The organism is Pseudomonas silensiensis, assembly GCF_050434865.1.
Lineage (GTDB): Bacteria > Pseudomonadota > Gammaproteobacteria > Pseudomonadales > Pseudomonadaceae > Aquipseudomonas > Aquipseudomonas fluorescens_W.
Window position 1 is genome coordinate 1 of the sequence record NZ_JBNDJH010000006.1, and the last position, 230,686, is coordinate 230,686.

Annotated in this window: 199 protein-coding genes, 1 tRNA gene, 1 rRNA gene and 1 riboswitch (1 of these 202 cut by a window edge); of the genes, 105 read left to right on the plus strand and 96 right to left on the minus strand. The window is 59.3% G+C overall.

What is annotated here, in order from left to right; translation table 11 throughout:
- Together QF010_RS10375 and tyrS are read right to left on the minus strand one after the other, a co-directional pair.
- Nucleotides 1–1,132, minus strand: a 16S ribosomal RNA gene (locus QF010_RS10375); the annotation flags it as partial.
- Nucleotides 1,133–1,684: 552 nt separating this feature from the next.
- Nucleotides 1,685–2,884 carry a tyrosine--tRNA ligase gene (tyrS, locus tag QF010_RS10380; RefSeq protein WP_033056187.1) on the minus strand — a complete coding sequence of 400 codons (1,200 nt, stop codon included), beginning with the start codon at nucleotides 2,882–2,884 and terminating at the stop codon, nucleotides 1,685–1,687.
- Nucleotides 2,885–3,096: 212 nt separating this feature from the next.
- Between tyrS and QF010_RS10385 the strand changes: the two genes are divergently transcribed.
- Both QF010_RS10385 and QF010_RS10390 read left to right on the plus strand, forming a co-directional pair.
- A complete protein-coding gene (locus QF010_RS10385; RefSeq protein WP_033056188.1) occupies nucleotides 3,097–4,521 on the plus strand; it encodes a peptidoglycan DD-metalloendopeptidase family protein in 1,425 nt (474 codons plus the stop codon).
- A gap of 3 nt (nucleotides 4,522–4,524) precedes the next feature.
- Nucleotides 4,525–5,616: an anhydro-N-acetylmuramic acid kinase gene (locus tag QF010_RS10390; RefSeq protein ID WP_033056190.1), complete on the plus strand. Its 1,092-nt coding sequence runs from the start codon at nucleotides 4,525–4,527 to the stop codon at nucleotides 5,614–5,616.
- A 66-nt stretch (nucleotides 5,617–5,682) separates the two neighbouring features.
- Here QF010_RS10390 and erpA read toward each other — a convergent pair whose 3' ends face one another.
- Both erpA and argC read right to left on the minus strand, forming a co-directional pair.
- Nucleotides 5,683–6,033, minus strand: a complete 351-nt coding sequence (gene erpA, locus QF010_RS10395) for an iron-sulfur cluster insertion protein ErpA (RefSeq protein WP_007947969.1) — start codon at nucleotides 6,031–6,033, stop codon at nucleotides 5,683–5,685.
- A gap of 168 nt (nucleotides 6,034–6,201) precedes the next feature.
- Nucleotides 6,202–7,236: an N-acetyl-gamma-glutamyl-phosphate reductase gene (gene argC / locus QF010_RS10400; protein ID WP_008147251.1), complete on the minus strand. Its 1,035-nt coding sequence runs from the start codon at nucleotides 7,234–7,236 to the stop codon at nucleotides 6,202–6,204.
- A gap of 135 nt (nucleotides 7,237–7,371) precedes the next feature.
- Here argC and hemJ point away from each other — a divergent pair, with 135 nt between their 5' ends.
- The 6 genes from hemJ to coq7 all read left to right on the plus strand — a co-directional run bounded on the left by hemJ (nucleotide 7,372) and on the right by coq7 (nucleotide 11,901).
- The gene (hemJ, locus tag QF010_RS10405) at nucleotides 7,372–7,800 is read left to right on the plus strand and encodes a protoporphyrinogen oxidase HemJ (protein WP_008147249.1); all 429 of its coding nucleotides are present in this window, start codon (nucleotides 7,372–7,374) and stop codon (nucleotides 7,798–7,800) included.
- 33 nt (nucleotides 7,801–7,833) lie between these two features.
- The gene (locus tag QF010_RS10410) at nucleotides 7,834–8,802 is read left to right on the plus strand and encodes an NAD(P)H-dependent flavin oxidoreductase (protein ID WP_429533076.1); all 969 of its coding nucleotides are present in this window, start codon (nucleotides 7,834–7,836) and stop codon (nucleotides 8,800–8,802) included.
- Nucleotides 8,803–8,889: 87 nt separating this feature from the next.
- Entirely contained in the window at nucleotides 8,890–9,855 is a 966-nt protein-coding gene (locus QF010_RS10415) for a DUF805 domain-containing protein (RefSeq protein WP_429511776.1), read from the plus strand.
- A 62-nt stretch (nucleotides 9,856–9,917) separates the two neighbouring features.
- On the plus strand, nucleotides 9,918–10,706 hold the full coding sequence (locus tag QF010_RS10420) for an SDR family NAD(P)-dependent oxidoreductase (RefSeq protein ID WP_033056193.1): 789 nt from the start codon (nucleotides 9,918–9,920) through the stop codon (nucleotides 10,704–10,706).
- An 82-nt stretch (nucleotides 10,707–10,788) separates the two neighbouring features.
- Entirely contained in the window at nucleotides 10,789–11,127 is a 339-nt protein-coding gene (locus QF010_RS10425) for a histidine triad nucleotide-binding protein (protein WP_008147240.1), read from the plus strand.
- A 126-nt stretch (nucleotides 11,128–11,253) separates the two neighbouring features.
- Nucleotides 11,254–11,901: a 2-polyprenyl-3-methyl-6-methoxy-1,4-benzoquinone monooxygenase gene (gene coq7, locus QF010_RS10430; RefSeq protein ID WP_008147238.1), complete on the plus strand. Its 648-nt coding sequence runs from the start codon at nucleotides 11,254–11,256 to the stop codon at nucleotides 11,899–11,901.
- 65 nt (nucleotides 11,902–11,966) lie between these two features.
- On the opposite strand, the gene speD is transcribed toward coq7, so the two are convergent.
- Both speD and QF010_RS10440 read right to left on the minus strand, forming a co-directional pair.
- The gene (gene speD / locus QF010_RS10435; protein WP_429533077.1) at nucleotides 11,967–12,761 is read right to left on the minus strand and encodes an adenosylmethionine decarboxylase; all 795 of its coding nucleotides are present in this window, start codon (nucleotides 12,759–12,761) and stop codon (nucleotides 11,967–11,969) included.
- Between the two features lie 188 nt (nucleotides 12,762–12,949).
- Entirely contained in the window at nucleotides 12,950–13,372 is a 423-nt protein-coding gene (locus QF010_RS10440; protein WP_008061600.1) for an OsmC family protein, read from the minus strand.
- Between the two features lie 231 nt (nucleotides 13,373–13,603).
- On the opposite strand from QF010_RS10440, the gene crp reads away from it, so the two are divergent.
- On the plus strand, nucleotides 13,604–14,248 hold the full coding sequence (gene crp, locus QF010_RS10445) for a cAMP-activated global transcriptional regulator CRP (RefSeq protein ID WP_429533078.1): 645 nt from the start codon (nucleotides 13,604–13,606) through the stop codon (nucleotides 14,246–14,248).
- On the opposite strand, the gene QF010_RS10450 is transcribed toward crp, so the two are convergent.
- The 4 genes from QF010_RS10450 to QF010_RS10465 form a co-directional block, all read right to left on the minus strand.
- On the minus strand, nucleotides 14,245–14,946 hold the full coding sequence (locus tag QF010_RS10450) for a lipoate--protein ligase family protein (protein ID WP_429533079.1): 702 nt from the start codon (nucleotides 14,944–14,946) through the stop codon (nucleotides 14,245–14,247). The genes crp and QF010_RS10450 overlap by 4 nt on opposite strands.
- A 67-nt stretch (nucleotides 14,947–15,013) precedes the next feature.
- On the minus strand, nucleotides 15,014–15,850 hold the full coding sequence (gene trpC / locus QF010_RS10455; RefSeq protein ID WP_033056196.1) for an indole-3-glycerol phosphate synthase TrpC: 837 nt from the start codon (nucleotides 15,848–15,850) through the stop codon (nucleotides 15,014–15,016).
- Nucleotides 15,847–16,896 carry an anthranilate phosphoribosyltransferase gene (gene trpD / locus QF010_RS10460; RefSeq protein ID WP_033056197.1) on the minus strand — a complete coding sequence of 350 codons (1,050 nt, stop codon included), beginning with the start codon at nucleotides 16,894–16,896 and terminating at the stop codon, nucleotides 15,847–15,849. The genes trpC and trpD overlap by 4 nt, the downstream gene beginning before the upstream one ends.
- A gap of 9 nt (nucleotides 16,897–16,905) precedes the next feature.
- Complete coding sequence (locus tag QF010_RS10465; protein WP_429533080.1) at nucleotides 16,906–17,499, minus strand: aminodeoxychorismate/anthranilate synthase component II; 594 nt, start codon at nucleotides 17,497–17,499, stop codon at nucleotides 16,906–16,908.
- Between the two features lie 47 nt (nucleotides 17,500–17,546).
- Between QF010_RS10465 and QF010_RS10470 the strand changes: the two genes are divergently transcribed.
- Nucleotides 17,547–17,909, plus strand: a complete 363-nt coding sequence (locus tag QF010_RS10470; protein WP_429533081.1) for a hypothetical protein — start codon at nucleotides 17,547–17,549, stop codon at nucleotides 17,907–17,909.
- Nucleotides 17,906–19,813: an esterase EstP gene (estP, locus tag QF010_RS10475; RefSeq protein WP_429533082.1), complete on the plus strand. Its 1,908-nt coding sequence runs from the start codon at nucleotides 17,906–17,908 to the stop codon at nucleotides 19,811–19,813. The genes QF010_RS10470 and estP overlap by 4 nt, the downstream gene beginning before the upstream one ends.
- Before the next feature lie 81 nt (nucleotides 19,814–19,894).
- Here the strand turns inward: estP and trpE are convergent, their stop codons facing one another.
- From trpE to QF010_RS10525, 10 genes are all read right to left on the minus strand, one after another.
- Entirely contained in the window at nucleotides 19,895–21,376 is a 1,482-nt protein-coding gene (trpE, locus tag QF010_RS10480; RefSeq protein ID WP_033056200.1) for an anthranilate synthase component I, read from the minus strand.
- 71 nt (nucleotides 21,377–21,447) lie between these two features.
- Nucleotides 21,448–22,266 (minus strand): phosphoglycolate phosphatase, encoded by an 819-nt coding sequence (locus tag QF010_RS10485; RefSeq protein WP_429533083.1) that lies wholly within the window; start codon nucleotides 22,264–22,266, stop codon nucleotides 21,448–21,450.
- Complete coding sequence (gene rpe, locus QF010_RS10490; RefSeq protein ID WP_008035979.1) at nucleotides 22,263–22,937, minus strand: ribulose-phosphate 3-epimerase; 675 nt, start codon at nucleotides 22,935–22,937, stop codon at nucleotides 22,263–22,265. Before rpe ends, QF010_RS10485 begins: the two co-directional genes overlap by 4 nt.
- 80 nt (nucleotides 22,938–23,017) lie before the next feature.
- Entirely contained in the window at nucleotides 23,018–24,166 is a 1,149-nt protein-coding gene (locus tag QF010_RS10495) for an iron-containing alcohol dehydrogenase (RefSeq protein ID WP_429533084.1), read from the minus strand.
- Nucleotides 24,167–24,386: 220 nt separating this feature from the next.
- Nucleotides 24,387–25,211 carry an ABC transporter permease gene (locus tag QF010_RS10500; protein WP_046052352.1) on the minus strand — a complete coding sequence of 275 codons (825 nt, stop codon included), beginning with the start codon at nucleotides 25,209–25,211 and terminating at the stop codon, nucleotides 24,387–24,389.
- Between the two features lie 12 nt (nucleotides 25,212–25,223).
- Nucleotides 25,224–26,471, minus strand: a complete 1,248-nt coding sequence (locus QF010_RS10505) for an ABC transporter permease (RefSeq protein ID WP_008147215.1) — start codon at nucleotides 26,469–26,471, stop codon at nucleotides 25,224–25,226.
- Nucleotides 26,472–26,690: 219 nt separating this feature from the next.
- The gene (locus QF010_RS10510; RefSeq protein ID WP_033056205.1) at nucleotides 26,691–27,734 is read right to left on the minus strand and encodes an ABC transporter substrate-binding protein; all 1,044 of its coding nucleotides are present in this window, start codon (nucleotides 27,732–27,734) and stop codon (nucleotides 26,691–26,693) included.
- 50 nt (nucleotides 27,735–27,784) lie between these two features.
- On the minus strand, nucleotides 27,785–28,909 hold the full coding sequence (locus QF010_RS10515) for an ABC transporter ATP-binding protein (protein WP_033056206.1): 1,125 nt from the start codon (nucleotides 28,907–28,909) through the stop codon (nucleotides 27,785–27,787).
- Nucleotides 28,910–29,260: 351 nt separating this feature from the next.
- Nucleotides 29,261–29,890, minus strand: coding sequence for a response regulator (locus QF010_RS10520; RefSeq protein WP_003210977.1), 630 nt, complete (start codon nucleotides 29,888–29,890; stop codon nucleotides 29,261–29,263).
- Nucleotides 29,891–32,290: a PAS domain-containing sensor histidine kinase gene (locus QF010_RS10525; protein ID WP_429533085.1), complete on the minus strand. Its 2,400-nt coding sequence runs from the start codon at nucleotides 32,288–32,290 to the stop codon at nucleotides 29,891–29,893. It abuts the gene before it with no gap.
- Between the two features lie 73 nt (nucleotides 32,291–32,363).
- On the opposite strand from QF010_RS10525, the gene QF010_RS10530 reads away from it, so the two are divergent.
- Complete coding sequence (locus tag QF010_RS10530) at nucleotides 32,364–33,356, plus strand: alpha/beta hydrolase family protein (RefSeq protein WP_429533086.1); 993 nt, start codon at nucleotides 32,364–32,366, stop codon at nucleotides 33,354–33,356.
- Nucleotides 33,357–33,399: 43 nt separating this feature from the next.
- Here the strand turns inward: QF010_RS10530 and QF010_RS10535 are convergent, their stop codons facing one another.
- Genes QF010_RS10535 through QF010_RS10545 form a run of 3 tightly spaced genes read right to left on the minus strand, consistent with a single transcriptional unit; the run spans nucleotide 33,400 to nucleotide 35,856 of the window.
- Entirely contained in the window at nucleotides 33,400–34,167 is a 768-nt protein-coding gene (locus QF010_RS10535; RefSeq protein WP_033056209.1) for a TerB family tellurite resistance protein, read from the minus strand.
- 1 nt (nucleotide 34,168) lies between these two features.
- Nucleotides 34,169–34,840 (minus strand): N-acetylmuramate alpha-1-phosphate uridylyltransferase MurU, encoded by a 672-nt coding sequence (gene murU, locus QF010_RS10540; protein ID WP_033056210.1) that lies wholly within the window; start codon nucleotides 34,838–34,840, stop codon nucleotides 34,169–34,171.
- Nucleotides 34,837–35,856, minus strand: a complete 1,020-nt coding sequence (locus QF010_RS10545; RefSeq protein WP_033056211.1) for an aminoglycoside phosphotransferase family protein — start codon at nucleotides 35,854–35,856, stop codon at nucleotides 34,837–34,839. The genes murU and QF010_RS10545 overlap by 4 nt, the downstream gene beginning before the upstream one ends.
- A gap of 130 nt (nucleotides 35,857–35,986) precedes the next feature.
- On the opposite strand from QF010_RS10545, the gene QF010_RS10550 reads away from it, so the two are divergent.
- From QF010_RS10550 to QF010_RS10600, 11 genes are all read left to right on the plus strand, one after another.
- On the plus strand, nucleotides 35,987–38,803 hold the full coding sequence (locus QF010_RS10550) for an LPS-assembly protein LptD (protein WP_429533087.1): 2,817 nt from the start codon (nucleotides 35,987–35,989) through the stop codon (nucleotides 38,801–38,803).
- Nucleotides 38,784–40,100, plus strand: coding sequence for a peptidylprolyl isomerase SurA (surA, locus tag QF010_RS10555; protein ID WP_033056213.1), 1,317 nt, complete (start codon nucleotides 38,784–38,786; stop codon nucleotides 40,098–40,100). Before QF010_RS10550 ends, surA begins: the two co-directional genes overlap by 20 nt.
- Entirely contained in the window at nucleotides 40,097–41,086 is a 990-nt protein-coding gene (pdxA, locus tag QF010_RS10560; RefSeq protein ID WP_429511765.1) for a 4-hydroxythreonine-4-phosphate dehydrogenase PdxA, read from the plus strand. Before surA ends, pdxA begins: the two co-directional genes overlap by 4 nt.
- On the plus strand, nucleotides 41,083–41,901 hold the full coding sequence (gene rsmA / locus QF010_RS10565) for a 16S rRNA (adenine(1518)-N(6)/adenine(1519)-N(6))-dimethyltransferase RsmA (protein WP_046052364.1): 819 nt from the start codon (nucleotides 41,083–41,085) through the stop codon (nucleotides 41,899–41,901). The genes pdxA and rsmA overlap by 4 nt, the downstream gene beginning before the upstream one ends.
- Nucleotides 41,902–42,022: 121 nt before the next feature.
- Entirely contained in the window at nucleotides 42,023–42,403 is a 381-nt protein-coding gene (gene apaG, locus QF010_RS10570; RefSeq protein ID WP_046052365.1) for a Co2+/Mg2+ efflux protein ApaG, read from the plus strand.
- Complete coding sequence (locus QF010_RS10575) at nucleotides 42,403–43,284, plus strand: symmetrical bis(5'-nucleosyl)-tetraphosphatase (protein ID WP_429533088.1); 882 nt, start codon at nucleotides 42,403–42,405, stop codon at nucleotides 43,282–43,284. Before apaG ends, QF010_RS10575 begins: the two co-directional genes overlap by 1 nt.
- A 33-nt stretch (nucleotides 43,285–43,317) precedes the next feature.
- Nucleotides 43,318–43,647, plus strand: a complete 330-nt coding sequence (glpE, locus tag QF010_RS10580; protein ID WP_429533089.1) for a thiosulfate sulfurtransferase GlpE — start codon at nucleotides 43,318–43,320, stop codon at nucleotides 43,645–43,647.
- A 296-nt stretch (nucleotides 43,648–43,943) separates the two neighbouring features.
- Nucleotides 43,944–45,866 (plus strand): PrkA family serine protein kinase, encoded by a 1,923-nt coding sequence (locus QF010_RS10585; RefSeq protein ID WP_033056218.1) that lies wholly within the window; start codon nucleotides 43,944–43,946, stop codon nucleotides 45,864–45,866.
- 202 nt (nucleotides 45,867–46,068) lie between these two features.
- The gene (locus QF010_RS10590) at nucleotides 46,069–47,340 is read left to right on the plus strand and encodes a YeaH/YhbH family protein (protein WP_033056219.1); all 1,272 of its coding nucleotides are present in this window, start codon (nucleotides 46,069–46,071) and stop codon (nucleotides 47,338–47,340) included.
- Complete coding sequence (locus QF010_RS10595; RefSeq protein ID WP_033056220.1) at nucleotides 47,337–48,899, plus strand: SpoVR family protein; 1,563 nt, start codon at nucleotides 47,337–47,339, stop codon at nucleotides 48,897–48,899. Before QF010_RS10590 ends, QF010_RS10595 begins: the two co-directional genes overlap by 4 nt.
- A gap of 63 nt (nucleotides 48,900–48,962) precedes the next feature.
- Nucleotides 48,963–50,192 (plus strand): multifunctional CCA addition/repair protein, encoded by a 1,230-nt coding sequence (locus tag QF010_RS10600; RefSeq protein WP_033056221.1) that lies wholly within the window; start codon nucleotides 48,963–48,965, stop codon nucleotides 50,190–50,192.
- Nucleotides 50,193–50,275: 83 nt separating this feature from the next.
- Here QF010_RS10600 and folK read toward each other — a convergent pair whose 3' ends face one another.
- Entirely contained in the window at nucleotides 50,276–50,794 is a 519-nt protein-coding gene (gene folK / locus QF010_RS10605) for a 2-amino-4-hydroxy-6-hydroxymethyldihydropteridine diphosphokinase (RefSeq protein ID WP_033056222.1), read from the minus strand.
- Nucleotides 50,785–51,141: a dihydroneopterin aldolase gene (gene folB / locus QF010_RS10610; RefSeq protein ID WP_008008297.1), complete on the minus strand. Its 357-nt coding sequence runs from the start codon at nucleotides 51,139–51,141 to the stop codon at nucleotides 50,785–50,787. The genes folK and folB overlap by 10 nt, the downstream gene beginning before the upstream one ends.
- Before the next feature lie 74 nt (nucleotides 51,142–51,215).
- Between folB and plsY the strand changes: the two genes are divergently transcribed.
- Complete coding sequence (gene plsY / locus QF010_RS10615) at nucleotides 51,216–51,785, plus strand: glycerol-3-phosphate 1-O-acyltransferase PlsY (RefSeq protein ID WP_008147193.1); 570 nt, start codon at nucleotides 51,216–51,218, stop codon at nucleotides 51,783–51,785.
- A 35-nt stretch (nucleotides 51,786–51,820) separates the two neighbouring features.
- Here the strand turns inward: plsY and tsaD are convergent, their stop codons facing one another.
- Nucleotides 51,821–52,846 (minus strand): tRNA (adenosine(37)-N6)-threonylcarbamoyltransferase complex transferase subunit TsaD, encoded by a 1,026-nt coding sequence (gene tsaD / locus QF010_RS10620; RefSeq protein WP_027926719.1) that lies wholly within the window; start codon nucleotides 52,844–52,846, stop codon nucleotides 51,821–51,823.
- Nucleotides 52,847–53,045: 199 nt separating this feature from the next.
- On the opposite strand from tsaD, the gene rpsU reads away from it, so the two are divergent.
- The 8 genes from rpsU (at nucleotide 53,046) to QF010_RS10660 (ending at nucleotide 64,189) form a co-directional block, all read left to right on the plus strand.
- On the plus strand, nucleotides 53,046–53,261 hold the full coding sequence (gene rpsU, locus QF010_RS10625; protein ID WP_002551877.1) for a 30S ribosomal protein S21: 216 nt from the start codon (nucleotides 53,046–53,048) through the stop codon (nucleotides 53,259–53,261).
- A 482-nt stretch (nucleotides 53,262–53,743) separates the two neighbouring features.
- Entirely contained in the window at nucleotides 53,744–55,711 is a 1,968-nt protein-coding gene (dnaG, locus tag QF010_RS10630; RefSeq protein WP_033056223.1) for a DNA primase, read from the plus strand.
- A 67-nt stretch (nucleotides 55,712–55,778) separates the two neighbouring features.
- On the plus strand, nucleotides 55,779–57,629 hold the full coding sequence (gene rpoD / locus QF010_RS10635) for an RNA polymerase sigma factor RpoD (RefSeq protein WP_033056224.1): 1,851 nt from the start codon (nucleotides 55,779–55,781) through the stop codon (nucleotides 57,627–57,629).
- Nucleotides 57,630–57,750: 121 nt separating this feature from the next.
- Entirely contained in the window at nucleotides 57,751–61,497 is a 3,747-nt protein-coding gene (locus QF010_RS10640) for an EAL domain-containing protein (protein WP_429533090.1), read from the plus strand.
- 15 nt (nucleotides 61,498–61,512) lie between these two features.
- Nucleotides 61,513–61,589: transfer RNA gene (locus QF010_RS10645), tRNA-Ile, on the plus strand.
- Nucleotides 61,590–61,991: 402 nt separating this feature from the next.
- Nucleotides 61,992–62,267 carry a DUF3077 domain-containing protein gene (locus QF010_RS10650; RefSeq protein ID WP_429511761.1) on the plus strand — a complete coding sequence of 92 codons (276 nt, stop codon included), beginning with the start codon at nucleotides 61,992–61,994 and terminating at the stop codon, nucleotides 62,265–62,267.
- A gap of 372 nt (nucleotides 62,268–62,639) precedes the next feature.
- Nucleotides 62,640–63,383 carry a HipA family kinase gene (locus tag QF010_RS10655; RefSeq protein ID WP_429511760.1) on the plus strand — a complete coding sequence of 248 codons (744 nt, stop codon included), beginning with the start codon at nucleotides 62,640–62,642 and terminating at the stop codon, nucleotides 63,381–63,383.
- On the plus strand, nucleotides 63,380–64,189 hold the full coding sequence (locus QF010_RS10660; protein ID WP_429533091.1) for a DUF3037 domain-containing protein: 810 nt from the start codon (nucleotides 63,380–63,382) through the stop codon (nucleotides 64,187–64,189). The genes QF010_RS10655 and QF010_RS10660 overlap by 4 nt, the downstream gene beginning before the upstream one ends.
- Before the next feature lie 118 nt (nucleotides 64,190–64,307).
- On the opposite strand, the gene QF010_RS10665 is transcribed toward QF010_RS10660, so the two are convergent.
- Both QF010_RS10665 and QF010_RS10670 read right to left on the minus strand, forming a co-directional pair.
- Nucleotides 64,308–64,955, minus strand: coding sequence for a peptidase M41 (locus QF010_RS10665; RefSeq protein ID WP_429533092.1), 648 nt, complete (start codon nucleotides 64,953–64,955; stop codon nucleotides 64,308–64,310).
- A 174-nt stretch (nucleotides 64,956–65,129) separates the two neighbouring features.
- Nucleotides 65,130–67,484 (minus strand): glucose/quinate/shikimate family membrane-bound PQQ-dependent dehydrogenase, encoded by a 2,355-nt coding sequence (locus QF010_RS10670; RefSeq protein ID WP_429533093.1) that lies wholly within the window; start codon nucleotides 67,482–67,484, stop codon nucleotides 65,130–65,132.
- Nucleotides 67,485–67,659: 175 nt separating this feature from the next.
- On the opposite strand from QF010_RS10670, the gene QF010_RS10675 reads away from it, so the two are divergent.
- The 10 genes from QF010_RS10675 (at nucleotide 67,660) to QF010_RS10720 (ending at nucleotide 78,461) form a co-directional block, all read left to right on the plus strand.
- Nucleotides 67,660–68,121, plus strand: coding sequence for an Lrp/AsnC family transcriptional regulator (locus QF010_RS10675; protein ID WP_008067391.1), 462 nt, complete (start codon nucleotides 67,660–67,662; stop codon nucleotides 68,119–68,121).
- A 156-nt stretch (nucleotides 68,122–68,277) separates the two neighbouring features.
- A complete protein-coding gene (locus tag QF010_RS10680; RefSeq protein WP_429533094.1) occupies nucleotides 68,278–69,960 on the plus strand; it encodes a flavin monoamine oxidase family protein in 1,683 nt (560 codons plus the stop codon).
- A gap of 12 nt (nucleotides 69,961–69,972) precedes the next feature.
- Complete coding sequence (locus QF010_RS10685) at nucleotides 69,973–70,767, plus strand: carbon-nitrogen hydrolase family protein (protein WP_429533095.1); 795 nt, start codon at nucleotides 69,973–69,975, stop codon at nucleotides 70,765–70,767.
- Between the two features lie 48 nt (nucleotides 70,768–70,815).
- Nucleotides 70,816–73,248: a pyrroloquinoline quinone biosynthesis protein PqqF gene (pqqF, locus tag QF010_RS10690; RefSeq protein WP_429533096.1), complete on the plus strand. Its 2,433-nt coding sequence runs from the start codon at nucleotides 70,816–70,818 to the stop codon at nucleotides 73,246–73,248.
- Nucleotides 73,249–73,403: 155 nt separating this feature from the next.
- Complete coding sequence (pqqA, locus tag QF010_RS10695) at nucleotides 73,404–73,478, plus strand: pyrroloquinoline quinone precursor peptide PqqA (RefSeq protein ID WP_009045898.1); 75 nt, start codon at nucleotides 73,404–73,406, stop codon at nucleotides 73,476–73,478.
- Nucleotides 73,479–73,553: 75 nt separating this feature from the next.
- Entirely contained in the window at nucleotides 73,554–74,465 is a 912-nt protein-coding gene (gene pqqB, locus QF010_RS10700) for a pyrroloquinoline quinone biosynthesis protein PqqB (RefSeq protein WP_429533097.1), read from the plus strand.
- Between the two features lie 32 nt (nucleotides 74,466–74,497).
- Entirely contained in the window at nucleotides 74,498–75,250 is a 753-nt protein-coding gene (gene pqqC, locus QF010_RS10705; protein WP_033056233.1) for a pyrroloquinoline-quinone synthase PqqC, read from the plus strand.
- Nucleotides 75,247–75,522, plus strand: coding sequence for a pyrroloquinoline quinone biosynthesis peptide chaperone PqqD (pqqD, locus tag QF010_RS10710; protein WP_008024193.1), 276 nt, complete (start codon nucleotides 75,247–75,249; stop codon nucleotides 75,520–75,522). The genes pqqC and pqqD overlap by 4 nt, the downstream gene beginning before the upstream one ends.
- A complete protein-coding gene (gene pqqE, locus QF010_RS10715) occupies nucleotides 75,515–76,669 on the plus strand; it encodes a pyrroloquinoline quinone biosynthesis protein PqqE (RefSeq protein ID WP_429533184.1) in 1,155 nt (384 codons plus the stop codon). The genes pqqD and pqqE overlap by 8 nt, the downstream gene beginning before the upstream one ends.
- Entirely contained in the window at nucleotides 76,635–78,461 is a 1,827-nt protein-coding gene (locus QF010_RS10720; protein WP_429533098.1) for a S9 family peptidase, read from the plus strand. The genes pqqE and QF010_RS10720 overlap by 35 nt, the downstream gene beginning before the upstream one ends.
- Before the next feature lie 65 nt (nucleotides 78,462–78,526).
- Here QF010_RS10720 and QF010_RS10725 read toward each other — a convergent pair whose 3' ends face one another.
- Both QF010_RS10725 and QF010_RS10730 read right to left on the minus strand, forming a co-directional pair.
- Complete coding sequence (locus QF010_RS10725) at nucleotides 78,527–78,685, minus strand: YqaE/Pmp3 family membrane protein (RefSeq protein ID WP_007904205.1); 159 nt, start codon at nucleotides 78,683–78,685, stop codon at nucleotides 78,527–78,529.
- Nucleotides 78,686–78,894: 209 nt separating this feature from the next.
- Complete coding sequence (locus QF010_RS10730) at nucleotides 78,895–80,178, minus strand: aspartate aminotransferase family protein (protein ID WP_429533099.1); 1,284 nt, start codon at nucleotides 80,176–80,178, stop codon at nucleotides 78,895–78,897.
- Between the two features lie 169 nt (nucleotides 80,179–80,347).
- On the opposite strand from QF010_RS10730, the gene QF010_RS10735 reads away from it, so the two are divergent.
- Entirely contained in the window at nucleotides 80,348–81,277 is a 930-nt protein-coding gene (locus QF010_RS10735; RefSeq protein ID WP_033056237.1) for a LysR family transcriptional regulator, read from the plus strand.
- A 227-nt stretch (nucleotides 81,278–81,504) separates the two neighbouring features.
- Here QF010_RS10735 and QF010_RS10740 read toward each other — a convergent pair whose 3' ends face one another.
- From QF010_RS10740 to QF010_RS10755, 4 genes are all read right to left on the minus strand, one after another.
- Nucleotides 81,505–83,283 (minus strand): acyl-CoA dehydrogenase C-terminal domain-containing protein, encoded by a 1,779-nt coding sequence (locus tag QF010_RS10740; RefSeq protein ID WP_033056238.1) that lies wholly within the window; start codon nucleotides 83,281–83,283, stop codon nucleotides 81,505–81,507.
- Nucleotides 83,284–83,470: 187 nt separating this feature from the next.
- Nucleotides 83,471–85,267 (minus strand): acyl-CoA dehydrogenase C-terminal domain-containing protein, encoded by a 1,797-nt coding sequence (locus QF010_RS10745; protein ID WP_429533100.1) that lies wholly within the window; start codon nucleotides 85,265–85,267, stop codon nucleotides 83,471–83,473.
- Between the two features lie 90 nt (nucleotides 85,268–85,357).
- A complete protein-coding gene (locus tag QF010_RS10750) occupies nucleotides 85,358–86,647 on the minus strand; it encodes a GGDEF domain-containing protein (protein ID WP_429533101.1) in 1,290 nt (429 codons plus the stop codon).
- 150 nt (nucleotides 86,648–86,797) lie between these two features.
- Nucleotides 86,798–88,876 carry a cytochrome-c peroxidase gene (locus QF010_RS10755; RefSeq protein ID WP_429533185.1) on the minus strand — a complete coding sequence of 693 codons (2,079 nt, stop codon included), beginning with the start codon at nucleotides 88,874–88,876 and terminating at the stop codon, nucleotides 86,798–86,800.
- 1,190 nt (nucleotides 88,877–90,066) lie between these two features.
- Between QF010_RS10755 and QF010_RS10760 the strand changes: the two genes are divergently transcribed.
- Nucleotides 90,067–91,842 carry a hypothetical protein gene (locus QF010_RS10760; RefSeq protein ID WP_429511746.1) on the plus strand — a complete coding sequence of 592 codons (1,776 nt, stop codon included), beginning with the start codon at nucleotides 90,067–90,069 and terminating at the stop codon, nucleotides 91,840–91,842.
- Nucleotides 91,843–91,920: 78 nt separating this feature from the next.
- Here QF010_RS10760 and QF010_RS10765 read toward each other — a convergent pair whose 3' ends face one another.
- The 7 genes from QF010_RS10765 to bioB form a co-directional block, all read right to left on the minus strand.
- Nucleotides 91,921–93,726 (minus strand): phenylacyl-CoA dehydrogenase, encoded by a 1,806-nt coding sequence (locus QF010_RS10765; RefSeq protein ID WP_429533102.1) that lies wholly within the window; start codon nucleotides 93,724–93,726, stop codon nucleotides 91,921–91,923.
- Between the two features lie 277 nt (nucleotides 93,727–94,003).
- Nucleotides 94,004–94,300: a hypothetical protein gene (locus QF010_RS10770; protein ID WP_033056243.1), complete on the minus strand. Its 297-nt coding sequence runs from the start codon at nucleotides 94,298–94,300 to the stop codon at nucleotides 94,004–94,006.
- A 120-nt stretch (nucleotides 94,301–94,420) separates the two neighbouring features.
- Nucleotides 94,421–95,101: a dethiobiotin synthase gene (gene bioD, locus QF010_RS10775; RefSeq protein WP_033056244.1), complete on the minus strand. Its 681-nt coding sequence runs from the start codon at nucleotides 95,099–95,101 to the stop codon at nucleotides 94,421–94,423.
- Nucleotides 95,098–95,910, minus strand: coding sequence for a malonyl-ACP O-methyltransferase BioC (bioC, locus tag QF010_RS10780; RefSeq protein WP_033056245.1), 813 nt, complete (start codon nucleotides 95,908–95,910; stop codon nucleotides 95,098–95,100). Before bioC ends, bioD begins: the two co-directional genes overlap by 4 nt.
- Nucleotides 95,903–96,634, minus strand: coding sequence for an alpha/beta fold hydrolase (locus QF010_RS10785; protein ID WP_429533103.1), 732 nt, complete (start codon nucleotides 96,632–96,634; stop codon nucleotides 95,903–95,905). Before QF010_RS10785 ends, bioC begins: the two co-directional genes overlap by 8 nt.
- A complete protein-coding gene (bioF, locus tag QF010_RS10790; protein WP_033056247.1) occupies nucleotides 96,627–97,805 on the minus strand; it encodes an 8-amino-7-oxononanoate synthase in 1,179 nt (392 codons plus the stop codon). Before bioF ends, QF010_RS10785 begins: the two co-directional genes overlap by 8 nt.
- A 172-nt stretch (nucleotides 97,806–97,977) precedes the next feature.
- On the minus strand, nucleotides 97,978–99,033 hold the full coding sequence (gene bioB / locus QF010_RS10795) for a biotin synthase BioB (protein WP_008147151.1): 1,056 nt from the start codon (nucleotides 99,031–99,033) through the stop codon (nucleotides 97,978–97,980).
- Nucleotides 99,034–99,125: 92 nt separating this feature from the next.
- Between bioB and QF010_RS10800 the strand changes: the two genes are divergently transcribed.
- The 5 genes from QF010_RS10800 to rarD all read left to right on the plus strand — a co-directional run bounded on the left by QF010_RS10800 (nucleotide 99,126) and on the right by rarD (nucleotide 104,887).
- On the plus strand, nucleotides 99,126–99,866 hold the full coding sequence (locus QF010_RS10800; RefSeq protein ID WP_033056248.1) for a ComF family protein: 741 nt from the start codon (nucleotides 99,126–99,128) through the stop codon (nucleotides 99,864–99,866).
- A 63-nt stretch (nucleotides 99,867–99,929) separates the two neighbouring features.
- Complete coding sequence (locus tag QF010_RS10805; RefSeq protein ID WP_429533104.1) at nucleotides 99,930–100,694, plus strand: TOBE domain-containing protein; 765 nt, start codon at nucleotides 99,930–99,932, stop codon at nucleotides 100,692–100,694.
- Nucleotides 100,695–100,752: 58 nt separating this feature from the next.
- On the plus strand, nucleotides 100,753–102,654 hold the full coding sequence (locus QF010_RS10810; protein ID WP_429533105.1) for a PhoX family protein: 1,902 nt from the start codon (nucleotides 100,753–100,755) through the stop codon (nucleotides 102,652–102,654).
- 208 nt (nucleotides 102,655–102,862) lie between these two features.
- Nucleotides 102,863–103,837 (plus strand): serine/threonine protein kinase, encoded by a 975-nt coding sequence (locus QF010_RS10815; protein WP_429533106.1) that lies wholly within the window; start codon nucleotides 102,863–102,865, stop codon nucleotides 103,835–103,837.
- Between the two features lie 162 nt (nucleotides 103,838–103,999).
- Nucleotides 104,000–104,887: an EamA family transporter RarD gene (gene rarD / locus QF010_RS10820; protein WP_033056252.1), complete on the plus strand. Its 888-nt coding sequence runs from the start codon at nucleotides 104,000–104,002 to the stop codon at nucleotides 104,885–104,887.
- A gap of 215 nt (nucleotides 104,888–105,102) precedes the next feature.
- Here rarD and QF010_RS10825 read toward each other — a convergent pair whose 3' ends face one another.
- Nucleotides 105,103–105,621, minus strand: coding sequence for a glycine cleavage system transcriptional repressor (locus QF010_RS10825; RefSeq protein ID WP_064680143.1), 519 nt, complete (start codon nucleotides 105,619–105,621; stop codon nucleotides 105,103–105,105).
- 477 nt (nucleotides 105,622–106,098) lie between these two features.
- On the opposite strand from QF010_RS10825, the gene QF010_RS10830 reads away from it, so the two are divergent.
- Entirely contained in the window at nucleotides 106,099–108,276 is a 2,178-nt protein-coding gene (locus tag QF010_RS10830) for a malate synthase G (protein WP_429533107.1), read from the plus strand.
- 69 nt (nucleotides 108,277–108,345) lie between these two features.
- On the opposite strand, the gene QF010_RS10835 is transcribed toward QF010_RS10830, so the two are convergent.
- The gene (locus QF010_RS10835) at nucleotides 108,346–108,792 is read right to left on the minus strand and encodes a response regulator (protein WP_033056254.1); all 447 of its coding nucleotides are present in this window, start codon (nucleotides 108,790–108,792) and stop codon (nucleotides 108,346–108,348) included.
- A 254-nt stretch (nucleotides 108,793–109,046) separates the two neighbouring features.
- Between QF010_RS10835 and QF010_RS10840 the strand changes: the two genes are divergently transcribed.
- From QF010_RS10840 to QF010_RS10875, 8 genes are all read left to right on the plus strand, one after another.
- Nucleotides 109,047–110,987 carry a putative nucleotidyltransferase substrate binding domain-containing protein gene (locus QF010_RS10840; RefSeq protein ID WP_429511736.1) on the plus strand — a complete coding sequence of 647 codons (1,941 nt, stop codon included), beginning with the start codon at nucleotides 109,047–109,049 and terminating at the stop codon, nucleotides 110,985–110,987.
- Nucleotides 110,984–111,691, plus strand: a complete 708-nt coding sequence (locus tag QF010_RS10845; protein WP_033056255.1) for a 3'-5' exonuclease — start codon at nucleotides 110,984–110,986, stop codon at nucleotides 111,689–111,691. Before QF010_RS10840 ends, QF010_RS10845 begins: the two co-directional genes overlap by 4 nt.
- 188 nt (nucleotides 111,692–111,879) lie before the next feature.
- Nucleotides 111,880–112,398 carry an RNA polymerase sigma factor gene (locus tag QF010_RS10850; RefSeq protein WP_046052410.1) on the plus strand — a complete coding sequence of 173 codons (519 nt, stop codon included), beginning with the start codon at nucleotides 111,880–111,882 and terminating at the stop codon, nucleotides 112,396–112,398.
- Nucleotides 112,395–113,366 (plus strand): FecR domain-containing protein, encoded by a 972-nt coding sequence (locus tag QF010_RS10855; RefSeq protein WP_429533108.1) that lies wholly within the window; start codon nucleotides 112,395–112,397, stop codon nucleotides 113,364–113,366. Before QF010_RS10850 ends, QF010_RS10855 begins: the two co-directional genes overlap by 4 nt.
- Nucleotides 113,367–113,516: 150 nt before the next feature.
- Nucleotides 113,517–115,946, plus strand: a complete 2,430-nt coding sequence (locus QF010_RS10860; protein WP_429533109.1) for a TonB-dependent siderophore receptor — start codon at nucleotides 113,517–113,519, stop codon at nucleotides 115,944–115,946.
- 72 nt (nucleotides 115,947–116,018) lie between these two features.
- Nucleotides 116,019–117,149 carry a PepSY-associated TM helix domain-containing protein gene (locus tag QF010_RS10865; protein WP_429533110.1) on the plus strand — a complete coding sequence of 377 codons (1,131 nt, stop codon included), beginning with the start codon at nucleotides 116,019–116,021 and terminating at the stop codon, nucleotides 117,147–117,149.
- Nucleotides 117,146–117,325, plus strand: coding sequence for a hypothetical protein (locus QF010_RS10870; RefSeq protein ID WP_074871475.1), 180 nt, complete (start codon nucleotides 117,146–117,148; stop codon nucleotides 117,323–117,325). Before QF010_RS10865 ends, QF010_RS10870 begins: the two co-directional genes overlap by 4 nt.
- 151 nt (nucleotides 117,326–117,476) lie before the next feature.
- Nucleotides 117,477–118,106, plus strand: a complete 630-nt coding sequence (locus tag QF010_RS10875) for a glutathione S-transferase (RefSeq protein ID WP_429533111.1) — start codon at nucleotides 117,477–117,479, stop codon at nucleotides 118,104–118,106.
- Nucleotides 118,107–118,316: 210 nt separating this feature from the next.
- Here QF010_RS10875 and creD read toward each other — a convergent pair whose 3' ends face one another.
- The 4 genes from creD to rloA2 all read right to left on the minus strand — a co-directional run bounded on the left by creD (nucleotide 118,317) and on the right by rloA2 (nucleotide 122,629).
- A complete protein-coding gene (creD, locus tag QF010_RS10880) occupies nucleotides 118,317–119,687 on the minus strand; it encodes a cell envelope integrity protein CreD (RefSeq protein WP_429533112.1) in 1,371 nt (456 codons plus the stop codon).
- A 262-nt stretch (nucleotides 119,688–119,949) separates the two neighbouring features.
- Nucleotides 119,950–121,371, minus strand: coding sequence for a two-component system sensor histidine kinase CreC (gene creC, locus QF010_RS10885; RefSeq protein ID WP_429533113.1), 1,422 nt, complete (start codon nucleotides 121,369–121,371; stop codon nucleotides 119,950–119,952).
- Nucleotides 121,371–122,051 (minus strand): two-component system response regulator CreB, encoded by a 681-nt coding sequence (creB, locus tag QF010_RS10890; RefSeq protein WP_429533114.1) that lies wholly within the window; start codon nucleotides 122,049–122,051, stop codon nucleotides 121,371–121,373. The genes creC and creB overlap by 1 nt, the downstream gene beginning before the upstream one ends.
- Before the next feature lie 74 nt (nucleotides 122,052–122,125).
- Nucleotides 122,126–122,629: a retropepsin-like aspartic peptidase RloA2 gene (gene rloA2, locus QF010_RS10895; protein ID WP_033053973.1), complete on the minus strand. Its 504-nt coding sequence runs from the start codon at nucleotides 122,627–122,629 to the stop codon at nucleotides 122,126–122,128.
- Nucleotides 122,630–122,821: 192 nt separating this feature from the next.
- Between rloA2 and yihG the strand changes: the two genes are divergently transcribed.
- The gene (gene yihG, locus QF010_RS10900; protein ID WP_033053972.1) at nucleotides 122,822–123,709 is read left to right on the plus strand and encodes a 1-acylglycerol-3-phosphate O-acyltransferase, YihG family; all 888 of its coding nucleotides are present in this window, start codon (nucleotides 122,822–122,824) and stop codon (nucleotides 123,707–123,709) included.
- 1 nt (nucleotide 123,710) lies between these two features.
- On the opposite strand, the gene QF010_RS10905 is transcribed toward yihG, so the two are convergent.
- Entirely contained in the window at nucleotides 123,711–124,262 is a 552-nt protein-coding gene (locus QF010_RS10905; protein ID WP_429511732.1) for a DUF2780 domain-containing protein, read from the minus strand.
- Nucleotides 124,263–124,477: 215 nt separating this feature from the next.
- On the opposite strand from QF010_RS10905, the gene QF010_RS10910 reads away from it, so the two are divergent.
- The 3 genes from QF010_RS10910 to QF010_RS10920 are packed head-to-tail and all read left to right on the plus strand — an operon-like array spanning nucleotide 124,478 to nucleotide 126,428.
- Nucleotides 124,478–125,068, plus strand: a complete 591-nt coding sequence (locus QF010_RS10910) for a fasciclin domain-containing protein (protein ID WP_429533115.1) — start codon at nucleotides 124,478–124,480, stop codon at nucleotides 125,066–125,068.
- A gap of 53 nt (nucleotides 125,069–125,121) precedes the next feature.
- Nucleotides 125,122–125,757, plus strand: a complete 636-nt coding sequence (locus QF010_RS10915; protein ID WP_429533116.1) for a sigma-70 family RNA polymerase sigma factor — start codon at nucleotides 125,122–125,124, stop codon at nucleotides 125,755–125,757.
- Complete coding sequence (locus tag QF010_RS10920; RefSeq protein WP_429511730.1) at nucleotides 125,754–126,428, plus strand: anti-sigma factor; 675 nt, start codon at nucleotides 125,754–125,756, stop codon at nucleotides 126,426–126,428. The genes QF010_RS10915 and QF010_RS10920 overlap by 4 nt, the downstream gene beginning before the upstream one ends.
- 240 nt (nucleotides 126,429–126,668) lie before the next feature.
- Here the strand turns inward: QF010_RS10920 and fdhA are convergent, their stop codons facing one another.
- From fdhA to QF010_RS10960, 8 genes are all read right to left on the minus strand, one after another.
- Nucleotides 126,669–127,868, minus strand: a complete 1,200-nt coding sequence (gene fdhA / locus QF010_RS10925; RefSeq protein ID WP_033053966.1) for a formaldehyde dehydrogenase, glutathione-independent — start codon at nucleotides 127,866–127,868, stop codon at nucleotides 126,669–126,671.
- A gap of 206 nt (nucleotides 127,869–128,074) precedes the next feature.
- Nucleotides 128,075–128,932, minus strand: coding sequence for a formyltetrahydrofolate deformylase (gene purU, locus QF010_RS10930; protein ID WP_008147101.1), 858 nt, complete (start codon nucleotides 128,930–128,932; stop codon nucleotides 128,075–128,077).
- 207 nt (nucleotides 128,933–129,139) lie between these two features.
- A complete protein-coding gene (locus QF010_RS10935) occupies nucleotides 129,140–129,772 on the minus strand; it encodes a sarcosine oxidase subunit gamma (RefSeq protein ID WP_033053965.1) in 633 nt (210 codons plus the stop codon).
- 160 nt (nucleotides 129,773–129,932) lie between these two features.
- Entirely contained in the window at nucleotides 129,933–132,950 is a 3,018-nt protein-coding gene (locus QF010_RS10940) for a sarcosine oxidase subunit alpha (protein ID WP_429533117.1), read from the minus strand.
- On the minus strand, nucleotides 132,947–133,276 hold the full coding sequence (locus QF010_RS10945; protein WP_033053963.1) for a sarcosine oxidase subunit delta: 330 nt from the start codon (nucleotides 133,274–133,276) through the stop codon (nucleotides 132,947–132,949). The genes QF010_RS10940 and QF010_RS10945 overlap by 4 nt, the downstream gene beginning before the upstream one ends.
- Before the next feature lie 14 nt (nucleotides 133,277–133,290).
- Nucleotides 133,291–134,541, minus strand: coding sequence for a sarcosine oxidase subunit beta (locus tag QF010_RS10950; RefSeq protein ID WP_007947735.1), 1,251 nt, complete (start codon nucleotides 134,539–134,541; stop codon nucleotides 133,291–133,293).
- A gap of 23 nt (nucleotides 134,542–134,564) precedes the next feature.
- Nucleotides 134,565–135,818: a serine hydroxymethyltransferase gene (gene glyA / locus QF010_RS10955; RefSeq protein WP_033053962.1), complete on the minus strand. Its 1,254-nt coding sequence runs from the start codon at nucleotides 135,816–135,818 to the stop codon at nucleotides 134,565–134,567.
- Between the two features lie 168 nt (nucleotides 135,819–135,986).
- Nucleotides 135,987–136,718 (minus strand): TraX family protein, encoded by a 732-nt coding sequence (locus tag QF010_RS10960; protein WP_429533118.1) that lies wholly within the window; start codon nucleotides 136,716–136,718, stop codon nucleotides 135,987–135,989.
- A 131-nt stretch (nucleotides 136,719–136,849) separates the two neighbouring features.
- Here QF010_RS10960 and QF010_RS10965 point away from each other — a divergent pair, with 131 nt between their 5' ends.
- Nucleotides 136,850–137,890: a threonine aldolase family protein gene (locus QF010_RS10965; protein ID WP_033053959.1), complete on the plus strand. Its 1,041-nt coding sequence runs from the start codon at nucleotides 136,850–136,852 to the stop codon at nucleotides 137,888–137,890.
- A 245-nt stretch (nucleotides 137,891–138,135) separates the two neighbouring features.
- Nucleotides 138,136–138,960 (plus strand): SDR family oxidoreductase, encoded by an 825-nt coding sequence (locus tag QF010_RS10970; protein WP_429511727.1) that lies wholly within the window; start codon nucleotides 138,136–138,138, stop codon nucleotides 138,958–138,960.
- Nucleotides 138,961–139,198: 238 nt separating this feature from the next.
- On the opposite strand, the gene gbcB is transcribed toward QF010_RS10970, so the two are convergent.
- Nucleotides 139,199–140,299 carry a glycine-betaine demethylase subunit GbcB gene (gbcB, locus tag QF010_RS10975; protein ID WP_033060751.1) on the minus strand — a complete coding sequence of 367 codons (1,101 nt, stop codon included), beginning with the start codon at nucleotides 140,297–140,299 and terminating at the stop codon, nucleotides 139,199–139,201.
- Between the two features lie 283 nt (nucleotides 140,300–140,582).
- Here gbcB and gbcA point away from each other — a divergent pair, with 283 nt between their 5' ends.
- The gene (gbcA, locus tag QF010_RS10980) at nucleotides 140,583–141,878 is read left to right on the plus strand and encodes a glycine-betaine demethylase subunit GbcA (protein WP_033060752.1); all 1,296 of its coding nucleotides are present in this window, start codon (nucleotides 140,583–140,585) and stop codon (nucleotides 141,876–141,878) included.
- Between the two features lie 681 nt (nucleotides 141,879–142,559).
- Here gbcA and QF010_RS10985 read toward each other — a convergent pair.
- The 8 genes from QF010_RS10985 to QF010_RS11020 form a co-directional block, all read right to left on the minus strand.
- Nucleotides 142,560–143,759: a retroviral-like aspartic protease family protein gene (locus QF010_RS10985; RefSeq protein ID WP_429533119.1), complete on the minus strand. Its 1,200-nt coding sequence runs from the start codon at nucleotides 143,757–143,759 to the stop codon at nucleotides 142,560–142,562.
- A 78-nt stretch (nucleotides 143,760–143,837) separates the two neighbouring features.
- Nucleotides 143,838–144,404 (minus strand): GNAT family N-acetyltransferase, encoded by a 567-nt coding sequence (locus QF010_RS10990; RefSeq protein WP_429533120.1) that lies wholly within the window; start codon nucleotides 144,402–144,404, stop codon nucleotides 143,838–143,840.
- A gap of 21 nt (nucleotides 144,405–144,425) precedes the next feature.
- A complete protein-coding gene (etfB, locus tag QF010_RS10995; RefSeq protein WP_429511723.1) occupies nucleotides 144,426–145,196 on the minus strand; it encodes an electron transfer flavoprotein subunit beta in 771 nt (256 codons plus the stop codon).
- A gap of 15 nt (nucleotides 145,197–145,211) precedes the next feature.
- Nucleotides 145,212–146,432 carry an electron transfer flavoprotein subunit alpha gene (etfA, locus tag QF010_RS11000; RefSeq protein WP_429533121.1) on the minus strand — a complete coding sequence of 407 codons (1,221 nt, stop codon included), beginning with the start codon at nucleotides 146,430–146,432 and terminating at the stop codon, nucleotides 145,212–145,214.
- Complete coding sequence (dgcB, locus tag QF010_RS11005; protein WP_429533122.1) at nucleotides 146,432–148,381, minus strand: dimethylglycine demethylation protein DgcB; 1,950 nt, start codon at nucleotides 148,379–148,381, stop codon at nucleotides 146,432–146,434. Before dgcB ends, etfA begins: the two co-directional genes overlap by 1 nt.
- A 173-nt stretch (nucleotides 148,382–148,554) precedes the next feature.
- Nucleotides 148,555–150,615 (minus strand): dimethylglycine demethylation protein DgcA, encoded by a 2,061-nt coding sequence (gene dgcA, locus QF010_RS11010; RefSeq protein WP_033060742.1) that lies wholly within the window; start codon nucleotides 150,613–150,615, stop codon nucleotides 148,555–148,557.
- A 15-nt stretch (nucleotides 150,616–150,630) separates the two neighbouring features.
- Entirely contained in the window at nucleotides 150,631–151,161 is a 531-nt protein-coding gene (locus QF010_RS11015; protein ID WP_008033249.1) for a DUF5943 domain-containing protein, read from the minus strand.
- Between the two features lie 78 nt (nucleotides 151,162–151,239).
- Complete coding sequence (locus QF010_RS11020) at nucleotides 151,240–152,217, minus strand: dipeptidase (RefSeq protein WP_007907542.1); 978 nt, start codon at nucleotides 152,215–152,217, stop codon at nucleotides 151,240–151,242.
- Between the two features lie 248 nt (nucleotides 152,218–152,465).
- On the opposite strand from QF010_RS11020, the gene QF010_RS11025 reads away from it, so the two are divergent.
- The 4 genes from QF010_RS11025 to QF010_RS11040 all read left to right on the plus strand — a co-directional run bounded on the left by QF010_RS11025 (nucleotide 152,466) and on the right by QF010_RS11040 (nucleotide 154,090).
- Nucleotides 152,466–152,867: a lysozyme inhibitor LprI family protein gene (locus QF010_RS11025; protein ID WP_429511719.1), complete on the plus strand. Its 402-nt coding sequence runs from the start codon at nucleotides 152,466–152,468 to the stop codon at nucleotides 152,865–152,867.
- A gap of 212 nt (nucleotides 152,868–153,079) precedes the next feature.
- Nucleotides 153,080–153,334: a type II toxin-antitoxin system RelE family toxin gene (locus QF010_RS11030; RefSeq protein WP_033060739.1), complete on the plus strand. Its 255-nt coding sequence runs from the start codon at nucleotides 153,080–153,082 to the stop codon at nucleotides 153,332–153,334.
- Nucleotides 153,318–153,641, plus strand: a complete 324-nt coding sequence (locus QF010_RS11035; protein ID WP_033060738.1) for a helix-turn-helix domain-containing protein — start codon at nucleotides 153,318–153,320, stop codon at nucleotides 153,639–153,641. The genes QF010_RS11030 and QF010_RS11035 overlap by 17 nt, the downstream gene beginning before the upstream one ends.
- A gap of 32 nt (nucleotides 153,642–153,673) precedes the next feature.
- On the plus strand, nucleotides 153,674–154,090 hold the full coding sequence (locus QF010_RS11040) for a DUF3010 family protein (protein WP_429533123.1): 417 nt from the start codon (nucleotides 153,674–153,676) through the stop codon (nucleotides 154,088–154,090).
- A gap of 138 nt (nucleotides 154,091–154,228) precedes the next feature.
- Here QF010_RS11040 and QF010_RS11045 read toward each other — a convergent pair whose 3' ends face one another.
- The gene (locus QF010_RS11045) at nucleotides 154,229–155,188 is read right to left on the minus strand and encodes a GlxA family transcriptional regulator (RefSeq protein WP_033060341.1); all 960 of its coding nucleotides are present in this window, start codon (nucleotides 155,186–155,188) and stop codon (nucleotides 154,229–154,231) included.
- A 209-nt stretch (nucleotides 155,189–155,397) separates the two neighbouring features.
- Between QF010_RS11045 and choX the strand changes: the two genes are divergently transcribed.
- The 6 genes from choX to QF010_RS11075 all read left to right on the plus strand — a co-directional run bounded on the left by choX (nucleotide 155,398) and on the right by QF010_RS11075 (nucleotide 160,811).
- The gene (gene choX / locus QF010_RS11050) at nucleotides 155,398–156,342 is read left to right on the plus strand and encodes a choline ABC transporter substrate-binding protein (protein ID WP_429511717.1); all 945 of its coding nucleotides are present in this window, start codon (nucleotides 155,398–155,400) and stop codon (nucleotides 156,340–156,342) included.
- A gap of 73 nt (nucleotides 156,343–156,415) precedes the next feature.
- The gene (cdhC, locus tag QF010_RS11055) at nucleotides 156,416–157,303 is read left to right on the plus strand and encodes a 3-dehydrocarnitine:acetyl-CoA trimethylamine transferase CdhC (protein WP_033060344.1); all 888 of its coding nucleotides are present in this window, start codon (nucleotides 156,416–156,418) and stop codon (nucleotides 157,301–157,303) included.
- 141 nt (nucleotides 157,304–157,444) lie between these two features.
- A complete protein-coding gene (locus QF010_RS11060) occupies nucleotides 157,445–158,410 on the plus strand; it encodes an L-carnitine dehydrogenase (protein WP_033060346.1) in 966 nt (321 codons plus the stop codon).
- A gap of 223 nt (nucleotides 158,411–158,633) precedes the next feature.
- Complete coding sequence (locus QF010_RS11065) at nucleotides 158,634–159,110, plus strand: thioesterase family protein (protein WP_429533124.1); 477 nt, start codon at nucleotides 158,634–158,636, stop codon at nucleotides 159,108–159,110.
- A gap of 14 nt (nucleotides 159,111–159,124) precedes the next feature.
- Nucleotides 159,125–160,288 (plus strand): gamma-butyrobetaine dioxygenase, encoded by a 1,164-nt coding sequence (locus QF010_RS11070; protein ID WP_429533125.1) that lies wholly within the window; start codon nucleotides 159,125–159,127, stop codon nucleotides 160,286–160,288.
- Nucleotides 160,289–160,547: 259 nt separating this feature from the next.
- Nucleotides 160,548–160,811: a hypothetical protein gene (locus QF010_RS11075; RefSeq protein WP_033060352.1), complete on the plus strand. Its 264-nt coding sequence runs from the start codon at nucleotides 160,548–160,550 to the stop codon at nucleotides 160,809–160,811.
- Nucleotides 160,812–160,928: 117 nt separating this feature from the next.
- Here the strand turns inward: QF010_RS11075 and gbdR are convergent, their stop codons facing one another.
- Together gbdR and QF010_RS11085 are read right to left on the minus strand one after the other, a co-directional pair.
- Nucleotides 160,929–162,032, minus strand: a complete 1,104-nt coding sequence (gene gbdR / locus QF010_RS11080; protein ID WP_033060353.1) for a choline metabolism transcriptional regulator GbdR — start codon at nucleotides 162,030–162,032, stop codon at nucleotides 160,929–160,931.
- 527 nt (nucleotides 162,033–162,559) lie between these two features.
- Nucleotides 162,560–163,936 carry an L-serine ammonia-lyase gene (locus QF010_RS11085; RefSeq protein ID WP_033060355.1) on the minus strand — a complete coding sequence of 459 codons (1,377 nt, stop codon included), beginning with the start codon at nucleotides 163,934–163,936 and terminating at the stop codon, nucleotides 162,560–162,562.
- Between the two features lie 435 nt (nucleotides 163,937–164,371).
- On the opposite strand from QF010_RS11085, the gene QF010_RS11090 reads away from it, so the two are divergent.
- The 3 genes from QF010_RS11090 to choV all read left to right on the plus strand — a co-directional run bounded on the left by QF010_RS11090 (nucleotide 164,372) and on the right by choV (nucleotide 167,406).
- Entirely contained in the window at nucleotides 164,372–165,319 is a 948-nt protein-coding gene (locus tag QF010_RS11090; protein ID WP_033060357.1) for a choline ABC transporter substrate-binding protein, read from the plus strand.
- A 66-nt stretch (nucleotides 165,320–165,385) separates the two neighbouring features.
- Entirely contained in the window at nucleotides 165,386–166,231 is an 846-nt protein-coding gene (gene choW / locus QF010_RS11095) for a choline ABC transporter permease subunit (RefSeq protein WP_033060358.1), read from the plus strand.
- On the plus strand, nucleotides 166,228–167,406 hold the full coding sequence (gene choV, locus QF010_RS11100; protein WP_033060360.1) for a choline ABC transporter ATP-binding protein: 1,179 nt from the start codon (nucleotides 166,228–166,230) through the stop codon (nucleotides 167,404–167,406). Before choW ends, choV begins: the two co-directional genes overlap by 4 nt.
- Nucleotides 167,407–167,604: 198 nt before the next feature.
- On the opposite strand, the gene QF010_RS11105 is transcribed toward choV, so the two are convergent.
- On the minus strand, nucleotides 167,605–169,554 hold the full coding sequence (locus tag QF010_RS11105) for a BCCT family transporter (RefSeq protein ID WP_429513144.1): 1,950 nt from the start codon (nucleotides 169,552–169,554) through the stop codon (nucleotides 167,605–167,607).
- 379 nt (nucleotides 169,555–169,933) lie between these two features.
- On the opposite strand from QF010_RS11105, the gene betI reads away from it, so the two are divergent.
- The 9 genes from betI (at nucleotide 169,934) to yccS (ending at nucleotide 183,792) form a co-directional block, all read left to right on the plus strand.
- The gene (betI, locus tag QF010_RS11110) at nucleotides 169,934–170,527 is read left to right on the plus strand and encodes a transcriptional regulator BetI (protein WP_033060362.1); all 594 of its coding nucleotides are present in this window, start codon (nucleotides 169,934–169,936) and stop codon (nucleotides 170,525–170,527) included.
- Nucleotides 170,528–170,635: 108 nt separating this feature from the next.
- Nucleotides 170,636–172,108: a betaine-aldehyde dehydrogenase gene (gene betB / locus QF010_RS11115; RefSeq protein WP_046045290.1), complete on the plus strand. Its 1,473-nt coding sequence runs from the start codon at nucleotides 170,636–170,638 to the stop codon at nucleotides 172,106–172,108.
- A 157-nt stretch (nucleotides 172,109–172,265) separates the two neighbouring features.
- Nucleotides 172,266–173,969: a choline dehydrogenase gene (betA, locus tag QF010_RS11120; protein WP_429511713.1), complete on the plus strand. Its 1,704-nt coding sequence runs from the start codon at nucleotides 172,266–172,268 to the stop codon at nucleotides 173,967–173,969.
- Nucleotides 173,970–174,218: 249 nt separating this feature from the next.
- Entirely contained in the window at nucleotides 174,219–175,661 is a 1,443-nt protein-coding gene (locus tag QF010_RS11125) for a TldD/PmbA family protein (protein ID WP_429533126.1), read from the plus strand.
- A complete protein-coding gene (locus QF010_RS11130; RefSeq protein WP_429533127.1) occupies nucleotides 175,661–176,998 on the plus strand; it encodes a TldD/PmbA family protein in 1,338 nt (445 codons plus the stop codon). The genes QF010_RS11125 and QF010_RS11130 overlap by 1 nt, the downstream gene beginning before the upstream one ends.
- Before the next feature lie 194 nt (nucleotides 176,999–177,192).
- Entirely contained in the window at nucleotides 177,193–178,620 is a 1,428-nt protein-coding gene (gene mdtD, locus QF010_RS11135; RefSeq protein ID WP_033060371.1) for a multidrug transporter subunit MdtD, read from the plus strand.
- 105 nt (nucleotides 178,621–178,725) lie between these two features.
- Nucleotides 178,726–180,063 carry an ATP-dependent RNA helicase DbpA gene (gene dbpA / locus QF010_RS11140; protein ID WP_429533186.1) on the plus strand — a complete coding sequence of 446 codons (1,338 nt, stop codon included), beginning with the start codon at nucleotides 178,726–178,728 and terminating at the stop codon, nucleotides 180,061–180,063.
- 144 nt (nucleotides 180,064–180,207) lie between these two features.
- Nucleotides 180,208–181,386 (plus strand): BaiN/RdsA family NAD(P)/FAD-dependent oxidoreductase, encoded by a 1,179-nt coding sequence (locus QF010_RS11145; RefSeq protein ID WP_429533128.1) that lies wholly within the window; start codon nucleotides 180,208–180,210, stop codon nucleotides 181,384–181,386.
- Nucleotides 181,387–181,608: 222 nt separating this feature from the next.
- Nucleotides 181,609–183,792, plus strand: a complete 2,184-nt coding sequence (gene yccS, locus QF010_RS11150; RefSeq protein ID WP_429533129.1) for a YccS family putative transporter — start codon at nucleotides 181,609–181,611, stop codon at nucleotides 183,790–183,792.
- 15 nt (nucleotides 183,793–183,807) lie between these two features.
- On the opposite strand, the gene QF010_RS11155 is transcribed toward yccS, so the two are convergent.
- Nucleotides 183,808–184,545: a substrate-binding periplasmic protein gene (locus QF010_RS11155; RefSeq protein ID WP_429511708.1), complete on the minus strand. Its 738-nt coding sequence runs from the start codon at nucleotides 184,543–184,545 to the stop codon at nucleotides 183,808–183,810.
- A gap of 257 nt (nucleotides 184,546–184,802) precedes the next feature.
- Between QF010_RS11155 and QF010_RS11160 the strand changes: the two genes are divergently transcribed.
- Entirely contained in the window at nucleotides 184,803–185,255 is a 453-nt protein-coding gene (locus QF010_RS11160; RefSeq protein WP_033060379.1) for a GNAT family N-acetyltransferase, read from the plus strand.
- 110 nt (nucleotides 185,256–185,365) lie between these two features.
- Here the strand turns inward: QF010_RS11160 and QF010_RS11165 are convergent, their stop codons facing one another.
- Genes QF010_RS11165 through QF010_RS11175 form a run of 3 tightly spaced genes read right to left on the minus strand, consistent with a single transcriptional unit; the run spans nucleotide 185,366 to nucleotide 188,354 of the window.
- The gene (locus QF010_RS11165) at nucleotides 185,366–185,662 is read right to left on the minus strand and encodes a winged helix-turn-helix domain-containing protein (RefSeq protein WP_008033286.1); all 297 of its coding nucleotides are present in this window, start codon (nucleotides 185,660–185,662) and stop codon (nucleotides 185,366–185,368) included.
- Nucleotides 185,663–185,693: 31 nt separating this feature from the next.
- A complete protein-coding gene (locus QF010_RS11170) occupies nucleotides 185,694–186,185 on the minus strand; it encodes a M48 metallopeptidase family protein (protein WP_429533187.1) in 492 nt (163 codons plus the stop codon).
- Between the two features lie 45 nt (nucleotides 186,186–186,230).
- Nucleotides 186,231–188,354, minus strand: coding sequence for a putative bifunctional diguanylate cyclase/phosphodiesterase (locus tag QF010_RS11175; RefSeq protein ID WP_429533130.1), 2,124 nt, complete (start codon nucleotides 188,352–188,354; stop codon nucleotides 186,231–186,233).
- A gap of 323 nt (nucleotides 188,355–188,677) precedes the next feature.
- On the opposite strand from QF010_RS11175, the gene QF010_RS11180 reads away from it, so the two are divergent.
- Nucleotides 188,678–189,346 carry a polysaccharide lyase family 7 protein gene (locus QF010_RS11180; protein ID WP_033060384.1) on the plus strand — a complete coding sequence of 223 codons (669 nt, stop codon included), beginning with the start codon at nucleotides 188,678–188,680 and terminating at the stop codon, nucleotides 189,344–189,346.
- Between the two features lie 150 nt (nucleotides 189,347–189,496).
- On the opposite strand, the gene fba is transcribed toward QF010_RS11180, so the two are convergent.
- The 6 genes from fba to tkt form a co-directional block, all read right to left on the minus strand.
- Entirely contained in the window at nucleotides 189,497–190,561 is a 1,065-nt protein-coding gene (gene fba, locus QF010_RS11185) for a class II fructose-bisphosphate aldolase (RefSeq protein ID WP_033060386.1), read from the minus strand.
- 128 nt (nucleotides 190,562–190,689) lie between these two features.
- The gene (locus QF010_RS11190) at nucleotides 190,690–191,022 is read right to left on the minus strand and encodes an MliC family protein (RefSeq protein ID WP_429533131.1); all 333 of its coding nucleotides are present in this window, start codon (nucleotides 191,020–191,022) and stop codon (nucleotides 190,690–190,692) included.
- A 56-nt stretch (nucleotides 191,023–191,078) separates the two neighbouring features.
- The gene (locus tag QF010_RS11195; protein ID WP_033060389.1) at nucleotides 191,079–191,300 is read right to left on the minus strand and encodes a hypothetical protein; all 222 of its coding nucleotides are present in this window, start codon (nucleotides 191,298–191,300) and stop codon (nucleotides 191,079–191,081) included.
- Nucleotides 191,301–191,334: 34 nt separating this feature from the next.
- The gene (locus tag QF010_RS11200; RefSeq protein ID WP_033060390.1) at nucleotides 191,335–192,498 is read right to left on the minus strand and encodes a phosphoglycerate kinase; all 1,164 of its coding nucleotides are present in this window, start codon (nucleotides 192,496–192,498) and stop codon (nucleotides 191,335–191,337) included.
- A 17-nt stretch (nucleotides 192,499–192,515) separates the two neighbouring features.
- Nucleotides 192,516–193,568: an erythrose-4-phosphate dehydrogenase gene (gene epd / locus QF010_RS11205; protein ID WP_429533132.1), complete on the minus strand. Its 1,053-nt coding sequence runs from the start codon at nucleotides 193,566–193,568 to the stop codon at nucleotides 192,516–192,518.
- Between the two features lie 180 nt (nucleotides 193,569–193,748).
- A complete protein-coding gene (gene tkt / locus QF010_RS11210) occupies nucleotides 193,749–195,746 on the minus strand; it encodes a transketolase (RefSeq protein ID WP_033060394.1) in 1,998 nt (665 codons plus the stop codon).
- Between the two features lie 273 nt (nucleotides 195,747–196,019).
- Between tkt and QF010_RS11215 the strand changes: the two genes are divergently transcribed.
- From QF010_RS11215 to QF010_RS11230, 4 genes are all read left to right on the plus strand, one after another.
- Nucleotides 196,020–197,015: an ArsR/SmtB family transcription factor gene (locus tag QF010_RS11215; protein ID WP_033060396.1), complete on the plus strand. Its 996-nt coding sequence runs from the start codon at nucleotides 196,020–196,022 to the stop codon at nucleotides 197,013–197,015.
- Nucleotides 197,016–197,033: 18 nt separating this feature from the next.
- On the plus strand, nucleotides 197,034–198,224 hold the full coding sequence (metK, locus tag QF010_RS11220; protein ID WP_033060397.1) for a methionine adenosyltransferase: 1,191 nt from the start codon (nucleotides 197,034–197,036) through the stop codon (nucleotides 198,222–198,224).
- Nucleotides 198,225–198,383: 159 nt separating this feature from the next.
- Nucleotides 198,384–200,063: an NAD-dependent DNA ligase LigB gene (ligB, locus tag QF010_RS11225; RefSeq protein ID WP_429533133.1), complete on the plus strand. Its 1,680-nt coding sequence runs from the start codon at nucleotides 198,384–198,386 to the stop codon at nucleotides 200,061–200,063.
- Nucleotides 200,064–200,162: 99 nt separating this feature from the next.
- Complete coding sequence (locus QF010_RS11230; protein WP_033060402.1) at nucleotides 200,163–200,558, plus strand: DUF1090 domain-containing protein; 396 nt, start codon at nucleotides 200,163–200,165, stop codon at nucleotides 200,556–200,558.
- Nucleotides 200,559–200,573: 15 nt separating this feature from the next.
- On the opposite strand, the gene QF010_RS11235 is transcribed toward QF010_RS11230, so the two are convergent.
- Nucleotides 200,574–201,023 carry a c-type cytochrome gene (locus tag QF010_RS11235; protein WP_033060403.1) on the minus strand — a complete coding sequence of 150 codons (450 nt, stop codon included), beginning with the start codon at nucleotides 201,021–201,023 and terminating at the stop codon, nucleotides 200,574–200,576.
- Between the two features lie 128 nt (nucleotides 201,024–201,151).
- On the opposite strand from QF010_RS11235, the gene mltA reads away from it, so the two are divergent.
- On the plus strand, nucleotides 201,152–202,324 hold the full coding sequence (mltA, locus tag QF010_RS11240) for a murein transglycosylase A (RefSeq protein ID WP_033060406.1): 1,173 nt from the start codon (nucleotides 201,152–201,154) through the stop codon (nucleotides 202,322–202,324).
- 62 nt (nucleotides 202,325–202,386) lie between these two features.
- On the opposite strand, the gene QF010_RS11245 is transcribed toward mltA, so the two are convergent.
- Nucleotides 202,387–202,770: an MAPEG family protein gene (locus tag QF010_RS11245; protein WP_429511702.1), complete on the minus strand. Its 384-nt coding sequence runs from the start codon at nucleotides 202,768–202,770 to the stop codon at nucleotides 202,387–202,389.
- 40 nt (nucleotides 202,771–202,810) lie between these two features.
- A complete protein-coding gene (locus QF010_RS11250; RefSeq protein ID WP_008152002.1) occupies nucleotides 202,811–203,644 on the minus strand; it encodes an EamA family transporter in 834 nt (277 codons plus the stop codon).
- Nucleotides 203,645–203,861: 217 nt separating this feature from the next.
- Here QF010_RS11250 and QF010_RS11255 point away from each other — a divergent pair, with 217 nt between their 5' ends.
- Both QF010_RS11255 and QF010_RS11260 read left to right on the plus strand, forming a co-directional pair.
- Nucleotides 203,862–205,031 carry an MFS transporter gene (locus QF010_RS11255; protein WP_033060412.1) on the plus strand — a complete coding sequence of 390 codons (1,170 nt, stop codon included), beginning with the start codon at nucleotides 203,862–203,864 and terminating at the stop codon, nucleotides 205,029–205,031.
- Nucleotides 205,032–205,098: 67 nt separating this feature from the next.
- Nucleotides 205,099–206,364: a cation:proton antiporter gene (locus QF010_RS11260; RefSeq protein ID WP_429533134.1), complete on the plus strand. Its 1,266-nt coding sequence runs from the start codon at nucleotides 205,099–205,101 to the stop codon at nucleotides 206,362–206,364.
- Here QF010_RS11260 and QF010_RS11265 read toward each other — a convergent pair whose 3' ends face one another.
- Both QF010_RS11265 and QF010_RS11270 read right to left on the minus strand, forming a co-directional pair.
- Complete coding sequence (locus QF010_RS11265) at nucleotides 206,365–207,252, minus strand: formate/nitrite transporter family protein (RefSeq protein WP_429533135.1); 888 nt, start codon at nucleotides 207,250–207,252, stop codon at nucleotides 206,365–206,367. It lies immediately after the preceding gene.
- A gap of 106 nt (nucleotides 207,253–207,358) precedes the next feature.
- Nucleotides 207,359–207,763 carry an acyl-CoA thioesterase gene (locus QF010_RS11270; RefSeq protein WP_033060418.1) on the minus strand — a complete coding sequence of 135 codons (405 nt, stop codon included), beginning with the start codon at nucleotides 207,761–207,763 and terminating at the stop codon, nucleotides 207,359–207,361.
- A 198-nt stretch (nucleotides 207,764–207,961) separates the two neighbouring features.
- A riboswitch (S-adenosyl-L-homocysteine riboswitch) is annotated at nucleotides 207,962–208,064 on the plus strand.
- A gap of 23 nt (nucleotides 208,065–208,087) precedes the next feature.
- Between QF010_RS11270 and ahcY the strand changes: the two genes are divergently transcribed.
- The 4 genes from ahcY to rhlE2 all read left to right on the plus strand — a co-directional run bounded on the left by ahcY (nucleotide 208,088) and on the right by rhlE2 (nucleotide 213,653).
- Complete coding sequence (ahcY, locus tag QF010_RS11275) at nucleotides 208,088–209,497, plus strand: adenosylhomocysteinase (RefSeq protein ID WP_033060420.1); 1,410 nt, start codon at nucleotides 208,088–208,090, stop codon at nucleotides 209,495–209,497.
- A gap of 191 nt (nucleotides 209,498–209,688) precedes the next feature.
- Complete coding sequence (gene metF, locus QF010_RS11280; RefSeq protein WP_429511698.1) at nucleotides 209,689–210,534, plus strand: methylenetetrahydrofolate reductase [NAD(P)H]; 846 nt, start codon at nucleotides 209,689–209,691, stop codon at nucleotides 210,532–210,534.
- Between the two features lie 196 nt (nucleotides 210,535–210,730).
- Nucleotides 210,731–211,546: a substrate-binding periplasmic protein gene (locus QF010_RS11285; RefSeq protein ID WP_429511697.1), complete on the plus strand. Its 816-nt coding sequence runs from the start codon at nucleotides 210,731–210,733 to the stop codon at nucleotides 211,544–211,546.
- Nucleotides 211,547–211,769: 223 nt separating this feature from the next.
- Nucleotides 211,770–213,653, plus strand: a complete 1,884-nt coding sequence (rhlE2, locus tag QF010_RS11290) for an RNA helicase RhlE2 (RefSeq protein WP_033060423.1) — start codon at nucleotides 211,770–211,772, stop codon at nucleotides 213,651–213,653.
- 67 nt (nucleotides 213,654–213,720) lie between these two features.
- On the opposite strand, the gene QF010_RS11295 is transcribed toward rhlE2, so the two are convergent.
- Complete coding sequence (locus QF010_RS11295; protein ID WP_033060424.1) at nucleotides 213,721–214,314, minus strand: YceI family protein; 594 nt, start codon at nucleotides 214,312–214,314, stop codon at nucleotides 213,721–213,723.
- Between the two features lie 32 nt (nucleotides 214,315–214,346).
- Nucleotides 214,347–214,898, minus strand: a complete 552-nt coding sequence (locus tag QF010_RS11300) for a cytochrome b (protein ID WP_033060425.1) — start codon at nucleotides 214,896–214,898, stop codon at nucleotides 214,347–214,349.
- A gap of 444 nt (nucleotides 214,899–215,342) precedes the next feature.
- Here QF010_RS11300 and QF010_RS11305 point away from each other — a divergent pair, with 444 nt between their 5' ends.
- Entirely contained in the window at nucleotides 215,343–217,160 is a 1,818-nt protein-coding gene (locus QF010_RS11305) for an anti-phage dCTP deaminase (RefSeq protein WP_429533136.1), read from the plus strand.
- A gap of 335 nt (nucleotides 217,161–217,495) precedes the next feature.
- Here QF010_RS11305 and QF010_RS11310 read toward each other — a convergent pair whose 3' ends face one another.
- Nucleotides 217,496–219,271: a flavin monoamine oxidase family protein gene (locus tag QF010_RS11310; RefSeq protein ID WP_429533137.1), complete on the minus strand. Its 1,776-nt coding sequence runs from the start codon at nucleotides 219,269–219,271 to the stop codon at nucleotides 217,496–217,498.
- A 223-nt stretch (nucleotides 219,272–219,494) separates the two neighbouring features.
- Here QF010_RS11310 and QF010_RS11315 point away from each other — a divergent pair, with 223 nt between their 5' ends.
- Both QF010_RS11315 and QF010_RS11320 read left to right on the plus strand, forming a co-directional pair.
- On the plus strand, nucleotides 219,495–220,901 hold the full coding sequence (locus QF010_RS11315; RefSeq protein ID WP_033060427.1) for an adenosylmethionine--8-amino-7-oxononanoate transaminase: 1,407 nt from the start codon (nucleotides 219,495–219,497) through the stop codon (nucleotides 220,899–220,901).
- Nucleotides 220,902–221,057: 156 nt separating this feature from the next.
- Complete coding sequence (locus QF010_RS11320) at nucleotides 221,058–221,777, plus strand: 16S rRNA (uracil(1498)-N(3))-methyltransferase (protein ID WP_033060428.1); 720 nt, start codon at nucleotides 221,058–221,060, stop codon at nucleotides 221,775–221,777.
- 89 nt (nucleotides 221,778–221,866) lie between these two features.
- Here QF010_RS11320 and QF010_RS11325 read toward each other — a convergent pair whose 3' ends face one another.
- Genes QF010_RS11325 through QF010_RS11335 form a run of 3 tightly spaced genes read right to left on the minus strand, consistent with a single transcriptional unit; the run spans nucleotide 221,867 to nucleotide 224,407 of the window.
- Complete coding sequence (locus tag QF010_RS11325) at nucleotides 221,867–222,769, minus strand: transporter substrate-binding domain-containing protein (protein WP_429533138.1); 903 nt, start codon at nucleotides 222,767–222,769, stop codon at nucleotides 221,867–221,869.
- Between the two features lie 27 nt (nucleotides 222,770–222,796).
- Nucleotides 222,797–223,147 carry a RidA family protein gene (locus QF010_RS11330; RefSeq protein ID WP_429533139.1) on the minus strand — a complete coding sequence of 117 codons (351 nt, stop codon included), beginning with the start codon at nucleotides 223,145–223,147 and terminating at the stop codon, nucleotides 222,797–222,799.
- Between the two features lie 18 nt (nucleotides 223,148–223,165).
- Nucleotides 223,166–224,407 carry a D-amino acid dehydrogenase gene (locus QF010_RS11335; protein ID WP_033060431.1) on the minus strand — a complete coding sequence of 414 codons (1,242 nt, stop codon included), beginning with the start codon at nucleotides 224,405–224,407 and terminating at the stop codon, nucleotides 223,166–223,168.
- Nucleotides 224,408–224,514: 107 nt separating this feature from the next.
- On the opposite strand from QF010_RS11335, the gene QF010_RS11340 reads away from it, so the two are divergent.
- Complete coding sequence (locus QF010_RS11340) at nucleotides 224,515–225,423, plus strand: LysR family transcriptional regulator (protein ID WP_033060433.1); 909 nt, start codon at nucleotides 224,515–224,517, stop codon at nucleotides 225,421–225,423.
- Nucleotides 225,424–225,428: 5 nt separating this feature from the next.
- Here the strand turns inward: QF010_RS11340 and trhA are convergent, their stop codons facing one another.
- On the minus strand, nucleotides 225,429–226,046 hold the full coding sequence (gene trhA / locus QF010_RS11345) for a PAQR family membrane homeostasis protein TrhA (protein ID WP_033060434.1): 618 nt from the start codon (nucleotides 226,044–226,046) through the stop codon (nucleotides 225,429–225,431).
- A 186-nt stretch (nucleotides 226,047–226,232) separates the two neighbouring features.
- Here trhA and QF010_RS11350 point away from each other — a divergent pair, with 186 nt between their 5' ends.
- The gene (locus QF010_RS11350; RefSeq protein WP_150658390.1) at nucleotides 226,233–227,153 is read left to right on the plus strand and encodes a LysR family transcriptional regulator; all 921 of its coding nucleotides are present in this window, start codon (nucleotides 226,233–226,235) and stop codon (nucleotides 227,151–227,153) included.
- Between the two features lie 184 nt (nucleotides 227,154–227,337).
- Here QF010_RS11350 and madM read toward each other — a convergent pair whose 3' ends face one another.
- The 5 genes from madM to mdcE all read right to left on the minus strand — a co-directional run.
- Nucleotides 227,338–228,102 carry a malonate transporter subunit MadM gene (gene madM, locus QF010_RS11355; RefSeq protein ID WP_033060438.1) on the minus strand — a complete coding sequence of 255 codons (765 nt, stop codon included), beginning with the start codon at nucleotides 228,100–228,102 and terminating at the stop codon, nucleotides 227,338–227,340.
- Between the two features lies 1 nt (nucleotide 228,103).
- A complete protein-coding gene (gene madL / locus QF010_RS11360) occupies nucleotides 228,104–228,520 on the minus strand; it encodes a malonate transporter subunit MadL (RefSeq protein ID WP_033060440.1) in 417 nt (138 codons plus the stop codon).
- 61 nt (nucleotides 228,521–228,581) lie between these two features.
- Entirely contained in the window at nucleotides 228,582–229,493 is a 912-nt protein-coding gene (mdcH, locus tag QF010_RS11365; protein ID WP_429533140.1) for a malonate decarboxylase subunit epsilon, read from the minus strand.
- Entirely contained in the window at nucleotides 229,490–230,110 is a 621-nt protein-coding gene (locus tag QF010_RS11370; protein ID WP_429533141.1) for a malonate decarboxylase holo-ACP synthase, read from the minus strand. Before QF010_RS11370 ends, mdcH begins: the two co-directional genes overlap by 4 nt.
- On the minus strand, nucleotides 230,104–230,686 hold the 3' portion of the coding sequence (gene mdcE / locus QF010_RS11375; protein ID WP_429533142.1) for a biotin-independent malonate decarboxylase subunit gamma. Its footprint extends 221 nt past the window's final position; the window shows 583 of its 804 coding nt (coding positions 222–804); the start codon falls outside the window, past its right edge; its stop codon occupies nucleotides 230,104–230,106. The genes QF010_RS11370 and mdcE overlap by 7 nt, the downstream gene beginning before the upstream one ends.

Sequence of the window (230,686 nt, forward strand, 5' to 3'; positions counted from 1 at the left end):
ACGTGCTGGTAACTAAGGACAAGGGTTGCGCTCGTTACGGGACTTAACCCAACATCTCACGACACGAGCTGACGACAGCCATGCAGCACCTGTCTCAATGTTCCCGAAGGCACCAATCCATCTCTGGAAAGTTCATTGGATGTCAAGGCCTGGTAAGGTTCTTCGCGTTGCTTCGAATTAAACCACATGCTCCACCGCTTGTGCGGGCCCCCGTCAATTCATTTGAGTTTTAACCTTGCGGCCGTACTCCCCAGGCGGTCAACTTAATGCGTTAGCTGCGCCACTAAGAGCTCAAGGCTCCCAACGGCTAGTTGACATCGTTTACGGCGTGGACTACCAGGGTATCTAATCCTGTTTGCTCCCCACGCTTTCGCACCTCAGTGTCAGTATCAGTCCAGGTGGTCGCCTTCGCCACTGGTGTTCCTTCCTATATCTACGCATTTCACCGCTACACAGGAAATTCCACCACCCTCTACCATACTCTAGCTTGTCAGTTTTGAATGCAGTTCCCAGGTTGAGCCCGGGGATTTCACATCCAACTTAACAAACCACCTACGCGCGCTTTACGCCCAGTAATTCCGATTAACGCTTGCACCCTCTGTATTACCGCGGCTGCTGGCACAGAGTTAGCCGGTGCTTATTCTGTCGGTAACGTCAAAACACTAACGTATTAGGTTAATGCCCTTCCTCCCAACTTAAAGTGCTTTACAATCCGAAGACCTTCTTCACACACGCGGCATGGCTGGATCAGGCTTTCGCCCATTGTCCAATATTCCCCACTGCTGCCTCCCGTAGGAGTCTGGACCGTGTCTCAGTTCCAGTGTGACTGATCATCCTCTCAGACCAGTTACGGATCGTCGCCTTGGTGAGCCATTACCTCACCAACTAGCTAATCCGACCTAGGCTCATCTGATAGCGCAAGGCCCGAAGGTCCCCTGCTTTCTCCCGTAGGACGTATGCGGTATTAGCGTCCGTTTCCGAGCGTTATCCCCCACTACCAGGCAGATTCCTAGGCATTACTCACCCGTCCGCCGCTCGCCACCAGGTACAAGTACCCGTGCTGCCGCTCGACTTGCATGTGTTAGGCCTGCCGCCAGCGTTCAATCTGAGCCATGATCAAACTCTTCAGTTCAAACATCTTTGGGTTTTTAAGAAACCCTAAACTTGGCTCAGCAATCGTTGGTTACATCTTTGATTTCTCGCGGAGTAACTTGTGATGCTGATAATCTTGTTGACTATCAGTCTGACTCCACAAGCACCCACACGAATTGCTTGATTCAGTTGTTAAAGAGCGGTTGGTTAAGAGCTTTCGTCTCAACCGAGGCGCGCATTCTACAGCAGCCTCTGTTGCTGTCAAGCGGTTATTTTCCGAAGTTTTCAAAGTTTCCTTTGCAACTTCAACCACTTGCGCTTTCGATCTCTCGTTAGCGGGAGGCGAATTCTACAGCGTTACTCGCTGCTGTCAACACCTCTTTTGTTCCGCTTTCGACCGAGAAGATCGAATCGTTAAAAGAGCCAAACCACCCTGCTCTTTCAACTCCTTCTGGGCTTCGATGAGCTGAAGCCACTCGCTGCCGAAAACTGCGTAACTCATTGTTTACCAAGGAGTTTTTCGTTTCGACTGCGCCGGAAGTGGGGCGAATTATAGACTTCCAGAATCTACCGTCAACCCCTAATTTGAGCTTTATTCGGATTTGAGCGTAATACGCGCAAATGCCTTCTTCCCTGCCTGGCACACATGGGTCGCGCCCAGTACGTATATAAAGGTGCGATCGACAACCTCACCATCTATACGCACACCACCAGACCCCAGAAGGTCTCGCGCAACAGCCGAATTCTTGACCAGGCCCGCCTTATTAAGGACAGCAGCGATCGGCATGTCTTCAGTAGCAGTCAATTCGATCTCCGGCAGATCGTCCGGCAGTTCGCCATCCTTCATACGGTTACCCGCTGCACGGTGAGCATTGGCCGCAGCCTCTTCACCATGGAAGCGCGCAACGATCTCTTCAGCCAGCTTGATCTTGATATCACGCGGATTGGCCCCCGCCTCGACATCAGCACGGAATGCATTGATCTCATCCATGGAACGGAAACTGAGCAACTCGAAGTAGCGCCACATCAGCGCATCCGGAATGGAAACCAGTTTGCCGTACATCACACCCGGCGCTTCCTGAATACCCACGTAGTTGCCCAAAGATTTGGACATCTTCTTCACGCCATCCAGACCTTCGAGCAGCGGCATGGTCAGAATGCACTGAGCCTCTTGACCATACCCACGCTGCAGTTCACGCCCCATCAACAGGTTGAACTTCTGATCAGTACCACCCAGCTCGACATCCGCGCGCAAGGCTACCGAGTCGTAACCCTGAACCAGCGGATAGAGAAACTCATGAATGGCGATCGGCTGATTGGTGGTGTAGCGCTTATAGAAGTCGTCGCGCTCAAGCATGCGAGCCACGGTGTACTGAGAAGTCAGGCGAATGAAATCGGCCGGCCCCATCTGATCCATCCAGGTGGAGTTGAACGCAACTTCGGTTTTCGCCGGATCAAGAATCTTGAAAACCTGGGTCTTGTAGGTCTCGGCATTCTCGAGAACCTGCTCGCGGGTAAGAGGAGGACGCGTCGCACTCTTGCCACTCGGATCGCCGATCATCCCGGTGAAGTCACCTATAAGGAAGATCACCTGATGCCCCAGCTCCTGGAACTGGCGCAGCTTGTTAATAAGCACGGTATGACCCAGGTGCAAATCCGGCGCGGTCGGATCGAAGCCTGCCTTAATACGTAGCGGCTGGCCACGCTTGAGCTTTTCGATCAGCTCGGACTCGACCAACAGTTCTTCCGCACCACGTTTAATCAGCGCTAGCTGCTCTTCAACCGACTTCATAACAGACCCGCAAGGCTCGAATTCAAAGGGAACCAACCATACAAGATCGCGCGTCAAATACAAGTTTTGCCCGGCGCACGGACGCCAATCCACGGACACAGCGTTCGCGGACTTGCTTCAGAGATGATTTGGTTATATTTTATACAGTTATTTCATCTTCATCATGTCATTCATCTTTTCCAATTCATCTTTTTCAAAGTCAAAAATTACCTATGACCAAAGAATCGTCTAAAGCGCCGCCGCTTTACCCGAAGACTCACCTGCTCGCAGCAAGTGGCATCGCCGCCCTTCTGAGCCTGGCGCTTCTGGTATTTCCTTCCAGTGATGTTGAAGCCAAAAAGACGACCCTGAGTCTTGAACTGGAAAGCCCTGCTGAACAACTGACACAAGATCAAGACGCTGCCGAGGCCGTCCAGGCCACAAATGAGCCAGCAGCTTCCCCTTTCGCGCAGATCGAAAACAGCGCCGAAGAACCCCAGGAAACCGCTCAGGCCGCGCCCGCGCCGGCGCCTGTGATCGAAGAAAAAAAGTCTCCAAACCACAGGGAAGTGATCGTTTCTAAAGGCGATACGCTCTCCACACTGTTTGCAAAAGTCGGCCTTCCAGCAGCTTTGGTGCATGAAGTGCTGGCCAGTGACAAACAAGCCAAGCAGTTCAGTCAGCTCAAACATGGCCAGAAACTCGAATTCGAACTAGGCCCCAATGGCCAGCTGACCAACCTGCACAGCAAGGTCAGCGACGTAGAAAGCATCACCCTGACCAAGAATGACAAGGGTTATGCATTCAACCGCATTACCGCCAAGCCGACCGTGCGCTCCGCCTACGTTCATGGCGTGATCAACAGCTCCCTGTCACAGTCCGCTGCACGCGCCGGCTTGTCCCACAGCCTGACCATGGACATGGCCAGCGTGTTTGGCTATGACGTCGACTTCGCCCAGGATATTCGCCAGGGTGACGAGTTCGATGTCATCTACGAACAGAAAGTCGTCAATGGCAAGGCTGTCGGCAATGGCCCGATCCTTTCCGCTCGCTTCACCAACCGCGGCAAGACCTACACCGCTGTGCGTTACACCAATAAACAAGGCAACAGCAGCTACTACACTGCTGACGGCAACAGCATGCGCAAGGCGTTTATCCGTACCCCGGTGGACTTCGCCCGTATCAGCTCAAAATTCTCGATGGGCCGCAAACACCCGATCCTGAACAAGATCCGCGCTCACAAAGGCGTCGACTATGCAGCGCCGCGCGGTACTCCAATCAAAGCAGCCGGTGACGGCAAAGTGTTGTTGGCCGGTCGCCGTGGCGGCTACGGCAATACCGTGATCATCCAGCACGGCAACACCTACCGTACGCTGTACGGCCACATGCAGGGCTTTGCCAAAGGCGTGCAGACTGGCAGTAGCGTCAAACAAGGCCAGGTGATCGGCTACATCGGCACCACCGGACTTTCCACCGGACCGCATTTGCATTACGAGTTCCAGGTCAATGGCGTGCACGTCGACCCACTAGGCCAGAAGGTGGCGATGGCCGATCCGATCTCCAAAGCCGAGCGCGCACGTTTCCTCGCACAGAGCCAACCGCTGATGGCGCGCATGGATCAAGAGAAATCCACGCAGCTGGCTTCGAGCAAGCGCTAAGCCATGGCTCTCTATATAGGTGTGATGTCCGGGACCAGCCTCGACGGCCTGGACATAGCGCTGATCGAGCTGACTCCGGCGATCAACCTGATCGCCACGCACTACACCCCAATGCCTGAATCCCTGCGCGCCGAGCTGCTTGGCTTGTGCGCCAGCGGCCCGGACGAGATTGCCCGCTCCGCGATCGCTCAGCAAAACTGGGTGACATTGGCAGCACAGGGCATCCATACCCTCCTCGACCAACAAAACCTGAAACCCGAAGACATTCGCGCGATTGGCAGCCACGGCCAGACCATTCGCCACGAACCGGCGCGAGGTTTCACCGTGCAGATCGGCAACCCTGCCCTTCTGACCGAGTTGACCGGCATCACCGTGGTCAGCGACTTCCGCAGCCGCGATGTTGCGGCTGGCGGACAAGGCGCCCCACTGGTCCCAGCCTTTCACGAAGCGTTGTTTGAAGAACGCGCAGGCAATCGCGCGGTATTGAACGTTGGCGGATTCAGCAACCTCAGCCTGATCGAGCCCGACAAACCGGTAGCCGGTTTCGACTGCGGCCCGGGCAATGTGCTGCTGGATGCCTGGATTCACCAGCAACGCGGCGACAACTTTGATCGCGATGGCCAATGGGCTGCCAGCGGCAAGGTCGAACCGGCCCTGCTGAACGAACTGCTGAGTGATCCATTTTTCGTGACCAAAGGCCCCAAGAGCACCGGCCGCGAAGTGTTCAACCTGCCATGGCTGACACAGCATCTATCGAAGCTGCCGACCTTCGCCGCCGAAGATGTACAGGCAACCCTGCTCGAACTGACCGCCCTGACCATCGTCGAGTCACTGCAAGGCGCTCAAACAGATACTCAGGAACTGTTGGTTTGCGGCGGCGGCGCGCACAACATCACACTGATGAATCGATTGGCCAGCTTGCTGCCTAACGCCAAGGTCAGCAGCACCGCGGCTTACGGTGTAGACCCCGACTGGGTCGAAGCCATGGCCTTCGCCTGGCTGGCCCATTGCTGCCTTGAAGGCATCGCTGCCAATCGCCCCAGCGTCACTGGCGCCCGCGGCCTGCGCGTACTCGGCGCCATCTACCCCGCTTAATCTGCACACAGCAAAACGCCGCAGAGCCCTGAAGCCATGCGGCGCTTGGTGATGCGGTGATTGCGATCAGATCGAGAACGAAGAGCCGCAGCCACACGTGGTGCTGGCGTTCGGATTCTTGATCACGAAGCGCGACCCTTCCAGGCCTTCCTGATAATCCACCTCGGCACCTGCCAGGTACTGGAAGCTCATCGGGTCAACGACCAGACTCACCCCTTCGCGCTCGACAATGGTGTCGTCATCGGCCACTTCTTCATCGAAGGTGAAGCCGTACTGAAAACCTGAACAACCGCCGCCCGTAACGAATACGCGCAGTTTCAAGCGATCATTCCCCTCTTCATCGACCAGGCTCTTCACCTTGTGCGCGGCACCGTGGGTGAATTGCAAAGCCGTGGGGGTGAAGGATTCGACGCTCATGCTAACTATCTCCCGGCGTTACGCCGCCATAATGCGTGATGACGCGCATTATCCGCTTCTCCTAGAAAATCGGTCAACTATTGTTACGGTATATCAATCAACCCAATCGTAAGCCCTGAATGCAAAAAGGCCCGTCAGACGGGCCTTTTTGCTGAGCAGGATAAAGCCTTACGGCAGCATGCCTGCATGGGACAGACCCAAACGCTCATCCAGGCCAAACAGGATGTTCATGTTCTGCACCGCCTGCCCCGACGCGCCTTTGACCAGGTTGTCGATCACCGACAACACCACCACCAGGTCACCATCCTGTGGACGATGCACCGCAATACGGCAAACGTTGGCACCGCGCACGCTACGGGTTTCCGGATGGCTGCCAGCGGGCATGACATCGACGAACGGTTCGTTGGCATAACGCTTTTCAAACAGCGCCTGCAGATCCACGGAGCGATCCACGACAGTCGCGTAGAGCGTCGAGTGGATACCTCGAATCATTGGCGTCAGGTGCGGAACGAAAGTCAGTCCGACGTCCTTGCCCGCTGCGCGACGCAGGCCCTGGCGGATTTCCGGCAAGTGACGGTGACCTTTGACGGCGTAAGCCTTCATGCTTTCCGACGTCTCGGAGTACAGCGAACCTACAGATGCGCCACGACCGGCACCACTGACACCGGATTTGCAGTCAGCAATCAAGCGGGTGGTATCGGCAAGACCTGCTTCAAGCAATGGCAGGAAACCCAATTGCGTAGCGGTCGGGTAGCAACCCGGCACAGCGATCAGACGAGCCTGCTTGATCTGCTCGCGATTGACTTCCGGCAAGCCGTAAACCGCCTCTTCCAGCAGTTCCGGCGCGCCGTGTGGCTGACCGTACCACTTGGCCCACTCATCAGCGTCTTGCAGACGGAAGTCCGCTGACAGGTCGATGACTTTGGTCCCGGCAGCCAGCAATTCGCCGGCCAGGGCATGAGCAACACCGTGAGGCGTTGCGAAGAACACCACGTCGCAAGCGCCCAGCGTCTTGATGTCCGGAACGCTGAACGCCAGGCCATCGTAATGACCGCGCAGGTTCGGATACATATCAGCCACGGCCAGACCGGCCTCGGATCGGGAAGTGATGACCACCACTTCAGCTTGCGGATGTTGCGCCAACAGACGCAGCAGTTCGACACCGGTGTAACCCGTGCCGCCGACGATACCGACCTTGACCATAAACCTGCCCTCAACGAACCCACTGGAAAGCCGTCGATAATAGGGCCCGTATCGTTCTGCGACAACCGGCAAGGTGACGTGCGGACGCTCTACCACCTACTATCTTCGCTACCGTGAACCTGGGAATAACTAAAAATGCTTTATCTGTGGCTCAAAGCGCTTCACATCGTCAGCATGGTCTGCTGGTTTGCCGGCCTGTTCTACCTGCCGCGCCTGTTCGTTTATCACGCCCAAAGCGAAGACACCGTCAGTAAAGAACGCTTCAGCATCATGGAGCGCAAGCTGTACCGCGGCATCATGGGGCCGGCGATGATCGCCACCTTGATTTTCGGCATCGCGCTGATCGCCCTCAACCCAAGCATATTCAGTCAAGGTGCGTGGATTCACGCCAAGTTGACCCTGGTGGTGATCCTGATCGGCTACCACCACATGTGTGGCGCTCAGGTAAAACGCTTTGCCCGTGGCGAGAACACCCGCAGCCATGTCTTTTATCGCTGGTTCAATGAAGTGCCGGTTCTGATATTGCTGGCTATCGTAATTCTGGTTGTGGTTCGACCGTTCTAACTTCAATACGCACAACTCACCGGGGTACTACCAATGTCGCTGCCCGCTCTGCTCGAACAACGTTTGCGCCTGCCCGTGGTGGCGGCGCCGATGTTCCTGATTTCCAATCCGCAATTGGTGCTCGCCTGCTGCCGTAATGGCGTGGTGGGCAGCTTCCCCGCGTTGAACCAGCGCGAGAGCAGCGGCTTCAAGGCCTGGCTGGAAGAGATCGAAGCAGGATTGGCGACATTGGAGAACCCGGCGCCTTATGCGGTGAACCTGATCGTCCACAACACCAATCCACGACTGCAGGCAGACCTTGCAATCTGCATCGAGCACAAAGTGCCGATTGTGATCACCAGCCTCGGCGCCGTGAAAGAACTGGTCGACGCCGTGCACAGCTACGGCGGTCTGGTGTTCCACGACGTGACGACTCGTCGCCATGCAGAGAAAGCCGCTGAGGCCGGGGTCGACGGTTTGATTGCCGTGGCCGCAGGTGCCGGTGGTCACGCCGGAACCTGGAGTCCGTTCTCGCTGATTGCCGAGATCCGCCAATTCTTCGACAAGACCCTGCTCCTGGCCGGTTGCCTGAACCACGGCCACGAGATTCTCGCGGCACAATTGCTCGGTGCGGATCTGGCCTACTTCGGCACGCGATTTATCGGCACCACCGAAAGTCATGCGCCTGACGCCTATAAAGAGATGCTGCTGACTTCCAGAGCCGCAGACATCGTCCATACTCCTGCGGTGTCGGGAGTACCGGCGAGCTTTATGCGTCAGAGCCTTGAGGCTGCAGGTTTCGACATGAAAGCGCTGCAAGGCAAGGGCGAGGTGGATTTCGGCTCCAAACTCAAGCCCGTCAGCGATGAAGCCAAAGCCTGGAAAACCGTGTGGTCCGCAGGCCAGGGTGTCGGCGAGATCGATGACCTGCCAAGTGTCGATCAATTGGTCGCTCGCCTCGATGCCGAGTACCGCAAAGCATTGGAGCTGGCGGCAGTGCTGCCCAAGCGCTGGCCTCGCTGACAAGTAAAGCTTGGCCAGCCCATTCCGGCTCGCCTTACACTCCACCCGCAATACTCCCTGACACTCTCGCGACAAGGATGCCTCGCAATGAGCGAAAACCGTTTCAAGATCGTATTCGACGGCGCTCTACTGCCAGGTGTTGACGCCACCACCGCCAAGCTCAATCTCGCCGGGTTGTTCAAAAGCGATGTGGCTGCCATCGAGCGACTGTTCAGCGGCAAGCCGGTTGCGCTCAAACGCGACCTGTCACAGGTCGATGCGCAGATTTATCTCCAGGCGCTGACCAAAACCGGTATCGATGCCCGGATTGAATCCGAACCCTCGATCGAGCTGAACCTGTCCGACGTTCATGAACACGCCCCTGCCGTTGCGGCAGATCCCGAATCCCCTTACGCACCACCCCAGGCTACCGTTGGCGAAGCCTTGCCCGCGTTTTCCACACTCAAGCCGTTCAGCTTCGCGGGTCGGATCGGCCGCTTGCGTTATCTGGCCTGGACGATGTCCCTGACACTGGTGACCCTTGGCGCAGGCTCTTTGCTTGCCGTTTTCGCCTTGGCCCTCATCACTACGGACTCGACCGCTGGCCTGATTCTCGGTGGATTGCTGGCCTTTATTCTCTTCGTGGTGCTCGCGTTCGTCAGCATCCAGTTCAGTGTCCAGCGCCTGCATGATATCGGCTGGTCTGGCTGGCTCTGGCTGCTGACCCTCGTGCCTTTCGTGGGCAGCCTCTTTCCGTTCGTGATGGTGATTGTGCCGGGTAATAACACCGCCAATCGATACGGTGCGCCACCACCGCCCAACAGCACCGCGGTCAAGGTCCTGTCTTCATTGTGGCTGGTGTTAATCGCGATCCTGTTCATCGGCGGACTGACCGGTGGCCTTACTACCCTTCAGAGCGAATACGAAAGCGCCACCCAGAGCAGCTATGAAAGTGACTCCGTGACCACCGAAGAGATCGAAGATCAAAGCGCCGTGGAAGCAGAGCCAGCGCCAAATTCAGCCGACGATGCAGCCGAAGAAGCCCAGCCCCCTGTAGACTCTGCGAAAGAATGAACAGCGCTCCCCGCCCGTGACACCTGCGTCGCCGGCGCGGAGCTGTTGCGATGGAGAAATGCATGACCCGTTACGCTCTGATCACCGGCGCTTCCAGCGGCATCGGCCTGGCGATGGCCGAAGCGCTGGCCCGGCGCGGCCGCAGCCTGATTCTGGTGGCCCGTCAGCGTGATCAGCTGGAAAGTATTGCGATTGAACTGACTCAACGTTTTGGCGTGGAAGTGCTGTTCCGAGCCTGTGACCTCGGCGAACCGCTACGGCTGTCCGGTTTTCTGCTGGAGCTGGAGGAAGGTGATCGACAGATCGATTTGCTGGTCAACTGCGCCGGCATCGGCACCTGCGGCCCTTTTCTGGCTCAGGACTGGATGACCGAGCAGGACCTGATCGAAGTGAACATCCTCGCGCTCACTCGCCTGTGTCACGCGATCGGCAACAGCATGGCGCTACAAGGCGGCGGGCAAATCTTGAATGTCGCCTCGGTAGCGGCGTTCCATCCCGGCCCGTGGATGAGTACTTACTACGCCAGCAAAGCTTATGTGCTGCACTTTTCCGAAGGGTTGCGCGTCGAACTGAAAAAATGTGCGGTCAAAGTGTCGGTGCTCTGCCCCGGCCCTACCCGCACGGCGTTTTTCCGCACCGCGCAATTGGACACTGGCAAACTGATCGACAGCAAAATGCTGATGAGCCCCGAGGAAGTCGCGCTCTACACCGTGCGGGCTCTGGAGAAAAATCGCGCCATCATTATTCCGGGTCGACGCAACCGCTGGCGCGCCTTCCTGCCGCGACTCGGCTCGCGCTGGCTGACCCGGACAATTGCCGGCATGGTCAACAAGGCTTACTGCCCGCGCTGATCGTACCCTCAAGGTAAAAGGCTGGGCTCGGGCATAACCCATGGTTACACTCAGGCCAGCCAAAACAACGGAGAAAACAGCTGTGGATACTCTGTTCACCAAGATCATCAACCGGGAAATCCCGGCCAAGATCATTTACGAGGACGACCAGGTACTGGCCTTCCACGACATCGCCCCACAGGCACCGGTACATTTTCTGGTGATCCCGAAAAAAGCGGTGCGCACGCTTAACGACCTGACCGAGGACGACAAGGCACTGGCTGGACATATTCTGTTCACCGCCCAGCGTCTGGCCCTTGAACTGGGCTGCGAAGAGGGCTTCCGCGTGGTGATGAACTGCAATCCACTGGGTGGGCAGACCGTCTATCACATTCATATGCACGTGCTGGGTCAGCGCCAGATGCATTGGCCGCCGGGCTGATTGCGATAGACCCTGTGGGGGTGGGCAACCCCGCTCCCACAAGCACCTGCGACGCAATGACCCAGCGCAAACCTTCCCCGGCCGATTGGGTTAAACTGGCCGCCGAGATTCTTCCCGGAGGTCAGCATGACTACCCAACGTCACTACTCGCCGATTGACCGCCTTCTGCTGCAAGCCGATGCCGCGATGCGTACTTTGTTGCCCTTCAGTGGTCAGCCGTACCGTCCTTCGCCCGCTATCGTTCAGCCGGATGCGCAAATGAGCGACGAAGACACCCGGCACGTTGCCGGTCTGATGCGCATCAACCATACCGGCGAAGTCTGTGCCCAGGCGCTGTATCAGGGTCAGGCCCTGACCGCCAAGCTGCCGCAAGTGCGTGCTGCCATGGAACATGCCGCCGAAGAGGAAATCGACCACCTGGTCTGGTGCGAACAACGCATAAAACAGTTGGGTAGCCATACCAGCATTCTCAATCCGCTGTTCTACGGCATGTCGTTCGGGATTGGTGCGGTGGCCGGATTGATCAGCGATAAAGTCAGCCTGGGTTTCGTTGCCGCGACCGAGCATCAGGTGTGCAAACACCTCAACGAACACCTTGAGCAACTGCCAGCCGAGGACGAAAAGTCCCGGGCGATCCTCGAGCAGATGCGCATCGATGAAGAACATCACGCCGAAAGCGCGCTGGAGGCAGGGGGTTTCCGCTTCCCGGCACCGGTGAAGTTCGGCATGAGCCTGATGGCCAAGGTCATGACCAAGAGTACTTACCGGATCTGATCCCCCCAAATCCCAGGCACAAAAAAGGGCGCTGTTCAGCGCCCTTTCTTTTTGCTCGCAGAAAATCAGCTCGACATGTTGCGCCCGTAGAAGATTTCCAGCATTTCGTGTTTCACACGCTCGGTCACCTGGGCACGCTGCTCAGAAGACAGGTTGCTGGTGGCGTCGCCGAACAGGTAGTTATCCAGTTCGAAGTTCTTCAGCAGCATTTTGGTGTGGAACAGGTTTTCCTGATAAACGTTCACGTCGGTCATCTGGTACGCGCCGCGAGTGTCTTCGGAAAGGTAGTTCTGAATCGAGTTGATCTCGTGGTCGATGAAGTGCTTTTTGCCTTCCACGTCACGGGTGAAGCCGCGCACACGATAATCCACGGTCACGATGTCCGAATCGAACTGGTGGATCAGGAAGTTGAGCGCCTTGAGCGGTGAAATGACGCCACAGGTCGACACATCAATGTCCACACGGAATGTCGCGATGCCATCGTCCGGATGGATTTCCGGGTAGGTGTGCACCGTGATGTGGCTCTTGTCGAGGTGGGCCAGGATAATTTCAGGCAGCGGGCCCGGGGACTCTTCGATCTGACTGTCGGTCGGGGTCACCGGCTCTTCGGAGATCAGAATCGTGACACTGGCGCCTTGGGGTTCATAGTCCTGACTGGCGATGTTCAGGATGTTGGCACCAATGATATCGACAACTTCTGTGAGGATCTGCGTCAGGCGCTTCGCGTTGTACTCTTTATTGATGTACTCGACGTAAGCCTGCTGGTCCTGCGGGGTTTGCGCATAGCAGATGTCATAGATGTTGAAGCTCAAGGTCTTTGTCAGGTTATTGAACCCGTGGAGCTTGAGTTTGCTTTTCACCGTTAGACGCTCTCTGTGTGTTGCGGACCGGCCGCGTGATCAAGCATGCCCGTCAGATGCGAACGACGCACCTGCGCAGGACGGATCAACACCTCTTCGCGATGGCGATTTTAGTTATCTGTTCGGGTGCAGACGCGAGCTTGGGATCGTCACAGTCTGCACTGCCTTTATGATAGTTGAATGTCGATTCAACCGAGTTCGATGATCTCGTAGTCGTGTGTGATCTCTACGCCCGCCGCGCCCAGCATGATCGACGCCGAGCAATACTTCTCGGCAGACAGCTCGATGGCGCGTTTGACCTGGGCTTCTTTCAAGCCACGGCCCTTGACCACGAAGTGCATGTGGATCTTGGTGAAAACCTTCGGATCTTCGGTAGCACGCTCGGCTTCGAGGAAGGCTTCGCAGCTTTCAACGGCCTGACGGGACTTCTTGAGGATGCTGACCACGTCGAAATTGCTGCAACCGCCAACACCCAGCAGGAGCATTTCCATCGGCCGGACACCCAGGTTACGACCGCCGGCATCGGGCGGACCGTCCATGACCACGACATGACCGCTGCCGGATTCGCCGAGGAACATGGCTTCACCAGCCCATTGGATGCGTGCCTTCATCGCCAAGACTCCACTGTATAAAAAAGGGTCGCCAGCTTAGCACAGGGGCCTTGATTGACGGCGTCTCGCCTTCCTACGACGCAAGCCACTGCGCTGTAGGTAAATTCTCGAATATTGCAGGAAGTGTCTGTTAAGCTGGCGCCAATTCACTGGCGCATGGCCAGCTTTGTAGCAACCTCATCGGCTCATAAGAAAACCAAACACACCGTGAAGTCTTTTCGGGATACAACCATGGTTGCTACTACCCCAACACCCAAAATCAAGAACCTCGACAAGCTGCTGATGCACTGCCAGCGCCGTCGTTATGCGGCCAAAAGCAACATCATTTGTGCCGGCGACCGCTCGGACACGCTGTTCTTCATTATCAAGGGTTCGGTCACCATCCTGATCGAGGATGACGACGGTCGCGAAATGATCATTGCCTACCTGAACTCCGGAGACTTTTTCGGCGAGTTGGGCCTGTTCGAACAGGCCGGCCTGGAACAGGAACGCAGCGCTTGGGTGCGCGCCAAGATCGAATGCGAAGTCGCCGAGATCAGCTACGCGAAATTCCGCGAGCTGTCCCAACAGGATCCAGACATTCTTTACGTGCTCAGCGGACAAATCGCACAGCGCCTGCGCAACACCACCCGCAAAGTGGGTGACCTTGCCTTCTTCGACGTTACCGGCCGCGTCGCACGCTGCCTGCTGGAACTGTGCAAGCAGCCAGATGCAATGACCCATCCCGACGGCATGCAGATCAAAGTGACCCGTCAGGAGATCGGGCGGATTGTCGGTTGTTCACGTGAGATGGTTGGTCGCGTTCTCAAGGACCTGGAAGAACGCAACCTGGTGGACGTCAAAGGCAAGACCATGGTGGTCTTCGGTACGCGCTAAACCCTGAACATGTCTGCCAGCAAGTGGCGGTACAACGTGTCGAGTCGCCCTAATGCATCAGGTGCTGCATATTTTTCATGAAGAGCAATGTGGCTCTCGGCGCGAACTCGCTGCTCCAGGCCACAGGCTTCATTGAACCGGTTAACCGCCGCAACCATCGACTCACGCTCGTTATCGAGCAACAAAGCACCGTGCACCAACCCTACCGGACGCGTACCGCCCTTGCTCTGGCGCCAGCGTTGAGCCGTGCCGACCATCTTGCGCCCATCCAGGTTGACGTTGAAACGCCCATCACAGAACGCGCCCTCTATTCCACCCAAAGACGAAACGCCGCCCAACTCATCGAGTAACTGACAAATCGGATCGCAAAGCCGGCGATAACCGGTTTCGATGCGGTTCTGGTCACCCTCGCTACGCGGTGGCGCGTAGACCAGTGCGATGTTGATCGTCGAGGCCGATTGCGGCACCGGTTCACCGCCGGTCTCACGCAACAACACCGGCCAACCTGCCGCAGCCGACACCTCGCACGCGGCCTCGAACCCTGGCAGACGATTCAACCTTCGCGGCATGACCAGCGCCTTATCACTGGGTTGCCAGAACAGCAGGCCAAACTCCGAATCGCCGGTGCACACATGGGCCAACAGATCCTGTTCGGCGAGCAGGCCGGCTTCGACGGTCAAGGCGATGGGCTGGGTCATGGCAGTAGGCATCCTTTGTTTGGGGTATAAAAAAGCCGGCATCGCCGGCTTCTTCATTAAGTCACGTTCAGTCGAGTGTAGAACCGCTCACCGCGATACCACGCTCAGGAAAGAACAGACGCTGCAGTTCGGTGCCCGGGCTTTCGGCGCGCATGAACGCTTCGCCCACCAGGAACGCGTACACATCGCTGATTTCCATCAGTTCGACATCGGCCCGGTTGAGAATGCCACTTTCGGTGATCACCAAGCGATCACGCGGGATACGCGGCAACAGATCGAGGGTGGTTTCCAGATTGACTTCGAAGGTGTGCAGGTTGCGGTTGTTCACGCCGACCAACGGAGTGTCGAGGGTTTTCAAGGCCCGCTCCAGCTCGTCGCCATCGTGAACTTCTACCAGTACATCGAGGCCGACGCTTTTGGCGACGGCAGCCAGCTCGGCCATTTTCACGTCATCCAGTGCGGAGACGATCAACAGCACGCAGTCGGCGCCCAACGCTCGGGCTTCAACGATCTGGTATGGATCGATCATGAAGTCCTTGCGGATCACCGGCAGTTTGCACGCCGCCCGCGCCTGTTGCAGATACTCATCGGCGCCCTTGAAGTAATCGATATCGGTAAGCACCGACAGACAGGTCGCGCCGCCCTTCTCGTAACTCCTGGCGATGTCGGCGGGAATGAAATTCTCGCGGATAACGCCTTTGCTCGGTGAAGCTTTCTTGATTTCTGCAATGACCGCTGGCTGCTTGAGCTTGGCCTGAGCCAACAATGCCTTGGCAAAACCACGGGGTGCATCGGCCGCCTTGGCCAGACTTTCCAGCTCCGCCAGGCTTACGCGAGCGCTACGCTCGGCGACTTCCTGGACTTTACGGGCCAGAATGTTTTCCAGAACCGTCGGTACACTCATCCCTCATTCTCCACTCTGAATACCGCGGTAAATGCACCCAACTCCTCCAGTTTTTCCCGAGCGAGGCCTGTGTGCAGCGCATCGTGCGCCAGGGCAACGCCTTCTTTCAAACTGCTGGCATGGTCGGCGGCGTACAGCGCGGCACCGGCATTGAGCATAATCATTTCCGCGGCTTTCTGACCGTTCTCGGTCTTGCGCTTGCCCAGGGCATCGCGAATCAGCTCCAGCGAGGCCGCCGGGCTATCCACTGCCAGACCGTGCAGGCTCTGGCTTTTCATGCCCAGGTCTTCTGGCTCGACCCAATACTCGGTGACCTGGTCATCCTTCAATTCCGCCACGAAGGTCGGTGCCGCCAGACTGAACTCGTCCAGACCATCCTTCGAGTGCACCACCAGCACGTGCTTGCTGCCCATACGCTGCAAGACTTCGGCCAGCGGCCGGCACAACGCCTGACTGAACACGCCCACCACCTGATGCTTCACGCCGGCCGGATTCGTAAGCGGGCCGAGCATGTTGAACAGCGTGCGCAAGCCCAGCTCCCGACGCGGGCCGGCGGCGTGCTTCATGGCGCTGTGATGGGTCTGGGCGAACATGAAACCGATGCCGACGTTGTCGATGCAGCGTGCGACCTGAACCGGCGTCAGGTTCAAGTAGATACCCGCCGCCTCCAGCAAATCGGCGCTGCCGCTTTTGCCCGAGACCGCACGGTTACCGTGCTTGGCCACCGTGCACCCGGCCGCTGCGACTACGAATGAGGAAGCGGTCGAGACGTTGAAAATGTTCGCGCCATCGCCACCGGTGCCCACCACATCGACGACGCCGTCGAGGGTCTTGAGTTCGACCTTGTCCGCCAGCTCGCGCATGACCGACACGGCGCCGACGATCTCGTCGATGCTTTCGCTCTTCATGCGCATGGCCATCATGAACGCGCCGATCTGCGCATCCGTGCATTGACCGGTCATGATTTCGCGCATCACATCGCGCATCTCATCGGTGCTGAGGTCGAGCTGATCGACGATACGGCTCAGGGCTGTCTTGATATTCATGAAAAGTCCTTAGCGCGTGCCGCCGGTTTGTTTGAGGAAATTAGCGAACAGCTCGTGGCCCTGTTCGGTGAGGATCGACTCAGGGTGAAACTGGACGCCCTCGATGTTCAGTGTTTTGTGGCGCAGGCCCATGATCTCGTCGACCGAGCCGTCTTCAAGCTGGGTCCAGGCGGTCAGCTCCAGGCAATCGGGCAGGGTTTCGCGTTTTACGATCAGTGAATGATAGCGGGTGACTGTCAGCGGATGGTTCAGGCCTTCAAATACGCCTTTGTCCTCGTGGAACACCGGGCTGGTTTTGCCGTGCATGACCTGACGGGCGCGCACCACATCGCCACCAAAGGCCTGGCCGATGGACTGATGCCCCAGGCAGACGCCCAGAATCGGCAATTTGCCGCCAAAATGTTTGATCACTTCAATCGACACGCCGGCTTCGTTCGGCGTGCAAGGGCCGGGGGAAACGACGATCCGCTCAGGGTTGAGGGCTTCGATTTCGGCAATGGTGAGCTCATCGTTGCGCACGACTTTGACCTGGGAGCCAAGCTCACCGAGGTATTGCACAACGTTGTAAGTAAAAGAGTCGTAGTTATCGATCATCAGCAACATGGCGTTAAGAACCTCTTGAATTTACTGACTTTGAATACAGCCTTCGAATGATTTACCCGCAGCGTCCTGCACTTTGTCAGTCGCTGGAGTCGCGCTGCAAAGCGGTTTGTCTTGCGGGTAAAGAAGGCAAAGCGGTCAAGATCCGGCCGGGCCGGCAGAAGGATTCAGGCGCGCCAACGCCAACGGGCGTGTGCCTTGATGACTTGATCCAGAAGTTTGCTGACGATCAACACGGGGAAGGTCTCATTTATACGTCTCGGCACAGTAACTTAGCTGGGCAGAGCGTGCAATATGGGGCGATGGAAGCTCTTGAAACAATTGACGGGTTCGCGCCGAACGGCAACAGGCCCTATAGTTTTTGGCACTATCGTTTCACTCACTACAACAATAACAAACGGACTTGCTCATGATCAGACAGACGTTGGCTGTACCGCTTGCCGGCTGCTTGCTCACTATGGCCTGCACCCAGGCGATCGCGGCGCCCAACCCCTATTCGAATTTCATCGTCTTCGGCGATAGCCTCAACGATGCCGGGCAGTTTACCGACACGGGCGGCCCTCCCGGCTCGACGGTGCGCTTCACCAACCGGACCGGACCGATTTACCTGGACGGCAGCGGCGAAGTCTATTCCGCCAACTCGACCCAACTGCTGGGTGGCAAGCTCGGGTTTTCACCGGACCAGACGGCCGCTTCAACCTCAGCGGCACGCGCGAGCCAGGGCCTGCCGGACGGTAATAACTGGGCCGTCGGCGGTTACCGCACCGACCAGATCCTCACCTCGATCACCAGCGTATCCGCCACGGGTGAACGCGCCCGCCCGGGCTATCTGCCGACAAACAACTTCAGCGCCGATCCGAATGCGCTGTATTACATTTCCGGGGGTGGTAACGATTTTCTTCAGGGACGAGTACAAAGTGGCGCTCAGGCGAATGCCGCTGCGGATCGACTGGCCAACAGCGTCCAGGTTCTGCAAACCGCCGGCGCCCGATACATTATGGTCTGGCTCCTGCCCGACCTGGGTTTGACGCCCGCCATCAATGGCACGCCCCAGCAGGCACCCACCTCACTTCTGAGCTCTGCCTTCAACCGGCAACTGGTCACTCGACTGGCAGGGATCGATGCCGAAATCATCCCGCTGAACATTCCGCTGCTGTTGCAGGAAACCTTCGCCGATCCGGCTCGATTCGGTTTTGCTACCGGCCAGAACCTGACGGCGACCTGTTTCAGCGGTAACAGCTGCACCGAAAACCCTACGTATGGCATCAACAGTGCCACCCCGGACCCCAGCAAGCTGATTTATAACGATGGGGTTCATCCGACCGAAGCCGGGCAAAAACTGATTTCCGACTACGCCTATTCCTTACTGGCAGCGCCTTGGGAGCTGACGTTGTTGCCGGAAATGGCCCACGCCACCTTGCGTGCGCACCAGGATGAACTGCGTAGCCAATGGCAATCGGACTGGGAGAACTGGCAGGCGGTCGGCCAATGGCGAGCCATTGTCGCCGGTGGCGGCCAGCATCTGGATGTCGACAGCCAAAGCAGCGGAGCCAGCGCCGACGGCGACGGTTACAACCTGAACATCGGTGGCAGCTATCGTCTCAATGACGCCTGGCGCGTCGGTGTGGCAGCGGGTTTCTATCGGCAGAACCTGGAAGCAGGCAATAACGATTCGGACTACAAACTCAACAGCTACCTGGCCACCGCCTTCGCCCAGTTCCAGCAGAATCGCTGGTGGGCCGATGCCGCGTTGACCGGTGGCAAGCTGGATTACGACAACCTCAAACGCAAATTCGACCTGGGTGCCAGCGAAGGTGCGGAGAAAGGCGATACCGATGGATATCTGTGGGCCTTCAGCACACGGGTTGGCTACGACATTGCGCAACCGGGCAGCGAGTGGCACCTGTCGCCATTCATCAGTGCCGATTACGCAAAAGTGGACGTTGATGGCTATTCGGAAAACAGCACTCGTTCCACGGCGCTGAACTTTGATGATCAGACCCGCGATTCAAAACGTCTGGGCGCCGGTCTGCAGGGTAAGTATCAGATCACCGCGCAGACTCAAGTGTTCGGCGAATACGCGTATGAGCGTGAATACGAGGATGACACTCAGAAAGTAAACATCGCGCTCAACAGCCTGCCGTCCCTGGACTTCAAACTGGACGGCTATACACCGCAAAGCCACTTGAATCGCGTGAGCCTGGGGGTCAGCCACAAGTTGACGGCTGATCTGGCGCTGCGTGGCGGATACACGTTCCGCAAGGATGATGACTTTACCCAGCAAGGGCTTACCGTTGGCGTTGCGCTGGACTTCTGATCCGGCAAACAGCAGGCACAAAAAACGCGGCGCCCTCACAGGTGCCGCGTTTTTTTATGCTAGTGAGTTCCCTGTGGGAGCTCAGGCGTCCGGGGTTTGTTCGGCCAGGGCCACGGCACGGAACATCGCGCGGCGCTTGTTCAAGGTTTCTTCCCATTCCAGCGCAGGCACCGAGTCAGCAACGATGCCGCCACCGGCCTGCACGTGCAGTTCGCCGTTCTTGATCACCGCGGTGCGGATCGCGATCGCGGTGTCCATGTTGCCGTTCCAGGCGAAGTAGCCGACCGCGCCGCCATAGACTCCACGCTTGACCGGTTCCAGTTCGTCGATGATTTCCATCGCGCGAATCTTCGGTGCGCCAGACAAGGTGCCCGCCGGCAGAATCGCCCGCAATGCATCCATCGCCGTCAGCCCGGCCTTCAATTGACCGGTGACGTTGGAAACGATGTGCATCACGTTGGAATAACGCTCGATCACCATTTTCTCGGTGAGTTTCACCGAACCGATTTCCGAAACCCGACCGGTGTCGTTACGGCCCAGGTCGATCAGCATCAAGTGCTCGGCGATTTCCTTGTCGTCGGACAGCAGGTCTTTTTCCAGTGCGAGGTCGGCCTCTTCGTTGGCGCCGCGCGGACGGGTGCCGGCGATCGGGCGCACGGTGATCAGGTTGTCTTCGACCCGCACCAGCACTTCCGGCGAACTGCCGACGACGTGGAAGTCGCCGAAGTTGAAGAAGTACATATAAGGCGTCGGGTTGAAGCAACGCAGCGCCCGGTACAGATCGATCGGCGCAGCCTTGAAGTCGATCGACATACGCTGGGACGGCACGACCTGCATGCAGTCACCGGCCAGGATGTATTCCTTGATGGTGTCGACGGCTTTTTCGTAATCACCCTGGGTGAAGCTCGAACGGAATACCGGATCAGCAGACTGTTGCTTGCTGAAATCCAGGCCACGGCGCGGGGTAATCGGCTGACGGAGTTTTTCCAGCAACTCTTCCAGGCGCGCCTGGCCTTGCTCGAAAGCATCGTCCTGCGAGGGATCGGCCAGGACAATCGCGTGCATCTTGCCGGCGAGGTTGTCGAAAACCACTACCGCGTCGGACACCATCAGCAGAATGTCCGGCACGCCCAACGGATCCGGGTTCGGGCACTTACCCAGACGCTTTTCCACATAACGCACGCAGTCGTAACCGAAGTAACCCACCAAGCCGCCATTGAAGCGCGGCAGGCCAGGAATGGTCGGCACGTTGTAGCGAGCCTTGAATGCTTCGACGAAGGCCAGCGGATCTTCGGCTTCGTGGCTTTCGATCTCGATGCCGTCGTGGGTCACGCTAATGTGATGATCATGAACCCGCAGCACGGTGCGGCACGGCAGGCCGATGATCGAGTAACGGCCCCATTTCTCCCCGCCCTGCACCGATTCCAGCAGGTAGGAGTTGGGCTCGTCGGCGAGCTTCAGGTAGATCGAAAGCGGCGTGTCGAAGTCGGCCAGGGTTTCGCAGGCAAGCGGGATGCGGTTATAGCCGGCAGCGGCCAAACGCAGGAATTCTTCGCGGATCATGGGGTAGCCTCGTGGCTTGAGGGTCTAACAGTCAGGTATGCAAACGCGCCGGTATGCCGGCCAGGAACAAGTCAGGCGCGCCAACGCCAGCGGGCCAGGGCCTTGATGACTTTCATCCAGAGTTTGCGAGTGACCACCACGATGGCGTTTCCAGAAGGGGGTTGAGCAGCGTCGGGCAACGTTATCTCAGCGGCTGGATCCAGGCAACCGGGAATTAACTTGCGCAGATCGTCGATCACCAGCGCCGGCGACTCTTCGGCAATCGGCCGGCCGTGGTTATAGCCGTAGCTGAGCGCCACACACTTGACCCCCGCCGCTTTCGCCGCCAGCACATCGCTGCGCGAATCGCCGACGAACAAGGATTGCGACGCCGGGATGTTGGTCATTTTCATCACGAAAAACAGCGCTGCCGGGTCCGGCTTTTTCTGTGGCAGGGTGTCGCCGCCGATGATCAAGCGGAAGTAACGACCGATTTTCATCTGATCCAGCAGCGGCGCGACGAAGCGCTCCGGCTTGTTGGTGATCAGCGCCATCTCGACACCCTGCTTGTGCAGCCATTTCAGGGTGTCGCGCACGCCGGGGTAAACCACCGTCAGCTCGTGACCGTCCTCGTAAAAACTGTTGAACAGTTCCAGGGCATGCTCGGCCTCGACCTCATCGACACCCTCGGCGTCGATGTGGTTGGCCAAGGCCCGGCGTACCAGCGTGTGCACGCCGTTGCCCACCCAATCACGCACCGATTCGATGCCGGCAGGTTGACGCCCGAGTTTGAGCAGCATGTTATCCACAGCCGCTGCGAGGTCAGGGACCGAATCGACCAGCGTGCCATCCAGATCGAACATCACCAGCCGCGGCAGAGACCCCGGGAACAACTGCTCAAAGCCACTCATGGGCGGGCCAGCGCCAGTTCGGAACGCATCTTTTCAATCACCTCTTGGTAGTTCGGTGCATTGAAGATCGCCGAGCCGGCGACGAAGGTGTCGGCGCCAGCAGCGGCGATTTCACGAATGTTGTTCACGTTCACGCCGCCGTCGATCTCCAGGCGAATGTCACGGCCGGATGCATCGATCAGCGCCCGCGCTTCCCGCAGCTTGTCGAGGGTGCCAGGGATGAACTTCTGCCCGCCGAAGCCCGGGTTGACGCTCATCAGCAGGATCATGTCGACCTTGTCCATCACGTACTTGAGCACGTCCAGCGGGGTCGCCGGGTTGAACACCAGGCCCGACTTGCAGCCACCTTCGCGGATCAGTTGCAGGGAGCGGTCGACGTGCTGCGTGGCTTCCGGGTGAAAAGTGATGTAGGTCGCGCCGGCTTCGATGAAGTCACCGACGATGCGGTCCACCGGGCTGACCATCAGGTGCGCGTCGATCGGCGCGGTCACGCCGTACTTGCGCAACGCGGCACACACCATCGGGCCGATGGTCAGGTTCGGCACGTAGTGGTTGTCCATGACGTCGAAGTGCACGAAGTCGGCGCCAGCGGCCAGGACGTTGTCCACTTCTTCACCCAGGCGGGCGAAGTCGGCGGAGAGAATCGACGGAGCAATTACGAAGGGCTGCATGACGCACCTTTTTTGAGCAGAATCACGATGGCGCGCATTGTATACCTCATGCTTTGACCCGCGCGACGTGGCCGCGATGATCAGTAAGCCGCTCGGTAGATCTTCTCGATATCAACCGCACTCAATTTGCGCGGATTGTTGCGCATCAGGCGCTCAATCCCCGCCGCTTCCACGGCCATGGCCGGGATGGCGTCTTCGGGAACGCCGAAGCTGTGCAGGCCCGGCGGGATTTCCACCGCGGCGCACAACTCGGTCATCGCCTCTACGGCCTTGTCCGCCGCGTCGTTGGCGCTCAGATGAGCGGTCTTCACCCCCATGGCCTCGGCGATATCTTGCATGCGCTCCACGCAGGCCATTTTGTTCCAGGTCATGACATACGGCAGCAGCAAGGCGTTGCTGACCCCATGGGCAATGTTGAAACGGCCGCCCAGCGGATACGCCAGCGCATGCACCGCGCCGACCCCGGCATTACCGAACGCCATACCGGCCATCAGGCTGGCGGTGGCCATGTCTTCGCGGGCCTGGAGATTGGACGGATTGGCGTAAGCCTTGGGCAGCGCCTTGGCGATGAGCTTGATGGCGCCGATGGCCAGCGCGTCGGTAATCGGTGAGGCGTTCAACGACAGATAGGACTCGATGGCGTGCACCAGCGCATCGACGCCACTGGCGGCGGTAACGCTGCGCGGACAGGTAAGTGTCATTTGCGGGCTGACCAGCGCCACGTCCGGTAATAGATAGTCGCTGACGATGCCTTTCTTGAGCTGCGCGACCTTGTCGGAGAGGATCGCCACGTTAGTGACTTCCGAGCCGGTGCCCGCGGTGGTCGGTATGGCGATCAGCGGTGGGCCTTTGCGCGGCACCTGATCGATGCCGAACAGATCCTCCAGCGCCCCGTGATAACCGGCGTAGGCCGCGACACTTTTAGCGATGTCGATGGCACTGCCGCCGCCAAGGCCGATCAGTCCGTCGTGCCCACCCTCGCGGTAGGCCCGCATGCAGTCTTCGACGATGGCGATTTCCGGGTCTGGCAGCACACGGTCGAAAATTTCGTAGGTTCGGTCGCCCAACTGCGCCAGCGCCAGCTCGACCGTGCCGGATTTGACCAATGCGGCATCGGTGACGATCAGCGGGTTGTCGATGTCCAGGCGTGTCAGTTCAGCCGCCAGTTGCTCGATGGCACCAGCGCCGGTGATCAGTTTGTGAGCGATTTTGAAAGAGGAAAGACTCATGTGCGCAGCCTCTTATAGATAGGGGAGCTGGGCACAAGAGTAGCTGGGGTTTGGGGTTTGTCTGCTATTCAGCCAATGAATGAGCGACGATCCCGAAAACACCATAAATCACTGTGGGAGCGGGCTTGCTCGCGAAGAGGCCCTTGCAGTCAACATAGATGTTGAATGTTAGACCGCTTTCGCGAGCAAGCCCGCTCCCACAATTTGACCGAGTGCGGCTTCAGACCTGGGCGGTACGCAGTTTCTCGCTGCGGCCGCGCAGCCACTCGAGGGTCAGCAACAGGATCACCGAGAAGGCAATCAGCAACGTCGCCGCCGCCGCGATGGTCGGGCTGAGGTTTTCGCGGATACCGCTGAACATCTGCCGTGGCAATGTCGCTTGTTCGGGACCGGCGAGGAACAGCGTCACCACCACTTCATCGAACGAAGTCGCAAAGGCAAACAGTGCACCGGAGATCACGCCGGGCGCAATCAGCGGCAGTGTCACTCGACGGAACGCCGTCAGCGGTGAAGCCCCAAGGCTCGCAGCGGCGCGCACCAGGTTCTGGTTAAAGCCCTGCAAGGTCGCCGACACGGTAATGATCACAAACGGCACGCCCAACACCGCATGCACCACGATCAGCGAGAAGAAGCTGTTACCCAGGCCCAGTGGCGCGAAGAACAGATAGCTCGCCACACCGATGATCACCACCGGAACCACCATCGGCGAAATCACCAGCGCCATCACCAGCGGCTTGCCGGGGAAGTCGCCCCGTGTCAGGCCGATGGCCGCCAGCGTACCGAAGATCATCGCCAGTACCGTCGCCGCCGGAGCCACGATGATGCTGTTCTTCAGCGAACGCATCCACTCGGCCGAAGCGAAGAAATCCTGGTACCAGTGCAGCGAAAAACCTTGCAACGGGTACACCAGAAAACTCCCGGAGTTGAACGACAGCGGGATGATCACCAGCACCGGCAGGATCAGGAACAACAGGACCAGCCCGCAGAGAATGCGCAAGCTGTAGAACCACACCCGCTCAATGGGCGACATATAAGGACTCAGCATTTCGTTCTCCCCTTAGCTCAGGCGCAGGCGACTGGCGCCCACCAGCCAGCTGTAAATCAGATAAAGCACCACGGTCGCCAACAGCAGCAGCCCACCGAGTGCGGTCGCCATGCCCCAGTTGATGCTGGTGTTGGTGTAGAAGGCGACGAAGTAACTGACCATCTGATCGTTCGGACTGCCCAGCAACGCCGGGGTGATGTAGTAGCCGATGGCGAGGATGAACACCAACAGGCAACCGGCGCCGACACCGGCATAGGTCTGCGGGAAGTACACCCGCCAGAAGCTGGCGAACGGGTGGCAGCCGAGGGAAATCGCGGCACGCATGTAGGTCGGCGAAATGCCTTTCATCACGCTGTAGATCGGCAGAATCATGAACGGCAGCAGGATGTGCACCATGGAGATGTAAACCCCGGTGCGGTTGAACACCAGCTCCAGCGGTTTATCGATGATGCCCATGGCCATGAGGCCGCTGTTGATCAAGCCACCCGATTGCAGCAACACGATCCACGCGGCGACTCGCACCAGGATCGAGGTCCAGAACGGCAGCAGCACCAGGATCATCAGCAAGTTGCTTTGCCGTGACGGCAGGTTCGCCAACAGATAGGCCAACGGATAAGCCAGCAGCAGGCAGATCACGGTGATGATCAGCCCCATCCAGAAGGTCCGGGCGAAGATGTCGAGGTAAATCGCCTGATCGGGCGTGGCCGGGGCGATTTCGCCGAGGTCGTCGATACGGTGATCGACCGCCGCCAGCAAGTAATAAGGCGTGATGCTGCTGGTGTTGCGGCGCACCGCTTGCCAGTAGGCCGGGTCGCCCCAGCGTTCGTCGAGACCTTCCAGCGCTTCTTTATAGGAGGCCGGTTCGGTGGCGAACGGTAAGGCACGTGCCGTTTTGGTCAGCAGGCTGCGGTAGCCGGCCAACTCCATGTTCAAGCGCTTGGACAGGTCGCCTAGGGTCTGATTCTTGCGGGCTTCAGCGAGGTCTTCGCTGGTCGCCTTGTAAACCGGTTCAGCGGGCAGGCCTCGGCCATCCCAACTGGCGATGGCCGCCACGGTGCGCGGCATGCCGCCGACCACTTCCGGGTTACCAACGCTTTTGTAGAGCAGCGCCACGATGGGCACCAGGAACACCAGCAACAGAAACAGCACCAACGGCGCGATCAAGGCTTGTGCTTTCCAGCGGTTGATCCGCTCGGCGTGCTTGAGCCGCTGCTTCAAGGTGGGGTCGGTGCCCGCGTTCAGGGGAATGGCGGTGGCCATGGCGTACTCCGGAAATCTTTGATCGTTGCAGAGATGGGAACGCCATCTCGATCGTTATGTGGGAGCGGGCTTTTGTGGCGAGCGAGCTTGCTCGCGCTGGGCAGCGAAGCGGCCCCAAAATCCTGTTAACACTGCCAATTTTGTGAGTGCTGCGCACTCAAGCGGGAGCAAGCTCCCTCGCCACAAAAGCTCGCCCTCACAGGAGGGCGAGCCCTCTGCTTACTTCGCAGCCCAGGAATTGAAGCGCTGTTCCAGTTGCTCACCGTTGTCAGCCCAGAAGCTGACGTCGATCTGCACCTGGTTGGCGATGTTTTCCGGGGTGGTCGGCATGTCTTTCAGGACATCCTTGGCCAGCAACGGTACGGCTTGGGTGTTGGCCGGGCCGTAGGCGATGTTTTCCGAGTAGGTCTTTTGCTGCTGCGGCATCACCGAGAACGCGATGAATTTCTTCGCCGCTTCAGCGCGTGCTTTATCCAGACCTTTCGGGATGGCCCATGCGTCGAAGTCGTAGATACCGCCATTCCAGACAACTTTCAGGTTGCTTTCTTTCTGCACGGCAGCGATCCGGCCGTTGTAGGCCGAGCTCATGACCACGTCACCGGAAGCGAGGTATTGCGGCGGCTGTGCGCCGGCTTCCCACCACTGGATGCTTGGCTTGAGCTCATCAAGCTTCTTGAACGCGCGGTCCTGACCATCCTTGCCGGCCAGTACTTTGTAGACGTCTTTCGGCGCAACGCCGTCGGCCATCAGAGCGAATTCCAGGGTGTACTTGGCGCCTTTGCGCAGGCCACGCTTGCCCGGGAATTTCTTGGTGTCCCAGAAATCCACCCAGCTGGTCGGTGCGGAAGCCAGTTTGTCGGCGTTGTAGGCCAGCACGGTCGACCACACGAAGAAGCCCACGCCGCATGGCTGGATGGCGCCTTTGACGTAGTCTTCGGACTTGCCGAACAACTTCGGATCAAGCTGCTCGAACATGTCTTCGTCGCAACCACGGGACAGTTCTGGCGATTCAACTTCTACCAGGTCCCAGGACACGCTCTTGGTGTCGACCATGGCTTTGACCTTGGCCATTTCGCCGTTGTATTCGCCCGCCACGATCTTGCCGTTACCCGCCGCTTCCCACGGTGCGTAGAAGGCTTTGACCTGCGCTGCCTTGTTCGCCCCGCCAAAGGACACCACGGTCAGGTCCGGGCCCGCCGCCATTGCGTGTGCCGCACCGATCATGCCCATGACCAAAGCGGTGAATTTCAGGGATCTCAACATTTATTGTTCTCTCCACGTGCAGGGTTGTGTTGTTGAAGCAGGGGGGGCGATCAATGCGCCTCTAGAAGTGGGTCGAGCGCGCGAACGTGTTCGACCTGCCAGCCAAGCGGTACCACGTCGCCGACGGCCAGCGCGGGATCGAGCTCGGCAATCGGTTGTTTCACAAAAAAATCGGTCTTGCCGCAGACTTCCAGGCGAACCCGGACGTGGTCGCCCAGATAGATGAATTCCTCCACCCTCCCTGAGAAGCGGTTGGCACATTGATCGCTTGCGCCGTTGAGGCTGATGCGCTCGGGGCGAATCGACAGCGTGACCGGTTCGCCGGTCTTGCCGACGTTGACCGCCAGGGCTTCAACCTTTTCACCACGCCCCAACTCAACCACGCAGCGGTCTCCGGTGTGGCTGTGCAAGCGGCCATTGAGGCGGTTGTTCTCGCCGATGAAGTTGGCGACGAAGGTGTTTTTCGGCTCTTCGTACAGGGTGCGCGGCGGCGCGATCTGCTGGATCTCGCCCTGGTGGAACACGGCCACGCGGTCGGACATGGTCAGGGCTTCACCCTGGTCGTGGGTCACGTAGACCACGGTCACGCCGAGGCGCTGGTGCAGATGCTTGATTTCCATCTGCATGTGTTCACGCAGTTGTTTGTCGAGTGCGCCGAGGGGTTCGTCCATCAGCACCAGTTGCGGTTCGAACACCAAGGCACGGGCCAGGGCCACACGCTGCTGCTGACCGCCGGACAGTTGCCCCGGATAACGCTGGGCGAAGGTGTCGAGCTGAACCATGCTCAGGACTTTTTTGACCTTGTCGCTGACATCGCTCTTGTTCAAACCGCGTACGGTCAGCGGGAACGCCAGGTTCTCGGCGACCGTCATGTGCGGGAACAGCGCGTAGTTCTGGAACACCATGCCGATGTCACGCTTGTGCGGCGGCACGTTGTTGATGGAACGCCCGGCCAGCTGGATTTCGCCTGCGGTCGGTGTTTCGAAACCGGCGAGCATCATCAGGCTGGTGGTTTTGCCGGAGCCGGACGGCCCGAGCAAGGTGAGGAATTCGCCTTTGCGAATCTCCAGGTTGAGGTCTTTGACGATCAGGTTCTCGCCGTCGTAGCTTTTTTGTACTCCACGAAAGCTGACCAGAATATCGCTGGCCCCTGCGCTTGAATCGACCTGGCTCATACCCACACCTTTGTTGTTGATGACTGCTGTGGACTAAGCCTAGTGGACGCTGCCGACCACGCAAATCGGGGCGCAGGAGAGAATGGCCTCAGCAGGATGGAAGGTTGGGGGTAGGGATTGCCCTACAAGGATGGCGGGGATGGATATGTGGATTGGGTATTACAACAGGCGGTGGGCTGCAAGCCGCAGGAACCGGCAATAGCGATATCATTGAATGTCGCAAACAGACAAGCCACCACATTCCGTGTAGGAGTGAGCCTGCTCGCGATAGCGGTGTGTCAGTCGACATAATTTGCACTGAACCACCGCCATCGCGAGCAGGCTCACTCCTACAATGTTCGGTGGCGTGTCTTAGAGCAGTTTGTGCTCCATCGCGTACTTCACCAGTTCCGCCAGGGAGGTGATGTTGAGTTTCTGCATCAGCCGCGCCTTGTGGGTGCTGATGGTTTTGCTGCTCAAGGCCAGTTGCTGGGCGATGTCGTTGACGTTGGCGCCTTGGGCCAGGCGTTCGAACACTGAGAATTCGCGCTCGGAGAGCAACGAGTGCAACGGTCGCGAATCGGTCAGGCCGACTTCGAAGACCATGCGGTCGGCCAGGTCCGGGTCAATGTAGCGCCCGCCCGCCGCGACCTTGCGGATTGCCGTCAGCAGCAGCGCCGGATCGCTATCCTTGGTCGCATAACCCGCGGCGCCGACCTTCAACGCACGGGCGGCCATTTGCGCTTCGTCGTGCATCGACAACACCAGAATCGCTGGCGGATTGTTCAGCGCGCGAATCCGCGGAATCGCCTCCAGACCGTTAACCCCGGGCATGGAGATGTCCAGCAAGACCACTTCGCAGGGAACATGACGCAAGGTCTCGAGCAACTGCTCGCCATTGCTCGCCTCCCCTACCACCAGCAAATCCTTGGCCAGGCCGATCAATTGCTTGATGCCTTCGCGGACGATGGTGTGGTCTTCGGCTACCAGTACACGGATCACTTACTTCTCCTCATCCAGCGGCACTCGTACGCTCAGGGTCGTGCCTTCACCCGGTTCACTCTCAAGCGACAACTGTCCGCCCATGATCAACACTCGCTCGCGCATGCCGACCACCCCGAAGGATGTTGACCTACCGGTGGCAGGGACAAATCCTACGCCATCATCGCTGACGGTCAGACACAACTCGTCGCCTTCCACCGCCAATGTCAGTTCGACAGTATGCGCCTGGGCATGGCGCATGACATTCGTCAGCGCTTCCTGGAGGATCCGGAACAGGCCAATCGCCTTGGCATCACTGAGCACCGGCAGGTTCTCCGGCACCTGCACCAGACACGGAATCTGCGTGCGCGCCTCGAATCGGCGGGCCTGCCACTCGATGGCCGAGGCGATCCCGGCGTCGAGAATCGGTGGCCGCAGTGCCGTGGCGACATCGCGAACCAGTTGGAACAGCTGAGCGATCAAACGCTTCATGCTGTTCAAACGTTCGTTCAGACCAGGGTCGAGCTGCGCGTAGGCCAGTTCGCACATGGAGGTTTCCAGCTTCAGCACGGTGAGCATCTGACCCAGTTCGTCGTGAACTTCCCGGGCGATTCGGGCCTTTTCCTCTTCCCGCACGCTCTCCAGGTGCGCGGACAACTCACGCAACTGCTCGCGAGAGCTGGCCAGCTCCAGTTCAATACGCTTGCTCTCGCTGATGTCCCAGACGATCCCGTCCCAGACATAGGCGCCGTCTTCGAGCCGGCGGGTGATGGCCTTGATTTCGGCCCAACGTTGTTCACCCGAACGGGTGAGAATCCGTCCCTGCCACGACCAGTCACTGTCGGTATCCAGCGCATGGTCCTGGGTTTGGTGATAACTGGCCTTGTCGTCCGGGTGCACCAGGCTGCGCAGGCCTTTATCGCGATGGGCCAGGGTGGCCGGTGAGTAACCCACCAGGCTCTCGCTGCCTTCACTGATGTAGGCAAAGTCGATCTGCCCCGTCACCGGCGCCCGTTCCAGACGAAAGACCAGCCCTGGAACGTTGGCGGCAATCCCTTGCAGACGCGCCTCGCTTTCTTGCAGCGCAGCCAATGCACGACGGCGCTCGGTGACGTCATTGAGGTAGACCACCAGGTATTCGCTGTCGCGAAACCGCAAAAAGCTCAGCGAAACATCCACCGGCAGGTTGCTGCCATCTGCCCGTACGCAGTTGGTTTCGAAACTTTGCGGGCCTTCCTCGCTGGCCCGGGCGCGTTTCCACAGGTTCAGCCAGCGATCCATGTGTAAGCCGGGCTCGAAGTCGATCAGCGGCCGATCAATGATCCCGCCCGCCGGATAACCCAGCATGGTTTCGGCCGCGCGATTGGCGTAGCGCACATGGCTGTCCCAGTTGACCCAAAGGATACCGACGGTGCTCTGGTCGATGGAAAACTGGGTGAGGCGCAACGCTTCTTCGCTGGCGGCACGCAGGGCAATGTCTTCGCGCGCGGCCCGCAAACGATGCTCAAGACTGTGCTGCTGCCGACGCTGCCAGAACACGATGGCCATGCTGCTCAGCATCAGCACCGCCAACAGCAGACAGAGGTTTTGCCAGAACCCCGGGGACTCGGTCAGCCGCGGGTATTTAGGTTGCAGCCATTGGTTGTGCAGTTGCTCCAGGTCCTTGGCCGGGATCGCCCGCAAGGCGCTTTCGACGATGCTGGCCAGTTCCGGCCAATCCCGGCGCGTGGCCACCCGCAACAGTTGCGGCAAGCCGATATCGCCGACCACCACCAGCCCGGCGAATTCCGGTTCGGCGGACAAACGCCCCAGTTGCGCTTCGTCGACCACGGCGTAACTGGCCTGCTGACTCAGTAACAGTTGCAGTGCCTGGCGCTCGATCGGTACGCCTTGAAGGTTCAGGTGCGGGTAATTACTGCGCAGGTAATCGGCGGTGGCGCCGGGCATGCGCACGGCAACGCGGGTCTGGCTGTCGAGTTTTTCCAGCTCGACCACGCCGGTGCTTTTCTGGTCGCTGACCACCAGTTGCGGCACCCGCATATACGGGTCGGAAAACTGCCAGAGCCGCAGGCCACCGGGGGTTTGGGTCAGCCCCGGAGCGATGTCGATTTCACCCTCGCGCGCGGCGTCTTCCAACTGCGCCAGGTCGGGAAAGTTGCGCCAGCTCAGCTCGACTTTAAGCGCCTTGGCCAGCCACTTCATCAGCTCGACATTGACCCCGGACAAACGCTGCAAACGGCGATCGTATTGGGCGTAGGGCACTTGCAGCACCAGTCCCACGCGCAATTCGCCATGTTGCGCCAGCCATTGCTGCTGGCCCGCGGACAATTGCGCGACGTGCACCGGCGGCGCGGGAGCCGCCCAGCCCATCAAGGGAAACCACAAACAGCCGATAACCCACAGGCAGCGAAAACGCATCATCGAAATCTCACACACTGACAAATACTGACCAACCCATTAGGCTGCCGGAATAACTTCTGGCCTGGAATATCCGATGCCCCCTGTCTACCGCCTGGCACTGCCAGCATTGTGCCTGTCGCTGATCCTGCCTTGCGCCTTTTCTGTCGAGGCCGCCGACCCGGTACCTGCCGCAACGGAAACACCCGCCGAAGAAAAGCCGGTCGAGCGCCAGCCGCTGCTTGAGCGTAGTCAGGAAGAAGCGAACGCACTTGAGCGACAGATCCCGGCTCAGGAACAGCAGCAACTGCAAGCGGGCAGCGACACGTTTCTGGCCTTGTGGAAACCGGCCAATACCGCCGAACCCAAAGGCGCGGTGATTATCATCCCGGGCGCCGGCGAAACCGTTGACTGGCCGCAAGCAATCGGTCCATTACGACGTAAATTGCCGGACGCCGAATGGAGCAGCCTGAGTATCACCTTGCCGGACCTGCAAAGCGATGCCATTGCGCCGCGTATCGTAGAAGTCGCCCCCACACCAAAAGCCGCTGACACCGGCAGCAAAGACTCGACCACCGCAGCGCCCATCGAACAAGCGGCGGGCGGTGAAGCAGAGGTGGCGGACAAGGTGATCGCCGAAACCACCGAGGAACAGGCCAAAGCCGACGCCGAACGAATCTTCGCCCGCATCGACGCCGCGATTGCCTACGCCGAACAGCAAAGCGCTCGCCGCATTGTCGTGCTGGGGCACGGTACTGGCGCTTACTGGGCCGCGCGCTACCTGAGCGAGAAGCAGCCTTCGCAAGTGGAGAAGTTTGTGATGGTCGCCGCTCAAATGCCGGCGAAAGCCAAACCAGAACTGGTCGAACTGACACCGACCCTGAAACTGCCCACCGCAGACATCTTCTATATGGACAAGCCGCTGGATCGCAACCTGGCACTGGAACGCTTGCAGGCCAGCAAACGCTTGAAGACTTCGGGATTCAGCCAGGTTTCGCTCAAGGCATTGCCGGGTAATTCCAAGGCTGAGCAAGAGCAGCTGTTCCGTCGGGTGCGGGGCTGGTTGAATCCGCAGAACGCGGTGAACTGATAGACCGCGCGGTGCCATCGTCGGATCGCGGCCTTACAGACCGCTACCGAAAATCCCGCCGCTCGCGAATCAATGTGTAGGCGCTATGCAGTTCGCGAGTCTTGTCAGTGGCTTCGCGCACCTGCAGCGCCGTCGCACCGCTGCCGGCGATCTTGTCCGGATGATGGCGACTCAGCAGGCGTCGATACGCACGCTTGATCTGCGCCGGCTCGCTGGTCGCCGAAACACCCAAAAGCCGCAGGGCATCCTGATAGGTCAGCGCGGTGCTGCTCTGTGCAAACTTGTGCTGTTCGTAATCGGCCGACAGCGCCTGCACCTGCCGCGTCGTCCAGCCCAGCCATTTACCCCACTGCCTGATCAACTCTCGCTCGGCGCTACCGGCGCGGCCATCCGCCCAGATCATCCGCCAACAGGCGCGCAAGACGCCTTCGGCCGCATGGGGCTGAGCGCTCAAGCGGCGCAAATAACCGCGCAACCGGTCATCTCCCGACTTGCCGCGATTGAACGCGGCAATGGCCCGACGCTGGGCCGACTCGGTCATGTCCAGCGAACGCATTTCCTGACGGGCCTGCTGGATGTGGCCCTCCACCACCCGCCCATCGCTCTTGGCCAGCCGCCCCAACAACACAAACAGCAGTTCATCGTTGCGCAGCACGGAGCGGCCACCGAGCCTTTCTCGCAAGTGCGCCCAGGTCTGTATGTGCAAGTGCCGATCCAGCACCTGCCCCAACAAGGCGCCCAGCATGGCCCCCGGAATGCTGGCGATGTAAAAGCCCGCTCCGGCTCCAATCAGAGTCCCTGGCCACAGCATGTCAGCGTCTCGCTTCTAACAGGGTTTCGACTTCAGCCAGACGTTCGTGAGTGCCAACATCCACCCAATGTCCATTCAAGTGCTCACCGGTGACGCGTCCATCGGCCATGGCCTTGCGCAGCAGCGGTGCAAGCTTGAAGGCGCCGTCGGAGCAACCGTCGAACAGCTGCGGGTGCAGTACCGCGATGCCGCTGTAGGTCAGGGTTGCAGTGTCCGGTTGACCGTCGCGGACTTGCCCGTCGATCAGGCTGAAATCGCCGGTCGGGTGATGCGCAGGGTTATCCGCCAACACCAAATGCGCCAGCCCGGTGATGGGGTGGTGCAATACGCTGAAGTCGTAGTCGGTCCAGATGTCACCGTTGACCACCACAAAGGCCTCGTCACCCAGCAACGGCAGCGCGCGGAAAATCCCGCCTCCGGTTTCCAGCGGCTCACCTTCCGGTGAGTACTGAATACGTACGCCGTATTGCGAGCCATCGCCCAGGTAGTTTTCGATCAGCTGGCCGAGCCAGGCATGGTTGATCACCACCTCGGTAAATCCCGCCACCGCCAAGGCTTTCAAGTGATACTCGATCAACGGAATACCGCCCGCGCGAACCAGCGGTTTCGGCGTGGTCAGGGTCAGCGGGCGCATGCGCTCGCCCTTCCCTGCCGCCAGAATCATTGCCTTCATGCATTCACTCCAGCACGCAGACTCAGCAGCAACACATCCAGCTCGGCCAGTTCAGGACGGCGGGCGATCACAGCGTCTATATAAGCAAAGAAGCGCGGTACATCGCCAAGATAGCGCGGCTTGCCGTCGCGGTGGCAGATGCGGGCAAAGATGCCGATCACTTTCAGGTGCCGCTGCACGCCCATCAGGTCACTGGCACGCAGGAAATCTTCGAAGTCGGGCTGAACCGGGATCCCGAGATCGCCCGCTTGCTGCCAGTAAGCTTCCAGCCAACCATGCACACGCTCCTCGGGCCAGCTGAGGAACGCGTCCTTGAACAGGCAGGTCACGTCGTAGGTCACGGGACCATAGACGGCGTCCTGGAAATCCAGCACACCGGGATTGGGCTCGCTAAGCATCAGGTTGCGCGGCATGTAATCGCGGTGCACCAACACTTTAGGCTGGGCCAGTGCGCTGTCGATCAATAGCTCAGTCACGTTCTGCCAGAGCATTTGCTGCGCCGAGTCGAACTCGATGCCCAATTCGCGCTTCACGTACCATTCGGGGAACAATTCCAGCTCGCGACGCAGCAGCGCCACGTCATAACTTGGCAGCGGTGCAACCATCGGCAACTGCTGAAAAGCCAGCAGCGCTTGCAGGGCATCGTTGAACAAATCGTCGGCATTTTCGCTGTCGATCACGTCCAGATAAGTCTTGTTGCCCAGGTCATTGAGCAAAAGAAAACCACGTTCGAGGTCTTCGGCATAAATTTTCGGAACATTTATTCCGGATTTCGCCAGCAAAAAAGCGATATCCACGAAGGGTTTACAGTTTTCCTGGGGAGGTGGCGCGTCCATCACGACGAAGCTTCTGCCCTCGCCTTCCCAGCGGAAATAGCGTCGAAAACTCGCATCGCTACTGGCCGCGGTCAACGTGGCCGGGGGTACGGCACCCCAACCCTGTTCTGCAAAGAGGGCAGCCAATTGCTCATCGAGCCAAACTTTCAGGTGTTGCAAACGTACATCTTGGTCAGGCATTGCAAGGGTCTCCGACGGCGCTAGCCGTCAAGCGGGTCATGCTTTATTATCCAGCATCTTTTTCAGACCATCGAGAGGCGTGCGGCCCACACCGCGGGCAGATGGCACGCAGGAAGCCCGGACTAATAAGATGGCATTGAAATCCCCCGCGTTTCGTAAAAAATTTCCGTTGTTGGTTACCGGCAGTCTGCTGGCCCTGCAACCTCTAGCCACTTCGTTCGTGGTCGCCGCGGAACAGTATGACTGCTCAGTCTCTGCTTCGGGGGCCTGGAACTGTGCGCCAAAATCTCCAGCAGCTGCGCTGCCACCTCGCCCCGTCCATGACGGCAGCGCGGCGGTCAGCACGAGCGGCGAGACTCCGGCTGACAGCGGTTCAAGTCAAGACACCGGCGCCAAGCCTGTGCTGGTGACCGAATCCAAGGGCCGTGGCCTGAAGTCGCGTAGCGAAGACTACAGTCACCTCGATTGGGTTCCACGCGAGAAGCTCACTGCAGCGCAATTGGCCGAAACCGGTCCTTACTGCTCTGGTTCCTATATCGAACCGATTCGTCCTGGCATGAATGACAAGACGAATAAAAGTGACGCTCCGACCTTTCTCGGCGCCAAAGCCTCTCGCTATAAGCAGGATGAGCAGGTCGCGACCCTGGCCGGTGACGTGGTCATGCGTCAGGGCAGCATGCAGGTCGAAGCCGACGAAGCGAATCTTTACCAGGCCGAGAGCCGTGGCGAACTGAGCGGCAACGTCCGTGTTCGCGACAACGGCGCGCTGATCGTGGGCGACCACGCCGACGTGCAGCTCGACACCGGCGAAGCCAAGGTCGACAACGCTGAATACGTGATGCACAAATCCCGTATCCGCGGTAATGCGCTGTACGCCAAACGTGCCGAGAACGCGATCATCCGCCTCAAGGATGGTACGTACACCACGTGCGAACCGAACAGCAACGCCTGGCAGCTCAAGGGCAACAACATCACCTTGAACCCGGCCACCGGCTTCGGTACCGCGACCAACGTGACGCTGCGGGTCAAGGACATTCCGGTTCTGTACACGCCATACATCTATTTCCCGATCGACGACCGTCGCCAGTCCGGCTTCCTGCCGCCGACCATCGGCACCGGCAGCGATACCGGCTTCATGCTGGTCACACCGTATTACTTCAACCTGGCACCGAACTACGATGCCACGTTGTACCCGCGCTACATGGGCAAGCACGGGCTGTTGATGGAAGGCGAATTCCGTTACCTGACCCCGTCCAGCGAAGGTCAGTTCGGTGCTGCGTACCTCAACGACGAAGACACTGATCGCAAGCTGCAGACCGACTACGAAAAAACCCGGTACATGTACAACTGGCAGCACAAGGGTGGTCTCGACTCACGCGTTCTGACACAAGTCGATTACACCAAGATCAGCGATCCGTATTACTTCCAGGATCTGCAAACCGACCAGATTGGTGTGAAAAGCTCTGACTACGTAAACCAGCAGGGCTCGGTCACCTATCGTGGCGACAGCTACACTGCCCGTCTCAACGCCCAGGCTTACCAGCTGGCGACCGTTTCCAACATCACGCCGTATAATCGTTTGCCGCAGATCACCTTCGACGGTGCACTGCCGGAGCATCCGGGCGGACTGGATTTCGCTTACAACACTGAAATCGTGCGGTTTGATCGTGACCTGGAAAATGGCACCTTCACTGATGAAAACGGCAATGTCAGTCCACGTCTGGACACCAACGTTCAAGGCCTGGCGCGCGCTACCGGTGATCGTCTGAACGTCGCCCCGGTTGTCAGCTATCCGATGAATGCCAGCTATGGTTTCCTGAAGCCATCGCTCAAGTACCAGTACACGCAGTACCAACTGGACCTGGACAGTATCGGCAAAAACCAGATCGTGGCTCAAGATCAAGCCGCAGCTGCAGCCGGGACTGAAAATATCAATGGTCATTTTGGCAGCAACCAGAGCCGCGGCGTTCCGATCGCCAGCATCGACAGCGGCCTGTACTTCGATCGCAACACCCAATGGTTCGGTAAAAACTATCGCCAGACCCTTGAGCCGCGCCTGTACTACCTCTATGTCCCCGAGAAGGATCAGGAAGACATTCCTGTTTTCGACACCGGTGAATACACCTTCAACTACGCGTCGCTGTTCCGTGACAACCGCTTCTCCGGCTCCGACCGCGTCGGCGACGAGAACAAACTGTCTCTGGGCATAACCAACCGCTGGATCGAAGACAATGGCTTCGAACGTCAACGCATCAGCGTCGGCCAAGCCTTGTACTTCAAGGACCGCGAAGTCCAGCTGCCGGGGATCGATGCCAGAACCCGCGACGATGCGCATGCCAACGTTTCGCCTTATGCACTGGAATACGAATACCGCTGGAACCGCGATTGGCGCACCACGGCCGATTACAACTGGGACCCGGACAGCCGCAGCCCTCGCTCGGGCAGCGCGATGTTCCACTACCAGCCTGAAGACAACCCGAACAAGGTCATCAACGCTGGCTATCGCTATCGCAATGACCAGGTCCGTTACGACCAGAATACCGGTAAATGGTCGGTGGGCGGTGGTGACTATGGCACCCCGGGGCAGCCTGGCTACGTGAAGGACTACTACAAGATCAAGCAGCACGATTTCTCGGTGATCTGGCCGATCGTGCCGCAATGGAACGTCATCAGCCGCTGGCAGTATGACTACAACCGTAACCGCACCCTGGACGCCTTTGGTGGTTTCGAGTACGACAACTGCTGCTGGAAACTGCGCTTGATCAACCGCTACTTCGTCGACTACGACGAATTTAGCCAGGACGCTCCGCAAAACGAAAAAGGCGACCATGGCGTCTTCCTCCAAATTGTTCTGAAGGGACTCGGCGGCCTCACCGGCGCCAAAGTAGAGAGCTTCCTCGACAAAGGCATCCAAGGTTATCGTGAACGTGAAGACCAAGCTTTCTGATTGTCTGCGCCCGCTGATGCTGGGCGCGCTGTTCCTGGGTACCGCGGCGAACGCCGCGGTGCAGTCCATCGATAAAGTGGTGGCCATTGTCGACAACGACGTGGTCATGCAGAGCCAACTGGACCAACGCGTTCATGAGGTTCAGCAAACCATCGCCAAGCGTGGTTCCGCCGTACCGCCGGCCAACGTGCTGAATCAGCAGGTACTTGAACGTCTGATCGTCGAAAACCTGCAACTGCAGATCGGCGAGCGTTCCGGCATCCGCATTACCGATGAAGAGTTGAACCAGGCTGTCGGCACCATTGCCCAGCGCAATAACATGTCGATCGAGCAATTTCGCACAGCCCTGACTCGCGACGGTCTGTCTTATGAAGACGCCCGCGACCAGATTCGCCGCGAGATGGTCATCAGCCGTGTGCGTCAGCGTCGCGTGGCCGAGCGTATCCAGGTTTCCGAACAGGAAGTGAAGAACTTCCTCGCTTCCGACCTTGGCAAAATGCAGCTGTCCGAAGAATTCCGTCTGGCCAACATCCTGATTCCTACGCCGGAAAGCGCCAACTCCGACGCGATTCAGAGTGCGGCCAAACAAGCGGACGCGGTCTACCAGCAGCTCAAGCAAGGCGCTGACTTCGGTCAGTTGGCAATCGCCAAATCCGCCAGCGAAACCGCACTGGAAGGTGGCGACATGGGCTGGCGTAAAGCCGGTCAACTGCCACCTCCGTTCGATCGCATGCTGAGCACCATGGCTGTCGGCGACATTACCCAGCCAATGCGCACACCCGGTGGCTTCATCATCCTGAAGATCCTCGACAAGCGTGGCGGCGAAACCCAGACACGCGATGAAGTGCACGTGCGTCATATCCTGGTCAAGCCGAGCCCGATCCGCGACGAAGCAAAAACCAAGGCGCTGGCTGAGTCGCTCTACACCCGTATCGAAGCGGGCGAAGATTTCGGCGAGCTGGCGAAAAGCTTCTCGGAAGATCCGGGTTCCGCCCTCAACGGTGGCGACCTGAACTGGGTCGACCCAAATGCATTGGTGCCTGAATTCCGTGAAGTGATGGCCAAGACCCCGCAAGGTCAGCTGTCCAAGCCGTTCCAGACCCAATATGGCTGGCACGTGCTGGAAGTCCTTGGCCGTCGTGCCACGGACAGCACCACCCAGGCGCGCGAGCAGCAAGCAATGACCGTATTGCGTAACCGCAAATATGATGAAGAGCTGCAAACCTGGCTGCGTCAGATCCGTGACGAAGCGTACGTAGAGATCAAACTCCCTGGTGCAGACCAGGCAGCGCAGTGAAACCCAAACGTTTCGCGCTGACACCCGGTGAACCGGCCGGCATAGGTCCTGACCTGTGCCTGCTGCTCGCCTCGCAAGCCCAGCCACATCCCCTGATTGCCATTACCAGCCACGACCTGCTCCTTGAGCGGGCCGTGCAGCTGGGTGTGGTTGTCGATTTGCTGCCGGTCACCCCGGACAGCTGGCCGGATGTACCCGCGCCAGCCAACAGCCTGTATGTCTGGGATACACCGCTCAACGCCAAGGTCACCGCCGGGCAACTGGACAAGGCCAACGCGGCTTTCGTTCTGGAAACCCTGACCCGCGCTGGCCAAGGCTGCCTGGACGGGCATTTTGCCGGCATGATCACAGCCCCTGTACACAAGGGCGTGATCAATGAATCCGGGATCGCCTTTTCCGGGCACACAGAATTTCTCGCCGACCTGACCCATACCGCCCAAGTGGTGATGATGCTCGCCACTCGCGGATTGCGCGTGGCACTGGTCACCACTCACCTGCCTCTTCGCGAGATTGCCGATGCGATCACGCCGGAGCGTCTGGAACGGGTCACGCGAATTCTGCACGCCGATCTACAAGAAAAATTCGGCATTGCCCGGCCACGCATCCTGGTGTGTGGGCTCAACCCCCATGCCGGCGAAGGCGGACACCTGGGCCATGAAGAAATCGACATCATCGAACCTACATTAGAGCGCCTGCGCGGCGAAGGAATGGACCTTCGTGGCCCCCTGCCCGCCGACACTCTGTTTACCCCCAAGTATCTGGAGCACTGCGATGCAGTGCTGGCGATGTACCACGACCAGGGCCTGCCTGTGCTGAAGTACAAAGGCTTCGGTGCGGCAGTCAACGTGACCCTCGGCTTGCCGATCATCCGCACATCGGTCGACCACGGCACTGCCCTGGACCTGGCCGGTAGCGGCAAAATCGATACCGGCAGCCTGCAAGTCGCCCTGGAAACCGCCTACCAGATGGCCGAGACCCGTTTATGACCGAGCATTACCAACACCGGGCGCGCAAGCGCTTCGGCCAGAACTTCCTGCACGATGCCGGCGTTATCGACCGCATCCTGCGCGCCATCCACGCCAAGCCCGAAGACCGTCTGCTGGAAATCGGCCCTGGCCAGGGTGCGCTGACTCAAGGCCTGCTTAACAGCGGCGCCCAGCTGGACGTGGTGGAACTGGACAAGGATCTGATCCCGATCCTCAACCAGCAATTTGCCAGCAAGAGCAATTTCAACCTGCATCAGGGCGACGCGCTGAAGTTCGACTTCACCAGCCTGAACGCTGCGCCGAACAGCCTGCGGGTGGTCGGCAACCTGCCGTACAACATCTCTACGCCGCTGATTTTTCACCTGCTGCATAACGCCAGTCTGATTCGCGACATGCATTTCATGCTGCAAAAAGAAGTGGTCGAGCGCCTGGCAGCAGGCCCTGGCGGTGGTGATTGGGGCCGCTTGTCGATCATGGTTCAGTATCACTGCCGGGTTGAACACCTGTTCAACGTTGGCCCGGGCGCGTTCAATCCGCCGCCCAAAGTCGATTCGGCCATCGTGCGCCTGGTGCCTCACGCGGTGCTGCCGCACCCGGCCAAGGATCACAAGCTGTTGGAACGAGTCGTGCGCGAAGCCTTTAACCAGCGCCGCAAGACCCTGCGTAACACCCTCAAGCTGCTGCTGAGCAACGCTGAAATCGAAGCCGCCGGCGTTGATGGCAGCCTGCGCCCCGAACAGCTCGATCTGGCCGCCTTCGTGCGCCTGGCCGACAAGCTCAGCGAACAAGTCTTACAGGCGCCCGCCGCCGACTGACAGGCAATGAGCGTTATCGGGTAGGACACCAGCCTTCATGTCTGGTCTACTACCCGATACTTGGCCTAGACTGAGTTCTATCAGCTACGCCCCGCGTTCCGCTTCGTTTAAGGCCTCTTGCATGTCCGATCCTCGTTACCAGGTCGACGTCAGCGTCGTCACCCGCTATCTGGCAGAACAATCGCAACCCGAGCAAAACCGCTTTGCCTTCGCCTACACCATTACCGTGCACAACAATGGCGAGCTACCGGCCAAACTGTTGTCGCGGCACTGGGTGATCACCGACGGTGACGGGCATGTCGAAGAGGTTCGCGGTGCAGGCGTTGTTGGCCAACAACCGTTGATCGATGTCGGCGAAAGCCACACCTACAGCAGCGGCACCGTCATGACCTCCAAGGTCGGCACGATGCAGGGCACTTATGAAATGGTTGCCGATGACGGCAAACACTTCGACGCCATCATCGCCCCATTCCGTCTGGCGGTGCCCGGAGCCCTGCACTGATGGCAACGTACGCCGTCGGCGATCTGCAAGGCTGCCTTCAAGCATTGCAATGCCTGCTCAAGCAAGTCGCCTTCGACCCGGCACGGGATCGTCTGTGGCTGGTCGGCGATCTGGTCAACCGCGGCCCGCAGTCGCTGGACACCTTGCGCTTCCTCTATAGCATCCGCGAATCGCTGGTGTGCGTGCTCGGTAACCATGACCTGCACTTGCTGGCCGCCGGGAAAAACATCGAACGCCTGAAGAAGTCCGACACCCTGCTCGAGATTCTCGCAGCACCCGATTGCGCGGAACTGCTGGAGTGGCTGCGTCAGCAAAAGCTCATGCACTACGACGAACAGCGCGATGTCGCCCTGGTACATGCGGGCATTCCGCCCCAGTGGTCACTGCGCAAGGCCTTGAAGCATGCCGCCGAAGTCGAGACGGCATTGCGCGATGACAACCTGTTGCCGCCCTACCTCGATGGCATGTACGGCAACGATCCGGCGAAATGGGACAGCGACCTCAAAGGCGTGACACGCCTGCGGGTGATCACCAACTATTTCACCCGCATGCGGTTTTGTACCGCCGAGGGCAAGCTTGACCTCAAAAGCAAGGAAGGCCTCGACAATGCGCCACCGGGCTACAAACCCTGGTTTCAGCACAAAGAGCGCAAGACCAAGGGCCTGAAGATCATCTTCGGCCACTGGGCCGCTCTGGAAGGCCAATGCAATGAGCCGGGCATCTCTGCCCTCGACACCGGTTGTGTCTGGGGTGGCGCCCTGACCCTCATGAATGTCGACAGCGGTGAACGCCTGTCTTGCAAATGCGACGAGCATGGCCTTGCGCTGCCGCCAGTCGCCGCACTTATCCCCGAACCATCGTCAGCAAGCGCCCCGCGCTAGACTGCGCTTTCAGCCGAGCCACAGGAGCCCGCCATGAGCGAATTCAAACGTATCCCCCCGGAACAGGCCCAAGCCCTGCGCGAACAAGGCGCGGTGGTGGTCGATGTTCGCGACCCAGCGACCTTCGCAGCACTGCACATCGCCGGCTCGAAGCATCTGGATAACCACTCCATCTCGGATTTCATCCGCGCTGCCGACCTCGACGCACCGACAGTGGCGGTCTGCTACCACGGCAATTCCAGCCAGAGCGCCGCTGCGTACCTCATTAGTCAGGGCTTCTCCGACGTCTACAGCATGGATGGCGGTTTTGAGCTGTGGCGTACGACTTATCCTTCGGAAACGGCGCAAGGCACTTCCGAATAATTTTTTTGTAACGCGCAAGCCCCGGCCCCCGCGGGCTCGCGCGGTGGCAGACGAACGGTCTGCCACAACTAATTACGTATCTCGCCTTTACCTGCCGAATTCCCAACTATCCTTAAGCGCAGGCCATCCAAAACAGGGGAGAGCCGGTACACCGGCGCGCGGGTCATCGGGAGTAGCTTTCGGGGTAGTCAGCTTCGAAAGATTTCTGGGGGGTAAACAGCGACTGCATATTCGGTCGCTGCCAGCATCGACTGAATGATCCGGCGTCGGCTCCACGTATCGAGCGAGGTGACGTCATGAGTATCTTTAGCCACTTCCAACAACGCTTCGAGTCCACACGCCAGGAAGAACTCTCGCTGCAAGAGTATCTTGAACTGTGCAAAAGCGACCGCAGCGCCTACGCCTCCGCCGCCGAGCGTCTGTTACTGGCCATCGGCGAGCCGGAACTTCTCGACACCTCGGCCAACTCGAGGCTGTCGCGGATCTTCTCCAACAAGGTGATCCGCCGCTATCCGGCCTTTGAAGACTTCCATGGGATGGAAGAATGCATTGACCAGATCGTGTCGTATTTCCGCCATGCCGCTCAGGGCCTGGAAGAGAAGAAACAGATTCTCTATTTGCTCGGCCCTGTGGGTGGCGGTAAATCGTCCCTGGCCGAGAAGCTGAAACAGCTGATCGAAAAAGTGCCCTTCTACGCGATCAAGGGCTCGCCGGTATTCGAATCGCCTCTGGGTCTGTTCAACGCCACCGAAGATGGCGCGATCCTCGAGGAAGACTTCGGCATTCCACGGCGCTACCTCAACACCATCATGTCGCCATGGGCTACCAAACGCCTGGCCGAATTCGGCGGCGACATCAGCCAGTTCCGCGTGGTGAAGCTCTATCCGTCGATCCTCAACCAGATCGCCGTGGCCAAAACCGAACCGGGAGATGAAAACAACCAGGACATCTCGGCGCTGGTGGGTAAGGTCGATATCCGCAAACTCGAAGAATTCCCGCAGAACGACGCCGACGCCTACAGCTACTCGGGCGCACTGTGCCGGGCCAACCAGGGCCTGATGGAATTCGTCGAAATGTTCAAGGCACCGATCAAGGTGCTGCACCCACTGCTGACTGCCACCCAGGAAGGCAACTACAACAGTACCGAAGGTCTGGGGGCGATTCCGTTTACCGGGATCCTGCTGGCCCACTCCAACGAATCGGAATGGCACACCTTCCGTAACAACAAGAACAACGAAGCCTTCATCGACCGGATCTACATCGTCAAAGTGCCGTACTGCCTGCGGGTCAGCGACGAAGTGAAGATCTACGACAAGCTTCTGTTCAACAGCTCCCTGGCCAAGGCTCACTGTGCGCCTGACACCCTGAAGATGCTTGCCCAGTTCACCGTACTCTCGCGCCTGAAAGAGCCGGAAAACTCCAACATCTACTCCAAAATGCGCGTGTATGACGGCGAAAACCTCAAGGATACCGATCCGAAGGCCAAGTCGATCCAGGAATACCGTGACAACGCGGGTGTCGATGAAGGCATGAACGGCCTGTCGACCCGGTTCGCGTTCAAGATCCTGTCGAAAGTGTTCAACTTTGATCCGCACGAAATCGCCGCCAACCCGGTGCATTTGCTTTACGTGCTGGAACAACAGATCGAACAGGAACAATTCCAGGCGGAAACCCGCGAACGCTATCTGCGCTTCCTCAAGGAGTACCTGGCACCGCGCTATATCGAGTTCATCGGCAAGGAAATCCAGACCGCCTACCTCGAGTCTTACAGCGAGTACGGCCAGAACATCTTCGATCGTTATGTGCTGTACGCCGACTTCTGGATCCAGGACCAGGAATACCGCGACCCGGAAACCGGCGAGATCCTCAACCGCGTAGCGCTGAACGAAGAACTGGAGAAAATCGAAAAACCGGCCGGCATCAGCAATCCGAAGGATTTCCGCAACGAAATCGTCAACTTCGTGCTGCGCGCCCGGGCCAACAACAACGGCAAAAACCCGACCTGGCTCAGCTACGAAAAACTGCGGGTGGTCATCGAGAAAAAAATGTTCTCCAACACCGAGGACCTCCTGCCAGTCATCAGCTTCAATGCCAAGGCCAGCAAAGAGGACCAGCAGAAACACAACGACTTCGTCACACGGATGGTCGAGCGGGGCTACACCGACAAACAGGTACGACTGCTGTCCGAGTGGTACCTGCGGGTCAGAAAATCACAATAACCCGCTGCCGGTCAGACCGGTTGTCGTCAGCCAGAGGCCTGTGTGCGCATTTTCTGTTACACAGACCTCTGGAAGGTGTTCGAAAGTCGGTAGCGAGGTTCAGGCAGCGTCCAAAAGCGCTTGGGGGAGCGTGAACATCCCTTGGCACCGTCGATGCTGCATAACCGCTCGCCCCTTTCAGGACAGCTTCTAAGGAGCAGTCATGAGCTATGTGATCGACCGACGTCTCAATGGCAAGAACAAGAGCACGGTGAACCGTCAGCGGTTTCTGCGGCGTTACCGTGATCACATCAAAAAGGCTGTCGAAGAGGCGGTCAGCCGGCGCTCCATTACCGATATGGAACACGGCGAACAGATCAGCATCCCCGGTCGCGACATTGACGAGCCGGTGCTTCACCACGGTCGCGGTGGCAAGCAGACCGTCGTGCACCCGGGCAACAAGGAATTCACCAGCGGCGAGCACATTGCCCGCCCGCCCGGAGGTGGCGGTGGCAGAGGCCCCGGCAAGGCCGGCAACTCGGGCGAAGGGATGGACGAATTCGTCTTCCAGATCACCCAGGAGGAATTCCTCGAATTCATGTTCGAGGACCTTGAGCTGCCGAACCTGGTCAAGCGCAACCTGACCGGCACCGACACCTTCAAGACCGTTCGTGCCGGGATCAGTAACGAGGGCAATCCGTCGCGGATCAACATCATCCGCACCTTGCGCTCGGCCCATGCACGGCGAATCGCCCTGTCTGGGAGCAGCCGGGCAAAATTACGCGAAGCCAAAGAAGAACTGCTGCGACTCAAACGTGATGAGCCAGACAACTTCGGTGATATTCAAGAAGTCGAAGCAGAAATCGAAAAACTCAGTGCGCGCATTCATCGCGTACCGTTCCTCGATACCTTCGACCTCAAGTACAACCTGCTCATCAAGCAACCCAACCCCAGTTCCAAGGCGGTGATGTTCTGCCTGATGGACGTGTCCGGCTCCATGACCCAAGCGACCAAGGACATCGCCAAGCGCTTCTTTATCCTGCTGTACCTGTTTCTCAAGCGTAACTACGACAAGATCGACGTCGTGTTCATCCGCCACCACACCAGTGCCCGGGAAGTGGATGAGGAAGAGTTTTTCTACTCCCGCGAAACCGGCGGCACCATCGTTTCCAGCGCCTTGAAACTGATGCAGGAGATCATGGCCGAACGCTATCCGAGCAATGAGTGGAACATCTACGCCGCCCAGGCCTCCGACGGCGATAACTGGAACGACGACTCGCCAATCTGCCGCGACATTCTGATCAATCAGATCATGCCGTTCGTGCAGTACTACACTTACGTTGAGATCACCCCCCGCGAACATCAGGCCCTGTGGTTCGAGTACGAACGCATCGCTGAAGCCTTCTCTGACACTTTTGCCCAGCAACAACTGGTCTCGGCCGGGGATATCTATCCGGTCTTCCGTGAACTCTTCCAGCGCAGGTTAGTGACATGACCGCCAAAGAGCAGAAGCGCCAACCCATTTCCACCGGCTCCGAATGGACGTTCGAGCTGATCCAGGCCTACGACAAGGAAATCAGCCGCCTGGCGGCTCGTTACGCACTCGATACTTACCCCAACCAGATCGAAGTGATCACCGCCGAGCAGATGATGGACGCCTACGCCTCCGTCGGCATGCCGCTGGGTTATCACCATTGGTCCTACGGCAAACACTTCCTCAGCACCGAGAAATCCTACACTCGTGGCCAGATGGGGCTCGCCTACGAAATCGTGATCAACTCGGACCCGTGCATCGCCTATTTGATGGAAGAAAACACCATCTGCATGCAGGCGTTGGTCGTCGCCCATGCCTGCTACGGGCATAACAGCTTTTTCAAAGGCAACTACCTGTTCCGCACCTGGACTGACGCCAGTTCAATCATTGATTACCTGGTTTTCGCCAAGCAATACATCATGCAGTGCGAAGAGCGCCACGGTATCGACGCGGTCGAGGACCTGCTGGATTCCTGCCACGCCCTGATGAACTACGGGGTCGATCGCTACAAACGTCCGTATCCGATTTCCGCCGAAGAAGAACGTCGCCGGCAAAAGGATCGGGAAGAGCATCTGCAGAAGCAGATCAACGATCTGTGGAGGACCATTCCAAAAGGTGCAGACAAGTACAGCGACAAGGACAACGCGCGCTTCCCCGCCGAACCTCAGGAAAACATCCTCTACTTCATCGAAAAACACGCACCGCTGCTGGAGCCATGGCAGCGGGAAATCGTGCGGATCGTGCGCAAGATCGCTCAGTATTTCTACCCGCAACGCCAGACTCAGGTGATGAACGAAGGCTGGGCCACGTTCTGGCATTACACCCTGATGAACGACCTGTATGACGAAGGCCTGGTGACCGACGGCTTCATGATGGAGTTTTTGACGTCCCACACCAGCGTGGTCTACCAACCCGGCTTCGACAGCCCCTACTACAACGGCATCAACCCCTACACCCTGGGTTTTGCCATGTACCGGGACATCCGCCGCATGTGCGAACACCCTACCGAAGAGGACTACCGCTGGTTCCCTGAGATTGCCGGTACCGACTGGCTGTCGAGCATCAAATTCGCCATGAGCAGCTTCAAGGATGAAAGCTTTATCCTGCAGTACCTGTCACCCCAGGTGATCCGTGACCTGAAGTTGTTCAGCATTCTTGATGATGACCAGAAGGACGATCTGCTGGTCCCGGCCATTCATGACGAAGGTGGCTACCGCATCATCCGTGAAACCCTGGCGGCGCAGTACAACCTCGGCAATCGTGAACCCAACGTGCAGATTTACAGCATCGACCGGCGTGGTGACCGCTCGTTGACCTTGCGTCACCAGCAACACGACCGTAAACCGCTGGGCGAGTCCACTGAGGAAGTGCTCAAACACCTGCACCGGCTCTGGGGCTTCGACATTCACCTGGAAACCCTGCAAGGGGACCAGGTGATGAAAGTCCATCATGTTCCGCCCAGAGGTGAACACAGCGAGGGGGATTACGGCCGGCTGGACCTGGCTGTCATCCATCTTTGATCCTGTTTCTGCCTCCGGAGGTTCGACGCAAAGGTTATTCTGTCGGGCTAACGGAGGTTTTTTATGCAGATTTATAAAGTCGGCGGCGCGGTACGCGATCGCCTGCTGGGCAAGCCTGTCACCGACATCGATTGGGTGGTGGTTGGCGCCACCACTGAAGAAATGCTCGCCAAGGGTTTTCGGCCGGTAGGTGCGGATTTCCCGGTATTTCTTCACCCGAAAAGCGGTGAGGAATACGCCCTAGCCCGCACCGAGCGCAAAAGCGGACGCGGTTACGGCGGTTTTACCTTTCACGCCAGCCCCGAAGTCACCCTCGAAGAAGACCTGATCCGTCGCGACCTGACCATCAATGCCATGGCCGAAGACGATCAGCAGAACCTGACCGATCCTTACCACGGCCAGCGCGATCTCGAAGCGCGCCTGCTGCGTCACGTTTCCCCCGCGTTCGCCGAAGATCCGCTCAGGGTTCTGCGCGTTGCCCGCTTCGCTGCTCGTTATGCGGGGCTTGGTTTCACCGTCGCGCCAGAGACACTGGAACTGATGCGCCAACTTGGCGAATCAGGCGAACTGGAAGCCTTGACCGCCGAACGCAGCTGGAAGGAAATCTCCCGCGCTCTGATGGAAGATCAGCCACAGGTGTTCATCGAAGTGCTGCGCGAGTGTGGCGCTCTCAAGGTATTGATGTCGGAAGTCGATGCCCTGTTCGGCGTACCGCAACCGGAAGCCCACCACCCGGAAATCGACACGGGCGTGCACACCCTGAGCGTGCTGGAGCAAGCGGCGAAGCATAAACAACCACTCACCGTACGCTGGGCCTGCCTTCTGCACGACCTCGGCAAGGGACTAACGCCGGAGGAAGAATGGCCGCGACACATTGCCCATGAGCACAAGGGCTTGAAGCTGATCAAAGCAGTCAACGAACGCTTCAAGGCGCCGAAGGACTGCCAGGAGCTGGCTTTGCTGGTGGGCGAATATCACACCCACGGCCATCGCGCCTTGGAGCTGAAGCCGTCGACGTTGCTGGAGTTGCTGCAGCGTTTTGACGTTTACCGTCGGCCGCAGCGGTTCGAGGAATTTATCGCGGCGTGCGAAATGGACGCACGTGGACGCAAAGGGCTGGAGCAGCGAAGTTATCCACAGGCGGATTATTTGCGGGGGGCGGCGAATGCGGCGCGGACCGTTGCGGTTCAGCCGTTACTGGAGAAGGGATTCAAGGGGCCGGAACTGGGCGAGGCTCTAAAACGAGAACGGCTTAAAGCTCTGAAGGCTTACAAAGAGGCGGCGTCCGCCTAAAAAAGCTTCGCGAGCAAGCCCGCTCCCACAGGATCAGTGATAAACCTGTGGGAGCGAGCCTGCTCGCGATGGCGTTATCCGCATCACAACAATTCTGAAGGCGTCAACTGCTCACCGCGCCACTCGAACGCCACCGGCGCCAACACCTGATCAATCTGCGCCTCACGCCACAACGCCGCAAAGCTCTTGCCTACACCCGGATGCACGCGATCCGGCGCAATCAGCGACAACGGCCACAGCACGAAGGCATTTTTCAGAATTTCTGTCCGCGGCAGGATCAAGCCATCGAAGTTGCCGACCAGATCGCCGAACAGCAGCACGTCGATATCCAGCGGCAAACCCTTGCGATCCGGTGCATAACGGCCATTGTCCGCCTCGATGAATTTCAGCCGGCGATCCAGCTCCATCAACGGCAAATCGGTATAAGCCGACACCACAAAATTGAAGAATGGCCCGCTCTTGATCCCCACCGGCTGGCTTTCGAACACCGCCGAGCAGCGTATATCCACCAGAAAACCTGCCAAGGCTTCCAGGCCAGCCTGCAAATGGGATTCGCGCTCGATATTGCTACCGAGCCCGAGATACACCTGAGTCAGCGACATCCGCGCTCGATCTCCACGCCCACACCGCCCGTGGCAGCCGGGATGGCACCTGGCTTGGTCAGCTTGAGGCGCATCCAGGTGATGTTGAATTCGCTCATCAGGACTTCAGCCAGACGCTCGGCGAAGGTCTCGACCAGCTGGAACTGCGCCTGCTCGGCAAAGGCCTGGATCCGCGACGACACACTGGCGTAATCGAGCGCCAGCGTCAGGTCATCACCGGCGGCGGCCGGGCGATTATCCCAGGCGAAGCTCAGATCAAGACGCAAGCACTGTCGGATGCCTCGCTCCCAGTCGTAGGCACCAATCACGGTGTCGACTTCCAGGCCCTCGATAAACACTCTGTCCAAGCACTTTTCTCCGCTGCACGACAAGGGCGCAATGCGCCGTTAGAATCAGGGCGTCCTCGCCCGGAATAGTTAGCATGTTTTGGTTACTGGCGACCCTCGCCTACCTGCTCGGCTCTCTGTCCTTCGCCATTTTGCTCAGCCGCCTGACCGGTAACCCCGATCCGCGAATGAGTGGCTCGGGCAATGCCGGCGCCACCAACATGTTGCGCCTGGCCGGCAAAAAACTCGCCGTCCTGACCTTGATCGGAGACCTCTTCAAAGGTCTGCTACCCGTATTGATCGCCGGTGTTGCGGGCCTTTCGCTTCAGGAACAGGCCTGGATCGGCGTCTGTGCCGTCATCGGCCACCTGTTCCCGTTGTACTTTCGCTTCCGCGGCGGCAAGGGTGTCGCCACCTCGGCCGGCATGCTGCTGGGGCTCTACCCGCCCGCCGCACTACTGGCGGTCTGCGCCTGGCTGCTGACGTTCTACCTGACTCGCACCAGCTCACTGGCGGCCTTGATCGCCACACCGCTGACCCTGCCGCTGCTGGCCTGGCAAGAACCGGCGGCATTGCTGCCCATGAGCGCACTCACGGGACTGATCGTCTGGCGCCATCGGGGCAATCTACGCGACCTGTTTGCCGGGCGCGAACGGCATTTTTAAATACCGGACATGAGCGCGGCTCATCCCGCACACCATCACAGCGCCGACAGTTGCTCCATCGGCCAACGCGCCTGCACGCTGATCGCCAGGCTTTCATGCTGACCGGCCTGCAAACGCTGGCAGCCGGCAAAGGCAATCATCGCGCCGTTGTCGGTGCAGAATTCCGGACGAGCATAAAAAACATCGCCCTTCATGTCGCCGAGCATCTTCTCCAGGGAGGTACGCAGTGCCTTGTTGGCGCTGACGCCGCCAGCGATCACCAGACGCTTCATACCGGCCTGTTTCAGGGCACGCTTGCACTTGATGGTCAAAGTCTCCACCACGGCCTGCTGGAACGCCAGCGAGATGTCGCAACGGGCTTGCTCGCTGTCGTCCCCGGCGCTGACGCTCTGCTGCCAGGTGTTCAGGGCGAAGGTTTTCAAGCCACTGAAACTGAAAGCCAGTCCTGGACGGTCGCACATCGGGCGCGGGAAAGTGAAACGTCCTGCAACCCCTTGCTCCGCCAGTCGAGCGATTTCCGGGCCACCCGGATAATTGAGGCCCATCATCTTCGCGGTCTTATCAAAAGCTTCACCGGCGGCATCGTCGAGGGTCTCGCCCAAGAGCGTGTATTGACCAATCCCGTCGACCTGAACCAGCTGCGTATGACCGCCCGATACCAACAAAGCGACGAACGGGAATTCCGGTGGCTGCGTCTCCAGCATCGGCGCCAGCAGGTGACCTTCCATGTGATGCACGCCCAGCGCCGGAATACCCCAGGCGAAGGCCAGCGCCTGAGCGCAAGAGGCGCCCACCAGCAAGGCACCGACCAGGCCAGGACCCGCGGTATAAGCGATGGCGTCGATCTCGGTCGGCACACAGTCAGCTTCGGCCAACACCTGACGAATCAAGGGCAGCATGCGTTTGACGTGGTCACGCGAGGCCAGCTCCGGCACGACCCCGCCATAGGCGCGGTGCAGGTCGATCTGACTGAACAGCGCGTCGGCCAGCAGGCCGCGTTCACTGTCATATAATGCGACACCGGTTTCGTCGCAGGAGGTTTCTAATCCCAGTACTAGCATGGGTTTGCGCCTTGTTTAGGCTGAATTCGAAGGCGCGCATAATAGTCGCCATGGGATGCCCCGACTAGCGGTTTTCGATCAGAGGCTTTGCATTCCGAGCGATGAGGGGTTAACATCCGCAACCCTTAAAAACCGACGTCTTCAAGTGCTCTTTTGCCACGAGGATGTTGACCCCGGTAATGAATGAAGGTAGCTCTGGATGCCAGCCGTCAAAGTAAAAGAGAACGAACCCTTCGACGTAGCTCTGCGTCGTTTCAAGCGCTCCTGCGAAAAAGCCGGTGTACTGGCTGAAGTTCGTAGCCGCGAATTCTACGAGAAGCCTACTTCTGAGCGTAAGCGTAAAGCAGCAGCCGCTGTTAAGCGTCACGCCAAGAAAGTTCAGCGCGAACAGCGCCGCGCCGTTCGTCTGTACTAATACACAGACGTTCGTAGCAAGCTTCTGCCAAGCCCGGCCCTCAGCCGGGCTAATGGCATTTGCGGATAACGCTTGATGCTTCACCGTCAAAGCCGCACACGCGACCGAGACAAATCTGCTTCACAGCGTCAGACCTGGCTCTTTTGCCAGCGGTGCACGTCTTTTCTGACGAGCCTTCCAAGGCTACTGACGAGCACACCCACTGATTCCTCTCACGACGATCAGCCCAAGGCACCTTCTTGCGTGCCCGCTTATGAGCGATCCGAGGCCACCGACTGGCCGCAGCGGATTTCAGCGCAACACTTTCAAATAGTCGAATACTGATTGGTACTAACGTCAGTGGATTTTCGGCAGATACACTTCCCGACAGCGATTATGCAGACGACATCGGTCGAGCCGCACATTTTGCGCGCCTCAAACAACGACTCGTGCTCAGCCGCTCTTCGTTTCGGATTCATTGCAGCGCAGATGACGAGAACGCCATGGCCGGGCTAATTCCCCAGAGCTTCATTGACGACCTTCTGAACCGCACCGACATCGTCGATGTGGTCAGCTCGCGCCTGCAAATGAAAAAGGCCGGCAAGAACTACACTGCCTGCTGCCCGTTCCACAAAGAGAAAACCCCCTCCTTCAGCGTCAGCCCCGACAAGCAGTTCTATTATTGCTTTGGCTGCGGCGCTGGCGGCAACGCCCTCGGCTTCATGATGGACCACGACAACCTGGATTTCGTCCAGGCTGTCGAAGAACTGGCCAAAGCCGCCGGCATGGAAATCCCCCGCGAAGAAAGCGGACGGCCGCACAAACCGCGGCAGCCGACCGATTCGCCGCTCTACCCGCTACTCACCGCCGCCGCCGATTTTTACCGCCAGGCACTGAAAAGTCATCCATCGCGAAAAGCAGCGGTGGATTACTTGAAAGGTCGCGGACTGACCGGCGAAATCGCCCGAGACTTCGGCCTCGGCTTTGCCCCGCCTGGCTGGGACAATCTGTTCAAGCACTTGAGCAGCGACACCCTGCAACAGAAAGCCATGATCGATGCCGGCCTGCTGATCGAGAACGCCGAAACCGGCAAACGCTATGACCGCTTCCGCGATCGCGTGATGTTCCCGATCCGCGACAGCCGCGGGCGAATCATCGCCTTCGGCGGCCGGGTATTGGGCGACGACAAGCCTAAATACCTGAACTCACCGGAAACCCCGGTATTCCATAAGGGCCAGGAACTCTATGGCCTTTATGAAGCACGCAAGAACAACCGCAACCTCGACGAAATCATCGTCGTCGAAGGCTACATGGATGTTATCGCCCTCGCCCAGCAAGGCCTGCGCAATGCTGTCGCGACCCTGGGCACCGCCACCAGCGAAGAGCACTTGAAGCGCCTGTTTCGCGTCGTGCCCAACGTGCTGTTCTGTTTCGACGGCGATCAGGCAGGTCGAAATGCTGCTTGGCGGGCATTGGAGGCAGCGCTGCCGAGCCTGCAGGACGGGCGGCGTGCACGCTTTCTGTTCCTCCCCGAAGGCGAAGACCCGGACACGCTGGTTCGCTCTGAAGGAACCGATGCGTTCCGCGCACGAATCAATCAGCATGCGCAGCCACTGGCCGATTATTTTTTCCAGCAACTGACCGAAGAATCAGACCCGCGCTCGCTCGAAGGCAAGGCCCACATGGCCACCCTCGCAGCACCGCTGATCGACAAGGTCCCCGGGGCGAACCTGCGCATCCTGATGCGTCAGCGCCTGACCGAAATCACCGGACTTAGCGGTGAAGCCGTGAGCCAACTGGTACAAAGCGCCCCCCAGGAAGCGCCGCCGGCGTACGACCCGGGCATCGATTACGACGCCATGCCGGATTACAGCGACTACCATCAGCCGCAGGCACAAGAGATGTATGCGCCGCAGCAGGAATGGACGCCGAAGAAACCCGGCGCCGGCGGCAAGAAATGGGACAAAAAACCGTGGGACAAAAACGGCAAACGCGGTGGTGATCACGATCAACCCCGCGCGCCACGGGTGCCAGCCGCTGTAGAGCCGCCGACCCTGGCCGCCTTGCGCACACTATTGCATCACCCGCAATTGGCCGAGAAAGTCGAGGATGCCGGGCACTTTGCTGCCGAGGATCACACCAACACACAATTGCTGGTGGCCCTTCTCGAAGCCGTACAGAAGAATCCCAAGCTAAACTCATTTCAGTTGATTGCACGCTGGCACGGCACCGAGCAAGGACGTTTGCTCAAGGCGCTGGCGGAAAAGGAATGGCTGATTGACGGAGATAACCTTGAACAACAGTTTTTCGACACCATTACTAGCTTGTCAGCTCGTCAACGCGAGCGAAACCTGGAACAACTTCTCAGGAAAGCACGTCAAAGTGAACTGAGTGCCGAAGAGAAAAATCAACTGCGCGACCTATTAAGTCGCAATGTTTCCGCAACAAGCCCGACCTCAACTGGCGCGTGAGGTCATAGCTCAGGTATAATCCTCGGCTTGTTTTTTGCCCGCCAAGACCTTCAGTGGATAGGGTGTTATGTCCGGAAAAGCGCAACAGCAGTCTCGTATCAAAGAGTTGATCACACTTGGTCGTGAGCAGGGTTACCTGACTTACGCGGAGGTCAACGACCACCTGCCGGAGGATATTTCAGATCCGGAACAGGTGGAAGACATCATCCGCATGATCAATGACATGGGGATCAACGTATTCGAGGTTGCGCCAGATAAGGATTCCCTTATGCTGGCCGACGCCGATACCGACGAAGCCGCGGCCGAAGAGGCAGCAGCAGCGTTGGCAGCGGTCGAGACCGACATTGGTCGCACCACCGACCCAGTGCGCATGTACATGCGCGAAATGGGCACGGTAGAGCTCCTCACACGTGAAGGCGAAATTGAAATCGCCAAGCGTATTGAAGAGGGCATCCGCGAAGTGATGGGCGCAATTGCGCACTTCCCTGGCACGGTTGACCACATTCTGTCCGAATACACTCGCGTCACCACCGAAGGTGGCCGCCTGTCCGACGTCCTGAGCGGTTATATCGACCCGGACGACGGCATTGCGCCGCCTGCTGCAGAAGTGCCGCCGCCTGTCGACCCGAAAGCCGTGAAAGCGGACGACGACACCGACGACGACGACGCTGAAGCCAGCACCGACGACGAAGAAGAAGCCGAAAGCGGTCCGGATCCGGTCATCGCAGCTCAGCGCTTTGGCGCTGTCTCCGATCAGATGGAAATCACCCGCAAGGCGCTGAAAAAGCACGGTCGTGGCAACAAGCTGGCAATTGCCGAGCTGGTGCTTCTGGCTGAGCTGTTCATGCCGATCAAACTGGTTCCGAAGCAATTCGAAGGCCTGGTCGAGCGTGTTCGCAGTGCCCTGGATCGCCTGCGTCAGCAAGAGCGCGCGATCATGCAACTTTGCGTTCGTGATGCCCGCATGCCGCGTGCCGACTTCCTGCGCCAGTTCCCGGGCAACGAAGTCGACGAAAGCTGGTCCGACGCACTGGCCAAAGGCAAAAGCAAATACGCTGAAGCCATTGGTCGCCTGCAACCGGACATCATTCGTTGCCAGCAGAAGCTGACCGCGCTGCAAACCGAAACCGGTTTGACGATCGCCGAGATCAAGGACATCAACCGTCGCATGTCGATCGGTGAGGCCAAGGCCCGCCGCGCGAAGAAAGAGATGGTAGAAGCGAACTTGCGTCTGGTGATCTCCATCGCCAAGAAGTACACCAACCGTGGCCTGCAATTCCTCGATCTGATCCAGGAAGGCAACATCGGTTTGATGAAAGCGGTAGACAAGTTCGAATACCGCCGCGGCTACAAATTCTCGACTTATGCCACCTGGTGGATCCGTCAGGCGATCACTCGCTCGATCGCCGACCAGGCCCGCACCATCCGTATTCCGGTGCACATGATCGAGACGATCAACAAGCTCAACCGCATTTCCCGCCAGATGTTGCAGGAAATGGGTCGCGAACCGACCCCGGAAGAGCTGGGCGAACGCATGGAAATGCCTGAGGACAAGATCCGCAAGGTATTGAAGATCGCTAAAGAGCCGATCTCCATGGAAACCCCGATCGGTGATGACGAAGACTCCCATTTGGGTGACTTCATCGAAGACTCGACCATGCAGTCGCCAATCGATGTCGCCACTGTTGAGAGCCTTAAAGAAGCGACTCGCGAAGTTCTGTCCGGCCTCACTGCCCGTGAAGCCAAGGTTCTGCGCATGCGCTTCGGTATCGACATGAATACCGACCACACCCTCGAGGAGGTTGGTAAGCAGTTCGACGTGACCCGTGAACGGATTCGTCAGATCGAAGCCAAGGCGTTGCGCAAGCTGCGCCACCCGACGAGAAGCGAGCATTTGCGCTCCTTCCTCGACGAGTAACAACAAACCCCCGGCCCAGGCCGGGGGTTTTGTTTTTATACAGATTAAATCCCCCGCTCCTCCCCCCCTCCGAATTGCCCGTCTACACTCGAAACATTCCCCGAGCCATAACGAGACCGTTATGCCCAGACTGCCGACCGTGCTTTTTTTGCTGTCGCTATTGACCTGGACCGCAACGGCTGGCGCGCTGACTCTGACCGACGAAGAACGTGGCTGGCTGGCGTCTCACCCGGACTTGCGCCTGGGTGTCGATGCGTCATGGCCACCCTTCGAGTTTCGCGACGATCACGGCCGCTATCAGGGCCTTGCAGCGGACTATATCGACCGCATCCGTCAACGCCTGGCCATCAAGCTCACGCCCATCGAGCCCGTCAGCTGGACCGTTGTCCTGGAACAGGCCAAACAAGCCAAACTGGACTTGTTGCCCGGCATCATGTCGACCCCGGAGCGCCAGACTTACCTGTCGTTCACCCGCCCCTATCTGGACTTTCCGATTGTCATCCTTGCCCATGTCGGAGGTCCCCAGCCACGTAAACTCGAAGACCTGTACGGGCTGAAAGTCGCCGTGGTGGAAAACTACGCCCCCCACGAGCTGTTGCGCACCCACAATCCCGACCTCAACCTGGTGGCGCTGCCTAACGTCAGCTCAGCGCTGCAGGCGCTGGCTACCGATGAAGTGGATGCGGTGGTCGGCGATCTCGCCTCCAGCGTCTGGAGCCTGCGCCAGCTCAAGCTCGACGGGCTCTATGTCAGCGGTGAAACCCCCTATCGCTATCAATTGGCGATGGGCGTGCCCCGGGACAACAAGATACTGGTCGGCATTCTGGATAAAGTCCTGGCGGACATGACCCCGAGCGAAATCAATGAGATTCAGGAGCATTGGGTCGGCAACGTCCTCGATCATCGAACATTCTGGAACGATCTGCTGGTTTACGGTCTGCCGGGATTGCTGCTGCTGATCATCGTGCTGGCGATGGTTATCCGGATCAACCGCCGGCTGAGTTCAGAAATTTCCCGCCGGGTCGACCTGGAGCAAGAACTGCGCAGCAGCGAATACCATTACCGCGGGCTGGTGGAGAGCCTTTCGGCCATCGCCTGGGAAGCGCGGATCAGCGATTTCACCTACAGCTATGTGTCCCCCCATGCCGAGGATCTGCTCGGTTACCCCTTGTCTCATTGGCTGATTCCAGGCTTCTGGCGCAACATTATCCACCCGGCCGACCTGACCCGCGCCCAGACCTTCTGCGATCACGAAGTATTGGCCGGGCGCGATCACAGCCTCGATTACCGGGTCATCACCGCCGATGGCCGCTGCATTTGGGTGCGCGATATCGTCAGCCTGATCGAGCACGGCCATGAACCGGTGATGCGCGGGCTGATGATCGACATCAGCGAAGCCAAGCGCACCGAAGAGGCGTTACGCCTGTCGGAACAGAAGTTCGCCTCGGTGTTCCAGCAATGCCCGGACATACTCGTCATCGCGCGACTCTCCGACGGCTGCCTGCTGGAGGTCAACGAAGCCTTCGAAGAACAGATCGGCCTCAAGGCCGAAGACGTCATCGGCCAGACGGCAACCGACCTGAACATCTGGGGCATCCCCGGCGTCGGGCCGGGCTTGTTGCAACGGTTGCAGGCCGGCAGCATCCGTAACCTGGAGATGCCCTTTCGCCGCAACAATGGCCAAGTGTTTACCGGCCTGATCTCCGCTGAACCGTTCGACCTCGATACAACCCCTGCGCTGGTAGTGGTCGTGCGGGACATCAGCCAGCTCAAGGAAACCCAGAAACAGCTGCAAACCTCCGAAGAGAAATTCGCCAAGGCCTTCCATGCCTCACCCGACGGCTTGCTTTTGTCACGGCAAAGCGACGGTTTACTGATTGAGGTCAATGAGGGTTTCAGTCGCATTACCGGTTTCAACAGCGCGATGTCCGTGGATCGCTCCGCCCTCGAGCTGGGGATCTGGGTCAATCTCAACGAACGCAAACAGATGCTCGATCTGCTGCACCGGGACGGTTTCGTCCGCGACTTCAGTTGCCATATACGCCGCAACGACGGACAGATCCGCCTCTGCGAGGTGTCCAGCCGTCCACTACCGATCGGCGATGAAGATTGCATGCTGACCATCGCCCGGGACATCACCGAGCGACACCTGATGCAGGAGAAACTGCAACAGGCTGCCACGGTATTCGAGAGCACCGCCGAAGGTGTATTGATCACCGACACCCAACAGCACATCAGCGCGGTCAACCGTGCGTTTACCGAAATCACCGGTTACAGCGAGAGCGAAGCATTGGGCCACACCCCTCGCCTGCTCGCTTCGGGCCTGCACGACAGCGCGTTTTATGCCGCCATGTGGCATCAACTCACCGCCGAAGGTCATTGGCAGGGCGAAATATCCAACCGGCGCAAGAATGGCGAGCTCTATCCGAGCTGGCTGACCATCAGTGCGGTGCGCAACCGGGACAGATTCGTCACCCATTTTGTCGCGGTGTTCGCGGACATTTCCAGCCTCAAACACGCCCAGGCCAAACTCGATTACCAGGCACACCACGACCCGCTGACCGGGCTGCCAAATCGCACGCTGTTCGAGAGCCGATTGCTGACTGCGCTCAACAACCAACAGGAAAACGGCGGCCAGGGCGCGGTGCTGTTCCTGGACCTGGACCGTTTCAAACACATCAACGACAGCCTGGGTCACCCGGTCGGCGACCTGCTGCTCAAGGGCATTGCCGTGCGCCTCAAGGAGCAGTTGCGCGACATCGACACCGTGGCGCGACTGGGCGGCGACGAATTCATCATCTTGCTGCCCGGGCTGCAGCAATCCAGTGACGCCGACAACATCGCGACCAAATTGCTCAATTGCTTCAGCGCACCATTCCAGGCTGGCGAACATGAGTTTTTTATCAGCGCCAGTATCGGCACCAGCCTGTATCCCAAGGATGGCTGCGACGTCGCCACGCTGGTCAAGAATGCCGATGCGGCGATGTACCGCTCCAAGGCCAAGGGTCGCAACCGGGTCGAAAGCTATACCCGCGACCTCACCGCTCAAGCCAGTGAGCGAGTGGCACTGGAACATGAACTGCGACGCGCTATCGAGCGCAACGAGCTGCACCTCCATTACCAGCCGAAGATCAGCCTGGTCGACCATCGCCTGGTCGGCGCAGAAGCGCTCATTCGCTGGCGCCACCCGACCTTCGGCGATGTGCCGCCGGAGCACTTCATCCCGCTGGCCGAAGAAAACGGCATGATCCTGCAAATCGGCGATTGGGTTCTCGAAACCGCCTGCCGGCAGATGTTCGAGTGGAATCAGGTTTACGAACCCGTCGGCCCGCTGTCGGTCAACCTCGCGGGCGCTCAATTGCGCCAGCCGAACCTGCTCGGTCGGATCGAACAATTGCTCAAGGACAACCGCCTCAAACCCGGTTTCCTGCAACTGGAAATTACTGAAAACTTCATCATGAGCCAGGCTGAAGAGGCGCTGGCAGTGCTGCATCAACTCAAACACTTGGGTGTGCAACTGGCGATCGACGACTTCGGCACCGGTTACTCGTCCCTGAGTTACCTCAAACGCCTGCCACTGGACATTCTCAAGATCGACCAGTCTTTCGTCCGCGGCCTGCCGGATGATCCCCACGATGCAGCCATCGTTCGCGCCATCATCGCCTTGGGCCGCAGCATGCAATTCACCATCATCGCCGAGGGTGTCGAAACCCTCGCGCAGCAGCATTTCCTCGCTGCCGAAGGCTGTGAACAGATCCAGGGCTACATCGTCAGCCTGCCCTTGTCACCGGAAGAGTTTGCCGCGACGTTTCTTCGTATAGCCATTTCAGACTTTTCGGATAGCACAGCCGAGAAACCGTCGCTATAATCCGCGGCCTACTGAGGGCCTATAGCTCAGTTGGTTAGAGCAGAGGACTCATAATCCTTTGGTCCACGGTTCAAGTCCGTGTGGGCCCACCAAACAAGAAAGCCGCGCAATGCGCGGCTTTTTCGTACCTGATGTTTAATTCAGTTTGCCTCGTGTGTCGCAAAGTCGGATGACGCCCGAAGACCTTGTAGGCAAACTCCGAAAATTGCATTTGGGCGCTTTGCTGCCATGTTGCGCTTTTCTTCGACGGGATACTCTCCGGACGTCGCTGACCATTCAGCGATCGGGCTTGGAAACCCGTCGAGCGAATCGCAACAACGCGCCCAACATAACCGCAGACGTTTTACGCCTGCAATCCCTGTGTCATGGCGGCTGTGCGTGGGACGTCTTCGGACGTGCCGGTTTCCTAGGCTCCCGGTTTCCAACCTGCGCACAGCTGCCACCCATTCGCTTGGAAACGAACGTGGCAGCTCCTCAAGCTTAGGAGATATACCATGAGCAAAACAGACTCGTCCCAACCTTCAGAACTGAAAACCATCGGCTTCACCCCGTTGATTTTTTGCTCGAATCAAGCGTTGTTCAATGTCCGCGCCGGCGTCCCTATCAGCGACGCGCTGGCACAGGCTTCTGATTTTCTATTCTTAGCCAAGGCGCTTGCTGTGGATGCCGCCTACGCAAAAGATACCGACCGCCACGCCTGGGCCGCGCACTATCTGACGGCAATGAGCAAAGCGGTGATTGATGATGTGGTGAAGGTGCTGACACGGTGACCTGCTCGGACTGCGGCGAAGTCCGAAAAATAGCGGCAAACAAGCCGTGGGATTCCCCAAGGCATGTCGGACCGCCCTAAAATCTAGAAACGCGTAACACTGGCAAATCCGTTTGATAGACAGCAAAAAGCCCCGGTGCTTTCGGATCGGGGCTTTCTGTAAATCTAAATATCGGCCTCTTATACCTTCGCATCAAACAAGAGCAAGCGCGCACTAATCGATTATTTTGGCGCAGCAGAGTGTCCCAAATGCGCTATCAATCTCACGTATAGATCTTATCTACGCAACGCCCCTAAAAAATCACTACAGGGCATGGTGCAGCAGGATGCAGACCAGTATGGTCTGGCAAGATAATTTATAACGGAGCCGGGAATGGCCGCGGTTAACTACATAGAAGCGGTTGAGATCATCCGGCGACTGGAGGGTGGAATCACGCGCCCCTTCCTGTGCCGCGCCAGCAATGACAAACACTATGTGGCCAAGGGATTGGAATTGCCTCCCTCCGAGCGTATTGCCGAACTGCTATGCGCCCGCCTCGCCGCTCAATTCGGCTTACCAATCCCCGAGCATGGCTATATCTACATTGACCCTGCCCTGCTGCGCTACAACTCAGAAGCACGCAGCGATCTTGGGCCTGGGGATAGCTATGCCCTGGCCTATGTCGCGGACGCTGCTGACCTGTTGTACTCACAAGCACTGCAGGTTCCGAGCGACCTGCAAAAAGCCGTTTTCGTCTTTGATTACTGGGTAGGCAACGGTGATCGTCAGTTAGGGCCATTGGGCGGTCGCCCCAATTTGCTGATGTGTGGCCTCGATAATCAGCTGCAGCTGATCGATCACAACCAGGCGTTTCAATGGCCGCTGGATGCTGAAAAGTTCTCGGAAAGCCACGTATTTGGCCCGAGCAATCGGACATGGCACCTAGATCTGGTCGACAAAGTTGAATACAGCCAACGGATGCACGACACTGCTAGGCAGTTTCGTGGCCTATGCTTGGACATACCCGATGAATGGTGTGAATCCATTGGCAAACCGGGGCTCGACATTCTGCTCGAAGAAATCGAAAGTAACCTGATGCTCTGTCAATCGGACGAGTTCTGGAGCGTCCTACAATGAAATACGCCTGCCTTTACAGCATCGTGCGCTTCGCGCCTTTCGCCGAAACCGAAGAATTTGCCAATGTCGGCATTGTTCTCTCGGCACCAGCTATCGGGCGCATGGAGTACAGGCTCGCCCGTAAAAACCTGAAACGGATCAATCATTTCTTCGAGTGCAGCAATCTCTTCGCCAAGGCTATGGAAATAGCCCAGGACGAATTGGATAGCGTTCGCCTCATGACAACAGAAGCCCAAGAGTCGCAGATCGTTAACCACTTTCGTTTCCTGACCGAGCCGAAGGAGTCATTGATTCGCTTCAGCCCCATGCGATCGATCTTAGTGGAAAACTTCGACACGACCCTTGCAATGCTGTTTAGCCGCTATATCGAGCGCCAAGGCATAGGGCGTGATCGTCGTGAAGAGATTATGGTTCGAGAAATTCGAACAATGTTCTCGGAAGCATCAATCCGCAATTTCCGCGACGATACCCTGACCGGTGATCTGACCAAACTGCACCTGCCCTTGGTTCACCGAAATGAGGTAGTAGCCGCTATCAAACCCTTAGCTTTTGATCAGGCCGAACCAAGCGCAATACTCGACCACTGCGATCAGTGGCTGATGAAGTTTGTACGCGCCGAAGAAGAAGGGATTATTCAATTGAAAAACGTCCTGATCCCCGTAACCACCCCAGCTGAAAATCAGTCGCCTCGCCACCTCAAAGCGGTGCAGATCGCCAAGGCTAGCATCCAGGAACGCGGATTGCAGTTGGTCGACTTTCAGGCCACCCAGGCAATCGCCGCCTTCGCGCAGAACTACGCGCAGTAGTCTCACGCGAAACGCTCACGCTTTAAAATACGCCTCGACTTTTCGGGGCTTCCAAAGCGTAATCGGGTAACTGCTGCAATTACACGTCCTCTACAGCGTCCGGCGGCGACCTACATGCTTACGCCCAAACACTTAACGTTGGAATAGCCTGCACGGGCCGCAGCCGCTCAAGCATTACCCCCGCCAACACGACCTCATACGTATCCGCCGCCCTACCCCACTGCTCCACCATGACCATGCCGTCGACCAGCACGCTTCCCAATCCGGTAATCGTATCGGCCAATGCCTCTACGATTTCTTGAGTCCGAAACCACACGCGGTCAGTTATCTCTTTCAGCTCAGCCGTTATGCGATCAGACGACGCGGGATCCGTATCGGGGCAGGCGATATTGCGCAGCAAGTGCCGCAGCTCCCTTATTTTTGCGTAATCCTGTTCCGCACCAAGCTCTCCTTTGAGGATGGCTGTCGCTTTCGACTTATCGACGCGCTTATCGGGCGAAGGCTTTGAAGCTAATGTCTGCCCCATAGCGCCAGCAAACAGGACCATCATCCGAGCTTCCAGATGTTCCTTTATGGCTTCCATTGACGAAATTGACCGCACCAAGCTAATGGACGCCCCGCCTTGATGCCTTAAGTCCATGGTCACTGTCAGGGTCACGCCGCCTGTTTCAAACCCCAAGGCTCGGGCAATGACGTAGTGCGCCATTTCGTGATTGGCAATCTGCAATGCATGTTCCCGCACAGCGGAAGGCATCTTCCTCGTCATTTCCATCGCCTCGTGTCAAAGCCCTGTTGCGCATTCGACTATGAGTTACTGTTGATGTCCATCCTGGCGACCTGGTCAGGGTCGGACGGGGGTGGCAGAGCTTTTGAGCGGTTAATCCGCACAACTAAAAAAGCCGCGCAATTGCGCGGCTTTTTCGTACCTGCGATTCAGCCTTTACTTGGGTAACGCGTACGCAATCACGTAATCTCCACGGTCCGTCGACTGACGCGCACCGCCAACGGTGAGCAGGATGTACTGCTTGCCGGTCTTGGGAGAAACGTAAGTCATCGGGCCGGACTGACTACCGACGGGCAAACGAGCTTTCCAGATCTCATTACCATTACCCGTATCGAAGGCGCGCAAGTAGAAGTCCTGAGTGCCAGCGAAGAACAGCAGGCCCGACTGGGTGGCCAGGGAAGCGCCGAGGGTCGGCATGCCGATCGGGATCGGCAGGTGCATGCGGATGCCCAGCGGGCCGGTGTCTTGCACGGTGCCGACCGGGACTTGCCACATCAATTTGTGGGTCTTGAGGTCGATGGCGGACATCGTGCCGAACGGTGGCTTCTGACACGGAATGCCGGCCGCCGAAAGGAAACGTTCGCGCATCGCACCGAATGGCGTGCCTTCCTGTGGCACCACACCCATTTCGATACCGCTGGCCCCGGCGGCGATCTTGTTGCGCGGGATCATGTAGTTGGCCAGACCCAGGCGCATGTCGTTGACGAACATGTAATTGGTGTTCGGATCAACCGAGACGCTGCCCCAGTTCATACCGCCCAATGAACCCGGGAATTGCAAGGCGCGGTCCATGCCCGGTGGTGTGTAGACGCCTTCGTGACGCATGCCTTTGAACTGGATGCGGCACATCAACTGGTCGAACGGTGTCGCGCCCCACATGTCGGACTCGGTCAGTGTCTTGTTGCCGATTGACGGCATGTCCACCGAGAACGGCTGGGTCGGCGAGTAGCGTTCGCCAGGCACGTTGCCCTGAGGCACCGGGCGCTCTTCGACGCGCGCGATCGGCACACCGGTTTCACGGTTGAGCAGAAAGATCTCGCCCTGCTTGGTGACTTGCGCCAAGGCCGGCTGCATTCCACCCTTCTCGTCAGGGACGTCGTACAGCAGCGGTTGCGCAGGCAGGTCAAAGTCCCACAGATCATGGTGAGTGGTCTGGAAATGCCAGCGCACCTGACCGGTCTTCACGTCGATGGCGACGATCGACGAGTTCCACTTGTCGTCAAATTCCGTACGTTGGCCGCCAAAGAAGTCCGGGGTGGCATTGCCGGTTGGCAGGTAAACCAGACCGAGTTTTGCGTCGTAGGACATGGCCGACCAGACGTTGGGGGTGCCACGGGTGTAAGTCTCACCCGCTGGCGGACGTTTGGCGGTGTTCGGGTTGCCCGGATCCCACGCCCAGACCAGTTCACCACTGCGCACATCGTAGGCCCGGACCACACCGGGCGGTTCGCCGGTGGAATAGTTATCGGCCACGCGACCACCGACGATTACCACGTCACCTGCGACCAATGGGGTCGAGGTTTGTTGGTAGTAGCCGGGCTTTACTTCGCCCATATCGGTTGTCAGATCGACGGTGCCTTTGTTGCCAAACTCCTCGCAGGGTTTGCCGGTTTCAGCATTGATCGCGATCAGACGCGCATCGCCGGTCGGCAGAAACAGACGTTTCGTACAAGCCGTTGGCTGGTTGTCCGAGGACACAGGGGTTTCGGTATAACCCAGACCCCGGCAACGCTGCCAGTTTGGCGCAGTGCCTTGCGGGTCGAATTTCCAGCGTTGGGCGCCGGTGTCGGCATCCAGGGCGAAGACTTTACCGTAGGCGGTGCAGGTGTAGACCGTGTCGCCGATTTGCAGCGGCGTGTTCTGGTCCTCGGCACCGGCGCCAGTACTTTGCGGGATGTCGCCGGTGCGGAAGGTCCAGGCCACTTGCAGCTTGTCGATATTGCCTTTGTTGATCTGGTCCAGCGCGGCAAAGCGGTTGCCAGCGGTGGTATTGCCCCAATGGGCCCAGTCTTTCTGCTCGGTGCCAGGCGTGACCGGTATCACCGCAGGCTCGCTGCTGGCCTTGACCACATGGGTCGGCACAAACATGTAGGCCAGCGTTACGACGACACCAACGCCCAGAATACCGGCCAGGCCGTAAGCGCCACGGCCCGCGGTCGCGCCCGAAGCACGTACCAGCGTCGGATAGATCAGCGCGACAACCAGACCGATCACGGCAAACGTCAGCACTCGCGAGACCAACGGCCAGTATTCCAAACCGGTGTCCCACACTGCCCAGATCGCGGTGAGGATCAACGCCAAGGCATACAGCCACGCACCGTGCGGTTTACGGCGGGCGATCATCAACCCGGACACCAGCATCGCCAGGCCCATCAGCAGGAAATACCAGCTACCGCCGAGCGAGACCAGATAGCCGCCGCCACCGGCCAGGCCGAGCCCGATCAACGCAATCAGGACACCCAGCCCCGACAGCAACCATTTGCCGCCGCCGGCAGCCCCAGAATTATTCATGTCGGAAATTTTCCCCATTTGTGACAAGCGCGGAATAATGTACTACCTAGTTACTTATGGCAATTTGTCGCAGGTAAAAATGTCCTGAACGGTACTGAAGGCCAGATCAAACATCCGCTGCGCGAGCCGTGCTGTAACATGCCAACCCATTGATCTGTGCCGCTGGAGACGCCCCTTGCCTGACACTCGCCCGCCCGTTCTTGACGAAATCGACCGCCAATTGATTGCAGCCCTGCAGATCAATGCCCGCGAAAGCGTGGCCATGCTCGCGCGACAATTGGGCATCGCCCGCACCACCGTGACTTCGCGATTGGCTCGGCTGGAAAAGGCCAGGGTAATTACCGGTTACGGCGTGCGTTTGGGTCAACGTGTCGTCGATGGTGGCTTGCAGGCGTACGTCGGGATCACGGTGCAACCGCGCTCGGGCAAGGAAGTGCTGCGACGTCTCAGCGCGATGGCTCAGGTGCAGCAGTTGTGTGCGGTCAGTGGCGAATTTGATTACGTGGCGTGGCTGCGCACCGATTCACCTGAGCAGCTGGATCAGTTGCTGGATCAGATCGGCAGTGTGGATGGTGTTGAGAAGACTACGACCTCGATCATTCTCAGCAGCAAGATTGACCGCGGCCAACCGGTTTAATCCAATCTGATCAACACACTCGTCAAATTGCAGCATTAACTAGCAAAACGACGACACATTGCGTCTTATTAACGTGTTCTACGCTCTCTAGAATGGCTGCCATCTTTTCCTATACTCAGACGCGCACTCCGCGTCCGGTCGCCAGCAAGGTCAGCCATGAACAAGAACAATCGCCATCCTGCAGACGGTAAAAAACCAGTCACCATTTTCGGCCCGGACTTTCCCTTCGCCTTCGACGACTGGATCGAGCACCCGGCCGGTCTGGGCAGCATCCCTGCGCACAATCATGGCGCCGAGGTCGCGATCGTCGGTGCTGGTATCGCAGGTCTGGTGGCCGCGTACGAATTAATGAAACTGGGCCTCAAACCCGTCGTCTACGAAGCCTCGAAAATGGGCGGCCGTCTGCGCTCCCAGGCATTCAACGGCGCTGAAGGCATCATCGCCGAACTCGGCGGCATGCGCTTCCCGGTGTCGTCCACTGCGTTTTATCACTACGTCGACAAGCTCGGCCTTGAAACCAAACCTTTCCCGAACCCGCTGACCCCTGCCTCGGGCAGCACGGTGATCGACCTCGAAGGCCAGACTCATTACGCACAGAAACTGGCGGATCTTCCTGCACTGTTCCAGGAAGTCGCCGACGCCTGGGCCGACGCGCTGGAAGCCGGTTCGCAGTTCTCTGACATCCAGCAAGCGATCCGCGACCGGGATGTGCCGCGCCTCAAAGCGCTGTGGAACACCCTCGTTCCGCTGTGGGACGACCGCACGTTCTACGACTTCGTAGCCACTTCCAAAGCCTTCGCCAAACTCTCGTTCCATCACCGTGAAGTGTTTGGTCAGGTCGGTTTTGGCACCGGCGGCTGGGACTCGGACTTCCCGAACTCGATGCTGGAAATCTTCCGTGTGGTCATGACCAACTGCGACGATCACCAGCATTTGGTGGTCGGCGGCGTGGAGCAAGTGCCGCTGGGGATCTGGCGTCATGTGCCGGAACGTTGCGTGCACTGGCCGGAAGGAACCAGCCTCAGCTCCCTGCACAACGGTGCACCGCGTACCGGCGTGAAGAAAATTGCCCACGCGGCAGACGGGCGCTTTGCCGTCACCGACAACTGGGGCGACACCCGCGAATACGCAGCGGTGCTGACCACGTGCCAGAGCTGGCTGCTGACTACCCAGATCGAATGCGACGAAACCCTGTTCTCGCAAAAGATGTGGATGGCCCTCGACCGCACCCGCTACATGCAGTCGTCGAAAACTTTCGTGATGGTCGATCGGCCATTCTGGAAAGACAAGGATCCGGAAACCGGCCGCGACTTGATGAGCATGACCCTCACCGATCGCCTGACCCGCGGCACCTATCTGTTCGACAACGGCGACGACAAGCCGGGCGTGATTTGCCTGTCGTACTCGTGGATGAGCGACGCGCTGAAAATGCTCCCGCAGCCTGTGGAAAAACGCGTGAAACTGGCGCTGGATGCGTTGAAGAAGATCTACCCGAAAGTCGACATCGCAGCGCGGATCATTGGCGATCCGATCACCGTGTCCTGGGAAGCCGACCCGCATTTCCTCGGTGCTTTCAAAGGCGCCCTGCCCGGCCATTACCGCTACAACCAGCGCATGTACGCGCACTTCATGCAGGCTGACATGCCCGCCGAGCAACGCGGGATTTTCATCGCCGGCGACGATGTTTCGTGGACGCCTGCGTGGGTCGAAGGCGCGGTGCAGACCTCGCTCAATGCGGTGTGGGGCATCATGAAACACTTCGGCGGTGAAACTCACGCCGAGAACCCGGGTCCAGGAGATGTGTTCAACGAGATCGGTCCGATCGCCTTGCCCGAGTAAGAGGAATCCGAAATGCGCGTAGCCCTTTACCAATGTCCACCGCTGCCCCTGGATGTCGCAGGTAATCTGCAACGTCTGCACCAATTGGCGCTGGAGGCCAAGGGCGCGGATTTGCTGGTGCTGCCGGAGATGTTTTTGACCGGCTACAACATCGGCCTCGATGCCGTCAGCGTGCTGGCGGAAGTGCACAACGGTGAGTCGGCGCAGCAGATCGCGCGCATCGCCAAGACGGCCGGGATCGCCATTTTATATGGCTATCCCGAGCGCACCGAAGACGGTCAGATCTACAACGCCGTGCAGTTGATCGACGCCAATGGCGAACGCCTGTGCAACTACCGCAAGACTCACCTGTTCGGCGACCTCGATCACTCGATGTTCAGCGCCGGACCGGATGAGTTTCCGCTGGTTGAACTCAATGGCTGGAAGCTCGGCTTCCTGATCTGCTACGACCTGGAGTTCCCGGAAAACGCCCGACGCCTGGCCCTGGCCGGCGCCGAGCTGATCTTGGTGCCGACGGCGAATATGATTCCTTACGACTTCATTGCCGACGTCACCGTCCGCGCCCGGGCCTTCGAAAACCAGTGCTATGTGGCTTACGCCAACTATTGCGGCAACGAAGGCGAGATCCAGTATTGCGGCCAGAGCAGCATTGCCGCACCGGATGGCAGCCGCATCGCCCAGGCGGGCCTCGATGAAGCACTGATTGTCGGCGAGCTGGATCGTCAGTTGATGGTCAATTCCCGCGCCGCCAATCGCTACTTCCTCGATCGCCGCCCCGAGCTTTATGGCGAGCTGAACAAGCGCTGAGCCCTCGTTATCCGCTAGCATTAGCGCTTCTCTGCTCTGGAAGTGCTCATGCCTGCGCTGAATCACCCTCGCCCTCACACTGAAACCCTGGCCAACGGTCTGCGGGTGACGCTGCGTCATGCTCCCGATTTAAAGCGCAGTGCTGCGGCGTTGCGCGTCGCGGCGGGCAGCCATGACGTGTCGCTGGCCTGGCCCGGGCTGGCGCACTTTCTTGAACACCTGCTGTTTCTCGGTACAGAACGCTTTCCCGCAGACCAAGCATTGATGGCCTACGTCCAGAGTCATGGCGGTCAGGTGAATGCGCGGACCAGCGAACGCACCACGGATTACTTTTTCGAGTTACCGCCTCAGGCGTTTACCGGGGGACTGGAGCGCCTATCGGACATGCTCGCTCATCCGCGTATGAATCCGGACGATCAGCGGCGGGAACGGGAAGTGCTGCACGCAGAATTTGTCGCATGGTCTCGGGATACGGCCGCTCAGCAGCACTTCGCGCTGTTCGACGGCCTTTCAGCGGCGCATCCGCTGCGGGCGTTCCATGCCGGCAACCGCTACAGCCTGCCGGTGCCGCAACCTGAATTTCAGCAAGCCTTGCAGAGTTTCTATCAGCGTTTTTATCAGACCGGGCAAATGACCTTGAGCCTGACCGGGCCGCAGAGTCTCGATGAGTTGAGGGCGATGGCTCAGCGCTTTGGCGCTGCTATTCCCATAGGGGAAAAGGTCCCGCAACAAGCGCCTCCATCGCTGATGGACTCTTCGGACAAAAGTTATCAACAGGCTGGAGCGCGTCGACTGGATCTGCTGTTTGCCTTCGAAGCGTTGCCCGATTCATCGCCCGAGGCGCTGGCATTCCTGTGTCATTGGCTGAACGCCGCGAAACCTGGCGGTCTGCTGGCGCAATTGCGCGAGCGCGGGCTGGCTGACAGCCTGAAAGCTGCGCCACTGTATCAATTCGCCGGCCAGGCTTTGTTGCACATCGAGTTCACGTTGCCTGCCGACGCGGCGCCCAACGGGATCCGCGAGCAGCTACTGGATTGGCTTGGATTCTTTGCCTCACAGCAACCCTGGACCGGTTTGCGCGAAGAGTACGCCGCCCTGCTCCAACGCCAACAGCAAGTCAGCGGCGCCCTGCAACTGGCTCGACTGGACAGCGAACAGCGTGAAACAGAGTTATCCGAATCGGGCCTTGCAGCCCTCAAGGAAGTCCTGGAACAAATCGGCGCTGTGGATAACTTCACCACCCAATGGCAACTGCCTACACCTAATCCGTTTTTACGCGCCGAGGCTCCGGCCCCGAGTGCCGGACTGATCCGCGGCCAGACCAGCAAACACCGAGGCTTGCGGACCTTTGCCCAGGATCGCTCACGCGGTCGTCGTGAACGGTCACCCATGCAGTTCAGTCAGGCGTTGCCGGATAACAGTGCCGAAGGTGCCGTTTACCTGCGCTGGCGTCTGGACTCGGCACCTCGCAGCAACCTTCAGGCGAACCTGGAAAACCGCCTTCAGCCGTTGCGTGAAGACGCTTGTCAGGCAGGTGTCGATTTTTCCTTCAGCGCATCGGGCAATGAATGGCTGCTGAAAATGACCGGGCTACAGGAGCCGATGCCGACCGTCCTCGAACATGCGCTGAAAGAACTGACAACACCTGATGCCGGTTTCTCGCAAGAAGAGCCGCCGAGCGCTGCATTGATGCCGATTCGACAGTTGCTTAAAGCGCTGCCCGATCATTGCCTTGAGCGCACCGCTGACTCGGACGACTTGGCTCGACTTTGGTCGAGCGCACGCTGGGATGGTCTGGCGACCGGCCTGTCCGCCCAGACACAAGCGGCGATGGGCCTTGCCTTGAGTCGTGTGCCCGGTACTGCGGACAATCAACTCACGCCGCCCTCGCTGATAAACGCGCAGCATCTCTGGAGCGCTGTCGACACCGGGTCCAGCGAACACGCGTTGTTGCTCTTCTGCCCGACGGCAACTGCGGACATCGCTGATGAAGCCGCCTGGCGCTTGCTGGCTCACGTCTGCCAGATGCCGTTTTACCAACGCCTGCGGGTAGAACTGCAGCTCGGTTATGCGGTGTTCAGCGCCCTGCGGCAGATTCATGGGCAGACCGGATTGTTGTTTGGCGTGCAATCACCCAGCGTTGCCCCTCTGGATCTGCTGGAACACATCGAACATTTCCTGAGCGGATTGGCCGGGATGATCGAAGACATCAATGACGAGACTTTCATCGACCAGCGCCAAGCACTGGCCGATCAATTCGATAGCGCGGCACTGCCCAATGCGCAGGCTGCCGAACTGCTCTGGCAGGGCAAACTGGCCGGCCGCTCGTCGGATTATCTGGAGCTTCTACCTCAGACGATTCTGATGATTGACCGCGAAACGTTACTGGCCGCAGCACAACGACTGAATCAGGCCGAAGGCGGTTGGCGCTGTCTGGCCAGCGGACCGTGCCCGGCCTCGCCTTGGCAAGCGGCAAAATGATCATTACCGGTGCTGCAATTAGCTTTCTCAAAGATTCCAGGCCAATCGCTGTGTAATTTTGAGTAACATAGCCACCTAACTATCTGAACATCTCCAGCTGGAGGTGGACTATATGTATAGATCTCAACTGTCCCATCACCTGAAGGAGCGCTTCTATGTCCTGGTCCAAACCTGCTTACACCGACCTGCGTATCGGCTTTGAAGTCACCATGTACTTCGCAAGCCGCTAATCTTTTTGTAGCGCAGTGCAACGCCTCGGCTCGCCGAGGCGTTTTTATTTTCAGTTTTCGAATGATGGAGCGGCCATGTTTGTCCAGATTCTAGGTTCCGCCGCCGGCGGTGGTTTCCCCCAGTGGAACTGCAACTGCGTGAACTGCGCCGGTTTTCGCGATGGCAGCCTGAACGCCAAGGCGCGGACCCAGTCGTCCATCGCGATTTCCGATAACGGCGTGGACTGGGTGTTGTGCAACGCATCGCCGGACATCCGCGCCCAACTCCAGAGCTTCGCCCCCATGCAACCGGGCCGCGCCCTGCGCGATACCGGCATCAACGCGATCATCCTGATGGACAGCCAGATCGACCACACCACTGGCCTGCTCAGCCTGCGCGAAGGTTGCCCGCACCAGGTCTGGTGCACCGACATGGTCCACGAAGACCTGAGCACCGGTTTCCCACTGTTCACCATGTTGACCCACTGGAACGGCGGGCTGACCTGGAACCAGATCGAGCTCGACCGCAGCTTCACCATTCCGGCCTGCCCGAGTCTGCGCTTTACCCCGCTGCCGCTGCGCAGCGCCGCACCGCCGTACTCGCCGCACCGCTTCGACCCGCACCCCGGCGACAACATCGGCCTGATCGTTGAAGACCTCAACACCGGCGGCAAACTGTTCTACGCCCCGGGCCTGGGCAAGGTCGACGCACCGCTGCTGGAGATCATGGCCGGCAGCGATTGCCTGCTGGTGGACGGCACGATGTGGGATGACGACGAAATGCAGCGCCGTGGCGTCGGCACCCGCACCGGCCGGGAAATGGGTCACCTGGCACAGAACGGCCCCGGCGGCATGCTGGAAGTGCTGGAGCAGCTACCCAAACAGCGCAAAGTGCTTATCCACATCAACAACACCAACCCGATTCTCGATGAGGATTCGCCGGAGCGAGCAGAACTGGCTCGGCGCAATGTTGAAGTGGCTTACGACGGCATGAGTATTGTGCTGTAGGTATTTGCTCCCACAGCTCCCGGAGAACCGAAATGACTGACACAGCAATGCCCCCCGCCGAGTTCGAAGCGGCGCTAAGGGCCAAAGGCGCCTACTACCACATCCATCACCCGTATCACGTGGCGATGTACGATGGCCGGGCGACGCGCGAGCAGATCCAGGGCTGGGTGGCCAACCGTTTCTATTATCAGGTGAACATCCCGCTGAAGGACGCCGCGATCCTCGCCAACTGCCCCGACCGCGAGATCCGTCGTGAGTGGATTCAGCGCCTGCTCGACCATGACGGCGCCCCCGGCGAAGACGGTGGCATCGAAGCTTGGTTGCGTCTGGGCCAGGCCGTCGGCCTCGACCCGGATCAGCTACGTTCGCAGGAATTGGTACTGCCCGGCGTGCGATTTGCCGTCGATGCCTACGTCAACTTCGCCCGCCGAGCCAGTTGGCAGGAAGCCGCCAGCAGCTCGCTGACCGAACTGTTTGCGCCGCAGATCCACCAATCGCGCCTGGACAGCTGGCCGCAGCATTACCCGTGGATCGACCCGGCTGGTTACGAGTATTTCCGCACCCGCCTGGGTCAGGCACGTCGCGACGTGGAACACGGCTTGGCGATCACATTGCAGCACTACACGACGCGGGCCGGCCAAGAGCGCATGCTGGAAATTCTCCAGTTCAAACTGGACATTCTTTGGAGCATGCTCGACGCCATGAGCATGGCCTACGAACTGAAACGCCCGCCGTATCACAGCGTGACCGAGCAACGGGTCTGGCATAAAGGAATCACCTTATGAGTTTTGATCGCAGCAAGACCCCGACCTGGCGTCCCGGCTACCGCTTCCAGTACGAACCGGCGCAGAAAGGTCATGTGCTGCTCTACCCGGAAGGCATGATCAAACTCAACGAAAGCGCCGCGTTGATCGGCGGTTTGATCGACGGCGAGCGTGACGTCGCGGCGATCATCGCCGAACTGGACGCGCAGTTCCCCGGCGTGCCCGAGCTCGGTGACGACATCGAGCAATTCATGGAGGTCGCCCGTGCTCAGCACTGGATCGAACTTGCCTGATTCCGCGTCAGACAAGTTACCGCCCAAACCGGAAATCGGCCTGCCGCTGTGGCTGCTGGCCGAGCTGACCTATCGCTGCCCGCTGCAATGCCCCTACTGCTCCAATCCGCTGGACTTCGCCGAGCAAGGCAAAGAGTTGAGTACCGAGCAGTGGATCAAAGTGTTCCGCGAAGCGCGGGAGATGGGCGCGGCGCAGCTGGGCTTCTCCGGCGGTGAACCGCTGGTGCGCCAGGACCTCGCCGAGCTGATTGCCGAGGCGCGCAAGCTGGGTTTCTACACCAACCTGATCACCTCCGGCATCGGCCTGACCGAGCAGAAAATCAGCGACTTCAAGAAGGCCGGCCTGGACCACATTCAGATCAGCTTTCAGGCCAGCGACGAGCAAGTGAACAACTTGCTGGCCGGCTCGAAAAAGGCCTTCGCCCAGAAGCTGGAAATGGCTCGCGCGGTGAAAGCCCACGGTTATCCGATGGTGCTGAACTTCGTGACCCATCGGCACAACATCGACAAGATCGACCGGATCATCGAGCTGTGCATCGCCCTTGAGGCGGACTTTGTGGAACTCGCCACGTGCCAGTTCTACGGTTGGGCGCAGCTCAACCGGGTCGGTCTGTTGCCGACCAAGGAACAACTGGTTCGCGCTGAACGCATCACCAATGAATACCGCGCCAAACTCGAAGCCGAAGGGCATCCGTGCAAGCTGATTTTCGTCACCCCTGACTATTACGAAGAACGCCCGAAAGCCTGCATGAATGGCTGGGGCAGTATTTTTCTGACGGTCACGCCGGACGGAACTGCTCTGCCCTGTCACGGTGCCCGACAGATGCCGGTACAGTTTCCCAACGTGCGCGACCACAGCATGCAGCACATCTGGTACGACTCGTTCGGCTTCAACCGCTTTCGCGGTTACGACTGGATGCCCGAGCCGTGCCGCTCCTGTGACGAGAAAGAAAAAGACTTCGGCGGCTGTCGCTGCCAGGCGTTCATGCTCACGGGTGACGCGAGCAACGCCGACCCGGTGTGCAGCAAGTCGGAACATCACGGCGTGATCCTCAAGGCCCGCGAAGAAGCCGAGCACGCGACCCAGACCATCGAACAACTGGCCTTTCGCAATGAACGAAATTCACGACTCATCGCTAAAAGTTGAACCCTTCAGCGCTGCCAAGGCTGTTGCGGCCGGCATCGACTTCGCCGAGTTGCAAGTCAGCCAAAATGGCTTGTTCTGGAACGAATACCGCCCCGAGGACGCCGCCTGCCGAATCTGGCATTGGCGTGACGGCCAGGCGCACTGCCTGACGCCTGTGGGCTTTAGCGTGCGCAGTCGGGTGTACGAATATGGCGGTGGAGCGTTCTGTCTGACCGATGACGGGATAGTGTTCGTCAACGAGGCGGACCAACAGCTGTATCGGCAGTCACTGGCCGGCGAGACGCCTGAGTTGCTGAGCTCAGGCGAATGCCGATACGGTGATCTGCAGTTCGCTAACGGGCAGGTCTTGGCGGTTGAAGAAAACCGCGACCGGCATCGTCTGGTGGCTATCGATGTGGCTGACGGTGTACGTCATCCGCTGGCCGAAGGCGCCGATTTCTATGCCGCGCCGACATTAAGTCCCGACGCGCAACGACTGGCGTGGATCGAGTGGAGCCGCCCGGATCAGCCATGGACCGCGACTCGTCTGATGATTGCAGAACGCCAGAGCGATGGCAGTTTTGCTCCACCGCGTTGCGTGGCTGGCGGAGACGCCGAGGAATCGCTGCAACAACCGAGGTTCGATACCCGCGGCCGTCTGTTTTGCCTGACAGATCGCGGCGGCTACTGGCAGCCTTGGGTGGAATCGGCAGACGGTTTGAGTCCGCTACCGAGTGCCGCCGCTGATCATGGCCCCGCGCCGTGGCAGCTGGGTGGCTGCACCTGGTTGCCACTGAGCGAAGGCCGCTATCTGGCGAGCTGGACCGAAGACGGGTTTGGCAAACTGGGTATTTGTGCTGACGCCCGTGAAGATTTCACGGGCGATTACAGCCGCTTCCGCTCTCTCGCACTGGATGAGCAGTTCATTTACTGCATCGCCGCTTCGCCAGTCAGTTCGTCGTCAGTCGTTGCCATCGACCGCCAGACCCGGCAAGTCAAAATACTGGCTGGCGGTATTGCACCGTTGCCTGCCGAACAGATCAGCGTCCCGCAAACCTTGCGTTACCCGAGCGGTTCGGGCGAGGCGCACGGCTTCTTCTACCCAGCAATGACCGGTGACGCGAAACCGCCGCTGGTGGTGTTTATCCACGGCGGCCCGACATCGGCTTGCTACCCCATGCTCGATCCGCGTATCCAGTACTGGGCGCAACGCGGCTTCGCCGTGGCCGACCTCAACTACCGCGGCAGCAGTGGCTATGGCCGGGCTTATCGGCAAGCATTGCATTTGAGCTGGGGCGAAGTGGATGTGGAAGACGCTTGCTCCGTCGTCGCTCATCTTGCCGAACGCGGACTGATCGACGGCAACCAGGCGTTTATTCGCGGCGGCAGTGCCGGTGGTTACACCACCCTGTGCGCATTGGCCTTCCACAACGTCTTTCGCGCCGGCGCCAGCCTGTATGGCGTCAGTGATCCTGCGGCACTGGGCCGGACGACTCACAAGTTCGAAGGCGATTATCTGGATTGGCTGATTGGTGATCCGGTGCAGGATGCCGAACGCTACGCCGCTCGAACGCCGTTGCTGCACGCGGGCAACATCAGTGTTCCGATGATTTTCTTTCAGGGTGAACTGGACGCAGTGGTGGTGCCGCAACAGACCCGCGACATGGTCACGGCGCTAGAGGACAACGGCATTCTGGTTGAAGCGCATTACTACACTGACGAACGCCATGGCTTTCGCAAGGCCGGCAATCAGGCCCATGCGCTGGAGCAGGAGTGGTTGTTTTATCGAAGGGTGATGGCATTGGCGGACTGAGATCGCAACGTTCCATTCGCGGGCATGGCTTGCCCGCGAAAGCCATCTATCTGACGCCGCGAAACTCAGCGTTTGGCGATGATGTACACCGCATGCACGATCCCGGGGATGTAACCGCACAACGTCAGCAGAATATTCAGCCAGAACGCCCCGGCGAAACCGACTTGCAGAAACACACCCAGTGGCGGCAACAGAATGGCGATGATGATGCGAATAAAGTCCATGGGGTCAGCTCCTGATTAAAGTTGGCTCGTGTGAGCCATACAGCTAATCGACCTTTGCCGTTTGTCAGGGTTCAGTTCTGTGACTTCCGAGCACCCAACCATCGCGGTGAATTTCGCAGACAAAAAAACGCCCCACGCCAAAAGAGTCAGGCGTGGGGCGATGCGTTATACCGCGAGACGGTTCGGGAATTCGTGTAGGGCGGGTCTGATCAGACGGCAATCCCTTTGCGGCACTGCAGTTGCGCAGTGCGCACGCGGGAGAAGGCGCGGGCCAGGCGCAGGAGCATTTCGTCGATGTTGGCTTTGCTGACGGTCAGGGCCGGGGTAAAGCGCAGGCAATCGGGCTGCGGAGCGTTGAGTAGCAGGCCTTCGTACAACGCCGCCTTGACGACGGCGTCAGCCGATTCGTCGGACAAGGTAAGACCCCAGAACAGTCCTTGCCCGCGCAGCTCACCGTGACCATAGCGATGGGATAAACGCTGCAGACCTTCGCTCAAGTGCTGACCGGTTTCCCTGACATGATCAAGAAACCCCTTGTCCTGCACGCTGTCGAGCACGGCAAGCCCGGCAGCTGTCATCAGCGCATTGCCATGATGAGTACCTGTCACTTCGCCGACCTCGAAACAGCAGGCCTTGCCCCGCGCCAGCAACGCCGCCAATGGCACGCCACCGCCCAGCCCTTTGCCGAGAACAACGATATCTGCCCACACGCCGTAGGATTGTTCGGCGAGTAAAGTGCCGCAACGACCGATGCCGGTTTGCACTTCGTCGAAGATCAGCAGAATGCCCAGCTCACGGCACAGGCGCTCGACCCCTTTGAGGTAATGCTCGGTGGCCGGTATCACCCCGGCTTCGCTCTGGATCGGTTCGAGCATGATCGCCACGGTCTGGGCGTCGACGGCCGCATGCAAGGCCGGAAGATCATTGAACGGCACGTGACTGAAACCCGGAAGCAGCGGCTCGAATCGGTTAGTCAGATTCGAACTGTCCGACGCCGAAATCGTCCCCAGACTACGACCATGGCAACCGTTGTTGGCAACGATGATCCGCGAAGCCCCGCCGCGATGCCGTTGGCCCCATTTACGCGCCAGTTTGATCGCCGCTTCACAGGCTTCGCTGCCACTGTTGAGCAGGTACGCCTGATCACTGCCGGTGCTGGAGCACAGTCGCTCAGCTAGATTGAGCATGCCGCGGTTATGCAGGCCATAACCGGGGTTGATCAGCGACTGCGCCTGCGCCGCGATGGCGTTGACCAGCACCGAAGGGCTGTGTCCGAGGCTATTGGCCCCGCCACCCTGCGAGAAATCCAGATAAGCGCGGTCATCGCTGTCCCACAACCATGAGCCCTGGCCGCGCACGAATATCTGTTTCGGTCGCTCGACACTGGGCATCAGGCACTCGCTGGAAAGATTGTCGCCTTTGGACGGCAAGAAGGTGCCTACTGCCAGGTCATCAAGACTCGGAGGAGTTCGCCGCAGATTAAACAGGTTCATCTGATCAAACCTCGTGTGAGGTTTTTTGCCTTACCTATGTAAACACCCTCGAAGCAAACGGTATTCATCGCGCTCTGTGGCCCTGTAAGCCTTGTGAATGCGGTTAGACTAGGCTCAGGCGAGGCCTTGGGCCATTTCGATTTCCCAGCATTTTCGATAAGCGTTACTTATGGATTTCAAGCAACTGCGTTATTTCGTCGCGGTCTACGAAGAAGGTCATGTGGGCCGGGCTGCCGAGCGGCTTTCAATCTCCCAGCCGGCACTGTCCCAGCAGATCCGCCACCTCGAACAAAACCTTGATGTGAGCCTGTTCGAACGCAGCAGCAAACGTCTGCTGCCCACCCTGGCTGCTCATACTTTGTACAACCATGCCCTGCCCTTGCTGGATGGATTGCAGCGGGCACGGGAAGCGTTGGGCAACTTCAAGGGCCAGGCGCTGCGCACGTTGGCCATCGGTGTATTGCAGACCGTCCATACCAGCCTGGTGCCGCAGATGCTCGAACGCGTGCGCAAGGCACAGCCGCATTTAGTGGTGCAGATCTATGAACTGACGGGGCTGGAAATCGAGCGGCGCTTGCTCAACGGCTCTCTGGACATCGGCATCAGCTATCTGCCGCCTCGTCAGCCGGGGTTGCACGGCGTGATGCTGTACGAAGACGAGCTGACCCTGGTCATCCCGGCGGATCACCCGTTGCGGGAATTCAAGAAAGTCTCGATGAGTCAGGCCGCCGAATTGCCGATGTTGCTGCTGGGTGAAGAGTTTCAAGTGCGACAGATCTGGCAGGCGCAACTGGCCAATCTGGGACGACGTCCGCAGGTACAGGCAGAACTGAACAACATGGCGGGGATTCTCGACAGCCTGCCGCACACGCGACTGGCGACGGTGCTGCCCGGACGCTCGCAACAGGCACACGGCAATAAGGAACTGTTGTGGAAACCACTGAGTGAGCCGAGGGTGCCGCTGAAAGTTGGCTTGGTGTGTCGGGATGTGCAGCGGCAACAGGCTTCGCTGGCCTTATTGCGTACGTTGCTGGAAGAAGTGATGAATGGCTCGGTGGGGCGTTTAAGCAGCCCGGCAACCCTGGATGAAATGAGCTGAGCACTTTTCTGCAGGCAAAAGAAAACCCCGCCGAAGCGGGGCTTTGCAGACTGTTTCCCTGACATCCATTTCACTCCGCCGTCCTGGCAGAATCCTACGTGTCCGTGTTGTTGCTTTGCGCTTCCTGCGCGACGTCCATGTGAAGTAGATTAGCTGTGGATCCAATCTGCATCTATGGGAGAAAAGCAGCACGTCATGTAAGAGATTGCTTACATGACGTTACAGCGTCAGAACTGTCCTGCGTCCAGCAGGAACAAGGACTCGCTGCCGGCCTTCACCGACGCGCTCAACGAGTGAATACGCGGCAGCAGACGTGCGAAATAGAAGCGCGCCGTGCCCAACTTGCTCGCGTAGAAATCGTCCTGGGCCTCTTTGCCAAAAGCGGCCTTGGCCATCAGTGCCCACATGTACGCATACGACACGTAACCGAATGCTTGCAGATACTCGACCGAGGCAGCGCCGATTTCGTTCGGGTTGCTTTTCGCCCGATCCAGCAACCAGGCGGTCAGTTCGTCGAGGGTGGTCACGGCATCGTTCAGCGGTTTGGTGAACTCGGCCAGATCAGCACTGGCAGTCGCGGTGAAATGACGGATCTCGTCGGCAAACAGGTTGTAGAACGCCCCGCCCGTGCCGACGATCTTGCGCCCTACCAGGTCCAGCGCCTGAATGCCGTTGGTGCCTTCGTAGATCTGAGTGATGCGCACGTCGCGAACCAGTTGCTCCTGGCCCCACTCACGGATGTAACCGTGGCCGCCGAAAACCTGCTGGCCGTGAATCGTGGTTTCCAGGCCCAGGTCGGTCAGGAACGCCTTGGCCACCGGGGTCAGCAAGGCCACCAAATCTTCTGCGCGTTTGCGGGTCGTGGCGTCTTCGCTGAACTTGGCGGTGTCGAGTTGCATGGCCACGTACGTCGAGAAGGCACGGCCGCCTTCGTTCGAGGCTTTCATGGTCAGCAACATACGACGCACGTCCGGGTGGACGATGATCGGGTCAGCAACCTTGTCCTTGTTCTGCGCGCCAGTCGGCGAACGGCTTTGCAGACGGTCGCGGGCGTATTCGACGGCGTTCTGGTACGAGCGCTCGCCGCTGGCCAGGCCCTGAATACCAACACCCAGACGTTCGTAGTTCATCATGGTGAACATCGCCGCCAGGCCTTTGTTCGGCTCGCCGACCAGATAACCCACGGCCTCATCGAAATTCATCACACAGGTCGCGGACGCCTGGATGCCCATCTTGTGTTCGATCGAACCGCAGGTCGCCGGGTTGCGTGCACCCAAGCTGCCATCGGCATTGACCATGAACTTGGGCACCAGGAACAACGAAATACCTTTCGGCCCCGCCGGTGCGTCTGGCAGTTTGGCCAGTACCAAATGAATGATGTTCTCGGTCAGGTCGTGCTCACCGCCAGTGATGAAGATCTTGGTGCCGCTGACTTTGTAGGAACCGTCGGCCTGAGGCTCGGCCTTGGTGCGGATGATCCCCAGGTCCGTGCCGGCGTGTGGCTCGGTCAGGCACATGGAGCCGGCCCAGACGCCGGCGTACATGTTCGGCAGGTATGCGGCTTTCAGCTCTTCGCTGGCGTGGGCGTTGATCGACAGGCAGGCGCCGGCGGTCAGCATTGGGTACAGGCCGAACGACAGGCTGGCGGAGTTGACCATTTCTTCGACCTGAGCCGAAACAGCCTTGGGCATGCCCATGCCGCCGTAGGTCGGATCGCCGCCGACACCGACCCAACCGCCTTCAGCGTAAGTCTGATACGCCTGTGGGAAACCTGCCGGCGTGGTGACGGCACCGTCCGCCCAATGGCAACCTTCTTCGTCAGCCGCACGGCTCAGGGGCGCGATGCTTTTGCTGGTGACCTTGCCGGCCTCTTCAAGAATGGCTTCGACCGTTTCAGCATCGACAGTCTCGGCCAGCGCTGGCAGCTCGGCCCAGAGTTTGGCGACCTCGAAAACTTCATTGAGGACGAAGCGCATATCGCGCAGGGGCGCTTTGTAGTCAGCCATGGCAAACCTCGCAAGATCTAAACAGGTGATTCGTAGGAGTGGTGCTTTCGTTGGGTTTGAGTGTAACCCAACAACTTTTACGACACATAGGGTCAGCTCATGACCGTTTTGTTATTTTTAGTCACTGGAAAGCGAAGCATTAAAGAAGCCCGCAACTAGGCGGGCTCTTTTACGTCGACTTGAAACACTATAGTGCGAATAACTCCGCAGGCAGGTTCATCAGACAATCGCTGCCCGCCTCGATGCCCGCCCGATGAGCCGCCGTGCGAGGCAGCAAACGCTTGAAGTAAAACTCGTTGGTCGCCAGTTTTGCCTGGCAGTAATCGGCATCGCCACTGCCCGAATCGAGCTGCGCCTGAGCGACCAACGCCATGCGCAGCCACAGATAGCCGAGGATGATGTAACCGCTGTACATCAGGTAATCCACCGAAGCCCCGCCGACTTCATCCGGATTTTTCATCGCCGCCATGCCGACCTTGGTGGTCACCTCTCCCCACTGCTGATTCAGGTCGTTGAGCTGCGCCACGTAGCTGGCGAGTTGCGGATGTTCAGCGTTCGTCGCACAGAATTTGTGAACGATTTTGGTAAAGCCGCGCAGCAATTTTCCTTGGCTGCCGAGGACTTTTCTTCCAAGCAAGTCCAGCGCCTGAATGCCGTTGGTGCCTTCGTAGATCGGTGCGATCCGGCAGTCACGAACCAACTGCTCCATGCCCCACTCGCGGATAAAACCGTGACCACCGAACACCTGCATGCCGTGGTTGGTCACTTCCAGCCCGGTATCGGTCATGAAGGCTTTGCAGATCGGCGTGAGGAACGCCAGCAGGTCTTCGGCATCCTGACGCGCCGTCTCATCCGTACTCAGATGTGCCACGTCCAGCAACTGCGCAGTGAAATAGGTCAGCGCCCGGTTGCCTTCGTTGAAGGCTTTCATCGTCAGCAACATCCTGCGCACGTCAGGATGAACAATGATCGGATCGGCAGGTTTATCCGGTGCTTTCGGGCCGGTCAGCGCGCGCATCTGCAGACGGTCGTTGGCGTACTTGATCGCCCCCTGAAAGCTCGCCTCCCCCAGACACAAACCCTGCATGCCGGTGCCGAGCCGCGCGTGGTTCATCATGGTGAACATGCAGTTCAGGCCCTTGTTCGGCTCGCCGATCAAGAAACCCTTGGCCTCATCGAAGTTCAGCACGCAGGTGGCCGAGGCCTTGATGCCCATTTTGTGTTCGATCGAGCCACAGGAAACGCCATTACGTTCGCCCGCCTCACCCTCGTCATTGGGTAGGAATTTAGGAACGATAAACAACGAAATTCCCTTGGTGCCTGCCGGAGCGTCCGGCAGTTTCGCCAGCACCAGGTGAATGATGTTTTCACTCATGTCGTGCTCGCCGGCGGAGATGAAGATCTTGCTGCCGGAGATCGCGTAGCTGCCGTCGGCCGCAGGCACGGCGCGGGTTTTGATGATGCCCAGGTCGGTGCCGCAATGGGCTTCGGTCAGGCACATGGTGCCGGTCCATTGGCCGGCGGTGAGTTTGCTCAGGTAAGTCTGTTTCTGTTCTTCGGTGCCATGGGCGTGGATTGCCGACATTGCACCGTGAGTCAGGCCGGGGTACATGCCCCAGGAGGTGTTGCTGGAGCCGACCATTTCGCTGATCACCAGCCCCAGTGAACTCGGCAAACCCTGGCCACCGTAAACCGGATCAGCCGCCAGACCGTGCCAGCCGCCTTCAACGTATTGTGCGAAGGCCTGCTTGAAGCCTGTAGGCGTAGTCACCACGCCATTGTCGAAATGGCAGCCTTCTTCGTCGCCGCTGCGGTTCAGCGGTGCGAGAACGTTCTCACAGAATTTTGCACCTTCTTCGAGGATCGCATTGACCATGTCCGGGCTGGCATCGGTGGCGCCCAGCGCGGCGTAGTTGCTGTGAAAATCGAAGACGTGGTCGATCAGAAAGCGCATGTCGCGCAGGGGAGCTTTGTACTCAGGCATGGTCATTTCTCCGGCAGCAGATTCCCCAAACCTACTGCCGCGCCCCCGGCCTCACAATCACAGTCCAGACGCTGAATGCGCCATCATCACTCAATCAGTAGCGGCGTCCATGCGCACCGCGCCACGACGGGTCTGACCGAACGCCACCACACAGTTTCGACCGGCACCTTTGGCACTGTAGAGCGCCTCGTCCGCGGACTTGAGCACTTTTTCGGGGGTGCGCTGCTCCAGTCGTTCGGCCACGCCGATGCTGACGGTGACCGACACACTTGAAGCGCCCGAGCCCGCGCGACGTTGACGACCTTGCTGGTCGTCCTGAGGACGGCTGTCCTGATTGCGCAGTTGAATATTGTAGGTGGCGATGGACTCGCGGATGACTTCCAGGTGCGGCATGCACTCTTCGAGGGTCTTGCCTGCGAACACCAACGCAAATTCTTCTCCGCCGTAGCGATACGCCCTACCGCCTCCGCCGATTTTCGACAGCTTGCTGGCAACCAGTCGTAGTACCTGGTCGCCGACATCGTGACCGTGGGTGTCGTTGAATTTCTTGAAGTGATCGACGTCGCTCATCGCCAGCACGTAATTGCGCCCCAGCCGCTGCATCCGCTCGTTCAAGGCGCGGCGGCCCGGCAGACCGGTAAGCTCGTCGCGGAAGGCCATTTGATAGGCCTCATGGGCGACCGCTGCGGCAATCATCAACATCACCTGACTGCACATGATGTTCAGGGTGAACGGCAGGATGAAGGTTTTCGGCAACATCCAGAACAACCCGAGCAAACCCACCAATTGGGCAGCATGCAAGGGTCGCGGGTTGCGCCAGTACTGCCAGGCGAGCAGCACGAAAGAGGCGATGAACACCGGATACGACAACTGGATCAGGCTCATCCACGCGCCATGCAGTGCCGGCCAGCGGATTTCCGACAGCCACATCAATAGCGCCTGCGGGTAACTTTGTTCCAGCCCCAACGCCACGCTACCGAAGGCCAGCAACACAGCGAAACGCGCCACCATGTCCTGGAACAGGTGGGTGCGCTCCTGCCAGGCGGCGAACACACCAAATAGCAGCGGGAGCAACAGGCAGCACAGATGGAACACCACAGCGGCGTCTTCGCGAACCTTGCCATTGTCACGGTAATAGTCGGTCTGGGTGTCGAGCAGGAAGTAGGCGATGTACACGGTGACCATCAGAAACAGTTCACGCTGACGTCGGTAAACCGCGCAGTAAGCACCGCCGAGCAACAACACCAGGGTTGGCAGTACGTTGAACAGCGAGGTGAAAAAGACGTTCAGGTCCTTCACGTACGCAGCCGCCAGCCCCGCGAGCAACAGCAGTAATGACGGCAGGAAATGGCTGAAACGTACAGCGGAAGAACGCGGCAAGGGTAAAGCTCCGACCCGTCATATCAATAGATGGCATTGTGCCCACCAACTGTAACGGCAGAAACGCCGGCTTACTGAGCGATTTGCCAGGTTTTTTTAGCAGGTGCGTGTCTGGCCGCAAAAACAGCGCGGCCAGTCACGGTCGTTCAATCAAAGATCGTTGTAGAACGGCAGCAACGGTCCCTCTTTAACTTTGCGACCTTCTGCACCTACGGGTTTGAGCGTCATTAGCGCATCCATCGCCTGTCGGGTGGTTATCTTCGGATTGACTGGCCGTATCGTCACGGAGTTTTCGTCACCCACCTCGCCTTGTGGAATGACCAGCGATGGATGATCGAATGGTGCCTGCTCCCAGGCGACTCGCGGATCGGTCAACCCGACCTCCATGAACTTGACCAGAGCATCCACTTCATCGGGAGTCAGGTTCAGCGCTGTCATGTCTGGATCGAGGTTCGATGTGTTGTGCTGATTCACACTCGGATGATCGAATCCGCTGGTGTTGTTCGCCTCCGAGCCGCGCCGGTCGCCGCCCCGGTTGTAGAACTCCATGACCTGTTTGAGCGTCGCGCGGCTGCCATTGTGGAAATAAGGCCCGGTCAACGCGATGTTGCGCAGGGTCGGGGTCTTGAATGCACCATCAACCGCATCGTGGAAGCCCACATTGGGCTTGAGCGTCGGGTCGCAGGGTATTCCCGCACTCAGCAGCGCTTCAAAGGTGCACACATCAACGTCCAGCGGATCCGGCACACTTTTGCCTTGCAGTTGGGTGTTGTATTCACGAGTGAACGACAGCGGGTTGCCCCACGCGTCCGATCCGCCGAGTGCCAGGTCCTCTGACGTCGGGCGCACACCGGTGTTGTAGAAGCCGTTGTCGTACAGCGCGATCAGGTTGTCAGCCATCACCATACGTTCGATCCGCTCACGGGGATGGAACAGCAAGCGGCTGGCGGCATTGGTCAGTTCCGCGCCGCCGTGACAACTGATGCACTTGCCTTTGCCAAGGAACAGATTCATCCCCTGGACTTGCTGGGCATTCATTGCCTGTTGATTGCCTTGCAGGTAGGCATCCAGCGGTGCCTGGTCGGAAACCAGGGTGGATTCGTACATCTGGATCGCCAGCCCAAAGAACAGCGAGAAGTTGGCTTCCATCTGGGTATAAGGAGCGTCGCCGAGTGAAACCTGCTTTGTGGCGTTCCAAAGTCGAGGATAAAAAGCCGCCTTGATCAATTCCCTGTAGGTGGGCCGGCGGGCATCGGAAACGGGGCCGAGCACCGAATCGGTGGGTGAAATCCTCTGCTGTTTAAGCATCAGCGTATCGAGCATGCGCCGTCCAATGTCTGCGAAGGTGCGACCGCCGCAGGACATTTCAACCGGGCTGCCGGGTGGGCCCACAGCCTGAGAGGCGGCAGACGCATCGTTGAGCGCCAACCGAACCTTGGTCGCCACCCCGCTGCGGTCGCTGGTGACGAAAATCCCGGCGTCAGGGTCGCGATTACCGAACGGCGAGAAGCCGTTGAACACGTTATTGGCCCGACCGTCCCAGAAGTTGCGAACGTTGAACGCGGCATTGATCACTGTCGGAGCGTTGCGTCCCGTGCTGCGCCGCACGTTGATGCCATCCACCTGGAAGATACCGTCCGGTTGCTGCGTGCACTTGTCGAAACGCCGTTGCTTGGGTTTGACGAAGTTGGCGTCGAACACCCCTTGCGAGCCAATCACATCGTCGGTCGAGTAGACAATCGGCGAATTGCGATCCAGCGGATCGGCCAGCACATGGGTAGGGAAGTCGGTTTTCTTGAGCGTGTAGTTCGGCCCGCCCTTGCCTGCGGACAAGGTCGCGTAAGAAGAGACGTCGCCTGGAATATCGGCGGCTACGAACGGCTTGTTGAAGATCGACGCAACGTTTGCATGGGTGCTGGCCTGGCCCGGGTTGATCTGGTTGGTGATCCGGTGATCGACCCCTGCGTGAAAGTGGCAGGACGCACATGCCGTCGAGCCATCGCTACCGATCTCCATGTCCCAGAAAAGCGCCTTGCCCAACATAATCGCTGCCGAACGATTGAGTACATAGTCGGTCATCAGGTCGACTTTGCGCCCGCCCTCTGTTCCCGAGGGGTCAGGCGGTGTCATCCCATGCAGCGACTGCAGGCTGGGCACATCCGGCGCGGGCGTGACGACCTCTGGCGCTGTAGCGGCAAAAGCGCCGTTGCAAGCCAGACTGACTGCGATCAGGTTACCCGCGATCACGCAGGTCAAGCGGGGAGTACGAAGGATGCTCAAGGGTTTTACCATGATGACATTCTCGATTCAGTACGGAGTAGCCGGGCTCCGGGATTTTCCTGTTACGAGATGAACTCACGGCCATGAATCGTGCTGCTCGCACGAGCCATTACACCAACTCGAAGTTGGGTACGACGCGGCGAAGCCGAACTGGCAAAGTACTCTCTTGGCTCAGGTTTGATAGAAACGCTTTTTTGTCGCGCCGGCGAGAGCGCTTAACTTCACTCTAGCTGTAACAAAAAATTTCAAAAGCGGAAACGAATATTTTTTTCTGTCAGGTGTTAGTTATTTTGTGTTAATAGCAGCCCCTCTCAAGTGCGACTAACCCCCCTCAACTTTGGTGTACCTCCACCCCCACTTCCGGGTTATATCCCCCAACGGTTATCTAAATACAATCAACAAAACAAATTAATATCAATACTTACAATCACTTATGCATAACAATCATCTATGTAAACCCTGGCAAAGTAATTGCTAACTCAGTAGCAAAGGGCGCCCGCTATTTAATCTCCCGGCACGCCAGATCCACTTACTCAGTACCTACATGATTAACCCCCACTTCACGCGTGTACAAGTTACACTGCGTGAGCTATGTATTTTATTTAACATCAATACAAAAAAGTCTTATGACTAACACCTAAATACATTTCTCTTGCAATGTTATTCCGCCCGGAGTAGGTATAGACAATATTTCTCATTCAGCACTTAGGATCAAACTCACCCAGTGAGTAACTGCACGTCATTTCATACACTCCCAAACTTGGGCATATATCCCCCCCTATGCTGGGGGTATTTATTCAATAGTGTTCTCCGCAATACCATCCTTGGCCGCGCAGCCCGCATTCTTAGTGCGCCGGCGATTGTTTGTGTCTAATTGTTTCAAACCGGCACAACAACTGCTTTGTACGCCTCAGGCTCAAGGAAATGTCTCTCGCGTTTGCGTCCGTAACCGGCCGACGCAACGCAGGCGAAAGCATCCGAACGGCAAGTGTCGACCGTACACAGGCACTTACACCGCTGGATCGGGCCAACATTCGACACTCACGGCTTTGCGTTTTTCCTGCGCAGGATTCAGCGCATCAGCAAATCTACGGGCTCGATTGGCCGGCAATTGGTCTTGCAAGATACTGGAGTGCGCCATGACCTTATCTTTGTACGAAAAAAAGCTCGGCATACCGCTGCTGCCTAACAAACGATTCAACGGCATCTTCAGTCGCCAAGCACTGCTCGCCAGTGCCGTCGCTGTCGCACTGACCATTGGGGGTGGCGGATTTGCATTTGCCAAAAACGGAGCTGGCGGTGGCGGTGGTGGCGGGACTGCCAAGCCCCCGGGTGTGCCCTCGCCGTTCACGACACCCACACTGCCCGACCCGGTTTTTACAAACCCGACTGCGATACATGGGTTTGACGTTACAGGCTTTATCCAGAGCATGACGCTGGACTCCACCAATGCGAATTGCCCCAACACCAGCGACCCTGGCCGCTTTGGGGGGACCGTCCAATTAAACGGCGTCACGATTACTGTTCCTTGCAACACCGTTATGCAGATGCCGGCCAACACCCTGACCTGGGCCGACTTCGTCAGAGGTGGAACCCTGGCGCTCGGAAAATCAGCGGCGGCCTACCCCTCGTTCGAGATTCATGTGGTAGGCAATAGTGTCTCCAACAAGCAGATTGCCGGGCTGATCTTTGTCTCCCAGCAATCAACCAACGCGGGGAGCGGTTTCATCTCCCGGATCGACTACACCAACGGCAACCTCGAAGTTGACAGCGGGAATCCGACGCAACCCACGATTATTCAGATCAACGACCCGAACGGACGTTTTGGCCGCCCCCAAAGCCCCGACCCACGCTTCTCCGTCGATGATGCCAACCCGACCATCCATGCCGCCACCGGCTACCCGATGTGCGTGCCCCGCACGATTTCCGGAGACGATGCGCTCTGCCCACAGAAAAACCGCCCAAAAGTGGTCACCCCGACCACGACCAACAACTGCCGCAATTTCAGTCAGGCAGGCGTCACGCCTCCGACCAGTGGGGAGCTCTCGGGTCCAGCGGTGGGGCAGGTCTATTGCAGCCAGTACGTCATGAAGAGATTCAGCGATGCTAGCCGCACCGCGACGGACCCCGACCCGACGCAACAGGCCCCCTTCGAAGTCGGCGACTTCATCAGTTGGTCCGGCACCCTATTCAAGTCAACAACAACGGGCCTCCCGGATTTCATCTCTGCACACACGATCGAGGCGAATGTCGGGATCTACACTCAGCCTGGTTCGCAGCCCAGCTACCTGTCTATCGGGGAATTTGGCGTCGGCACGGCCGACCCGGCTGCAACGGCCATCAACGGAGTAGCCCAGGAGACGCAGGACCGGATTTTCCTTGAAGCCTCGACCACCGACATCAAGACCCCGGTCGACATCTATCTGATAGATGTCAATCCATCGACAGGTGTGCAAACCAATCGCTGGGTTACACCCTATGAAATGACGGGTGAATGCAACCCTGCGCTGGGCCTTGCGACCAGTTGCCTGGGAGCCTCGGGTGGTATTACCACACAGAACACAGGTCCTCAGCCACAACGCGCCAGATTACGTGCGACCAAAGCGCCCGCTGGGCTTCTTAGCCAGCCGACACGCACCTTGCGCGTCGTTGCGCGGTCACTTTGCGTTCCACAGCAGAGCTTGTCCCAGACCGCCGTGGACAGTTGCCTCCAAAATGCGGGCAGGCTGACCGTCGCCAATGGACTGATTGCCGGCCAGTATGTGGCACCGGTGTTTGAGTTCATCTTTCCGGAAGGCGTCAAGCCTGGCGATCCTGTGGTGCCTAACGACTTCTGGCATCTGCCGTTCATACGTAATGGCGAAGGCGTGAGCACCCCGACTGGCGTCGGCCCCCTGGATCCGACGCCATGGTGATCAAGGCCTGATCTCAGCGCAAAAAAAACCGCCGTTCCCGAAGGAGCGGCGGTTTTTTTCGAAGAACTGCGTTAAGGCTTAGTAACCCAGCGCGAAGTCTTCTTCTTTCATGTCCATCAGGTTGTTAGCGCCCGACAGCATGGTGACAACGTGAGTGCGGGTACGCGGCAGGATGCGCTGGAAGTAGAAGCGCGCAGTCTGCAGCTTGGCGGTGTAGAACGCCGTTTCGGTGGTGCCGGCAGCCAGTTTCTCGGCAGCCAGACGCGCCATGTCAGCCCAGAAGTAAGCCAGGCAGGCGTAACCGGAGTACATCAGGTAATCCACCGATGCCGCGCCGACTTCTTCGCGATCTTTCATGGCCGCCATACCGACCTTCATGGTCAGCTCGCCCCACTCTTTGTTCAGCGCAGCCAATGGCTCAACGAACTCTTTGACCGCTTCGTTACCTTCGTTGGTCTGGCAGAACTTGTGGACGATCTTGGTGAAGCCTTTCAGGGCCTCGCCTTGAGTCATCAGCACTTTCCGGCCCAGCAAATCGAGTGCCTGGATACCGGTGGTGCCTTCGTACAGCATCGAAATGCGGCTGTCGCGAACGTTCTGCTCCATGCCCCACTCAGCGATGAAGCCGTGGCCGCCGTAGATTTGCACGCCGTGGTTGGCGGATTCGAAGCCGACTTCAGTCATGAAGGCTTTGGCGATTGGCGTCATGAACGCCAGCAGTGCGTCGGCTTTCTTCTTCTCTTCTTCGTCCACGCCGTACTTGACGATGTCGACTTGCTTGGCCGTGAAGTAAACCATCGCACGGTTGCCTTCGGCGAAGGCCTTCATGGTCAACAGCATGCGACGTACATCAGGGTGAACGATGATCGGGTCAGCGGCTTTTTCCGGCGCTTTCGGGCCAGTCAGCGAGCGCATTTGCAAACGGTCACGAGCGTATTTCAGACCGCCCTGGAAGCCGATCTCGGCGTGAGCCAGACCTTGCAGCGCGGTGCCCAGACGTGCGGTGTTCATGAAGGTGAACATGCAGTTCAGGCCTTTGTTCGCCGGGCCGATCAGGTAACCGGTGGCCGCGTCGAAGTTCATCACGCAGGTGGCGTTACCGTGGATGCCCATCTTGTGTTCCAGGGAACCACAGGTCACAGCGTTGCGTGCGCCGATCGAACCGTCTTCGTTCGGCATGAACTTGGGCACGATGAACAGCGAGATGCCTTTGGTGCCAGCCGGTGCATCCGGCAGGCGTGCCAGCACGATGTGGACGATGTTGTCGGCCATGTCGTGTTCACCGGCCGAGATGAAGATCTTGGTGCCGGAGACTTTGTAGGAACCGTCGGCCTGAGGTTCAGCCTTGGTGCGCAGCATGCCCAGGTCGGTGCCGCAGTGCGGTTCGGTCAGGCACATGGTGCCGGTCCATTCGCCGGAAACCAGCTTGGTCAGGTAAGCCTCTTGCTGCTCAGGCGTGCCGTGCTCGGAAATGGTGTTCATCGCGCCATGGGACAGGCCTGGGTACATGCCCCACGACCAGTTGGCTTCGCCAACCATTTCGCTGACGGCCAGACCCAGGGATTCCGGCAGGCCTTGGCCGCCGTGCTCTACGTCGTGGGCCAGGCTTGGCCAGCCGCCTTCGACGAATTGTTTATAGGCTTCTTTGAAGCCCGTCGGGGTTTTAACGCCGGACTCGCTCCAGGTGCAGCCTTCGGTGTCACCCACGCGGTTCAGCGGAGCCAGCACCTGCTCACAAAACTTGGCGCCTTCTTCGAGAATGGCGTCAACCATGTCTGGAGTTGCGTCTGCACAAGCCGGAAGGCTCTGATAGTGCGCTTCGTAGCCGAGCAGTTCGTCACGAACGAAGCGAATATCACGCAAGGGGGCCTTGTAGTCAGGCATAGCGATAAACCTCTGCTGATGTAACCGGGAATGAACGACCGTGTTGATTTGTTGTGACGGTCAAACAGTTGTTTGAAACATACGTTTACGCCCAAATCTTGTCAAGCGCCGATCTTTTGCCGTTCGTCATCACATGAGGCAAATACCACACCCACAGCAACGCAGCACCGCCGCCTGAGCAATACGCGGTGGAGGAAAGATTAGTTGAGGGAGAAGGATTTACGCAGAAAAACGCCGCGAATAGTCGCGGCGTTGAGGGAGCGGGTTCAGCGAGGGTTCAAGCGTAGGTATCAATCAGCGTACCGAGCATTTCGTCGGATGCCTTGGCGACTTTGACGCCCAGTTCCACCTGAAATTTGCCTTGGGACATTTCGACCATATTGCTGGCCAGGTCCGACTGCTGACTGCGATCTACCGAGCGCAGACGATCAACCTGAGCCTCGGAAGACTGGCTCGTCACCGAACGCTCGATCGTCGTGCTGGCGATCTGGCCAGAGGCCTGATCGACACGGTTCTGCCCTGTCTGAATAGTGCTCAGACCGGCATAAAAAGCGGTGTTTCCTGAGATTTCCATGGGAGAACTCGTCCTACAAAGGATCAACAGCGGCCATTGAAACAGACCCACTGACAAAAGACCCGACAAAAACACTAATAGCACAGTGCCTTGTCATAGTTAAAACCCCTGCCAGAAAACTCAGTCCAGTAAGTCCAGTTGCAGATGCTCCGCCACCGCTTCAGCCGTCACCACCTTGAGTTTCGGCACTCGCCCCAGGCACGGAGCCGGGATCCGTTCAGCCAGTGTTGCAAGGTTTTCTTCCAGGCGCGCAGTCTTCGGATCGATGATATTGGCCACCCACCCCGCCAACTGCAAACCGTCCTGAGCAATCGCCTCAGCTGTCAGCAGCGCATGGTTGATGCAACCCAGGCGCACACCCACCACCAGGATCACCGGCAGATCCAGCGCCATCGCAAGGTCCGACAGATTGTCCTGATCCGCCAAAGGCACTCGCCAGCCTCCAGCACCTTCGATCAAGGTGAAGTCTGCTTGCATATCGAGAATGTCCTGCATGGGCGTCAACAGTGATTGCACCGTCAATGCCACGCCGGCCTCCCGCGCTGCCAGATGCGGTGCGATCGGTGGTTCGAATGCCACTGGGTTGACCTGCGCATAAGTCAAAGGCAACGAGCACTGCGCCAACAGCGCCAATGCATCAGCGTTGCGCAAGCCCTTGGGCGTCACATCGCAACCGGAGGCGACCGGTTTGCCTGCCGCCGTGCTCAAACCGGCTGACCGCGCAGCGTGCAACAAACCCGCGGCAATAGTGGTCTTGCCGACATCGGTGTCAGTGCCAGTGATGAAATAGGCTGCGCTCATAAAGGTTTCTCCAAAACGGCGTAGACCACTTGATAAGTCGCCGGCAATCCTTCGGCCTGACGAAACTGCTCATAAGCCTCGATCAATCCGAGGATCCGCGCCCTGCCGGTCAAACCGCCCGGCCGACCGGGGTTCAGGTTGTGGGCACCCAGCGCCTTCAGCTCATGGGTCAGGCTGCGCACATCCGGGTAGTGCAACACGTGCGGTCGGGTTTCCAGACTCGCGACGCTCAACCCACTGTTCGCGCAAAGCTGTTGATAAACCCCGAACTCGCGGAAGCGATTGACGTGCACCATGCCATCCACCTGACGCCAACTGTCACGCAGCTCGAACAGTGTGCCCACGCACAGACTAGCAAACGCGAAAATTCCGCCAGGTTTTAATACACGATTGGCTTCACTGAGCACCGAAGCGAAGTCCGCGCACCACTGCACCGCCAGGCTGGAGAAGATCAGATCGCAGGTCGAATCCTGCAACGGCAACCGCTCGGCATCGCCGGCGATGAAATGCGTTGCACCGCCCAATGGCCGGGCGTGATTGAGCATGCCTTCGGCGATGTCCAATGCCAGTCCGTGACTGGCAGGAAATCGCTCGCCCAATGCACGACTGAAATGCCCGGTGCCGCAGCCCAGATCCAGCCACACACCCGGCACGAAGTCCTCAGGCAAACGACTCGACAATTCACTGCCAACGTCGCGCTGAAATTCGGCCACGCTGTCGTAGCTTGCCGCCGCACGGGAAAAAGATGCCGCCACCTGGCGTTTGTCGGGCAAACCGCCGGGCAGGTTGGGAAGGGATAAATCAGTCATCACCGGACTCATGCAAAAAGGCCTGAATCGCCCCCGCCACACCGTGAGGGTCTTCCAGAAGAAACGCGTGACTGGCCTGCTCGATCAGACCGATTTCAACATCCGGCAGCAACGTCAGCAGGTCCCCCGCCGCTTCGGCTGGAACCAGTCCATCGAGGCCGGCGAACAAGTGCAGTTGCGGGCCGCGAAACGCCTGCAAAGCCTGGCGGGCATCCAGTTGTGCGAGCAACTCCAGGCCGCTAATCAGCACCTCTGCCGAAGTGTGTGGCGCGCCACCGAGCAACAGCCGAGACAACCCGCGCGGGTCTTCGGCACCCTGAGCGCAGAGCAGCGAGAAACGTTTCAACGTCATGCGTGGATCAGCCTTGCAGCCGGCCAGAAACGCATCGAAAGTTTCGGCAGGCATCGCGCTTGGCCATTGCTCATGGGCGACAAAAGAAGGGTTGCTCGCCAGTGTCAGCAAGCCGCAGCAGCGATCGCCACGCCGGGCCGCCAACTCTGAAGCGAGCATGCCGCCGAGCGACCAGCCACCGAGCCAGGCATCCTGAGGCAACGTCGAATCCAACTCATCGAGCCACTCCTCAAGATCGCTCGATTCCAGTTCCGGCAACGGCTCGATCTCGACTCGCAAACGTTCGTCCAGCCCTTGTAACGCTGCCGCCAAGGGCTCCAGCGGAGAAATTCCGAGGCCCCAGCCGGGCAGCAGAATCAGACGATCACGCATGGCTTGGCTCCGGTCCCAGTTGTTGAAAACAATCGGCCAGTCCATTTAACAATAGCTGCACCTGCGCCTCGCTGTGCGCGGCGGTCAGGGTCACCCGCAGTCGGGCGCTGCCGGCGGGCACGGTCGGTGGACGGATCGCTGTGACCATCAGTCCGCGTTCGCGCAGCATCTGCGACAGTCGAACCGCACGCCCGGCATCGCCGATCATGATCGGCTGGATCGGCGTGAAGCTGTCCATCAACTCCAGGCCGATTTGCTCGGCGCCATGGCGGAACTGGGCAATGAGTGTTTTCAGATGCTCACGACGCCAGTGTTCAGTGCGCAGCAACTCAAGGCTTTTCAGCGTCGCGCAGGCCAGCGCCGGCGGCTGGCTGGTGGTGTAAATGTAGGGACGGGCGAACTGGATCAGGCTCTCGATCAGCTCTTCACTGCCGGCAACAAAAGCCCCGGCCGTACCGAATGCCTTGCCGAGCGTGCCGACCAAAACCGGCACATCTTCCTGACTCAGGCCGAAATGCTCGACGATCCCGCCGCCATTGGCGCCCAGCGGGCCAAAGCCGTGAGCGTCATCGACCATCAACCATGCACCTTGGGCTTTCGCCTCCCGAGCCAACGCTGGCAGGTCGGCGATGTCGCCGTCCATGCTGAACACACCGTCGGTGACCACCAGGGTATTGCCGGTCGCCTTCTCAAGACGCTTGGCCAGACTCGCCGCGTCGTTGTGCAGATAGCGATTGAAACGCGCTCCGGACAACAGACCCGCATCCAGCAGGGACGCGTGATTGAGCCGGTCTTCCAGCACCGTATCGCCCTGCCCGACCAGCGCGGTGACTGCGCCGAGGTTGGCCATGTAACCGGTGGTGAACAACAGCGCGCGCGGGCGGCCGGTGAAATCGGCCAGGGCCTCTTCCAGCGCGTGATGCGGGCTGCTGTGACCGATGACCAAATGCGACGCCCCGCCGCCGACGCCCCAACGGGTCGCACCGGCACGCCAGGCTTCGATCACTTGCGGGTGATTGGCCAGGCCCAGGTAGTCGTTGTTACAGAACGCCAGCAACGGCTGACCATCGACCACCACTTCCGGGCCTTGAGGGCTTTCGAGCAATGGGCGTTGGCGGTAGAGATTTTCGGCACGACGGGCAGCAAGGCGCGCGCTGAGATCAAAAGACATGCAGGCCTCGAAGGTCAACTCACATAAATCAATGTGAATGCGATCCCTGTGGGAGTGAGCCTGCTCGCGATTGCGGCGGCACATTCAACAAAAATGCTGACTGTTAGATCGCTATCGCGAGCAGGCTCACTCCTACAGGGTTTTGCATTCCTTCATAAGGATCAGTGGAGCGTTAAACAGCCGCGTTATAGAACTGCTCGCTGCTCTTCTGCTCAACCAGCGCTTGTTCGATCGCGGCCTGATGGACTTCGTCAGCGTGCTCTTCACGCGCTTCCGGCAGGATGCCCAGACGCGAGAACAGTTGCATGTCCTTGTCGGCCTGCGGGTTGGCGGTGGTCAGCAGTTTTTCGCCGTAGAAAATCGAGTTGGCACCGGCGAAGAACGCCAGGGCTTGCATCTGCTCGTTCATCGCTTCGCGGCCGGCGGACAGGCGCACGTGGGATTGCGGCATCAGGATACGTGCGACAGCCAGCATGCGGATGAAGTCGAACGGGTCGATATCGTCAGCATTTTCCAGCGGCGTACCGGCGACTTTCACCAACATGTTGATTGGCACCGACTCCGGGTGCTCCGGCAGGTTGGCCAGCTGGATCAGCAGATTGGCGCGGTCATCGAGCGATTCGCCCATGCCGAGGATGCCGCCGGAGCAGATCTTCATCCCCGATTCACGCACGTAGGCCAGGGTCTGCAGGCGCTCGCTGTAAGTACGGGTGGTGATAATGCTGCCGTAGAACTCAGGCGAGGTATCGAGGTTGTGGTTGTAGTAGTCGAGGCCGGCGTCAGCCAGAGCGACGGTCTGGTCCTGATCCAGGCGACCGAGGGTCATGCAGGTTTCCAGGCCCATGGCTTTCACGCCTTTGACCATTTCCAGCACGTAAGGCATGTCTTTGGCCGACGGATGTTTCCACGCCGCGCCCATGCAGAAACGGGTCGAACCGATGGCCTTGGCGCGAGCGGCCTCTTCGAGGACCTTCTGCACTTCCATCAGTTTTTCTTTTTCCAGGCCGGTGTTGTAGTGACCGGACTGCGGGCAATATTTGCAATCTTCCGGGCAGGCACCGGTTTTGATCGACAGCAGCGTCGACACCTGGACCCGATTGGCGTCGAAATGCGCGCGGTGCACCGTCTGCGCCTGAAACAACAGGTCATTGAATGGCTGAACGAAGAGTGCTTTGACTTCGGCCAAAGACCAGTCATGACGCAGGGTTGCAGTGGTGCTGGCGCTCATGGGTGCTTCCTTTGTTTTATGCTTGGCAAGCGGCTGGGGAATGGAATACCCACAGACGCGACACGGATGTTCGGCATATTTAAGGAAGACTCATGCGCTGTCAACCACGATACGAAGGACCGGTTTACATCTGGTTAAAAAACGAACAACACTGTTTGCTCTGTTCAGAACCCGCCGATGAATGCACACCCATCTGCATGGCCTGTGAAACGGAGCTGCCCTGGCTGGGCGATCAATGCCAAACCTGCGCTCTGCCGTTGCCCACTGCCGGCCTGACCTGCGGCCAATGCCTGAAACAACCGCCAGCCTTTGAACGGGTCGCTACGCCCTGGACTTACAGCTTTCCGGTGGACACGTTGATCACACGCTTCAAACACTCGGCGAAGTGGCCGTTTGGTCGCCTGCTCGCCGAACTTCTCGCTCAGTTCCTGCAACATCGCTTCGATGAAGACCTGAATCCACCCGACGCGCTCATCCCGGTTCCGCTGGCCTCCAAACGACTGCGCAAACGGGGTTTCAACCAGGCCGCGATGCTCGCTCGCTGGCTCAGCACCAGCCTCGACATTCCGTGCGATGAAACGCTGCTGCTGAGGGTTCAGGACACCAGCGCCCAACAGGACCTGAATGCCGAGGCCCGCAAAAAGAACCTGCACAACGCCTTCGCCCTGACGCCCGATGCGTGCATCAAGGGTCGTCATTTAGCATTGGTAGACGATGTGTTGACCACCGGCGCCACGGCGCAAGCCTTGGCTCGCCTGTTGATGGACGCCGGCGCCGCGCGGGTGGACGTCTATTGTCTGGCCCGCACACCCAAACCCGGCGATGCGCCCTGACTTGACTCCCGGGGCCCAAGCCGCCAACGTCCTTCCCATCGCCACAGCCCAAAGCGTCTTGCCATGTCCTTGCCTACGTTGTTGTCCCAGCACATTGTCCGTCGTCCGCAGCGCATCGCGTTGCTGCAACACATCGCCGAACAGGGCTCGATCACCCGCGCCGCGAAAAGCGCGGGGCTGAGTTACAAAGCGGCCTGGGACGCCATCGATGAGCTCAACAACCTCGCGCAAAAACCGTTGGTGGAGCGCAGTGTCGGCGGCAAGGGCGGCGGTGGCGCCAAACTCTCCAGCGAAGGCGAGCGCGTATTGCGCCTGTATCAAAAGCTGCAAGCCTTGCAGGCTCAGGTGCTGGAGGCCGCCGAAGATGCCAGCGATCTCGACCTGCTCGGCCGACTGATGCTCAGAACCAGCGCGCGCAATCAACTGCATGGCAAGGTCGTGGCGATTGATAGCCAAGGGCACAACGACCGGGTTCGCCTTGAACTGGCCGAAGGCTTGAGCATCGATGCGCAGATCACTCACGACAGCACCCTGCGTCTAGACCTGGAAACCGGCACTGAAGTGGTCGCACTGATCAAGGCCGGCTGGCTGGAGTTGCTGGGCATCGATCAAGGAGCAACACCCGGCAATAATTGCCTGAAGGGCATCATCGAAGAAATTCTCGACGCCGAGGACGGCCCCAGCGAAGTGCGCATCGGCCTGCCCAATGGCCAGACACTCTGCGCGCTGGCCGAACCGCTGCACTTGAGAACCCTTGGTCTGGTCGCCAATAAACCGGTGCTGGTGCAGTTCGCGCCATCCAACGTGTTGCTCGGTACACCGCTTTGAAACACAAGTGTCATTAACGCTCATTAAGGTGACTGCAAAAACCCGCAGGGAGCCTGATGTGAGCCTATTAGAAGACAACCAATCCACCGACCTCGAGAACATGGTCGGCCTCAGCCGTCGAGGTTTCATCAGCGCCGGCGCCCTTTGCGGTGCAGCAATGTTCCTGGGCGGCAACCTGCTGAGCCGCAGCGTGCTCGCCGCCAGCGTCAGCGCCGGTTCCAGCAAACTGTTGGGTTTTGACAGTATTCCCGCCGCCACCAGCGACGCCATCACCCTGCCGCCAGGTTACAAATCTTCGGTATTGATCAGTTGGGGCCAACCCCTGCAGAAGAACGGCCCGGCATTCGACCCGAGCGGCAACGGCACGGCCGAACATCAGGAAGTCCAGTTCGGCGACAACAATGACGGCATGAGCCTGTTTGAATTCCCCGGTGACAAAAACCGGGCGCTGATGGCGATCAACAACGAATACACCAACTATCGCTACCTCTATCCCCACGGCGGCATGCCGCAGTCGGCCGAAGAGGTACGCAAGGCACTGGCCTGCGAAGGCGTGTCGGTGATTGAAGTACAGCGCAAAAACGACCAGTGGCATTTCGTCCAGGGCTCGCGCTACAACCGGCGCATTCACGGCAACGCGCCGATCAATTTGAGCGGCCCTGCCGCCGGCCACGCCTTGGTGAAAACCAGCGCCGACCCGCACGGCAAAAATGTCCTCGGCACCTTCCAGAACTGCGCCAACGGCAAGACGCCATGGGGCACGTACCTGACCTGCGAAGAAAACTTCACTGACTGCTTCGGCAGCAGCAATGCCGAGCAAAAATTCGACGCCGCACAGAAACGCTACGGCGCGGTGGCGACCAGCAAAGAGATCAATTGGCACCCACACGACGAGCGTTTCGACCTGGCGAAGAATCCGAACGAACTCAACCGTCACGGCTGGGTCGTGGAAATCGACCCGTTCGACCCGCACTCAACGCCGGTCAAACGCACTGCGCTGGGCCGCTTCAAACATGAAAACGCCGCCCTGGCCGAAACCAGTGACGGTCACGCCGTGGTGTACATGGGCGACGATGAGCGCGGTGAGTTCATCTACAAATTCGTCAGCCGCGACAAGATCAACCACAAAAACCCCAAGGCCAACCGCGACCTGCTGGACCACGGCACCTTGTACGTGGCGCGCTTCGACGCGGGCGACGGCAATGCCGATCACCCGAAAGGCCAGGGCGAGTGGATCGAACTGACCCACGGCAAAAACGGCATCGACGCCAGCAGCGGTTTTGCCGATCAGGCCGAAGTGCTGATTCACGCGCGCCTCGCGGCCAGCGTAGTGAAGGCCACGCGCATGGACCGCCCGGAATGGATCGTCGTCAGCCCCAAGGATGGCCAGGTCTATTGCACGCTGACCAACAACGCCAAGCGTGGCGAGGATGGTCAGCCGGTGGGCGGGCCGAACCCGCGTGAGAAGAACGTCTACGGGCAGATTCTGCGCTGGCGCACTGACCGTGACGATCACGGTTCGAAAAGCTTTTCCTGGGATCTGTTTGTGGTCGCCGGCAACCCGGGCGTCCACGCCGGCACGCCGAAGGGCGGCTCGTCGAACATCACGCCGCAGAACATGTTCAATAGTCCGGACGGTTTGGGTTTCGACAAGGCTGGGCGGTTGTGGATTCTCACCGATGGCGATTCGAGCAATGCCGGTGATTTCGCGGGCATGGGCAACAACCAGATGCTCTGCGCTGATCCGGTGACCGGGGAGATTCGTCGCTTCATGGTCGGGCCGGTGGGCTGCGAGGTGACAGGGATCAGCTTCTCGCCAGATCAGAAAACACTGTTTGTCGGGATTCAGCATCCGGGGGAAAACGGCGGGTCGACGTTCCCTGAGCATCTGCCGAATGGCAAGCCGCGGTCTTCGGTGATGGCGATTACCCGTGAAGATGGCGGGGTGGTCGGCGCCTGATATGGCCCTATCGCGAGCTGGCTCACTCCCACAGTAGATCGTCTGGGTGACACAGATAGTGTGCACACTCAAGATCCCTGTAGGAGTGAGCCTGCTCGCGATGGCGTCAGCCGAAACGACACACAACAAAAGCCCAAACACTAAAGAAGCCCCGTCTGCGCTACCATGCTTGGCCGGACGCGGCAGCCTGCTGCGCGCAGGAGTCAGCATGGCCCACCCGTTTGCAACCCTCACCCCAGACCTCGTGCTCGATGCCGTCGAAAGCATCGGCTTTCTCAGCGACGCGCGCATTCTGGCGCTCAACAGCTACGAGAACCGTGTCTATCAGGTCGGTATCGAAGACTCCGAGCCGCTGATCGCCAAGTTCTACCGTCCGCAGCGCTGGACCAATGAAGCCATTCTCGAAGAGCACCAATTCACCTTCGAACTCGCTGAATGCGATGTACCGGTGGTCGCACCGATGATTCACAACGGTGCCAGCCTGCACGAACACAACGGTTTCCGCTTCACCCTGTTCCCCCGCCGTGGTGGCCGTGCGCCGGAGCCCGGTAATCTCGATCAGCTGTATCGCCTGGGGCAACTGCTCGGTCGTCTGCACGCCGTCGGCACTACTAAACCGTTCGAACACCGCGAAGCGCTGGGCGTGAAAAACTTCGGTCATGACTCGCTGACGACATTGCTCGAAGGTAATTTCGTACCTAAAAGCCTGCTGCCGGCCTACGAGTCCGTGGCCCGCGACCTGCTCAAACGAGTGGAAGAGGTCTACAACGCTACGCCGCACAAGAACATCCGCATGCACGGCGACTGCCACCCCGGCAACATGATGTGCCGCGACGAGATGTTCCACATCGTCGACCTCGACGACTGCCGCATGGGCCCGGCGGTGCAGGACATCTGGATGATGCTGGCGGGTGATCGTCAGGAATGTCTCGGTCAGTTGTCGGAATTGATGGACGGCTACAGTGAGTTCCACGACTTCGATCCGCGGGAACTGGCGTTGATCGAACCGCTGCGCGCCTTGCGCCTGATGCACTACAGCGCCTGGCTCGCCCGCCGCTGGGACGACCCGGCGTTCCCGCACAGTTTTCCGTGGTTCGGCAGTGAACGGTATTGGGGCGACCAAGTGTTGGCGTTGCGCGAACAATTGGCTGCGCTCAACGAAGAGCCATTGAAGCTTTTTTAATTTCACGATCAAAAGATCGCTGTCTTCGGCAGCTCCTACACGGTGTACGCAATCACTCTGTAGGAGCTGCCGAAGGCTGCGATCTTTTGCTTTCAGAAGCGACACATCTATACAACCGCCCTACAATCCCCTCTTTGTTAGCTGCCTAAGCAAGGATTCTGCATGCAAGCCGCCAACCCGCGTCGCGGGTACATCCTGGGCCTGAGTGCCTACATCATCTGGGGACTTTTCCCGCTTTACTTTAAAGCCATCGCCAGCGTGCCCGCCGTGGAGATCATCATCCACCGCGTGCTCTGGTCCGCGCTGTTCGGCACCTTGCTGCTGATGGTGTGGAAACATCCGGGCTGGTGGCGCGAGTTGCGTGATAACCCCAAACGCCTGGCGGTACTGGCCCTGAGCGGCACGCTGATCGCGGCCAACTGGCTGACCTACGTCTGGTCGGTGAACAACGGGCGCATGCTCGAAGCCAGTCTCGGTTACTACATCAACCCGCTGGTGAACGTGCTGTTGGGCATGCTGATCCTTGGCGAACGGCTGCGGCGCATGCAATGGCTGGCGGTCGGCCTGGCGGCGGTCGGTGTCGCGCAGCAGGTCTGGCAGGTCGGAAGTCTGCCCTGGGTGTCGCTGGTGCTCGCGCTGACTTTCGGTTTCTACGGACTGATCCGCAAGCAGGCACCGGTCAAGGCGTTGCCGGGACTGGTGGTGGAAACCTGGATGCTGGTGCCGATTGCTATTGCCTGGCTGCTTTTCAATCAGACGGCCACAAGCGCTCAGCCCGAGTTCTGGACCACATCCGAAGCCTGGTGGCTGGTAGCCGCCGGTCCGGTGACGCTGGTGCCACTGGTGTGTTTCAACGCCGCTGCACGGCACTTGCCCTACACGACTTTAGGATTTCTCCAGTACCTGGCGCCGACGCTGGTGCTGCTGCAGGCCGTCCTGCTGTTTGGCGAGCATTTGTCGTCGAGCACACTGGTAGCGTTCATCTTTATCTGGGCGGGCCTGGCGGTTTACAGCGTCGACGCGTGGATAAGTCTGCGCCGCCGCAGCTGATCAAAAAACGCACAAACCTCTGCAAGCCACGGCTCACGTGGCCTGCATCGATCCTTCCCAAGGTTATCCACAACGTGATCCCCGGCGTTTGTGCGCAAGTCCCTGAAACTGCTGGTTTTTTGATCAAATCCTGAAGAACCCCGGCCGACCTGGCCTGGCGGGCTGTCTCTACAGGTTATCCACAGGCAGGTGCACGTATAACTTGGATAACCTTTTCAGGGATCACTGCGCAGCACCAATTCGACCATCAAATCATCCGCCAGGGTTTCCAGGCGCGATTGCAGCACGTCCAGGGACAGCGTCAGCGGCACGGCCAGAATCGCTTCAGCGTGAAACAAAGGCTCGCTGCTCATCGGCGCCGGACGTACTTCGGTGACCAGACGCTCCAGGTTCACCCCCTGCTCACTCAGCAGACGCGTGATGTCGCGTACGATCCCCGGGCGATCATTGCCCACCAATTCCATGGCAATCGGTTTCCAGGTGCAGGATTGCTCGATGCCGCTTTCGGCAATCAGCACGCGAATGCCATGGGCGGACAATGCCTGTAGGGCATCCACCAATTCATCGTAGGCCTCGGCCGGCACGCCCACACGAAGAATCCCGGCGAACTGCCCGGCCATGCGTGACATGCGGCTCTCCAGCCAGTTGCCGCCGTGCTCGGCGATGCATTGGGCAATGCGCTCGACCTGCCCTGGCTTGTCCGGAGCGAATACAGTGAGTACGAGGTGGTCCATGGCGCAGCCCTCTTGTCATGACTTTTGTTATAGAAAAGCAAGTATAGGCAAGGGGCGAGAATCGGCTCGGAGTCTCGGAAAAGCAAAGCCCCATAGCAGGGCACGGAAGATTATGTGTACAAGTTTTGATATTTAACTGGAACAATCCAATAGTTTTTTGAGAACATCCCGATCCCCGACGTGACTGCAATGCGTCATGGGGTCGCAGAACGACGTAATTAGTCTAATTTTCACAAGCGCAATTCATCATGTAGTATGCCGCAGCGCGCACTACATAACGCTGGATCGATGTCTGCCGCAGGTGCAGCCACAACCCTGAAAGCCCCGTCAGCAAGGCCTCAACGCCGTTGATTGGTCATAACCCAGCCGCCCGCAATGGCATGTACTGGTCAAAAGGTTTGTGGTTTAAATGCCAGAGGCTTCATTGTTAAATTGAAGAGCTGAAAAGCGAAATAGCTGAGCAGAGTGAGGCAAGCAATGACTGAACACGTTCAAGTCGGTGGCCTGCAGGTCGCCAAAGTCCTGTTCGACTTCGTGAACAACGAAGCCATTCCCGGTACCGGCCTCACCGCCGATAAGTTCTGGGCCGGTGCCGATAAGGTCATTCATGACCTGGCGCCGAAGAACAAAGCCCTACTCGCCAAACGCGATGATTTCCAGGCTCGTATCGATGGCTGGCACCAATCCCGTGCCGATCAGGCGCACGATGCCGTGGCTTATAAAGCCTTCTTGCAAGACATCGGTTATCTGCTGCCAGAAGCGGCCGATTTCCAGGCAACGACGCAAAACGTCGATGACGAAATCGCCCGCATGGCCGGTCCACAACTTGTGGTTCCGGTGATGAACGCCCGTTTCGCGCTCAATGCCTCGAACGCCCGTTGGGGTTCGCTGTATGACGCGCTCTACGGCACCGATGCCATCAGCGAAGCTGACGGCGCGGAAAAAGGCAAAGGCTACAACAAGGTTCGCGGCGACAAGGTTATCGCCTTCGCCCGTGCCTTCCTCGACGAAACCGCGCCATTGGCTGCCGGCACTCATGTCGATTCCACCGGCTACAAGATCGTTGATGGCAAACTGGTGGTCGCCCTTAAAGGCGGCAGCAACACCGGCCTGCGCAACGATGCACAGCTGATCGGTTTCCACGGCGATACAGCCGCACCGACCGCGATCCTGCTGAAAAACAACGGCCTGCACTTCGAAATCCAGGTCGACGCCAGCACCCCGGTCGGCCAGACCGACGCTGCCGGCCTCAAAGACATCCTGATGGAAGCCGCGCTGACCACCATCATGGACTGCGAAGACTCCGTTGCCGCCGTCGATGCCAATGACAAAGTGGTGATCTACCGCAACTGGCTCGGCCTGATGAAGGGTGATCTGTCGGAAGAAGTCTCCAAGGGCGGTCAGACCTTTACCCGCACCATGAACGCCGACCGCACCTACACCGCTCTCGATGGCAGCGAATTGAGCCTGCACGGTCGTTCGCTGTTGTTCGTGCGCAACGTCGGTCACCTGATGACCATCGACGCGATCCTCGATAAGGATGGCAACGAAGTGCCGGAAGGCATCCTCGACGGTCTGGTCACCAGCCTCGCGGCAATCCACAGCCTCAATGGCAACAACTCGCGCAAGAACAGCCGTACCGGCTCGGTCTACATCGTCAAACCGAAGATGCATGGCCCGGAAGAAGCGGCGTTCACCAACGAGCTGTTCGGTCGCATCGAAGAAGTACTCGGTCTGCCGCGCAACACGTTGAAAGTCGGGATCATGGACGAGGAGCGCCGTACCACGGTCAACCTCAAGGCCTGCATCAAGGCTGCCAGCGAGCGTGTAGTGTTCATCAACACCGGTTTCCTCGACCGCACTGGCGATGAAATCCACACCTCCATGGAAGCCGGCCCGATGGTGCGCAAGGCGGACATGAAGGCTGAGAAATGGATCGGCGCCTACGAGAACTGGAACGTCGATATTGGTTTGAGCACCGGCCTGCAAGGTCGCGCGCAGATCGGTAAAGGCATGTGGGCCATGCCGGACCTGATGGCAGCGATGCTCGAACAGAAAATCGCTCACCCGATGGCCGGCGCCAACACCGCATGGGTTCCATCGCCGACCGCTGCCGCGCTGCATGCGCTGCACTACCACAAGGTCGATGTGTACGCCCGTCAGGCCGAACTGGCCAAACGTGCGCGCGCTTCGGTGGACGACATCCTGACCATTCCATTGGCGGTGAACCCGCAGTGGACTGCAGAACAGATCAAGAACGAACTGGACAACAACGCCCAGGGCATTCTCGGTTATGTGGTGCGCTGGATCGACCAAGGCGTCGGTTGCTCGAAAGTGCCGGACATCAACGACGTCGGCCTGATGGAAGACCGTGCGACGCTGCGGATTTCCAGCCAGCACATCGCCAACTGGCTGCGTCACGGCATCGTCACCGAAGAGCAAGTGATGGAAAGCCTCAAGCGCATGGCGCCAGTGGTTGACCGTCAGAATGCCAATGACGCGCTGTACCGTCCGCTGGCACCACACTTCGACAGCAACATCGCCTTCCAGGCGGCGGTCGAACTGGTGGTCGAAGGCACCAAACAGCCGAACGGCTACACCGAGCCGGTTCTGCACCGTCGCCGCCGCGAGTTCAAGGCTGCCAATGGCCTGTAACTAAGCGCTGACGCCGGACAAAAAAAGCCCTGATCGAAAGATCAGGGCTTTTTTGTTTCAAATCGATTCCTACACATCCATTCCCAACTCATGCTTGACCAGCGTCAACAGCTTGCCGGTATCGACAGGCTTGAGCAGGAAGTCGACCACGCTCAAGTGCATCGCAGCGATCGCATCTTTCACGTCGGCGTCACCGGAAACGATGATGATGGGCATTGCCGCTCGAACCGACTCACGAACCTGCCGAATCAGATCCAGCCCATCGACAGTTCCCATCCGCAGATCGGTAATCACCAGGCCAATCGATGGCATCGTCTCCAACATCTTGAGTGCCGTTTCGCCACTGGCGGCAGTCATGCAGCGCACCCCGTCCAGCGCCATAATCTCCGACAGCAACTCACGCGAGTCTTTATCGTCGTCGACGATCAGCACCCGCTGTGGCGGCAGGTCAGGTTCCAGCATGACGTCACTCAGCGCCTTGCGCTCGGCGTCACTCAAAATATCGTGGTCGGACATGGCTTACTCTACATTTTCATTTTCTATTCCCTAGCACATCCGTCAGACATCGCTAAGCAGACCTTCAATGTGCACTTCGTCGGAAAAGTTTCCTATAGCCAATGTAGGAGGTTTTTCTCACAGTTGCGTCAGACATTTCCCAAATACCGACATGCGTACTGCCTACCTAGACTTACGTCCAATGGGCACCCTCCGCGCAGGGGCCGACCATGGCTGAGTCATCCGACAACAACAATTCAAAAAAGACTGCGGTAATGGTTATGAGTAAAGCGGACGCCTTCACACAGGCAGGGAAAACCGCGGTGTTGCAGAACATCCAGGGCACTTTGCAATTCCTTCAGCGCTTCCCGCCCTTCAATCAAATGGAACACGCCCACCTGGCGTACCTGGTCGAGCAGTGTCAACTGCGTTTTTATGCACCCGGCGAGAGCATCATCAAGCCCGCCGACGGCCCGGTTGAGCATTTCTACATCGTCAAACAAGGCCGGGTCGTGGGTGAGCGCCCCCATACGGCCAAGGGCGGCACCGAAACCACCTTCGAAATCACCACCGGCGAGTGTTTCCCCCTTGCCGCGCTGCTGGGTGAGCGTGCGACCCGCACCGAGCACCTGGCCGCCGAAGACACCTTTTGCCTACAGCTGAACAAGCTGGCGTTCATCAAACTGTTCGCGCTTTCCAACGCGTTTCGCGACTTTGCCCTACGCGGCGTCAGCAGCCTGCTGGATCAGGTCAACCAGCAAGTCCAGCAAAAAGCCGTGGAAACCCTCGGCACCCAGTACTCGCTCAATACTCGCCTGGGTGAATTGGCCATGCGCCACCCGGTGACCTGCAGCCCGGCCACGCCGCTGCGTGAAGCCGTGACCCTGATGCATGAGCAGCAGGTCGGCAGCATTGTGGTGGTCGACGAACATAAAGCGCCGCTGGGCATTTTCACCCTGCGCGACCTGCGCCATGTAGTGGCTGACGGCACTAACGATTTCAACGAAGCTATTGAACGGCACATGACCCAGGCGCCGTTTTACCTGTCGCCGGACCACAGCGCCTTCGATGCGGCGATTGCCATGACCGAGCGGCATATCGCCCACGTCTGCCTGGTCAAGGATCATCGCCTGTGCGGCGTGGTCTCGGAACGTGATCTGTTTTCCCTGCAACGGGTCGATCTGGTTCATCTGGCGCGGACTATCCGCAGCGCCCAACGCGTGGAAAACCTGGTGGCGATGCGCGGCGAAATCGGCCAACTGGTGGAGCGCATGCTGGCCCACGGCGCCTCTTCAACCCAGATCACGCACATCATCACCCTGCTCAACGACCACACCGTGTGCCGGGTGATCGAACTGACCCTTGCCGAGAAAGGTGACCCCGGCATTGCGTTCAGCTGGCTGTGCTTCGGTAGCGAAGGCCGCCGCGAGCAGACGCTGCACACCGATCAGGACAACGGCATTCTGTTCGAAGCCCGGGACGCGGCCCACGCCGCCGAGATTCGCGGCAAATTGCTGCCCATCGCCCAGCAGATCAACCAGAGCCTGGCGCTCTGCGGTTTCACCCTGTGCAAGGGCAACATCATGGCCGGCAATCCGGAGCTGTGTCTGTCCCGGGCCGAATGGTCGCGACGTTTTGCGGCGTTTATCCGCGAGGCAACGCCGGAGAACCTGTTGGGTTCGAGCATCTATTTCGACTTGCGCGTGGTCTGGGGCGACGAGCAAGGCTGCGAGCAGCTGCGTCAGGGCATTCTCGATCAGGTGAATGACAACCGACTGTTCCAGCGGATGATGGCCGAGAACGCCTTGCGCAACCGTCCGCCCGTGGGACGTTTCCGTGAGTTCGTACTGGCTCGCAAGAATGGCGAGAAAGCCACTCTGGACTTGAAAGTCCAGGGGCTGACACCGTTTGTCGACGGTGCCCGACTACTCGCATTGGCCCATGGGATCGAGGCGAACAACACGCTGGAGCGCTTTCGCCAGCTGGTGGAGAAAGAAGTCATCGAACGGCTGGACGGTGCGGCGTACGAAGAGGCCTATCACTTCATCCAGCAAGCCCGCATGCAGCAACATCAGCTACAGACCCGGGAGAACTTGCCCTACTCCAACCGCGTCGATCCGGACAGCCTCAATCATCTGGATCGACGGATCCTGCGTGAATCCCTGCGCCAGGCACAACGCCTGCAAAGCAGCCTGGCCCTGCGGTATCAGCTATGAGCCTGTTTTCATGGCTGCGCCCGGCAGGTCCGAGCCTATCCGGCGAACTCCAACAACGTCTGCAACGCTTGCCCCCGGCAGCAGAGCTCGGCGAATGCAGCCTGCGCGAACAACGCTGGGTGGTGCTCGACCTGGAAACCACCGGGCTGAACCTGAACAAGGATCGGGTGTTGTCCATCGGCGCGGTGGTGATCGAGGACGGGGCCATCGACTTCAGCCAGCAGTTCGAACGCACGTTGCAATGCGCCGATATGAAGTTGGCTCCCAGTGTGTTGATCCATGGCCTGGGGCCGAGTGCGATTGCCGCGGGCAGTGATCCGGCTCAGGCCCTGGTCGAATTCATGGAGTTCGTCGGCGACAGCCCGGTGCTGGCATTTCACTCGCCGTTCGATCAGCACATGCTCGGGCGCGCGCTGAAAGACCATCTGGGCTACAAGTTGCAGCATCCATTTCTGGATGTGGCTGATATCGCGCCGTTGCTTTGCCCTCAGGCGCACATTCGCGACGCCGGGCTGGATCAGTGGATCGACTGGTTCAAACTGGAAGTGTTCGAGCGCCACAATGCCAGTGCCGATGCGTTGGCCACCGCTGAACTGGCGTTGATTCTGTTCAGCCGGGCGCGACAGATGCAGATTCATAGCCCGTTGAATTTGCAGCAGCGGTTGAGTCAGTGGAAGCGCAGGCAGCGAGCGCCTTCGTTTTGAAATAGTGGAAAATTCAAGAGCCACCCCTCACCCCAGCCCTCCCGAAACGTCGGACCGCCCCTCGGGGAGAGGGTTAGGGTGAGGGGGATCGATTTTGACCCGACCAGCGCCAATTGCTTACCTCCCCCGCCTCTGACACAATCGCGAACAATTCTCGTTAGTTAATACTTCCCAATCGGTGATGCTACGTGTCGTCAGTCCAAAGCCCTCAAAGTGAGCTCGTTGGTGCGTTGTATCGCGACCATCGCGGTTGGCTATTGGCCTGGCTGCGGCGCAATGTGGCCTGTCCGCAACGAGCCGAAGACCTGAGCCAGGACACGTTCGTGCGTTTGCTGGGTCGTGAAGAACTGAAGGAGCCGCGTGAACCGCGCGCGTTTCTGGTGGCGATTGCCAAGGGTCTGCTGTTCGACTATTTCCGCCGCGCCGCGCTGGAACAGGCCTACCTCACCGAACTGATGCTGATCCCCGCAGGTGAACAACCGTCGGTGGAGGAACAGCAGCTGATCCTCGAAGACCTAAAAGCCATCGACCGCCTGCTCGGCAAGCTCTCAAGCAAGGCCCGGGCAGCGTTTCTCTATAACCGTCTCGACGGCCTCGGCCACGCCGAAATCGCCGAGCGCCTGGGCGTGTCAGTACCGAGGGTGCGTCAGTATCTGGCCCAAGGCATTCGTCAGTGCTACATCGCGTTGTACGGTGAGCCGGTATGAGTCCGGTCAGTTCCAAACCCGTCTCGGCGCAGGTGCTGGATGCCGCGATTGCCTGGCAATTGTCCCTGGACTCCGGCAACCCGGTGGAGCGCGAAGAGTTCGCCAAATGGCACGCTGCCCACGAAGAACATGCGCGGGCCTGGCGCCAATTGGGCATGCTCGACCAGCGCTTCAGCGTTGCCAGCGGCCCGGCTCGTACTGCTTTACTGCAATCGCGCGAAAGCATTCGCCGGCGTGTGCGCAAACTCGGCAGCGGCGTGGCCAGCATCGTCGCGGTGATCGGGTTGGCGCTGTTCGCCGGTGATCGTTATCTGCCGATCGACTATTGGCTGGCCGACCAGCGCACCGCCACCGGTGAGCAACGCACCCTGCGCCTGACCGACGGCACGCTGATCAACCTCAACACCCACAGTGCCGTGGATGTGCGTTTTGATGAAAAACAACGGCTGATCATCCTCCAGGAAGGGGAAATCCTCGTCGAAACCGGTCATGGCGACGCCCGGCCGTTTATCGTCGAAACCCGCGAAGGCAGCATGCGTGCGCTGGGGACAAGGTTCCTGGTCAAGCGCGAAGAAGAAGGTACGCGCCTGAGCGTGCTGAAATCGGCGGTAGCCGCCCATCCCGAGTCGAGCCCTGAAGAACAGATTCTGCGTGAAGGCCAGCAAGTCATGATGCGCAGCAATGGCCTCGGGCCGATCCTCGCGCTCAGCCTCGGTGCCGATGCCTGGACGCGCGGCATGCTGGTGGTGGACAACGCGCGGCTGGAGGACCTGGTTCATGAACTCGGTCGCTATCGCCGCGGGCATCTTGGCGTTGCGCCGGAAATCGCTGACCTGCGAATCACCGGCAGCTTCCCGCTGCACGACACCGATCTGGCCCTGAGCGCCCTGCTGCCGACCCTGCCGGTGCAGATCGAACAGCGCACGCCGTGGTGGGTGACCGTGGCAAAGGCTGAAGCCAAACCCTGAGGCATATACAAAACCCTGTAGCGAGGGAGCAAGCTCCCTCGCCACAACGCGAATGGCTGAATCGAAATTATTTTCAATCAGGCCTATCACTTTTGAATTCTCGTCCGGCACCTAGGCAATTGAGAAATATTTCCATTCAGGAGCCGCTGTATGTCCCGTTCGCTAGACACCTTGTTGCGCCCCGGTTTGCTGGCGATTGCCATTGCCCTTTGCGCCCCTCTGGCCAGCAGTCAGCTGATCGCCGCTGAACAGGCATCCAGCGTTCGCGCCTACAACCTGCCGGCCGCGCCATTGGCCAGCACCCTGAACCAGATCGCCAGCCAGGCTGGCCTGGCGCTGTCGTTGAATCCTTCACTGGCGGCAGGCAAGACCTCGGCGCCGGTCAAAGGCCAGTTCGACGCTGCCGGCGCGCTGCGCGAAGCCTTGCGCGGCACCGGTCTGCAACTGGAACAAAGCAGCGCTGGCACTTATAGCCTGGTGGCCGTGCCCGAAGGTGTGATGGCTCTGCCAGAAACCGCCGTCATTGGTGTGGAAAACACCGAAAGTGCGTGGGGACCGGTGCAAGGTTACCTGGCGACCCGCACCGCCGCCGGCACCAAGACCGATACCGCGCTGGTCGAAGCACCGCGCTCGATTTCGATCGCTACTCGCGAGCAAATGGACGATCGCAATGTGCACAGCCTCGATGACGCGGTGCGCTACATGCCCGGCATCACCGCCAGCAGCTACGGCAGCGACACCCGTGCCGACTGGTTGCGCGTGCGGGGTTTCGAACCGACGCAATTCCTCGATGGCCTGCCACTGCCAAAAGGCGTGTACGCCAACCCGAAACAGGAAACCTGGAACCTCGACCGCCTCGCCCTGCTGCGCGGCCCGGCTTCATCGGTTTACGGTCAGACCCCGCCAGGCGGCTTGCTGGACATGGTCAGCCGTCGCCCCAGCGCCGAGTCGAGCAGCGAAATCCAGGTGCAATACGGCAGCGACAATCATCGTCAGATCAACTTCGCCAGCACCGGCAAGATCGATGAAGAAGGCCAGTTCCTCTACGGTTTGAGCGGTGTAGTTCGCGACAGCGGTACGCAGATCGACCACGTCGACAACAAGCGCTATAACATCGCGCCGAGCCTGACCTGGAACATCGACGAAGACACCAGATTCACCCTGCTCACCCAGTTCACCCGTGACGATACTGGCATCACCAGCCAGTTCCTGCCGGTACAAGGCACCAAGATCCATTCGCCGCTCGGCAAGATTTCCCATCACAAAAACCTGGGCGACCCGGACTGGGAATTCTACGACCGCACCTACTACGCACTGGGCTACGCCTTTGAACATCGCTTGAACGATGTCTGGCAGTTCAAGCAGAACCTGCGCTACACCAAATCGGACCTGTCCTTCCAGGCCCTCACCCCCGGCGCCTATCCGTTCACCCAGGTCGATGCCGAAGGCAACGTTGGGCGCTCGAGCACCAGTGTCGACGAGGACATCAGCCAGTTCGCCGTGGACAACAATTTCCAGGGCGACTTCGCGACCGGCGACATCCGTCACACCTTGTTGATCGGCCTCGATCACCAGCGCACCAACACCAACTACACCTCGATCTTCGGCGACGGTCTGACCACCAACGTCATCAACCCGATCTATGGCCAGCCCATCGTTCGTCCGCCACGTTCGGCGGCGTTTTATGACTACGACCAGAAAACTTACCAGACCGGCCTGTACGTCCAGGACCAGATGGCCCTCGATCAATGGCGTCTGACGCTGGGTGGTCGTGAAGACTGGGTCCACACCGGCACCAGGTTCTTCAACAAGGGCGACGCCACCAACACCGAGCGCGACAAGAACTTCAGCGGTAATGCGGCGATCAGCTACGTGTTCGACTCGGGCTTCGTGCCCTACCTGTCTTACGCCGAGTCGTTCCAGCCGACCAGCAACGCCACGGCATCGCCGACCGATTCGTTCAAGCCGACTGAAGGCAAGCAGTGGGAACTGGGCATCAAGTACCAACCGCCCGGCAGCAGCACCCTGCTGACCGCTGCGGTCTACGACCTGACCCAGAAAAACGTCTCCGTCACCACGACCAACTCGGAGAACGTTTCGATCACCAGCCAGACCGGTGAAGTGAAAGTCAAAGGCCTGGAGCTGGAAGCCGTCTCCGACGTGAACGAGAACCTCAAGGTCATCGCCGCTTACACCCTGGCCAAATCCGAAGTGCAGAAAGGCGATTTCAAAGGCAATCGCCTGCAACTGATGCCCAACCAGCAGGCTTCGCTGTGGGCCGATTACACCTGGCACAACGGCGTGCTGGACGGTTTCGGCATCGGCGCCGGCGCTCGCTATACCGGCAACACCTACGGTGATCAGGGCAATACCTCGCTCGGCAAGGCTGACGCCTACACCGTGTTCGACGCTGCGGTTCATTTCGACTTGGGCCGTCTGGACAACAGCCTCAAAGGTGCCTCCCTGGCACTGAACGCCACCAACCTGTTCGACAAGGACTACATCTCCACGTGCGACAGCTTCTACTGCTACTACGGCGACCAACGCAGCGTCGTCGCCAGTGCCACTTACAAGTGGTAATGGCCTGACCTGACACGCCCAAATCCCGAGCCGTCCGACATGGACGGCTTTGGTATTTCTGAAGGCTATGAAATGAAAAGCAAAACAATTCGCCGCTGGTCCTTCGTCCACACCTGGACCAGCCTGATCTGCACCGTGTTCCTGCTGATGCTCGCGCTGACCGGCCTGCCGTTGATTTTTCATCACGAAATCGACCACTTGCTGGGCGATGCCGCTGAATTGAAGGCCATGCCGGCAGACACCCCGCTGCTGAATTTGCAACAGTTGGTGCAGGCGGCTGAAAAGCATCGGCCTGGCGAAGTCATGCAGTATTTCGGCTTTGACGAAGAAGAGCCCAACGCCGCGATTACGATCATGGCGGCCACCGCCGGCACTGAACCGAATTCGTCTCACACCTTCATGCTCGACGCCCGCACCGGTGAAGCGCTGGAAATGCCGTCGGCCAATGGCGGCTTCATGATGATCATGTTGCGCCTGCACGTGGACATGTTCGCCGGTCTGCCGGGCAAGTTGCTGCTGGCGTTCATGGGCATTCTGTTCGTGGTGGCGATTGTCTCCGGGACGGTGCTGTACCTGCCGTTCATGCGGCGCTTGAAATTCGCCACTGTGCGCCAGGACAAATCCACCCGTCTGCGCTGGCTCGATCTGCATAACCTGATCGGTGTGGTGACGTTGACCTGGGCCTTGGTGGTCGGCGTCACCGGTGTCATCAGCGCCTGCGCCGACCTGTTGATCGCTGCGTGGCGCAACGACAGCCTGAGCGCGATGGTCGCGCCGTATCGCGATGCGCCGCCACTGACACAACGGGCGCCCGCGACCCGCTTGCTCGACATCGCCAAGGAAGTCGCACCGGGCATGCAGCCGGACTTCATCGCCTTCCCCGGCACACGATTTTCCAGCGAACACCATTACGCGGTGTTCATGAAAGGCAGCACTCACCTGACCTCGCACCTGCTGACACCGGTGCTGATCGACGCCAGCACCCTGCAAGTCACCGCCGTGGCCGAACGCCCGTGGTACATGGACGCCATGGGCATGTCACAACCGTTGCACTTCGGCGATTACGGCGGCTTGCCAATGAAGATCCTCTGGGCGACGCTGGATGGTCTGACCATCATCGTCCTCGGTAGCGGGGTTTACCTGTGGGTGGTGCGGCGCAAGGCTGCCAAACCTGTGTTCGAGAATGCGGAGAGCCCCGCATGAGGCCAAGGCAGTCGAATTTCTGGAAGGTGTTCTCCACCCCTACAGTCATCGCCCTGCTCAGCGCGGCGGGGTTGTTTTCCGCGTTGCTGGGGGATGGCGTGTGGGACGCGCTGAGCTGGTTGGGCCTGGGCATTCCCGCAATCCTCGCCTTGCGCGGTCTGCTGCAACGCCGCTAACAACCTGTGGGAGCGGGCTTGCTCGCGAAGGCGGTGTGTCAGCCAGCATCAATGTTGACTGATACACCGCCTTCGCGAGCAAGCTTCGCTCCTACAAGTTGCGTGATCCACGCGCTATGCTGCCCAGCACTGCCCACTCCGAGACGCTGCCATGTCCGCCCCCAGCATGACCTTGTTCCACAACCCGTTGTCGCCCTTCGTTCGCAAAGTCATGGTGCTCCTGCACGAAACCGGTCAACAGGACCGCGTGGCGCTGCAAGACTGCGTGCTCACACCCGTCAGCCCGGACCTGATACTCAACGAAGACAACCCGCTGGGTAAAATTCCGGCCTTGCGCCTGGCCGATGGCAACGTCATCCATGACAGCCGGGTGATCCTCGATTACCTCGACCACCAGCACGTCGGCAACCCGCTGATACCGCGCGACGGCTCAGCCCGTTGGCGGCGCCTGACCCTGGCCTCCCTGGCCGACGGGATCATGGACGCTGCCGTACTGATTCGTTATGAAGTCGCCCTGCGTGCCCCGGAAAAACACTGGGACGAGTGGCTTGATGGCCAGCGCGAGAAGATTCGTCGCGGCCTGGCATTGCTGGAAGCGGACGCGATTGCCGAGCTGAGCAGTCATTTCGATGTGGCGGCGATCAGTGTCGCGTGTGCGTTGGGTTATCTGGATTTGCGCCATCCGGATCTGGAATGGCGCACGACGAATCCGAAGCTGGCGGACTGGTATTTTGAGGTGAGTCAGCGGCCTTCGATGCTGGCGACTATGCCGAAGGTTTAGATTTTCGCTGACTCTACGGGCCTCATCGCGAGCAAGCTCGCTCCCACAGTTGATCGGTTGTGGGCACAAATTTTGTGTTCACTGGAGATCCCTTGTGGGAGCAAGCTTGCTCGCGATGGCACCACAGCGGATCTAACGGAAACAACTCGACTATCAGCGTCGCCAGTAATTCGCCCTCCCGCTGATCCTCACGCAACCCCAACGACCGGCTCATTCCACAGCCCCGATTTCAAACGCCAGCGGCTTGGCCGACTTCTGCCCGATCCCATACCAGTCCAGCTTGCGGGTCAGCACCATAAACACGCCCAGCAATCCGAACAACAGCAGCGACCCCATCAACAACGCGTAATCCTCGGCACTCAACAAGCCATAGAGCAAGCCATACAACGCCGCCAATCCCGCCGAAAAACTCAAGCCGTGGCGCACGCTGCGCAGCACATGGCAGACATAAAAACCGATCAACAACACACAGCCGCTCGCCGATAGCAGGTACGCCAGGGCAAAACCGATGTGCTCGGACAGCGACAACAACAGCAGGTAGAAAAACGCCAGGGCCACGCCGACCAGCGCGTATTGCACCGGGTGTACCGCCAGGCTTTTCAGCACTTCGAAGAGGAAGAAACCGGCGAAGGTCAGGACGATAAACAGCAACGCATATTTGATCGCCCGATCGCTCTTCAGGTACTGATCCACCGGATCGATGAAGCTCACTCCAAAACTGCGGCCGGTGTAGGCTTCGCAACCGCCGCCGGACACGCAGCTGCTCAAGGCTTCTTGCAAATTGGTGGAGAAAAACGAGGTCTGCCAATTGGCGGTGAAACCCTGATCGCTGACTTCACGCTGGGCCGGCAGGTAGTTGCCGATGAAACTCGGATGCGGCCAGTTGGCGGCCAGCGATACTTTGCTGGTTTTACCCACCGGAAGAATCTGCAACTGGCCAGTGCCTTGCAGACGCAGGTCAAAACCGAAAGCCAGTTCTGTGGCTTGCTTGGCGTCGAGCGCCGGCAACGTCACATGCACACCCTCCCCCAACCAGCCCACCTGGCTACCGGGGACGAAGTCGAGTTTCTGGCCATTGAGCTCGAGTTTCAGAGCATTTTCGATGCCGCGAATGTCGCTGATCCCGACCGCCAGAAACGGCTGGTCGAACTGGTAATCGGCGAAGTCGTCCTTGATACCCAATTGAGCCGGGAGCGAGAAATGCCCGCTGATGCGGTTGTCCGCATGAAACAGACGCGCCTCATAAATGCCCCGGGAACGTAGTTCGGTCTGAACCTGGCCGTCGAGTTCAAAGTGCTCCGGGAGGAAATACAAACGGCCGCGTTCTTCACCCACTTCCTGGTAACGCGCGTTGGTTTTCTCGTTGAGCTTCCAGGTGCGCACCACTTTGCGGTACGGCACCACCATCAGCGGCCCGCTCAGTTGCTGGCTGTAACTGGAACTGCGGGCGATGTCTTCGAGGACACCGTCGCGCAGTTGCTGACGCTCCTGAATCACGCCGTTAATCATCAGGAGCGGGATCAGCAACAACAGAATCAGAAGGGCAATTGCCCCGAGTTTTATGGTCAGGCTGCGGTTCATGGGACTCTCCCTGTTTGGATGGGGAGAGTCTGGGATGGGTGTGTGGGGGTTTTGTGGGGGGAATGTGGAGAGTGTGTGAGAAGTTCAAGAACCACCCCTCACCCCAGCCCTCTCCCCACAGGGGAGAGGGGGAAAGGGAGCTGATCTCCATGGTTTTCAAATCCTGAGTTCGACTCAAACTTCCCCGGTCGCAAACTATCTAAAAAACACCTCGGTCAGTCCCCTCTACCCCTTGGGGAGAGGGTTAGGGTGAGGGGTGGTTCTAAGCAGGCATACACAATTTGACTTCAACACCGCCGTCAACATTGCCGATGTTCAATGACCCACCATGCAACTTCACCACCTCTTCAACAAAATTCAGCCCCAACCCCGTACTCTTGCGCCCGCTGTCCGGACGGGGCAATGAGTAAAACCGTTCACTCAACCTAGGCAACGCATAGCCAGGAATCGCCTCAGCCTGATTGAACAGCCTGAACTCGATCTGCTCCCCAACGCGTTCGGCACTGAATCGCAGCAAGCCCTGAGCCGGGGTGAAATCCAAAGCGTTCTCCAGCAGATTGCCCAGCGCCTGACGCAACAGGAACGGTTCACCGGTCAGCACCAGATCCGCTGCAATGGTTTGTTCCACGCGCAACTGCTTGCCTTCGATGCGAGCCGCCTGAGCGCTCAGCAATTCATCTACCAACTTCGCCAGCGGCACCGCCACCCGTTCCTCCAGCCCTTGGCGTTGCTCGACCAGGGCCAGATTCAACAGGCGTTCGATCAACTGCTGCATCCGCGCGCTTTCGCTGTCGATGTTACTGACAAAACGCTGTTGCTGGGCCAGCGGCATCTCGCCTTGCAGCAACTCCGCCGCGCCGCGAATCGCCGCCAACGGGCTTTTCAGTTCGTGGGTCAATGTGTGCACGTAACGCTCGACGTAGGCTTTGCCTTCGAGCTGCGTGCGCATCTGCTCCACCGCCGTCGCCAGTTGTTCCAGCTCGCCGCCACGGTAATGCGGGACCTCGACCCGCCGGCCTTCACTCACGGCCTGTGCATAAGCCGTCAATCGCCGCAGCGCCGCGCTCAACCACCAGGACAACAACGCGCCAAACAGCAGACCGAGGCCGATCAACCCGGCCCCCCAGGCAAGCAATCGCCGTTCGGTGCGATCAACGTATGGCTGCAACGAGCTGTTGGGTTTGGCCACGGTCACCACGCCGATGATCTGGCCGTTGTCGCGAATCGGAGCGCCGACGTGCATCACTGAGGAGTTCGGATCGTCCGGATTGCTGCGGCTGGAACGAGCGCCGTATTCGCCTCGCAAGGTCAGTAAAACATCGTTCCAGCGCGAGTAATCCTGCCCCACTGCCACACCGCTGGAGTCCAGCACCACAACGCCCTTGGCATCGGTGACGTAGATCCGGTGATTGACCTGGTTCTTCGGCAATCCCCAGATGCTCGCCTTCGGTTGCCGTTCGCCATAAGCCTTGAGCAGCTCGGGCCAGCGGTTCTGATTCAGGGTGCCGGCCTTGAAGTCGTCGCGCAGGATTTCGGCCATGAGATTGGCGGTGTCGACCAGTGTTTCTTCGGTGGACTGGCGCACGCCGGGACGGATTTCTTCCATCACGGTGTTCAGCACGAAGTAACCGGTCAGGCCGATGAACAGCACGTAGACCAGGAATATCCGGATCCCCAGCGGCATCAGCTACGCCCCGGGCTGTAGCTGTAACCGAGGCCGCGATGGGTCTGGATCGGTTCCGCGTCGGCTTTCACCTGGCGTAGTTTGGCGCGCACGCTTTTGATGTGGCTGTCGATGCTGCGCTCGTACCCGGCATCGGCAGCGACGCCCAGCGCATCGAGCAACTGTTCGCGGCTGAAGACGCGTTCGGGTTGGTCCAGCAGGCATTGCAGCAGACGGAATTCATGGCGGGTCAGGGTTAGCAGCTGACCGCGATAGCTAATCTGCACCCGTTCGCTGTCAATGCGAAACAGCGCCGATGACACCTCGGCGGTCGCTCGCGGCGCCATGCGTTTGAGAATTGCCCGGACCCGCGCCGCCACTTCCCGTGGGCTGAACGGCTTGACCACGTAATCGTCGGCACCGATTTCCAGGCCCACGACGCGATCGATTTCAGCATCCCGGGCGCTGAGGAAGATCACCGGCACTTCGCTGAAACGGCGCAATTGCTTGCAGGTCTCGAAGCCGCTGATGTCCGGCAGACCAATGTCGAGAATGATCAGGTCGGCCGGCGTCTGGCGCTGATGCTCAAGCGCAGCGGCGCCAAGGTTCAGCCAGGTGGTGGTGAAGCCCTCGCCCTGCAAGGCGAAAATCAGGGTGTCGGCAATCGCCGCTTCGTCTTCGACAATCAGGATATGAGGCATGGCGTCCGAGCCCGGGAGTTAAGTGGGCGAACGGTGCCCCAAGGCTCACGTCACGTCAATGAGACCACTTGAAATCAGCAGTCGGGTTTGTCCGCGGTAAAGCGCCGTGCCGGGTTCACCGCCGCGCCGAACTCACGCAAGGCTTTGGCACCGATCAACAAAGGGTAGTTGAAGCTGCTGCGGTCGGTGAGATTGACCTCGACGGTGCGTTTGACGTTGCCCAGGCACAGTTCCAGATCGACCACCGGACGCTTGGTGGGTGCGACCGCTTCGCTGTCGTCGTCTTCTTCGGAGCGGGTCTTGATCTTGCTGATCCGCGAGACCTTGTGTTCGTAGACCTTGTTGCTCGCGCCTTTGGTGGCGAGGCGGAAGCGCACCCACTCGTCGCCATCGCGAGTGAAGGTTTCGATGTCTTTGGCCGACAGCGACGCGGTCAGGGCGCCGGTGTCCATCTTGGCCTTGAGCACTTCGCCACCGATTTCCGGCAGCGCGATGTATTCGTAGCGCCCGTACAGGGTCGGCTCAGCAGCCAGGACCGGCAGGGCCACGAGGGAAAGCAGTGCAAGGAGGGATTTCACGTAATGGGATTCCTTGAGGAGTGGGCAGCGGAATTTTAGACCGTTGTACGCATGATCGTTCCCACGCTCTGCGTGGGAACGATCGGTGTAGAGAGGTTAGCGGTTTAAAGGTGAAACATTCGTCGTAGCCGATTTGGCCTGCCGTCCGAAGCTGCTTATCATTGCGCGCCCAAATGCGTTCAAGAGTTATTTATGCGCCGCCTGCTCACCGGCTGTTTCGTTACCCTGCTGCTGTTGCTCAACACCCTGGTCCTGTTCGGGCCGCTGATGGTGTTCGCCTTGCTCAAACTGGTCCTGCCCGGGCGCTTGCGTGATTACGCCTCATGGACAGTGATGGGGATCGCCGAGACCTGGGCCGAAATCGACAAGCTGATTTTCCGCCTATGCATCCCCACGCAATGGGACATCCGTGGCGGCAATGACCTGCGGGTCGACACGTCGTATCTGGTGATCAGCAACCATCAATCCTGGGTGGATATCCCGGCACTGATTCAAACGCTGAACCGGCGCACACCGTTCTTCAAGTTCTTCCTCAAGAAAGAGCTGATCTGGGTGCCGTTCCTGGGGCTGGCGTGGTGGGCGCTGGATTACCCGTTCATGAAACGCTACACCAAGGCATTCCTGGCGAAGCACCCTGAGCTGGCCGGCAAGGACCTGGAGATCACTCAAGCGGCGTGCGAGTTGTACAAACGTCAGCCGGTGACGGTGGTTAATTACCTGGAAGGCACACGCTTTACCGCCGCGAAACGTGCCCAGCAGCAATCACCCTTCACCCACCTGCTCCGGCCCAAGGCGGGTGGCGTGGCGTTTGTTCTGGCGGCAATGGGTGAACAGCTCGACGCCGTTCTCGATGTGACGGTGGTGTATCCGCAGCAGTCGATTCCGGGGTTCTGGGATTTACTCAGCGGCAACGTGCCGAGGGTCATCATCGACATCAAGACCCGCGAACTCGACCCGGCGCTGTGGCAGGGCGATTACGAAAATGATCCGCAGTTTCGCGAAACCATCCAGAACTGGGTCAACCAGCTCTGGATCGAGAAGGACCAGCGCATCGACGCATTGCGCGCCGAGCGCCGCTGAATCAGGTGCCGGTGCCTGCGCCCCAGATCCCGCCCAGGTTTGTCAGCAGCGAACTGCCAACGCCCTGCTGACCGAAAAATTGCAGAAGCACGGGGGCAAACAGGCCGACCATACTCGTGTCCATGCCCAATGCGCTGAAGGCACTGTTCAGGTCGTTGGCGTTCTTCACGTTGCCCAGGACGTTGTTCAGACCTGCCGCTGTACCGGACGAGCCAAGCAAGCCGCTGAGGACACCCAGTCCACCGCCACCGGACAGCAAGTCGATTCCGGGCACGCTCTTGGCCAACTCCGAGTAGTCGGTCGAACTCAATTGATTCTTCGCCAGACCGAGCATCGCCCCGGCACCGCCAATGGCTTGTTGTGACGTCACGTTCAATTGGCTGAGCGCACTCAGCAGATCGGCCGTCTGCGCGGTTGGCGCGGCCGCGGCGGCGTCATCGTCCTGCGTGCCGGAGATGGCATTGGCCGCATCGAACAGGCTGTACTGAGCAAAGACCGGACCGGCCGCCAGACACATCAGCGAAGCCAGAGCAAAACCGCGTGAAATCTTCATTCAGACATCCTCATGTGCCATGAAAACCGCCCGGCAATGGACGGCGGAAAATCGTGTGTTGGACTGGCATCCTGGAGGATTGTTCCGAGTCTTGGCGAGCCCCCGACGAACAGCAGAAAAACAATTGTCCGGCGCTGCATCCAGTTTGGTCCCGCCCGCGTATATCAAGCACGGACAGACATTCCTGGCCGATTCCCATCACGAGGATCATCACCATGAAACGCACTTCGATCAAAACGCCGCTAATTGCCGGCCTGCTGACCCTGGCCCTTGGCGGCGGATTCGCCCTGAACACTGTGCAAGCGGCAGACACCAGCCACTCGGTCATCGTCGGCGGCCAAAGCATGATGCCGAGTAAAGACATCATCGATAACGCGGTGAACTCCGCCGACCACACCACCCTGGTCGCCGCCGTGAAAGCCGCAGGCCTGGTGGACACCCTCAAGGGCAAAGGCCCGTTCACCGTGTTCGCCCCGGTCAACTCGGCCTTCGCCGCCCTGCCGGCGGGCACTGTCGATACCCTGCTCAAACCCGCCAACAAGGCGACCCTGACTCACGTCCTCACCTACCACGTGGTCGCCGGGAAACTCGACATGACAACCCTGGCCGAGAAGATCAAGGCCGGTGGCGGCAAGGCCGAACTGACCACCGTCGCAGGCGGCAAGCTGTGGGCGATGATGAACGGCCCGCACAACATCACCATCAAGGATGAAAAAGGTGACGTCGCCGACATCACCACCTATGACGTGTACCAGTCCAACGGCGTGATACAGGTCATCGACAAAGTACTGATGCCGAAAAGCTGAAGGGTGCCGCCGACCCCGCCCATCGGGGTCGGCGGTTTCCGAGGTGGCCGCCCGTGAATGGAACAACGACGCACCGTGAACTAACCTCTGCCTGCAAACGTCACCTCACGCAGCCCACCTTCATTACCTGGAGAACTGCCATTCCCATCGCCGACGCCGATCAGCTCAGGCAGCTTCTGGCCCAGTGTTCACTGGGCGACCGCCGTGCTTTCGAGACGCTTTACCGCAGCGTCGGCCCACGACTGCATGGCGTAGCGCTACGTTTCATGGGGCGGCCGGATCTGGCTGAAGAAGTGCTGCAGGAAAGCTTCGTGCGCATCTGGAACAACGCCTCGCGCTACGAGGCGCATCTGTCGGCACCGCTGACCTGGATGATCAACATCACCCGTCATCAGGCCATCGATCAGTTGCGCAAACACCGCGACCAGCCGTTGAGCGACCTTGAAGAACAGGCGCTGGTGGATGAAAGCCCATCGGCCCACGAACAACTCAGCAGTGCCCGTGAGGCCAAGGCCTTGAACCGCTGCCTGGAAAGCCTCGAGGGCATGCAGCGTCAATCGATCACCGTGGCCTACTTTCAGGGGTTGTCCTGCTCTGAACTCGCCGAACACCTGGCCGCGCCGCTGGGCTCGGTGAAATCCTGGATCCGCCGCGGTATGGAGCGACTGCGCAGGTGCCTTGAATCATGAACTATCAAACCCCGTCCCTGCGCCGCGCCCTCGCCGCCGATTACGCCATTGGTTTGATGCCTTCTGCTGCTCGTCGGCGTTTCGAACAGTTGTTGTTGGAGGACGCAGCACTGCGCGCGGAACTGGCTCAGTGGCAGGAAAACCTGACCAGTTTGACCGACGCACTGCCCGAGCAGCCGGTGCCGGAGCGGGTGTGGCAGGGCATTACGGCGCGGATTGAGCCGCAAGTGCTGCACATGCCGGAAAAACGTCGGTTCTGGAACTGGTTGCGAGTGACGGCGGCGGTTTGCTCGCTGGTGATCGCCGTGACATTGGGTGTGATTTATAACCGCGACAGTGCGCGTTACAGCGCCACGCTGCTGACCGCGGACGCGAAGCCTGCGCTGAAGGTTGAAGCGCATGAGGAGTATCTGAAAGTCGAGCCGCTGACGCTGGCAGCGGTTGATCCAGGGCGCAGTCTGGAGTTGTGGGCGATTCCGGCGGATGGCAAGCCGATTTCGCTTGGGGTGATTCCAGCGGGCGGCAAGGGGCGCGTAGAGCTGAGCGATGCGCAGAAGACGTTGATCGGCAAGCCGATTGCGTTGGCGGTCAGTCTTGAACCGAAGGGCGGTTCGCCGACGGGGCAACCGACGGGGCCGGTGTTGTATCAAGGGGCGTTGGCTGCATTGTAACCCCCCCCTCACCCTAGCCCTCTCCCGGAGGTAGAGGGGACCGACCGAGCTGTTCTTAGAGCTACATCGACCTGAAATTCCTGAGTCGAACTCAGGTTTGAAAAGCATAGAGATCGGCCCCCTTTCCCCCTCTCCCCGCTGGGGAGAGGGCTGGGGTGAGGGGTGGCCCTCAGACTCACCAACAATCTTAGCCAAAAAAAACGGCGACCCTGGGGTCGCCGTTTTGTGTTGCCTGAAGCCTTACGCTGCGCTGAACAGTTTGTGCGGATCGATCACAAACTTCTTCGGCACGCCCGCATCGAACTCGCCATAACCACGCGGCGCATCATCGAGGCTGATGACTTCCACGCCAACGATGTCGGCAATGTGGATACGGTCCCACATGATCGCCTGCATCAGCTGGCGGTTGTACTTCATCACTGGCGTCTGACCCGTGTGGAAGCTGTGGGATTTAGCCCAGCCCAGACCGAAGCGGATGCTCAGGCTGCCCATCTTCGCAGCAGCGTCCACAGCACCCGGATCTTCGGTCACGTACAGGCCTGGGATACCGATTTTGCCGGCCACCCGTACCACGCCCATCAACGAGTTCAGCACGGTGGCCGGAGCCTCGTGTTTCACGCCGTCATGGCCGTGACCACGCGCTTCGAAGCCCACGGCGTCGACGGCGCAATCCACTTCTGGCTCGCCCAGCAGTGCAGCGATTTGTTCGTGCAGCGGGGTGTCCAGGGACAGGTCGGCGATTTCGAAACCCTGAGCCTTGGCGTGCGCCAGGCGGACGGTGTTGACGTCACCGATGATTACCACGGCCGCGCCCAACAGGCGAGCGGAAGCGGCGGCGGCCAGACCGACCGGGCCGGCACCTGCGATGTACACGGTGCTGCCCGGGCCAACGCCGGCCGTCACTGCGCCGTGGTAACCGGTCGGCAGGATGTCGGAGAGGCAGGTCAGGTCGCGGATTTTTTCCATCGCGCGATCGCGATCCGGGAGTTTCAGCAGGTTGAAGTCGGCATACGGCACCATCGCGTATTCAGCCTGGCCACCGGTCCAGTCGCCCATGTCGACATAACCGTAAGCACCGCCCGGACGCGCCGGGTTAACGCTGAGGCAGACACCGGTGTGCATCTCTTTGCAGGAACGGCAGCGCCCGCAAGCGACGTTGAACGGTACGGAAACCAGGTCGCCGATCTGAAGGTTCTCGACGTCGCTGCCCTTCTCGATCACTTCACCGGTGATTTCGTGACCCAGTACCAGGCCGGTTTGAGCGGTGGTACGACCGCGCACCATGTGCTGGTCCGAACCACAGATATTGGTGGAAACCACACGCAGGATGACAGCATGGTTAATCTTCCTGCCGCGCGGGTCCTGCATTTTCGGATAGTCGATTTTCTGAATTTCGACTTTGCCATCGCCGAGATATACCACACCACGATTGCCAGACATGCTTTCACCTCGCTGTTGTTTTTATGTAGCGGTCGCGTCGCCATGAAGCGGCGGCGCGTTGATTGCTCGGGTTGTTGCTTGTGTCTTTTTGCGTTGTTTGTCAGGGCCTCTTCGCGGGCAAGCCTCGCTCCTACAGGATTGAGGTTGTCTCCATCTCCGCGATCGACCTCAATCCTGTAGGAGCGAGGCTTGCTCGCGATAGCGATCTAGAGAACGACCGTGCGATTGGCGTTCAAAAACACGCGTCTTTCAATGTGATAACCCACCGCCCGGGCCAGGGTCAGCCCTTCGATATCCCGCCCCTTGGCGATCAAATCTTCCGGGTAATGACTGTGGTCCACAGCCTCTACGCCTTGGGCGATGATCGGGCCTTCGTCCAGGTCGTTGTTGATGTAGTGCGCCGTGGCGCCAACCAGTTTCACGCCCTTGTTGTAAGCCTGGTGATAAGGCTTGGCGCCTTTGAAACCGGGCAGCAGGGAGTGATGGATATTGATCGCCTTGCCGTCGAGTTTGCGGCACAGCTCGGGCGACAGGACTTGCATGTAGCGGGCAAGAATCACCAGTTCGGCGCCGGACTCTTCGATCACCTGCCAGACCTGACGCTCCTGCGACGGCTTGTCGTTCGGGTCCAGCGGGAAGTGGTAGTACGGAATCTGATGCCAGTCCGCCAACGGCTTGAGGTCCGGGTGGTTGGAAACCACGGCGGCCACGTCCATCGACAATTGACCGATGCGCTGGCGGTAGAGCAAATCGTTGAGGCAGTGATCGGCTTTGGAAACCATGATCACCACTTTCGGGCGGTAGTTCGGCGCGGTCAGTTCGAAGATCATGCCAAAGGCTTGGCCACGCTCTTCGAGCCCTGCGCGGAAAGCTTGTTCGTCAAAGCCGTCGGGCTGACGGAATTCCACACGAATGAAGAAACGGCCCGAGAGCCGATCATCAAAGGAATGGTGTTCGGTGACGTAGCAGCCCTGCTCGAACAGAAAGCGGGTCACCGCGTCCACGGTGCCGAGAACGCTTGGGCAGTCGGCGGTCAGAATCCATGTGTCTGGGGCGCGGCTCATAGTGCGGTGACTCCTTGGTTGCGGGGTGTCAGGAGGATCGCCCCCTCACCCTAACCCTCTCCCCAAAGGGGCGAGGGGACTGACCGAGTTGTTCTTGGAGCTACATCGACCTGAAGTTCCGAGTCGAACTCAGGTCCTGAAAACAGCGGAGATCTGCCCCCTTTCCCCTCTCCCCCGTGGGGAGAGGGTTGGGGTGAGGGGTCGATCTCAAGCCTGAACACTAAGCCCGTACTCAGCCGCAGCATCCTGCAACCACAACCACCAGTAATCCGAGAAGCTGCGACGAATCAGCAGTTCCCAGGTGTCTTCGGCGGTGTGGCGGATCACCAGTTGCGACTTGGCAAACACGGTGCCCACAGCCTTGCCTACCGGGAAGCTGTTGGGGTGCACGTCATAGCTGGTGGACTTCATCAGCACCTGGCGCACGTTCGGGCCGCTCAGTTCGAGGAGCTGCTGGCCGCCGCTGACGTTGGTGATCGCGATGTGCAGGCCGCCCAGCGCTTCACGCAGTTTCTTCTCGGCGGCGAATTCTTCACCGGTCGGCACGATCAGTAGCCATTCATCCGGCCCCATCCATTGCAGACTGGTTTCGCCTTTGACGATGACGGTCAGCGCGCCCGGCAATTCGATACCGAGGGCTTTGTGCACGCCGGCAGCAAACGCAGCATCATGACCATCGCCACGAATGGTCAGGTGGCCGAGGAGTTTTTTCTCACGCACGATCACGCCGGCGCTTTTGCGACCCTTGCCCACCAGGCTGGCGAGGTCGGCGTGATGCAGCGACGACTCGGCCTTGGCCCCAGTGGTTGGGCGTTGTTGGTAAACATTGGCTGCGGTCATAAAGCACCTTTCCTGAATTCTGACTTGAGCCCTGTGCAAGCAGATCTACCGCTATCGCGAGCAGGCTCACTCCTACAAGGGGTACGCGATTACCTGTAGGAGTGAGCCTGCTCGCGATGAAGTCACCACGGTGCAACTGCACTCCACAGGATCCGAACCATCAAATGTTCTGGCGATCACCCTTCGGATCGAAGAACACCGAAGAAACGATTTCCGCTTCGATCACGCTGCCATCGGCCAGCGGTGCGAACACCCGCTCACCCATGCGCTTCAAGCCGCCCTTGACCACGCCCATGGCAAACGAATAGCCCAGGGAGTTGTGCAGGTAACTGGAAGTCACGTGACCCACCATGGTCATCGGGATGGTTTGCTTGGTGTTGAACACCAGTTGCGCACCTTCCGGCAGCCATTTGGTCGGATCGATCGGCTTCAGGCCAACCAGCTGTTTGCGCTGATCACGCACGCAGTCTTCACGGTTCATGCCACGCCAGCCGATCCACGAGAACGGTTTGGTGCGACCGACACACCAGCCCATGTTCAGGTCGTCCGGGGTCATCGAGCTGTCAGTGTCCTGACCGACGATGATGAAGCCCTTCTCGGCCCGCAGTACGTGCATGGTTTCCGTGCCGTACGGGGTCAGGTTGTACTTCTTGCCGGCCTCGACGATTTTCTCGAGCACGCCCATGGCGTAGTCGGCTTGCACGTTGACTTCGTACGACAGCTCACCGGTAAACGAAATCCGGAACACCCGCGCCGGCACACCGCCGACCAGGCCTTCTTTCCAGGTCATGAACGGGAAGGCTTCGTTGGTCAGGTCGATGTCAGTGACTTCGCTGAGCAGCTTGCGGCTGTTCGGCCCGGACAGGGTCATGGTTGCCCAGTGATCCGTCACGGAAGTGAAGTACACCTTCAGGTCTGGCCATTCGGTCTGGTGGTAGATTTCCAGCCATTGCAGCACGCGTGCAGCGCCGCCGGTGGTGGTGGTCATCACGAAGTGGTTGTCGGCGAGACAGGCGGTTACGCCGTCGTCGAAGACCATGCCGTCTTCTTTGCACATCAGGCCGTAGCGCGCCTTGCCCACGTCGAGCTTGGTCCAGGCGTTGGTGTAGATGCGGTTGAGGAACTCACGCGAATCCGGGCCCTGGATGTCGATTTTGCCCAGGGTCGAGGCGTCCAGCAGGCCGACGCTGTCGCGCACGGCTTTGCATTCGCGCTTCACGGCGGTATGCAGGTCTTCACCGTTTTTCGGGAAGTACCACGGACGTTTCCACTGACCGACGTCTTCGAACTCGGCGCCGTTCTTCACGTGCCAGTGATGCAGCGCGGTGAAACGAACTGGCTCGAAGATGTGCCCACAGTGACGGCCGGCCACAGCACCGAAAGTTACCGGCGTGTAGTTCGGACGGAACATGGTGGTGCCCATCTGCGGGATGGTCACGTTCAGCGAACGGGCGGCGATGGCCAGGCCGTTGACGTTGCCGAGCTTGCCCTGGTCAGTGCCGAAGCCCAGTGCGGTGTAGCGTTTGACGTGCTCGACCGACTCGAAGCCTTCGCGGGTCGCCAGTTCGATGGCAGCGGCGGTGACGTCGTTTTGCAGGTCGACGAATTGCTTCGGCGCACGTGCGGTGTTCTTTTCGTGTGGCACCTGGAACAGCGCCAGAGTGGGTTCTTCCAGACGGCTCAGGGCTTTCGGCAAGGTGCCTTCGACCACGCTGAAACCGGCTTCGCTGGCTGCGCGAGCGCCGCCTTCAAAACCATCTGCCAGGGAATCGCCGAGGCCGTAGACGCCGTTGATGCCACCGACGCACACGCGTTTCTGCGGTGCTTCGCCCGGTACGAAACCGAGGATGTCTTCACGCCAGATCGGCTTGCCACCCAAGTGCGACGCCAGGTGAACCACCGGGCTGTAACCGCCGGAGCTGGCAACCAGGTCGCATTCAAGCCACTCACCTGGACTGGTCACGGTATGCGCTTTGACATCGATAGCGGCAACGCGAGCGGCGGTCACGTGCTTGCTGCCACGTGCCTCGATCACGGCGCTGCCGGTCAGGATGCGAATGCCTTTGGCGCGCGCTTCTTCAACCAGCGCACCGCGCGGATTGCTGCGAGCATCGGCGATGGCGACGACTTGCAGGCTGGCGTCGAGCCAGTCCAGTGCCACGCGATAGGCGTGATCGTTGTTGGTCGACAACACCAGTTTTTTGCCCGGTGCCACGCCGTAACGACGCACGTAAGTCGACACAGCGCCGGCGAGCATGTTGCCCGGCACGTCGTTGTTGCCGTAAACCAGCGGACGCTCGTGAGTGCCGGTCGCCAGCACTACACGCTTGGCGCGAACACGGTGAATGCGCTGACGCACCTGGCCAATCGGGGCGCGATCGCCGAGGTGATCGGTCAGGCGCTCGTGAATGGTCAGGAAGTTATGGTCGTGGTAGCCGTTGACCGTGGCGCGCGGCAACAGCAGCACGTCCGGGGTGTCCTTGAGCTCGGCGATGACACTGGCAACCCATTCGGTGGCCGGTTTGCCGTCGAGGCTTTCGCGGGAGTCGAGCAGGCTGCCGCCGAACTCTTCCTGTTCATCGGCGAGGATCACACGGGCACCGCTGCGGGCAGCCGCCAGCGCAGCGGCCAGGCCAGCAGGGCCAGCGCCGACGATCAGCACGTCGCAGTGCTGGTTCATGTAGTCGTAGGTGTCCGGATCGTTCTCGGTAGGCGAGCGGCCAAGACCGGCGGCCTTACGAATGTATTTCTCGTAAGTCATCCAGAACGATTGCGGGTACATGAAGGTTTTGTAGTAGAAGCCCGGCGGCATCAGCTTGCCGCCGACCTTGCCGAGAATCCCCATCATGTCGTTGTTCACGCTCGGCCAGCCGTTGGTGCTGGTGGCGACCAGACCTTGATACAGCGCTTGTTGCGTGGCGCGTACGTTAGGGATCTGCGTGGCTTCGGTCGCGCCGATTTGCAGCACGGCGTTCGGCTCTTCGGCGCCCGCAGCGAAAATGCCGCGCGGACGGGAGTACTTGAAGCTGCGACCGATGATGTCGACGCCGTTGGCCAGCAAGGCCGCGGCCAGGGAATCGCCTTCAAAGCCTTTGTAGGTCTGGCCGTTGAAGGTGAAGCTCAGCACTTTGTTGCGGTCGATCCGTCCGCCGTTGGACAGGCGATTGATCTGGCTCATACCTTCTCTCCCAGAGCCGTGGCGGCCGCTTTCGGGCTATCGGTCTTGTCGGTGAATTGTGGCTTGGCGCCGATCTTGTAGGTTTCGAGAATCTCGTAGGTCACGGTGTCACGGGTGGCGTTGAAATACTGACGGCAACCGGCGACGTGATCCCACAGCTCGTGGTGCAGACCGCGAGGGTTATCGCGGAAGAACATGTAGTCGCCCCACTCCTCGTCGGTGCAGCTGTTCGGATCCAGTGGACGCGGGATATGCGCCTGGCCGGATGCGTGGAATTCCTCTTCAGAGCGCAGCTCGCCGCAGTGAGGACAGAAGATATGCAACATGGGGATTTCTCCTGTTAGTGGGCAACCGCAGCAGCGCCGTGTTCGTCGATCAACGCACCGTTGTGGAAACGGTCGATGGAGAAAGGTGCAGCCAATGGGTGCATTTCACCCTTGGCCAGACTCGCAGCAAACACGTTGCCCGAGCCAGGTGTGGCCTTGAAGCCACCGGTGCCCCAACCGCAGTTGAAGAACATGTTCGGGACCGGGGTTTTCGAAATGATCGGGCACGCATCCGGGGTGGTGTCGACGATGCCGCCCCACTGACGGTTCATGCGTACGCGGGACAGCACCGGGAACATCTCGACGATGGCCTGGATGGTGTGTTCGATCACCGGGTACGAACCGCGCTGGCCGTAGCCGTTGTAGCCGTCGATACCGGCGCCGATCACCAGGTCGCCCTTGTCGGACTGGCTGATGTAACCGTGCACGGCGTTGGACATGATCACGCTGTCGATAATCGGCTTGATCGGCTCGGACACCAGCGCTTGCAGCGGGTGGGATTCGATCGGCAGGCGGAAACCGGCGAGTTTGGCCATGTGCCCGGAGTTACCCGCAGTGACCACACCGACGCGCTTGGCGCCGATGAAGCCCTTGTTGGTTTCAACGCCGATACACACGCCGTTTTCCTTGCGGAAACCGATCACTTCGGTCTGCTGGATCAGGTCCACGCCGAGTGCGTCGGCGGCACGGGCAAAACCCCAGGCCACGGCATCGTGACGGGCCACGCCGCCGCGACGCTGGACGGTGGCGCCCATCACCGGGTAGCGGGTGTTCTTGGAGCAGTCGAGGTACGGAATCTCGTCGGCCACTTGCTTGGCATCGAGCAGTTCGCCGTCCACGCCGTTGAGGCGGTTGGCGCTGACCCGACGCTCGGAATCACGAATGTCCTGCAGGGTGTGGCACAAGTTGTAGACGCCGCGCTGGGAGAACATCACGTTGTAGTTCAGGTCCTGGGACAGGCCTTCCCACAATTTCATCGCGTGCTCATACAGGTGCGCCGACTCGTCCCACAGGTAGTTGGAGCGAACGATGGTGGTGTTGCGCGCGGTGTTACCGCCGCCCAGCCAGCCTTTCTCGACCACGGCCACGTTAGTGATGCCGTGTTCCTTGGCCAGGTAGTAAGCGGTCGCCAGACCATGCCCGCCACCGCCGACGATGACCACGTCATAGACCTTTTTAGGGGTCGGCGTGCGCCACATTTTCTGCCAGTTTTCGTGATGGCTGAGGGAGTGTTTGAAGAGGCCGAAGCCCGAGTAGCGTTGCATAGTCATTTACTCCAAAACCGCGCTCAGCGATAAACCGGGAAGTCCGCGCACAGGGCCGAAACTTGCTGCGCAACATTGGCCTCTACGTCGGCGTCGCCGAGGTTGTCGAGGATGTCGCAGATCCAGCCGGCAAGCGTGACGCACTGGGTAACCTTGAAGCCGCGAGTGGTCACCGCCGGGGTGCCGATGCGCAGGCCGGAGGTCACGAACGGCGACTGCGGATCGTTCGGGACAGCGTTCTTGTTCACGGTGATGTGGGCGCGACCGAGTGCTGCATCCGCCTCTTTGCCGGTGAGGCCCTGACGGATCAGGCTGACCAGGAACAGGTGATTGTCGGTACCGCCGGACACTACATCGTAGCCGCGTTTGATAAATACGCCCGCCATGGCCTGGGCGTTGTCGATCACTTGTTGCTGGTAAGCCTTGAAGCCAGGCTCCAGCGCTTCCTTGAAGCACACCGCTTTACCAGCGATCACGTGCATCAGCGGGCCGCCCTGGGCACCGGGGAAGACTGCCGCGTTGAGCTTCTTCTCGATTTCTTCGTTGGACTTGCACAGGATCAGGCCGCCACGTGGACCGCGCAGGGTCTTGTGGGTGGTGGTGGTAACCACATCGGCGTAAGGCAGCGGGTTCGGGTACAGGCCGGCAGCGACCAGACCGGCGACGTGCGCCATGTCGACGAACAGCAGGGCACCGACTTTGTCGGCAATCTGACGGAAGCGTGGGAAGTCGAGGGTCTTGGAATAGGCCGAGAAGCCAGCAACGATCATCTTAGGCTTGCACTCGACGGCCAGACGCTCGACTTCGTCGTAGTCGATCAGCCCGGTTTTGGTGTCGATGCCGTACTGCACGGCGTTGTACAGCTTGCCCGAAGACGACACTTTGGCGCCGTGGGTCAGGTGACCACCGTGGGCCAGGCTCATGCCGAGGATGGTGTCGCCGGCCTGCAGCAGAGCCAGGTAAACGGCGCTGTTGGCCGAGGAGCCGGAGTGCGGCTGAACGTTGGCGTAATCAGCGCCGAACAGTTGCTTGGCGCGTTCGATGGCCAGCGCTTCAACTTTATCGACGTGCTCGCAGCCACCGTAGTAGCGCTTGCCCGGATAGCCTTCGGCGTATTTGTTGGTCAGGCCACTGCCTTGCGCTTCCATGACGCGTTTGCTGGTGTAGTTCTCTGACGCGATCAGCTCGATGTGATCTTCCTGGCGTTGCTCCTCGGCATTCATCGCCGCCAGCAGTGCATCGTCGTAACCCTGGATCTGGTCTTGCTTGCTGAACATCGCGTCTCTCCCAGCGGCATCTATGCGCCATTCGTCTCGGTAAGGCACTGGTGTTTCGACAGTGCCCTTTGAATGCGATGGTATGACCGGCGCAGACAGGCCAAATGCCTACGGACGCCACGCAAAGGTGCGTTTACGACATAGGCAGGCGCACAGGGATAAATGAACTCAACCGGACAGCTTCGCCAACCCTTCGCGTAGAGCCAGCAATAACAGGAAATGCGCGGGATAGAGCACGTAAGCCCAGCGACGCATCGGCGGTGGAGGTTTGAGCCGGCCGGCATGGCGTAGCAAAAGCAGGCCGGCCAGTGGCGCGATCAGACAAGCGGCGATGCCGAGGATGGCTTCAACATTGTGAAACTGCGCGGAGGAATACAGCACTGGCCACTGATTGGCTGCCAGACAGACCACTCCCGGTAACAGGCTGAAGTACCAGGGCCGCTTGATCACCAGCAACATCGCCAGCGGCAACAGCACGCCGAAGAAGCCGAACATCAGTCGCTCCGGGAACAGCGCCGCCAGCAGCAAGGCGCTTGCCGCTAATAGCCGCGCTTGCAGCGCTCGGTCCTGCCAGCCACGGGCCACCAGCAATCCCAACGTCAACGTGGGCAGCACGTTGAAGGTGTCGGGAGCAGGAATGTACATCCGGTAGGGAATTTCGCTGATGGCGCTAAACAACAGCAACCACCCCAGATAACGCCACTGGCCGTCCGTCGTCACCGAGCGGGCCCGCGCCAGGTTTGCGGCCATTGCCAGACAGAACCACGGGAACGCCAACCGCCCCGGCACATACAGCAGATCGACGGAATAACCGACATATCGCAGGTGATCGAGCACCATGCTCAACAGCGCCAGCCACTTGAGCAGATCCAGTGCCCCATCCCTTTGCGTCATGTGCATAATTGCCCGGCGTCTTTGTATTTTTCTGACAGCATCATCGCGTGTGCTCCCCGGACGATCTTCGGTAAAGTGCGCACCATCATTGACCACGAGGCCCTTCACCATAAGAGCCTCGACCACGGAAGCCGGCCATGACCGATAAGAGCCAACAATTCGCCAGCGACAACTATTCCGGTATCTGCCCTGAAGCCTGGGCGGCCATGGAACAGGCCAACCACGGCCATCAACGCGCCTATGGCGACGACGAATGGACCGCACGCGCGTCCGACGATTTCCGCAAACTGTTCGAAACCGACTGCGAAGTGTTCTTCGCGTTCAACGGCACCGCAGCCAACTCCCTGGCCCTGTCGTCGCTGTGCCAGAGTTACCACAGCGTGATCTGCTCGGAAACCGCCCACGTCGAAACCGACGAATGCGGCGCACCGGAATTCTTTTCCAACGGTTCCAAGCTGCTCATCGCCCGCACTGAAAACGGCAAGCTGACCCCGGAATCGATCCGCGAAATCGCGCTCAAGCGCCAGGACATCCACTACCCGAAACCGCGCGTCGTGACCCTGACCCAGGCGACCGAAGTCGGCAGCGTCTACACCCCGGAAGAAATCCGCGCCATCAGCGCCACCTGCAAAGAGCTGGGCCTGAACCTGCACATGGACGGCGCGCGATTCTCCAACGCCTGCGCTTTCCTTGGCTGCACGCCGGCCGACCTGACCTGGAAGGCCGGTGTCGACGTGTTGTGCTTCGGCGGCACGAAAAACGGCATGGCGGTAGGGGAAGCGATTCTGTTCTTCAACCACAAACTGGCCGAAGACTTCGACTACCGCTGCAAACAGGCCGGGCAGCTTGCTTCGAAGATGCGTTTCCTGTCGGCGCCGTGGGTCGGGATTCTGGAAAACGACGCCTGGCTCAAATACGCCCGCCACGCCAACCACTGCGCGCAGCTGTTGGCTGAACTGGTCAGCGACATTCCAGGCGTGGAACTGATGTTCCCGGTACAGGCCAACGGCGTGTTCCTGCAACTGTCGGAACCGGCCATCGCCGCACTGACGGCCAAGGGCTGGCGCTTCTACACCTTCATCGGCAACGGCGGCGCACGCTTCATGTGCTCGTGGGACACCGAAGAAGAGCGCGTACGGGAATTGGCGGCGGATATTCGCGAAGTCATGTCCCGCTAACGCGCACAACTCCTGTGGCGAGGGAGCTTGCTCCCGTTCGACTGCGCAGCAGTCGTGAGATCAAACAATGCGGTCTGTCAGGCAGACCGCATTTTCAGAGTCTGGGGCTGCTTCGCTGCCCAGCGGGAGCAAGCTCCCTCGCCACAAAAATCTCCTGACGCTGCCTCCTGATTTCGACTCTCATACTCTTGGTCTACATTGTTTGGCGAGCCTCTGCTCACATAAAAACAATCAGGAGCGCACGCATGTCCTTACAAGGCAAAACCCTGTTCATCACCGGCGCCAGCCGTGGGATTGGTCGTGAGATCGCGCTGCGCGCCGCGCGGGATGGGGCCAATATTGTGATTGCCGCTAAAAGCGCCGAGCCGCACCCCAAGTTGCCGGGCACGATTTTCAGTGTGGCGAAGGAAGTTGAAGCCGCGGGCGGCAAGGCGTTGGCCTTGCAGGTGGATGTGCGTGATGAAGTCGCGGTGCGTGAGGCATTGGCCCAGGCCAACGAGCATTTCGGCGGCATTGATGCGCTGATCAACAATGCCGGCGCGATCAAGCTGACCGGGGTTCAGCACATCGAACTCAAGCGCTTCGACCTGATGCACCAGATCAACACCCGCGCCGTGCTCCTATGCAGCCAGGCCGCCCTGCCCTATCTGAAGAAAAGCGCCGGACACATCCTCAGCCTTTCCCCACCGCTGAATCTGGCGACCAAGTGGTTTGCTCAATACAGCCCTTACACCGTGACCAAATACGGCATGAGCATGCTGACCATGGGCATGAGCGAGGAATTCAAGAACTACGGCATCAGCGTCAATTCCCTGTGGCCGCAGACGATGATCGCCACCGCCGCCATTGAATTTCAGCTGGGGTCACGCGAGTCGTTCAAGCATGCGCGTACGCCCGCGATCATGGCCGACGCCGCCCACGTAATTCTGAGCAGCAGCGGTCGCAGCATTACTGGTCGCTTGTTGATTGATGAGGAGATTCTGGGTGAAAACGGGATGACGGATTTTGAACAATATCGGTTTGCGCCCGACACCACCGACCCGCTGATGCCGGACCTGTTTGTCGACTGAGTGGTTTAGGGTGTCAGCTAGATCCACCCCTCACCCTAACCCTCCCGAAACGTCGGACCGCCCCAGAGGGTAGAGGGGACTGACCGAGGCGTTCTTGGAGCTACATCGACCTGAAATATTGGAGTCGAACTCAGGTTCTGAAACCAACGCAGATCTGCTCACTTTCCCCCTCTCCCCTGTGGGGAGAGGGCTGGGGTGAGGGGTGGATCTTGAAGTTGACTACCCCTCCACACTTACATCAGAACTCGATGCGCACATCCCCTTTCGGCACGCTGCAGCACGAAAGAATGAACCCTTCGGCTTCGTCTTCCTCGGTGATCCCGCCGTTGTGGTCCATTTCGACCTCGCCACCCAGCTTCATCACCTTGCACGTCCCGCAGATCCCCATCCCGCACGCTTTCGGAATCAGCAGGCCAAGCTTGGCCGCCGCCGCATGCACGGTTTCACCCGGTGCAACACGAATGCTCTTGCCGGACGCAGTGAATTCCACCTGGTGCAGATCCGCCGCGTCGACTTCCGGTGCATCCGCCGCTTGTTCGGCTTGCTCCACCGCATCGGCGCGGGCTTCCGCTGGCGTGGCCCCGAAAGATTCTTCGTGATAACGCGACATGTCGAAACCGGCGGTTTCGAGCATGCGCTTGACCGCGGTCATGTACGGCGTCGGGCCGCAGCAGAACACTTCGCGCTCCATGAAGTCCGGCGCCATCAGTTCGAGCATCTTGTGGTTCAGGTAACCGCGATAACCGGCCCACGGCTCACCCAGACCATGTTTCTCGCAGATCAGGTGCAGGCTGAAGTTATCGATCCGCGACGCCATGTGTTCCAGCTCGCGGTGATAAATGATGTCTTTGGGCGAACGGGCGCTGTGGATAAACACCATGTCGACGTTGCCGTTGGTGTCGTAGAACCAGCGAGCCATCGACATGACTGGCGTGATACCGACACCGCCGCTGAGGTACAGCACCTTCGGCGCGGTGAAATCCATGGCGTTGAACAGCCCGACCGGCCCGTGCACGGCCAGCTCCTGGCCTTCGTGCAGGGTGTCGTGCAGCCAGTTGGAGACTTTGCCGCCCGGCACACGCTTGATGGTCACCGAAAAGCTGTACGGCACCGATGGCGAGCTGGAAATGGTGTAGGAGCGCATGATCGGCACGCCTTCGATTTCCAGCTCCAGGGTGACAAACTGCCCCGGCTTAAAGAAGAACAGGATTGGCTGGTCAGCCATAAAGCAGAAGGTGCGCACATCCCAGGTTTCCTGGATGACTTTGACGCAACGGACGATGTGTCGACCATTGGCCCAGGTCTGGGTGGTTACCGGATTCAGGAAGCTGTTGGACATGCTGTTCTCCACCGCCGATGGTCGGCCTTATGTTGGCGATTCTGCGTAACGTGCGAACCACCCATTTACCTATCTGCGACATTCACATACTTATCGCGACCAGCCTGCATCTACCGGGGGTTGCGCGTCGGGAACAGATTGGGCCATGTCGCCCATGGATAAGGTTCTGCCCAGCGCCGGCCCCACACTCGCTCCATACCAAGACACAATCCTTTACACCTTGCGTAGCAAACCTGATTAGCCACTTTCGCCGGCCACACAGAATGGCCTTGAGGATTAAATGATGGACGTCACCACTACCCTGAGCCTGGGCGATCCACTGGAACCCGCACGCAAGGCCACCGCGCAGATGCTGCAAGAGCGCGAGCGTACTTTCTCGCTGCCGCAGCCGTTTTACTCTGACGAGCGGCTGTTTGATATCGACATGCAGGAAATCTTTCAGAAAGAGTGGTTGATCGCCGGCATGACCTGCGAAATCCCTACCAAGGGCAACTTCCTGACCCTGCAAATCGGCAAGAACCCGATCATCGTGATTCGCGGCGCTGAAGGCGTGGTTCACGCGTTCCATAACGTCTGCCGTCACCGTGGTTCGCGGCTGTGCACCAGTGAAAAAGGCAAAGTCGCCAAACTGGTTTGCCACTACCACCAGTGGACCTACGAGCTGGACGGTCGCCTGTTGTTCGCCGGTACCGAAATGGGCGACGACTTCGACATGAAGCAGTACGGCCTCAAGCCGGTGAACGTGAAGACCGCTGGTGGCTACATCTTCATCAGCCTGTCGGAGAACCCGCCGGCCATCGATGACTTCCTGTCGACGCTGAACCATTACATGGAACCGTACGACATGGAGAACACCAAGGTGGCGATCCAGACCACCTTGTTCGAAAAAGCCAACTGGAAACTGGTGCTGGAAAACAACCGCGAGTGCTACCACTGCAACGCGTCGCACCCGGAACTGTTGAAAACCCTGCTGGAATGGGACGACGTGACCGATCCGCGTGCCGACCAGGCCTTCAAGGATCACGTTGCCGCCTCCGCCGCAGCGTGGGAAGCCGAAAAGATTCCTTACGCCCACGCCAGTTTCGGCCTGCGTAACCGCATCGTGCGCATGCCACTGCTCAAGGGCACCGTGTCGATGACCATGGACGGCAAACAAGGCTGCGCCAAGCTCATGGGCCGCATCAAGAACCCGGACCTGGGCTCGATGCGCATCCTGCACCTGCCGCACTCGTGGAACCACTGCATGGGCGACCACATCATTGTGTTCACCGTGTGGCCAATCAGCGCTCAGGAAACCATGGTCACCACCAAGTGGATCGTGCACAAGGACGCAGTCGAAGGCGTGGACTACGACGTGGAGCGCATGCGCAAGGTCTGGGATGAGACCAACAACCAGGACCGTCGCCTGGCCGAAGAGAACCAGCGCGGTATCAACTCCACCGCTTACCAGCCAGGCCCTTACTCCAAGACCTATGAGTTTGGCGTGGTGAACTTCGTGGATTGGTACAGCGAGCGTTTGCTGAGCAACCTGGGCGCGGAACCTGCGCCTTACCTCAAAGGGGTTCCGGTTCAAGGCTGACCGATCCGCAGAGACAAAAAACCGCGAACCTGTTTCGCGGTTTTTTATTGTTCAAATTTCGATCAATCGCTTTAGAGCTGCCGCTGGCATGGGGCTGTAGAGGTTCGCGAACAAGTTATCCACACCTTCGCCCACAGCAAATGGGGACAACTCAGTTTACCGCGCAAAATTTCTCCACAGAAACTGAAGAAAATCCGTGACTTATCCAGAAGCAGGGTTTTTAACAGTGATTGGTTGTTTTTTGATCGAAAGCTTGAAAGCCACGTCATACGTGGCTTGCAGAGGATGGCGAACACCTTATCCACAGAAGCGCCAACAGACTTTGGGGGCAACTTGGCCTGATCTGTGGAAAACCGTTGGAAGCCGCGATAAATCTGGGTTTGCGCGAGGTTTCCCGGTCTAAAACGACGATTTGATCGTTTTTTGATCACAAGCCTGGAAAGCCCGGTTTATATGGTCTGTAGAGGACAGCGAACATCTTATCCACAGATGCGCTAACAGAGATTGGGGGCAAGTATTGGCTCGCGCACAAAGTTATCCTCTGGAAAAAGCCTGAAAAAACCGCAAGTTAGGCTGGTTGTTTTTTGTACGAAGGGTTGCAGGGCTTGATCTGTATGGGGTGTAGCGAAGGGCGAACATGTTATCCACAGAAGCGCTAATAGGGATTGTGGGTAACCACGCTCAGGTCCTGTTGAAACACGACCAGCCTGAGTCGATATCCAGATTCAACTCATAGTCATTGAATGCCCCCCACCCAAGCAAAAGCGAAGGCACGTACTGACCCAGCAGCAACGACGGAGGAATCGTAAAGTCCGGGTAGTAGTTGTAGGTGATCGATTGGATATGGCCCGCCAGGCTCAATTCACCCTTGAAGGTTTGGGAACGCGGCTTATCGGTGACATGAATGGGTGAGTTGCCCGGCGCGGAAGACGTCAAGTAATCAACATTGCCGGTGTCGATTATCGCCGGCGTGGCCCGACGATCCAGGCGTGCGGCAATGGTCAGCCGTTGATTGATGTCGATGCGCGCATAGGTGATTCGCGAATCGCATCGCGCGGGAGGTTCGGCGTTAAGCTCCAGGGTCTTTTGGGTGACCTTCAAACGCCCCAACTTACCGATCAGATCAAGCCCCAGTAAGTTTTCCCGGTCGCTGACAAACACCAGGACGTTTCTGAACTCGCTTGAGCCTATCTTTAAAGACTCAAAGATCCCGAGTTTGGCAGACAGGTCTCTTTCGCCATAAAACGTGCTGTAGCCATAGTGAGAGTCGGTTAATAACCTGATTCCCATCAGCTTCGCGGTGTCGTGGTTGACCCGGGTTTGTGGCGCGCCGGTGTCCAGAATGAAGCGTGACGAGACACCATTGGCCGCTTTGACATCGAGGTAGGGCAGCACCTCGTCTGTCACGTGACCGTCACTGGCATAGGGATGGATCTCGAGCACTTCGTGCCGCGTCGTTCTTTTCACCGAGAAATCGGCGAGCGATCTGAGGGTCGCGAGGGATTCGTTGCCGAACATGGAAAACATTGCGTTGAGTTCAGGATCATTCGCGATTGCCTGAGCGTGACGTCGCTTGATCGCCAGATAGTATTCGGGAATCTGGTTTGCGGTTTTGGCCTCGAACATTCGGGCGAGAACAGACACTGAACAATTCAGGTTTTTTTCAGCATCCAACACCTTGGCGCATTGCTGTTTCAGCTGCGCCAAGGACGCCTTTTGTCCCTGTTCGGTCTCTAACCATGTGTAGAAATCCGGAGCTGCCGGCCGGGTATCAGCTATCGCACTGGTGGCTGCACAGATAAAAAAGGCAAGCAGCACCAGAGACGACTTTGAATACACCCCGCCGATCAGACATGTCTCACGCCGACTGACCGCTTTCATGTTCAACCCATTCTGAAAACGAGTTTTATGAACTAGCGCTGCGGCCCCCCTGAGCAGCTCATAGAGGAATGTAGCTCACTAGGGCCGATACATCAGATAGGCCTCACCCGTGACCCGAATCATCGGATGGGGAGTAATCAGGCAGGTATCGACGACACGAAACCCATGCCGCTCGTAAAACCGACGGGCGCCGGTGTTCACGGCGTAGTCGATCAGACTCAAGCCATTGAGCCCCAGCTGGTTGGCACGGTCGTAAGCGTAGGCGAGGAATTGCTTGCCCAGGCCCTGGTTTCGCCAGCCTTCATGGAGCGCCAGGCTGGAAATATAGAGGGTGTCGGGAATTTCCATCTTGGCGTACGGAGCCAGGACAGGATCGGTCACTGGAGGCGCCAGTGGTTCGTGACGCATCACGTAGCTGTGCATCATGCCAATGACGTTTCCATCAACCTCAGCGATGAGGCAGTTCTGATACGAAAAATCTACGTTGTCACGAGCGTAACGACTGGCGCCCACGTCCAGTAAATCCTGACCGGGTTGCGCCAGTTGGCTCCAGATGTAATCCGCAGCACCTTCTGACGAAATCTGGAACAAGCGAGCAATCTCCCGCGCATCACTGCGCAGAGCCGAACGAAACTCTACTGCCATTTACCGCCCCCCACAGGACCGCTAGCGGACCACGCCTTCTTCGATCAGTAACTTGAGAATCGCCTCGGCCCCCGCCTCGGCACTCAACCCTTTAAGCACTTGTCCGCCGCCACCGCTGGCCTTGGCCGTCGCGGCTTTCATCCGGTCTGCGCCGCTCTTGGCCTTGATCACCTTCAAGCGTTTAGGCCGTGGCTTGGCCGGTTGCAGGGTGGCGACCGCCAGCAGCTCATCGTCGATCACTTCGACTTCATCCGCCTGCAGCACACCGCGTCGGGCCGGGCCATAAGCGCTCTGCCGAGGCTTCGGCGCGGCGTTATCCACAGTCGCGAGAAACGGCAGCCGTACTTTCAGGCGACGGCGCTGACCGCGCGGCAAGGCTTGCAGCACCAACGCTGAATGACCGTCGATGGATTCAACTTGAGCCAGCCCTACCACCAGCGGCCAGCCCAGATTTTCCGCCAGCAGGAACGGCAACATGCCCGAACCTTCACCGGTTTCTGCCTGGCTGCCGGTCAGCACGACCTGAGCCCCGGCGTCACGCAAATACGCGGTCAATGCCGGCAATGCATCGGCGCCTTCCGGTTGCTCAAGCACATGCAGCTGTTCCAGGCCCATGCCCAGATAGGCGCGTAGTGCAGGTTCCGCGACGTCGCCGGCATGCAGCACTTGCAGGTTATCCCCAGCCAGTTGCAGGCCCAGCTCCACCGCCCGCGCATCTTGCTCCGCACGACGTGGCCGGCCGGAGGTCGGGTGGGCGCCGATGGACACCAGGCTGATGATTTTCGTGCTCATAACCCTTTCCTTTCCTTAAGCCGCATCGCGCTTGGCTTCGTTGCGGTAAGCCTCTACCGCATCGATCAAGGCTTGAAGAATCTCTGCACTCTCGCCGATTACCGACAGGTCGGCCCGTTTGATCATGTCGCAGCCAGGATCGAGGTTGATCGCCACCACCTTGTCGCAGGCACCGATGCCTTGCAGGTGCTGGATCGCCCCGGAAATCCCCACCGCCACGTAAACCCGCGCGGTGACCCAGGTGCCGGACGCACCGACCTGACGGTCGCGCGCCATGAAGCCATCGTCCACTGCCACACGGGACGCGCCTTCGGTAGCGCCCAGCGCTTCGGCGGTCCTGTGGAAAAGTCCCCAATCCTTGACCCCGTTACCGCCGGAGAAGATGAACTCGGCTTCGGCCATCGGAATCGCCGCCGGGTCCACTGCCACCGCGCCCAAATCCTCGATGCGCGACAAGCTTCGTGCGACCGCTGTGGATAACTCCACCGGCAAGGCTTCGTGACGGGTTTCGCTGACCGGCTCGGCGCATTCGACGGCAGCCAGAATCAAGCGTGCCACCGGGCGCGCAAGGTCTTGCAAACCGGCACCGGCGCGACCGATACATTCCTGATCCTTGACCTGCCAGACCCGCGTGGCCGGGCGTTCGCCCAGTGCGGCGGCAAAGCGTCGACCCAATTCACCACCACCGCTGCGGCTGTCCGGCAGCAACCAGTGACGCGGGCTGAACTGGTTATCCACAGCCCGCAGGCCCTGGACCCGTTGTTCCGGTGCATAACCACTGAATTCGTCGCCATCCAGCACCAGCAAGCGATCGACGCCAGCGGTGGCGAAGGCATTTTCTTTATGTTCACCGAAGACCACGGCCAACACCGCGCCATCATTACCGGCCAACTGATGAGCCAGACCCAGCAAGTCGCGGTCGTGGCTGCTCAAGCGGCCGCCGACCATGTCCGGCACCACGCTGATGTAAAACGCGGGTGCAGGCACTTGATGCAGTGGCAACTGGACTTCAACCGCGGCCGAGCGTTTAGTCGCCCCGCCCTGTTGAGCGCCGCTGCGGTCGATCCGCTTGATCCCGTTGGGACCGATAAAACCGATGCCGTGAGGATTCTTGCGGATGACACCGTTAGGCCCCATCCAGCTGTGTTGCGCCGGTTGCATGGCCGCGTGCAGCGGGTGCAAGCGGTTACGGGCGATCCATTCGGCGCGTGGGTCGCGGCGGATAATGTCGCTCATCAGTGGGCCTCCGCAGGTTCACGTTGGGCCGGTTTGGTCGGCTTGCTCGGGGCAGCGTCTTCGAGCAACGCGTCCGCCACCAGTTCGGCGATGTCCTTGATCAGCGGCCGGGGTTCGACCACGCCTTCGAGCATCGCGGTGCACTGTGGACAACCCACGGCCACCAGTTCGGCGCCGGTTTCGCGGATGTCTTCCATGCGCATGTCGGGGATCCGTTGCTTGCCCGGGATGTCGGTGATCGGCGCACCGCCGCCACCACCGCAGCAGCGCGAGCGGAAACCGGAGCGTTGCATTTCCTTGATCTCGATACCCAGGGCGCGCAGCACTTCACGCGGTGCCTCGTACTCGCCGTTGTAGCGGCCGAGGTAGCACGGATCGTGATAAGTCACGCTGCTGCCTTTGTGCTGACCGAGGTTCAGGGCGCCAGCGCCGATGATTTCTGCCATGTAAGTGCTGTGGTGCTGCACGACGTAGTTACCGTCGAAGGCGCCGTACTCGTTTTTCAGCACGTGGAAGCTGTGCGGGTCGCAGGTGACGATGCGATTGAAGCTGTACTTGGCCAAGGTCTGAATGTTGCGTTTGGCCAGCAACTGGAAGGTGGCTTCGTCGCCCAGACGTCGAGCCACGTCACCGCTGTCGCGTTCTTCAAGGCCCAGCACGGCGAAGTCGACCTTGGCCGCTTTCAGCACTTTGACGAAGGCGCGCAGGGTGCGCTGGTTGCGCATGTCGAAGGCACCGTCGCCGACCCAGAACAGCACGTCGACCGACTTCTTCTCGCTCATCAGATTGAGGTTCAAGTCCGCCGCCCAGTTCATCCGCCCGCCCGGGGCGAAACCGCCAGGGTTGTCGGTGGCGATCAGGTTTTCCAGGACTTCGGCGCCCTTGTTCGGGGTCGCACCTTTTTCCAGGGTCAGGTGACGGCGCATGTCGACGATGGCATCGACGTGCTCGATCATCATCGGGCACTCCTCGACGCAGGCACGGCAGGTAGTGCAGGACCACAATGTTTCAGCATCCACCAGACCGTTGACGATCGGTTGATGCGGATTACCGGCGTGCTCGCCGATGGCCTTGCCCGGATACGGGCTGCCGGCGAATTTGGCGTCGGTGCCACCGGCCAGGCCAACGACCATGTCTTGAATCAGTTTTTTCGGGTTCAGCGGCTGGCCGGCGGCGAACGCCGGGCACGCGGCTTCGCACTTACCGCACTGCACGCAGGCATCGAAGCCGAGCAGTTGGTTCCAGGTGAAATCCTTGGGTTTTTCCACACCCAGTGGTGCGTTTGGATCGTTCAGGTCCAGCGGTTTCAAACCGGTGGAGCGGCCGCCACCAAAGCGTTCGGCGCGACGGTGCCAGGCCAGGTGCAAAGCACCGGCGAAGGCGTGCTTCATCGGCCCGCCCCAGGTCATGCCGAAGAACAATTCCGATACGCCCCACAGCACACCTACACCGAGGATTGCCGCGACCACCCAACCACCGAAGTTTTCCGGGAGGATGCCGGCGACCGGCAGGGTCAACAGGAAAAAGCTTACCGAGAACGCCAACAGGCTTTTCGGCAGGCGCATCCATGGGCCTTTGGACAAACGGGCCGGCGGGTTGCGACGACGCAGGTACACAAAGATCGCACCGACGAACATCACCGCCGTCATCAACAACAGGGCATAGCCGAGGATGCGGTTATGCAGGCCAAAACCGTGCACCAGAATCGCCAGCACGATAGACGCCACCGCACCACCGGCCGTGGCAACGTGGGTGTTGGCGATGTATTTGTCCCGCGCGACCACATGGTGCAAATCGACCATGTAGCGCTTGGGCATGGCGAACAGGCCGCCGATCAGGTCGACTTTCGAAGCCCGGCCTCGGCGCCACATAGCCACCCGCCGCAACGCGCCCAGAACCGCAAGGCCCAGGGCGGCGAACAACAGGATTGGAAGAAGGGTGTTCAACATGGTGGAGCTCCCAAAGACCGCAGGGTCTTGCAGGCCAAACTACCTGGATGCCTTGCCCGATTCCTGTAGGAGCGAGGCTTGCCCGCGAAGGCGATGGATCAGCCGACATCAATGTTGAATGTCAGGACGCCTTCGCGGGCAAGCCTCGCTCCTACAGGGTTATCCACAAGCTCTTAGAAATCCTTGCACAACCGCAGCGCGTCGTAGATCGCCGCGTGGGTGTTGCGCTGCGCCACGCAGTCGCCGATGCGGAACAGCAAGTAGCCGTCGCCCGCCTGGCTCAGCGAAGGTTGCGGCTTGATCGCGAACAAGGCTTCGATGTCCATCTGGCCTTTGTTGCGCGAGCCTTCCTTCAGGGCGTAGTAGATTTCTTCGTCCGGACGCACGCCGTTTTCGACGACGACCTGGTCCACCACCCGCTCCTCTTTGGCGCCGGTGTATTCGTTTTCCAGCACCGCCACCAGCTTGTCGCCTTCGCGGTAGACCTTCTCCAGCATCATGTCCCCGGTCATGATCACTTCTTTGGGGTACATGCTGCGGTAGTACGTCGGGAACGAAGTGCCGCCAATCGCTACGCCCGGCTTGATGTCGTCAGTGACGATCTCGACCTGGCTGCCCTTGTCGGCGAGGAAGTCGGCGGTCGACATCCCGGTGAACTCGCAAATGGTGTCGTAGACCAGCACGTTTTTGCCCGGTGCAACCTTGCCGTCGAGGATGTCCCAGCTGCTGACGACCAGGCCTTCAGCCGCGCCCCAGTGTTCGTTCTGCTCCAGGAATGGATGGCCGCCGACGGCGAGTACCACCACGTCCGGACGCAGGTCGAGAATGGTTGCCGCATCGGCCGCCACGCCCAGGCGCAGGTCGACTTTCAAACGCGCCAATTCCAGTTGGAACCAGCGAGTGATACCGGCGATCTGGTCCCGTTGCGGGGCTTTCGAGGCGGTCGTGATCTGGCCGCCGATGAATTCTTTCTTCTCGAACAGGGTCACGTCGTGGCCACGTTCGGCGGACACACGTGCAGCTTCCATCCCGGCAGGGCCGGCACCGACCACCACAACTTTGCGCTTCACACCAGCCGATTTCTCGATGATGTGCGGCACGCCCATGTATTCACGGGAGGTCGCAGCGTTCTGGATGCACAACACGTCCAGACCCTGATATTGACGGTCGATGCAGTAGTTGGCACCGACGCACTGTTTGATCTGGTCGACCTGGCCCATTTTGATCTTGGCGATCAGGTGCGGGTCAGCGATGTGGGCGCGGGTCATGCCGACCATGTCCACATAGCCGCCTTCCAGGATACGGGTCGCCTGGTTCGGGTCCTTGATGTTCTGCGCGTGCAGTACCGGGGCCTTCACCACTTCCTTGATACCGGCGGCCAAGTGCAGGAATGGCTCCGGTGGATAACTCATGTTCGGAATAACGTTGGCCAGGGTGTTGTGGGTGTCACAACCCGAACCGACCACGCCGATGAAGTCGATCATGCCGGTGTCGTCGTAATACTTGGCGATCTGCTTCATGTCCTCGTGGGACAAGCCATCCGGGTGGAATTCATCACCGCACAGACGGATGCCGACGCAGAAATCCGGACCCACTTCCTTGCGCACAGCCTTGATCACTTCCAGGCCGAAACGCATGCGGTTCTCGAAACTGCCGCCCCATTCGTCGGTACGCTTGTTGACGCGCGGGCTCCAGAACTGGTCGATCATGTGCTGGTGCACGGCGGACAGCTCGACGCCGTCCAGGCCACCGGCCTTGGCCCGCGCGGCGGCGCTGGCGTAGTTGCCGATCACCCGCCAGATTTCTTCCGGCTCGATGGTTTTGCAGGTCGCACGGTGCACCGGCTCACGGATACCCGACGGCGACAGCAGGGTTGGCCAATGCTCGCCGTCCCATCGGGAACGACGACCCATGTGAGTAATCTGGATCATGATCTTGGCGCCATGCTTGTGCATGGCATCGGCCAGGTTCTGGAAGTGCGGGATGATCCGGTCGTCGGCCAGGTTGACCGACTTCCACCAGCCTTGCGGGCTGTCGATGGCCACACTGGAGGAACCGCCGCAAATCGCCAGGCCGATCCCGCCCTTGGCTTTCTCTTCGTAATACTTGACGTACCGGTCGGTGGTCATGCCGCCGTCGGTGGCATAGACCTCAGCGTGCGCGGTGCTGAGCACGCGGTTACGGATGGTCAGTTTGCCGATCTGGATCGGCTGAAACATTGCTTCGAAAGCCATGGCGGGTTCCTCGACTTACAACGGCTTGACGGTGAACAAACCGTCGTCGTGGCCTTCTTCGGAGCCACCGTAAACTTGTTCGGCAACCGTGCGGATCTTGCTGCCGCGAGCTTGCAGAATCTGATCCATCGCGCCGGCAAACCAGCCCGTGAACATGTAGTCGACTTTGCGGCCGACCTTGCCGTAGACATAAACAAACGCAGAGTGTTCGAGCTTGACGCTGGCAGTGCCTTTGTCGAGGTCGATGTCCTGGATCTTGAACAGGCCCCAGCCGCGCTGCGACAGGCGCTTCATGTAGTGCTCGAACACCGCGACGCCTTCCAGGCCGTGGCACTCAGCTTCTTTTTCACACCAGTGCCAGGCGGATTTGTAGCCGGCCTTGTAGAGGATTTCGGCGTAGGCGTCGGCGCCCAGCACTTCCTCGATGCCCATGTGGTTGTTGACGAAGAAATGACGCGGTACGTACAGCATTGGCAGGGCGTCGGAGGTCCAGACACCGGTTTCGCTGTCGACTTCGATTGGCAATTGCGGGGCGATCTTGGCCATGGAAACTTAACTCCAGAAAAATTTTGGTGTTGCCCCCGGCACGAATGGCCGGGGGAAAGGATTCAGAGGTGCTGTGGCTTACTCGCCCCAGACGTCCTTGAGGACGTTGACCCAGTTCTCGCCCATGATCTTGCGAACCACGCGCTCGGAATGACCGCGCTTGAGCAGGGTTTCGGTCAGGTTCGGGAACTCGCCGACGGTGCGGATGCCCAGCGGGTTGATGATCTTGCCGAAGCTGGTCAGGCGGCGGGCGTAGCCCTTGTCATGGGTCAGGTATTCGAAGAAGTCCTGGCCATGGCCCTGGGTGAAGTCGGTGCCGATACCGATGGCGTCTTCACCGACGATATTCATGGTGTATTCGATGGCTTCGGCGTAATCGTCGATGGTCGAATCGATACCCTTGGCCAGGAATGGCGCGAACATGGTCACGCCGACGAAACCGCCGTGATCGGCGATGAACTTCAGTTCTTCATCGGATTTGTTGCGCGGGTGGACTTTCAGACCCGACGGCAGGCAATGGGAGTAGCAGACCGGTTTCTTGGATTCGAGGATGACTTCTTCGGAAGTCTTCGAACCTACGTGGGACAGGTCGCACATGACGCCGACGCGGTTCATCTCGGCGACGATCTCACGACCGAAGCCCGACAGGCCGCCATCACGCTCGTAGCAACCGGTACCGACCAGGTTCTGGGTGTTGTAGCACATCTGCACGATACCGACGCCCAGCTGCTTGAACACCTCGACGTAGCCGATCTGGTCTTCAAAGGCGTGAGCATTCTGGAAGCCGAACAGGATGCCGGTCTTGCCCTGCTCTTTGGCTTTGCGGATATCGGCGGTGGTGCGCACTGGAATCACCAGGTCGCTGTTTTCGCGGATCAGCTTCTGGCTGGCGGCGATATTGTTCACAGTGGCCTGAAAGCCCTCCCACACCGACACGGTGCAGTTGGCCGCGGTCAGACCGCCCTTGCGCATGTCTTCGAACAGCTCACGGTTCCACTTGGCAATAATCAGGCCGTCGATAACGATGCTGTCGGCGTGTAATTCGGCTGGGCTCATCAGGCTGTCCCCTATTAGCGATTCATGCGCCGAATCGTGTGCCGGCGCTTTGGGGCCAGCATATGCCTGAGGGAGGGGGCAGCCGGGTGCAAAAACGACAGGGGGTTTGCCGAAAGCGTCAATCCGCGACAAAGGGTCGTCGTCGGACGTCATGAGCCACCTGTTCAAGGGCCTGCGCATGGGCCAGAATTCGCGCCACTACTGGATGTTTCACTGGATGCTTTACTGGAATAAGGGGCGGCGGCGCAATGAAATCGATCTTCCTGGCATTGGCACTGATAGCGACCGGCGTACACGCGGCTGAAGAAGCCGACGATAACCCCTGCGACAAAGTCGAAAACGAAGTCCAGACCCTGGAATGCTCGACCTACAGCAGAACCACCGCCGAAGACCTGCTGAGCGAAAACCTCAAAAGCCTGACCGAGCGCATGCAAACGCTCTACGGCAAGAACCCGGCGCAACTGACCGACATCACCGCCAAACTCAAGGCCTCTCAGCAGCAATGGCTGAAGACCCGGGATGCGGACTGCGCGGTTGAAGCGTTCCCGGCGACGAGCGGTAGCAAGGCATTCACGATTGCGCAGAATGATTGCGTGGCGCGGATGAGTGATGAGCGGTCGGAGTTTTTGGAGTCGATTGGGCAGGAGTAAACCTTATCGTCCGTCGGAAGCTGGTGCTGTCGCCAGCTTTCTAACCGCAAGAAATGACCTTTCCCACAAGCAGTTTTCATCACGCCTACAACCGCCCTTAGCTCAATAAACGACCGTTTCAGTCGGGCAACATGCCGACACGGTTCGCTTGTTTGCGACCTGAAAAATATAAGCAAAGATTCGCAAATCTTATAAAAGACTTATATCCTCCTATGAATAGCATCCACTGGACTCGAAAGGCCGTTAAGCAGCTTCTGAAATTGCATTCCGCTCATCAGATCCAGGTTCGTGATGCCGTCACGGTGCTGGCTGGAATGCCGGATGTAGGCAATGTCAAAGCACTGACTGGTCATGACTACGCCTATCGGCTACGAGTAGGTAACTATCGGGTCATGTTCGACTGGGATGGCGCAATCAAAGTGGTCAGTATTCAAGAGGTCAAAAAACGCGATGAACGCACCTACTGACGTTCAAATAATCAATGATGCAGACGGAAACCCTGCGTTCGTGGTCATTCCCTACGCGCAATACGTCGCGCAGAAGATAGAGCCCGATCTGATCCCTCACGAGGTGGTCAGCCGCATCGTCGACGGCGCGACGCCTATTCGTGCCTGGCGTGAACACTTGAACCTTACACAGGATGAAGTGGCCAAACGCATGGGCATCTCCCAACCGGCGTTCGCCCAGCAGGAGACTGTTGCCAAGCCCCGCAAGGCCACTCGCGAAAAAATCGCCGCAGCTTTTGGCATCAAGCCCAATCAACTCGAGCTGTAAGCTGCACTCCACCAACAAGGAAAGGGATTTACATGAAAATCTGCGGCATCGAAATCAAAGGCAGCGAAGCCATCATCGCCGTGGCCTCTCTCGACGGTCAGGCGCTGAGCCACGTCGCCCTGGCCACCAAGAAAATCGCCCTCGACGATGATGACGAAGCCGCTAACGTCAAAGTCTTTGCCGCTCAGGTGGCGTCGTTTGTGCGTGAAAATTCGATTGATCGGATCGCGATCAAAAAACGCAGCAAGAAAGGCGAATTCGCCGGTGGGCCGACCACGTTCAAGATCGAAGGCGTTTTCCAGTTGCTGGAAAATTGCGAGGTCACGCTGCTGTCGCCACAGACGATTAATGCGCAGAACAAGAAGTTCGACTTTGAACTGCCGGGTACGCTGAACAAGTATCAGCATGAAGCCTACAAGGCGGCCTGTTCGGCCTTAATGAAGAAGTAACGCCCAAAGCAGATCAAAACTGTGGGAGCGAGCCTGCTCGCGATGGCGGTCTGTCATACAAGTTGATGTCTACTGATCCACCGCCATCGCGAGCAAGCTCGCTCCCACAGGGTTTTCTGTTGCTGTCGAAATCGGCGCTTAGACCAGTTCCCGGCCATCTCCCAACCGCCGCCGATCTTCCCGCGGACACCGCGCAAACTTCGCCCGATAGCTTCGGGTGAAATACGACGGCGATTCAAACCCGCACGCGATACTCACTTCCAACACGCTCATGTCCGTCTGCCGCAACAACTGCCGGGCTTTTTCCAGCCGCAGGCGCAGGTAGAAATTGCTCGGCGTGTCGTTCAAATGCAGGCGAAACAATCGCTCCAGTTGCCGCCGCGTCACCTTGATCGACTCAGCCAACTCAAGCGTGCTCAGCGGCGGTTCGCTGTGCTGCTCCATCTCGCCAATCACCTGCACCAGTTTCTTGTTGCTGATGCCATAACGCGTGGCGACTTCCATGCGCTGGTGGTCTTTGCGCGGGCGGATGCGGCCGAGCACGAATTGTTCGCTGACCTGGATCGCCAGTTCCGGACCATGGGCCTGGCTGATGAGGTCGAGCATCAGGTCGATGGAAGCGGTGCCGCCGGCGGAGGTAATGCGTCGGCGGTCGATCTCGAACAGCTCCTGGGTAACGCTGAGCTGTGGATAAGATTCCTTGAACGCGTCGATGGCTTCCCAGTGCAGGGTCAAGCGATGGCCGTCGAGCAGGCCGGCCTCGGCGAGGATGAAGCTGCCGGTGTCGATGGCGCCGAGGGTCACGCCTTCGTTGTCCAGGCGGCGCAGCCAGTGTTCCAGCGCCGGAGTGGTGAATTTCAGCGGTTCGAAGCCGGCGACCACCAATAGCGTTGCACCTTTCTTCAGCGGTTCCAGCGCCGCATCGGCGTTGACCGACATGCCGTTGCTGGCCAATACCGCCCCGCCGTCCGCGCTGAGCACATGCCAGCGGTAGAGCTCGCCACGAAAGCGATTGGCGACGCGCAACGGCTCGATGGCCGAGATAAATCCAATCGCCGAGAAACCCGGCATCAACAAGAAGTAGAAATCCTGGGACATGGAGCGCACTCGACTGGCAGGTAACGAGAGGGCGGGTAGCGTGTGGACGTTGATACGCCACTTGTCGATGGCATTCAAGAGCGCAGGTCGCTGCAGTGCAAGAGCTGGTCGCCGCAGTGCGCTTTCACCGGGCCTTAGCTGCGTAACTTGGCATCACCGGCGCACAAAGACGACCGGACCCACAATAACGAACTGCCGAGGAACCTGAGATGAAACGACTGATCAGCAGCTGTGTTCTTGCACTCAGCGGTACCGCTTTCCTGAGCGCCAGCGTCATGGCGGCCGAACCTGCTTCATGCCAGAACGTACGCATGGGCGTCGTGAACTGGACCGATGTGATCGCCACCAGTGCCATGACCCAAGTCCTGCTCGATGGCCTCGGCTACAACACCAAACAAACCAGCGCTTCCCAGCAAATCATCTTCGCCGGGATCCGCGACCAGCGCCTGGACTTGTTCCTGGGCTACTGGAACCCGCTGATGACCCAGACCATCACGCCGTTCGTCGATGGCAAGCAGGTCAAAGTGCTTGAAGCACCAAGCCTGAAAGACGCCCGCGCCACCCTCGCCGTACCGACGTATCTCGCCGACAAGGGCCTGAAAACCTTCGCCGACATCGCCAAGTTCGAGAAAGAGCTGGGCGGAAAAATCTACGGCATCGAGCCAGGCTCGGGCGCCAACACCCAGATCAAGGCGATGATCGCCAAGAACCAGTTTGGCCTTGGCAAGTTCCAGCTGGTCGAATCCAGCGAGGCCGGCATGCTCGCGGCGGTGGATCGCGCCGTGCGCCGCAAAGAGGCCGTGGTGTTCTTCGGCTGGGCGCCGCACCCGATGAACGTCAACGTGCAGATGACCTATCTCACTGGCAGTGAAGACGCTCTGGGCCCGGACGAAGGCATGGCCACGGTCTGGACCGTCACCGCGCCTAAATACGCCGAGCAATGCCCGAACATCGGTCGTTTGCTAAGCAACCTGACCTACACCGCCGAAGACGAGAGCCGGATGATGCAGCCGCTGCTGGATCACAAAGACGCCTTCGAGTCGGCCAAGCAATGGCTGAAAGATCACCCGCAAGACAAGCAACGCTGGCTCGAAGGCGTGACCACCTTCGATGGCAAGCCCGCCGCTGAAAACCTGCAACTGACCACCAAATAAACCCGATTGAACCACCGACTCGCAGCCCGACAGGGCTGCGAATCGACTAATCACGTCTGTAAGGAACCGCCTCATGAACCACGACGTCATCATCACCTGCGCACTCACCGGTGCTGGCGACACGACCAGCAAGAGCCCACACGTGCCGGTCACCCCGAAACAAATCGCCGCAGCCGCCGTGGAAGCTGCCAAGGCCGGCGCTACCGTGGTCCACTGCCACGTGCGTAACCCCGAAACCGGCAAATTCAGCCGTGATGTAGCGCTGTATCGCGAAGTGATGGAGCGCATCCGCGAAGCGGACGTCGACATCATCGTCAACCTCACCGCCGGCATGGGCGGCGACCTGGAAATCGGCGCTGGCGAGAACCCGATGGAGTTCGGCCCGAACACCGACCTGGTCGGCCCGCTGACCCGGCTGGCCCACGTTGAAGAGCTGCTGCCAGAAATCTGCACCCTCGATTGCGGCACCCTGAACTTCGGCGACGGCGACACCATCTACGTGTCCACCCCGGCTCAGCTGCGCGCTGGCGCCAAACGCATTCAAGAGCTGGGCGTGAAAGCCGAGCTGGAAATTTTCGACACCGGTCACCTGTGGTTCGCCAAGCAGATGATCAAGGAAGGCCTGCTTGACGACCCGCTGTTCCAACTGTGCCTGGGCATCCCGTGGGGCGCGCCGGCCGACACCACCACCATGAAAGCCATGGTCGACAACCTGCCTGCCAATGCGGTCTGGGCTGGCTTCGGCATCGGTCGCATGCAAATGCCGATGGCCGCGCAAGCGGTGCTGCTCGGCGGCAACGTGCGGGTCGGTCTGGAAGACAACATCTGGCTGGACAAGGGCGTACTGGCGACCAACGGCCAACTGGTCGAACGCGCCACGGAAATCCTCAGCCGTCTCGGCGCCCGTGTTCTGACCCCGGCGGAAGGCCGGGCAAAAATGGGCCTGACCAAGCGCGGTTGACCCGCACCTACACCTAACCCTGTGGGAGCGGGCTTGCCCGCGATAGCGCCGGTACTACCGATACATCTTCTTCGGCAGGAATACCGTCATCGCAGGCAAGCCAGCTCCCACAGGGATCACCGAACTCTTTAGGAAGTCGCCATGAGCTTTATCACTGAAATCAAAACCTTCGCAGCCTTGGGCAGCGGTGTCATCGGCAGCGGTTGGGTGTCCCGCGCCCTCGCCCACGGCCTCGACGTGGTGGCCTGGGACCCGGCGCCCGGTGCCGAAGCCGCGCTGCGCAAACGCGTCGCCAATGCCTGGGGCGCGTTGGAGAAACAGGGCCTTGCGCCAGGCGCATCGCAGGATCGGCTGCGCTTTGTCGCAACCATTGAAGAATGCGTTCGCGACGCGGATTTCATTCAGGAAAGCGCCCCTGAGCGTCTGGACCTGAAACTGGAACTGCACAGCAAAATCAGCGCGGCGGCCAAGCCCAATGCCTTGATTGGCTCCAGTACTTCCGGCCTGTTGCCGAGCGAGTTCTACGAGAGTTCGACGCACCCGGAACGCTGCGTGGTCGGGCACCCGTTCAACCCGGTTTACCTGCTGCCGCTGGTGGAAGTGGTTGGCGGCAAAAACACCGCCCCGCAAGCCGTTCAAGCAGCAATGAAAGTCTACGAGTCCTTGGGCATGCGTCCGCTGCATGTGCGCAAGGAAGTACCCGGCTTTATCGCCGACCGCTTGCTCGAAGCGTTGTGGCGTGAAGCGCTGCACCTGGTCAACGACGGTGTGGCGACCACCGGCGAGATCGACGATGCGATTCGCTTTGGCGCGGGCCTGCGCTGGTCGTTCATGGGCACATTCTTGACCTACACCCTGGCCGGTGGCGATGCGGGCATGCGGCACTTCATGGCGCAATTCGGGCCGGCGTTGCAGCTGCCTTGGACGTATCTGCCGGCGCCGGAGCTGACCGACAAGTTGATTGATGATGTGGTGGATGGCACCAGTGATCAGTTGGGCACGCACAGCATTTCGGCGCTGGAGCGCTATCGTGATGATTGCTTGCTGGCGGTGCTGGAGGCGGTGAAGACCACCAAAGAGAAGCATGGGATGGCCTTCAGCGAATGATTGCACTTGGTTTGAGATCCACCCCTCACCCTAACCCTCTCCCCAAGGGGTAGAGGGGACTGACCGAGGTGTTCTTGGAGCTCCATCGACCTGAAAGTCCGAGTCGAACTCAGGTTCTGAAAAGCCCCCGATCGGCCCCCTTTCCCCCTCTCCCCTATGGGGAGAGGGCTGGGGTGAGGGGTGGATCTTGAATTACAACCAAATCCTCAAGCGGATACCCATCATGCCCACCCTCACCACCTACCAAACCAAAATCATCCCCGACTGGGTCGACTACAACGGCCACCTGCGCGACGCCTTCTACCTGCTCATTTTCAGCTACGCCACCGACGCGCTGATGGATCGTCTGGGCATGGACAGCAACAATCGCGAAGCCAGCGGCAACTCGCTGTTTACCCTCGAACTGCACCTCAATTACCTGCACGAAGTGAAGCTCGACGCCGACGTCGAAGTGCACACCCAAATCATCGGCCACGACAGTAAACGCCTGCACCTCTACCACAGCCTGCATCTGGTTGGAGATGAGAAGGAGCTGGCGGGCAACGAGCAAATGCTGCTGCACGTCGACCTCGCCGGGCCGCGCTCCGCACCGTTCAGCGAAGACACCTTGAGCAAGCTGCAAGCCATCGTCGCCGAGCAAGCCGACCTGCCCGCCCCGGCCTACATGGGCCGAGTGATCGCGTTACCCCCTAAAAAATAACAAGGAGATCGCCATTGAACACCGCCGCCGCTTTTGCCGACTTCCGTACCTACCCGTTGATCAGCGCGTTGACCGCCGTGCAAACCCTGGCGGACCGAATTCAAGTGACATGGGCCGACAACAGGGTCAGCCCTTTTCATCATCAGTGGTTGCGCGACAACTGTCCGTGCCCGCTGTGCGTCTACACCGTGACCCGTGAGCAAGTGCTGGAAATCGTCGACGTCGCCGAAAACCTGAAGCCCTCGCACGTCAGCATTGATACCGAAGGCTGCCTGCGTGTCGACTGGCAAGACGGCCATCTCAGCCGCTTCGATCCTGGCTGGTTACGGGCCCACGCCTACGACGATGAGTCCCGCGCCGAACGTCGGGCCGCCAAGCCAAAAAGCCAGCTCTGGAACAGCGACCTGACGCTGCCGGTGTTCGAATACCAGGCGTTGATGAACGACAACGATGCCCTGCTGCAATGGCTGCTGGCCGTGCGCGATACCGGCCTGACTCAGGTCCGCGGTGTGCCCACCGAACCGGGCTCGTTGAAACTGATCGCCCAGCGGATTTCATTCATTCGCGAGAGCAATTTTGGCGTGCTGTTCAACGTGCAATCCAAGGCCGATGCCGACAGCAATGCCTACACCGCTTTCAACCTGCCGCTGCACAGCGATTTGCCGACCCGGGAGTTGCAACCAGGACTGCAATTCCTTCATTGCCTGGTGAATGACGCCGAGGGTGGCGAGAGTATTTTCGTCGACGGTTTTGCCATTGCCGAAGCCTTGCGCAATGAAGATCCCGAGGCGTTTAAAAGCCTTTGCGAAATCCCTGTGGAGTTCCGCAACAAAGACCGCCACAGCGACTACCGCCGTCTCGCACCGATCATCGCGCTGGATGCCTTTGGGCAGGTGTCGGAAATCCGCATGGCAAATTTTCTGCGCGGGCCGTTCGATGCGTCGGCCGAGCAGATGCCCGCGCTCTATCACGCCTACCGCCGCTTTATTGCAATGACCAGGGAAACGCGATTCCGGGTGATGACGCGGCTGAATCCCGGCGAAATGTGGTGTTTCGACAACCGCCGCACCCTCCACGCCCGCAACGCCTTCGACCCCGCCACCGGTGCCCGGCATTTTCAGGGTTGCTATGTCGACCGTGATGAGTTGTTGTCGCGCATCCTAGTCCTGCAGCGTTAAACCTCAGGCAAAAAAAACCCCGATCAAGCCGTGACAGGATCGGGGCAGAGGTGGGTACTGTTGAGGAGCCGTTGCGCGAGGGTGACCAAACCTTCGTGAAGCCAGCTGACCTCAGTGTGCCCACTCTCATCCTGCGTAAGTTAGTCGAAAACGACCTGTTCATAGGTATTGCGGCCATTGCGACAAATCGTCCTTGCCGCCACCCCGCACCCCTACGAGAATCGATCCACGACACCGTTCCCTGAAGAAGGATTGCGTCATGATGTACGCCGATTTGATAGACCAGGAAGACCTGTTGAGCCAGCTGAAGGCGTTGGGATTTTCAGTGCCCCCTGGCGCAACCGCCGAGCAGGCCTGCGAATGCGCAGTACGGGGCTTGAACAACGACCGGGCAATGGAACTGCGAACCATGGTCAAGCAGATGTACACCAGCAGCGCGTCCATCCAGCCGGCCGTGCGCCAGGCCATCGACAAGCAACTGCTGCCAGCGTTGGCGGAGTATCAGCAGAGCCGTAGCGCCTGATAGATCCAATCGTCGGATCGCCGCCCGGAGCAAGCTCGCTCCCACAGTTGACCGCATTCTTCTGAGAGAACTCGGTCAATGTGGGAGCGAGCTTGCTCGCGATGAAGGCGCCTCGGTTTAAAGCCTTACGCTGGCGAACGTCGACTCGTTACGCGCCTGGCTCAACGCCGACAACGGCCCGGACAACGGCGACAGCACCAATGCTTGCGGCAGCGGCATCATCGCCACTTGTTGCGTGGTGTTGGAACCTACGCGTTCGTCACGCGGCGGAATGCCGAAGTATTCGCGGTAGCACTTGGAGAAGTGCGGCGTGGACACGAAACCACAAACAGACGCCACTTCGATGATCGACATCGGCGTTTGCTTGAGCAGCTGCCGGGCGCGGATCAAGCGCAGTTTCAGGTAGTAACGCGACGGCGAGCAGTGCAGGTATTTCTGGAACAGCCGCTCCAGCTGACGACGCGACACGGCGACGTACACCGCCAGCTCGTCGAGGTCGATCGGCTCTTCGAGGTTGGCCTCCATCAGCGCGACAATTTCCTGCAACTTCGGCTGGTTGGTGCCGAGCATGTGCTTGAGCGGCACACGCTGGTGATCCTGCTCGTTGCGGATACGCTCGTAGACAAACATCTCCGAAATCGCAGCGGACAGTTCACGGCCGTGATCGCGGCTGATCAGGTGCAGCATCATGTCCAGCGGCGCGGTGCCACCGGAGCTGGTGAAACGGTTACGGTCGAGGGTGAACAGACGGGTACTCATGGCCACACGCGGGAAAGCTTCCTGCATCGAGGCCAGGCATTCCCAGTGCACGCTGCAATCGAAACCATCCAGCAGGCCGGCGCACGCCAGGGCCCAGCTGCCGGTGCAGACCGCACCGAGACGACGGGACTGACGCGCCTGGCTTTGCAGCCACGAAACGTGTTCCCGGGTAACAGTACGCTGGATGCCGATACCGCCACAGACAATCACGGTGTCCAGGGGTGGCGCTTTGTGCATGGAGCAATCGGGAGTGATCTGCAGACCGTCACTGGCCCAGACCTGACCGCCGTCGACGGTAAGCGTGCTCCAACGATACAGCTCGCGACCGGACAACTGGTTGGCCATACGCAGGGGCTCTACTGCGGAGGCCAAAGAAATAAGCGTGAAATTGTCCAGCAGCAGAAAGCCGATGGATTGAGGCGCACGGTTCTGGGGTTGGGCCCCGGAGTTGAACGTCGTCATCGCGGTATCTCCTCACACAAAGCGGGTGATGGCCTCAGGCGGAGGCTCTTGTTATTGCCATCGTTCTCGCGTGGGAGACGGGCTTTGTAATGACAGAGCAAATGCCATGCCTAAAGTTGAATAGCCGTTCAATAACTCCTGAAAACGACGTCGCGATGTGTCTAAATGTGACGCGCGGGGAGTAGGGGCTATAAGTGCCATTATCGGCGGAAGGCGCTCTGCCCCGTTGGGCGTGAGCAAATCGGTAGCACTTGTGGGAACAGGGCTACAGCGACTTGAGGGAGAGTGTCACCGAAGGCACAGGTGACAGGCGGTAATGGCCAACCTGGATCCCGGATCACGGACACGTCGCTTATCTGTAAGCGACGCTCCAAAACGTGGCGCGTTTAGATTCCGGTGTTCACTTAGCGCGCAGTTTTGACTGGTCTGGTGTGGCGAGGGAGCTTGCTCCCGCTGGGGCGCGAAGCGGCCCTAAAATCTTTACGACTGCTGCGCAGCCGAACGGGAGCAAGCTCCCTCGCCACAGGTCAGCATTCCACCGCGCTAACCGCCAACCCACCCCGCGATGTCTCTTTGTATTTGTCATGCATATCGGCGCCGGTATCACGCATCGTGCGGATCACCCGATCCAGCGAGATAAAGTGCTGACCGTCGCCACGTAGCGCCATCTGCGCCGCGTTGATGGCTTTCACCGCGGCAATCGCATTGCGCTCGATACACGGCACTTGCACCAACCCGCCCACCGGGTCGCAGGTCAGGCCGAGGTTGTGTTCCAGACCGATTTCCGCCGCGTTACACAGCTGCTCCGGCGTTGCCCCCAGAATCTCCGCCAGCCCGGCCGCCGCCATGGCGCAGGCCGAACCGACTTCGCCCTGGCAACCGACTTCGGCACCGGAAATCGAAGCGTTCTTCTTGCACAGAATCCCTACCGCCGCCGCACTGAGGAAATAGTCGACCACGTTGGCGTCGGTCACCACCTCACTGAACTTCATAAAGTAGTGCAACACCGCCGGAATGATCCCCGCCGCGCCATTGGTCGGCGCCGTCACCATGCGCCCGCCAGCGGCGTTTTCTTCGTTGACCGCCAGGGCGAACAGGTTGACCCACTCCATGGCGCTCAAGGTCGAGCCGATCACGTTAGGCTTGTTCAGTTCTTGCAGGCTGCGGTGCAACTTGGCCGCGCGACGGCGCACATTCAAGCCGCCGGGCAAGATGCCTTCGTGCTTGAGGCCTTGTTCGACGCAATCCTGCATGGCGCGCCAGAGTGTCATCAGGCCAGCGCGGATTTCCTCTTCGCTGCGCCAGACTTTCTCATTGGCCATCATCAACTCTGCAACGCGCAAGTTGTGCTGCTTGCAGAGGCTGAGCAATTCGGCAGCGCTGGAGAAATCGTACGGCAGCACGGTGCCGTCCAGATCGACCACACCACTTGAAGCCTGTGCCTCATCAACGACAAAACCGCCGCCGATGGAATAGTAGGTGTCGCGATGCAGCTCACCGTCATCGCCTTCGACGATCAGCGTCATGGCGTTGGGGTGGAACGGCAGGTTCTCGTCGATCAGGCGCATGTCCCGGGCCCAGATGAACGGGACCGACAAGCGGCCGTCGAGGAGCAACGTGTGGGTTTCGCGCAGGGTTTCGATGCGAATGCCGATTTGCGACGGATCGATCGCGTCCGGCCACTCGCCCATCAGGCCCATGATCACCGCGTTGTCGCTGCCGTGACCGATGCCGGTGGCCGACAACGACCCATAAAGCTGAACTTCGACGCGCCGTACTTGTTCCAAAAGACCCTGCTCACGCAAACCTTGCACGAACAACGCCGCGGCCCGCATAGGCCCCACGGTGTGCGAACTGGAAGGGCCGATGCCGATTTTGAACAGGTCGAAAACACTGATAGCCATTACTGCCGAACTCCTGGATGTGCCAACTCCAGACGCAAAAGCGCCCAGTGACGGAGCTGCTACGCTCAAGCTGCAATCCGCCGAGATGGCCGCATCATCAGGCTTTTGTCATGTCGTTCGACGTCTCACACCGACGCACTCATGCTCACCAACGCCGCGAGGCTTTGACGCTGCGTTTTCGCCGTTTTTTTGCGGATCAGAGGAGCAAAGGGGGCTGAAAAAAGCTGTAAACGACGTCACCGACACTGGATGCGACCATCCCTGTACTGGTTACGACGCACCCTGTAGGCGTCAGATTTTCACTGGTACATGATCGTATCGACTCGATTGCAAGGCGCCGTGGTAGAGATGTCTCCAAAACGCCATCCAACCGCAACCTATAAGTGCGGTGGTCCAGTCGGAACACTGCCAAAAAAAACACCAAGGAGTCCATCCATGAAAGGTTCCCCGTCGTTGTTGTTGGCCGCCATGCTGAGTCTGCCGTTTCTGGCTCAAGCCGCCGAACCGGCTCAATGCAGCACCGTAAACTTCTCCGATGTCGGCTGGACTGACATTACTGTCACCACCGCCACCACCAGCGTCGTCCTCGATGCCCTCGGCTACAAGACCAAAACCACGATGATTTCCGTACCGGTGACCTACAAGTCCCTGGCCGACGGCAAGAACATGGACGTATTCCTGGGTAACTGGATGCCGACCATGGAAAACGACATCAAGGCCTACCGAGATGCCGGCACCGTGGACACCCTGCGCGCCAACCTGGAAAACGCAAAATACACACTCGCCGTCCCCGAAGAGTTGTATAACAAAGGTCTGAAAGATTTCGCCGACATCGCCAAGTTCAAGAAAGAACTCGACGGCAAGATCTACGGTATCGAACCAGGCAACGACGGCAACCGCCTGATCCAGAGCATGATCGACAAGAACGCCTTCGGCTTGAAAGACGCCGGCTTCAAGGTGGTCGAGTCCAGCGAGGCAGGCATGCTCTCGCAAGTCGATCGCGCCCAGCGCCGCAACACCGCCGTGGTGTTCCTGGGCTGGGAACCACACCCGATGAACACACGTTTCAAGATGAAGTACCTGACCGGCGGCGACGAGTATTTCGGCCCGAACTTCGGCCAGGCAACCATCTACACCAACACCCGCAAGGGCTATGCGCAGGAATGCAGCAACGTGGGTCAGTTGCTGAAAAACCTGCAGTTCACGCTGAACATGGAAAGCACCCTGATGGGCAACGTCCTGGACGACAAAATGAAGCCTGACGCGGCCGCCAAGGCCTGGCTGAAAAAGAATCCACAGGTCCTCGATACCTGGCTCGCTGGCGTGACCACCATTGACGGTAAACCAGGCCTGGAGGCCGTGAAAGCCAAGCTCGCGCAGTAATCGCTTACGCCGGGCGAGTTCGCTCGCCCGGGCTGTTTATTTCCTTGCATGCGGACGTTCACTACCATGCTGATTGATCAGAAAATACCTTTAGGCCAGTACATCGCGGGCTTCGTTGAATGGTTGACGCAACACGGCGCCAGCACCTTCGACGCAATCGCCGTGTCACTGGAAACGATGATCCACGGCGTGACTTTTGCGCTGACCTGGTTCAACCCGCTGGCATTGATCGGCCTCATCGCGCTACTGGCTCACTTCATTCAACGAAAGTGGGGGCTGACCGTTTTTGTCATCGCCTCCTTCCTGCTGATCCTCAACCTGGGGTATTGGCAAGAAACCATGGAAACCCTCGCCCAGGTGCTGTTCGCAACCCTGGTCTGCGTGGTCATCGGCGTGCCGTTGGGTATCGTCGCCGCGCACAAACCGATGTTCTACACACTGATGCGTCCGGTGCTCGATCTGATGCAGACCGTACCGACCTTCGTGTACCTCATTCCTACCCTGACCCTCTTCGGTCTCGGTGTGGTCCCGGGCTTGATCTCGACGGTGGTGTTCGCGATTGCCGCGCCTATCCGCCTGACCTACCTGGGTATTCGCGATGTCCCGGAAGAATTGATGGACGCTGGCAAGGCCTTTGGCTGCTCGCGACGTCAGCTGCTCTCGCGAATCGAACTGCCCCACGCCATGCCAAGCATCGCGGCCGGTATCACCCAGTGCATCATGCTGTCGTTGTCGATGGTGGTGATCGCGGCACTGGTGGGCGCCGATGGCCTGGGCAAACCCGTGGTCAACGCACTGAACACTGCTGATATCGCCCTGGGCTTCGAAGCAGGCCTGGCGATCGTACTGCTGGCGATCATGCTCGACCGTATCTGCAAACAACCCGAAGCTAAAGTAGGGGGTGACGCATGAGCATTATTCGCTTCGAAAACGTCGACGTAATCTTCTCCAAGGATCCACGCGAGGCACTCAAGCTGCTGGATCAAGGCATGACCCGTAACGAGATCCTGAAAAAGACCGGGCAGATCGTCGGGGTCGAAAAGGCCAGCCTGGACGTCGAAAAAGGTGAAATCTGCGTACTGATGGGCCTGTCCGGCTCCGGCAAGTCCAGTCTGCTGCGCTGCATCAACGGCCTCAACACCGTCAGCCGCGGCAAACTGTTCGTCGAGCACGAAGGCAAGCAGATCGACATCGCCTCCTGCACCCCGGCAGAACTGAAAATGATGCGCACCAAGCGCATTGCGATGGTGTTCCAGAAGTTCGCCCTGATGCCTTGGTTGACGGTGCGCGAGAACATCAGTTTCGGTCTGGAAATGCAGGGTCGCCCTGAGAAAGAACGCCGCAAACTGGTGGATGAGAAGCTTGAGCTGGTGGGCCTGACCCAATGGCGCAACAAGAAACCCAACGAGCTGTCCGGTGGTATGCAACAACGCGTGGGCCTGGCCCGTGCTTTGGCGATGGACGCCGACATCCTGCTGATGGACGAACCGTTCTCGGCACTCGACCCGCTGATCCGCCAAGGCCTGCAAGACGAACTGCTGGAACTGCAACGCAAGCTGAGCAAGACCATCGTTTTCGTGAGCCACGACCTCGATGAAGCCCTGAAGCTCGGCAGCCGTATTGCGATCATGAAAGACGGTCGGATCATTCAGTACAGCAAACCTGAAGAGATCGTGCTGAACCCGGCGGACGACTACGTACGGACCTTCGTGGCCCACACCAACCCGCTGAACGTTCTCTGCGGTCGCAGCCTGATGCGCACCCTGGACAATTGCAAACGCATCAACGGCTCCGTCTGCCTCGATCCGGGCGGCGATTCGTGGCTGGACCTGGCCGAAGGCAACACCATCAAAGGCGCCCGCCAGAACGGGGCGATTCTGGACCTGCAGAACTGGATTCCAGGGCAAGCGGTTGAAGGCCTGGGTCGTCGTCCAACGCTGGTGGATTCGAACATCGGCATGCGCGACGCGCTGCAGATTCGCTATCAGACGGGTAATAAGCTGGTGCTGCACGACAACAACAAGGTTGTCGGGATTCTGGGTGATAGCGAGCTGTATCACGCACTGCTTGGCAAGAACCTGGGGTAAGGCAACACACACAAAAACGCCGCGAGAGGATCGCGGCGTTTTTGTTTGTGCAGATATTCAGCTTGGAATGCTGACAACTGTGGCGAGGGAGCTTGCTCCCGCTTGAGTGCGCAGCACTCACAATTTCTTGGGGTCGCTTCGCAACCCAGCGGGAGCAAGCTCCCTCGCCACAACAGCTTTACCGCATCACTTCTGTTCTCAGCTATAAACCCGGCCAAGGAGCTGCCGATGGCTTTCAAACTGATCGAGCACGTCACGGGTGATCTGATCCTGAGTGAAGCCCATCAAGTCGTAGTCCTGGCTGCCGTTGTGCAGGTACACCTCGGCGCGGTAGTAACGTGCGCGCGGTTCATCAGCGCTTTCGGCCGACACCGTGTCACTCGCCGCTGCCAGATAGCCGTCCAGGCTGACTTCGTAGACAAAAGGGTTGCCCTCTTCCATCTCGATCCGCAGGCCCATGCAGCGTTTCGACTTGCCCAGCAACGTCTGTACATCCAGACCCTGACCACGCAATTGCACCGCCGCATCTTCCAGCGCCGGGCTGACTTGCTTGTCCATGAAGCGCTGAACAATCGACTGATTCGGCTGCAAGTCCAGCTGCGTCAAACGCTCGCTGAAACCACGACGACCGCGGGCTGCGAGCTCCGCTTGTTCCTGTTCGATCTGCACGTCCTGGCGCATCGCCTTGTGCAGGCCAAACATGAAGAACACCAGCACCACCGAGAACGGCAGACCGGCCAGCACTACCATGGTTTGCATGGCTTCGAAGTTACCGGCGAACAGCAGGCCGATGGTCACCAGCGTGATCACCGCCGACCAGAAGATCCGCAGCCAGTGCGGGGCGTCTTCGTCGACGTTGCCGCCCTTGCACGAAAGGTTGGCCATCATCACCGCGCCGGAATCCGCCGGGGTCAGGAACAGCACGAAACCGACAAAGATCGACACGCCGATCACGATTTTCGACGCTGGGTAATGCTCAAGCAGTTGGTAGATCGCCATGGACGGCTGTTCCAGCGCCGTCTTGCCGAGTTCCACCGCCCCATGGTTCATCACCAGGTCCAGGGCCGAGTTACCGAAGATCGACAACCACGCCAGGGTGAAACCCAGTGGAATCAGCAGCACGCCGGCCACCAGTTCACGCACCGTGCGACCACGGGAGATACGCGCGATGAACATACCCACGAATGGGGCCCAGGAAATCCACCAGGCCCAGTAGAACAGGGTCCACAGGCCCAACCAGCGATCAGACTTCTCAGTGTCGCCTTCGTACACATAGAGGTCGAAGGTCTTCAGCACCACGCCGTTCAGGTAGTCGCCGATGTTTTGCACGAAGCCGTTCAGCAGGTGCAAGGTTGGGCCGAACAGCAACACAAAAATGAGCAGGCCGCTGAACAGCACGATGTTCAGGTTGGACAGACGGCGGATGCCGTTTTCCACACCCGACACAGCCGCGATGGTCGCCACGGTGCTCATTACGATGATCACGATCAGCAGGTTGGTGTTGCTGTGTTCCATGCCGAACAGGTTTTCAAGGCCCGACGACACTTGCAGCGAACCAATCCCCAGGTTCGTCACCAGACCCAGCAGGGTCACGAACATGCCAAAGCCGTCCACCGCATGACCGGCCGCGCCTTTGACCCAACGCTCGCCCACCAGCGGATACAGCGCCGAACGCAACGCCAGCGGCTGGTTATGACGGTAAGCAAAGTACGCCACGGCCAGGCCGACCAATGCGTAGATCGCCCAGCCATGCAGGCCCCAGTGCAGGAACGTCAGCTGAACGGCCTGACGGGCGGCCATGTTGCTGGCAGCCACGCCTTCCGGCGGATTGAAATAGTGGTCCAGCGGCTCGGATGCACCGAAGTACAGCAGCGAGATGCCGATACCCGACGAGAACAGCATCCCCGCCCAGGCGCCGTAGCTGAAGTCCGGGGTGTCGTCCTTGCTGCCCAGTTTGAGCTTGCCGTAGGACGAAAACGCCAGGCCGACCACGAAGACCAGGTAAGCGGCGATCACCACCATGTAGTACCAGCCGAAGCTGCGGGACAACCAGGCCTGGGCAATACCGAGCAATCTGCCGGCCTCTTGCGGGGCGATGATCAGAATGGCGGTCAACAACAGGATCAACGCGGTAGAGGTGTAGAACACCCAACCGTTGACCGTCACCTTCTCGGGTGGGGTCTTTATAAGAGAGGCAGAACTCATGGCACAGATGCTCCAGGCAGTGCGAGAGAAAAACACAAGGCAACGCGTTACCCGACCAATCGCTTAGTTGGCAGCCGACCAGCGGGTGATATAAAGACAGCCCGAAAAAAGCCCGAAGCCCGGGAGCGCCAGTGCGCATGGGTTTCGAGCGTTTTGGGATGTCGTTTTTCCGCCCACTACATGTAGGAAAAACCTGTAGGCAGCGACGAATTGTCGCAGATCTTATTCTTTGTTGATTGAACGTTCAATCAAAACAAAATAGACTGGCCTTCAATCCGATAGACGTTTCACGTCCACCGGAAGGCCTAAGGAGATGTGCAAGATGCCCAAGGTCGGTATGCAACCCATCCGCCGCCAGCAATTGATCGAAGCCACATTGCAGGCGGTCGATCAGGTCGGCATGGGGGACGCCAGCATTGCGCTGATCGCCCGTTTGGCCGGTGTCTCGAATGGCATCATCAGTCACTATTTTCAGGACAAAAACGGCCTGATTGCTGCCACGGCGCAGTACCTGATGAGTGTCCTCAGCGAGAACGTCACCGCGCGCCGTCAGGCGCTGGAGGACAGCAGCCCGCGGGCGCACCTCCAGGTGATTATCGAAGGCAACTTCGACGCCAGCCAGGTCAATGGCCCGGCAATGAAAACCTGGCTGGCCTTCTGGGCCACCAGCATGCACCACCCGTCTTTGCACAGGTTGCAGCGGATCAACGATCACCGTCTGTATTCCAACCTGTGCTGCCAGTTCCGCCGTGTATTGCCGCTCGATGACGCGCGCAGTGCAGCCCGCGGCCTGGCAGCCCTCATTGACGGTTTGTGGTTGCGCGGCGCGCTGTCGGGAGATGCTTTCGACACCGGGCAAGCGCACCAGATCGCTTACGAATACATGGATTTCCAACTGGCCAAGCAGGTGAGTTAGAGCACACAGAACCGCTCAGCACCTGAACCGCCACTGACCAGCGTTGCCCAAGCTATAAGGCACGCCCAGTGGTTACCGCCAACCCACTTATGCTCTTGCGAGGACTATATGGCCCGTTTCGAACTGCAAAAACTCTACATCGATGGCGGCTACTCCGACGCCAGCAGCGACGCCACCTTCGAAGCCATCAACCCGGCTAACGGTGAAGTCCTCGCAACCGTACAACGTGCGACCAAAGAAGACGTTGAGCGCGCCGTCGTCAGCGCCGAAAAGGGCCAGAAAATCTGGGCTGCAATGACCGCCATGGAGCGTTCGCGCATCCTGCGTCGTGCCGTCGACATCCTGCGCGAGCGCAACGATGAACTCGCCGCCCTGGAAACACTGGACACCGGCAAGTCGTTCTCCGAAACCAAGTACGTCGACATCGTCACCGGCGCTGACGTGCTGGAGTACTACGCAGGCCTGGTTCCGGCCATCGAAGGCGAGCAAATCCCGCTGCGCACCACTTCGTTCGTCTACACCCGTCGCGAGCCGCTGGGCGTCGTGGCCGGTATCGGCGCGTGGAACTACCCGATCCAGATCGCCCTGTGGAAATCCGCACCTGCCCTGGCGGCCGGTAACGCGATGATCTTCAAGCCAAGCGAAGTCACTTCCCTGACCACGCTGAAACTGGCCGAGATCTACACCGAAGCAGGCGTTCCGGCTGGCGTGTTCAACGTACTGACCGGCAGCGGCCGTGAAGTCGGCACCTGGCTGACCGAACACCCACGCATCGAAAAAATCTCCTTCACCGGCGGCACCGACACCGGCAAGAAGGTCATGGCCAGCGCTTCTGCCTCGTCGCTGAAAGACGTGACCATGGAACTGGGCGGCAAATCCCCGCTGATCATTTTCGACGACGCCGACCTCGATCGCGCTGCTGATACCGCGATGATGGCCAACTTCTACAGCTCCGGTCAGGTCTGCACCAACGGCACTCGCGTGTTCGTGCCGAGCCACCTGAAGGCTGCGTTCGAAGCCAAGATCGTTGAGCGCGTTGCGCGCATCCGCGTCGGCAACCCGGAAGACGAGAACACCAACTTCGGTCCTCTGGTCAGCTTCGCCCACATGGAAAGCGTGCTGGGCTACATCGCCAAAGGTAAGGAAGAAGGCGCTCGCGTTCTGTGCGGCGGCAGCCGTCTGACCGAAGGCGAATTCGCCAAAGGCGCATTCGTGGCACCGACCGTGTTCACTGACTGCACCGACGAGATGACCATCGTTCGCGAAGAAATCTTCGGCCCGGTGATGAGCATCCTGACTTACGAAACCGAAGAAGAAGTGATCCGTCGCGCCAACGACACCGAGTTCGGCCTGGCCGCCGGTGTCGTCACCAAGGACCTGAACCGCGCCCACCGCGTGATTCACCAACTGGAAGCCGGTATCTGCTGGATCAACGCCTGGGGCGAATCCGACGCGAAGATGCCGGTCGGTGGCTACAAGCAGTCGGGCGTGGGCCGTGAGAACGGCATCAGCTCGCTGAACAACTTCACACGCATCAAATCGGTACAGGTCGAACTGGGCGATTACGCCTCGGTGTTCTAAGCCCCGGCTGAAAACCCTGTAGCAGCTGCCGAGGCACGAGGCTGCGTTGCGCGTCCGCAGGACCGCCCTCAGAGGGCCGCTGCGCGACCCAACGCAGCCTCGTACCTCGGCAGCTGCTACAGGTGACCTGAGACCAACTTCAAAGAGGGTGCATTCAATGTCCCAAGAATTCGATTACATCATCATCGGTGCCGGCTCGGCCGGTAACACCCTGGCGACCCGTCTGACTGAAGACGAAGGCGTCACCGTCCTGCTGCTCGAAGCAGGCGGCCCGGACTACCGGATGGATTTCCGCACGCAAATGCCGGCCGCCCTGGCGTTCCCGCTGCAAGGTCGTCGCTACAACTGGGCCTACGAAACCGATCCAGAGCCACACATGGACGGTCGCCGGATGGAATGCGGTCGCGGCAAGGGCCTGGGTGGTTCTTCGCTGATCAACGGCATGTGCTACATCCGCGGCAACGCGATGGACTACGACAACTGGGCCAAACTGCCAGGTCTGGAAGACTGGGACTACCTGAACTGCCTGCCGTATTTCCGCAAGGCTGAAACCCGCGACATCGGCCCGAACGACTACCACGGTGGTGACGGTCCGGTCAGCGTGACCACGCCAAAAGCCGGCAATAACCCGCTGTTCAACGCAATGGTTGAAGCCGGCGTGCAAGCCGGTTACCCGCGTACCGAAGACCTCAACGGTTACCAGCAGGAAGGTTTCGGTCCGATGGACCGCACCGTGACGCCGAACGGCCGTCGCGCCAGCACCGCTCGCGGTTACCTGGACATCGCCAAGAAGCGCTCGACCCTGACCATCGTCACCCACGCCCTGACCGACAAGATCCTGTTCGAAGGCAAGCGTGCGGTCGGCGTGCGTTACCTGATCGGCGCCGCTGAAGAGCGCGTTGAAGCCCGCGCCCGCAAAGAAGTGCTGCTGTGCTCCGGCGCCATCGCTTCGCCGCAGATTCTGCAGCGCTCCGGCGTCGGCCCGGCCGAACTGCTGAAAAAACTCGACATCCCGGTGGTCCATGACCTGCCGGGCGTGGGTGAAAACCTGCAGGATCACCTCGAGTTGTACCTGCAATACGCGTGCACCCAACCGGTCTCGCTGTACCCGTCGCTGCTGCTGCACAACCAACCGGCCATCGGTGCCGAGTGGCTGTTCAAAGGCACCGGCATCGGCGCCAGCAACCAGTTCGAAGCCGGCGGTTTCATCCGTACCCGTCCGGAATTCGATTGGCCGAACATCCAGTACCACTTCCTCCCGGTCGCGATTAACTACAACGGCAGCAACGGTGTGAAAGAGCACGGTTTCCAGGCGCACATGGGTTCCATGCGTTCGCCGAGCCGCGGTCGCGTCCAGGCCAAGTCCAAGGATCCGCGCGAGTACCCGAGCATCCTGTTCAACTACATGGCCACCGAGCAGGACTGGCAGGAATTTCGCGACGGCATCCGCCTGACCCGTGAAATCATGCAACAGCCTGCACTGGATGCTTTCCGTGGCCGCGAAATCAGCCCGGGCATCGAGGTGCAAACCGATGAGCAGCTCGACAAGTTCATCCGTGAACACGCCGAAACCGCGTTCCACCCGTCCTGCTCGTGCAAGATGGGCACCGACGAAATGGCCGTGGTTGACGCTGAAGGTCGTGTGCACGGTATGCAGAGCCTGCGTGTGGTCGATGCCTCGATCATGCCGATCATCACCACCGGCAACCTGAACGCGCCAACGATCATGATCGCCGAGAAAATCGCCGACAAGATCCGTGGTCGCAAGCCATTGCCGCGTAGCAAGGCCGCCTACTTCGTGGCCGGCGATGCGCCGGTGCGTGGCAAGCCGTTGCGGGATGTGAGCCTGACTGCTCAGTAAGACCGTTACACCGAGGCGCGCCCTTCGCGGGCAAGCCTCGCTCCTACAGGAGAACGCGATTCCCTGTAGGAGCGAGGCTTGCCCGCGAAGACGCCCGACCAAGCACCACACCTCCCGAAGTAATCCTTTCCTACACCGATCCAAGCTTGATCCTACCCCCCGCACAGGCCTAATCTAGCGCCACGCAAACGTTTCACCCCCCCTTCGCAACACCGCTGCACCGCCACTCCATACCAAGGAGGTTCCCGAATGTTCGATTTCCACCCCCAGCTCAAGCAGCGCTTCGCTGCCTTGCGCACGGGCGCTGAATTCTTTTCGCTGCGTTACGTGCGCGAGTCCGGCCAGTACCTGTCGGTGCGCAAAAACGTCGCTGAACCTCCCAGCCTGAGCCGTGACGAAGGCGCGATGCTGACCGTTCGGGTCAACGGCGTCGAAGCCTATGCCGCGACCAACGACCTGTCGCAATCCGGCCTGCAAGCCGCGCTGGAGCGAGCCGAGCAACAAGCCCGCCGACTCAAGCCCCACGCCCTGCTCGACCTGCGCGAGCAAGCCGTCTCCAGCGATCGCGCCGATTACTTTTCGCCGAACCTGGACCAGCCCTTCCCGTCCCTGAGCGATTGCTACCAACTGCTCGGCGCCGAATCCGCGTCCGTGCCCAAGGACGAGCGACTGGTGAACTGGCAGGTGAGCATCGGCATCACTAACGTCGAGCAGATCTACCTCAACAGCGCCGGCGCCGAACTGCGCCAGGCCCAGCGTTTCGTCTACCCGAGCGTGGACGTCACCGCCTACGACGGCAATGACAGCCAGACTCGCACCCTGGGCCGCGAAAATTTCGGCCAACAAGGCGGCTTTGATGTGATCAGTCGCTGCGGCCTGGTCGGTGCCGGCTCAAAAGTCGCCGATCAGGCGCTGCAATTGCTGCTGGCGCCGAACACCCCGGAAGGTCCGCGCGACCTGCTGTTGATGCCGGACCAAATGATGCTGCAGATCCACGAATCCATCGGTCACCCGTTGGAGCTGGATCGCATCCTCGGTGACGAGCGCAATTACGCCGGCACCAGCTTCGTCAAGGCAGAAGACTTCGGCAGCCTGCAATACGGCTCGAAACTGCTGAACGTAACCTTCGACCCGGACATTCCCGAACAACTCGCCAGCTACGGGCATGACGACGACGGCACTGCGGCGAGCAAACAGTTTCTGATCAAAGAAGGTTTGCTGCTGCGCCCATTGGGCGGCGCGCTGTCGCAATTCCGTGCCGGTATGGAAGGCGTCGCCAACAGCCGCGCTTGCGGTTGGAACCGTCCGCCCATCGACCGCATGGCCAACCTGAACATCGAGCCCGGCGATCAACCGCTGGAGCAACTGATCGGCAACATCGAACACGGGATCATGATGTCGACCAATCGCTCGTGGTCCATCGACGATGCGCGCAACAAATTCCAGTTCGGTTGCGAGTGGGCTCAGTTGATCGAAAACGGCGAACTCAAAGGCGTGGTGAAGAACCCCAACTACCGGGCGATTTCCGCTCAGTTCTGGAAAAGCCTCAGCGCCGTCGGCGATGCGAACACCGTCAAGGTCCTGGGCACGCCGAACTGTGGCAAGGGCGAACCGAATCAGGTGATCCGCGTCGGCCATGCCTCGCCGGCCTGTGTGTTCAGCAACGTTGATGTGTTTGGGGGGGATGCCTGATGAGTACTTCAAAAAGTCAGGCCGATGCGTTCAAGGCCTTGGTCAATTGGCTGCGCGATGCGATTCGCGAGCCGGAACAGTTCACTCTCAGTTACGCCGCCGAATCCTCGGCCTTCGTGCGTTTCAACCACGCCAAGGTTCGTCAGGCCGGTCAGGTGCAGCAGGCAAGCGTCGGTTTCAAACTGATCAACGACGGTCGGCATGCCGACCTGAACATCACCCTTTCCGGTGATGCGCAAGTCGACGTTCAGCGTCTGGCCGAAGGTCTGCAACAGTTGCGCGAAACCTTGCCGCTGCTGCCGCAGGATCCGTACCTGCTGCTCAACCACAACGGCTGGCAGAGCAAGAACGTTCAGGCGCATCCGCTACCAGAGACCGAGCAGGTGGTCGCTGAAATAACCCAGGCGGCCGAAGGGCTGGACCTGGTCGGTTTCTACGCCGCCGGCCCGATCAGTCGCGGCTTTGCCAGTTCTTCGGGCGCGTTCGGCTGGCATCAGGCCAACAGCTTCAACTTCGATTTCAGCCTGTTCCATGACAACGGTCAGGCGGTGAAAGCCAGTTACGCCGGGCACGACTGGAACAGCGAAGGGTTTGCCAAGCGCTTTGCGCAGGCGCGCGAGCAGTTGGCGTTTCTCGGCAGACCGCAACACACCCTCGCGCCCGGTCAGTACCGCGCCTATCTGGCGCCGGCAGCCCTGGGAGAAATCATGGACATGCTGGGCTGGGGCGGTTTCTCGGCGCAGTCGATTGCCAGCAAAAACAGTCCGCTGCAGAAGCTTTACGCGGGCGACAGTGCGTTCAGTCCGTTGGTGTCGGTCGATGAAAAGGTCAGCGGTTCGTTGAGCCCGGCATTCTCCGGCGAAGGTTATCCGCGCGGCGATCTGGGGTTGATCGTCGACGGCAAGGCCGGCGCGCAGATGGTCAGCTCACGCAGTGCGGCCGAGTACGGCCTGACCGCCAACGGCGCCAGCGGCGGTGAAATGCCGAGCGCAGTGAACATGGCCGCCGGCACGTTGCCAGATGCAGAGATTCTCAAGCAACTGGGCACGGGCCTGTACATCAGCAACCTCTGGTACCTGAACTACTCGGACCAACCGGCGGCACGCCTGACCGGCATGACGCGGTTTGCGACCTTCTGGGTCGAGAACGGCGAGATTCAGGCGCCGGTGAGCACCATGCGGTTTGATGACAGTGCCTACAGTTTGCTGGGATCGCAGCTGGAAGCGTTGACCGAGGAGCGAGAGTTGTTGCTGTCGGCCAGTACCTACAGCCAGCGGGCTACGGCGTCGGCGTTGTTGCCAGGTGCGTTAGTCAGCCGACTAACCCTTACGTTGTAAACACAAAACCCTGTGGCGAGGGAGCTTGCTCCCGCTGGGCTGCGAAGCAGCCCCAAACCGGTATATGCGGTTTACCAGTTAAACCGCATTCTCAGGATTTACGACTGCTTCGCAGCCGAGCGGGAGCAAGCTCCCTCGCCACAGAGTCAGTGCCAGCCTTGACCTTGCATTAATTTCAACCCACAAGAGGTCCCATGCCCAACCGCCCGCCTCTCGACGCTGTCACCGCCCGTTGGGTGCCGTGGGTCGTCGCCATCGCGTTCTTCATGCAATCCCTCGACGGGACCATCCTCAACACCGCCCTGCCCGCCATGGCCCGCGACCTGGCCGAAGACCCGCTGCGCATGCAGGGCGTGATCATCGCCTACATGCTCACCGTCGCCTTGCTGATCCCCGCCTCGGGCTGGATTGCCGACCGTTTCGGCACCAAGAAAATCTTCTTCAGCGCGATCCTGCTATTCAGCCTCGGCTCATTGCTCTGCGCACTGTCGAGCACCCTGAGCATGTTGAATGGCGCGCGGGTGATTCAGGGCCTGGGCGGTGCGCTGATGTTGCCGGTCGGACGGTTGGTGGTACTGCGTGCCTACCCGCGCTCGGATCTGGTGCGGATCATGGGTTTCATCACCATTCCCGGCCTGCTCGGCCCGTTGATCGGCCCGACCATGGGCGGTTGGATGGTGGAATACCTGACGTGGCACTGGATCTTCCTGATCAACCTGCCGGTGGGCGCTGTCGGTTGTTACGCGGTGTGGAAATTCATCCCCGACCTGCGCGGCACCGAACGCACCCGCTTCGATAGCCTGGGCTTTTTACTGTTCGGCGCGGCGATGGTGCTGATCACCATCGCCATGGAAGGCCTCGGCGAATTGCACCTGCCGCACTTGCGCGTGATGTTGCTGCTGTTCGCCGGCATGGCGTGTCTGGCGGCGTATTGGTTGCGGGCCGGGCACATCGAAAATCCGCTGTTCGCACCGTCGTTGTTCAAGACCCGGACGTTTGCCGTGGGCATCCTCGGCAACCTGTTCGCCCGACTGGGCAGCGGCGCCCTACCGTTTCTCGTGCCGTTACTGTTGCAAGTGGCGCTGGGTTACTCGCCGTCCCAGGCCGGGATGAGCATGCTGCCGTTGGCGGCGGCAGCGATGGTCGCCAAATCGGTGGCGCGACCGCTGATCGAGCGTCTGGGCTATCGCATTGTGCTGACCGGCAACACCTTGGCGCTGGGGTTGATGCTGGCCAGCATGGGGCTGGTCAGCGAACAAACGCCGTACTGGCTGCTGTTGGTGATGCTGTCGATTCTGGGGGCGATCAACTCGTTGCAGTTCACCGCGATGAACACCGTAACCCTGATCGACCTCGACGATGCCAGCGCCAGTAGCGGCAATAGCTTGCTGTCGGTGGTCGCGCAATTGTCCCTGAGCCTGGGTGTTGCGTGTGCCGGTGCGCTGCTCGGCGGCTTCACGGCGGAGATCGGCAACGACGGCGTGGACACCGTTCTGGGCGCGTTCCAGCTGACTTTTGTGACGGTCGGGATCATGGCGATGCTCGCTGCAACCATCTTCTCCCAGCTCTCAAAGGAAGACGGACGGCGCGTCAAGCGTCCGGAAGAACACATAGAGCCTTAGGGCGAATGGCCACCGGGCTGGTACACTGCGCGACATTTTGTTTTGCAGGCCAGTCCCGTGACCACCATCGCCACCGCTTTTAATACTTTGCCGCTGTCCGCCGCCATGCTGGCTAACCTCGACTCCCTCGGTTATGCCCAGATGACGCCGATCCAGGCGCAAAGCTTGCCGGTGATCCTCAAGGGGATGGACCTGATCGCCCAGGCCAAGACCGGCAGCGGCAAGACCGCCGCCTTCGGTATCGGCCTGCTGAACCCGATCAATCCGCGCTTCTTCGGTTGCCAGGCACTGGTCATTTGCCCGACTCGCGAGCTGGCCGACCAGGTCGCCAAGGAACTCCGTCGTTTGGCCCGCGCTGAAGACAACATCAAGATCCTGACCCTGTGCGGCGGTGTGGCTTTCGGCCCGCAGATCGGCTCTTTGGAGCATGGCGCGCACATCATCGTCGGCACCCCGGGCCGTATTCAGCAGCATCTGCGCAAGGGTTCGCTGATTCTCCATGGCCTGAACACACTGATCCTCGACGAAGCCGACCGCATGCTCGACATGGGTTTCTACGATTCCATCGAAGAAATCATCGCCCAGTGCCCGGAGCGTCGCCAGACCCTGCTGTTCTCCGCCACCTATCCGACGGGCATCAAGCAACTGGCTGCGAAGTTCATGCGCAACCCGCAGATCGTCAAGGCCGAGGCGTTCCACGACGACACGCAGATCGAGCAGCGCTTCTACGAGATTTCCCCGGAAGAGCGCATGGACGCCGTGGTCAAAGTCCTCGCGCATCACCGTCCGGCCTCCTGTGTCGCCTTCTGCTTCACCAAGCAGCAGGTTCAGGAAACCGTTGATCACCTGACCTCCAAAGGCATCTCCGCCGTCGGCCTGCATGGCGATCTGGAACAGCGTGACCGCGACCAGGTATTGGCCATGTTCGCCAACCGCAGTACCTCGGTACTGGTCGCCACCGACGTCGCCGCTCGCGGTCTGGACATCGATGCGCTGGACATGGTGATCAACGTCGAACTGGCCCGTGATTCGGAAATCCACATCCACCGTGTCGGCCGTACCGGTCGTGCTGGTGAGAAAGGGATTGCGATCAGCCTGGTCGCACCGTCCGAAGCGCACCGCGCCCAAGCCATCGAGCTACTGCAGAAGTCGCCGTTGAGCTGGGACCAGCTGGATAACCTCAAATCCCAGGGCGGCACACCGCTGCTGCCGGTGATGAGCACGCTGGTCATCGGCGCTGGCCGTAAAGACAAGGTGCGTCCGGGCGACATTCTTGGCGCACTGACGGGCGATGCCGGTATTCCCGGCGCTCAGGTCGGCAAGATCGCGATTTTCGACTTCCAGGCCTATGTGGCTGTGGAACGCGGGATCGCCAAGCAAGCCTTGCAGCGTCTGAATGACGGCAAGATCAAAGGCCGTTCGCTGCGCGTTCGTATCCTGTAAAACCGCCACCGCCCCTGTAGGAGCGAGGCTTGCCCGCGAAAAACGATTACACGGTGAATCAGATAGACCAAGTTATCGTTCTTCGCGGGCAAGCCTCGCTCCTACAGGTGGCGGGTCAGCTTTGAGATTTGTGAGGACACCGTTTTGCGCTCTACCGAAGTCGTGATCATTGGCGCTGGCGCCGCAGGTTTGATGTGTGCGCTGACCGCCGCCGGGCGCGGGCGCAAGGTGATGTTGCTCGACCATGCGAACAAGGCCGGCAAGAAAATCCTGATGTCGGGCGGTGGACGCTGTAATTTCACCAACATGTACACCGAACCGGGCAATTTCCTCTCGCAGAACGAGCACTTCTGCAAATCCGCCCTGGCGCGCTACACCCAGTGGGATTTCATCGGCATGGTCGCCAAACACGGCGTGCCGTACCACGAGAAGAAACTCGGCCAGCTGTTCTGCGATAACAAATCCAGCGACATCCTTGAAATGCTGCTCAACGAGTGCGATCAGGTCGGCGTCAGCCTGCACCTGGACACCTCGATCCAGCACCTCGAGAAAATGGAAAGCGGCTACCTGCTGCAAACCACCCTCGATCAGATCACCTGCGAATCGTTAGTGATCGCCACTGGCGGCTTGTCGATCCCGACGCTGGGTGCGACCGGTTTCGGTTATCAGGTGGCCAAGCAGTTCGGTCACGACTTGCTGCCGACCCGCGCCGGGCTGGTGCCGTTCACCATCACCGATCAGCTCAAGGAGCTTTGCACCGAACTGTCCGGTACGTCGGTGGATTGCCTGGTGAGCTGCAATGAGCAGAGTTTCCGCGAGAACATCCTGTTCACCCACCGCGGCCTCAGTGGTCCGGCGATTTTGCAGATTTCATCGTTCTGGGAATCCGGCGACACGGTAGAGATCAACCTGATGCCGGACCATGACGTGCCGACCTGGCTGCAACAGCAGCAAGCCGAACGTCCGAACAGCGAGCTGAAAACCCTGTTGGGGGAAATCTTCACCAAGAAGATGGCCAACCTGCTGGCAGACAACTGGTTCGTCTCCAAACCGATGAAGCAATACACCCACGCCGAAATTGCCGACATCGCCGAAAAACTGGCGAGCTGGAAAGTGGTTCCGGCCGGCACTGAAGGCTATCGCACCGCTGAAGTGACCTTGGGCGGCGTCGATACCAACGAGGTGTCATCCAAGACCATGGAATCGCTGAAAAGCCCAGGGCTGTATTTCATCGGCGAAGTGCTCGACGTGACTGGGCATCTGGGTGGTTTCAACTTCCAGTGGGCCTGGGCCTCGGGTTACGCTGCCGCGCAATTCGTCTGAAGCAACACAAAACCCATGTAGGAGTGAGCCTGCTCGCGATAGCGGTGTAACAGTCGATAGAGATGTTGAATGTAACGCCCTCATCGCGAGCAGGCTCACTCCTACATTGATCATGTGTGATAACAGGGAACAGATTTTGCTGTCAGATGTGATCGGCGCCATTGCGTCGACGTCATTACTGGCTCAATTTAGCGTCATTGCCTCGGAAGGCCCTCGCACTTCATGTCATCGACCCCCTTAAGTCAGTCTCTGCGTCGCCTCTGGGCGCTGGATAAATTCAGCTACAGCGTGCGGGTGTTCATCGCCCTGACCGGCAGCATGGCGCTGTGTTGGTACAAGGATGAAATGGGGCTGCTGATCCCGCTGTTCCTCGGGATCATCGCCAGCGCCCTGGCCGAGACCGACGACAGTTGGCAGGGCCGCCTTAACGCACTGGCCGTGACGCTGGTGTGTTTCAGCGTCGCCGCCCTCTCCGTCGAACTGCTCTTCCCCTATCCCGTCGTTTTTGTCATCGCCCTGGCCCTGGCCAGTTTCGGCCTGACCATGCTCGGCGCCTTGGGTGAACGCTACGGCGCGATTGCGTCGGCGACGTTGATTCTGTCGGTCTACACCATGATCGGCGTGGACCAGCGCGGCGGTGCAGTCACCGATTTCTGGCACGAGCCGGTGCTGCTGGTGGCCGGTGCGGCGTGGTACGGTTTGCTCTCGGTGCTGTGGCAGGCGATGTTTTCCAATCAGCCGGTGCAGCAAAGCCTGGCGCGGTTGTTCCGTGAACTGGGTTTTTACCTGAAGCTGAAATCGTCGCTGTTCGAGCCGATCCGGCAGATGGACGTGGAAGCGCGTCGACTGGAACTGGCGCAGCAAAACGGCCGTGTCGTGGCCGCACTGAACGCCGCCAAGGAAATCATCCTGCACCGGGTCGGCAACGGTCGGCCGGGCTCGAAACTCAGCCGTTACCTGAAGCTGTACTTCCTCGCTCAGGACATCCACGAGCGGGCCAGTTCCTCGCACTACCCTTACAACGCCCTGGCCGATGCCTTCTTTCACAGCGACGTGATGTTCCGCTGTCAGCGCCTGCTGCGTCAGCAAGGCAAAGCCTGCCGGGCGCTGGCCGAGTCGATCCAGATGCGCCAGCCGTTCATCTATGACGCGAGCTTCGCCGAAGCCCTGAGCGACCTGCACGCCTCCCTCGAACACCTGCGCATTCAGAGCAACCCGGCGTGGCGCGGATTGTTGCGGTCGTTGCGGGCACTGGCGGCCAACCTTGGCACCCTCGATCGTTTGCTCAGCGACGCCAGCAACCCCGACGCCCTGGCCGACGCTACCGACAGCAGCCTGCTCGACCGTTCGCCCCGTAGCCTCAAGGATGTGTGGATTCGGTTACGCACGCAGCTGACGCCGACCTCGTTATTGTTCCGTCACGCACTGCGTTTGCCCCTGGCCCTGAGCATCGGCTACGGGATGGTGCATTTGATCCACCCGTCCCAGGGTTACTGGATCATCCTCACCACGCTGTTTGTCTGCCAGCCAAACTACGGCGCCACCCGCCGCAAACTCGGCCAGCGGATTATCGGCACTGCCATCGGCCTGACCGTGGCCTGGGCGTTGTTCGATCTGTTTCCGAATCCCTTGGTCCAGTCGTGCTTCGCGATCGCCGCCGGGGTGGTGTTCTTTATCTACCGCACCACCCGCTACACCTTGGCAACGGCCGCGATCACTTTGATGGTGCTGTTCTGCTTCAACCAGGTCGGGGATGGTTACGGGCTGTTCCTGCCGCGGTTGTTCGATACCTTGCTGGGCAGCCTGATCGCCGGGCTGGCGGTGTTCCTGTTCCTGCCGGACTGGCAGGGCCGACGCCTGAACAAAGTGCTGGCCAACACCCTCACGTGCAACAGCATTTACCTGCGCCAGATCATGCAGCAATACGCCGCCGGCAAAAGCGACGACCTCGCGTATCGCCTGGCCCGACGCAATGCGCACAACGCTGACGCCGCACTGTCGACGACGCTCGCCAACATGCTGATGGAGCCGGGGCATTTCCGTAAGGAAGCAGATGTCGGGTTCCGCTTCCTGGTGCTGTCGCACACCTTGCTCAGCTATTTGTCCGGACTGGGCGCACACCGGGAAACCCAGCTACCGCCCGACGTGCGCGAGCATTTGATCGACGGTGCCGGGGTGAAACTGGCCGCCAGCATCGATGAGATTGCCCAAGGCCTGTCGAGCAAACAGCCGATTGCGATTCAAAGCGATGAAGAAGAGGCACTGGCCAATACGCTTGAACAGATGCCGGACGAAATCGATGAAGGCCAACGGCTGGTGCAGACACAGTTGGCGTTGATCTGCCGTCAGCTTGGGCCATTGCGCACGTTGGCAGCGCACCTCATCAAGGAAACGAGTGAGGATTGAGCGTGGGACCGACGCTCACATCCCGTGTTGTTTTATCAACCGCTGATAACTCCCATCCACTTTCATTGCCGCGATCTCGCGGTCAAAACCGGCGACGATCTGTTCATGCCCGGGGTTCTTCAGGCTGACCAGGATGTGCAGGCTGTTCTCGCTCAATGGCTTGGGCAAAAACTCCACGGCATTGCGCACTTTGGTTGATTCCCGGGCCAGGAAGTAACGCGCGACGTATTCGTCTTCCAGCGTCAATTTGACCCGGTCGGCGGCGACCATGCGCACCGCCATGGAGAAGCTGTGCACCGGCACTTTCTGCAGTGAGACGTCGTCATCGAACTCCGACGAATAGGCGTAACCGCGCACTACCGCTATCGGGTAGGTATGCAGTTGTTGCAGGTTGTTGTATTCGATCGGTGTGTCTTTGCGCTTGAGAAAGCGCACCCGGTTGAGCAGGTATTCGCCGGAAAACTGGCCAAGTTTCGTACGATCATCGGTGTACCAGGCGTTGACCAACACGTCGTATCGACCCTCGCCAACCCCCAGCAAGGCCCGCGCCCAAGGCACTTGTTCAAAGTCACTGGCATAACCGGCCCGGGCCAGTGCTGTGCTGACGATGTCCGTGGCCAACCCACCGTTGACCAACGTGGCATCGGTAAAGGGCGGCCAGGCATCGGCTACCAATCGCAGCTTTTCCGCTGCCGCACTTTGAGTCAGCAACAGCAACCCAATCAAAGCAAAGGCTCGATGCAATCGCGGCATGCTAGAAAATCCTTAGCGGGCGGGACGCCCGACGTGTTTTCAGCCAAAACTCCAAGGCCCCCGTACTGCCAAACCCAGGTACTAACACTAGCTCATCGAAGCCAACGCACAGCGCTTCATCTCAGATTACACAAACAAGACAAGGCCGCGCGAAATGAATGATGGCATTTTGGCCTTTGTCACAGATTTCTATGCAATAAAGACATCTTTCGCTTGGGCGCTTAGTATCGGAGCGACGATGTTCAAGGAGCGTGAAGATGACAATCGATTGGGTCTGCAAACACCACAGCGATCTGGGCAAAGAGCAGCTGTACGCCATTCTGCAGCTGCGCGTAGAGGTGTTTGTCGTTGAGCAGAAATGTGCCTATCAGGACGTCGATGGCCAGGACCTGGAAGGTGACACCTGCCATTTGATGGCTTGGGACGGGGATCGGCTGGTGGCGTACCTGCGGTTGCTCGACCCGGAGTTACAGGGTGGCGACGTGGTCATCGGGCGGGTGATCATTGCCCCTCAAGCGCGCGGTGCAGGGCTTGGGCATGAGTTGATGGCACAGGCGTTGAAACAGGCTGAAAAGCGCTGGCCCGAAGTACCGATCTATCTCTCGGCCCAGGCGCATTTGCAGGGGTATTACGGGCGGTATGGGTTTGTGGTGGCGGGTGAGGAATTTCTCGAGGATGACATTCCGCATATCGGGATGCGTCGTCCCTGAAGGCCCTATCGCGAGCAAGCTCGCTCCCACAGGGATCACCTCAATCCTGTGGGAGCGAGCTTGCTCCGGGCGGCGATCCGACGATGGCGTCAGCTCAGTCAGCGCAGGAACTAGGGATACTCCAGCACCGCTTTGATCTGCCGAAGATTGCGCTCGATCCACCCCCGATCAATCGCCCCCCACTCGCGAATCCGATAACGCCCGGCATGATTGCGCGCCCCCTCTTCCTGCTCGAACTCGCAAACAATGTCCAGATCCGCCAACGCGGCGATGGTGTCCTGCGCCGTGCGCCGGGGCATGCCGGTGACGTCGGTCAACGCCGGGACGCTACTGGCCAGCCCGCTATCGATCAGGTACGCCACGTACAACCGACGATAGAAGCTGCTCTTGGTCTTGCTTACATCCATCTAAACACTCCCGGCTGCGATATTTTGATCTCTATTGCATGTCCCGCCACGTCAGGTAAACCCGCACATCGAACTCCACCTGGTGATACCCCGGCAACATGTGTTCGCACAGCTTGTAGAACGCCTTGTTGTGATCCGACTCTTTGAAGTGCGCCAGTTCATGCACCACGATCATTTTCAGAAACTCGGCCGGCGCCTCCTTGAACAATGAAGCCACACGAATTTCTTTCTTGGCTTTGAGCTTGCCGCCCTGCACCCGGGATATCGCGGTGTGCAATCCGAGGGCGCGGTGGGTCAGGTCCAGGCGGTTGTCGAACAACACCTTGTCGATGGCCGGGGCGTTACGCAGATATTCCTGCTTGAGGTCCAGCGTATAGGTGTACAACGCCTTGTCGCTCTGTACCCGGTGTTTTTCCGGGTAACGCTGGCTCAGGTAGTTGCCCAGCCGACCGTCGGCGATCAGCTGGCGCACTTGGTCCTGCAGTGCTGCAGGATAGGCCTGGAGGTATTTCAACGCGGTCATTGGGGCGGCAACACGATTCACGAAAAGGTCGCCAGTGTAGCGAATTCAGGCGGTCAGCGTGTTCCAGTCGAATGGCCGCACAAAGTCGCCGACGTCCTCGGCCATCATCGGCCGTGCGACCAGAAACCCTTGCACGTACTCGCAACCATTGGCTTTCAGCCACCGATATTGCGCAACAGTTTCAACCCCTTCGGCAATCACCAGCATCCCGTACTCCTTGCACAGCTCGATCACATTGCGCACCAGCGCCGCATCGCGTGAGGACTCCGGAAGTCGGGCAATCAAATGCCGGTCGAATTTGAGCGTATCCAACTCCAGATCACGCAGATGAGACAGCGAACACAGCCCGGAACCAAAGTCATCCAGGGCCACCCGCACCCCCAGGTTACGCAGCAGGCGCAGCTGTTTGCGGGTTTCCTCGGCGTTTTGCATCAAGGCCTCTTCGGTGACCTCGACTTCCAGATGGCCCGCCTGCAAACCATGGCGCTCCAGCACCTGGCGCAACTCGGTGACCAGATTGGGCATGCCGAACTGCGTGCTGCTCAAACTGACGCCCAACACCAGGTCGTCGGCAAACAAGGTTTCCCAGGCTTTTCGCTGGCTCGCCCCTTGTTGATAGATCCAGCTGCCCAGGTGACTGATCAACCGCGCCTCTTCCAGCAATGGCAAAAACAGCCCCGGCGGTACATCGCCGACGCTCGGGTGCTGCCAGCGGATCAGCGCTTCGAACCCGCGAATCTGCCCGCTGGCAATGGCCACCTGAGGTTGATACACCAAATTGAAATCACGGTTGTCGATCGCCGCGCGCACACTTTCTTCGAGCATCAGTCGCGAGCGTGCCCGGCCATTCATTTCGTGATCGTAGAAACGATATTGCTGACGGCCGGCGCGCTTGGCTTCGTACATGGCGATGTCAGATGCGCGCAATAAACCGTCAAGATTGGAGCCGCAATCCGGGTACGTCGCAATGCCGATGCTGGCGCCCAACGCGATATCCAGACCATCGATCTGCTGACAGATCGACACCCGCTCAATCAGCTTCTCGGCAATCTTCGCCGCTTGCTCGGGGAATTCAAGATCCAGCAAAGCGGTGAACTCATCACCGCCCATGCGCGCCAGAATGTCGAAGGGCCGCAGACAGGCCTTCAACTGCTCGGACACCCAACGCAGCGCCCGATCGCCGGCATCGTGACCGAGGGAATCGTTGACCCGTTTGAAGCCGTCGAGATCCAGATACAGCAGCACCCAGGCGCTGTCGGAGCGGTCGCCACGCAACAGCAGGTTTTCCGCCGTCTGGTAAAAACCGCGACGATTGAGCAGACCGGTCAAGGGGTCAGTGACCGCCTGGAACTCCAGTTGCTGATGCAGATGGCGCACCACCGACATGTCCAGCACCGTCACCACCATCGCATGTTGTTCGCTGGGCAACGGTGCGCAAGACAGTGCCACGGGCACCTGCTGGCCGGGCGCCGTACGCAGCAATGCATCGTGCAGGCGCAGGATTTCGCCGCGTTTGTAACCGGCGAACAACTCAGAGTCGGCCCAGACCGGGATGTGCGGCTTTTGCAGGAAATCGAGGAACTCTTTGCCTTGCAGGTCTTGCAGCGTGGCATTGAGCAGCCGCGACATCGCCGGATTGGCAAAGCGGATCAGACCGTCCTCACCGACCACCAGGATGCCTTCGGCGGCATTGTCGAGCACCGAAGCATTGAACGCGCGTGCGACCTCCAGATCGTGGCTCAGGCGCTGCAACGCACGGCGATTGCGCTGATGCTCGAGCAGCGCCTGGACTTTGGGCTTGAGAATTTGCGGGTCGAACGGTTTGAACAGGTAATCCACCGCACCACTGGCATAGCCCTTGATGACGGCGTCCTGGGATTGTTCGTTGGCGGTAAGGAAAATGATCGGCGTGAGGCGGGTTCGTTGGCTGCCGCGCATCAGGCGTGCCACTTCAAAACCGTCCATGCCCGGCATCTGCACATCCAGCAGCACCAGGTCGATATCGTGTTCGAGTAACAGACTGAGCGCCTCGAAGCCCGAGGCGGCGGTCATGACCTGCCAGTCCTCGCGCTGCAACAACGCCCGCATGCTGATCAGGTTTTCAGGATAATCATCGACGATTAAAAGGATTGAGTTGCCTTCAGCTGGCGTGGGTTGCGCGCATTCCATGCTGCTTCTCTTATGCGGGACGTCAGGCCGGTTTCTCGTGAAAACCGGACAAATACTAAGCCTTCACTCTAGACCGGGTTCCGCAAAAGCAGAAGCTATCAGTACGCCATCATTTAACCAAAGCGTTCATTTGCCGACTAACGGTCAGCGCCACAGCCCCCTAAAACCGGGAAAGATGGCCTTTTAACAGGATTTTGACGTCACCCGTTTGTCATTTACGCATTAACAAATTGAACTTCTACGATTATAAGGACTACCCCCAAGGCGCGCGCCAGAGCTTCTGGAACGTGCGTGCAATAAAAAAACCGTGGAAGCTTTTGTCTATGATTGATCTCGCAACCTGGAACCTCAGCGTTCCCGTCGGCAATCCGCCGTACACCGTTGAAACGTCAAAACTGGTGGATGGCTTCAAGGATCAATACTTCCACTCCAACACCGGCACCTTGTTTTTCTGGACCCCGGTCACCGGCTCCACAACTGAAAACGCAAAGTATCCCCGCACCGAACTTCGCGAAACCTACAGCAATGGCACCCTGAAAAACTGGCTCTACCCGGACGCCGACAACACCCTGCGCGCTACCCTGGCGGTGAACCAGGTACCGAGTTCGGGGAAGATCGTCATCGGCCAGATCCACGCCTATGAAAGCCAGAAGCCCCTGGTGAAGCTCGAGTATCAGTACTCGACCAGTACGAAGTCAGGCATCCTCGTCGCCAAGGTGCGTATGCGCCCGGATGACAGTGAAGCGCGGATCATCACTATCGCCACCGGGGTGAAACTGGATCGAGAGTTTTCCTACCTCATCCACCTGAGCCCCAGGGGGGCATTGGGCATTAGCGCTGCAGGCTACCAATGGGACACCGACATCAGTAAGACCTGGAGCGTCAAGCCGCTGTACTTCAAGGCCGGTGTTTATGTGCAGGACCACACCGGGTACACCAGCGAAGGCGGGCAAGTGACGTTCAGCAAGCTGGATATTGATCATGATAAGTAGCCCCCTCGCCACAATGACCGTGCGCGCTCCTACACCGCGGTTGCAGCCACCAAAGTCACCGCTTATAGCCAAGAGTCAGTAGTCAATTTTCAGGCATTAAAAAACCCGCATCGCTGCGGGTTTTTTAATGCCGGTAATAACGCTGAAGGCTTAGTTGACCTTGGCGTTCAACTCACCTTTCAGGTAACGCTGGTACATCGCTTCCAGAGAGATCGGTTTGATCTTCGAAGCATTACCCGCCGTACCAAACGCTTCATAACGTGCGATACACACATCACGCATCGCCGTCACGGTCGCGCCAAAGAATTTACGTGGATCAAACTCGCTCGGGTTGGTAGCCATCAGGCGACGCATCGCACCGGTGGACGCCAGGCGCAGGTCGGTGTCGATGTTGACCTTGCGCACGCCGTGCTTGATGCCTTCGACGATTTCTTCAACCGGTACGCCGTAGGTTTCTTTGATGTCGCCGCCGTACTGGTTGATGATCGCCAGCCAGTCTTGCGGAACCGAAGACGAGCCGTGCATCACCAGGTGGGTGTTCGGGATGCGTTTGTGGATTTCCTTGATGCGGTCGATGGCCAGCACGTCGCCGGTAGGCGGCTTGGTGAACTTGTACGCGCCGTGACTGGTGCCGATGGCGATGGCCAGGGCGTCGACCTGAGTGCGCTTGACGAAGTCAGCGGCTTCTTCCGGGTCGGTCAGCATTTGGCTGTGATCCAGAACGCCTTCGGCGCCGATGCCGTCTTCTTCACCGGCCATGCCGGTTTCCAGCGAACCCAGGCAGCCCAGCTCGCCTTCTACCGATACGCCGCAGGCGTGAGCCAGGGCTACAGTTTGTTGGGTGACGCGGATGTTGTAGTCGTAGTCGGTCGGGGTCTTGCCGTCTTCGCCCAGGGAACCGTCCATCATCACCGAGCTGAAGCCCAGTTGGATGGAGCGCTGGCAGACGTCAGGGCTGGTGCCGTGGTCCTGGTGCATGCACACCGGGATGTGCGGGAACTCTTCGATTGCCGCCAGGATCAGGTGACGCAGGAACGGGGCGCCGGCGTATTTGCGAGCACCGGCCGAAGCCTGGACGATCACCGGGGAGTCAGTCTTGTCAGCGGCTTCCATGATGGCGCGCATCTGCTCAAGGTTGTTGACGTTGAAGGCTGGAACGCCGTAGCCGTACTCGGCTGCGTGGTCCAGCATCTGGCGCATGCTGATAAGTGCCATTGTGTATGTCTCTCCCGGTTTGGGTCGTTAATCGTGCCAGCCTGCCGTAGCGGCGGCGGCTATTCAAGTTATTGCAGATCGGGGGTTGATCCGGCCTGCCAATTCGGTATTGCCTCAATCTTGCGGCGTTACTGCGCTTTACAACCGCGGCCGATCAAATCATTGGTGGCGACCCAGTACACCAGGCCTTCCTCACCTTTTATGTGAAACGCCAGCATGTCGTTGCTGTACAGCGAACCTTCGGCGCCCGGCTCATGCTTCAAGCGGTAGACCTGATCGGCACCGCCCAGGCGAACGTCGACTTCCTTGCGGCTTTCGTCGGTGTAGCGCCAGAGCACTCTGGCCTGACTGTCGCAGGTCCAGGTGGTCCAGCTGTCCGTCGATTCGGCAGGCTTGAACAGGTTCAAATTAGCGCAACCTGCCAGCAGAGCCAGCGCCGCAACGGCGATAAAACCTTTCATCCATGTTCCTCGACTGACGACGCACGCCGCCAGCCCTGAGTAAAGTGTCAGACCCGTCAAGGGCAACCATGTTCCTTGGCCGGGGTCTGTGTCTCATATTTATCCAGGCCATCAGGCCCGGAACGCTTGTTGATCACCGGGTTGGTTTCGGCCTGCCAGTCAGCCTGGTAGCAGCCTTTGTCCTGTTCAGGTGTCTCGGGGACCGGCGTGGCTTTGGGGTTACTCCCGCAAGCTGCCAGCGACCCCGCGATAATCAACAGCGCTAATGTTTTGACCATCGGAACACTCCTTTGCCTGGCCAAATGGGCGGCCTCAGGCCTTGGCCCGGCTTTCCAGGACCTCAACGGCTGGCAGAACCTTGCCTTCGACGAATTCGAGGAACGCGCCGCCACCGGTAGAAATGTAGGAGATCTGATCGGCAACGCCATATTTATCGATGGCGGCCAGGGTGTCGCCGCCGCCCGCGATGGAGAATGCCGAGCTTTCTGCGATGGCCTGGGCCAGGACTTTGGTGCCGTTACCGAACTGGTCGAATTCGAACACGCCTACCGGGCCGTTCCACAAGATGGTCTTGGACGACTTCAGCAGTTCGGCGAAATTCGCCGCGGTCTGTGGGCCGATGTCCAGGATCATGTCGTCTGCGGCCACATCAGCGATCAGCTTGACGGTAGCGGTCGCGCTTTCAGCGAACTCCTTGGCAACCACGACGTCGACCGGCAGCGGCACGCTGACCTTGGCGGCGATGGCGCGAGCGGTGTCCAGCAGGTCTGGCTCGTACAGGGACTTGCCTACCGGGTGACCGGCTGCCGCCAGGAAGGTGTTGGCAATGCCGCCGCCGACGATCAGCTGGTTGCAGATCTGGCTCAGGCTGTTCAGCACGTCGAGTTTGGTCGACACCTTGGAGCCGGCAACGATCGCAGCCATTGGCTGGGCCGGGGCACCAAGGGCTTTGCCCAGCGCGTCCAGTTCGGCAGCCAGCAACGGGCCAGCGGCGGCGACTTTGGCGAACTTGGCCACGCCATGGGTCGAACCTTCGGCGCGGTGAGCGGTGCCGAAGGCGTCCATCACAAACACGTCGCACAGGGCGGCGTATTGCTGGGCCAGTTCGTCAGCGTTCTTTTTCTCGCCTTTGTTGAAGCGCACGTTTTCGAACAGCACGATGTCGCCGGCCTTCACGTCAACGCCGCCCAGGTAATCGGCCACCAGCGGCACTTCGCGACCCAGAGCCTTGCTCAGGTAATCAGCAACTGGCTTGAGGCTGTTCTCGGCCGAGAACTCGCCTTCGGTCGGACGGCCAAGGTGCGAGCAGACCATCACGGCCGCGCCTTTTTCCAGGGCCAGCTTGATGGTCGGCAGCGAGGCCAGGATTCGCGCATCGCTGGTGACAACACCGTCCTTGACTGGGACGTTGAGGTCTTCGCGGATCAGTACGCGCTTACCTTGCAGATCGAGGTCGGTCATCTTCAACACGGTCATGGGTCGCAATTCCTGAGTTACTGGTTTTTTGATGTCGCTGTTTGCAGATAGTGTTCTGCAACGTCCAGCATTCGATTGGCAAACCCCCATTCGTTGTCGAACCAGGCCAGGATGTTCACCAGCCGTGGGCCGGAAACTCGAGTCTGACTGGCATCGACGATGGCCGAATGTGGGTCATGGTTGAAATCACAACTGGCGTGAGGCAACTCGGTGTAGGCCAGAAGGCCTTTGAGCGGGCCGCTGGTGGCGGCCTCGCGCAGAATCCGGTTGACCTCGGTGGCGTCGGTGTCGCTCACGGTCTGCATCGTAATGTCGAGGCAAGACACGTTAACCGTCGGCACCCGCACGGCTTTGGCCTGAATTCTCCCGGCAAGTTCCGGTAACAGGCGTTCGATGCCGCGCGCCAGACCAGTGGACACCGGAATCACCGACTGAAACGCCGAACGGGTGCGCCGCAAGTCTTCGTGATGATAGGCATCGATCACCGGCTGATCGTTCATCGCCGAGTGAATGGTGGTGATCGACACGTATTCCAGACCAATGGCCTGATCCAGCAGGCGCAACAGCGGCACGCCGCAGTTGGTGGTGCAGGACGCGTTGGACACCAGCAACTCATCACCGGTCAGGCAATCCTGGTTCACGCCGTAGACGATGGTGGCGTCGACATCCGCTTCGCTGGCCATCGGCTGGGAAAACAGCACGCGCGGCGCACCGGCGTCGAGGAAACGCTGGCCGTCTTCACGAGTGTGGTAAGCGCCGGAGCACTCCAGCACCAGATCGACGCCCAGCGACGCCCAATCGATGCCTTCGGGGGTGGCACTGCGCAGGACCTTCACGCAGTCGCCATTAATATGCAGACAATCGCCGTCGACCTTCACTTCCCCGGGAAAACGCCCGTGAGTGGAGTCGAAGCGTGTCAGGTATTCGATGCTGGCCATGTCAGCCAGATCGTTGATCGCAACAATTTCAAACCCGGCCTTATCGCCTCGCTCAAACAACGCACGCAAGACGCAACGACCAATCCGGCCGTAGCCGTTGAGTGCAACTTTGTAAGGACGCGGTTGAGGCATGGGGTTCTCGATTACCGTGGTGAATCCTTCAATCCAGCGTTGCCTGAGCCACCGCTTTCGCGAGCAGGCTCGCTCCCACTTTGGGTTTGTGTTGTGAACACTGCTTGTGTCACACAACAAATTCCCTGTGGGAGCGAGCCTGCTCGCGATGGCGTCAGCTCAGACGACACATTTTCTGGATCAGTCTTCCAGCAGCTCTTCAGCCTGACCCAGGATGTTTTCCAGGGTGAAGCCGAATTCTTCGAACAAGGCAGGCGCAGGCGCCGACTCGCCGTAGGTGGTCATGCCGATCACGCGGCCTTCCAGGCCCACGTACTTGTACCAATAGTCCGCGTGCGCGGCTTCGATGGCGATACGGGCGCTGACCTGCAACGGCAGAACCGCTTGCTTGTAACCGGCGTCCTGGGCATCGAACACGCTGGTGCAAGGCATCGAAACAACACGCACCTTGCGACCTTGTTCGGTCAGCTTGTCGTAAGCCTGAACCGCCAGGCCAACTTCAGAACCGGTGGAGATCAGGATCAGCTCAGGCTCGCCGTCGCAGTCCTTCAACACGTAACCGCCACGAGCGATGTCGGCGATCTGGAACGCATTGCGGGTTTGGTGCTGCAGGTTCTGACGCGAGAAGATCAGCGCCGAAGGGCCGTCCTTGCGTTCCAGAGCCAGTTTCCAGCACACCGCCGATTCAACGGCATCGGCTGGGCGCCAGGTGTCGAGGTTCGGCGTGCTGCGCAAGCTGGTCAGTTGCTCGATCGGCTGGTGAGTCGGACCGTCTTCGCCCAGACCGATGGAGTCGTGGGTGTAGACGAACACGACACGCTGCTTCATCAGCGAGGCCATGCGCACGGCGTTGCGGGCATATTCCATGAACATCAGGAAGGTCGCGCCGTAAGGCACCAGACCGCCATGCAAGGCCACGCCGTTCATGATCGCGCTCATGCCGAACTCGCGAACGCCGTAGTACATGTAGTTGCCGCTGGCGTCTTCAGCCGTCACACCTTTGCAACCTTTCCACAGGGTCAGGTTGGAACCGGCCAGGTCAGCGGAGCCGCCCAGCAGTTCAGGCAGCAGCGGGCCGTAGGCATTCAATGCGTTCTGGCTGGCTTTACGGCTGGCGATGGTTTCGCCTTTGGCAGCGACTTCAGCAATATAAGCAGAGGCGTTTTCAGCGAAGTCTTCCGGCAGGTCGCCGCTCAGACGACGAATCAGTTCGTTGGCCAGCTCAGGGAAGGCAGCGGAGTAGGCAGCGAAACGCTGATCCCATTCGGCTTCGGCCGCGCGACCGGCTTCCTTGGCGTCCCACTCGGCGTAAATGTTGGCCGGGATTTCGAACGGACCGTGGTTCCATTTAAGCGCAGCGCGGGTCAGAGCGATTTCCGCGTCACCCAATGGGGCGCCGTGGCAGTCTTCTTTACCTTGCTTGTTCGGCGAACCGAAACCGATGGTGGTCTTGCAGCAGATCAGCGTCGGTTGCTCGCTTTTGCGCGCGGTTTCGATCGCAATCTTGATCTCTTCAGGGTCGTGACCGTCGACGTTGCGGATCACCAGCCAGTTGTAGGCTTCGAAACGCTTAGGGGTGTCGTCGGTGAACCAGCCTTCGACTTCGCCGTCGATGGAGATGCCGTTGTCGTCGTAGAAGGCGATCAGTTTGCTCAGGCCCAAAGTACCGGCCAGGGAGCCGACTTCGTGGGAAATGCCTTCCATCATGCAGCCATCACCCAGGAACACGTAGGTGTGGTGGTCGACAATGTTGTGGCCCGGACGGTTGAACTGCGCCGCCAGGACTTTCTCTGCCAGGGCAAAACCAACGGCGTTGGCCAGGCCTTGGCCCAGTGGACCGGTGGTGGTTTCAACGCCTGGGGTGTAGCCCAACTCTGGGTGACCCGGGGTGCGGCTGTGCAGCTGGCGGAAGTTTTTCAGGTCATCGATCGACAGGTCATAGCCGGTCAGGTGCAGCAGCGAGTAGATCAACATCGAGCCGTGACCGTTGGACAGCACGAAGCGGTCACGGTCGGCGAACGATGGATTGCTCGGGTTGTGCTTCAGGTAGTCACGCCAAAGTACTTCGGCGATATCCGCCATACCCATAGGGGCACCGGGATGGCCGCTGTTGGCTTTTTGCACGGCATCCATGCTGAGGGCACGAATGGCGTTGGCACGCTCACGACGGCTGGGCATCGCTGTTCTCCTGCGGATATTGAATCGAGAGTGAATAAAACGAAACGGAAAAAAGGCGAGCATTTTCCCTCACCCACCCGCCTCGGGGCAATGACAGATAGTCATCTGAAGGCGTTTTTCCGGCGGATAAAGTCGCATTTTCCTGATGAAACCTTTCCGCTGACGATTTGTAGAGTGACCCTTTCCCCGAGAAGTGCCATCTATCGAGCAATATCAAAACTTTTTGATATTGCTCTTGCGGTGTTTTCGGACCGTCACTAGACTGCTGGCCTTATGAACTTACGCGCACCTTCCATTCGACATGACGATTGCGATGAGCTGGCGGCCCTGTGCAAGGCCGGCGGCGATCCTCTGCGGCTGAATGTATTGCGCGCGCTGGCCAACGATTCGTTTGGCGTACTGGAGCTGGCGCAGATCTTTGGCATCGGCCAGTCCGGCATGAGTCATCACCTCAAGGTATTGGCCCAGGCCGACTTGGTGGCGACGCGCCGTGAAGGCAACGCGATTTTCTACCGTCGCGCCCTGCCCCACACCGACCTGCCGGGTGGCAAGCTGCATGCCGCGCTACTGGAAGAAGTGGACAACCTGACCCTGCCTGCCGATGTGCAGTCGCGGATCGGTCAGGTCCATGGGCAACGAGCGGCGGCCAGCCAGGACTTTTTCTCACGGGTCGCGGAGAAGTTTCGCGCCCAGCAAGACTTGATCGCAGGCCTGCCGCAATACCGCGAAAGCGTGGTGGCATTGCTCGACAAGCTGAGTTTCAGCGAAGGCGCCACGGCCATCGAAGTCGGCCCCGGAGATGGCGCATTTCTGCCGGAACTGGCGCGCCGCTTTACACAGGTCACGGCGCTGGACAACAGCCCGGCGATGCTCGAACTGGCGCGACAGGTTTGCGAACGTGAAACGCTGGCTAACGTCAGCCTGCAATTGGCCGATGCGTTGAACGGTGTCCGCCTCAAGGCTGACTGCGTTGTACTGAACATGGTGCTGCACCATTTCGCCGCGCCGGCCGAAGCACTCAAGCACATGGCCAATTTGCTGCAACCGGGCGGTAGCCTGCTCGTGACAGAGTTATGTAGCCACAACCAGAGTTGGGCCAGGGAGGCCTGCGGTGATCTATGGTTGGGGTTTGAACAGGACGATTTGGCCCGCTGGGCCACCGCTGCGGGACTCGCTCCCGGGGAAAGCCTCTATGTAGGCTTACGTAATGGTTTCCAGATCCAGGTCCGCCATTTTCAGCGACCGGCTGGCGACACTCACCATCGGTAAATTCAGGAAAAAATCGAGATGAGCGAATACTCCCTCTTCACCTCCGAGTCCGTGTCCGAAGGGCATCCGGACAAAATCGCCGACCAGATTTCCGATGCTGTGCTGGACGCCATCATTGCTGAAGACAAGTTCGCCCGTGTCGCGGTCGAGACCCTGGTAAAAACCGGCGTTGCAATCATCGCAGGTGAAGTCACCACGTCGGCCTGGGTCGACCTGGAAGAGATCGTGCGTAACGTGATTCTGGACATCGGCTACAACAGCTCCGATGTCGGCTTCGACGGCGCCACGTGCGGCGTGATGAACATCATTGGCAAGCAGTCCCCTGACATCAACCAGGGTGTCGACCGTGCCAAGCCTGAAGATCAAGGCGCCGGCGATCAGGGCCTGATGTTCGGCTATGCCAGCAACGAAACCGACGTGCTGATGCCAGCACCGATCACCTTCTCGCACCAGCTGGTTCAGCGTCAGGCCGAAGCCCGTAAATCCGGCCTGCTGCCTTGGCTGCGCCCGGACGCCAAGTCGCAAGTGACTTGCCGTTACGAAGGCGGCAAGGTTGTCGGTATCGACGCCGTTGTACTGTCGACTCAGCACAACCCTGACGTGTCCTACAAAGACTTGCGCGAAGGCGTGATGGAGCTGATCGTCAAGCACGTACTGCCTGCCGAACTGCTCTCCAAAGACACCCAGTTCCACATCAACCCGACTGGCCAGTTCATCATCGGCGGTCCCGTTGGCGACTGCGGTCTGACCGGCCGCAAGATCATCGTTGACAGCTACGGCGGCATGGCCCGTCACGGCGGCGGCGCATTCTCCGGTAAAGATCCATCGAAGGTTGACCGCTCGGCCGCCTACGCGGGTCGTTACGTGGCTAAAAACATCGTGGCGGCCGGCCTGGCCGAGCGTTGCGAGATTCAGGTTTCCTACGCGATCGGTGTTGCTCAGCCTACGTCGATCTCGCTGAACACCTTCGGCACCGGCAAGATCAGCGACGACAAAATCGTCAAACTGGTTCGCGAAGTGTTCGACCTGCGTCCCTACGCAATCACCACCATGCTCGACCTGCTGCACCCGATGTACCAGGAAACCGCTGCGTACGGCCACTTCGGTCGTACCCCGGCAACCAAGACTGTGGGCGATGACACTTTCACCACTTTCACCTGGGAAAAGACCGACCGCGCCGATTCCTTGCGCGCTGCTGCCGGCCTGTAAGACTTCCCCGGCGGTACCAAAAGCCCTGCACGGTTCGCCGTGCGGGGCTTTTTATTGCCTGCTTTCCAGAGGTCGACACACGCTGAAAAACAGCCGGCCTTCTGATCCTGAAAATCCGTCCTAGCCTTCAAGCATTCCACTTGAGCAAGGACGCTCACGATGCCGCTCCACCTGCGCGTGTTTTTCGGTTTTCTACTGATCATTTTCTGTCTGACCACCCAGGCTGGGGAGTGCCCCGACTGGCCGCCCACACGCGCCCTGGACGAAATCACGTCACTGCAGAAACAAATCGACCTCTGGGACGACAGCTATCACCGGGGCGGCCGCTCATTGGTCGCCGATGAGCTCTATGATCAGTCCCGTGCACGACTGACCGAATGGCGCACGTGTTTCGACCTGGCCCAATCCGCGGAACCGCTACGTACCGCGGGCGGCACGATGCCTCATCCCATTGCCCATACGGGTCTGGAAAAACTCCGCGATGGTCGCGCCGTCGAAGCCTGGCTAAAAGGACGGAGCGATGTCTGGATTCAGCCCAAGATCGACGGCGTGGCGGTGACGCTGATCTACCGCAAAGGCCTGCTGACTCAGGCAATCAGCCGCGGCGACGGAATAAATGGCCAGGACTGGACGGCTTCGGCGCGGCAGATCACCGCCATCCCCCAACAATTACCGCAGCCACTGGACCTGCTGCTGCAAGGTGAACTCTATTGGCGCCTGACCGACCACGTACAGGCCCGTGCCGGCAGCCTCAATGCACGCGCCACAGTGGCCGGTTTGATGGCCCGCAAAAAGCTGAGCACTGAGCAAGCCGCCGGGGTTGGCCTGTTTGTCTGGGACTGGCCTCTGGGCCCGGCAAGTTTGCCCGCCCGCGTTGCGGCCCTGGATGAGTTGGGCTTCCCGAGCACCGCACCATACAGTCATTCGATCAAGGTATTTGCCGACGCTGAACGCTGGCGCGATCACTGGTATCGCTCGCCCCTGCCCTTCACCAGTGATGGCATCGTCCTGCGCCAGGATCAGCGCCCAGCTGCCAAGCGCTGGCAGGCTAAACCGCCTTATTGGAGCGTCGCCTGGAAATACCCTTTTGCCCAGGCCTTGGCCGAGGTGCGCAAGGTCCACTTCAAGATTGGACGGACCGGACGGATCACCCCTGTACTGGAATTGACACCAGTGATGCTCGATGACCGGCAGATCAAGCGAGTCAGTGTGAGCTCACTGCAACGCTGGGAAGCACTGGATATCCGGCCCGGAGATCAGGTCGCCATCAGCCTGGCAGGTCTGACCATTCCCAGGCTTGACGGTGTCATGCTGCGCAGCACCCAACGCGCTGAATTGAGCGTACCGCTGGCGGAGGACTTTCATCATTTGAGTTGTTGGCAGCCGACTCCGGGGTGCGAAAGCCAATTCCTCGCTCGACTGACCTGGCTCAGCGGCAAGCAGGGACTGGCGTTGCCGCATGTCGGTCCAGGCACTTGGGAGAAACTTTTCGAAACAGGCCGTCTGAATAGCCTACTGGATTGGTTGACCCTCGATGCTCAAGAGCTTGCTAACATTAACGGCTTCGGCGAACGCAGCAGCGCTCGTCTTTTAAACAGTTTCAACAGTGCCCGACAACGCCCTTTCGCTCGCTGGCTCAAAGCCCTGGGTTTACCGCCGACCGGCCACGCACGGCTTGCCGATTCATGGCAGGAACTGGCACAACGAAACACCGAACAATGGCAGGCAGAAGCCGGCATCGGCCCGGGACGCGCAGCGCAATTGAGCGCATTTTTCCGCGACCCGCAGGTCCTGGCCTTGAGTGAAACATTACGTGTTGCGGGGATTGACGGTTTTTAGCGGCCGGCGATGCCCGCCAACCCGGGAACCCAATGGTGCCGCCGGGCTCAAACACCCCGTCGCCACATCGACCCGACCGCTTTTCCACATGGAGCTTTTATGAAACTTCTTTCACCACTCGCCCTGCTGACCCTTTGCGGCGTGCTGGCCGCTCCGCTGATGGCCGCCGAAGAAGCTCCGGGCCTGACCGGCTGCGCCGCAAAGAAGCAGGGCATCATCAATCAGATTGAACTGGCCAAGTCTCACGGCAACGCCGATCAACAGGCAGGCCTTGAAACGGCCCTGAGTGAAGTCACTGCTCATTGCACCGATGCTTCCCTGAAGAAAGAGCGGGAAAACAAGGTGCTCGACGCCAAGCACGAAGTCAGCAAGCGTCAGGCTGATCTGGACAAGGCCATGAAGAAAGGCGACGCCGAGAAGATCAACAAGCGCAAAGACAAACTCGCCGAGTCGCGCAAGGAACTGCAGGATGCACTTGATGAGCTGGACAAATAAGGATCAGTTCAGGACTCAATGATCCCGAAACTCTTTATGGCAAGCACTGCAGGCATCTTCGACTTTCTGCACCGCCGGCCCCAGGTTACTGGCCTTGTAAGGCTGAACCTTGCTGGCCGTCACCAATTCACCGGTGGCGGCTTCAAGGGTGCGGGCCATGTCCTGGAAGTGTTCCTGTTTCTGCCAGACATCGCTCTTGGCGCTGGTGTGATCTTCTTCGCGCACTTGCGGAAAATGTTTCCAGGGCTCACGGGACAACGCATCGAGCTTCACCGCACCGTCAGCGAATTTCGGGCCGTCAAACGGGATGCGACCACGCAACATGCCGCCCAGGTCTTCGCCGGTCTTGAGCATTTGCTTGAAGATTGCCTTGCGCTGGCCCAGCGGCGAGTTGGGATCGACACCACCGCAGGCGGACAACGCCAGGCAGGCCAGCAATACAACAGAAAGTCTTTTAAGAGTCATGGTGGCTTCAGGTCACGGGAAACGGCGGCCAGTATCCTCGCGTCATCGGCAAAGACCAATAGCCCTATTATCAATACGGGTTGTTTGAGCGCATGGAGCACTCAGGCAACCGACAAAGGAATTACTCCATGAACAGCCGTTTCAAGGCATGGCGTCACAACCTCGCCTGGACCCTTCCGATGGTGGCCGTGCTTGCGGGCTGCACCGGTGGCGACAACAACAAACCGCAAACCCACGCCCTGGCGACCTACTCCAGCGCCACATGGGAAGCACTTCCGACGGTGTCCGACAACGACCTGATCGCCGGCTTCGGCTCGTGGCGCAGCGCCTGCACCCGACTCAAAGCGGACCCGGTGTGGGGCTCGACCTGCGCGGCTGCCGCCAACGTGCCACAAACCGCCAACGATATTCGTGGGTTCCTCAAGCAGAACCTCGACGTCTACGGCCTGCGCGCCGCCAATGACAATCCCAACGGCTTGATCACCGGCTATTACGAGCCGGTCTACCCCGGCAGCCTGACCCAGACCGAAGTGGCGAACATCCCGGTGTACGGCGTGCCCGAGGACATGATCATCGTCTCTCTGGACAGCATCTACCCGGAACTCAAAGGCAAACGCCTGCGCGGACGACTCGAAGGTCGTGTGCTCAAGCCTTACGACGATGCGGCCACGATTGAAACCAAAGGGGTCAAGGCACCGGTTGTTGCCTGGCTGACCGACCCGATGAACCTGCAATTCCTGCAAATCCAGGGCTCGGGTCGTATCCAGCTCGATGATGGCCGCCAGCTGCGCATTGCGTATGCCGACCAGAACGGTCACCCGTATCGACCGATCGGCCGCTGGCTGGTGGACCAGGGCGAGCTGAAAAAAGAAGAAGTGACCATGGGCGCCATCAGCACTTGGGCCAAGGCCAATCCGACGCGCATTCCGGAACTGCTGGGCAGCAACCCCAGCTACGTATTCTTCACTCGCAATCCGGACAGCAACGAAGGACCTCGCGGCTCACTGAACGTACCGCTGACCGCCGGCTACAGCGCGGCGGTGGATCGCAAAGTGATTCCGCTGGGCAGTCTGCTGTGGTTATCGACCACTAAACCTGACGGTACCGCACTGGTACGCCCGGTTGCCGCTCAGGACACCGGCGGCGCAATTGCCGGCGAAGTCCGTGCAGACCTGTTCTGGGGCACAGGTGAGGCGGCCGGGCAATTGGCCGGCGACATGAAACAGCAGGGGCAGATCTGGATGCTCTGGCCTAAAGGCGCAGCCCTGCCTCAAGTGCCGCAGGTGGCCGACAAGCTTTAAAGTCAAAAGACCGCAGGCTCGCCGCAAATCGCGGATGAGCCTGCGATCTCTTGATCTTGCTCTTAAACAGAAACCACAAAGAAACTGACGATCAACCCAAGCCCTACCAACCACATCAGCGACCGCAAAATCGCCCAATCCGCCAAGTAGCAAATGATGTACAGCAGCCGACTGGTGATGAACAACACCGCCAGCACATTGATCGTCACCAGTTCGGCATTGCCGGCCAGGTGCGCAACGATCACCGCCGCCGCGAACGCGGGCGTCACTTCAAGACCGTTCAGATGTGCCGCATACGCGCGTCGGCCAAAACCATTCAGTGACTCGAGAAAGTCACGGGGGTCATGGTTGTCTTTCGGCCTGAACCCGCCACTGACCCTGGCGATGGTCGTGCAGACATAGGGCAGGAAAATCGCGATCAAAATGCACCACAGAGCAACCGTCATAACGCAATCCCTTCTTCAAGTTTCAAGAGTCGAGTTCCAGTCAAAACTTCATCACCAGCATGCCGATCAGCACCAGCCCGCAGGCTAAGAGCCGCGGCCTGCCGAAAGGTTCTTTCAGGTAACGCATGCCGAACAGCACCACCAGAATCACGCTGATCTCGCGCAAGGCTGCCGCCTCGGCAATCGAGCCCAGTTGCATGGCCCACAGCACCAGAGCGTAGCTGAACAACACGCAAAACCCGACCGCCAACCCCAGTCGCCACTGTTCCCGCCAGAACAGCATGAAGGCCGGTCGCTTACGCACCAGCGCCAGTAACGGGAACGGCCAGGCGCTGAGCAACGTGACCCACACCAGGTAATCCAGCGGATGCGACCAGCGCCGCAACGCCTGGCCATCGATGAAGGTGTAGCAGCCGATGCACAGGCCGATCAACGCCACCACTGGCAGCATCGACCACGGCAATCGCGCACCGCCACCGCCCTGCCAGAGCAGGCACAACATGCCGAACGGGATCAGCAGAATCCCGAAGATCTGCTGGTTCGTCAGCACTTCGCCGGCAAAAATCAGCGTCAGTGCCAGCACTACCAGCGGCGACAAGCCACGCATCAGCGGATAGACCAGCCCGAGATCACCAACCCGATAGGCCTGGATCAGCAAATAGCGATAGAGCAATTCAAACGCCGCCGACGCCAGAATCCACGGCCAGATGTCCAGGGGTGGCAATGCCACGAACGGCAACATCAGTGCGACAAACAGCATTGCAACGCTGTCCATGCAGGCCACCACCAGCAGCCGCTCCGCACTGAATTTGATCAGGGTATTCCACGCCGCGTGCAACAGCGCTGCCACTAACACCAGTGCTGTTGCAAGCACGGCACACTCCTTTTGTTGACCGCCCCCCACATGAAGCGGGGCGGAGAATTGATTCGCCATATGTCAGCAGCTGTTTATACTGCAAGCGACCACGCCGCACTCAGTTGCGCACAGACTAATTCCAATAATTTCTGCCACCGCCCGCTCTCGTCGAGAACGGGCGTCGGCATGCGTATGCCTGATCAGAGCGTCAAGACTACCGACAGAGACCTTGCGCATGCCACTCGCCTTGCTTGCCCTCGCTGTTGCCGCGTTCGGCATCGGCACCACTGAATTCGTCATCATGGGCTTGCTGCCCGATGTCGCCCGCGACCTCGCGGTGAGCATCCCCCACGCGGGCTTGCTGATCACCGGCTACGCCCTGGGCGTGGTGTTCGGTGCGCCGATCCTTGCGATCGGCACCGCTAACATGCCGCGCAAAGCCACGCTGCTGGGCATGACGCTGATGTTCATCCTCGGCAACATCCTCTGCGCATTGGCGCCGAACTACGCCACGCTGATGGCCGCACGCGTGGTCACCGCGCTCTGCCATGGTGCGTTCTTCGGCATCGGTTCAGTGGTCGCCGCCGGTTTGGTGGCCCCGAACAAACGCGCCCAGGCGATTGCCATGATGTTCACCGGCCTGACCCTGGCCAATGTGCTGGGCGTGCCATTGGGCACTGCGCTCGGGCAATACGCCGGCTGGCGCTCGACGTTCTGGGCGGTGTCGGTAATCGGAGTGATTGCCGCGATTGCGCAGTGGGTCTGGTTACCGAAGGACATCGCCATGGACAAGGCCAACCTCGCCAGCGAGTTCAAAGTGCTGGGCAAGGTCAACGTGTTGTTGGCGCTGGGCATGAGCGTGCTGGCGTCGACCAGCCTGTTCAGCGTTTTCACTTACATTGCCCCCATCCTGCAAGACATCACCGGTGTCAGCCCGCATGGCGTGACCATCATGTTGCTGCTATTCGGGGTTGGATTGACTGCGGGCAGCATGCTCGGCGGTCGCCTGGCTGACAGTCGATTGCTGCCGTCGCTGGTGGGCATGGCGCTGGCGGTGCTGGTCGTGCTGGCCGCGTTCTCACAGACCAGTCACTCGGTGATCCCGGCAGCGATTACGCTGGTGTTGTGGGGCATCTTCGCCTTTGCCCTGTGCCCGATTTTGCAACTGCTGATCATTGACCAGGCGCATGAGGCTCCGAATCTGGGTTCAACGTTGAACCAGAGCGCGTTCAACCTCGGGAACGCAGCCGGTGCGTGGATTGGTGGCCTGGTCGTCGCCAGTGGTGCGGATCTGGCGGACTTGCCGTGGACCGGCGCGCTGGTCAGTGGCTTGACGGTGCTGACGGCGCTTTTCTACATCTATCTGCAACGTCGCGGTGTTGCTGCGGTCAATGTGTCCGGCTGAATAACCCTGATTCCCTTGCGCGGTCAACGCCGCGCATTCTTTCTACCTCCCCATCCAAGGACCCCGGATGCTTGAACTTGTCGCTGCGTTTATCTGCCTCACCACGCTCCTCACCTACGTGAACTTTCGCTTCATCGGCCTGCCCCCGACCATTGGCGTCATGGTCACCGCGCTGATGTTTTCCCTGCTACTGCAAGGCTTGAGTTTCATCGGCTACCCCGGTCTCGAAGAACGTGTGCAACAGCTGATCGGCCAGATCGACTTCGGCGACCTGCTAATGAACTGGATGCTGTCCTTCCTGCTGTTCGCCGGCGCCCTGCACGTCAACCTGAATGACCTGCGCAACTATCGCTGGCCCATCGGGTTGTTGGCGACCTTCGGCGTGTTGATCGCCACCGCCGTGATCGGCAGCCTCGCCTATTACATTTTTGCCCTGTTCGGCTGGCACGTGAGCTTTCTCTATTGCCTGCTGTTCGGCGCGCTGATTTCCCCCACCGACCCGATCGCGGTGCTCGGTGTGCTGCGGACCGCCAACGCGTCCAAGCCACTGAAAACCACCATCGTCGGCGAATCGCTGTTCAACGATGGCACCGCCGTGGTGGTGTTCACCGTGCTGTTGGGCATCGCGCAACTCGGCGAAACCCCGACCCTTGGCGCCACGGCCATGCTGTTCGCCCACGAGGCGATTGGCGGCGTGCTGTTTGGCGGGCTGATCGGTTACCTGGTGTACCTGATGATCAAGAGCATCGAGCAGCATCAGATCGAGGTGATGCTGACTCTGGCACTGGTGATCGGCGGCTCGGCCATGGCGTCGGAATTGCACGTCTCCGCTCCGATCGCGATGGTGGTCGCCGGCCTGATCATCGGCAATCTGGGCCGCAATCTGGCGATGAACGACATGACCCGCAAGTACCTGGACGGTTTCTGGGAATTGCTCGATGACATGCTCAACGCGCTGCTATTCGCGCTGATCGGCATGGAGTTGTTGCTGCTGCCGTTCAACTGGTTGCACGTGCTGGCGGCGAGTTTGCTGGCGCTGGCGATTCTGCTTTCGCGCCTGCTGACGGTGGCGCCGGCCATCGTGCTGTTGCGGCGCTGGCGTACGGTCCCTCGCGGGACGATCCGGATTCTGACCTGGGGTGGTTTGCGCGGGGGTGTTTCGGTGGCCCTGGCCCTGGCCTTGCCGCTAGGTCCGGAGCGCGACTTGTTGCTGAGCATCACCTACATCGTGGTGCTGTCGTCGATCCTGTTGCAGGGTTTGAGCATTGGCAAACTGGTCAAGCACGTGACCAAGGATGAGCCTGCGCCAGCGGCACAGGCCGATCATCACTGATTACTGTTTGGTCTTCTGCGGGTCAGGCTTCAGGCCTTGATCCGTAGACTTCTTCGGCGGCCCGCTCTCGCTGCGGATCTGCGCATGACTGATCAGCGCGAAAATGAAGCTGCCGCCGATGATGTTCCCCGCCAGCGTCGGCCCAGCGAACACCAGCCAGAAATCCTTCCACGGCAACTCGCCGGCAAACACCAGATACGAGACCTCGGCGGACCCGACCACGATGTGGGTGAAATCCCCCAGCGCCATGAGGTAGGTGATGAGGATGATGATCCACATCTTCGCGCTCTCCATGGACGGAATCATCCAGACCATGGTGGCGATCATCCAGCCCGACACAATGCCTTTGGCGAACATCTGGCTGGCGTCGTTCTCCATGATCTTGCGCCCGATATCGAGGAAGGCCAGGTCGGTCTTACTGTCGAAAATCGGCAGATTCAGCATCACATACGCCACCAGCAACGTGCCGCAGAGGTTACCCACCAGCACCACCGACCACAGGCGTAGCAACCGACCGAAATTGTTCAGTGTGGGTTTGGTCATGATCGGCAGCACCGCCGTCAGGGTGTTCTCGGTGAACAGCTGCTGACGGGCGAGAATCACCGCGAGAAAGCCTGCGCAGTAACCGAAACTGGCGATCACCTTGAAGCCTTCGCCGTCCGGCAGACGGGAATTGAGCAGCCCCATGGCCATCAGCGAGAGGCCCATGGTCAGGCCGGCGGCCAGCGCCGACCACCACAAGGCGGCAACACTGCGCTCGAGTTCCTGATCGCCCTGGGTACGGATGATTTCGTGCAGCACCGCCGCTCGCGGTGGCTGGTTCTTTTCGACGTCGTGCTGTTCTTCAGGCGAGAGGTTCGGGGTCTTGCCGTCTTTTTGCGTGTCCATAGAGCTCCGGAACCAGTGGTGTGCCATGTAGGTACGACACGCGGGGTTCGGAGCTGTTCACTGCCCACAAAAACGAATCAAAGCTCCCTCGCCACAGATGACTCGTTTATTCGCTGGCCACGTCATCCTTGAACTGGTCTTTGACGTACGTGATCTCGGTCCGGCCGTGCGGTGCAGGCAAGCCGTCTTCGCCCAGATTGACGAAAACAATCTTCTCCACCGTCAGGATGCTTTTGCGGGTGATCTTGTTACGCACTTCGCACTTCAGGGTGATGGAGGTGCGACCGAACTCGGTGGCAGTGATGCCCAACTCGATGATGTCGCCCTGGCGCGAGGCGCTGACGAAGTTGATTTCGGAAATGTACTTGGTAACCACCCGCTGATTGCCCAATTGGACGATGGCGTAGATCGCTGCTTCTTCGTCGAGCCAGCGCAACAGGCTGCCGCCGAACAGCGTGCCGTTGGGGTTGAGGTCTTCGGGTTTTACCCATTTGCGGGTGTGGAAATTCATATTCACTCCTGAGCGTCTTGCCGAATGATGGTGGGCATCATGGCAGAGCCCGACCTAGAGCTCTATCAAGCATCGACTATGGTCTCGATTACCGTTCAGAGATTGACCAACAGAAACGCTTTGGAAGTATCGCTCACACGGCTATAATCGCCACCGTTTCAAAACGGTCATCTTCGGTTGATACCGTTTTCCCGCCACCTGTCCGAGGGGCGCTGCAGCAGGTTCGACCTGTCAGGCTCGGATGGGGCGTTGCTTGACCGTTATCGGTCAGACACTAAACGCACAACGGCGCCCATTCGCATACATTACGAATGGAGGCTCATCATGAGCGCTGTTATCACGCCTGCAGATTTTAACGATTACAAAGTTGCCGACATGTCCCTGGCTGCCTGGGGCCGTCGCGAAACCATCATCGCCGAATCCGAAATGCCAGCCCTGATGGGTCTTCGCCGCAAGTACGCCGGTGAGCAGCCGCTCAAAGGCGCGAAGATCCTCGGCTGCATCCACATGACCATTCAGACTGCCGTGCTGATCGAAACCCTGGTTGCCCTGGGTGCCGAAGTACGCTGGTCGTCCTGCAACATTTTCTCGACTCAGGACCAGGCCGCTGCCGCTATCGCCGCTGCCGGTATCCCGGTTTTCGCCTGGAAAGGCGAAACCGAAGCAGAGTACGAGTGGTGCCTGGAGCAAACCATCCTCAAAGATGGCGCGCCTTGGGATGCCAACATGATCCTCGACGACGGCGGCGACCTGACCGAGCTGCTGCACAAGAAATACCCTGCGATCCTGGACCGCGTCCACGGCGTTACCGAAGAAACCACCACGGGCGTTCACCGCCTGCTGGACATGCTGGCCAAGGGCGAGCTGAAAATACCGGCGATCAACGTCAACGACTCGGTCACCAAGAGCAAGAACGACAACAAGTACGGCTGCCGTCACAGCCTGAACGATGCGATCAAGCGCGGTACCGACCACCTGTTGTCCGGCAAGCAAGCGCTGGTCATCGGTTACGGTGACGTGGGCAAGGGCTCGGCCCAGTCCCTGCGTCAGGAAGGCATGATCGTTAAAGTCTCCGAAGTCGACCCGATCTGCGCCATGCAAGCCTGCATGGACGGTTACGAGCTGGTTTCGCCGTTCATCGACGGTATCAACAACGGCACTGAAGCAAGCATCGACAAAGCGCTGCTGGGCAAGATCGACCTGATCGTGACCACCACCGGTAACGTCAACGTTTGCGACGCAAACATGCTCAAAGCCCTGAAGAAGCGCGCTGTTGTCTGCAACATCGGCCACTTCGACAACGAAATCGACACCGCTTTCATGCGCAAGAACTGGGCATGGGAAGAAGTGAAGCCACAGGTTCACAAAATCCACCGCACCGGTCCTGGCGCGTTCGACGCTCAGAACGACGACTACCTGATCCTGCTGGCCGAAGGCCGTCTGGTTAACCTGGGTAACGCTACCGGTCACCCAAGCCGCATCATGGACGGTTCGTTCGCCAACCAGGTTCTGGCGCAGATCTTCCTGTTCGGCCAGAAGTACGCCGACCTGTCGCCAGCCCAGAAAGCCGAGCGCCTGACCGTTGAAGTACTGCCGAAGAAACTCGACGAAGAAGTCGCCCTGGAAATGGTTCGCGGTTTCGGCGGCGTTGTGACTCAACTGACCAAGACTCAGGCCGACTACATCGGCGTGACCGTTGAAGGTCCGTTCAAGCCGCACGCTTACCGCTACTGATCTGCTGACCGGCTGCGCGGTGTTCTGATACACCGCGTCGCCTGCTCCCCTGTAGGAGCGAGCCTGCTCGCGATGGACGTTAACGATAATGCGTACTGGCTGGATAAACGCATTGCTCTCTCGTTCTTCGCGAGCAGGCTCGCTCCTACAGTGGGCCAGCGTCCGGCTTACATGTTTTCAAGGATATGACCATGTCCCAAGAACGTCGCTACAGCTTCGAGTTCTTCCCTACGAAGACCGATGCTGGGCATGAAAAACTGATTGCTACGGCCCGTCATCTGGCGACCTACAATCCTGACTTCTTCTCCTGCACCTACGGCGCTGGTGGTTCGACTCGTGATCGCACCCTCAACACCGTGTTGCAGCTCGAAAGCGAAGTCAAAGTCCCTGCCGCACCGCATTTGTCCTGCGTTGGCGACAGCAAAAACGACTTGCGCGGCCTGCTGGCCCAATACAAGGCGGCCGGCATCACCCGTATTGTTGCCCTGCGCGGTGACCTGCCTTCCGGCATGGGCATGGCCAGTGGTGAAATGCGCCACGCGAACGACCTGGTTGAATTCATTCGTGAAGAAACCGGTGATCATTTCCACATCGAAGTCGCCGCTTACCCGGAAATGCATCCGCAAGCGCGTAATTTCGAAGACGATCTGAACAACTTCGTACGCAAGGCCAACGCTGGCGCCAACAGTGCGATCACCCAGTACTTCTTCAACGCCGACAGCTACTTCTACTTCGTCGAGCGTGTACGGGCAAAGGGCGTGAACATCCCGATCGTTCCGGGGATCATGCCGATCACCAACTACAGCAAGCTGGCGCGCTTCTCCGATGCCTGCGGTGCGGAAATTCCGCGCTGGATCCGCAAGCAGCTGGAAGCCTACGGCGACGACACCCAGAGCATTCAAGGCTTTGGTGAGCAAGTCATCACCGAGATGTGCGAACGCCTGCTGCAAGGTGGCGCTCCAGGGCTGCACTTCTACACGCTGAACCAGGCCGAACCGAGCCTGGCGGTGTGGAACAATCTGAAGTTGCCGCGCTAAAAGCACGATCAAAAGATCGCAGCCTCGTTTCACTCGACAGCTCCTACAGAGTACGCAATCCCCTGTAGGAGCTGTCGAGTGAAACGAGGCTGCGATCTTTTACATTCAACGCCCTTTTATTGTGCAGCACACACTGAGTTAGAGCTTCTGGATCCCGTTTCTGGCTCTTTCCGGTTTCTCGTCGTAATCTCAAGCCATGCCTTTGATCGCGCAGTTACTGACCGTGTTTCTTTTTACTTGCCTGAGCTTCGCCGCTCGGGGCGAGAAGCTGCGCATTGTCACCGAACCCTGGGCGCCGTATGTGTATGAGGAAAACGGCAAATCCCTGGGACTGGACTACGAAACCACCGCCATCGTCTTCAAGCGCCTGGGCATCGAAGTGGAATGGCAGTTCCTGCCGTGGAAACGCTGCCTGTCGATGCTCGAAACGGGTCAGGCAGACGGGGCGCTGGACATCTTTCACAGCGATGAGCGCGACGCCACCCTGCTCTACCCCGGCGAGCCGCTCTCGGAAGTGGAGTTCGTGATGTTCTACGCCAATGAGCGGCCCCACCCTTTTCGCACCCTGGACGACCTGAAAGGGCTGACCATCGGCACTTCCCCGGGCTATCTGTACAGCCAGGACTTTCGTGAATCGACCCTGTTCACTCACGAACCGGCGCCGACCCATGAAGCCAACTTCGGCAAACTGGTGCGAGGGCGGATCGACCTGCTGATCACTGATCGCAGGGTGGGTCAGCACTTGCTCGACGAATTGGGCATCCGCGACAAGATTACCGAGAACCCGACCGTCATCAGTCACCAGAGCCAGTACCTGGCAGTACGCCGCAACGCCGGCATGGACTTGTTGGTGCAGCGCTTCGGCGCCGAACTCAAACGCTTCAAGCGCGAGCCTGCGTACGCTGAATTGAGCGCCCGATATGGCGCCGATCGGGCGGCCGAGGTCAAAGCCACCAGAGCCACCGCCGCCAGCGGAAAAACCGTTGAGCAGCAGGAAAGCGGCGCGCAGTGATTGCTCTGTTATACTCCGGCCTTCCCGCCAGGCTCACGCCCGGACGCTCGGACTTGTTCAAGGCATCTCGACCCCGCTACAGCGCAGCTTTTCAGCCCGCGCGAGCACTCCAGACGAGCTTTCAAGGCCCAGCAGGACCGGACGGGATTGCGTTCCTCTTAAACGCCATTCGCGCCAGGCAAGACTCCCATTGGGCCAAGCCCTAACTAAAACAGGATTACTCATGTCCTTTGCTTCCCTCGGTCTCTCCGAGGCTTTAGTCCGCGCCATCGAGGCAGCGGGCTATACCGAGCCTACTCCGGTGCAACAGCGGGCCATTCCCGCCGTGTTGCAAGGTCGCGACCTGATGGTCGCGGCTCAGACAGGTACTGGTAAAACCGGCGGCTTCGCCCTTCCGATTCTGGAGCGGTTGTTCCCCAACGGTCACCCGGACAAATCCCAGCGTCACGGCCCGCGCCAACCGCGCGTACTGGTCCTGACCCCTACCCGCGAACTCGCGGCTCAAGTACACGAGAGCTTCAAGGTCTATGCTCGTGACCTGAAGTTCGTCAGCGCCTGTATCTTCGGCGGCGTCGGCATGAACCCACAGGTTCAGGCCATGTCCCGCGGTGTTGACGTGCTGGTGGCCTGCCCCGGCCGCCTGCTCGACCTCGCCGGTCAAGGCAGCGTCGATTTGTCCCACGTGGAAATCCTCGTGCTGGACGAAGCCGACCGCATGCTCGACATGGGCTTCGTCCATGACGTGAAAAAGGTCCTCGCCCGTCTGCCGAGCAAACGCCAGAACCTGCTGTTCTCGGCGACGTTCTCCAAAGACATCACCGACCTCGCCGGCAAGCTGCTGCACAACCCGGAACGCATCGAAGTCACGCCGCCGAACACCACGGTCGAGCGTATCGAACAGCGCGTATTCCGTCTGGCCGCCAGCCACAAGCGTTCGCTGCTGGCGCACCTGATCACCGCTGGCGCCTGGGAACAGGTGCTGGTGTTCACCCGCACCAAGCACGGCGCCAACCGTCTGGCCGAGTACCTGGACAAACACGGCCTCAGCGCCGTTGCAATCCACGGTAACAAGAGCCAGAACGCTCGCACCAAAGCCCTGGCCGACTTCAAGGCTGGCGAAGTGCGCATCCTGGTCGCCACCGACATCGCCGCTCGCGGCCTGGACATCGATCAGTTGCCACACGTGGTCAACTTCGAATTGCCAAACGTCGACGAAGATTACGTTCACCGTATCGGTCGTACCGGCCGTGCCGGTCGTTCGGGCGAGGCGATCTCGCTGGTCGCTCCGGACGAAGAAAAGCTGCTGAAAAGCATCGAACGCATGACCAAGCAGAAGATTGCCGACGGCAACCTGATGGGCTTCGATTCCAGCGCTGTAGAAGCCGAGAAGCCTGAAGTCCGCGAGCGTCCGGATGTGCGTAACCCGCGCAACCCACGTGGCCCGCGCGGCGACGGTCCGAACGGCACTGGCGGTGGCGGCGGTCGTAAAGACAAGGGCAAGGACAAGGGCGGCAAGGAAAAAGCACCCGCTGCCACTGGCCGTGGTGATCGCCCGGCACGTGAACACAAGCCACGCGAAGGCACTCCGGCTCGCGAGCAACAGCGTCCAGCGCCACGCGCTGCTGCTGCAGACCGTGCTCCGGACGAGTTCCTGGACGACGATATCGATAACTTCGGTAACCGCGTCGACTACGTTCCTCAAGCCAAACCGGCTCAGGGCCGTGGTCGCCGTCCAGGTGCTCCGGCACAAGGCACGGCAGCTGGCGCAGGTGCTCCGCGCACCGGTGGCGGCAAGCCTCAGGGTCGTCAAAGCGGCCCACGCAGCAGCGATGGCGCCACCACCGGCACTCCACCGGCCAAGCGCAGCGGTCCACGCAATGGTGCTCCACGTGACGGCCAGGCCCGTCGCGAAGAGTCCCGCAACCGCCGCCCGGCTCGTGACGATCAGCCGCGTTCGGAACCGGCCGTGCAAAACCCGCGCGGCCCGGCACCGAAGATCATTCACAAGGAGTCGAAAACCGATCGTTTCCCGACTCCTGAGCAACTTGATCAACTGCCAGGCCGTCCACGCGGCGAGAAACCAGCCTTGCTGACCCGCAATCGCTGATTTAACGCAGCCATAAAAAATGCCCCTGATCGCGAGATCAGGGGCATTTTTTTATCCGCGGCGAAAGTTACTTCGCTTTCACACCTTCAAACGTCACGTACAGCTCGACCGCATCGGACTGTGGGCCCAGGTCTTTCTGCTTGCCGAAATCGGAGCGCTTGAGGTTGGTGGTGCCTTCGAAGCCAGCACGGTAGCCGCCCCATGGATCCTTGCCTTCACCCAGGAAAGTGGCCTTGACCACGATCGGCTTGGTCACGCCCGCGATAGTCAGGTTACCGCTCACGTCAGCAGTGTCTTTGCCAGCGGCGTTTTTGCCGGTGGATTTGACGCTGGTGGAAACAAACGTCGCTTTAGCGAATTTGCTCGCGTTCAGGAAATCACCGCTGGCGATGTGCTTGTCGCGCTCGGCGTTGTTGGTGAACACGCTGGCGGTGTTCACATTGAACTCGATCTTGCTGTCTTCTGGCTTGGCAGCATCGAAGCTGAACTTGCCGTCGATATCCTTGAAGGTACCGGTGATGAAGCTGTAGCCCAGGTGGCTGATCTTGAAGTCAACGAAGGCGTGCTGGCCTTCCTTGTCGACGACGTAGTCGGCCGCCATCACGTTGGCGGACAGCAGAGCAGAACCGATTGCCAGAGCGGCGAGAGTCTTTTTCAACATGCTTTCTATTCCTTTGGAGTCGAGGTTGAACGTCAAGCTTTGCGCCCCAGCATTCGAGTGAGGGTCGCATCACGATCGATAAAGTGGTGCTTCAGTGCTGCCAACGCATGGAGACCGGAAAAAATGACCAGCACCCACGCCAGATACAGATGAATCACACCCGCGGTGTCTGCCTGATCCGGTAGTCCGGAAATCAATGCAGGGACTTCAAACAGGCCAAACACCGGAATCCCGACACCTTCTGCGGTGGAAATCAGGTAACCGGCAATCATCACAGCAAACAGACTGAGATACAGGAACGAATGGCCGAACTTGGCGCCAAGGCGCGTCATGCGGCTATAGCTTTCAAGTGCGGGTGGTGGCGGGCTGATGAAACGCCACAGCACCCGCAGAACCATGACGGCTAACAACACCAGGCCAATGCTCTTGTGCAAGTCGGGCGCGTCTTTGCGCCAGACGCTGTAGTAGTCGAGACCGACCATCCACAAGCCCAACGCAAACAGACCGAAGACCGCCAACGCCACGCCCCAGTGCATGAAAATGCTGACCCAACCGTAGCGCGAAGAAGAATTACGTAGCTGCATTGCCCAAATCCTGTGAGAACTGCGACCAAGACTATCGAGTTATCTATCGAGTTAAAGCGGAAAATTTCGCTTTGAAATATCGAGAAATACGATCAAGAGTCTGTAAGCCCTGCGTTAAGGAAAGATTAACCTAAGGCATGCTCCTAGGTCGCGAACAGAAATTTCCCACACCAGTACCTCCTTTAGACGTAGCTCGCCGTCTGAAAAGACCTTGGAAAGGCCGTATACAGCCATCGAGTATGTAGGCCAAATCAGGATGAGATCATCCATTTTTCAACATCCCCGCTATCTAACAGATCTCTATCACTGCACTGCCTATCAGCTTCCTAGCCTGATCACTTAGCGTCGACTACTCTTCAGAAAAATTCACACCCAAGCGCTTTCAACTGACGTGACGGGTGATTTCTCTGGTGAATCAGAAAAAAATCATGGCAAGGAAACGAAATGCGATTTGATGGAGAGATAAGCGAACTAAAAATTAAGCTAGCCTCGTTACAACAAGCAGGCGAATGGAAAGCCGTCAATCCGAACCAATATCAGTTTAGAGCAAAAAACAAAGGAATCATGAACTGGTACCCATCCACCGGAAACATCACATTCCAAGGAGATACCGTCTCCGCAGAACAACTCGAAGCGTTGATTGAAGAACTATTAAGTAGTGGAATCAATGTTGAAAAAAACAAAGCCAAAGATACACTGATTGACGCAGAGGCAGCAGTAGCAAAACTATCAACGGAATCTATAGAAACGGGAACTTACTTCTTAGACGACTCGTATTCTGACTCCGAACTCGTAATAGGCCTGGTCGGAACAATCGGAACCAATCTTACGGAAGTTGCCGGACTAATCGAAGAACGTTTATTAAAGTTCAACTACACCACAGAACGTATAAAAATATCGACTGACGTAATCGCCACCATTGGTTCACCCTCTGCCAGCGAGGATGAGTTCGGCAGAATTAGCGCTTACATGGAGGAAGGAAATAATCTACGTAGAAATAGCAAAGACAATTCGATCCTCGCACTCGGGGCAGCAGCGAGAATCAATCTCCTACGTAAAAAGCAAGAAGCTCTTCGCAGAAAATCCTTTATTATCAACTCATTAAAAAATCCGGCAGAAGTTCAGCGTCTTCGTAAAATATACTCAAACGGTTTTTTTCTAATTGGCGTACACGCCGACCACACAAGAAGACACAACTACCTGACAAAAGATAAATCAATATCTGAAGAACAAGCATCAAAACTCATAGACAGGGATGCTGACGAACGCGATGATTATGGACAACACACTCGCGACACTTATCACCTATCCGATTTCTTCGTTGACTACAATGGAAACTCTGACTCACTTAAAAAGCAAATATGGAGAGTATTCGATCTACTCTTCGGAAAACCTTACATCACCCCCACATTTGATGAATACGCGATGTTTATGGCGTTCTCTGCCTCACTTAGATCAGCAGATCTGTCACGCCAAGTAGGCGCAGTGCTAACAAAAAACCAATGCATAATTTCTACCGGCGCCAATGACGTACCCAAAGCCCACGGTGGACTTTATTGGCCCGAGATAAACGAGGACACTCAAGAAATCGTCGATGCGAAAGACGGACGCGATTACATGAAAGGTGAAGATTCAAACGCCACACAAAAGCGCTTAATCATTGACAGCATTCTTGAGGTTATTCCATTAGAGTATAGGGATGAGCTTAGACCGCTGATAAAGCGCAGCAAAATTAAAGACATCACAGAATACGGGCGTGTTGTTCACGCAGAAATGGAAGCATTGCTTTCAAGTGCAAGATCAGGTGTAAGCACGTCTGGCAGCGACTTATACTGCACAACGTTTCCCTGTCACAATTGCGCCAAACATATCGTGGCAGCGGGAATAAAGAAGGTGATATATGTGGAACCCTATCCAAAGAGTAAAGCGCTAGACTTCCATTCCGATTCCATATCACTAAACCAACGCAGCAACAATGTCGTGTTTGCACCGTTCATCGGAGTTGGCCCTAGAAGCTTTTTTAACCTATTCTCTACGAATCTTGGTAGCGGTTATCCGGTAATAAGAAAATCTGATGACGGTCAAGCTCTTGACTGGAGTGAGGCGGATGCTAAATTACGCACCCAAATGCTGCCTTGCTCGTACATTGAACGCGAAACCATAGCTGCAACCCTTTTATCAAGGTACCTGGAGGAAAGCCAACATGACGCCCAACAAGGAAGAGTTTCTCAACCACCTAGCGGAGTCGCGCCGCACCGTTGAGCAATGGCCTTCTTGGAAGCAAGAAGCTCTTAAGGCATCCCCTCAGCAGAATGCCACCACCTCAATGCCGTCTAGACAGCAAAAAGAAAAGCGCTAGACACATTAAATTAACCAAAGGGCTCCCCTTTGGTTAATTCATAAAGTTGTGCCATCAAGCCATAAGCAAAAAATAATTACCGACCATCATTGTGAACATCACGTTTACCCCCTAGCAATCACTTCTGCGACAGACCTCTGCCTAATTTAAACTTATATAGTAGTTTTAAGGTACGTAATCCCAAAGCACTGGCATAAAAAAACGCGGCATTTCTGCCGCGTTCTTTTAGTCCCAAAGCTTACTGCGCTTTGGCATCCGCCACCGGAGTCGCAGCGGGCTTGGCCGCTACTTTCTTCGCTGGTTCAACCTTCTTCGCCGCGGCTTTTTTGGCCTCGGCTTTGGCCTGGGTTTTGGCCGCAGGTTTTTTCGCTGCAGCTTTGGCCGGGGCTTTTTTGGCCGGTTCGGCTTTCACCGGTGTCGCTGGTTTCGGTGCTTCGACCGGCGCGGCCGCTGGGGCCGGCGCAGGTGTTGGAGCCACTGCCGGTGCCGGAGCAACCGGAGCCACTGGCTCTGCCGCCTTGGCCAGTTCGGGTTTGTCGTCAGAACCACCGAACAGGTTGGTGAAGAAGTTACCTTTCTTCGCTGCCACTGCGCCGGCCGCCGCAGCGGTGGCTGCCGGTACAACTTTCGCCGGTTCAAACGACTTGCCGGCCGCCAGGTCTTCTACCTGACTGGCTGCCCGTTGACCGGTGCGCAATGCACCTTCCAGCGTCCCCGGGTACAAGGTGTCGGTGTGTTCGCCAGCGAACGCTACGCGTTGCAGCGGACGCTCCCACAGGCGCCAGTACTTGCTGATCTGGCCAGGGCCGAATGCCAGGTAAGCGCCACCCATGGAAGGGTCGGTGCTGTAGCGACGGATTTCATAACCGGTGAACGAACCGCGCGCCTCTGGATAAAAGGCGTGCAGACGAATCAGCACCTGATCGACCATCTGCTTGTCGCCGAAGGCCTGCATCACACGCGCGTTGTCGCCGGACAGGTTGATCACCACGTTGGCGCCGCCCTTCAGTGCCGGCTCAACCCACAACATGCCCAGACCGGCGTTGCTGTAGATCTCGCCGGTCATCCGCGCCTTGCTTTCCCACACTGGCGTCTTGAACTTCAGCATGATCTGGTCGCGCCAACCGTAGTTGGTGCCCTTGATCGCGCCCATGTGCTGGGTATCCAGCGATGGAGTCATCTGAATCTTGTTCAGTGCGCGCAATGGCACGGCCACGACGACGTAGTCAGCCTGATAGCTAACGCTGCCGACTTTGACGGTCACACCGTCCTTTTCCTGGGTGATCGCCGAAACCGGGGAGCTGGTCTTGATGGTTTTCAGTTGCTTGACGAAAGCCTGAGCCAACACCGGGCTGCCACCGAGCAGACGCGAAGCGCGCAGGTCACGGTCGGCAACGCCAAGGTAAACGCGGTTTTGCTGTGCGAAGTACAGCAACGACAGGCGCGACGGTTCGTCATAACGGGTACGAATCTGCTGATTCACCAACTGACGTGCCGTGGCCGGCAGATTCAGACGGTCGAGCCAGTTGGCCACGTTGATCTGGTCCAGGGCGAACAGTGTGCTGTTGGCTGCCGGGTTCTGCGGGTCTTCGATCGAGCGCGCCAGATTGTCCAGGGTCTTTTCGTAGCGCTTGAGCGCGTCGCTGGTGGCCGGTTGCTTGGTGGCCAGATCGGCGGCGGTGAAATACTCACCGTCAATCAGGTAACCCGGGGTCCGCACGAATTCAGGGGCCGGCGTGGTGCTCAGCTTGAAGGTCGATACGTACTTGTTCAGAACCGGTTGGGTCTTGTCGTTGCCGATCCACTCACTGGTGGCCATGCCGGAGCGACCGCCCAGGCTCGGTTTGGCTTCCAGCAGGGTGACCTGCCAGCCTTTGTTTTGCAGTTCGTAAGCCGCCGTGAGGCCAGACAGCCCTCCGCCGATCACGATCGCCGTTTTATCCTTGGCCAGCGCAGACACGCTGAACAGCCCCAACATCACCAGCGCACAGGCGCGCAGCCAACCAGCAGACATTCAGAGAACTCCGGAAATACACGTAGGAAATAACGGTTTTACGAGCCAGACGGCTCAAAGAACCGCGAAGAATACGTCAGCCATCAAAAGGCCGCCAGCGACGTCTATCCACCTATACAAAGTAGCTCAATCCACACAATAGGTTGTCCCCACGTCACGCATTGCATAGGCTTGCGCGATTGTTTGCCCGCGCACGTCGCGAGCCGCCTCGAGGAGACTGAAAATGGGCCTGAATAATCAGTGGATGCAACGCGATCTTGCGGTGTTGTGGCATCCCTGCACCCAGATGAAAGACCACGAACAGCTGCCGCTGATCCCGATCAAACGCGGTGAGGGCGTCTGGCTGGAAGACTTCGAAGGCAAACGCTACCTCGATGCCGTCAGTTCCTGGTGGGTCAACGTGTTCGGCCACGCCAACCCGCGGATCAACCAGCGCATCAAGGATCAGGTCGATCAGCTGGAGCACGTGATCCTCGCTGGTTTCAGCCATCAGCCAGTGATCGAGTTGTCCGAGCGTCTGGTGAAGATGACGCCAGAAGGCCTGACACGGTGCTTCTACGCCGATAACGGTTCGTCCTGCATCGAAGTCGCGCTGAAAATGAGCTTTCACTACTGGCTCAACCGCGGCCAGCCGAACAAGAAGCGCTTCGTCACCCTGACCAACAGCTACCACGGCGAAACCATGGCGGCGATGTCAGTGGGCGACGTGCCGCTGTTCACCGAAACCTACAAGGCGCTGCTGCTGGATACCATCAAGGTGCCGAGCCCCGATTGCTACCTGCGCCCGGAAGGCATGAGCTGGGAAGAACATTCGCGCAACATGTTCGCTGCCATGGAACAAACCCTGGCCGAGAACCACGACACCGTCGCCGCAGTGATCGTCGAGCCGCTGATCCAGGGCGCCGGCGGCATGCGCATGTACCACCCGGTGTACCTGAAATTGCTGCGCGAAGCCTGCGACCGCTATGGCGTGCACCTGATTCACGACGAAATCGCCGTCGGCTTCGGCCGCACCGGGACGATGTTCGCCTGCGAACAAGCCGGCATCCGCCCGGACTTCCTCTGCTTGTCCAAAGCCCTGACCGGCGGTTATCTGCCGCTGGCGGCCTGCGTCACCACCGAAGACGTCTACAGCGCGTTCTACGACGACTACCCGACCCTGCGCGCCTTCCTGCATTCCCACAGCTACACCGGCAATCCGCTGGCGTGCGCGGCGGCATTGGCGACTTTGGATATCTTCGAAGAAGACAACGTTATCGAGAACAACAAGGCCTTGGCCCAGCGCATGGCCAGCGCCACCGCGCATCTGGCCGATCACCCGAACGTTTCGGAAGTGCGCCAGACCGGCATGGTGCTGGCCATCGAGATGGTCAAGGACAAGGCCACCAAGGAAGCTTATCCGTGGCAGGAACGTCGCGGCTTGAAAGTGTTCCAGCATGCGTTGGAGCGTGGTGCTTTACTTCGACCGTTGGGCAGCGTGGTGTACTTCCTGCCGCCGTACGTGATCACGCCTGAGCAGATCGACTTTCTGGCCGAAGTGGCCAGCGAAGGCATCGACATCGCGACTCGCGATAGCGTCAGTGTTTCGGTGCCGAAGGACTTCCACCCGGGCTTCCGCGATCCGGGCTAAAAGTCACTAAATCCCCTGTGGCGAGGGAGCTTGCTCCCGCTGGACTGCGCAGCAGTCCCCTTCTTTCTAGGTATAAACGGGGCCGCTCCGCGACCCAGCGGGAGCAAGCTCCCTCGCCACAAAAGCGGTTCCGATCCAATTTTTCAGAGACCCAGCATGAGACTGTCCCGCTTCTTTATCGACGCCCCCTTGAGCACTGGCGAACACGAGTTGCCCGAGGCCCAGGCCCATTACATCAGTCGCGTGCTGCGCATGGCCGAGGGTGATGCGCTGCAACTGTTCGACGGTTCGGGCCATGAGTTTCGCGCCACGCTGGTGGAGGTCGGCAAGAAGCGCGTCGTCGTGCAGATCGATGAAAGCTTCGCCGGGCAGGTCGAGTCGTCCTTGTCGATCCATCTCGGCCAGGGCTTGTCCCGTGGCGAGCGGATGGATTGGGCGATTCAGAAAGCCACTGAATTGGGCGTCACTGAAATCACCCCGATCTTCAGCGACCGCTGTGAAGTCCGACTCAAGGACGAACGCGCCGACAAACGCCTGATGCACTGGCGCCAGGTGGCGATCAGCGCGTGCGAGCAATGCGGGCGTTCACGGGTGCCGGTGATTCATCCGCCGCTGCTGTTGGCGGATTGGTTGAAGCAGACTCAAGCAGAATTGAAGTTGGTGCTGCATCCGGTGGCCGAGCCATTGGTAAGTCATGCGAAACCAGCGACGCTGGCGTTTTTGATCGGCCCGGAAGGCGGGTTGTCCGACGCTGAGGTTGATCAGGCCAAGAGTACCGGGTTCCATGCTGCTCGCCTTGGGCCTCGGGTGTTGCGGACAGAGACCGCGCCGGTAGTTGCGCTTTCGGTTGCCCAACAGTTGTGGGGTGACTTCTAGGGCCCTATCGTCGGAACGCCGCCCGGAGCAAGCTCGCTCCCACAGGGGTATGCATTCCAAAGTGGGAGCGTGCAAGGATCAAGAGGTGATTACTGCACCGGATCACTCACCGGTTTGGCGATGATTGCTTTCAGCTCGCTGGTCATCGGGAATTCCAGGTTCAGGCCTTTAGGCGGAATCGGTTGCTGGAACCAGCGCTGATAGATGCCGTTGATCTCGCCCGAACTGTACAGATCGGCAAGGGTCGAGTTCACCAACTGAAGAAACTGCGGATCATCCTTGCGCACCATGCAGCTGTAGATTTCCCGCGACTGCTCCTCCCCCACCACAACCCAGTTATGCGGATCACGGGCCTTGGCGCGTTCGCCGTAAAGCAGCGCGTCATCCATATAGAACGCCGCCGCCCGACCTGACTGCAACATCTGGAAGGCTTCGCCGTGGTCCTTGGCGCTGATCACGAACATATCGATCTTGTGGTCGATGTTGTAGCTCTTCAGAAACCGTTCGTTGGTGGTGCCTGCGGTGGTCACGACGTTCTTGCCGCGCAGGTCGGCGAAGCTTTTGATGCCGCTGTCCTTCGCCGTGAGCAACTGCCCCTTCACGTAGATGAACCCATAAGAAAACGCCACTTGCTGCATGCGCTCGGCGGTCACGCCGGTGGAGCCGCATTCAAGGTCGACCGTGCCGTTCTGCACCAGTGGAATGCGTGTTTGCGAGGTCACCAGGTTGTACTTCACTTGCAGATCCGGCAGCTCAAGCTTTTGCTTGATGCGCTCGACAATCTTGCTCGCCAGGTCCACCGAATAGCCCATCGGCTGCCCCGTGTGATCACCGACGTAGGAGAACGGCACCGACGCGTCGCGATAACCCAGGGTGATGCTCTTGGCATTGGCGACCTTGCTCAGCGTGCCGGTCAGTGGCGCTTCGTTGGCATGGACCTGACTGGCGAGCAGCAGGCCGAGGGTGCAGCCGATCAACGTGATTTTTTGCATTGTTATTCTCCGTTGTGGGTCAGTTAATTAGCGTCGCGCGGCGATCACGGTGATTTCCACCAGCACCTCTGGACGGGCCAGTTGCGCCTGCAACGTAGTGCGGGTCGGCGCTTTGCCCGGTGACAGCCACTGCGACCAGACCTCGTTCATGGCGGCAAAGTCGCGGCCAATGTCGTTCAGGTAAATAGTTGCGTTGAGCAGATGATCCTTGTCGCTGCCAGCTTCGGCCAACAACGCATCGATCTTCGCCAGCACTTCGGCGGTCTGGCCGGTGACGTCGGGGCTGTCACCCGGCACCTGTCCCGAGAGAAACACCAGATCGCCAAAGGTCACCGCGCCAGAGAGGCGGCTGTTGCTGTTGATTCGGTTGATGTTCATCGGTGTTTCCTTTTCAAGTCAGGCGACGCGGGGGGCGAGGCCCTGCATTTCGATTGAAGGTGCGCGCCGGGCGATTAATTCGCTGAGCAACCGGGCGCTGCCACAGGCCAGGGTAAAACCCAGGGCGCCATGGCCGAGGTTGAGCCAGAGATTGCGGTACGCCGTGGCCCCAATCAACGGCACGCCGCTGGGGGTGGCCGGGCGCATGCCGGCCCATTCGATGGCGGCATCGTAATCGCCAGCATTGGGCAAGGTTTCCTGCGCCTGGCGCTTGATCAGCGCCAGCCGTTTGGGATCGATCGCCGGGTCGAAACCGACAATGTCGACCATCGCCGCCACGCGCAGTTGTTCACCGATGCGGGCGTAAACGATCTTGCGGTTGTAATCGGTGATGCTCAGCTCCGGCGCACGATGTTCGGCGCGGATCGGCAAGGTCAGGCTGTAGCCCTTGAGCGGATACAGCGGCAGGTTCATGCCCGGCAGCGCCAGCGCCGGACTGCGATGACCGGCGGCAATCACCAGTTGTTCGACCGGCAGCACTTGCGAACCCATTTCGACAGCCCGCACCGCGCCGTCCGCGTGGCGAATGCCGGTGACCTTGCGGCCGAGCAAAAACTCGCAACGCCCCGACGCCTGGAGCCGAGCCAACAGTTGCTGGCAGAAAGCATGGCAATCGGCGACTTCTTCGTCAGGGGTATAAATCGCGCCCACAAACGGCGCCTCGGCGAGTGCAGGCTCCAGTTGCGCGCATTCGGCCCGCGACAGCACGTGCTGCTGTTGCGGATCGGCGAGGCCATGGCGAGCGTGTTCAAAACTCGCGGTTTCACGAAACGTCACCAGTTTGCCGTTGCGCCGCCAGTCGAAACCGTCGAGACGGTCTTCGTCGCGCCAGCCTTGCAGCGTGGCCTGGCTCAGCAGAGCCAGACGCAGCAGGTGCGCGCCGTTGCGCTGATTCACCGAACGGCGGCAGGCCGCCAGGAAGGACGCCATCCAGCGCCATTGCGCCGGGTCCAGACGCGGGCGCAGCTTCAACGGCGAGTCACCGCGCAGCATCCAGCCAAGCGCCTGCAACGGTACGCCGGCATCGGCCAGCGGCGCGACGTATCGGTAGGACAACTGGCCGCCGTTGGCGAAACTGGTCTCGCTGCCCAGCGAGTCCCGGGCCTCGATCAGCGTCACATCGATGCCGTCGCGAACCAGTGCGTAAGCCGTCGTCAGCCCGATGACGCCGCCACCGATAATGCAAACCCGCTGAGCCATGTCTGTCCTTAACCGTTGTTGAAACAGGCTTCAGGTTAGGACCAGGTGACAGGCGTTGAACAATGCTTAAAGATGCCTGACCCATAAACAAAGGTTATGGACTTGCCATGCGACTGCGACACATCGAGATTTTCCAGGCCATTCGCCAGACCGGTTCGGTCAGTGGCGCCGCACAGTTGCTGCACGTGTCGCAACCGGCGGTGAGCAAAGTGCTGCAACACGCCGAGCAGCAACTGGGCTTTCCGTTGTTCCTGCGGGTGCGCGGTAAATTGCAGGCCACGCCCGAAGCGCTGGAGCTTGAGCGCGAAGTCGACAAGGTCACCGAAAGCCTGCAAGGCGTCCGCCGTCTGGCCCAGAGCCTGCGGCGCGAGCCGGGTCGCAGCGTACGGATCGGCGCGATCCCGGCGCTGGCCCTGTCGCTGCTGCCGCCGGCCATCAACGAGTGGACGCAACGCTACCCGGACATCGTCTGCGAACTGTCCAGCGCCCATAGCCGTGAGCTGATGCAGAATTTGTTGATGCGCGAAGTGGATGTCGCACTGACCTTGCAGCCGCCGGATCATCCGGGCCTGAAGGCGCAAGCCCTGGCCTGCGGGGTTTTGGTGGCGCTGGCGCCGCTGGGTTATTGGGCCGACGACGCCCTGGGCCAACCGTTACCGTTGAGCGAACTGGCGGGCGCGCCGCTGATCGGCCTGTCCAGCGCCGACCCGCTGGCAGCCCGGCTCGACAGCTACCTTGAGGCGGTCGATCCGCCGCCACGGGTTCGCATCGCCGTGCAGACCTATTCGCTGGCGCGGGCGATGGTTGAATCCGGTGCCGGGCTGGCGGTGATCGATCCGTTTACCGCACTCGGCGCGTCCCCCACCGCCACGGCGATTCGTCCTCTGGCGCCAGCACTACCGATCACCCTGTACGCGGTGACCCGCGCCGATGAACCGCCGCCCCACACCTTGAGCGACTTGTTGCAGGTGTTCAGCCGACGGGCGCAGGCGCAACTGGATCGCTTGATCCCTTAGAGGCTTCAAAGGACATAAAACAGAATCGCCACGAAGTGCAGCAAACTCCCGGCGATCACGAACAGGTGCCAGATCCCGTGGGCATGGCGCAAACGACTGTCCAGCGCAAAAAAGATAATGCCCACGGTGTACAACACGCCGCCCGACGCCAGCCAGGCGAAACCTGTGCTGCCCAACGCCGCCAGCAACGGCTTGACCGCCACCAGCACGATCCAGCCCATCACCGCATAGATGACGATCGACAAAATCCGCGCTTCGGAACGCGGTTTGATCTCTTGCAGGATGCCGATCAGCGCCAGCCCCCAGACAATCCCGAACAGCGTCCAGCCCCACGGCCCACGTAGCGTCACAAGACAGAACGGCGTGTAGCTGCCGGCAATCAGCAGATAGATCGAAAAGTGATCGACCTTCTGCATGATCGCTTTCTTGCGCCCGCGCACGCTGTGGTAAACGGTCGACGCGCTGTAAAGCACCAGCAAGGTGAACCCGTAAATCGCCACACTGACGATCTTCCACGGACTGCCGTCCATGCTGGCGATTACCAGCATCCACACCACCCCGACCACCGCTGCCACCGCCCCGACCAGATGCGTCCAGGCGTTCAATCTTTCCCCGTGATACATGTGTTGCTCACCTCAAAATTCACTGCAACATTGCGCAAACTGTAGGCGCTGTCGAGTGAAACGAGGCTGCGATCTTTTGATCTTGCTTTTAAAAAGATCAAAAGATCGCAGCCTCGTTTCACTCGACAGCTGCTACAAAAGATCGCATGAGTGCACAATCGATCCATTCGAATAAGAGTCTGCACCATGCTGATCGATGAAGAGTTGACCCTGAAAAAACTCGAGGTGTTCCTGGCCTTCATGCGCACCGGCAACCTGGCCCGGGCCGCCGCCGAATTGCAGACCAGCAATGTCAGCGTGCACCGGGCAATCCATTCCCTGGAAAGCGCCCTGCGCTGCCCGCTGTTCAAGCACGAAGGCCGCAATCTCACGCCGCTGGAAAGCGCTTATGTGCTGGAAGAACGCGCGCAGAAGCTGATTCAGGACGTGGTCGAAACCGTGCGCCTGACCCGCGAAGCGGCCGGGTTCTCCGCCGAGCGTTTCAAGCTGGGCTCGCTGTATTCGCTGACGGTGAAAACGGTGCCGCAGCTGATCATGGGCCTGAAGATCCGCCGCAGCGAACTCAACATCGACCTGATCCTCGGCTCGAACTTCGACTTGCTCTACAAGCTCAAGAACATGGAAGTCGACGCGATCCTGGTGTCGCTGGACGAGAGCGTCAACGACCCGGACTGCGAGCAGATTCCGCTGTTTTCCGACGACATCTTTCTCGCCACACCGGCGGATTCAAAGTTTGCCCAACGGACCGAAGTCGACCTTGCCGAAGTGCGCGACGAGACATTCATTACGCTGACCCAGGGCTTTGCCACGCACCAGGACGGTAATCGGGTGTTCAAGCAGGCGGGGTTCGAACCGAAGGTGGCGATGCAGGTCAACGACATCTTCACCCTGCTGAGCATGGTCAGCTCAGGCGTGGGTTATGCGTTGCTGCCGGGGCGGATTGCGGCGGTGTATGAGAACCGGGTGAAGCTGATTCCGCTGCAGGAAAAGTATCGGTTGCAGCAGCACATTGGGGTGGTGTTCTTGAAGGCCAAGGAGCGGGATCCGAATCTGTTGGCGTTGCTGGCGGAGTGTCGGATGTACGCCAATCGTAATGCTGTGGTGTGACGAAGAACCACCCCTCACCCCAGCCCTCTCCCCAGAGGGGAGAGGGAGCCGACCGAGTTGTTCTTTCAAGCTACATCGACCTGAAATATCGAGTCGAACTCAGGTTTTGAAAGGCCCCCAATCTGCTCCCTTTCCCCCTCTCCCCCGTGGGGAGAGGGCTGGGGTGAGGGGTGGTTTTTGAGTCCTACCCCACAATCCCGCGAACAATGAAGTACAGCAGCGAAGGCCCAAGCAAGCACCCAAGCCCGGTGTGGAACGTCGCCGTCAACGCGCCATAAGGCACCAACCGCCGATCCGTCGCCGCCAACCCGGCCGTCACACCGCTCACCGTCCCGGCCAACCCACCAAACACCATCGCCGAGCGCGGGTTATCCAGCCCCATCCATTTCGCGGCCATCGGCGTGCCGACCATTACGAAAATTGCCTTGATCAACCCGGTGGCAATCGACAACGCCACCACATCGGAACTCGCACCAATCGCCGCACCGGTCACCGGCCCGACGATGTAGGTCACCGCGCCCGCGCCGATGGTGGTCATGCTGATCGCATCGCGATAACCGAACACCCAGGCCATGCTCGCGCCGACAATGAACGGCAGGATGGTGCCCAGCAGCAGCGCAATCACACCGATCAAACCGGCCTTCTTCGCTTCGGTGGCTTGCACTTCAAACGCCGTGGCGACGATCGCAAAGTCCCGCAGCATGGCGCCGCCCATCAACCCGATGCCGGAGAACAACGACAAGTCCGCCAAGCCTTTTTGCCCGCCGGTCATGGTGCCGCCAACCCAGGCCAGAACAAGCCCGATGACGATGGCAATCGCCGAACCGTGAATCCGTCCGTACGTCAGGCGCTTGGACAGCACCACCGACACCCACATGATCACGCCAACGAATGCGAACGCCGTGACCAGACCGTTATGTTCCAGGCCTTTCTCGATGAGATCCCACATATCAGCGGCCTCCTACTGGTGTGCCGACCGGCGTTATGTCCGCCGGTTCATCGGGCAACGGTTCGCCTTTGTGAGTCCGGCTGATCAGCGCAATGGTGCAACCGCAGATCACCACCGAACCGATCGCCGCCAGCACCGCCACCGGGCCACCGTGCAGGGCGGTGACGACGTTCTGTTGCGCGGCCATCGCGACCACGACGGGAATGTACATGGCGCCCCAGAAGCCGACGCCCATCTCGCAATCCTTGGTCATGCCGCCGTGTTTATGCATCCACAAACGTGCGCAGATCAGCAGGATCATCGCGATCCCGACACCGCCAACGTTGGATTTCACGCCCAGCAACACGCCGAGCATGTCGCCCACGATCACCCCTGCCAGCGTACAAATCGCCAACAGCGCCACACCGTAAATAATCATTGTTGTTGTCCTCAAAGTGCATCGTCGAATGTTGTTTTTGTTGTTCGAAGGCCTGAGTGGTCTAGGGTTGGCGGCTTCCCTCCTCACGCAACAGCGCCTGCAAGGTATCGAGCCGCGCACCGTCGAAGGCAATCACGGTGCCCTGCTCGAACACCCGGCGCGCCAGCCCGGTCAGCACCGCACCGGGCGGCAGTTCGATCTGTAGACGTACGCCACGCTCGTAGGCGCTTTGTACCGTGCCGCGCCAATCCACCACGCGGCACATGTTGAACGCCAGGTCGTCGCGCAAGGCTTCAGTGTTGATAACGGGCCGGGCGCGACTGCCGCTCAGGTAGCCCAGCGTCGGTGTTTTCAGCTGCACCTTGGCGAAGGCTTCGGCCAGGGTTTTCGCAGGTGTTTCCAGCAGCGGGCAGTGGGACGGCACGCTGACGGCCAGACGTTTGGCCAGGCCTGCACCGCGACCTTTCGCCAACTCGGCGACGGCTTTCATCGCGCCATCGCTGCCGGCAATCACCACCTGGTTATCGGCGTTGATGTTGGCCAGGTAAACCGGCGTTTCGTCGCTGTGAACCTGCGTCAGCAAACCTTCCACCGTGGCCAGGTCCAGACCGATGATTGCCGTCATTCCATAGCCTTGTGGATAAGCCTGTTGCATCAACTCACCGCGCAGGCTGACCAGATGCAGCGCATCGCTGAAGTTCAAGGCGCCGGCGACCACCGCTGCCGGGTAGGCGCCGATGGACAATCCCGCCACGTAATCCGGCGCCATTAATAACTGGCGTGAAGCCGCGACGCCGGCGATCAACAGGCAGAGCTGAACGGCCCTTGTCGACTTCAACGACTCGGCGGAATCCAGCAGCAATGTATCTTCGCCAAGCACTTCACTCGCCTCGATCACTGTTTCCCGAGGCAAACGATGGAGCATGCCCGGCTGCTGCGCGCCCTGGCCGGGAAACACCAGCAAACTGCTCACGCTGCTTGCTCCTGCGGGTTCCACGGATCAATCACCAGAACAGCTTGGCTCGCATTTTTCAGCAAAACCCGACGTGCAGAGCTGGCCCATTCGCGCAAGGCGACGGCGCCGAATGGAGTCTGCAACTGCATGTCCACCTGGCAGACAGCAGCATCAAGAATCTTCACCAGTTCCTGCGCCTGTACACGACCCAACGGCTGCGGTGTACGCAGAATCAAGTCGAGATCACTGCCCTCATGCAACGCCTGAAAACCGCTGGCCAATTCAAACCCGGCGCTGCCGCTGACACCCCACACCCACTCACAGGAATCGAGCATCGGCCGCAGTTGATTGAGGGCGCGTACTGCCGGCAAATCCCGATCAATCGAGACATGACAAAGCGCTTCCGGCCGTACGTGACGCTGAATCGCATCGACCGACATCACCGTTGCATAACGCTGCTCACGCAAACGCCCACGCACGCCGACCGCGATGTGATCCGCCGCGCTCAACGCACGCCGAACCACCACCGGTTGACCCGCACTGATCGACTCGATCACCCACGAAGGTGCATCCGCAGGCAACTGCTCCGGGGTCATCCCCCAGAGCAGGTCGTGGGCCAGAAGCGTATTCACCACTGCTCTCTCAGCAATTGGCGAACCTGGCTCGACGCCGCACGGTTACTCGCGCCCAAGCGACTGCTCAGGTCTCGGCCACTGGTGGCGACATCGCCAATCGCCTGGCTCAGGCATTCAGTCACCCGCGTGAGATCCGCCGCCGTCGGCTGCTCGATCTGTTCCACCGACAAAGTTTCCCAGAGCAACCCAAGGCTCGCGTAGCTGTCGATGTCATACGCCATCGGCGGCACGCTGGCGGCCAAGGCTTCGAGTTCTTCAACACTGCGCAAGGTCACCCGCGCCGCCGACGCCTTGCCCATCGCATGCACCATCACGCCAGGATCGCGCAGCGCAATCAGCCGATTGGCCTGGTACCCATGAGCCAGAAACGCCCCGGACATCGCCTTGCCCACCAGCAAACCAATCACTGCATGGCCGGCCAGTCGGGCGCGGGCATAACTGTCGGCGGCACCGGCCAAGGCCTGATGAATGCCAAGCGCTTCTTCACGCCGACCGTAGGCCTGGCTCGGCACATCGACGATGGCGATCACGGCGCGTTTCTGCGGTTTATCCAGATCGGCTGCGATGACTTCATCC

Coding starts and splice junctions, on each gene's coding strand:
- bioD (WP_033056244.1), bottom strand. CDS start 95,101: ATGAGCGCAGCCTATTTCATCACTGGCACTGACACCGATGTCGGCAAG.
- choV (WP_033060360.1), top strand. CDS start 166,228: ATGAGCATTATTCGCTTCGAAAACGTCGACGTAATCTTCTCCAAGGAT.
- QF010_RS10670 (WP_429533093.1), bottom strand. CDS start 67,484: ATGAATAATTCTGGGGCTGCCGGCGGCGGCAAATGGTTGCTGTCGGGG.
- QF010_RS10745 (WP_429533100.1), bottom strand. CDS start 85,267: ATGCCTGAGTACAAAGCTCCCCTGCGCGACATGCGCTTTCTGATCGAC.
- QF010_RS10665 (WP_429533092.1), bottom strand. CDS start 64,955: ATGACGAGGAAGATGCCTTCCGCTGTGCGGGAACATGCATTGCAGATT.
- QF010_RS11330 (WP_429533139.1), bottom strand. CDS start 223,147: ATGAACATCAACCGAATCAACAGCAACAGCCGCCTCTCTGGCGCGGTG.
- QF010_RS10530 (WP_429533086.1), top strand. CDS start 32,364: ATGCCCCCTGTCTACCGCCTGGCACTGCCAGCATTGTGCCTGTCGCTG.
- QF010_RS11060 (WP_033060346.1), top strand. CDS start 157,445: ATGAGCTTTATCACTGAAATCAAAACCTTCGCAGCCTTGGGCAGCGGT.
- QF010_RS10740 (WP_033056238.1), bottom strand. CDS start 83,283: ATGGCTGACTACAAAGCGCCCCTGCGCGATATGCGCTTCGTCCTCAAT.
- QF010_RS10390 (WP_033056190.1), top strand. CDS start 4,525: ATGGCTCTCTATATAGGTGTGATGTCCGGGACCAGCCTCGACGGCCTG.
- QF010_RS10825 (WP_064680143.1), bottom strand. CDS start 105,621: ATGGACCACCTCGTACTCACTGTATTCGCTCCGGACAAGCCAGGGCAG.
- QF010_RS10650 (WP_429511761.1), top strand. CDS start 61,992: ATGAGCAAAACAGACTCGTCCCAACCTTCAGAACTGAAAACCATCGGC.
- QF010_RS10685 (WP_429533095.1), top strand. CDS start 69,973: ATGCGCGTAGCCCTTTACCAATGTCCACCGCTGCCCCTGGATGTCGCA.
- etfA (WP_429533121.1), bottom strand. CDS start 146,432: ATGAGCGACATTATCCGCCGCGACCCACGCGCCGAATGGATCGCCCGT.
- QF010_RS11125 (WP_429533126.1), top strand. CDS start 174,219: ATGTTCGATTTCCACCCCCAGCTCAAGCAGCGCTTCGCTGCCTTGCGC.
- QF010_RS10910 (WP_429533115.1), top strand. CDS start 124,478: ATGAAACGCACTTCGATCAAAACGCCGCTAATTGCCGGCCTGCTGACC.
- QF010_RS10505 (WP_008147215.1), bottom strand. CDS start 26,471: ATGGCCACCGCCATTCCCCTGAACGCGGGCACCGACCCCACCTTGAAG.
- QF010_RS10525 (WP_429533085.1), bottom strand. CDS start 32,290: ATGATGCGTTTTCGCTGCCTGTGGGTTATCGGCTGTTTGTGGTTTCCC.
- madM (WP_033060438.1), bottom strand. CDS start 228,102: ATGTGGGATCTCATCGAGAAAGGCCTGGAACATAACGGTCTGGTCACG.
- ligB (WP_429533133.1), top strand. CDS start 198,384: ATGCCGCTCCACCTGCGCGTGTTTTTCGGTTTTCTACTGATCATTTTC.
- QF010_RS10785 (WP_429533103.1), bottom strand. CDS start 96,634: ATGCGTGATCGTCTGATTCTGCTGCCCGGCTGGGGCCTCGGAATTTCT.
- QF010_RS10985 (WP_429533119.1), bottom strand. CDS start 143,759: ATGAAAGCGGTCAGTCGGCGTGAGACATGTCTGATCGGCGGGGTGTAT.
- QF010_RS10590 (WP_033056219.1), top strand. CDS start 46,069: ATGAGCTATGTGATCGACCGACGTCTCAATGGCAAGAACAAGAGCACG.
- pqqB (WP_429533097.1), top strand. CDS start 73,554: ATGTTTGTCCAGATTCTAGGTTCCGCCGCCGGCGGTGGTTTCCCCCAG.
- rarD (WP_033056252.1), top strand. CDS start 104,000: ATGCAAGCCGCCAACCCGCGTCGCGGGTACATCCTGGGCCTGAGTGCC.
- QF010_RS10945 (WP_033053963.1), bottom strand. CDS start 133,276: ATGTTGCATATCTTCTGTCCTCACTGCGGCGAGCTGCGCTCTGAAGAG.
- QF010_RS10800 (WP_033056248.1), top strand. CDS start 99,126: ATGCGCTGTCAACCACGATACGAAGGACCGGTTTACATCTGGTTAAAA.
- QF010_RS11195 (WP_033060389.1), bottom strand. CDS start 191,300: ATGGTCAAAACATTAGCGCTGTTGATTATCGCGGGGTCGCTGGCAGCT.
- QF010_RS10815 (WP_429533106.1), top strand. CDS start 102,863: ATGGCCCACCCGTTTGCAACCCTCACCCCAGACCTCGTGCTCGATGCC.
- QF010_RS11175 (WP_429533130.1), bottom strand. CDS start 188,354: ATGGAATGCGCGCAACCCACGCCAGCTGAAGGCAACTCAATCCTTTTA.
- QF010_RS11075 (WP_033060352.1), top strand. CDS start 160,548: ATGATGTACGCCGATTTGATAGACCAGGAAGACCTGTTGAGCCAGCTG.
- QF010_RS10920 (WP_429511730.1), top strand. CDS start 125,754: ATGAACTATCAAACCCCGTCCCTGCGCCGCGCCCTCGCCGCCGATTAC.
- purU (WP_008147101.1), bottom strand. CDS start 128,932: ATGAGCCGCGCCCCAGACACATGGATTCTGACCGCCGACTGCCCAAGC.
- QF010_RS10600 (WP_033056221.1), top strand. CDS start 48,963: ATGCAGATTTATAAAGTCGGCGGCGCGGTACGCGATCGCCTGCTGGGC.
- QF010_RS11285 (WP_429511697.1), top strand. CDS start 210,731: ATGCCTTTGATCGCGCAGTTACTGACCGTGTTTCTTTTTACTTGCCTG.
- QF010_RS10465 (WP_429533080.1), bottom strand. CDS start 17,499: ATGTTGCTGATGATCGATAACTACGACTCTTTTACTTACAACGTTGTG.
- QF010_RS10875 (WP_429533111.1), top strand. CDS start 117,477: ATGTCCGCCCCCAGCATGACCTTGTTCCACAACCCGTTGTCGCCCTTC.
- QF010_RS10845 (WP_033056255.1), top strand. CDS start 110,984: ATGAGCCTGTTTTCATGGCTGCGCCCGGCAGGTCCGAGCCTATCCGGC.
- mdtD (WP_033060371.1), top strand. CDS start 177,193: ATGCCCAACCGCCCGCCTCTCGACGCTGTCACCGCCCGTTGGGTGCCG.
- erpA (WP_007947969.1), bottom strand. CDS start 6,033: ATGAGCGTCGAATCCTTCACCCCCACGGCTTTGCAATTCACCCACGGT.
- QF010_RS10470 (WP_429533081.1), top strand. CDS start 17,547: ATGATTTACCCGCAGCGTCCTGCACTTTGTCAGTCGCTGGAGTCGCGC.
- trhA (WP_033060434.1), bottom strand. CDS start 226,046: ATGTATCACGGGGAAAGATTGAACGCCTGGACGCATCTGGTCGGGGCG.
- QF010_RS11310 (WP_429533137.1), bottom strand. CDS start 219,271: ATGTCTGCTGGTTGGCTGCGCGCCTGTGCGCTGGTGATGTTGGGGCTG.
- QF010_RS10510 (WP_033056205.1), bottom strand. CDS start 27,734: ATGTTGAGATCCCTGAAATTCACCGCTTTGGTCATGGGCATGATCGGT.
- QF010_RS10500 (WP_046052352.1), bottom strand. CDS start 25,211: ATGCTGAGTCCTTATATGTCGCCCATTGAGCGGGTGTGGTTCTACAGC.
- QF010_RS11155 (WP_429511708.1), bottom strand. CDS start 184,545: ATGCCGCGATTGCATCGAGCCTTTGCTTTGATTGGGTTGCTGTTGCTG.
- QF010_RS10595 (WP_033056220.1), top strand. CDS start 47,337: ATGACCGCCAAAGAGCAGAAGCGCCAACCCATTTCCACCGGCTCCGAA.
- QF010_RS10840 (WP_429511736.1), top strand. CDS start 109,047: ATGGTTATGAGTAAAGCGGACGCCTTCACACAGGCAGGGAAAACCGCG.
- QF010_RS10535 (WP_033056209.1), bottom strand. CDS start 34,167: ATGCTGTGGCCAGGGACTCTGATTGGAGCCGGAGCGGGCTTTTACATC.
- betB (WP_046045290.1), top strand. CDS start 170,636: ATGGCCCGTTTCGAACTGCAAAAACTCTACATCGATGGCGGCTACTCC.
- gbcB (WP_033060751.1), bottom strand. CDS start 140,299: ATGTCCAACAGCTTCCTGAATCCGGTAACCACCCAGACCTGGGCCAAT.
- QF010_RS11255 (WP_033060412.1), top strand. CDS start 203,862: ATGCCACTCGCCTTGCTTGCCCTCGCTGTTGCCGCGTTCGGCATCGGC.
- tyrS (WP_033056187.1), bottom strand. CDS start 2,884: ATGAAGTCGGTTGAAGAGCAGCTAGCGCTGATTAAACGTGGTGCGGAA.
- QF010_RS11215 (WP_033060396.1), top strand. CDS start 196,020: ATGAACTTACGCGCACCTTCCATTCGACATGACGATTGCGATGAGCTG.
- QF010_RS10870 (WP_074871475.1), top strand. CDS start 117,146: ATGAGGCCAAGGCAGTCGAATTTCTGGAAGGTGTTCTCCACCCCTACA.
- QF010_RS11170 (WP_429533187.1), bottom strand. CDS start 186,185: ATGACCGCGTTGAAATACCTCCAGGCCTATCCTGCAGCACTGCAGGAC.
- pqqC (WP_033056233.1), top strand. CDS start 74,498: ATGACTGACACAGCAATGCCCCCCGCCGAGTTCGAAGCGGCGCTAAGG.
- QF010_RS11045 (WP_033060341.1), bottom strand. CDS start 155,188: ATGTCCCAGGATTTCTACTTCTTGTTGATGCCGGGTTTCTCGGCGATT.
- QF010_RS10385 (WP_033056188.1), top strand. CDS start 3,097: ATGACCAAAGAATCGTCTAAAGCGCCGCCGCTTTACCCGAAGACTCAC.
- folK (WP_033056222.1), bottom strand. CDS start 50,794: ATGTCGCTGACTCAGGTGTATCTCGGGCTCGGTAGCAATATCGAGCGC.
- QF010_RS11300 (WP_033060425.1), bottom strand. CDS start 214,898: ATGCAGCTACGTAATTCTTCTTCGCGCTACGGTTGGGTCAGCATTTTC.
- hemJ (WP_008147249.1), top strand. CDS start 7,372: ATGCTTTATCTGTGGCTCAAAGCGCTTCACATCGTCAGCATGGTCTGC.
- QF010_RS11320 (WP_033060428.1), top strand. CDS start 221,058: ATGAGACTGTCCCGCTTCTTTATCGACGCCCCCTTGAGCACTGGCGAA.
- QF010_RS10680 (WP_429533094.1), top strand. CDS start 68,278: ATGAACAAGAACAATCGCCATCCTGCAGACGGTAAAAAACCAGTCACC.
- pqqD (WP_008024193.1), top strand. CDS start 75,247: ATGAGTTTTGATCGCAGCAAGACCCCGACCTGGCGTCCCGGCTACCGC.
- QF010_RS10660 (WP_429533091.1), top strand. CDS start 63,380: ATGAAATACGCCTGCCTTTACAGCATCGTGCGCTTCGCGCCTTTCGCC.
- QF010_RS10420 (WP_033056193.1), top strand. CDS start 9,918: ATGACCCGTTACGCTCTGATCACCGGCGCTTCCAGCGGCATCGGCCTG.
- QF010_RS10935 (WP_033053965.1), bottom strand. CDS start 129,772: ATGACCGCAGCCAATGTTTACCAACAACGCCCAACCACTGGGGCCAAG.
- mltA (WP_033060406.1), top strand. CDS start 201,152: ATGAACAGCCGTTTCAAGGCATGGCGTCACAACCTCGCCTGGACCCTT.
- QF010_RS11305 (WP_429533136.1), top strand. CDS start 215,343: ATGCGATTTGATGGAGAGATAAGCGAACTAAAAATTAAGCTAGCCTCG.
- etfB (WP_429511723.1), bottom strand. CDS start 145,196: ATGAGCACGAAAATCATCAGCCTGGTGTCCATCGGCGCCCACCCGACC.
- QF010_RS10575 (WP_429533088.1), top strand. CDS start 42,403: ATGGCAACGTACGCCGTCGGCGATCTGCAAGGCTGCCTTCAAGCATTG.
- QF010_RS10440 (WP_008061600.1), bottom strand. CDS start 13,372: ATGAAGGCACGCATCCAATGGGCTGGTGAAGCCATGTTCCTCGGCGAA.
- QF010_RS11265 (WP_429533135.1), bottom strand. CDS start 207,252: ATGGACACGCAAAAAGACGGCAAGACCCCGAACCTCTCGCCTGAAGAA.
- QF010_RS11065 (WP_429533124.1), top strand. CDS start 158,634: ATGCCCACCCTCACCACCTACCAAACCAAAATCATCCCCGACTGGGTC.
- dnaG (WP_033056223.1), top strand. CDS start 53,744: ATGGCCGGGCTAATTCCCCAGAGCTTCATTGACGACCTTCTGAACCGC.
- estP (WP_429533082.1), top strand. CDS start 17,906: ATGATCAGACAGACGTTGGCTGTACCGCTTGCCGGCTGCTTGCTCACT.
- metK (WP_033060397.1), top strand. CDS start 197,034: ATGAGCGAATACTCCCTCTTCACCTCCGAGTCCGTGTCCGAAGGGCAT.
- metF (WP_429511698.1), top strand. CDS start 209,689: ATGTCCCAAGAACGTCGCTACAGCTTCGAGTTCTTCCCTACGAAGACC.
- murU (WP_033056210.1), bottom strand. CDS start 34,840: ATGAAGGCAATGATTCTGGCGGCAGGGAAGGGCGAGCGCATGCGCCCG.
- QF010_RS11030 (WP_033060739.1), top strand. CDS start 153,080: ATGAATAGCATCCACTGGACTCGAAAGGCCGTTAAGCAGCTTCTGAAA.
- fba (WP_033060386.1), bottom strand. CDS start 190,561: ATGGCACTTATCAGCATGCGCCAGATGCTGGACCACGCAGCCGAGTAC.
- QF010_RS10770 (WP_033056243.1), bottom strand. CDS start 94,300: ATGGAAATCTCAGGAAACACCGCTTTTTATGCCGGTCTGAGCACTATT.
- QF010_RS11340 (WP_033060433.1), top strand. CDS start 224,515: ATGCGACTGCGACACATCGAGATTTTCCAGGCCATTCGCCAGACCGGT.
- QF010_RS10515 (WP_033056206.1), bottom strand. CDS start 28,909: ATGAGCCAGGTCGATTCAAGCGCAGGGGCCAGCGATATTCTGGTCAGC.
- QF010_RS11270 (WP_033060418.1), bottom strand. CDS start 207,763: ATGAATTTCCACACCCGCAAATGGGTAAAACCCGAAGACCTCAACCCC.
- QF010_RS11190 (WP_429533131.1), bottom strand. CDS start 191,022: ATGAAAGGTTTTATCGCCGTTGCGGCGCTGGCTCTGCTGGCAGGTTGC.
- QF010_RS11260 (WP_429533134.1), top strand. CDS start 205,099: ATGCTTGAACTTGTCGCTGCGTTTATCTGCCTCACCACGCTCCTCACC.
- QF010_RS10495 (WP_429533084.1), bottom strand. CDS start 24,166: ATGAGTCTTTCCTCTTTCAAAATCGCTCACAAACTGATCACCGGCGCT.
- QF010_RS11025 (WP_429511719.1), top strand. CDS start 152,466: ATGAAATCGATCTTCCTGGCATTGGCACTGATAGCGACCGGCGTACAC.
- bioB (WP_008147151.1), bottom strand. CDS start 99,033: ATGAGCGCCAGCACCACTGCAACCCTGCGTCATGACTGGTCTTTGGCC.
- gbdR (WP_033060353.1), bottom strand. CDS start 162,032: ATGACGACGTTCAACTCCGGGGCCCAACCCCAGAACCGTGCGCCTCAA.
- glpE (WP_429533089.1), top strand. CDS start 43,318: ATGAGCGAATTCAAACGTATCCCCCCGGAACAGGCCCAAGCCCTGCGC.
- QF010_RS10735 (WP_033056237.1), top strand. CDS start 80,348: ATGGATTTCAAGCAACTGCGTTATTTCGTCGCGGTCTACGAAGAAGGT.
- rsmA (WP_046052364.1), top strand. CDS start 41,083: ATGACCGAGCATTACCAACACCGGGCGCGCAAGCGCTTCGGCCAGAAC.
- dgcA (WP_033060742.1), bottom strand. CDS start 150,615: ATGGCTTTCGAAGCAATGTTTCAGCCGATCCAGATCGGCAAACTGACC.
- QF010_RS11085 (WP_033060355.1), bottom strand. CDS start 163,936: ATGGCTATCAGTGTTTTCGACCTGTTCAAAATCGGCATCGGCCCTTCC.
- creC (WP_429533113.1), bottom strand. CDS start 121,371: ATGCCGCTGGGGATCCGGATATTCCTGGTCTACGTGCTGTTCATCGGC.
- bioC (WP_033056245.1), bottom strand. CDS start 95,910: ATGACTGATTTATCCCTTCCCAACCTGCCCGGCGGTTTGCCCGACAAA.
- QF010_RS11020 (WP_007907542.1), bottom strand. CDS start 152,217: ATGAGCCCAGCCGAATTACACGCCGACAGCATCGTTATCGACGGCCTG.
- QF010_RS10450 (WP_429533079.1), bottom strand. CDS start 14,946: ATGACCCAGCCCATCGCCTTGACCGTCGAAGCCGGCCTGCTCGCCGAA.
- QF010_RS11160 (WP_033060379.1), top strand. CDS start 184,803: ATGACAATCGATTGGGTCTGCAAACACCACAGCGATCTGGGCAAAGAG.
- QF010_RS10760 (WP_429511746.1), top strand. CDS start 90,067: ATGACCTTATCTTTGTACGAAAAAAAGCTCGGCATACCGCTGCTGCCT.
- rpsU (WP_002551877.1), top strand. CDS start 53,046: ATGCCAGCCGTCAAAGTAAAAGAGAACGAACCCTTCGACGTAGCTCTG.
- QF010_RS10855 (WP_429533108.1), top strand. CDS start 112,395: ATGAGTCCGGTCAGTTCCAAACCCGTCTCGGCGCAGGTGCTGGATGCC.
- yihG (WP_033053972.1), top strand. CDS start 122,822: ATGCGCCGCCTGCTCACCGGCTGTTTCGTTACCCTGCTGCTGTTGCTC.
- fdhA (WP_033053966.1), bottom strand. CDS start 127,868: ATGTCTGGCAATCGTGGTGTGGTATATCTCGGCGATGGCAAAGTCGAA.
- creB (WP_429533114.1), bottom strand. CDS start 122,051: ATGCCTCATATCCTGATTGTCGAAGACGAAGCGGCGATTGCCGACACC.
- trpD (WP_033056197.1), bottom strand. CDS start 16,896: ATGAATATCAAGACAGCCCTGAGCCGTATCGTCGATCAGCTCGACCTC.
- QF010_RS10585 (WP_033056218.1), top strand. CDS start 43,944: ATGAGTATCTTTAGCCACTTCCAACAACGCTTCGAGTCCACACGCCAG.
- QF010_RS10485 (WP_429533083.1), bottom strand. CDS start 22,266: ATGAGTGGCTTTGAGCAGTTGTTCCCGGGGTCTCTGCCGCGGCTGGTG.
- QF010_RS11035 (WP_033060738.1), top strand. CDS start 153,318: ATGAACGCACCTACTGACGTTCAAATAATCAATGATGCAGACGGAAAC.
- QF010_RS10940 (WP_429533117.1), bottom strand. CDS start 132,950: ATGAGCCAGATCAATCGCCTGTCCAACGGCGGACGGATCGACCGCAAC.
- dgcB (WP_429533122.1), bottom strand. CDS start 148,381: ATGTTGAACACCCTTCTTCCAATCCTGTTGTTCGCCGCCCTGGGCCTT.
- trpE (WP_033056200.1), bottom strand. CDS start 21,376: ATGATCCGCGAAGAATTCCTGCGTTTGGCCGCTGCCGGCTATAACCGC.
- gbcA (WP_033060752.1), top strand. CDS start 140,583: ATGGACGTCACCACTACCCTGAGCCTGGGCGATCCACTGGAACCCGCA.
- QF010_RS10865 (WP_429533110.1), top strand. CDS start 116,019: ATGAAAAGCAAAACAATTCGCCGCTGGTCCTTCGTCCACACCTGGACC.
- QF010_RS10950 (WP_007947735.1), bottom strand. CDS start 134,541: ATGCAACGCTACTCGGGCTTCGGCCTCTTCAAACACTCCCTCAGCCAT.
- plsY (WP_008147193.1), top strand. CDS start 51,216: ATGTTTTGGTTACTGGCGACCCTCGCCTACCTGCTCGGCTCTCTGTCC.
- QF010_RS11325 (WP_429533138.1), bottom strand. CDS start 222,769: ATGCAAAAAATCACGTTGATCGGCTGCACCCTCGGCCTGCTGCTCGCC.
- QF010_RS10550 (WP_429533087.1), top strand. CDS start 35,987: ATGGCATTGAAATCCCCCGCGTTTCGTAAAAAATTTCCGTTGTTGGTT.
- QF010_RS11200 (WP_033060390.1), bottom strand. CDS start 192,498: ATGACCGTGTTGAAGATGACCGACCTCGATCTGCAAGGTAAGCGCGTA.
- QF010_RS10640 (WP_429533090.1), top strand. CDS start 57,751: ATGCCCAGACTGCCGACCGTGCTTTTTTTGCTGTCGCTATTGACCTGG.
- QF010_RS11235 (WP_033060403.1), bottom strand. CDS start 201,023: ATGACTCTTAAAAGACTTTCTGTTGTATTGCTGGCCTGCCTGGCGTTG.
- QF010_RS10970 (WP_429511727.1), top strand. CDS start 138,136: ATGTCCTTACAAGGCAAAACCCTGTTCATCACCGGCGCCAGCCGTGGG.
- QF010_RS11040 (WP_429533123.1), top strand. CDS start 153,674: ATGAAAATCTGCGGCATCGAAATCAAAGGCAGCGAAGCCATCATCGCC.
- madL (WP_033060440.1), bottom strand. CDS start 228,520: ATGATTATTTACGGTGTGGCGCTGTTGGCGATTTGTACGCTGGCAGGG.
- cdhC (WP_033060344.1), top strand. CDS start 156,416: ATGAACCACGACGTCATCATCACCTGCGCACTCACCGGTGCTGGCGAC.
- QF010_RS10730 (WP_429533099.1), bottom strand. CDS start 80,178: ATGAACCTGTTTAATCTGCGGCGAACTCCTCCGAGTCTTGATGACCTG.
- QF010_RS11015 (WP_008033249.1), bottom strand. CDS start 151,161: ATGGCCAAGATCGCCCCGCAATTGCCAATCGAAGTCGACAGCGAAACC.
- QF010_RS11130 (WP_429533127.1), top strand. CDS start 175,661: ATGAGTACTTCAAAAAGTCAGGCCGATGCGTTCAAGGCCTTGGTCAAT.
- QF010_RS10545 (WP_033056211.1), bottom strand. CDS start 35,856: ATGCCTGACCAAGATGTACGTTTGCAACACCTGAAAGTTTGGCTCGAT.
- QF010_RS11350 (WP_150658390.1), top strand. CDS start 226,233: ATGCTGATCGATGAAGAGTTGACCCTGAAAAAACTCGAGGTGTTCCTG.
- rpoD (WP_033056224.1), top strand. CDS start 55,779: ATGTCCGGAAAAGCGCAACAGCAGTCTCGTATCAAAGAGTTGATCACA.
- QF010_RS11295 (WP_033060424.1), bottom strand. CDS start 214,314: ATGTTGAAAAAGACTCTCGCCGCTCTGGCAATCGGTTCTGCTCTGCTG.
- QF010_RS10905 (WP_429511732.1), bottom strand. CDS start 124,262: ATGAAGATTTCACGCGGTTTTGCTCTGGCTTCGCTGATGTGTCTGGCG.
- QF010_RS10765 (WP_429533102.1), bottom strand. CDS start 93,726: ATGCCTGACTACAAGGCCCCCTTGCGTGATATTCGCTTCGTTCGTGAC.
- choX (WP_429511717.1), top strand. CDS start 155,398: ATGAAACGACTGATCAGCAGCTGTGTTCTTGCACTCAGCGGTACCGCT.
- QF010_RS10720 (WP_429533098.1), top strand. CDS start 76,635: ATGAACGAAATTCACGACTCATCGCTAAAAGTTGAACCCTTCAGCGCT.
- QF010_RS10410 (WP_429533076.1), top strand. CDS start 7,834: ATGTCGCTGCCCGCTCTGCTCGAACAACGTTTGCGCCTGCCCGTGGTG.
- QF010_RS11245 (WP_429511702.1), bottom strand. CDS start 202,770: ATGACGGTTGCTCTGTGGTGCATTTTGATCGCGATTTTCCTGCCCTAT.
- dbpA (WP_429533186.1), top strand. CDS start 178,726: ATGCTGGCTAACCTCGACTCCCTCGGTTATGCCCAGATGACGCCGATC.
- choW (WP_033060358.1), top strand. CDS start 165,386: ATGCTGATTGATCAGAAAATACCTTTAGGCCAGTACATCGCGGGCTTC.
- pqqF (WP_429533096.1), top strand. CDS start 70,816: ATGCCTGCGCTGAATCACCCTCGCCCTCACACTGAAACCCTGGCCAAC.
- rhlE2 (WP_033060423.1), top strand. CDS start 211,770: ATGTCCTTTGCTTCCCTCGGTCTCTCCGAGGCTTTAGTCCGCGCCATC.
- crp (WP_429533078.1), top strand. CDS start 13,604: ATGGTTGCTACTACCCCAACACCCAAAATCAAGAACCTCGACAAGCTG.
- QF010_RS10725 (WP_007904205.1), bottom strand. CDS start 78,685: ATGGACTTTATTCGCATCATCATCGCCATTCTGTTGCCGCCACTGGGT.
- argC (WP_008147251.1), bottom strand. CDS start 7,236: ATGGTCAAGGTCGGTATCGTCGGCGGCACGGGTTACACCGGTGTCGAA.
- QF010_RS11230 (WP_033060402.1), top strand. CDS start 200,163: ATGAAACTTCTTTCACCACTCGCCCTGCTGACCCTTTGCGGCGTGCTG.
- apaG (WP_046052365.1), top strand. CDS start 42,023: ATGTCCGATCCTCGTTACCAGGTCGACGTCAGCGTCGTCACCCGCTAT.
- QF010_RS11335 (WP_033060431.1), bottom strand. CDS start 224,407: ATGGCTCAGCGGGTTTGCATTATCGGTGGCGGCGTCATCGGGCTGACG.
- QF010_RS11315 (WP_033060427.1), top strand. CDS start 219,495: ATGGGCCTGAATAATCAGTGGATGCAACGCGATCTTGCGGTGTTGTGG.
- epd (WP_429533132.1), bottom strand. CDS start 193,568: ATGCCTCAACCGCGTCCTTACAAAGTTGCACTCAACGGCTACGGCCGG.
- QF010_RS11090 (WP_033060357.1), top strand. CDS start 164,372: ATGAAAGGTTCCCCGTCGTTGTTGTTGGCCGCCATGCTGAGTCTGCCG.
- QF010_RS10805 (WP_429533104.1), top strand. CDS start 99,930: ATGTCCTTGCCTACGTTGTTGTCCCAGCACATTGTCCGTCGTCCGCAG.
- trpC (WP_033056196.1), bottom strand. CDS start 15,850: ATGAGTGTACCGACGGTTCTGGAAAACATTCTGGCCCGTAAAGTCCAG.
- tkt (WP_033060394.1), bottom strand. CDS start 195,746: ATGCCCAGCCGTCGTGAGCGTGCCAACGCCATTCGTGCCCTCAGCATG.
- tsaD (WP_027926719.1), bottom strand. CDS start 52,846: ATGCTAGTACTGGGATTAGAAACCTCCTGCGACGAAACCGGTGTCGCA.
- betI (WP_033060362.1), top strand. CDS start 169,934: ATGCCCAAGGTCGGTATGCAACCCATCCGCCGCCAGCAATTGATCGAA.
- bioF (WP_033056247.1), bottom strand. CDS start 97,805: ATGTCTTTTGATCTCAGCGCGCGCCTTGCTGCCCGTCGTGCCGAAAAT.
- QF010_RS10835 (WP_033056254.1), bottom strand. CDS start 108,792: ATGTCCGACCACGATATTTTGAGTGACGCCGAGCGCAAGGCGCTGAGT.
- QF010_RS10960 (WP_429533118.1), bottom strand. CDS start 136,718: ATGCACATGACGCAAAGGGATGGGGCACTGGATCTGCTCAAGTGGCTG.
- ahcY (WP_033060420.1), top strand. CDS start 208,088: ATGAGCGCTGTTATCACGCCTGCAGATTTTAACGATTACAAAGTTGCC.
- glyA (WP_033053962.1), bottom strand. CDS start 135,818: ATGTTCAGCAAGCAAGACCAGATCCAGGGTTACGACGATGCACTGCTG.
- yccS (WP_429533129.1), top strand. CDS start 181,609: ATGTCATCGACCCCCTTAAGTCAGTCTCTGCGTCGCCTCTGGGCGCTG.
- creD (WP_429533112.1), bottom strand. CDS start 119,687: ATGAACCGCAGCCTGACCATAAAACTCGGGGCAATTGCCCTTCTGATT.
- QF010_RS10655 (WP_429511760.1), top strand. CDS start 62,640: ATGGCCGCGGTTAACTACATAGAAGCGGTTGAGATCATCCGGCGACTG.
- QF010_RS11180 (WP_033060384.1), top strand. CDS start 188,678: ATGATTGATCTCGCAACCTGGAACCTCAGCGTTCCCGTCGGCAATCCG.
- rpe (WP_008035979.1), bottom strand. CDS start 22,937: ATGCAGCCCTTCGTAATTGCTCCGTCGATTCTCTCCGCCGACTTCGCC.
- QF010_RS10830 (WP_429533107.1), top strand. CDS start 106,099: ATGACTGAACACGTTCAAGTCGGTGGCCTGCAGGTCGCCAAAGTCCTG.
- coq7 (WP_008147238.1), top strand. CDS start 11,254: ATGACTACCCAACGTCACTACTCGCCGATTGACCGCCTTCTGCTGCAA.
- QF010_RS10860 (WP_429533109.1), top strand. CDS start 113,517: ATGTCCCGTTCGCTAGACACCTTGTTGCGCCCCGGTTTGCTGGCGATT.
- QF010_RS11165 (WP_008033286.1), bottom strand. CDS start 185,662: ATGGATGTAAGCAAGACCAAGAGCAGCTTCTATCGTCGGTTGTACGTG.
- betA (WP_429511713.1), top strand. CDS start 172,266: ATGTCCCAAGAATTCGATTACATCATCATCGGTGCCGGCTCGGCCGGT.
- QF010_RS10965 (WP_033053959.1), top strand. CDS start 136,850: ATGACCGATAAGAGCCAACAATTCGCCAGCGACAACTATTCCGGTATC.
- QF010_RS10415 (WP_429511776.1), top strand. CDS start 8,890: ATGAGCGAAAACCGTTTCAAGATCGTATTCGACGGCGCTCTACTGCCA.
- QF010_RS10990 (WP_429533120.1), bottom strand. CDS start 144,404: ATGGCAGTAGAGTTTCGTTCGGCTCTGCGCAGTGATGCGCGGGAGATT.